We start from the raw sequence: 212,034 nt of genomic DNA, 5'->3' as shown, positions 1-212,034 counted from the left end.
ATGGTCAGATACAGCCGCTGCTGCCCGGCATCAAAGCGGGTCGTCGCGTCTTTAATCATCTCGGTTAACGGTACGCAGGCATCCGCCGCCAGGACGTCGATTCCGGCGATCGCTGAGGTATTCACGCCCATCCCGGCCAGCTGTCCGCGCGTCAGGCAGGGGGCCAGACCGTGGCCTTTTTCACCGGCATTAAACGTGACATCGCGGGTGGTCATATATCCGTCATTCAGATAGATATCGGCGCGGTAGGTGCCCGGCGGCAGCTCCTGGCCCTTTTCAAAGCCGGACAGATCCGCCACGGCGGCGGGATCGTCCGCCAGAAAGCGTGGGTTGAAATAGAGCTCCGCCTGGGCGTAAAAAGCCGGTGAGGCGAGTAAAAGAGCTAAGGGGATCTGCGCGAATGCGCGCGCAGATCCTGGAGTCATACGCCGGGAGCCCACGTGGTCGAGTCCATATTTCAGATGTGACATAGTCCCTCCGGTCCAAAGTCGCCCGGCCATCGTTATTTTTTTCGTTCAGGGGGAGAGCGCTGCTCCCCGATCGGTTACTGCATGACGCCTTTCATGCGCGGGGTGAGTGCGCCGTAGTCGTTAATCGTCCGGTAGGTAATCTCGCGACCTGCATCGGACGGTAAACTGACGCTGGCTTCGCCCATCGGCGGGACCAGCGCATTTTTCAGCACCCGGGTGCCGGCGTTGAGTTCGGTGACCGTCAGGTAATAAGGGGTGGGGTTAATCAGCGTGAGCGCATTCCCGCTGCGGCGAAACGTCAGCTTTTCCGCGGCCTGATCCGGCGGCAGCGCCAGCTTTGCCGGGCGGTAATAGAGCTTAATGCGGCTGATGATCGCCAGCTGCAGGGTGTTATCGCTGAGCTTTGATTTGTCCATCGACGGGATCGCCTTGACGTTCATCCAGAACAGCGTTTCCCGATCCTGCGGCAGCTGGTTGTTGGTGGCATCAAGGATGCGCAGGGTATTCTCTTTCTTCCCCTGCATGGCGAACAGCGGCGGGGTGATAACAAAGCTTCCGTCCTTCGCGCCGTCGGCATTTTCCACCCAGGACTGGATCAGATAGGTATTGTCATCGTTATTCGTTACCGCCAGCTGCGCCTGTTTCTGCCCCGCCGGATAAATTACGCGGGTAGCACCCAGCGCCACGCCGGCCTGCGACTGAGTCGAAAAACCGGCGGTGGCGATCAGTAAAAGTCCCGCCAGTAAACCGCGCATCCCGCGCGTGGTAGCCAGTCTATTTTTCATATTTATCTCTTTCTTTCTCACGGTGATTTCCTGTTACCGGCGCTGATTACTGGTAGGTCAGGGAGAACCAGGCCTGAGCATTCGCGGCTCCTCCGGTGACCTGACTCCCGGTGGAACGATATTTAGCGACAAAATGCAGCGTGGTTGGCCCGGTGTGCAGCTGCGCCCATGCCCCTGCTGGCGCGTTGAGCGGGATCTGGCTGCCGGTTTTATCAAACAGGGCAACGCCAATGCCGGTAGCGATCCCCGGCCCCTCGCCAACCGAGAGGACATCCGGATTTTTACCATCGGCGACGCCGTGAAACGCCACGCCAACGCGCTGGCTCACGGCGGTACTGCACTCCTGTAGGTGAATATCGAAAGGGACGGGATTGGTGTCTTCCCCGGCCGAATGAAACCGATTGCTGCTGATTTGCCCCATCTTGACCGTCATCTGCCGGTCTCCCGCTTCAACGCGGCAGGACTCGGCAATGACGATCCCCTGGAAGCGCATGTTCCCGCCGGGCAACATCACCTCCCAGTTACCGGCCAGCGCCAGCGGTGGTAGCAAAAATATCAACAGACCCGACTTCATCTTTTGCATCGTTATCACCCCAGTCTTATTTGGATAACGGGCCATCCTGGCCCGATGCGCCTCCTTGCCTGATGAAGAAATTACTCGTATTGCACTTTAAAGGTGGCGTCCGCGTTAGCAGTACCGGCAGTCGCGACACCGGTCGCAAAGTAGCGAGCCTGGAACGGGATGACGTTGGTACCATTGCTGAGGGTGGTTTGCGCGCCGAAAGTCGCGCCATCCAGCGCCAGCGGGGTACCGGTACGGTCAAGGATCTGTACGCCGACGTTAATCGCGCCGCCCGCGGCAGAACCCTGCAGGGCCAGAACGGTTGGGTTGGTACTGTTAATCGCCGTGCCAGCAAAAGCAATGGCGGCCTTCTCGGAAACGGTGATATCGCAATCATTCAGCTGGATGTTGAAGCCCACGGGAGAGCTGGTGCTGCCTGCGGTGGCGAGTTTCGCTGAACGAACCTGGCCTAACTGAACGGTCTGATCGAGAGAACCGGCAACCACTGCGCAGGCCGCATTCACCACTTCACCTTTAAAATGTACCGTGCCGCCGTTCACCGTAACGGGATCGGCTGCCAGGGCTGCAGTAGCGCTCAGGGACAGTGCTGAAAAAACGATAACGGCTAATTTGTTCATGGTAAAACTCCTGTTTATGAATAATCCTGAAGCGATGCTTCACTTAAAAAGACATTTATTGTTGAAAAATAAATTTTGAAACGTAATCCTATTTTTACAGCCTAATTTATTCATCAGGTTGCGACGGTGGGTATAAATAGTCTTAAGTTTCACGCCAAACTCTTCTGCGATCTCCTGGTTGCTTTCCCCTCTGCTCAACATGCTTAATATCTGCTTTTCACGCAGACTCAGCTGGAACTTAGTATGATAATTTCCTGCAGTTTCTTTCTTTAAAAAGAAATTCAGAATACTTCTGGTGTTACTCTTTTTGTCTAGTACCGTTACTTTGCCAAAGAGTTCGGACTTATAGAACGCTAAGTCGCTGGATGCAAAGGCGACAATGTTTTTATTCGAAAAATAAATCCACTCCGCACCGGGAAGGTCGTTAGAGTCCAAATCTATAATCAAAAAGAAATTGTCAATAAACTCTTCTCCAAGCAATTCAATCAGGCCCAGAGTAAAATATTTATCCTTAGATAAAATATTAGTTGATAGATTCATATCTGAACGCGATCTCATCCTTGGGTTGACCTTTAACTCAGCGTTAATAACACCATTCAGCGAATTGAGGGTAATCTAACATTGCCCGCCTCAATGAGACATGTCGCTGACGCTCTAAAAGATATAACGGCCATTAAGCTGTTTTTGTGTGGTGTTTTTGTTTGTATTTATATTTTTTGTTGGTGTTAAATTTTGTTATTATATTTATTTGTAGTTTTTTATAAAGCAAAGATGATAGGGAGAGGTTATCATTAAAGCCTCAACAATAGCCCTGCTCTTTGTATTGGAATTTTCTTAGGGAATATTCCTTGTTAAAGGCGTGGGATTTTCTATCTTAGTGCAGCAAAAATTTTTAAGAGCTTCTGAAGAGCCCTATAGAGGTGACCCGAGTATACCTTTTCCGCTCGCATCAGAACGCTAATTCTGCGGGGGAAAATAGCATCGTATTTATTCAGAAGCGATGACGGATTGACTACGGAACCCAAACTGCCGTGCTGAAGCGATGGCCGGCAGTATAATTGAGGCGATGATGCAAAAGTCTTTTATAGCCGGGCTGGGATTCGGAGCGTGATATTAAGATACACGGGCTGAAAAGCATGGGGTTCGTTCGCAGCCTGTCTTCACCCTCGTTTGTCAGTGTAATGAATGGATATTAATGTGCCAGGGAGTTTTTTCTCTGCTATCGCCTGGAGGAGACGCCGTTGCAGAACGCATTTGGGGGTATTAAAGAAGGCGGTACGGCTGCCATGAGAGAGTGGAAAAGCAAAAAGCCCGCTCGAAAGCAGGCTTCTTAAATTTGGCTCCTCTGACTGGGATCGCCTTTGCCAGTAGCTGGCTAATAAATAAGCTAAACCTGAAAACTCTTCCTGTCAAGACCACCAGAATGACCACCAATCAAAACTGATTAGAGCGGTCTCGTGCATTTGGTGATCGCTACTATTGTCACATCTATAAGGGCTGTCTGTTCTGTGCCAGAAACGGACACCCAATATGCCGTATTGTAATATTTGAATGACGTGATACACAATATTATTTTCAGGTTGTTAAAAATAATTCAATGGAGTTAAACTTTTTCTTCAGTCCATATATTTGGATAGTGACTCTTTATTTTTTCAATACGTATTGCTCCAGATAATTTGGAACAAGCATCAATGATCGCATTAAGCAAAGCCTCAAGTTTGGAGGTGTCATATTTACTTTCGATAAGCTTAACTTCTGATGTATCAAGATATCTTTTTGCGTAATACTCTTTAAACTCAAGTGCGCCTTGATACATCCCGGTCTCTTTTTTATAGTTAGTCCATCTAACAATGTATGAGTCATATTCACTATATGTTAAATCCAAGTAACACTCTATAGCGGCAGCAGTTCCATTAATATTGGATAAGGTTAGGCCGTCTGGGCCACAAGTAGGGAAACTTTCAAACTCCTTAAGATCCGGAAGACATATGCAACTCATATTATGAGGAAGCTTCATCTTTATGATTTTCTTGAAAGCTTCAACCCCTTCACTATCATTGTCGAGTACAAAAATGATTTGGTTCTGTACATCAATTTTTACTAATCCCTCAGCAAACTTTGATAATCCCCCAGTGCCGGGGAATGGATGGCCAGATGTTACATCGATGAAACGAAAAAATTCACAAACGCTAGGCTTAATTAGCTTAAATGCCTTTTGTAATATATGTGAGTCCGAGGAACCTTCAGTTGCTATGAGAAAAGAATTTTCACGGTTAATTTCAGTTTTTATTTGGTTAATGTGAACCCATCCGTTAGCGACTATTTCCCCATAGTCCCACTCGACATACTCACTAAGATTATGTTTGTTTTCACTTAAAAGTTTGATCATAGAGTATGGATGAAGTATGTTTATGACACTGAAAAACGCTGTTTTTTCTGACCAGTAAAAGTTGTTATAAGGATCATAGAGAGGAATTCTTTTTAAAATGTCGTTAGGGAATAACTTCAAAATGAAATTATCATTCTCTGTTTTTTTTGAATTATCAAAGTCGATATCTTTATCGTTTAACTCCCCCAGATCATAGCTCTTAAGTAAGCCCAGAAACTCATCAAAACTAAAAAGATTTTCTAAAGGTTCCCAATTATCGGGATAGGCTTCAATCATTTCGTTTCTTTGATAAACCTCATGCTTTACAAGATTTTCATATTCCGCACGAATAGCAGTAAGAGAAAAACCAAGTAACTCAACCCGTTCAGCTACTGCTGCAAGAGGCTTCCTGAGTACGGTCCACTGAAGGCGTCTTTCTTCATCAATTTCATCGGTTTCTTCCAGATCATAGCGTTCGTGCTGAGGTATCATTATGTGGTCGGTTGACTGGAACAATGCACCATGATCAACACCTAAGCTATTTTTACTCCAATCTAGCGTTGCACCTGAAACCTTAAGTGAAATTTCCGTGCCCATAATTCCTCTTTTAAACTGTTGGCAATCACTTAATTAAACCACCAGGAATATCATTTGTCATCAACTATGCTATGAAATTACAAGCGGTATAATGTCTTCAAAATTCAAAGTGAATATCAATCATTAGGAATTAATCCAAGGGCAGAACCAAGCGATCGGCTCGTTGCAGATTATCGCGCTGTAAGTTACGTATTGCACCATCGGAGGTGAGAACAATTATGAGCTTCCACTTTTTGCTCATAGCGGATCTGACAGCCAACAGGACTGGCCGCTTTGTGCCCGCAGTAGGCGTTGCTAACGGCGTAATGTGTCACTCAACGCGGAGCAGTCAAATTAATTAATAGACTTTGTCTCTTCCCTAAATTTGTTTGGTAAACACAGTCAATCAGTGGGTAGCATCATCTACATATTTGTAGACGGACTTCTGGCTTTCAGATGTTAACACGAGGGGCTTACTTGAGCACTTTGAGTCATTCTTCCATCTCGGCCAGATCCCGCACCCATCTCGTAGATAGTCGTTTTGGCTACAAGGCCAATCTCAATCTGCCTCAGCTCTTGGCGACGGATTGTGTTAAGAAATAGCAGAACTCCGTTTTTGATTAATTGAGACAGGTCGTTAAGGACACTCGATCCGGAGATTTGTTTTGTGCGCGAGCTACAGTGCTGCTGTCGCGTCCAGTTTACTAATAAGTTATTCTGCATTTCAAACTCCGTGGGCATTTGGTGAAGCAAGGTTTGCCACCAATATTTGGTGCTTTTCATTGGGTAACGGCGGAAATTCACAGGGACGTAGTAAGGTTTACCGAAGACTAATAGCAGCAGAAAAGGAGCGAGTATGGCGACGATAACGGTTTCTCCGGTTCATTTTGAGGACTACAGTGGTATCCAGTTCGAGCGCCTTGTTTTTGCATACCACCTGCGCGCGGGTTGGCATGATCTGATTTGGCACGGTCAATCAGGAGGTGATCAAGGGCGAGATATCTCGGGTATTGAACCATTTGATGACCAGCCAGCACGTAAGACCATCATCCAATGCGCGAACCGAGACACGTTGACACTGGCAAAAGCCAAGAGCGACATGAGTAAGTCGATTAAAGCAACTGGCAGTGTCCCAGACGTCTTTAAGTTCGTCTCTCGTGGTGCGGTCTCGGATGCTGGCAGAACGCGCATCGAGCAAGCAGCAGCTTCCCTAGGCGTCAGGCATGTAACGATATGGTCGGGCGTAGAGTTCGAAGAAAACTTGCGTCTTCGTGCTGAATATCTGCTGCACCGTTTTGTCCAGGGCGTCGAGTTTCCTGATGTTGAAGCTGATATTCAAAAATTCACGGATGATTTTCCCGACCTTTCCGACGCCGATGTTCTGCAACTGATGGCTTCCGTATTTGACCGGCCAGCATTTCGCACACCGTTTCAACAAGAAAGTTCTCTCCCTGCTTTTCAGAAGGCAATCGAAGATACCATTGGCGCACTAAATACAGGTTTGTGGAGAACGCGTGAGGGCGTCGAGATCAGGCGCATTCCTTCGATCCACCATCTCAAAAATCAACGCATCCAGACAGTGATGGGAAAAGTGGTTCGTCAGGTCGACCAACTGCGGCGCATCTTCGTAACTCGGCTTAAGGAAGGGGAAATCAGACCTTGTGGATGTGGTCAGCCCGATTGCCCCACGTTTACGCTCACGCAACGCGTGGCTGACGAGCTAGACGACGCGAGACAGAGAATCCTCACGACGTTTCAATCAGTGTATACTTCCTTCAGTGTGAGCCTTAGTTAGGCAATGAAAAATGGAACCTACAGCGTACTCATTCTTCTTGAAAGCCCAATATAATTTCTTAAGTATGCGAATGTGATGATGGCACTGACCCCGGAACAAATTCACTACCTCAACCAATATGCACCAGGCGAAGCTGTGTCACATGCATTGTCCGAGCTACTATTCATTGATCATGATCTTCTCGGTATCGATGCTAACGAACGGTCGATTACCTTTCGCTTTGCGATGTACCTCCAGCAATGTTTCCCCGGTTGGACTGTAGATTGCGAATACAACCGGGACAGCATTGAACCTAAACGGCTCAGACATTTGGAACTTTATCCAGACAGCGAAGACGTTGAGGCAAAGACAGTATTTCCAGATGTGATCGTGCATCGCCGAGGTACACGACAGAATCATTTGGTCTTGGAGTTCAAAAAATCAACGAGTCGCGTCGATAGAGAGATCGATCTACTAAAACTTCGAGGTTATAAGCAGCAGCTTGGTTACGAGCACGCTCTGTTTGTGGAGGTCGGCACCGAAGGGCAATCGATCATCACGGCGCTCGAGTGGGTCTGAGAGGTGATAGAAAGATAATTCATGATACGTATTCCATCATTCAACTCTCAGCACCTTGAGGCCGCCTGTCGCGTCCTTGCTGATACCGAACGTGGCTTGAGTGGGTCGCAGATCGAGCGACTGCTACAAGAAATTAAAGTTGCGGACACATCGCCAGGAATGACAAAGTGGAAACGTCTGTTTAATGCGCTCGCAGGTGCGCAGAACCAGTATCAGGTCGGCAACCATCTTATTATGTTCATTAACCGTGCGATGAACCCGGTTAATTACGCCCGTGATCCATCGGTGTTTGCCTGGCGACGTGATGAACTCAATGTTGTCCTGGCTTTTTCCGGTTTTTATATCCGTGAGGATGGTAAGGTCGCGAGCGCTGCTAAAGTAACGACTCTGGATTCTGCTCGAGCCCGCGCCGGGCGACTTAAGGCTGCACTCGAAAGCCGTGCTGTGCATGCGGAAGTTTTGAACTATTGCCGTGCCGAACTTCTGGACGAAAACTATTTTCATGCCGTCTTCGAGGCGACGAAGGGGGTTGCGGAACGTATTCGTCAGTTGTCCGGGTTGAGCGGTGATGGTGCTGACTTGGTGAACAAGGCATTTACCGGACAACAACCTGTTCTGACTTTGGGATCGCTCACCACCGACTCAGAAAAGAGCGAACAGAAAGGTTTTGCGAATCTACTGATTGGTCTATTCGGTGCTGTGCGCAATCCACTAGCCCATGCGCCTAAGAAGAATTGGCCCATGTCTGAACTGGATGCGCTGGACATCCTTACGTTGGTTTCGCTTATTCATCGCAAGCTGGATGGCACGCAGAAACAACTATAGCGGCACCATAGTGGAGTTGCATGAGCTACACAGTGTTGATCTTGCTGTACCATCATTATAAGAAAGCAATCCGAATTCTAAATTGATGATTATCTCTCAATAACCTTCATCTATCTATTTATATGACTTAATTTGCTGATATCTATTTTTTTAAGTAACATAGTGTGTCTTATCTCCGTCTGAAGAGCTGGTTGCAACAATCGTTAACAGGCCCCCCAGTTCCGAGACTGAACTCTTTTCCATTGGTGCACAAAAGCAAAAAGCCTGCTAGTAATCAGGCTGTTCAAATTTGGCTCTGTAATTGGGATTGCCTTATTCAGTTACAAGCTAATATATAAGCGAAACTTGAGTCACTTCTCTGTCAAGACCACCAAGATGAACACCAATCTCTTTTTCATTTAATCATAGTAAGGTTGCCTTCAATAACTGATTAGGGTCCGCAAATTATTCCGAATGACGTAGACCATATCACTCGTGGATAGCCCATATAAATGGGCTAGTTCTTCTACAGTATTTTCTATATCAGCTGGTTGTGAAGGCCTATTATCAATACGTGTGAATGGACCATCGGTTTCTGTTAGCACTCGCTCAATTGGAATAGACTGTATCATAGGAATATGTCTGGCATTGCTAATCATTTCCATATTAATAGAAAAATAGCATCCTAACTCTAATGCTCGCTTCGCCTCGTTCTTTGTTCCAGTGAACCAGTGGAGAACAATTTTCCCACGCCCTAAGGGTAAATATGCTTCAATGAAGTCTAGTACAATTTTGACCGCTCTGACGCTATGGACTGTAATGATCTTATCGCCAGCCTGAGCGCAACGTTGCAATATATGTTGAAATACTCGCTTTTGCGCATCGAGTGACTTGAAAAAGCGAGGACCAGCATCCAGTCCAACTTCACCAACATAGCGTGTCTCCGATAGGTAATGATCCCATAGTTCTAGTTCATTTTCATGGTTGGCTACCAATTGGGGATGTAACCCTAATGCTGCTCGGACATACTTCGTACGCTTTGCAATCTCGTGATTGCGAGGCCATGCGCGCGGTGTTGTCGTAACTGCCAATGTAAATATTCCAGCTTTCTCTGCATCTCTGACTGCTGAATAATGATCAGGGTAGAGATCAAGGTGACAGTGAAAATCGACAAGCCCTTTAGTTGCATTCATGTAAATATCCTTTTCAAGCTGGTCTTGTCGAAACACCGTCGATAAGTCGCGCAACTTCAGCAAGTCCGCGCTGATATACACCAGCTAGCTGGTCTAAATGCATTGCTTCATCCGCAAGCGAGCCAGGCTTGTGAATCAAGATACTTGCTAGTTGCGGATTATCTTTCAGACGAGCAATTGCATATTGAAATGATCTGACCTGTACTCCAGTTGCTTGGCGCGTGTCCAAGGGGTGAGCATGAAGATCTGCCACTGTATACACCGTTGGATCACTATCAGGTCCCCATGCTGCCATTAATGCTGCTCGGCGGATCAGGCATGGCAAACAATAGCCACACTGTTCAATGCCATGCCCCAACCAACGGGCCTTGGCCGGTGATGAGCACGATAGTGAATCTGATATCAGGCTTTTTAAAAGAGAAGGATTTTGGCAAGACGAAGCCATCTCCCCTTTAGTTTTGTTCCAATACGGATTTTGAATTTCGCCATTGATGCCAAGTATGGAAAGTAGTTCATTCCATCTCGCCATATAATATGGGTGCGTCGTGCGAGTACTGTTTGATCCCAATCGTAGTGGATCCAACGGTACATTTAGAGCAATCAATCCATTTTCAGGGACGCGCAAAACGAAATGGTTTCCTAGTCCGGTTCCTGCGAAAACACCGAGAGCAAAAAACAAGAAAGATCTGCCTCGAGTACTATTCTCTGAACTTACGCCTTCCACAAGTCCTTCCTCAAAGGACATACCAACTCGCAATCTCCCTAAAGATGATTTGACGTAATGTTTTTTTAAACCGGCAAACAGCTTAGTTTGTGCATCACTTGTTGCCCCCTCTCCGAAATGACTAACCAGAAGCGGTGTAGTTCCACTCTCTAACGAGTCGATAGCTCCAATTAAACTATCAAGTCCACCTGAGAATAAACTGACTGAATCAAATGGGTGAGCAATCAGGGTTGGTGGTGCTTCTTTGACGACAGTATTAAATCGCTCGGGGCGTGGCCTAAAATCGACCGTCCAGCGATCGCCGGTTAAAAAATCAAGAGAATTTTTGAGGGTTGGCGCTGCTGAATACCAACGAGAGGGATTACTCACAGGTACTATCAATCTTATCTCGCGTGTCCACGAATCCTGCGATTGCTCAACACGCGAGATTCGTGTGTCAGCAGCATGGACATGGGCTGCTAAAACCAACAGGTCAATGCCCATTTCTGTTGGGAATATGCCGATATTGTTAAGGCTGGACAGTGCATGACCAATTCCATAATCCAACGTTTGTTTGCTGGCGACGAGCTGTAGGGAAGTTATCTGTTCATCTAAGCCTGCTACAGGGTCAAATGAATCGTCATAACCGAAATGACCAACTAGGAGTTGTCGCATCATTGTTTATTAGCCTCTGCATCGCCAAGAGCCTGTAAAATTCTAAACGCAGACTCATAGATCGTATCCACGAATCCTTGAATTTGCTCTGGAGTAAGATGATTTGTCCCAATTTGAGCGCGTGCGAGTGCATCGCTTACTCCACCCCGGATGAAATCTCGCACCTGCTGCTCAACAAGATGTGCTGTATGCGCATTTATTGGCATCGTCACCGCTTTGGTTCCAATGTCATTACAAATGCGTGCTTCGATCGCGTGAGTAGCATATAGTTCGAAAACGGTTTGCATTTGATCTGGTGTAAATGTATTCAAATCAGTGAGACCTTCGTTAGCAAGTTCTACGATAGTCTCGATGTATGCTTCACGGGCAATGCCCTCATCAACAGTACCTGCTCCTGGGCAGATGAAATCAGCTAGCCCAATGAAAATTTCAGTGATTGGACGGCCTGCTAGCGATTCTAAATTCAGTGAGCGTAGCGCTTCGTTGACACCCCTTGTTTGTACCTCCGCTAGGAAACCGAGGAGCCGTGCCCCCGCCCCTCTGGAAGCTCCCATACGTTGTGCTGCCTGCCTAGCACCACCTGATGACGTTGAAACATACTTCGATATGGCCCGCCCGAGGCTTGCTCGATCTGAACCACCAGACCCTGCAAATCGTGTGAAGTTATTGCGCGCGTTTGAGAAACGTTGCGGATCAGCTGTACCTGGTATTGGTGGGCGATTTGGTGGAGTCAGGGGTTCAGGACGATCTATTGGCTGCTGGTCGTCTTGTCCTGGGCCATTGCCTTGCGGGGATGCCGGGGGGGCGTTATCCAACCATGATGGAATAAGTGGAGTCCCGCCGCCAGGCCCTCCATAAGCTGTTGATGTTCCCATTAATGTATTCCTTTGTGATTTTTAAGCGCTGCTTCGGCTGCGACTTTGAGGCTGGTATTAGTAGTTAGTTTGCTCCAATTCCCCAATAGTACAGTCAAACGCGCTAAACATTCGGTATCCTTTATAGCACTCTGCCAACCACTTACAGCCCAAGGACCACACTTATCATTTGGCAATGCCTCCAGAAAATCCATTAGCTGGCTCTGTAATTTTGGTTGTGCCTTTACAAGAACGCTCAAACCATCAATTCCTGCCGGTTTGATATCAAAAGTAGCTGTGCTCATTATTTTGCTACGAACTGCCTCGAAGACCTTTTCGGCTTCAGGTTGCACAAGTTGCTTCAACTCTGATTCGTAACTTTGAACCGCCATTTTGCCGCCGAACAATTTCTCGACCACCTCGGCTAAGTGGCCCAAAACTGATACCGGACCAAAATAATCTTTTTTATCTTTTGTTACAAACAAGTAGGGACGTAAGTCGAGACCTGATAACTTCGGTGGGAGCCGAGCCCAGTCACTTATCGTTTCTGAAGATTTCCATTCAGTCAAAACCGTACTATCAGGTGGCAATAATACTTCTGCGGCTTTTTTTTCTTTTGGTTTATCATCGTTTTTATTGGAAATCGTAAGAAACGTCTCTAATGCTTCAAGATCTTTGCAGTGTCCATCTGAATGTATCGCCGCAACAAACGCGATCTGTTCGAACAATCTTGGAATAAATCGCTCAGCAAGCATGAGTTTTGCTAGTACTGGCAGTTTGATATCATCGCCAAAACCTCGCGCTGTTGCGGTGCGGTCACGTAGCAAGAGGGTATTAAGAAAACGCTTGATTTGGCGAGGATTACCTTTTGTTCCGCTAGCCAAAATTGGTCCGATCTGATCACTCAGAATTAGTGCATTATTTGCTTTATCGGCTTGCGAGCCGAGAGTTATTTTTACCGTGGCAGCGTCCAATCCACCACTTGTCCACGGGCGTTTCAACTTTTCCCGCGCAACGATGATTAACTTTTCATAGTCTGGGTCATTCTCACCTATTTCAGCACCAGCAAGAAGTAATGTGACATAAATTCTCGTCTCTGTTTCGCCTAAAGCAGGGATCCGGAACGGGACCTGAATGAGTTTTTCAAGATAATTACGGGCATAGTCTCGTGGCCCAGTGCTGTCAGGCAGGTCAGGGAAGTGCTTACGCACTGAGTACTCAATCATAGCCTCGTCAGCAGCAACAACAAATGCTGTCCGCGAGGTAAATACAAATAGACGAATCGCTTCAAGAGTTTCAATGGCCGTATCAGGTAGACAACGATCAAGATCATCAACCAATACCACAAGTTGCTTGATACCAGCATCTTTCAGTAGTTGATCAAATGCTTTGCGAAATGTTTCCACTTCCATCGGTACATTTTTTGTTTCTCCCTCTTTCGTCACCGCCTTTATTTCATTGATAGTATTAGAGATATTTTCTTTCGTCATAAGTTTGACGGGATCTTCAGCCAAACCTTGCAGGGAGTTGATGATGGAGCCAATTTGCTCAGGTGTCGGAACACCGGTAAATGCGGTTAATGCCAGACCGCCGGCTCGCTTGGCAACCTTTAGCCAGTCGATACTACGGAATACGTCTTTAATAGCTCCTTCAACTTTTTTCAATGCAGGACGTTTCTCTACCAGACCTGAGACGATGCCTTCAATTAAGGCTATCTTTGCATCTTCAAATCCTTGGAAACGCCAACCATTGAACTTTAAGCATAAAACATCATCTTTGTCGGAGAAGCCCGACTCAATCATTTCGAGTACGCTCGACTTACCTGCACCCCAATCACCATGAACACCAATTGTTACTGGGTGATTGAGCTGCTCTCGAAGCAATCCAATAATGGTGGAGGCAATGGCCTCATTGTTTAGCAGATCGATTTTTGTTTCGTTGTCAGTTAGAATCATTATTTTTCCTAATAGTCGTTGCTATTCATCTTATTCAAATAAAATATTAATGAGCACATCATAGGGCTATCCCTAGTAGAGACGCAGATCTCTAATCTTGCACTGTTCTGATATTGAATCATGATCATAGTAGTGAAATTTCTTCAAAAGTAATGGTACTGCTGTGGGGGCTATGATGTATCTCCAATTCATTGATGCGAAGTTTCAGCGGCATTGGACATACCACACCGCTGAATATGCAGGTGCCAGTAGAAAGGGTGGGAATTGATTCCTCGGTGAGACGGTCAATATAAGAAACTGACTTCTCAATAGCGTATAAATCATTCTGGTTTATCAACCTATGGATGAAATAATTATGCGCCTGAGAAATAATAGTGGAGGAAATATCATTCGGTCTTTGACTCGATAGGGTTACAAATACACCGAATTTTCTCCCTTCCTTGATGATTTCTTCAAAAGTTTCAAGTCGATAATCTTTCCAGCTCTCGGTTTCACGAAAAGATGTATTAGACAGGATGTTATGTGCTTCATCAATGATGAGACTGAGAGTTGAGTAGGGGTCACCTGCTTTTTTATCAGCATAGGCCCATTTAGCGAGTAATAATGGAAGTGTTTTTTTCATGGTCAGATTGACCATATTCAGGTTGATGACTACAAAATTACTGTTGCCCCAAAAATCTCTATTCCCATTGGTATCAAAGACTTTTCTAATATCTTTTCTGTTTGCACTCATTCTATTTACTACTGGTGCTATGTGTTCAGGATTTGAGCGACCGGATAAGAATTCGAGGATTAGCTGCAAATACATGAATCCAAGCAAGGATTCTATAACATCATTTGGAAATTCATAGGATTCTGCGAGTCTGAACAGGTTTGAATGCTCCGTATCTTCAGGAGAGTCAAAAAAGCGACCTGTGTTGTTAAACCAAACTTTTCTACCGAAATGAAACTCTAGATCGGATGTCATATGCTCATGATCGTTAAAAATTGGTCGAAAAAGATCAAGAAGGGCATCACAACGTGTCTTATCGCTACCACACAAAGTTTCCCTGATCTTTTTCTTGAGTATATTTCTAAAAAAATCAATAGGGGCATCAGAGCGATGAACTGCCGATTTGAGTTCAAGTACTCGCCTTAAAAATGGTTTCTGGGTTTTGTCTGTTGCATCAGTAAGGACAGAAAGGATCTCATGTTCAAGTAATACACCTTCCGGCATAGGGATTTTATCCCCTTGATCATTATAAGTGCTAAGGTTATAGACAATTTTCTCCGAGGTTATGCATTCATCGGCACCATATTCACCATTGAAATCAAACAATATAAACTTACACTTGCTTTGAAAGCTCTCTTTTAGCATTTCAGACAATGCGGCATAACCGTGTTTGTACAGAGATGCCAGAGTGTTTGACTTTCCACTACCGGTATTACCGAAAATAGCAATGTGAGAATTTAATAAACCGCTAACAGGTAGGGTAATATCGATATCTTCAAGATCAGTACGGGCGAATGTGATAGCACAAGTTTGTGCTCTCACTATCTGATGAATGAGCTGAATTATCTCTTCGGTCACTATAAATGCTTCGTTTCCAATTAAGGGAAGTTCCCTTGTACCGACAGTAAAATGACCGTTCCGATCAACGTAACCCGACAAAGAGACAGTCAGGTAGCGGCGAAAACGTATGGACTCAGCACCGCTTCCTAATGGATTTTTCTCCTCAAGTATCTTTTCTGCCTCTATTTTACCGATTAGGCTCATGAATCCTTTCTTGATTTCGATAAATCCGCCAACGGATACGTTCTTAAGTACTTTTCCACGGAAAAAAAGATCGCTAAGGTTTTTATTTTTATCGACCAATATGCTTATTGTTCTTCCTGACACCTCACATACTTCACCGACACGGAGAACTGCCTCTTCATGAATAAATTCTTGTTCCACAGTTATCTCCTCAGAAAACAATTTATAATTTCGTTTACCTTAGTGAAATCTAATTCTTTACCTGGAGTGTAAACTATTTCCACATTAGAGTAGTCTCTGAATTTTTCCATAAATGCGATTCGAGAAATTTCATTATAGGAAAATATTATAACTTTAAGAGACATGTTTCTTAGCGCTTTTTTTGTTAACGTCTCTATGTGTTCATCTGCAAATGAGAAACCAAAAACTATAAGCAATGCTCCTTCCTTGTCTAATTCATTAGAATAACTTCTAAGAAGATCGTAATAGATATTTTCAAGAAGAGTTTCGCGAAATTTATCCTTTCTGGGAAGAATGAGTGCATGTGATAGCACCCAATTTCTTAGTTCTTCATGGGTAGCAAAAGCTACAGGTCTCAATGGGGGTACTTGGTAGTAAAAATCATTTTTATATTTAAGCCATGATAAAGAACCATGAAGCTTAATCAGGTTTATTGTCGGTAGCTCAACGCTATAGTTATAAAGGTTTCCAGTAGCATGAGTCGTATGGTAGAAGCTGGCTGGATCAAATAAATGTGCACCATACAAATTTCCTCGCCGACTAAACCCATCATTTAAGATAACGTTATAGCTTTTGACGGCAGCATCTTCGATAAACAGATCATAATTTGTGGTAAAGAGATTTATTCTCCTAGGTAATAGGCCAGTTCTTCTTTGGGTAAGAATCTTTTCAAGAGAGTGTAGGAAACTGGAGTAATAGGTGCGAGTGACAGTTACGTTATCTAACGTGGGTTGACTATGCGGTATACCTTGCTGAGTTCTATCGAGTAGAACGTCATTAGCTTCCCAAACTGAGGTTAGAAAATCGCCTGCTTGCTGAAAATAGGCTAAGTCATCTCCTGAACGCACGTGCTCTTCTAGTTGCGCTTCGATATCTCCTAGTATGCGGATAGCTGGTAGTGACGCTCCGGAGCCGATAAGAAAGTTGATGTTTGCTGACTGAAAAACACGCTCAAAATACTCTCGATCCCGATCCTGACCGTAGTATGCTCGTTGCATTGCCACAGTAAACGCTTCCTTAAGTTTAATTTTAGTGTGTAGATAGGAATTATCTTACCGTTACTGCACATAATTGCACCACTTTTACGAGCTGTCATCGAGAACTTTTTGGGACTAATTTTCTTCTTTTTGCTTCAGCTTTAGCTGGTAGCGTGTATCTCGGATCTTAAGAGATATGCAGATATAGCACTGTGCGATAATCAATAGAGGGCATGTGAACATCTAGTCTGAAAGCAAAACATGAACCGTATTTTTAATGCAAAACACTGCCTTTCCCAACAACATTTCACCGCAGCGAACTAAGGGGCGCTACACCCGCTATGCAGGGGCAAGTTTTTTCTCCTGTGCACTTTTCGTTCTCCGTATCTACTTCAGGTTAATCGTTTCCCAACACAACCCGTCCCGCAAGGGTAAATGGCACGCATGCTGCGCCCTTGCAGGACAGAACGATGCCGGGAAAGCGAACCGTCAGGCGATACGAAGACGAAAATCACACACTGACGGAGAAAAAACCATGACAATTTCCCTGCATTACCCCCGGACAAGCGCCCCTAACACCGCAGCGGCGACCAGCGTATCCCCGCTGGACCCGTCAGGCTCCTCAAAAACGAAATTTTCTAAAACCAGAAAGGATATTTATCAGACCGTTACCGACAACATCATTGCAGCGCTGGAAGCCGGTGTTAAACCCTGGTCCTGCCCGTGGCAGCGTGTATCCGGCATGTCTGGATTGCCATCTAATTACGCCACCGGCGTGGCCTACAGTGGCATGAATATCATGTTGCTGTGGAGCAGTGCATCAAAACAGGGGTTCAGCGATTCACGCTGGTTGACCTATAAACAGGCCCAGTCGGTAGGTGGACAGGTTCGCACGCGTGAACGTGGCACTACAGCCATTTTCTACACCACGCTGGAGAAGGAAAACGACGCCGGAGAAATCGACCATATCCCGATGCTGAAAACTTTCACCGTGTTTAACGTTCAGCAAATCGACGGCTTGCCTCTGACAAAGGTAACTGTCAGTCCGGAAGCGACATTTGCCCCGTTGCCGCAGGCTGAAAATCTGTTCAGGAAGAGCGGCGCAAACATCATTGAGAAAGGACAAAACGCCTTTTTCAGCCCATCAACTGATGAAGTCTGGTTACCGGAGCGCCATCTATTCGCTGATGCGGCTAACTTCTATGCTACCGGCCTGCATGAGCTTGTCCACTGGAGTGGGGGTAAAAAACGCCTGAACCGTGAAATGAAAGGGAAGTTTGGCAGTGCGGATTATGCAGAGGAAGAACTGGTGGCGGAGCTGGGAAGTGCTTTTCTGATGGCGGACCTGGGGATTGAGGGAGAGGTACAACATGAAAGCTACATTGCTTCCTGGCTGAAAGCTCTGAAAAACGACAGGCGCTATATTTTCAAAGCGGCCAGCGCCGCCTCTAAAGCGCATCGTTATCTGATGGATAAACTCTGAGGCCGGAGCCGGACAACCGCAAGGGAATGCGGTTACATGGTTTTTAACCGGCAACGCTGCAAGGCGCAGGCTGAGGCGGAACGCAGCACAGCGAGTACCGAACAGTCTGCGCCTCGCAGTGGAATAAATAATTTCTGGCCTGGCGGTATCGCCGCCAGGCCGGTGAGGCCACCATGTTGGCCTGTGTAAAAGCTTACGTATAGCTGTCTAATGACAGGCGTTTCAGTTCATCAAGGGTATAAATGCGAAACACCCGGCGGTGGCGTTCTTCCAGCGGGACGTGCTGATGGTTGATGATGACATGCCTGATGCTGTCAAACAGCAGTTCAAGTGCACGCTTCTTCTGTGGATCGGGTACAACATAAAAAACGTAAATCCACTGCTTGCGGGTACGGGCCAGCAGGTGGCTTGCCATGATCGACTGATAACGAGCTCGGGTTTTCAGGCGGCGCTCGGTTTCAATGGCAATAACGTTACCGTCAGGCAGGGTCAGTAACCCGTCCGGGCGATGTTTCACCTGATACTGGCTGATAAAAGTGGTCCGGTCGCCGTTAATCCATCCCGAAGCACCTTTTTTCTCCAGAATAAGTCTGGCGGCCTGATTATCAAGATGATGCTCCAGCGTCCAGCCGGTAATTCTGAACGGTTCAAACCTCGCGGGAAAGATTTTATCATCCGGGGTTAACACCACCGCCAGCCCGTCGCTGGTGATCCCCCATAATGAAATCTTCATTGTCCGTGATTCAAGCACATGCTTCTGGATTAACCCCATTTTCTCAGTTTTTGCCAGCAGCGAATAAAGCGATTTATGATCCCGGAAACCAAATAGCAGCATCAGCGTTTTGAAATCGCTGTAGGTTTCTTCTTTCAGGAAGTTCAGCAGTTGTTTTATTTTTTCTCTGTTGCGTGTCTGGCGCTCGTGATATGTCGAAATCAGCATAACCGCTCCTTAAAAATCCAGCGGGGACAGGTGTTCTCCCTCATCAGGTTGGGGCTCTGCCGGTTTGACTTCGCTTCCGTTGAAGAAAAGATCCGGGTACGTTGTCATTACATCCTGTATGGATGGTTTATCATCCTCGTCAAAATCCAGTGCGATTTTCACCGGTGCCGCCGATGCGGCAATATCAGGGGAAACCGAGAAGATTTTTAGCTGACGCTTTCTGACCTTTATCGGTGAAATCAGTGAAGCAGAAGGTAGCGTTTTTGTCGTAAAGATAAAGCTGACAAAATCGGGCAGGTTCAGGATCATATTGCTGTCAATAAAGAAACGTTCGGCCTGGCGGATTGTGCGCTCACTGTCGATCGTTTCCGTCAGCATATTATCCGTTTTCGCTTTACGGAGTTCATCATCCACCAGAATCGTGCCTGACATTCTCGCCACCCATTCCGCTGTATCCGGGTCCATAACCCGGTATACCAGCTTGAATTTTGCATTTTCAACAACCGCACCGACAACGGCGTCACCTTTCAAATCTGCCGGGCAGTCGTTTAAATCGGCGATGGACTGGTGGTCCATAATAATGTGTACGCCTTTATCCCGCGCCGCACCTAAACCTTCCAGCGCTGGTCTGGATAAATGGTATTTCAGCTCGGAAAGATAAATAGCAATGGGGCGGGGTACGTCTGTTACTCGATCGCGCTTTTCTGCCAGTTGGTAAAGGCGAACCAGCAGCATGCGCTGGGCGGTAATAATTTTGCTGTTTCGCATGGAGCCGACAACATAACAGCAGCCGCCCTCATCAAATATGTGCTTAAGCGAAAAGCCTTCTGGTGAGTTAATGGCATTGAGTATTGCCAGTTCCTCAATCTTGCCGAAAAATGCTTTGATTTTTTCGGCAACTCCCTGAACGTAATCACCGTTATAGACATCACGGATTGTTGCCGATGGATTATCACTGACAAATTGTGCGGCGATACGCGCGGCTTTTCGGTCATCAATGCGATAAAAATCCGATTCCTGCCCTTTTTCCGCCAGGCTGAAACCTGCTACGAACAATTCTTCCAGTTCATCGGGCGTGATATCTTCAATCAGATTTAACTGGTAGTGCTGTTTTCGCAGGTCAATTAAGGCAAAGGGTTTTCCTGCATCCTCGCAGGCTTTCCGGTAAAGGTGTGGTGCCCATTCATCGTCTTTGGGGTCCATAACAAACACTCCTTCACCGGCAATAATACTTTGATATAGCAATATCCCGGCAGCTACCCCTTTACCGGCTCCGGTGGTGCCGATAATATCCGCGTGCTGTTTCTGCCAGTCATTTAACGGGAGATACATTGGTTCGTTCTCCCTGTCCATGCCAGTAAAAATGCCTTTATTCAGGTCGATATAATCCAGCGGATCATAATGCAGTGTTTCCGGCAGCAGGGACTTTACGGTGCGGACATCGGTGCGCAATTCCCGTTCAAGGGTGGTTTTTTTAACAAGGCGTTTCTTTATTTTATCCAGTTCCGGCGTGAATACCCGGCGAAGTATAATATGAAAAATAATCCCGGTCACAGTGAAAGCAATCCGTGCTGACCAGGCTAGTACCGTATTATCACTGGTGAGTCTGGTCTTATACAGCCACTGGAAGGATCCGATAACTATCGGGGCCAGTGTGCCGGAGAGAAAACACAGCATTGAAAAAGCAATAATCATCTTTTGCCACAGCGGGGCTTTTTGCCGTTCATCGCTTTTCAACGAGGCGAAAAACGGCATCGTCAGCCCCGATAACAGCGCCAGCATCAGCTGATGCTGTTGCACAAAAGCCAGCACCGCCAGCATCCCATTCACTATCGGCGACAGTGAAACGGCCAGCTTATTCAAAATCACGATGCCTCCTTCGTCAGCAGTTCGCCCCATGACATCGCCCCATCAGTTCGCCCCACGGTGTCGGGCGAAAAGACGGGGCGAGCGTATGGGGTAAAGAAGGTGGCCGCTGTGCGGCCATGTGCAGGAAAGCATGCTTCCCTGCACGAAACGGCGTGCGCCGGTACATGCGGGCTGGACGCCCTTATTGCTCGGTGCATGGGGGTAATGTCGCGGCTGGACGCCACGCCAAAACCCCCAGGGTCAAAGGCGGCACACCGTCGTCCGCTACGCGCGACCACCCTCTTTAAGACGGTCGCTTTCGCCTTTTTCTTCCCTTTGCTCGTTCCTCGCAGCGGGAATAAAAGGGAAGCTGACCTTTAAAGAGGGTGGTCGCGCCACGCTACCGGCTTTGGGCCGGAGACTTAGCTGCGACGGTGTGCGGGGCTGCGCCCCCCGGGTAAACCGCTGTCGTGGGCGACAGCTTTTCGCTCGCTGGGGCGGCGAAATTTATCCGGCTCCCCCCGGCCTGCAAAATCCGCGTGGGCGCGGCTGTTTGCAGGTGAGGTGCGGTGCCTGAATTATTTTCGCTCCTTAACCCGCGAAAATATTTCTGTCCGCAGCCTCATTTTTACGGCCCCTGTTTCTTCGCTTCTTAATCCGCGAAAAATAGAAGCCGTAAAAACCTGAAAACCGTCATGCTCTGTGCCCGTCTCGCCAGTATTAACCACGAATGCGGCCATATTTACTGATGATCTGACTGATAGCCGCAGGGTCTGCCAAATCACATTCACTTAAAAATGATTGTCTGGCATCGGCCGTATGGTCAGGAAGAAAGCCGTGTTTATTCTTTATCACGATATTAAAGAATGCACGTTCAGCGGAATGACATTCACTGCCGCCGCCATTTCCGGTTGCTTTACCGTACATACATAACACCACCTCGCAGGCATCAGCAGCCAGTACAGATGTTGAACATGATGCAATAACGCAGAACAATAATACGGAGGATATTGCTTTTTTCATTTCAGTTACCATTATGATTAATTAAAGGTTGCGTTTTTTGGCTAATGTTATTTGTCGGGGTTATTTTCTGAATGTCTCTTTCGTGCTGTTTAAATGAACTGGCTTAAAGTAAATATCACTCATCCGGCGCACATCGCCGTGTATATCAATGCTGACGATGACATCAATGCTTTTAAGTACCTTGCGTAACAACACATCAAAAGGAATGTTCCGGCAGTCGGGGTTTTCATAGCAGCGGTCAATGATCCCTTCAATACATTCTGCCGGACAGCCCGCATGCAGGGAGGTGATTAACCCCTCATGCCCGGAGCCGACAATTTTCAGCGCGTCCCACGCTTCCCGCCCACGAATTTCCGCCAGTAATATCCGGTCAGGGTTCATACGATAATTAGCACGGATCAGCCTGCCGGGCGTGACAATAGCATTATCCCCGGCATCCGCCGGGTAAAAAAGATGAACATAATTGCTGTGGTGATAAAAACGGATTTCGGGATTATCCTCAATCGTTACCAGACGGAGATGCAGCGGAATATAATGCAGCAGCGTTTTCATATAGGTGGTTTTGCCGGAGCCGGTTTCACCCACAATAAAAATCGTTTTGCCGTATTCCACCGCCTTTTCCATAAAGTGGGGAATATCCCCGCTGTGATATAACCGGATTAGTGCATTATCCTGACTTTCCGTTTTTTCCTGACCGGCCACGCGCTGATAAAATCCCGCATCAATCCATGACTGATGTGTTTTCTGCTCAAACGAGGGTTTGCGCAGCGTAATGGACACCGTATTACGTTCACAGGCCGGAGGAATAATCGCCTGAATACGTTCGCCAGATCCTAATGTTGCAGAAAGGATGGGTGATGTATCGTCAATATTATCGTCATGCCAGGACGCCAGCGCTCTGGCAAAAGCATGGCACTGACGCAACGTGATGGGGGATGCCTGTTTTTGCCATTTTCCCCGAATTTTTGTATGCAGCTCACCCGGCCGGTTAACAGCAATTTCTGTCAGGCCATCCTGAGCAAGAAAGTCGCCAAACAGCCGGTTTTTCATAAAATCCAGTGACAGGTTTTCAGCGTTCATACCATTTCTTTTTCAGCCGTAGTTGATAAACAGAGGAAAAATCAATATCCGTACCGGTCATGATGCCGATCACATCGCCCTGGTTCAGGTACATCGTGGGCGGGATATTGATGCTGTTTTCCAGCGTCGTTTTCGCCATTTCCGCCGTGGCGGCGCGGGTGTTTTCGGTATAGTCGGTATTGCGGTCTTTACCCGGCGCGGCATCTGATGCCGCTGCCGCCACGTCCTGCACGGTACTGAGCATCAGGGCGTTGCCGAAACGCGCCCAGAAATGGCTGTCGATCCAGCCCGCGATCCCTGCCTCGCCGAGCGGGCCGGTGGCCTGCGTATCGGTGAGCGGGATTTGCAGGCTGCCGGGCTCCGGCGTGCGCAGCTCCGTCCACAGCACAAACATCCGGCTGCGCCCGTGTTGCAGTGCGCCGGTGCGGTAGACGCCACGGGCGACTGTTCCGGCCGGGATCAGCTTCACATGGTTGCTGGCGCTCCAGACATCCTCCCCAATCAGGCAGGAGATATGACCGCCAACATCGGATACGAAGCGCCGCATCATCGAACACGGAATATAACGATCCACCGGGATATAGAGATCGGGATCGAGGCCCAGCCGCCTGACACCAGTGACACTGGCAACGCCCGGATTGTCGTTGTTATTGCTGCCTGCCGGTGCTGTCGTATCCGGGCAGCGCAGACGTCCATCTTCGCCACTGACCAGTACAGACTGACAGGATGTGTACGCCGTGGAGGCTGACGGGCTGCCCGACGTTCCCGCGTTGTTGCGCGATCCGCTTCGGGACGTGCGTGTATCGTCGCCTGACCCTGTACTGTCGCTGTTCAGCCCGTCTGCCAGTGCTGCCGCCTTGTTCAGGGCGGGCGGCCCGGGCGGCAGAGCTGGAGTGGCCGGGGCGCTCTGACTGGCAGGGTCTGTGCTTTCCTGCCTCCCAGGCCCGAACAGGCCAAACGGGTTACTGTCCAGACCCAGATTCTTACGCTCATGCTGCACCGTACCGGAGGAGGGCGGCGCGGTGCCAGATTCTTTCTCATCACCCGTTTTCAGGGCGCTGAGAAGACGATCGCCACCGGATGCCAGCGCGATGACCAGGACCAGACTCAGCAGGCTGACGATCAGCATGCGGCGACCTGAAGCTTTACGGAAACGGGTCACTTCCGGCTGACCGGGCGGCGTTTTCTGCTCCGGCTCCTGATATGCCATTGCCGCGTGGGCGCGTTCACGGGCTTCCGCTTCCCGTTCTGCGGTGGTTTTTTCCGGTTCGTCCGGGAAAGATTTGTCGGTCATTTTGCCTCCAGCGTAACGGACGGCGAAACGGTGTCACTGTTGGTCAGCGGGATACGCCCGGATCCGTCGTTTTCGATCCCCACCACCGAGGTGCCGTAACGCAGAACCAGTTGCGGCGATGCCGGAACCGCCATCACGGTGTAGTTGCCCTGTTTAATGGTTCGGGGCGTGACCGCCTGCTCCAGGCCGTTCACCACCCGGAAAACGGATGGCAGGGTTTTCGCAGGAGAAAAACCGATATACGCAAAACGACCGTCATCCCAGGTAAAGTCCGGGGCGATGGAGGCTGAGCCAGCTGCCACCCGTTTTGTATAGCGCCAGTTGCGCGGCGTGGTGGCCTGCCCGAATGCCGCCGCTATCCGCTGCCGGTCCAGTGCTTCCTGCTGATGTTGCTGACGGGCGGCGCTGGCGGCGGCAGACTTTTTTCGCAGTTCGTCGGGATAGCGGTAGCGGATAACAAAGGCCTGGGCGGGCGAGTCTTTATCCAGCACGTTCAGTTCCAGGCTGTAATCGCGCTTCGAGGTCACCACGAACAGATTGGTTTTCCAGTCTTTTGCCGTCGGCAGAAACACCTGGCTGACGTTGTTGCCGCTGGCGTCCGTGACCGGCTGGGTAATCGGGTTCGGGCTGACGCCCACCCGGTTGTCGCTTTTCGTCACGGTCCAGCCTTTGGGGAAACCCGCCTGCGCATCGATAACGGTTTCACCGTCATCAAACACCAGCATGGTGACGTAGCCGGGGCGGGTACTGACGACCGTGGCGTTCTGGCTGTTGTACGTGACGTTCTGCATCCGGCTGTCATACGCGCTGCCGCGCGGTGTCGCTGCGCCCCATGCCAGGCATGACACCATTAAGCCAGAGAGGAGCAGGGGATGTTTCAGCATCATTCCCCCCCCAGCTCTTTATCGCGCTGGTAGCTGGTGACGATAAAGCCCAGCGGGTTCACTTCGCGCTGGCTGTCGGTCAGTTGCCGGTGCGGGACGTAGCGGTAAGTGAGGCGGATATTCCACACATCCGTTTTCACGGAATTATCAGCAACACGACGGATTGTGCGCTTAATACGCAGTGTTGCCAGATTATCCGGCCCGGTGGCAGGCGCATGCACATTGGAAATAATGGCGATATAAACGACATATTCCGCCTTATTAAAAATCACGTCCGGTGCCTGGTCGCCGTTAAACCCGTCCAGATAGTCCCGGTTCACGCTGTCGCTGTTAAATAACTGCACGTCGTCATAATCACGCTGGAGGGAGAAATAATTATATCCCTCGCGAAGTCTGACATAGTGTGCTGCCAGTGAATGTGCCAGCGCTTTTTCAGCAGCAATATCCCGCTCCTTCACGCGGGTCATATATTCATAGCGCCCGGTCTGTTTATCCACTGACCATAATTCAGTGTCGGAGGTTTTCAGCGGCAGCAGAATAATAATGGCCGCAATCGCCATTGCGGCCAGAACCAGTCCGGCAGCGGCCACCCGCCAGGCGGTTTTTCGGGAACGTTCTTCCTTTTCCAGCAGTATGGATTCAAAAGAGCGGGAAACATTAACAATGTTCTGAATATCAGACATGGTGAGTCAGCTCCTGAATGATGGCGGGGGAATTCACTGGCTCGGGTTCGCCGGATACCGGTGGGAGGTCGCCCTGATGCCGTGCGCAGCCCGTGAGCGCGCACAGCATCAGAAGGATGATGCTGAATTTCATGGAAGCCCCTTATCGTATGGATGCAGGAATGCCGCACCGGTGGCGCAGGCCACGGCGTGACGGGGAAAGGAAATTAAGGATCGGGAGGATTAACGGTGACGCTGCCGGTTCAGGCGTTTCATGCTTTCGATGGCTGCGGCGCGTTTCTGCCAGGCGCTCACGGTTTTACCCGCGCCTGCGCCGGTGAGTCTGCCGGTCGCCGCTGCGACGGCCATGCCGCCTTTCGCAGTCAGGCGGGCACCGCCCTTTACCCCCGCTCCGGCGAGGTCGGCGGATTTGTTCGCCAGTCCGCTCAGGCCACTCATGGCTGCCCCCTGCAGCACCGCCTGTACGGCGGCCCCGCTGAGTGCGCTGGCGAGCTTCGCGGAGAACCAGACCATCACACCTGCCGCTATCCCGGCCAGCAGGCACTGCGCCGCCAGCGTGACCATATTGGTTTCAGCGGATGTTTTTGTTGCAGCATCCAGTATCTTATTCAGGTAATTAATGGCGATACGGATGGATAAGGCGGAAAACATGATCGTTAATATTGCCGCAAAAATCGTTTTCAGCCAGTTATCAAACATCGGTTTAAGAAAACCGTACAGCAGGCAGAAAATAAAGAGCGGCGCGGTGGTGGTCATTAACAGGATGGTGATTTCGGCGAGCAGGTTGACAAAGGTGGCTGCCATCAGCAGGACAATAGAGCCGCCCCATACCAGCACTTCGGCAAGGCCGCCATTCAGTTTGACGTAAGTTGATGTGTCCATATTAAATAACTTTTGCCCCAGCGCCTGTGCCTTTCCCCAGACAGTATCGAGCAGCGCCCAGATATTATCATCGCCGCTGACACCGTCTTTGAGTCCCTGGATAGCCGCTACCGCCATATCAAGCCAGCCATCCCGGTTTAACACAAAGGTGGTGATCAGCAACATTCGCCCCACATCCCAGACGACATCTTCAACCGGGGTCCGGAGTTTGCCAGCCAGTGTCTGATAACCGCGATACAGTATAAATAAGGTAAAAGAGCTGACAATGATGACGCTGATCATCGTGCCGTAAGTGGAAGACTGACCTTCCAGTACAGCATTCAGTCCATCCATGATGTTTTTGTCCATACCAACAAAAATACCACCGGACATGGTGCCTCACCTGATATTTAAAGAAAGGAAATAAAAAAACAGGGAGAATTCCCTGTTTTGTTGGAGGAAATATTATTACTATGTCACTGCATTTCGTTTTGCAGCTTCCTGCTGAAATATCGCCTCGAATTTTTCCTTAACCCCGGGCTGGCCTTCCTGTGCAAACATAAGTGCTGCCCGGTGGGCAAATTCGCAGTTATCGCTTGCCTCGCCATCCTTCAGGCATTGCGTATAAACCGCATAAGTTTCGTCAGGATGTTGCTTATACCAGGCTTCGGATTTGGTTTCCTTGCAGCCGGACAGTAATATCACGCCTGAGAGTGTGCATAAGGTGAATAAGGATCTGAGCACGGATAACCTCCTTATAAATTATTAAGGTCAGCAACAGGTGCCGTTAGCTGCTGCTGTTCAAAGGCTTTCTGTCTTTGCTGTTCCAGCAATGTCGTTCGCTGTTCAGCCTGCCTGACAGACATCTCCCACTGATTCGTCAGCGCATTTAACTGTACGCTTTTCGCCGCGATGGCGTTAGCCAGATCCTGAGACTCTTTCGAGTCCTGCGCATTCGATATACGGTCAGATAAGTCTGATATATCGCTGAGTGTGCTGTTAATCCTGTTTTCAACGTCAGTGGTATTCTCAATCGCCATTGCTTGATTGAGGATTATCTGTTTGCAACTGTCGGCCAGGGCCTGATATTTTATTCCTTCCTGTTCCTCGCTGCATACGCTGAACGATTTGTATTTACTGTAAAGGTGTTGCAGTTCATAAGAATATGAACTGTTCTGCGTGGTCAGCAGATCATCCAGTGAAATACCGTTCTTACGGAGATTATCAATATCGGTTTTCAGGCTTCGGGCATCACTGAGAAAACCCTGAATATCCCGCACGCCGGTTGCGGTAGCCAGTTGTTTCTTATACGCATTAAGTTCGCTTTTATAATGGGTAACCGTACCCTCCCATTGCTGTAGTTTCTGCATCCACTGGTTAATGGATTCGGTATTCTGCACGGCGTCGAAAACCGGTATTCCGGCGCTGAACGCCTGCGCCGAGAAAAATAACAATAATGCCAGACGGTGATTCCTGGAACGCATTGATAGTACCTCAGGTTGGCTTTCAGATTGCCCGGTCAAAAAAAGTATCTTTCCATTCATCAGGTCGCATACCATCCTGATAAATGGCATCGAATATTTTCAGGTTGTCCTCACTGCCGCTGAGAAGCCGGGTGAATTTACCCATCCCGGACAGATCCATTTTCGCCATCGCCACAAACGGGCGGGTTTCCCCGGCCCGCAGCGGTGTTTTCAGGATGACCATATAATGCTCGCCCGGATCCAGGTTCCTGACCGTGTCATAAACACTTTCCGGCACTTTCATTTTCTCCACGTAATCCGCATGGCTGGCTTTCGGGTTGGCGAGGAAAATCTGGGTACCGCACTGCTCAATAATCGCCGGGGCGATGGGGTGTCTGACGATTTCATCCGGTGACTGTGTTGCCGGAACGAAGATACCGTTCAGCTTTCGGATGACTTTCAGCATATTGAGGGAGAAGCGGGAAAATTCGACATCGGCCAGCCAGCGCCAGAACTCATCCATAAACATCACCAGGCGGCGACCATCCAGAAGACTGGTCACACGGTACAGAAGGTAAAAGGTCACGGGGCCGCGAATATCGTCATCATCCAGAAATTCGGTGCCGTCGATACCAAAGTTATCGACATCGCTGATGGTGAAAGTATCGGCCTCGTTATCAAACACCCAGCCGAACTCGCCCCTCTGCGCCCACTGTTTCAGGCGAATACGCAGCCCGTTGGTGCGGGCGTCTGTGGTCGGCGGCTCCGGCAGCACTTCCAGCAGCCGGGTGATCCCGTACCGGCGGTACTCCGGCGGATAGTCCAGCATGATGGTGTCCACGGCGGCACTGATCCGCTCCTCATCGCGCGGATCGAGCGGCTTACCGTTGCGGCGGCACAGCATGCGCACCAGCCGTTTGATGAAACTGATGTTCCGGCGGGTTGGCTCCAGCGCAAACGGGTTGAAGCCGGTGGGCTCGCCGGTATGGATGCGGAAATAACGCCCGCCCGCCTGGCGGATCGCCATCTCCGCCGCCCGGTCCTTATCGAAATACACCGTGGTCAGCCGTTTGATGGTGGCAGAAGGCGCAAACGACGCCGGGTTACGGTACTTCTGCATCAGTTGTTGCATAATGGTCATCAGCAGGGTTTTGCCGGATCCGGTTTTCCCGATAATCGCCGTATTCCCCGGCGTTTTCTCACCGGTGTCATCCCGCCCGGCCTGGCTGTCGTGCAGGTTCAGGTAATACCCGCCACCGCCGGGAGATGTGAGGATGGCGATGGCTTCCCCCCACGGATTACCGCTGCGTTTGTGGGGATGGAAGTTATGCAGGCAGGCTATATCGGCAAAATTCTGGCTGCTGACGGCCACCAGTCGGGGTCGCAGCGTATACACGCCCGGCAGTTGCGCCAGATACGCGGCGGGCAGTGACAGGGTGGAGAGCGTTGTCATAATACCAAGATCGGCGAAGGGCTGGGCCAGAACGTTAGTGTCCTTCACCACCTGTCCGGCACTGTCTGAGGAGATCAGCAGGGAAAAGTGGAATTTACCGCACGACACATGTCCGGACTGGAGCAGGTCGCGCAGGACAATCAGCTCTTCGCGCTGGGAAGTCGCGTCGTCGTCCGTGGAGTTAAGCCGTTTTTCCGCCAGACGGATATGATTCTGCGCCTCATCCCGTGCCATGCAGGTAAAGGACTGCGTCAGAACATACTCGCTTTCGGCGTACAGCAGCGCATCCAGCATACCGGTATGGGTTTCCGGGGAATAATCCTTAATCTCCAGGCTGCGGAAGAAACGGGAACCGCTGACCGTCTGGCATTCACCGGTGTCGGTGGTGAAAAAGACGTCTGGCGTACTGAGCGTTTCATAAAATGGTGAGCGCGTTACGGCCACCTTCTGCCACTGACCGGTAAGCAGACGATGGAAGAACGCCAGTTGTGAGGAATACACCCGCCCGTTTTCTTCATATATCCCCAGCGGCGTTGCCATATAGCGGGATAATGAAGATTCCAGTGCTTCGCGGTATTCCAGCATGATTTTGAGCGCGTCATCCAGTGCTGCCTGGCGTTTACTGTGCGACTGCGCTTTCATGGTTTTCTTCTCAATCTGAGAGAACGGCGCGTAGCAGACGGTGAAAAACAGCCGGTGCCGCCATAACGGTTTGTCTTTTACCGGCTGGTAATACCGACGTGTTACCTCATCGGAAAAGGGAATACCCGAACAGGCTTCAAAAACATCATGGTATTTTTCACGGAGCCGGTGAATATAGAATGTTACCGGCAGACCCTCATACGAACGAATAACGTTATTCAGGTGCGTGGCCATCAGGGTCAGGTGATGTTCGTCTTCACATTCAAAGACTGTGCCGTCCAGCTCCCAGGTGGCAACCAAATCACGGTGACGGTTTCTGATGACGTAAGGGTGAATATGGGAGGAGTACGGAATATATTTATCCAGCGTAATACGCTCGTTTAATTTCATTTTCTGAATAAACTCCGAGACATCAACGTTATCGTACTGGTTTGCCAGCAGGGCATTCGCGCCAAAATGGGTATTGGTGAAAAGCCGCCCACGGGTTTTAAACGCCAGCCAGAGCAGACTGAAATAATGAATGTCCTTTCGGGTTTTATTTTTCATTTCCGCCCATGCAGGAATGAGCATAATCGCCAGGTAATAGCTGACATAGACTGCCAGCAGGACGATGGCCCCGCTGACGAGAACGAACGGCACCAGAGGAATACCCATAATGGCGGCAGGCCGCGTGAGTGCTTTATTCAGCGTAGCCATCGTTGCCTCCCTTATGACGCCCAGTAGGCACCGAAGCCGGACGCGCCGACGATCAGGATCGCGCCGATGATGATGTTACGCATGTCATGCAGGCTCTTGCCGTCGAACAGCACCTTGTAGCCCACCCACATAGTCGCCAGTGTGATGGTGACGGCGGCCAGTCCCAGCAGGCCGGTCGAGGTATTGCTCAGTGTTTCATTGGCCTTGTTAAAACCACTGTTCGCCGCCAGCACCGGGGCAGACAGCAGCACGGAAACAACAGCGGAGTAACGGCGTTTACGCATGATCATTTCTCCTCATCAGGGATAACAGGGATAGCGCCGCGAATGACGGAATCGGGATAATGCAGGGAAGTCAGGATCGGCGCAGTGGCACCGGCAGGCTCGCCGCGCAGCACAACGGCGGGATAACGGGCAGACGGTTGTGTGCTCGGGTCAGGGGCTCGCTGCCGGTCTTCCCGGGTGGACGGGACGACATAGCCAATGCGCTGTACGTAGCTGGTCTGGTTAAAGGCGGATTCCGGTCGCTGACCGGTTTCAAAGTTGCCGGAGTAGTAACAACTGAGCGCTCGTTTCAGAGTGCTACCGCGCCGGTAACAGTCGGCGAGAATGCGCTCAAATACCGACAGATTGATGCAAGGGTTAAGTAAGTCGCTGGCCGTGACGCCGTAATGGCGGAAATTGGTGCTGGTGATTTGCATCAGGCCGACCGAATAGCGTCGGCCTTGCGCCGCCAGCCGTCCGGTGAGGCTCATCGCCTCATCATGGCTTGCGGGAAAATGTGAAATCACACCTTTGCCGCCCGGCACGATTTCAGCAATGGCGTAAGGGTGAAAACCGGATTCGACCCGTGCCACATCAAGTGCCGTGGACGGGTGAACACTGGTGGCGCACTGCGTCGCCAGCGCCAGAAAGGCTGTGGTGGAAAGCATAGTGGCCTCGTAACCGTGGGTCCGGCAGCGTATACAAAAACACGTTACCGGGGAGAAGGACAAAAGCGGGTTAAACGGCTGCGGCATCCTGTGAAATGTCACTCTCTTCTCTCGGTTCAAGCAGTACCAGCCTGCCTGAAACCGCAATACCGGGGATCAGCACGATATTCAGGCCAGGCTTACCGTTATGTGCGAAGGCCACACCAACCCTGGTCCAGTACGTGTTTTTCTCGCCCTGTGCATCGGGCTGACTTTCCTGAGTGATAAAGACGTGATAATTGGGTTTTCTCATGGTATTTCCTTTAATAAAATAGCCGTGAAAGCAATAAAAAGGTCACATCCCGGTTCTGCATTCCGGTTTTAACGGGTCAGCGAGAACATTCAGCGGCACCCTGAATTGTGGTTACGTGACAGCCCGATCCAATTTGTTAAAGAACAATCCCCGGCCTGGACGAATGAACGTCCATCAGGGCAACCATGTTGTTATGGCATTTTCAGAATCAGATATTCAGTGCGGGATATAAACGATAAATTCAAAACAAAAATAAGAGAGATAAACTGGCGAGGATTATCAGATGCGGAAAGAGGGAGAAGGATGCAGAACAGATAATAAAGAAGGCATTCTATTTTAATGGAAACAGAAAGACGTGCAGAGAAATAATATCCCCGAACGTCTTTATCGCTATTATTAGCGTCTGCGATGCTCAAGTTGTTCCTGACATTCTGTACAGGTGGTTATGCCCGGCAGAGTCTGCCGTCGTTTTTCAGGAATAGGTTTACCACATATACGACAGTGAAATAATGATGGTGTTGAACCCGGCTTAAAACGGTTCTGCTCAATCATCTCCTCCAGTCGCTGTTCATTAAATTCCTGATCGCGGTCGATCTCATCCGGCATGGAGAGTCCTCCTGCCAGTAGCGGCTTCCTGTTCGCACAGTGCGATACGTTTCCAGACCGTGGTGAGTGACAGCGCTTCGGCCTCTGGCTGCAGGATTTCCGTCACCTGCATCATGGTGATCAGTGCATCGGGCGATTCAAGGTTTTCTACCCTGCGCTGCTGCCATTGCAACCAGATAGCCACATCTGTCTTTTCATCCGGTTCAGGCGTTCGGCCATACGGCACGCTGACACCCAGCAACCGACGGCGAAGGCAGACTTCATTGGAGGTGAGACCAAAATAGTGGTTCATCAGTGCGATGGAGCCGCCCAGTCGTATGGCCCGGTCAATTAGTTGTCGGCGCTGTTCTTCCTGACCAGAATGGGCCAGCAACTGGTGCAGAACATCGTGGCGTAGCGAGACTGCGATAAAAGGCGCGGCTGCTCGGCTCAGCGTAAAGAGTGCATCTGGCGAGAGCTGGCTGAGGGCATTCATTTCGTCAAATGTGAAACCGAGATCTTCACAGTGACGAATATTGCCTTCATTAAGCGCCTGCAGGGCATTGGTGAGTACGGCGTAATTTAGTGAAGGGATCATAATATGTATTCCGTATATTTTGTTCAACAGGCAAGATAGATGCAGAAATATCTGGGTATATAGCCTGTTGGAGGGTATTTAGTTGAATCAGTTGCTTTAATTCGCCTTCCCTTGACCGCGTTTAGCGCCGGGACAATTTAATATTGATCCATTCGTCAATTTCTGATTCCAGCCAGGCCACACTGGCTGGTCCGATTTTTATTGAACGAGGAAATGTACCCTCTTTCATATACAGATAGATTTGTGAACGTTTCAAGCCGGTTTTTTCTTCAACCTTTTTTAAGCGTAATAACTGATGTGATGTCATGATTGTCTCCTGTAGCAAAACAAACATTGGTATGCCTGGAGATAATAAAAAAGCATAACGGAAGGAGAAGTGGTAGTGGTAAACCCCGTATTACGGGGTTTAATAAACTAAATACGGGATCATATTGTTGACAGATAAACACAATATCAATTTAATAAGGATGAGGACGGAGGGGAGCCACGCTCTAGTGCTGTTTTTAAAGTATCACCGCTTAGACGGTCAGTGATACCATCAGCTGCCGCCCATTCTTCAAAAATTGTCAATAATTTATAGGGTTGTTTTATTAATGGACTGATAACATCATTGTGCCTACAAGCGAGCCAAAATAACCTTGACAAGGGTGTGGATATTCTAGTTGAAGAGGGGAGGGATTTCTCTGTAACCTGGGTGCTAATTAGTTTCTCAATCTCTGAGTAACGAATAACAAAGCAGGAATCCTGAGGCAAATTATAGAGGGGGAAATATTCTTGCTTTGTATTTTGATTTATCGTTCCCTCTGAAGAAATTCTCTCCATAATATCAAACGCCAGATCTGTTGGTAGGTTTTTTATTTGATGTTCAATTCTACACTTCCAGGTTGTTTTTTCAAACAGCTGAAAAACTTCATTGGACATAGTAACAGTGATGCCATAATTTACCGTGTTTTTCCCAATAATTGGTAATGGTATATTCAATGAGCATGCGAGAAATTGCTTTATTAAAATACATTCAAACCCAATAAGTGATGTATCAATAATATTTTGTGTGGAGTGGACGTATCTGCCCTCAGTACTGAAAATTGAGTCCCATCCATTAATAAAGCTATTTTTTTCTAGCAGACATAAACGATGAATCAATGTCCCTCTAGCTGGATGCATTTTTACTTTTTGAAATGCATATTTTATTTTTCTCAGAATAATTGGAGATTGAAAGTATATGGCGAGATTAATTTTATTATATAATGCATAACGGTAAATATCACTCTCTTTGATTCTTTCGTTGCTCTCTGTATTAATTATGTTAACGGCTTCTTGTATGGTTACCCAGTCAGGTTTCGGAAGCGAACCGTTTATGATCTCGCTGCTTTTCAACATGAAAAACTCCTTTTACATATTTTTCTATGCAAAACTTAAATTACGATTCACTGTTTCATTATTCATGAATATTATCGATAATGTACAAATGAACCCTATTTTATAAAGTAAAGAGTTTAAAAATAAAATTGTTAAACTAGTTTTTAGTTCGCTATGAAATTTTCTCTCGTAACTATGGATGAGGAGACAATTTCCTGAGAGCATAATGAAGGATGAACTGAATAATATTAAGACTAACGAAGATAAAACTCTATGAATAAAATATCGAGCCGAAATAATAAAGAGTAGTAGTACAAGATCTTTATGGCGAAAATTTTCATATTTTCGTTTGTAGGATCCCTGTTGAGAGAATTCAATAGTAATCCAATCTTTTATGTTGCAAGGGTTATGTTTGAGGCAGTTGCTTGAGCGCTGCTTTGGCTCATAGATGCTTCCTGGTGCTGGTAGAGAAATTGCCTCCCAGTGCTCCATTAGTTCTGAAAACCTTACTACTCCGATCATGCTAACGTCTCCTGACTAAAACGAACGGTACGGTTCGATTTGATCAGGATAGACAAAATTTCTGTCAAGAGGCAAGTTAGGGCGCTAACTAAATTTAGTCGCCTGGAGTTATAGAGAAGAACGATTCGGAAAATGTAATCCACTTGATGGTAGTGTTCCATATAATAATATGGAACAAATTGATAATATTATAAACTCCTGAGCATCTTCTAATTTCTTTAAAACTGGAGATTATAATTATCCTTTACGAAAGGCTAATAAAAAGGCATTGACCGCATCCTTTGCCCATTGATCACGCTGTGCAGCAGAAGTGGAAGATTTTGGATGCATTAAGCACTGTATTTGAGGCTCACCGCGTACCATATTCACGAATAAGGAAGCAACTGCATTTCGCCCAATACCACCTAACGAGATTTCTCCTTTAGATTCAGCTTGTTGTAGTATTTCTTCAACAATGTTATTTATCTTTTCTGGACCTGCTAAATAGAAACGTCTACCTAATTCAGGAAAACGCGGTGTTTCAGAAGCTACAACACGGTAGAGAGCGAGGCCATTTTCCGAAAGCACAATATCCAGATACGTTCGGGCTATTTTAAATAATTTATCATAAATATCTTTTCCCGAAATTTTAATTTTATGTACTTTTTGAAGAAAACGCTCACATTCTATTTCAATCACTGCTGTAAATAATGCTTCTTTATTTGGATAATATGCATATACGGTTGATTTTGAGACTCCAGCAGCCTGTTGGATCATATCTGTTGATGCTGCTGCATAGCCTCTTTCCAGAAAAATAGCTTTTGCTCCTTCAAGCACGCGTTGTGCTTTTTCAGGTAAGTTACTAACTATATCATTAGAAAGTATTTTATTTTTTCTTCTAGTGTCAATTGAGGTCTTTGTTGATACCGACATCTGCACTTCCTTATCCGGAATAAAGCTTGATCTTACCATAAGATGAAACTCGAAATCATATCGTTCAGGCCTGAGTGCTACTCACGTATTTTTGCGACGTAGTTGAGTGAAATTTGGTCTTGACTGTACCGAACCGATCGGTTTACTTTGTTCGCCGTAAACTAGAATAAACAGGGCGATCAAGAATGAGGTGTGTGTCAGGTTACAGATTTGCACATGGGACGAAGTCAGTAAGGTACCGTCCGCATTATCTGAAAGGATGTGTTATCTCCGTGCTCAGTCTTGCTTTGGGGTCATGTGCTGCGATCCCCGATCTGGGAACTGCTCCTCAGCCGGAGCAGGCTGCGGCGCTGATTTCACAACGCAGTTTTTCCGCTCCGCATGCTGACTGGCCGCAGGAAAAATGGTGGATGGCCTTCGGCGATACGCAGCTTAACCAGCTGATGAGTGAAGCCACCGCGCATTCACCTTCTCTGGCACAGGCAGAAGCCCGGGTGCGTGAAGCCACGGCCAGAACCGGTGTCGCCCGTTCCCGGTTATACCCGTCAATGGACGCCAGCGCGTCCATTGATAAAGAGAAGCTCAGCTACAACTACATCTACCCTAAAACAGCCGTGCCGCACGGATGGAATGATATGGGGCAGGCCAGCCTCAACTTTAGCTGGGAACTGGATTTCTGGGGTAAAAACCGGGATGCGCTGCGTGCCGCGACATCCGAAGCCAGCGCTGCTGAGGCAGATGCCGCCGCCGCGAAACTGATGCTGACGACGATGCTCGCGGACGCTTATATCCGTCTGCAGTACCAGTATGACAGTCGTGACATTGCGGCCCGACAACTGCGTAACCGGACGGATACCGTCAGGCTGGTGCAGTTACGCCATGCTCAGGGACTTGATTCCAGAGTCTCCGTGGAAGAAAGCGGTGCCCGGCTGGATGTCGCCAGAGCGGCGCTGGCTGAAGCCGATGAGCAAATCAAATTAACCCAAAACGGCATCGCGGCTTTACTGGGCCGGGGGCCGGACAGAGGGCTGGATATCCTCAGACCCCGGTTGCAGATGCGCCGCCCTGTCGGGTTACCTGATGCGCTGAACGCAAACCTGCTCGGACGCAATCCGGAAGTGGTGGCCGCACGGTGGCGGGTTGAAGCCGCCGCCAGCAATATCGGTGTTGCCAGAGCGCAGTTTTACCCGAACGTGAACCTGATGGCCTTCGTCGGATACCAGTCACTGGGGCTGAATAACCTGTTCAGCTCGGGCTCTGATATCGGGAGCGTCGGACCTGCCATCAGCTTACCCCTTTTTGAAGGCGGGCGTTTACGCGCCAACTATAAAGGTGCGAGAGCGGAATATGAATATGCGGTGGCGTCGTATAACGAGGCGCTGACACAGGCATTACGTGAAACTGCTGATGTTACACGGAGCCTTGCTGCTCTGGTGGGCAGGTCAGAAGCAACCGCATCTGCTTTGTCCCACAGCGAGGAAGCTTATCATCTGGCAAAAGCCCGGTATCAGGGGGGGCTGGCCGATTATCAGGAAGTTCTCATTTCTGAAGATGCGTTACTCCAGGCTGAGCTGGCGAATACAGCCATGCATTCCCGGGGTTATGTCTTGGATGTGTCACTCGTCAAGGCCCTTGGGGGCGGATTTGAATCCAGTTCAACATTTGATGCGCAGGTGAAACCGTAATGACTGAAGATAAAGATAAAAACGGCCCACAGGATATGGACAGGGCTCTGGATAACACGAATGCAAAACCGGATAGCGGTGATAAAAAAAAGCATCGCCGTAAATTATTCGCTTTGTTTGGTGGCGTCCTGATTCTTATCGCCATCGGTTATGCCATCTGGCTGATTTTCTTTGCCGGTAAATCCGTCTCAACGGATAACGCCTATACCGCTGCCGAAGTCGCAGACGTCACGCCGCTTGTCGGCGGACCGGTGAAGAAAGTAAATGTGGTCAACACGCAGCTTGTGCATGCCGGTGATGTACTGGTCGTGCTTGATGAGACGGACGCCAGAATTGCGGTGTCACAGGCTGAAGCTGAGCTTGGCAGCGCCCGGCGGAAGGTGATGCAGATTATGGCCAATGACACCGCTCTGAGCGGACAGCTTGATTCGCGTGAAGCAGGTATTCAGAGCGCCGAACATGATGTGGCGAGGGCACGAGCCCGGTTTGATAAGGCCACCCTTGATGAGCGACGTCGCCGGAATCTGGTGAAAGCCGGGGCCGTATCTGAGCAGGATTTTACGGATGCGCAGACAGAATTACGGGAGGCAACGGCCGCGCTGGGAGAAGCGGAAGCCAGTCTGAAAGCTGCTCGCGCTGGCAGTGTCGAAGCAAAAGGATCCCGGCAGGCGAACGAGGCCCTGTTTCTGAACAGTACCGTTGAAACTAACCCCATTGTGGTGGCGGCCAGAACCCGTCTCGATCAGGCCCGTATAAACCTGGCGCGTATGGTTATCCGGGCCCCGGTGGATGGAGTGGTAACACAGCGCTCAGTGGATATCGGGCAGCATGTTCAGGCTGGAAACCGGCTGATGCGGGTTGTGCCCATCGAGGATATTTATGTTGATGCGAATTTCAAGGAAGGTCAGCTCAGCGACGTCAGACCGGGCCAGAAGGTAGAGCTGACTTCAGACCTGTACGGCAGCGGTGTTGTTTATCACGGTGTGGTTCAGGGATTTGACGGAGGCTCCGGTTCCGCGCTTTCACTGATACCGGCGCAGAATGCCACGGGTAACTGGATTAAGGTCGTGCAGCGACTGCCGGTGCGTGTTCGTCTGGAGCGGGAAGAACTGCGTAAAAATCCTCTGCGCATCGGGCTGTCCATGGAAGTGACGGTGGACCTGACATCGAATGCCAGAGATGACCACACGGAGAAATAAGGTATGTCTGGTTCAGCATTTCCACCTCTGTCCGGATTCAAACTGGTTGTTGCGGCAATCGTGCTCTCGCTCGGGAATTTTATGGTGGTACTCGATACCACCATTGCTAACGTCGCGATGCCCACAATATCCGGTTACCTGGGCGTGTCGACAACAGAAGGAATCTGGATCATCACCGCCTATGCGGTGGCTGAAGCCATCACGGTGCCGCTGACCGGCTGGCTGGCGATGCAGTTCGGTCAGGTGCGCGTATTCCTTTTTTCTGTTGTTGCATTTGTGATTTTTTCTGTCTGCTGCGGTCTTTCCTGGTCACTACCGAGCCTGGCCATTTTCCGTGTGCTGCAGGGGCTTGCCGGTGGCCCGCTGATCCCGCTTTCTTCCACGTTGCTGCTTGCAGCCTTCCCGAAGAAACAGGCCAACATTGCCGTGGCGCTCTGGGGAATGATGACGGTAGTAGCGCCTATATTCGGTCCGATACTGGGTGGGCTTATCTCGGATAACTGGAGCTGGCAGTGGGTATTTTACATCAATATCGGCTTTGGTCTGATTGTGGGGTTTGGGACCTGGTGGGTGCTGAAGGGGAAAGAAACACATATCAGCCGTTCCCGGCTGGACAGCGTGGGGCTGGGTCTGCTCGTCATCTTTGTGGCAGCCTTTCAGATCATGCTGGATAAAGGACGTGAACTGGACTGGTTTTCCTCGGATATTATCATTGTCTGCGCCATTGTGGCCGCTATTGCCCTGATCTCGCTGATTATCTGGGAGCTCACCGCTGAGCAACCGGTGCTGGATCTGAGCGTATTTAAGTCACGTAACTGGGTGGTATCTACCGTCACGCTCTGTCTGATGTTCGGTATTTTCTTCGGGAATATCGTGCTGACCCCCCTCTGGTTACAGCAATGGATGGGATACACGGCAACCTGGGCCGGGTATGCGACGGGCCCCATGGGGATCCTGGCCGTCCTGAGCTCGCCCATAATTGGTCGTCTGCTGCCGAAGGTCGATCCCCGTCTGCTGGTGAGCTATGGCATGGGGGTACTGGCGGTCTCCTTTGTGATGCGTGCCCTGCTGACGTCGCAGGCTGACTTTATGTCAGTTGCCGTTCCCATGTTCGTTCTGGGGGCCGGAGTTCCCGCCTGCCTTATCACGCTCACCTCGCTGGGCGTGTCCGAACTGCCGCCGGAGAAAGTGGCAGCCGGTTCCGGGCTGCAGAACTTCCTGCGTGTCATGTGCATGGCGGTAGGCTCTTCCCTGACCCAGACCTACTGGGAACATATGACAAAATTTAACCGAGCGGAGCTGGTGACGGCAATCAATCCTGACGTGCCAGGGATTGTCAGCAACACGCTGGGCGCGGCCGGTATTCCGACAGACACGTCAGCGGCTCTGTTTTCGAGAATGATCGACAGTCAGGCCATCATGCTGGCAACGAACGATTTCTATCAGTCGGCCACCGTTCTGATGCTGGGGTCCATAGGCATTATCTGGCTAATCAAAAAACCGAAAGGGCCGCTTCAGAAGATGTCGGGCCATTAAATAACAGGAATGGCGGTAGCGGGAATGAGAAGGGCAGAGTATCTCCCCGTGAAAAGGTTTCATTATTTATTGCCGGTCTGCAAGTCCGTGAAATGAGGTTGTCCCATGCGATATCATAAATATAAGACCATTGTGAAATGCCTGCCGGTAATAACAGGGACGTTATTACTAAGCGGATGTCATGCTGTTTTACTTGATCCCAAAGGGCAAATCGCTATTGAACAACGGGCGCTAATCATTACGGCTTTTTGTCTGATGTTAGTGGTCGTTATTCCCGTGGTTCTGATGGCAGTTGTGTTTACCTGGAAATACCGGACCACGAATACCACGGCGAAATATACGCCTGACTGGTCCCACTCCAATAAAGTGGAGGCGGTGGTCTGGACGGTGCCCGTCCTGATTATTCTGTTTCTGGCCGTGCTGACATGGAAGTCCACCCATGCGCTTGACCCATCCAGGCCACTGACCTCTGCGGTGAAACCCATCGATATCGAAGTCATCTCCCTGGACTGGAAATGGTTGTTTATTTATCCCCAACAGGGCATTGCCACCGTCAATCAGATTGTATTCCCGGTAAATACCCCCTTGAATTTGCGTATTACATCCAATTCCGTGATGAATGGCTTTTTTATTCCGGCACTCGGCAGCCAGATTTATGCGATGCCGGGCATGCAGACCCGGCTGCATCTGATCGCCGGTGAAACGGGAACCTTCAACGGAATCTCGTCCAGTTACAGCGGCAGGGGCTTTTCCGGCATGAAATTTAAAGCGACTGCCGTACCGGATAATACCGCGTTTGAACAGTGGATCGCTGATGTGAAGAAATCACCGGATATGCTGCTCGGTCCGGCTGATTTTGAAAAACTGGCTGAGCCTGACGAAAACCACCCGGTTGAATTCTTCTCTGTCATCGATCCGACGTTGTTCAGATACGTGACTGAAAAATTTAAAGCACACGATCACGATAAGGAGACGGGAATGACTGGGTCAGAGCCGGAACAACACCTCTCACACAGAGCGCGGGGAAATTAATTATGCTCACAGGAAAACTGACGCTGGATGCCATACCTGAGGACCCGATTGTCAGGGTAACGATCGTTGCTATTCTGATACTTGGTGTGGCAATTGTTGCCGCCATCACATATTACGGTAAGTGGAAATATTTATGGTCCGAATGGCTGACCTCCGTTGACCATAAAAAGCTCGGGATCATGTACATCATCGTCGCGTTCGTGATGTTACTGCGCGGCTTTTCCGATGCAATCATGATGCGCAGCCAGCAGGTACTGGCCTCATCCGGAGTGGAAGGGGCGGGGTATCTGCCGCCCTGGCACTACGATCAAATTTTTACGGGTCACGGTGTAATCATGATTTTTTTCGTGGCGATGCCTTTCGTTATCGGCCTGATGAATATTGTGGTGCCCCTGCAGATTGGCGCGCGTGATGTGGCTTTTCCTTTCCTGAACAACCTGAGTTTCTGGTTAACGGTGGTAGGCGTGGTGCTGGTTAATCTCTGCCTGGGAGTGGGGGAGTTTGCGACCACCGGCTGGCTGGCATATCCGCCGCTTTCGGAGTTAGCGTACAGTCCCGGTGTCGGGGTGGATTACTGGATATGGACACTCCAGCTGTCGGGGATCGGGACCACACTGACCGGGATTAACTTCTTCGTCACCATACTGAAAATGCGTGCACCGGGTATGACGATGTTTAAGATGCCGGTGTTCACCTGGGCGTCGTTGTGTACCAACGTGCTGATTATCGCTTCTTTCCCTGTGCTGACCGTCACGCTGACATTGCTGACCCTTGACCGCTATCTGGGCTTCCATTTCTTCACCAATGATATGGGCGGCAACATGATGATGTACGTCAACCTGATTTGGGCGTGGGGCCATCCGGAAGTGTATATACTGGTGTTGCCGGTCTTCGGGGTCTACTCGGAAGTGGTGGCAACCTTTTCCAGGAAACGTCTGTTCGGTTATACCTCGCTGGTGTGGGCAACGGTCGCCATCACTTTGCTTTCCTTCCTGGTATGGCTGCATCACTTCTTCACCATGGGAGCCGGTGCGAACGTTAACGCCTTCTTCGGGATCATGACGATGATTATCGCTATCCCGACTGGTGTGAAAATCTTCAACTGGTTGTTCACCATGTATCAGGGGCGCATTCAGATGCACTCCGCTATGTTATGGACGGTAGGTTTTATTGTCACCTTTTCTATAGGGGGTATGACCGGCGTCCTGCTGGCCGTGCCGGGAGCTGACTTTGTCCTGCACAACAGCCTGTTCCTGATTGCCCACTTCCATAATGTCATTATCGGCGGAGTGGTGTTCGGCAGTATGGCTGGTGTGTCCTACTGGTTCCCGAAAGCGATGGGGTTCACCCTGAATGAAAAATGGAACAAGAGGGCGTTCTGGTTCTGGATCATCGGATTTTATGTGGCGTTTATGCCGCTCTATGTGCTGGGGTTCATGGGGATGACCCGCCGCTTGAGTCAGAATATTGACCCCCAGTTCCATCCCCTGCTGGTCGTGGCAGCCAGCGGTGCTGCGCTGATAGCCTGCGGGATACTGTGCCAGGTCATTATGTTCTGGGTGTCGGTGCGCGACCGCCACGAAAACCGGGATATGACCGGCGACCCGTGGGGCGGACGGACACTGGAGTGGTCCACCTCTTCCCCGCCGCCATTCTATAACTTTGCTGAAGTGCCTTTTGTCCACGAACGTGATGCGTTCTGGGAAATGAAGGAAAGAGGGGAGGCATACAAGCAACCTGCTAACTATGCCGAAATCCATATGCCGAAAAACAGCGGGGCGGGGCTGATTATTGGTCTGCTCTGCATCGGGTTTGGCTTCGGGGCTATCTGGCATATCTGGTGGCTGGCGGGATTGTCATTCCTCGGGATTATCCTGACCTGGGTTATTAAAAGCTTCGATGAAGATGTGGATTATTACGTACCCGTCGCCGAGATAAAAAAAATCGAGGATCAGCACTTTGCAGAAATAAACAAAGCCGGTGGGACATATGGTAAGTGAAGCCCTGGATTCATCCTTCCGCACCCGTGCTGAGCACGGGCATCAGGGTACAGGTACCAGTAAGGTCTTCGGCTTCTGGATCTACCTGATGAGCGACTGCATTATCTTCGCCACCCAGTTCGCGACTTACGGCGTCATGGTTCATAACATTGCAGGTGGTCCGGCGGGTAAGGATATTTTCGAACCTCCGTTTGTACTGGCGGAAACTGTGCTGCTTCTGTTTAGCTCGATTACCTATGGTTTTGCTGTTATCAGCATGGATAAAGACCGCGAGGGCGGTGTACTTGGATGGCTGACCCTGACATTTCTGTGTGGTCTGGGTTTTATCGGAATGGAAGTCTGGGAGTTCAGTCACCTGACTGCTGAGGGTTTCGGCCCACAGCGCAGTGGCTTCCTGTCAGCGCTGTTTACTCTGGTGGGCACCCATGGTCTGCATGTGACATGTGGACTGATCTGGATGCTGATCCTGATGTATCAGGTTGCCCGACGAGGTCTGTCAGGATTCAGTCGCCCCCGTCTGATATGCCTGAGTCTGTTCTGGCATTTCCTCGATGTCATCTGGATTTGCGTGTTCAGTATTGTTTACCTGATGGGAGCAATGCCATGAGACATTCTGCAGACGCACAGGGCGTAGCTTACGGCAATACGATGTCTTATATAACCGGCTTTCTCCTGTCGGTCATTCTGACGGTGATCCCGTTCTGGCTGGTTATGGACAGTGGTGTTTCCGCAGGGATCATCGCAGGCGGGGTCATGACGTGTGCCGTTGTTCAGGTGCTGGTACATCTGGTGTATTTTCTTCACCTGAATGCTTCTTCTGAAATGCGCTGGAACCTCGTAACCATTGTCTTTTCCGCTGTCATTATCTTTATCATTATTACCGGGTCGTTGTGGATCATGTGGAATCTCAATCATCAGATGATGTGAACAGGGCTTTGGCCTTTCTGTTATTCCTGTCTGCCTCATTGTGGGGGGCTATATATGGACATAAAAAAAATACGGAAGGAAAAGATAAACCGACTTGTGGTGTATGAAATTATGCAATGGATTGATGAGCATCTGGAGGAGCCGCTGAAGGTTGAGGATGTTTCTGCAAAAGCTGGTTATTCAAAATGGCATTTTCAACGGATGTTCAAGGAGGTGGCAGGAATAAGTCTAGGGAAATATATAAAGCTTGAAAAACTAAGACGTGCTTATTTTTTACTGGAGAATACGGATATACCCGTCATAGAGGTGTGCTTTATGCTCGGGTTTACCAGTCAGCAGGTATTTACCCGAGCGATGAGAAATGAAATGCATCATACACCAGGGGCTGTCAGAAGGAATAAACCTGTTCTGAAAAAGAGTTCTGGTATAAAGCGTGATGAGTTATAACCCTCTGTGAATATCATACCCCTCATTGTTTTGTTCTAAAATTACAGGGCGGATTTTAATACCAACTGACAAGGATAAATGGAAGGGGAAATACCATGAAGAAGATACAGAAAAATAACAACAGCATCTGCGTTGTCAGATGCTGTTGTTATCGTAATCCTGATTAGTTTTTTGCTGACTCAGGTAGCTTCATGACTGATATTTTTACTATATATATATGGGGGAACATAGTTTTCCCGGCACGTATAAAGATAATCAGACCACCACTGCATCATCGCTTTACGGGCTTCCAGATGTTCAGCTTTGTGGATATAAGCTATCCGCACGCTGTTGCGTTCCTGATGACTCATTTGGCGTTCAACAGCATCCTTCGACCAGAGTCCGGATTCCATTAAGGCGCTGCATGCCATTGCCCGAAAGCCATGGCCGCAAATGTCCATTTTTGTGTCATAGCCCATCAGTCGCAGTGCCTTGTTGACTGTATTTTCACACATTGGCCTGTAAGGGTTATGGTCACCGGGGAACACTAGTTCCAGATGACCTGAGATTTCCTCTACTTGTTTCAGGATAACGATGGCTTGCCGGGATAATGGAACAATGTGGGGCGTGCGCATTTTGGCTCCGCGTCCGGAATAACGAACACCGGGAAGAGCTTCGCGGGTAGCGGGGATGGTCCAGATACAGTTCCTGAAATCAAACTCGCTCCATCGGGCGAAACGCAGTTCACTGGAACGGATAAACAGGTGAAGGGTCAGAAGGACCGCTTGACGGGTTAACCCTCGTCCCTGCTGATAACCATCAATGCGCCCCAGCAATTCCGGCAGGCGTTCCAGCGGCAGGGCGGGGTAGTGGCGCTTAACGGGGGGCGCTGTCACGCCGTCAAGGTTTGCCGCCGGGTTGCTGTCAATGAATCCCTGATGAACCGCATGACGCATGATGTTACAGAGGTGCTGCCGCGTGCGGGACGCGACTTCCAGCAGACCTTTTTTCTCAATGCTTTTCAGCAGGTCAATGAAATGACGGGGTTTAAGTTCCGTGACGGACAGATGTCCGATAACCGGAAAAATATGATTGTGCATGCTGGCAAGCAGACGGTCAGCGGTATTCTGCGACCATTTTTTATTGCTTTTATGCCACGCCAGCGCCACTGTCTTAAAGACCTTTTCCGGTGAGCGGGCGGCTCTTTCGGCTATACGTTGCTGAGCGGGGTTAATGTTCTGCGCCAGCAACTTGCGGATACCGTCTCGTTGTTGCCGGGCGTCGGAAAGGGATACATCGGGATAAGCGCCTAAGCCAAGGCGGGATTCTTTACCGTTAATTCGATACTTAAGATACCAGAGACGTGAGCCGCCTGGATTGACCAAGAGGTATAGACCGTGTGAATCGGAGACTTTGAAGGATTTTTCAGAAGGTTTGAGACTGCGGATTTTCGTGTCGTTGAGAGACATATGGGGGTCACTCCATAATCGAACCAAACTGACCCCAAATCTGACCACCAAATTCTCCCGATGCGGAGGATAAAATCAAAATGCATCGGGAAGAGTTTTCACGCTAACCTGTTGAACCAACATCATATAATGATTCGCAAGGATGCATGAAAGCAGGAAATTGGCTCCTCTGACTGGACTCGAACCAGTGACATACGGATTAACAGTCCGCCGTTCTACCGACTGAACTACAGAGGAATCGTGTGAACGGGGCGCATATTAACGATGACCATCCCCCTTGTCAAAGCCTGAATCACCTGCGCTTGTTCGTTTGCTGACAATTTCAACAGTGTGCCTGTTTTTCCGGCATTGGCCGGCCGGGTGCACCGTTGCAGTGCATTTATACCCCTAATGGGGCATACCGCAATCCGCTTACCGAGCAACAAAATCGCAGTTTGCTATCAGTATCCCTTATTACGCGGCCTGCAGCGGCATTTGCGTCTGTGGTAAAAAGCTGGCAAGCAAATTGCAAAACCTTCTGTATCTAAACGGCCAGTGTTGGTACTGGTGTTCCTTACAGGAGGCAAAATGAACTTAAGACGACTGAAGTATTTCGTGAAAATCGTCGATATCGGCAGTCTGACCCAGGCCGCTGAAGTCTTGCACATCGCACAACCGGCGTTAAGCCAACAGGTTGCGACCCTGGAAGGCGAGCTGGACCAGCAGCTGTTGATCCGCACCAAGCGCGGCGTCACGCCGACCGAAGCGGGCAAGATCCTTTACACCCACGCTCGCACTATCCTGCGCCAGTGCGAGCAGGCGCAACTGGCGGTCAACAACGTCGGTCAGACGCTAAGCGGCCAGGTGTCAATCGGTCTGGCGCCGGGGACGGCGGCTTCGGCCATTACCATGCCGCTGCTGCAAACGGTGCGTAATGAGCTGCCGGAAGTGATGGTCTATTTGCAGGAAAGCAGCGGAACGATCCTCAACGACAAGCTTATCGACGGTCAGCTGGATATGGCCGTGCTCTACGAACGCTCGCCGGTCGCCGGGATCGTCAGCCAGCCGCTGCTGAAAGAAGATCTCTACCTGGTCGGCACCCGGGATTGTCCGGGGCAGAGCGTGGATTTGACGGCGGTTGCGGAGATGAATCTGTTCCTGCCGCGCGATTATAGCGCCGTCCGCGCGCGGGTCACCGAAGCTTTCACCCTGCGTCGCCTGTCGGCAAAAATTATCGGCGAAATTGAATCCATCACCACCCTGACGGCGGCCATTGCCAGCGGCATGGGCGTCACCGTACTCCCGGAATCCGCCGCCCGTTCGCTGTGCGGCGCGGCTAATGGTTGGATGGCGCGCATCAGCACGCCGTCAATGAGCCTGTCGCTGTCGCTTAATATGTCGGCTCGCGGCAGCCTATCTCCGCAGGCGCAGGCGGTGAAGGAAATTTTGATGTCGCTGGTGAGTCGCCCGTCGCTGGAAAACCGTGAATTATTGTTAGTCAGTTAGGCTATATTCCTGGATGGAATAAGTTGCTGGTTTTTATTATTTGTTAGCAGGGACAACAGACTTTAACAATAGCGCCTATGTTATGTCTGATAGCCCGGAGGAAAGGGTGAACTTCCAGCAACTCAAAATTATTCGTGAAGCGGCCCGTCAGGATTACAACCTGACGGAAGTCGCCAATATGCTCTATACATCGCAATCGGGCGTCAGCCGCCATATTCGTGAACTGGAAGAAGAACTGGGGATCGAAATCTTTATCCGCCGCGGCAAACGTCTGCTGGGGATGACGGAGCCGGGCAAAGCGTTACTGCTGATTGCCGAGCGTATTCTTAATGAAGCCAGCAACGTTCGCCGCCTGGCTGACCTGTTTACTAACGATGCCTCCGGCGTCTTAACCATCGCCACCACCCATACCCAGGCGCGCTATAGCCTGCCGCCGGTGATTAAAGCCTTCCGTGAACTCTTTTCCGACGTGCGTCTTGAGTTAGTTCAGGGGACGCCGCAGGAAATTGAAGCGCTGCTGCACAACGGCGGCGCGGATATTGGTATCGCCAGCGAGCGTCTGAGCAACGATCCGACGCTGGTGGCTTTTCCCTGGTTCCGCTGGCACCACAGCCTGCTGGTCCCCAAAGATCACCCGCTGACCCAGGTGACGCCGTTAACCCTCGATGCCATCGCCCGCTGGCCGCTCATTACCTATCGTCAGGGAATTACCGGCCGCTCGCGTATTGACGAAGCCTTTAACCGTAAAGGACTGATGCCGGATATCGTATTAAGCGCTCAGGACTCCGACGTCATCAAAACTTACGTCGAACTGGGACTGGGAGTTGGGCTGGTAGCGGAACAGTCAGGCGACGCGCGCGAGTCTGATACCTTTACGCGTCTCGATACCCGCCATTTGTTTGACGCCAATACCGTCTGGCTGGGCCTGAAGCGCGGGCAGCTGCAGCGAAACTACGTCTGGCGCTTTATTGAACTGTGCAACGCTGGGCTGTCGCTGGAGGAAATTAAACGCCAGGCGATGGAGCCGGAAGAAGCGGCGATTGATTATCAGATTTAGCAGGATGATAAATCAGATATGAGATAGCAAACGAAGCTATAATTTATTCACGATTATCGCCACAAAGGAAGGGAAATTGTGCGGCGTGTGAAACTGCTTTGTTCTCTTATTATGATCCTCACCAGCCAGAGCGCTCTGGCGGTGAGCTACCCGTTGCCGCCGGAAGGAAGCCGCCTGGTGGGCAGTCCGCTGACCATCACTATTCCGCAACATAATACCCAGCCGCTGGAGGCCTTCGCCGCTCAGTACGGCCAGGGTCTGAGCAACATGCTTGAGGCCAACCCCGGCGTCGACGTATACCTGCCGAAATCGGGTTCCACGCTGGTGGTGCCGCAGCAGCTTATTCTGCCCGCCACGGTACGCCAGGGCATTGTGATCAACGTTGCAGAAATGCGTCTCTACTACTATCCACCTGAAGGCACAACCGTTGATGTTCTGCCGATTGGCATTGGTCAGGCAGGACGCGAAACCCCGCGTAACTGGGTCACCGCTGTGGAGCGTAAGCAAGAGGCGCCAACCTGGACGCCAACCGCCAATACCCGTCGTGAATACGCCAGTCGGGGCGAAAGCCTGCCCGCGTTTGTGCCGGCCGGGCCGGATAACCCAATGGGGCTGTATGCGATTTACATCGGCAGGCTCTACGCGATTCATGGCACCAACGCCAATTTCGGTATCGGCCTGCGCGTGAGCCAGGGCTGCATCCGCCTGCGTAACGACGATATCAAATACCTCTTTGATACCGTTCCGGTCGGAACGCGCGTGCAAATCATCGATCAGCCGGTGAAATATACCGTCGAGCCGGACGGCAGCCGCTGGGTTGAAGTCCACGAACCGTTGTCGCGCAACCGCGCGGAGTATGAATCGGACCGTAAGGTGCCGCTCCCGGTCACGCCGGCGCTTCAGGCCTTTGTGAAGGGGGAGGACGTGGATGTGAATCGCGCGGAGCAAGCGCTTGAACGCCGCTCCGGTATGCCGGTGGCGATTGGGCATTCAGCTATGCCGGCAGGTAGCGGATTTTAATCTTTTCCGCCACGCTGAACGGTTTCTGCGCGCCCGCGGGTGCCGGGCGCTATTGGTCGTCGTGGAGATTCATGTTGGGTATTTAGCTTCATCTCCTTGAGCTTAACCAAAGGGATGTTTTTTAAATGCGCTATGGGCTTCATATAATTCAGCAGCGGATTGAATATGATTAAAGTCTCCCGCATGAACCACGTGGGGGATCATCGACTGAATAAATGTCCAGATTACCGTACTCGTTACTGCCACCTGATCGGGGACCGCGGCCGCCGGACGGTTTTCCAGCAGGGTATTCCACTCCCTGCAGGCCGCCAGCAGCTGAATCGTGATGCGCTCTATCCACGGATTATGCTGCTTTTCCGCCGGGCGCAGGTTGTGTTCATACACGTTCTGCACCGCCTTTTCACCCGCGGCGAGAATAAAGCCCAGCGTTTGCAGATCGCTTGCCTGCGCCAGTGGATCGACCGGCAGCAGCTTGCGCGCCGGGGAGGCCTGGCCTTCAAAATAGGCCAGTATCAGCGACGAGTCCATCAGGCGAATTCCGTTATCCAGCAAAAGCGTCGGCGCTTTTACCGCGGGATTGATGCGGGAAAACGCGTCAAAGCTGCTGAATACCGACAGCGGGTGACTTTCAAACTCGACGCCGTAGAGTTCAAGAGAAATCGCCACGCGCCTGACATAAGGCGAATCCATCATGCCGATAAGTTTAATCATGATTCCTGTTTTCCTGTCTCTGTGAAATGACGCAACTCAATTCATTAATACGAATGGGGACTCAGTAGCGGCGGGTTAACGCTTCATCACCGGTGGTGAACAGACATTACAATAAATTGTGCATAGCGAATATCATCGGTATCTAACGGATCGGGTTAGTATTACTGACAGGTTGTTGGTCACGTATATTGAGTTAAGCTGCGGGAGTGAAGCATGTCGGATTTTCCACCTATTGCCAGTTTACGTAGTTTTGAAGCCGTGGCCCGGCTTGGCAGCGTGACGCTGGCGGCAAAAGAACTTCACGTTACGCATTCAGCCATCAGCCAGCAGATTAAAGTGCTGGAGGAGATGGTCGGCTTAAAGCTGTTTATCCGTCACGGTCGCGGCGTGCAGATTAATGAAGACGGGCGGCTCTATGCCTTACAGGTCCGCGAGGCGTTGCATCATATCGCTGATGCCACCCGGCTGGTGCAGGTCAAACCGAGAAGGCAGGAGCTGACGCTGGCGATGGTACCCTCCTTTGGTAGTCACTGGTTAGTGCCGCGACTGGAGCGGTTTCGGGCGACATATCCCCATATCTCGCTGCGCATACAGGCGAGTCTGGCGATCGCCAACATGCAGCAGGAAGGGATTGATATGGCGATCCGAATGGGCAAAGGCGACTGGGACGGAATGGAAAGCCATTATCTTTTCGCCGATGAGCTTATCGTCGTGGCCGCGCCATCCTATAACGACGGCGCGCTTCCCCGAACACCATCAGAGATAGCGAAGAGTAAAATTATCTTCTCGATGGAGTCGTGGAAAACATGGTGCGTTAATGCGGGACTTGAAAGAGAGATTGTGCCCGGCGGTTTGTGCATCAACGACTCGAACCTGGTTCTGGAGGCCGTCCGGCTTGGTAAAGGTATCGCGCTGGAACGCCGCTCGTTAGTCCAGAAGGCGCTCTGCAGAGGCGAACTGGTCCAGCTTACGCCTTTCACCGCCCCATATCCGTGGCCTTACTGGCTGGTGTCGCCACAGGCCGCTGAACAGAAAACCGAAGCCGTTCTGTTTAAGGCCTGGCTTGATGAGGAGGTTGCTGCATGGGGTCAACAAACTGACGCGCTGGAAAAGAAACATCCGCGAGACGGAAACCGTCGCTCCCGCCCGGAGGCGGGATACCCTGAGAACATTCATAACATGGGTGATGTCGATGAATAAAAATATTCTCCAGCAATAGAATTTGAAAAGGCGAGTGAAAATAATCTGGCTTAAAAACCGACCTTATAACGCGCTTTTGTCTTGTCGATACGCCTGATGCCTCTTCGGTTTTGTCGTCCGGTCGCCATCTCGCGCCATTAACGCTGCCCGGTTCCGTTTTACCGGCGCAGCGCGGGCGCTAAATACCGCTAAACCAGTTATAGCCCTGATCCTCCCAGTAGCCGCCGGGGTTGGTATCGCTGACGAAAATGGCGGCGATATGCTTGGCGTTTTTGAACCCCAGCTTGGTCGGCACCCGCAGTCGTAGCGGAAAACCATACTCCGCCGGCAGCGACTTACCGGCAAAATCCAGCGCCAGAATGGTTTGCGGGTGCAGCGCGGTGGCCATATCAATACTGGAATAATAGCGATCCGCGCACTTAAAGCCGACATAGCGCGCGTTGAGGTCGGCGCCGACATGTTGCAGGAATAGCTTTAGCGGTACGCCGCCCCATTGACCAATTGCGCTCCAGCCTTCAATGCAGATCAGCCGGGTGATCTGGCTCTGTTGCGGCAGACGCTGTAGCTGTTCCAGCGTCCACGGCGCTTTTTTCTCCACCTTACCGGAGACTTCCAGACGATAGTCGAACAGATCGACTTCCGGCGCGTTATATTGCGGATAAAAAGCGTTAAACGGAAAGGGGTGGGTAATTTGGTCCGGACGGTAAGTCTGGGCCAGGCGCTGGCCGCTGAACAGCCAGGACTGGACCCGATCGTTCCAGCGCGACATAGCCCACAGCACTTTGTCGACTTGATCGCCATCCTGCATGTTGCATCCGGTCAGCATCGCCACGCCTCCCAGCGTCAGCCCGGATCGCAGGAGTAATCGGCGCTGCACATTTACCAGCTGTTTTTTCTGATCCGGCTCGAGCGCGGGCGCCCGGCGGGTTGGCGCTTTACCCTTCATGTTTGCCTCCTGACAGCATGGCCCACAGGGTGGAAGGTACGATTAACACCATCAGCACATGGATAACGACGAACAGTCCGATGCCCGCCATGGCGCAGAAGTGGACATAGCGCGCGACAGGAAAACCGCCAAACAGCGCCACCAGCCAGTAGAGCTGTACCGGTTTCCAGATAGCCAGCCCGGAGAGCACCAGCAGCAGGCCGAGCGCCATAACGCCGAGGTACATAAGCTTTTGAATCGCATTGTAATGGCCGAGGCGGTGGTTCAGCCGCAGCGTTAAGGTCAGCCAGATATCCTGCCGGAGCGCGGCCAGACGTAGCGGCAGCAGGTCGCGGCGTAGATGGCCGCTGAACAGACTCCACAGCAGGTAGCAAACAGCGTTAACGACCAGCAGCCACATGACCGCCAGGTGCCAGCCAATCGCGCCGCCCAGCCAGCCGCCCAGGGTGAGGGAGGGCGGAAAGCGGAAGTCGAACAGCGGCGAAGCGTTGTAGATTTCCCAGCCGCTCATGAACATACCGATCATGGCGACCAGATTCACCCAGTGGGTGAGCCTGACCGGCCAGCGATGTACTGGCCGCGACGCGTTGGTTTTCATGCACGTCTCCTGGATTACATCGGCGGTACGGTGCCGTCTTTTCCGGCGGAAATGCGGGTGGCGACGCGTTCGCCTTTATCGTTAGTGGCGGAGAACAGCACGATATGCGTACCGGGCTTCAGCAGGCCGCGATCGCCGGGATTGATGGTCACTACCGGCGTATCGTCAGGGACGATGACGTTTTTTTGCCGATCGCCGTATTTAACGGTTAGCGTGCGGCCGTTGGCGTTTACCAGCTTGCCGATGGTGCCGTTGGTCATGGTGTTGATTTTACCGTCCGCGGACTCCCACGGAGAATGCCCTTCGCCCGTGCCGCGGAGGCTGGCGGCAAACACGTGTACTTCCAGCGCCTTCAGGCTACCGTCGGCCTGGGGGACCGCTGCGGTGCCGATAAAGCTGTCCGGCTTGATATCGTCGATCGAACCTTTGGCGACGCTAAAAACCTGCGTTTTGTCGTTGAGCTTTACGTCGACCTTTTCCCCTTGACGGTTGCTGATTTGCAGAGCGGTATCCGAGACCTGATCGATGGTGCCGCGCAGCGGCGTGATAGCTTTAGCCGGCGTCTGCGCCGCAGTGGCTATGCCGCTGCAGAGCATCAGGGTAGACAACAGTAAACCGGCAATACGATGGCGTGTATGCATGACATTCTCCTGTGATGGTTTGCCGGTTAAGCATGGCCAGGGGATCGGGACAACACCATGTCCGTTTGATGACATTAATGTCATCAAGCCGCGGCGCAGAAACTGTTAATCTGTCCGCAGACGTGAAGAGGTGGTAAGCATGCGCATATTAGTGGTGGAAGATGATATCGGGACCGGTAATTACCTGAAAAAGGGGTTAACGGAGGCCGGATACGGCGTTGATTTGGCGCGCGACGGTACCGACGGCTTATTTCGGGCGCTGGAGTATGGTTACGATGCGATAGTGCTCGACGTCATGCTGCCCGGGCTTGACGGCTGGCAGATTATTGATGTTTTACGCAAGAAAAGCGATGTGCCGATACTGTTTCTTACCGCCCGCGACGAGGTGCAGGACCGTATTCATGGCCTGGAGCTGGGGGCGGACGATTACCTGGTCAAACCTTTCTCCTTTACCGAACTGGTGCTCAGGTTGCGTACGCTGTTGCGCCGCGGAACCGTACGGGAATCCGATCGCTATGAAATTGCCGACCTGCATATTGATGTGCTGCGGCGCAGAGCCACCCGTCAGGACACCGTGATACCGCTGACCAACAAAGAGTTTATGCTGCTGCATCTGCTGGTCCGGCGTGAAGGAGAGGTGCTGTCGCGCACCATGATCGCCTCGCAGGTATGGGATATGAATTTCGACAGCGACACCAACGTGGTGGATGTGGCGATCAAACGCCTGCGCGCCAAAATCGACCGGCCGTTCGATATCAAACTTATTCATACCGTCCGCGGCATCGGCTACGTTTGCGAGGTTCGTTGATGAACGTGCTGGCTCGCCGTTGGCAGGCGACATCGCTGACGTTGCGAAGCGCCGTTCTGTTTGCCCTGGTTGCAGCGCTGGTGGTCAGCGCCGCTGGCGGATACTTATATCACGCCATGCGTCAGGAGATGATTCACCGTAGCGATCTGCAGGTGACCGGGCGCATAGAATATTACCGAAACGTACTCAGTAAACGCTTTCCGCTGGAGCGGCTGGTGGCGAACACCGGGATGTTCGAAAACATGTTGGGCAACGAGCAGGACGTTTTAATCTTTCGTATTCCGGGACAGGCGCCGTTAATTAATGTGAATCCTGCCAGGGTTCAATTACCGTCGGTGACGCCGACGCCGGCGGATCGTCCGCAGCGCCTGAATGAGGTACAGAGCGGAATGACCGGGCAGGGGGTTCCGCTGCGTGTGGCGTCGGGGCTGGTGACGCTGGAAGATGGCAGGGTACTGCAAATTTCTGTCGCGCATGTGATGGTAAATGAACAGAAAATGCTGGCGCGCTACCTGTGGCGCGTCATCGCGGCGGTGGCGGTGGCCTTTCTGGCGATTGCGCTGCTGGGCTACTGGGTGTTGCGTCGCGAGCTGCGGCCATTAAGGCGTATGGCCGCAGAGGCGGCGATCATCACGCCCAGTACGCTGGCGACTCGCCTGAGCGAACAGGACGCGCCGCAGGAACTGCAGCAGCTGATTGTCTCCTTCAACGCCATGCTCGACAGGCTCAACGAAGGCTATCAGCGCCTGACGCGGTTTTCCGCCGATCTGGCCCACGAGATCCGCACACCGATAGGGGCGCTAATGGGCCAGTGTCAGGTGGCGCTGTATCAGCCTCGCAGCGTGGAGGAGTATGAAACGTTGCTCTCCAGCAACATGGAGGAGTTGGAACGCATTTCACGCATGGTGGAAAATATTCTGTTTCTGGCGCGCGCCAGCCATGCGCAGTCGGTGCTGAACTGCCGGGAACTGGATATTGCTCAGGAGCTACAGCGTGTCGCGGATTATTTCGAGGGGCTGGCGGAGGAGCGCGATATTCAGCTGATTTGCGAAGGCGAAGGGCAGCTGTGGGCCGATGCGATGCTGTTCCAGAGGGCGTTAAGCAATCTGGTGGCCAACGCGGTTCGCTATGCCGATGAAGCGAGCCAAATCATCTTACGAGCCGGCATGGAAGAAAACCGACAGGTCATCCAGGTGATTAATCAGGGCCCGCCGATTGCGCAGGTACATCTGGAAAAGCTGTTTGAGCGTTTCTATCGCGCAGACGCCGCGCGCAGTAGCCATGCCAGCGGGCTGGGATTGTCGATCGTACGCGCAATTATGACTCTGCACGGCGGTGAGGCTCGCGCTCAGTGCCTGTCGCAGCAGCCGGGCGCGCAAATCGTTTTCAGCCTGATTTTCCCGAAACGCTCAGCGTAGCGGTAAACAAAAATCCCGCTTAGTTTCCATAAGCGGGCTTCTTAAATATGGCTCCTCTGACTGGGAGCGCCTTTGCCATTAACGGGCTGATTGAAAAGCTACATCCCGAAATTAGGGTTGTCGAGACTCTCTGAGTTGCAGGCGGGAGACCGAGAGAACGCCAGTGACGCGCGACAGCTCAGCATGCACTGTGCCAATACCTGAACGGCTTTTTCGGGACAGGTCGTAAAACGGTGAATCCCTTGCATGTTATTCACTGAAATAGCCGAATGCGTCTTCAGCTTTGCAGTAACGACGCATGAATCTCGTGTCCCATCTCTCCATAATCAATTTTATAGGTTTACACCTATATAGCATTTGACCTATATTGATTTGGAGGTCCCGTGTGGATGATTAAAACAACGGATACGTTTGAGCGCTGGTTTACCTCGTTCAACGATACCGATAGGGCCAGCGTGCTTGCAGCGTTGTTGGTCCTGCGAGAAAAGGGGCCGGGTTTGTCCAGACCTAATGCCGATACGCTGAGAGGCTCCCGCTACAGCAACATGAAAGAGTTGCGTATTCAGAGCCGGGGCGAGCCGATACGGGCATTTTTCGCTTTTGACCCGGCCCGTACCGGCATTGTGCTTTGTGCCGGTAATAAGGTTGGCAATGAAAAACGTTTTTACGATGAGATGCTCCCTGTTGCTGAGCGGGAATTCACGAACTGGCTGAAGACATTCAAAGAGAAGGAGTAACGCGATGGGCAGAACGTTGGAACAGCTGATGGCGGATGAAAAACCGGAAGTCGTGGCTGACGCCCGGGCTATGGCGGCGGACATCCTGCTCAACATTCACCTTGCAGAACTGCGTGAGAAAGTACAGAAAACGCAGGTCGAGATGGCGCAGGCGCTGGGCATCAGGCAACCTACCGTTGCAGGCATGGAAAAACCAGGCCGTGACCTGAAGCTTTCCACGCTTAAACGCTACGTTGAAGCCACCGGCGGCAAGCTACGTCTTGATGTTGAGTTGCCGGATGGTTCTCACTACGGATTTGAACTGTAAACCGTGAGCGGTTGAGCAGCGGAACGGTCAGCATGAAAAGCTCGACAAGGTGGCCTTCACGCTTTTGCTGATGCCCCTCCGGCGCAGCCCGGATACGGAAGCTGCACCGCATTTCGTTTATCCAATCCGCGGTAATTCTTTGAACCACCAAAACAGTTTTCTATTATCGGCCTTCTTTGTTACGCACTAAGCTCCCGCCGTTCTGAAAACGCTGGAACTGTCGACGGACAGCGAAGTCGGCATGACCATTAATAATGGCTGCCTGATTATTGAACCCCAGAAACGGCCCCATTATTCGCTTGAGGAACTGCTGGCGCAGTGCGATCCGCACGCCGAAATGAGCGAAGAGGATCGGGAATGGATTGATGCGCCTGCGGTGGGCAAGGAGATCCTGTAAATGGACAGAGGAGAAATCTGGCTCGTTTCACTGGATCCGATTGCAGGCTACGAGCAAAGCGGAAAACGTCCCGTGCTTATCGTATCGAAGGCATCGTTTAACAAGCTGACCCGGCTACCCGTTGTTGTTCCCATCACCAGCGGCGGAAACTTTGCTCGCACGGCAGGTTTCACCAGTTTCACTGGCAGGGGCAGGGACAAAAACGATTGGCGTTATTCGCTGCGACCAGCCCAGAACCATTGATATGGCTGCCCGGAATGGCATGCGGCTGGAAAGCATACCAGACGCTATGGTAAATGAAGTGCTTGCCAGGCTGGATGCTATTTTGAGTTAACGCCAGGATGCAGAAAAGCAAAAAGCCTGCTTCAAAAGCAGGCTTTTCAAATTTGGCTCCTCTGACTGGACTCGAACCAGTGACATACGGATTAACAGTCCGCCGTTCTACCGACTGAACTACAGAGGAATCGTTGTGGAGTCGTATCTTAGCGGCGAAAAAACTTTTGTCAAACATCTATTCGCCGTCCGTTGCTCAACTGGCGCATCCATCAACAAATTGTCGCCATTATCGACAATTTATCGGGAAAAATGCTTTGCAGGATTAGCTTTTCTCTATCATCATTTGAAATGTAGTTTCAACTTTTCTCACTAAGGTCTCCCTTGAACGTCACCGCCGCCTTACGCCAGTCCGTCGAACGCACGTCCTGGTTTAAAAAACGCAAGAGCTATCGCGTCCTTTACTGGCGTGAAATCAGCCCGCTTGCGGTCCCGATTTTGCTGGAAAACGCCTGCGTACTGCTGATGGGCGTGTTGAGTACTTTTTTGGTTAGCTGGCTCGGTAAAGAGGCCATGGCGGGCGTTGGCCTGGCCGATAGCTTCAACATGGTGATTATGTCCTTTTTTGCCGCCATCGACCTCGGTACGACCGTGGTGGTGGCGTTTAGCCTGGGCAAACGTGACCGGCGGCGGGCAAGGGCGGCAGCGCGCCAGTCGCTGGCGATAATGACCCTGTTTTCGATTATTCTCGCAGCCGTTATCCATGCTTTTGGGGCGGAAATTATCAATTTTGTCGCCGGCGATGCGACAGAAGAGGTGAAAGGCCTGGCGCTCACCTACCTTGAACTGACGGTATTGAGCTACCCGGCGGCGGCAATCGCCCTGATCGGCAGCGGTGCGCTACGCGGCGCCGGAACCACTAAAATTCCGCTGTTGATCAACGGCGGGATGAATATCCTCAACATTATCATCAGCAGCATCCTGATTTACGGCATTTTCTCGTGGCCCGGTATGGGGTTCGTCGGCGCCGGTCTTGGATTGACAATTGCCCGCTACATTGGTGCGGTGGCCACGATTTGGGTGCTAATGATCGGTTTTAACCCGGCGCTGCGCATTTCGCTGAAGAGCTATTTTAAGCCGTTTAACTTCGCCATTATCTGGGAAGTGATGGGTATCGGTATTCCCGCCAGCATTGAATCGGTCTTGTTCAACGGCGGCAAGCTGCTGACGCAAATGTTTGTCGCTGGGATGGGCACTAACGTGATTGCCGGCAACTTTATCGCCTTCTCGGTTGCCGCGCTGATCAACCTGCCGGGGAACGCCCTCGGTTCAGCATCGACCATTATCACCGGCCGACGTCTCGGAAAAGGGCAGATCGGCCAGGCAGAGCGTCAGGCGTGGCATGTCTTCTGGCTGTCGACCATCATTTTGACGGTGATTGCCTGGGGAACCGCGCCGCTTGCCGGTCTGATCGCCTCGTTCTATACCAGTGAAGAAGATGTCAAAGTGGTGGTAAAAGAGCTGCTGTGGCTGAACGCCTTCTTTATGCCGATCTGGGCAATGGCCTGGACGCTGCCGTGCGCCTTTAAAGGGGCGCGTGACGTGCGCTACACCATGTGGGTCTCAATGCTTGGCATGTGGGGCTGCCGCGTGGTGGCGGGCTATACGCTGGGGATTGTACTGGGGATGGGGGTTATCGGCGTTTGGCTCGGGATGGTGCTTGACTGGGCGGTGCGCGGCGTTCTGTTTTACTGCCGAATGGTCAGCGGGCGCTGGCTGTGGAAGTATCCGCGAACGAAAGCGCAGAGGGAAGAGACCAGTGCGCCGGCCAAAGAGAGCTAATTTCACAGAGCGAAGCGGGACTTTTCGCCCAAAGTGGAGAATTATTCGGCAAACGGTTTGAAATGTGAAAACAGCCTTTGACAAGGTGGGGCGCCATCGATAATATGCGCCCCGTTCACACGATTCCTCTGTAGTTCAGTCGGTAGAACGGCGGACTGTTAATCCGTATGTCACTGGTTCGAGTCCAGTCAGAGGAGCCAAATTTAAGAAGCCCGCTTAAGGAAACTTAAGCGGGCTTTTTGCTTTCTATTCCATAGACACGATGGCGGCAACGTCGGGGCACAGAAGAACATACCCTGCGTACCATCAGGTTTTTAAAACCAGGATACAATTAGGGAAATTAGCCCGATCGCGACTGTCCAGAAAAAAAACGTTGCTAATAAAATAAACAGGCGGATATTCCCTATGGTTAATTTCATAAAGCTGTCTTCCCTACTTTTACGAAAATAGTCCATTGCCGATCGCGATAGATAAGCATATCCATGGTTGCTTACCGTCGACATGCGCAATTTAACTCTGGTAATGTAGTAACAAGATATTTGTTGCAAATAACCTGTCGCTATTAAAGGATGATTCCAGGGGGAGAGTAACGCCCATAGGTAACTCTTTGATTATTTTGATCTCTCAATGGCGCTGTCTATCTTGTACCGCTTTTTGGTTGCTTGTGAATTTATGTAATTAATTTAATAGGTTACGAGACCCCATTCAAGTGTTAATCAAGCCACAGTGGGACGTTTTATGATCATGTGACAAATGTTGTTAATATGTTAATGGTGTGTTTTTTTAATCGATGCAGTTATTTTTTTAATCTCGGCAGTTTAGCAATAATATTTCTCGGATAGGCGGTATGGCCATTTTCGGAGGAATTTTTACCATTAAAGAAAATAAAAACTTTATTGTATTACGGCAGAAGAGTGGTTATTGGCTCTCTGGCCGAACGATTCTCCTTCGCTAACGCTTAGTCCGGAGGGCATAAATATTTCACGCCACCCGGACTGAGTTTATTCTGCGCGTATGATATCAGCGCTTAGCGGAACGGCGGTTCGTTGAAGGTTCTCAGCTTGCGCGAATGCATGTGGTCGCCTTCGGCGCGCAACAGGTCAATCGCCCGGATACCAATCTGCAAATGTTCGGAGATAGCCCCTTCATAGAAGCGGTTCGCCTGGCCCGGCAGCTTAATTTCGCCGTGCAGCGGTTTATCGGAGACGCACAGCAGGGTGCCGTAGGGGACGCGGAAGCGATAGCCCTGGGCGGCAATGGTCGCGCTTTCCATATCGATAGCCACCGCGCGGCTGAGGTTAAAACGCAGCGCCGAGGCCGAGTAGCGCAGCTCCCAGTTACGATCGTCGGTGGTGACCACCGTTCCGGTACGCAGCCGCTGTTTCACTTCTTCACCGGGCATGCCGCTGACCTGCTTCGTGGCGTCGTAGAGCGCGCGCTGAACTTCGGCAATGCTCGGAATCGGGATATCCGGCGGCAGCACCGCATCCAGCACATGGTCGTCGCGCAGATAGGCGTGGGCCAGCACGTAGTCGCCGATATTCTGGCTTTCACGCAGGCCGCCGCAGTGGCCAATCATCAGCCAGACGTCCGGACGCAGCACCGCCAGATGGTCGCAGATATTTTTGGCATTCGCCGGACCGACGCCAATATTAATCAGCGTGATCCCCTGGCCGTCTTTGGTGATCAGGTGCCAGGCGGGCATCTGGTGCTTTTTCCACGCCAGATCGGAAATCGCCTCTTCCGGCGCCTCCGTGTCCGCCGTTATCCAGATTCCGCCCGCGCAGGAGAGGGCTATATAGGGACTCTCGGGATCGAGAATTTGGCTACAGCCCCAGCGCACGAACTCATCGACGTAGCGGGTGTAGTTGGTAAACAGCATATACGGCTGGAAATGATCAACCGGCGTGCCGGTATAGTGACGCAGGCGCGCCAGCGAGAAATCGACGCGGCGGGCGTCGAAGTGCGAAAGCGGATAGTATTCCGTCGAATGAAACAGGCCATCGGCGGTTTCATCGCCAATTTGCGACAGCTCGGTGGTGGGGAAAAAACGCGTCAGGCCGGCGCTCATTGAACGATCGAGCGTAAGCTCTGAGCCATCAATGACGTACGGATAGGGGATCTCATGCTGCGATAGCCCGACGGTAATCGCGGCATCGTAATCCTGATACAGCATGGTGAGCTGTTCCAGCAGATAGGCGCGAAACAGTTTAGGGTTAGTAATAGTGGTGGTATAGCAACCGCTATGGGTAAAACGACCCCAGGCCCGGGTTTTTAACGCTTTATGTTCCGCTCCGTCCCACGATACCGACAGCTGCGGGTAAACGAACAGCCCTTCCGCACGGGCGCTATTCTCGGGGAGGATATTATGGTGAATATAGTCGCCGATGGCTTTACGCAGCGCATTGACCGATTTTTCATAGAGCGCTTCGAGTTGCGTAAGCGCCTGTTCTGGGGTCAGCCTGGCGGCTTTCTGGTTCATGACTTACTCCTTGTTTCTGCTCTGCTGACGTTTTGCTTAGTATGTCACAGGCTGAACCAGGCGTAGGACAATTTCACCCGCTGAGTTGAGAAAGTACTGAGATTAGAACCGGTTGATGCCAAGGTACGTCGCTTAATGCGCGGTGATATTCACGATGGCGCCCCAGCGTTCAGCGCTAAAATGCGTAGCGTTGAGCACTTTAATCGTGATCGACTTATCGCCGTTGATGCAGTACAACGCGTTAGCCAACGGCGTGAGCTTATCGCCTTCCTGTAAACGTCGGCCGCAGGGCGTGAGTTCGGCAATGATCGTTAACTGGCCGCTTTGCAGAACCGCGTGGGTAGGTGTAGACGTCGAGTTCTCGTGTAGTTTATTAATCCACCATTCCATTTGTTTATTCCTGACCTGTTACACTCCGGCGATAATTCATGTTTGCTTCTCATCTGACAATAAGAACAGGCGGTTGGTTTAGTCTATGTTTAATAAGTGAATCGCAGGATCGGATCCGCTTTGAGTATTACCCACGCCCTCGCAGCTAAAGAGATAATTCGGACAGAAATATGGCAATGATGCGTTTTACCCGCCTGCTGAATAAGTCGGGCTTAAGAATGGTCTCGGTGGTGAAAAAAGCCATTATTGGGCTGCTGGTGGTCGTGATCGTCTTTTTTATTGGCCGTATTTACGAGTCGCAGCGCGGCCCGGCGCTGCACCGCTGGCATACCTGGACGGCGAATGAAATGACCGCCAGCGAGATTGACCACGCCACTTTTGCTGAATACCAGACGCGGGAAGCGGCGATCTTTCGCGATATGAAAAGCAAAATTACCGACACGCTGAGCGACGATGAAAAAACAGCCATTAACCGCTTTTACGCGCAAAGCCTGGTCTATCCGGATAAGTTTCATCCCGACTGGAACCGCTCCTTTATTCTGCTGCCGCAGGGCAAACCGCGCGGCGCGGCGGTGCTGCTCCACGGCCTGACGGATTCGCCCTACAGCGTGCATTATCTGGCGCAGCGCTATCAGCAGCAGGGATTTGTCGCCGTCGCGCCGCGGCTGCCCGGACATGGGACCGCCCCCGGCGCGCTCACCGGGGTGGATCGCGAAGAGTGGATAGCGACAACCCGGCTTGCGGTGCGCGAAGCGACGCGGCTGGCGGGGGATGACGCGCCGCTGCACGTGGTTGGTTACTCCAACGGCGGGGCGCTGGCGCTGAAGTACGCCCTCGATAGCCTTGAGGATAAATCGCTGCGCCGGCCGCAGCAGGTCATCCTGCTGTCGCCGATGATTGGCGTGACCGCATTTGCCCGTTTCGCCGGGCTGGCCGGTTTACCCTCTGTGTTTCCGGCCTTCGCCCGCGCGGCGTGGCTGAACATCGTGCCGGAATTTAACCCCTATAAATACAATTCGTTCCCGGTGAAGGCGGCAAGGCAGTCGTGGCTATTGTCGCAGGCGCTGCAGCAGCAAATCGTGCAGGAAGCACAGAGTAAGCGGCTTTCTGAACTGGCGCCGGTGTTAACTTTCCAGTCGGTGATGGATTCCACGGTCAGCACCCGGGCGGTGGTGGATTCGCTCTATCGCTATCTGCCGGATAACGGTAGCGAACTGGTGATTTTCGATATTAACCAGGCGGCGAATTTGCGCGCGCTATTCCGCCCGTCGCTCTATTCGGCGGTCAATACGTTATTGCCGCCGGCGCCGCGGCCCTACGGCACCACGGTGATTACCAACGCCGCGCCCGACACCTATGAGACGGTAGCCCGCACCACGCTTGCTGGAACGCGAAGCGAAACCGTGACGCCGCTGCATATCGCCTGGCCGCAGGATATGTACTCCCTGTCGCACGTGGCGGTGCCGTTCCCGCTGAGCGATTCGCTCTATGGCCGGGAACCGGCGGAGAAAAATCGCTACGGGATCAGCATCGGGACGATCTCGTTGCGCGGAGAAACCGCTACGCTGAGCGTCGGGCTGGATACGCTGATGCGCGTCACGTCCAACCCGTTTTTCCCGTGGATGATGGTGAGAATTAACCATCATATCGCCTGTAGCGATCGGGCTGATATCGCTGCCTGTCTCCGTCCTGAGTCGGCGGCGTCAGAATAGCGTAAGGTGCATCACGGTACGGATGGCGATCCCGGCGATTGCGCCGGTCGCGGCGAAGCGGAACAGGCGTACGAAGCGCGAGCTGACGCCCAGAAAGATGCCGATGCCGGGGAGGTCGAAGGTCTGCACCAACAGGCCTGCCGAGGCGTTGATCTGGCTTACGGTTACTTTACCCTGCTGAACGAGCTCGGAGACCACGCCGAAGTAGGCCGTACCGCCGGCCACGCATTTGACCAGCGCCGGCAGCACGAAGTTAACCGGGATATTCAGCCACAGCAGCAGCGGCATCAGCAGGCGCTGGAGCATCTCAATCAGGCCCGCCGCCTGCATAAAACCGACGATAGCCAGCGACAGGATCAGCATGGGCACCGCGCCGAGGGCCAGGCGAATGGCGTCGGCGCCGGCGCTGTTGATAACGGCGATTATGCCCTGGCTATTTTGTTCGGCCTCAGGCAGCGCTTCGGCCCGCGCGTTTTCAACCATTGACAGCCTGCGGCCGGTGATATGCCAGGTGACCGCGGCGGCGCACAGTCCGCCGACAATCGAGATAACGATAGAGGCCAGCCAGTGCAGGCCGAAGGGCGTTAACGGATAAAACACGTTGCCTTGACCCATGGCGAAAAGCATCGCCAGCGTGGCGGCCATCTGCCGGTCCGAAGCGCCGCGTTTATCCATAATCGCGAGGGTCGCCAGCGGGGCGGCGAAGCTGACAAAATTCATCTGAATCAGGGCAAACGCGCTCATCCCGGTTAAGCCGAACGGCTTAAGCAGCGGGGCGAGCCAGCGAACGATAACGTCCAGTACCCCGCGTACCTCGAGATATTTCATCACGATGAGCATGACGACCATGATTGGCAACAGCGTATAAAGCGCCACATCGACGGACGTTTTCCCCGCCGACATAATAATGCTGATGAAGTCCATCTATTTCTCAATCACTACGGACAGAAAGGATAATTAGCGCCATCATAATCCCAGCGGCAAGGAATTGAAATCGCCGTGGCGGTTCTCACTGTCCTGAAATGGGCGCTTAACTGGACTTGCAATTAGCCCCTGGCCGGTGCAGAAAATTTGTCTGTCGATATTTGCAAAGCCTGTTTTTTGTTCCCAAACTGAATGAACACCGGGCGACTTTCTTTAAGGATAAAACTATGCAACGTTGTCTGCGGGTAGCGTGGGGAATTGTGTTTATTTTCACCTTTTCAGTACAGGCTGAAACTAAAATATACGGCGAGCAGCGCGTCAGCGGCTGGTGGAACTGGCTAAAAAACGATGTCTCGCAGACCTGGAATGAGCCGCAAAACTACGACCTTTATCTGCCGTTTCTCAGCTGGCACAACCGCTTTATGTACGATAAAGAAAAGACCGATAACTATAATGAAATGCCGTGGGGCGGAGGATTTGGCGTGTCCAGATATAACCAGGAGGGGAACTGGAGTTCGCTCTATGCCATGATGTTCAAGGATTCGCACAACGAGTGGCAGCCGATTATCGGCTACGGCTGGGAGAAGGGCTGGTATCTTGATAGCCGCCGCGATTTTCGCCTTGGCCTTGGCGTCACCGCCGGCATCACCGCCCGCGATGACTTCGCCAACTACGTGCCGCTGCCGATTATTTTGCCGCTTTTCTCCGCCAGCTATCGTCGTCTGAGCGTGCAGTTCACCTATATTCCCGGCACCTATAACAACGGTAACGTGCTGTTCGCGTGGCTACGCTACGGTTTTTAGCCATGCGCGGGCGGCGGCTGGCGCCTTACCCGACCGACAAAATGAGCCCCAACCAGAACCTGAATCCTTTCCCAGGGCCCGGTAAGGCGGCGTCCACGCGGCCAGGAATCACAGATCGTCAAATCGTAATCACTTTTTTGATTAGCGAATTGGACAGCGCCAGCATCGAAATCAGCACCGAAGTAATAAACGTGAGGACAATCAGCATTAACTTTGTCCCCAGCGAGTTAATCGGGATAAATGCGGTGAGCAGGTGAAAAACGGAGTAGTGGAGAATATAAACGCCGGTCATCGTTTTGCTAATGGTGGCGAGAAGGGTCTCTTTAAACTCGCTGTTTTTACGAAAACGCACGCCGTTGGCCGCAATAACCAGCGCAACAACCAGAATATAAATTTGTGAACCGGTCAGAATGAACGCATTTCTGTCGGCCTTAAACAGGGCGAAAAAGAAATGCCGCTCGTAAAACCAGGTGAAAAGATAAATAAACGGAATGGCGATCATCGCGCCTTTGACCACTTTTTCACGCCTGAGCCAGTCGGCGACCAGCGGGTCGCTGAACAGCTGACCGGTCAGATAAAATAGCAGCCAGGTCCACAGGCGGTACTGCGGCGCCAGGCTTAGCGCATGAATATCAGGATACAGCGCTGAGAGAAGATCGTAACCATACGAGAGCAGCAGCAGGGAGAACACCGTGGCAAAGAACGCTGTGCGCCTTTGGCTGAGCCACTCGATAACCGGGTGAAAGGTGTAAATGACGATAAACGCAAACACAAACCATGGCTGGATAAGATAGCCGCGCTGGTAGGGTTCCCAGAGGTAGTACACCGTCATCCAGAACAGAAAGACGATCACCACGCTCTTGATTTTGCCCAACTGCCATTGTGAATCGTGGCGAGACTGCGAATCCAGATAGCCCGCCACCACAAAAAACAGCGGCGTGGCGATAGTCGAAATAAACGTCAAAAACCCGAGGATCCAGTGATAGTCATAATCATAGCTATCCCAGGTGTTATAAATGGTGAAGAAAGTCACCGCCGTCATGCATCCCAGCGTTTTAATAATATTTAACCCGGTACTATTCATGGTTGTCGCTTCATGTCCTTATTGTGGAAACAGGCGTAGATTACCGGCAGAACCAGCAGCGTCAGAATAGTAGCAAAACCCAGACCAAACATGATAACAACCGCCATGCTCTGGAAGAAAACGTCCAGTAATAGCGGCGCCAGGCCGAGCACGGTGGTAAACGCCGTCAGCAGGATCGGGCGCAGACGCGACGTGGCGGCATAGATAATGGCCTCCTGTTGTCCTTTCTCCTGCTTCTGCTGTTCAATCTCTTCTACCAGCACGATGCCGTTACGGATCAGCATGCCGCTCAGGCTCAGCAAGCCGATTAACGCCATAAAGCCAAAGGGGATGCCGGTAAGCAAGAAGCCTGGCGTTACGCCAATCAGCGCCAGCGGTACGGTCAGCCAGATAGCCACCGCGTTTTTTAGCGAACTGAACATCAGCACGGTAATCACAAACATCACCAGGTAGCCCAGCGGCAGGGTAGTGAACAGACCCTGCTGCGCCTCGCTGGAGTTCTCCGCATCGCCGCCCCACTCGATACTGTAGCCGTGCGGCAACGCGATAGCATCAATCTGCGGCTTCACGCGGGACAGGATATCCCCCGACGTCTGGTTACTCAGCGGATCGGGATCGGTCTGCACCGTCAGCACGCGGCTGCGGTCGCGGCGCAGGATTAGCGGATCTTCCCATTCGAGGTGAAAGCCGCTGACCACGTTACTGAGCGGAATATACTGCTGGCGGCTCTGGCTCCAGACCAGCACGTTATTCAGGTGATTCGCGTCCTGGCGCTCAGCGGCCGGGGGGCGGACGACCACCGGCAGCAGGTCGGCTCCCTCGCGGTACAAGCCCGCGCGGCTGCCGGAGAAGTTCATTTCCAGCGCGTTATCAATGTCCTGTTTATCTACCCCCAGCTCGCGGCCAAGCGCGGTGGAGTACTGCGGGCGGATAACTTTGCTGCGGTTTTGCCAGTCGTTCCGCACGCCATCGGTAGCCGGATCTGCGGAGAGAATATCGCCAACCTGGCTGGCGAGCAGGCGCAGGCGGTCTGGGTCCGGACCTTTAATCCGCACCTCAATGGCGCTGTCGCCGGAAGGGCCGAACATCACGCGTTTCGTGCTGGCGTTGACCTGCGGGTAGTTGCGCGCAATATAGCGATCAACATGCTGCGTCAGCGCGTTAATATTGCGCTGGTCGTCCATACGCACCATGATCTGCGCATAGTTGCTGTACTGCCGCTGACCGCTGTAGGTGAGGATAAACCGCATGCTGCCCTGACCGACGGTGGCCACGGTGGTGACCACCCCGGGCTGGCCGTTAATGGTGGTCTCAATATCGCTGGTCATCTTTTCGGTGGTCGCGATATCGGTACCGTACGGGAGCCAGAGATCGACAAAGAAAATCGGCGTATTTGACGAGGGGAAAAAGTTTTGCCGCACCGATCCGAACCCCCAGATAGCGGCGGCCAATAGCGCCGCCATGATGGTCAGGGTGAGGGTTTTGCGCAGCAGAAGGGCTTGCAGAGCCTGCTGATACAGGCGGTAAAAGCGCCCGCCGTACGGGTTGGCGTTGGCCTGCGCTACCGGCTGCGATTGATTTTTAAATAGCCACCATTTAATCAGCACCGGGGTAATGGTCAGCGCCGAGAACCAGCTCAGCATGAGCGAAATCAGCAGCACCTGGAACAGCGATTTACAGTATTCTCCGGTCGAGTCCTGCGACAGGCCAATCGGCGCAAAGGCGAGAATGGCAATTACCGTGGCCCCCAGCAGCGGCAGCGCCGAACGGCGGATCACATAATTTATCGCCGTAAGCAGCGTAGACCCCTGCTGGCGGGCGATCAGCACCCCTTCGACGATGACGATGGCGTTATCGACCAGCATACTGAGGGCGATAATCAGCGCCCCCAGCGAAATGCGCTGCAGCTCGATGCCCCACAAATACATGATCAGCAGCGTGCCGAGCACGTTGAGCGCCAGCGACAGGGCGATAATAATGCCGCTGCGCACGCCCATAAAGATCAGCAGGACCCCAACGACAATCGCCAGCGCCATCAGGAAGTTAGTGATAAAACCGTTGACCGAGTGAGCGACTTCCGCCGCCTGATCGTAGAACAGGTCAATGCTGATCCCGGCCGGTTTTTCCGCCGACATCTGCTCCAGCTTGCTCTCCAGCGCGCGGCCAACATCAATCACGTTAACCCCGGGAATAAACGATACCCCCATGGTGACTGCCTGGCGGCCGTTGGCATGGTAGATGCTGGCGGGCGTTTCGCTCAGCCCGCGCGATAGCGTGGCGATATCGCGCAGCCGCGTCGCCGTTCCCGAACCGTGCGGGCTGATTAACAGGTCGCCGAGCTCATCGAGGTTGGCAAATTCCCCCGTCGGGTGCAGGCGGATCGACTCGCTGCCGGATTTAATCTCGCCGGCGTTAGATACCACATTCAACCGGCTGAGGATAGCCGCCAGCTGGTTGAGCGTGATGCCGCGGGCGGCCATTTTCGCCAGCGAGATATCGATGTTGATTTGCTGAGGGATCGCCCCGCCAATGGCGACTTTGCCGACGCCGGGAACCAGCACCAGTTCGCGGCGCAGCTGTTCGGCGTAGCGAACCAGTTCAGGATTGGTAAAGCTATCGCCGGAGATAGCAAAGAAGAAGCCAAAGACATCGCCAAAATCATCATTTACAAACGGGGAGGCGACGCCGGGAGGAAATTGACGGGCGGCGTCGCCCACCCGGCGGCGCAGTTCATCCCAGATTTGCGGCAGCTCGCTGGAGTGGTAGTGCGAGGCGATATTGACGGTGATTTGCGACAGGCCGTTGGAGGAGATCGAACTGACGTTGTCGAGATACGGCAGCTGCTGCAGCGCGTTTTCGAGCGGCAGGGTGACTTCTTCTTCAACCTGCTGTGCCGACGCGCCGGGATAATGGGTGATCACCACGGCGGTTTTGATGGTAAACGCCGGGTCTTCCAGACGGCCAATATTCAGCAGGGCGAAGATCCCCCCGATGCCCAGCAGCAAAATAGTCAGCCAGACGCGGATCGGGTTGTTAATAAACTGGCGGGAGATATCCATTACAAACCTCGTTCACGCGTCCAGATACGAACCGGCTGTTGCGCATGCAATTCGCTGACGCCTGCCGCCACTACACGCTCGCCGACGCTGAGCCCTTCGGTGATCACCACGCCCTGAGAGGTGACCTGACCAACGCCGACTTGTCTCTCTTCCAGCTTAAGCTGGTCGCCGCTGCCCTGAACGACCCAGACGTGGGGATCATTGCGCGGGCGATTATCCGGGTTAAACACCGCTTCGACCGGCACCACCACCGCATTTTTACCGGCGCTGGCGGGCAGGTTCGCCAGGTTGATTGTCACCGTTCCGCTCACGCCTCCCACCGCTGGAAAGTCGGCCGGTCGCGGCATGGTCAGGATGATTTGCCAGGTGAGCGTGCTGCTGTCGCTGCTGCCGGTGTGCTCTTTATATTCGGCGGTAAACTGGCGGTCCGGCATGGCGTTAATTTTGACGACCGGACGATACTGCGCGTTGCGAATATCGAGCGCGGTAAAGAGATTTTCCGGAACGCTAAACACCACGTCGAGCAGATCGGTTCGCGTCAGGGTCACAATCGGCTGCCCGGCGGCAACCACCTGATGGTTACGTACCGGGACGTAAGCGGCAACGCCGCTGAACGGGGCGGTCAACGTCATTTGCGACAGCTCTTCGCGGGCGATTTTCAGCGCGGCGTTGGCCGCGTCGCGGTTGGCCCGCTGGATATCCATTTCCGCCTTTGAAATCGCCTGGCGACCGGCCAGCGTCTGGAAACGATCGAACTGCCGCTGGGCGAGGGTGGCGGCAGTCTGCCGTTCATTCACGCGCTGCTGCGCTTCCCGTGCGCTGAGGCGGGCAAGGGGCTGCCCCTGAGTAATAGCGGCCCCCTGACGTACATCAAGCGATTCAATCTGCCCGCCGCGTTTAAAAGATAAATCGGTGGAATCCCCGGACTCAATGCGGGCGGGGAATACGCGCTGCTGTGAATCACCGATGGCAACCACCTCGGCGACTTTGACCATCCGCGGCAGCGGGGTAATTTGAGGTGCTTTCCGATCGCAAGCCGTTGTTATTAAAATAACAAGCGGAATGAGAGAAAAATAACGATTCACTGTATTCCCCTCGGAGTTAAAGGCTATGTTTTACATATTGTTCACAATCGCTGATTTTATTCAGCGAGTGCCGAGACAACGAAATAGGTAATTAACCCGGTAGCCGTACAGGCGATTATTGCCAGGGCAATAAACAGGCTCAGGCGAAACAGACTGTAACCGAACATCGTTCCTCCTTTAGCTTAAATAGCTGGCTAAGTAAATTCTTATCTTAATAATTGTTGTGGGGCGCCAGAAAGCGAGCAAGCCACTGATAATGAGGATAGTCGTAGTAAAACGGAAATGTTAAAAAGAGCAAAAATTATGGCGATGTCGACGATTTTACCGGGTTTGTAGTCGAATTGTCTGGCTGTGCCTGGCTCTGTGATATTTTTCAATATATTAATTGGCTGCTTAATAATGTTAACCGTGGTGTGCTACGTTTAATTATAGCCACGCGTCTAACAGATTTTGTTCTTGAGATTGCCTCCTCAGCACCATTGCCTGGGCTGTTTTCACCACCTTTTTTTATAGGTAATAAAAGGATTGTCTCTATGTATAAAAATATCCTCGTGCCGGTTGATGTGTTTGAAATCGGTCTTGCCGACAAGGCCTTATCCCATGCCCGATTCCTTGCGCAAAGCTCTGCCGGAAAGATTCATCTCCTGCACGTCATTCCCGCTTTTTCCCCGGTGCTGACGCGCGGTTTTATTTCCGATGCACGGAAAATGGAAGACTATCTGGTTAATACATCTAAAGAAAAGCTGGACGAGCTCAGTAAAAAACTCTCGCTGGCGGAAAACGAAATCCAGATTCACATACGCAGCGGCAACATTCGCGATGAAGTGACCAAACTGGCCGATGAGCTGAAGGCGGATGTGGTGATCGTCGGTTCGCGCAATCCCAATATTCAGACCCATCTGCTGGGGTCGGAGGCGGCAGGTATTGTTCGTTATGCCCATGTTCCGGTTTTTGTGGTGCGTTGAGGACGGCCTGAGGCTGTCCTGATTTCCGTTACAGGAGTGAGGAGATAACTATGAGTACAGAAAAACCGGGCGGCCCGTTTTATCAGCTCTCCGTAGAAGAAACGCTGACCAGCACCAACAGCACCCCGGAAGGCATCAGCGGCGCCGAGGCATCGGCGCGCTTGCAGCAATATGGTGAAAATGCGCTGCCACAAAAAGCCGGAAAGCCGGCGTGGCTGCGCTTTCTGGCGCATTTTAATGATGTGTTGATTTACGTCCTGCTGGCGGCGGCGCTGCTGACGGCGGTCATGGGCCACTGGGTAGATACCCTGGTAATTCTGGGCGTGGCGGTGATTAACGCGCTGATCGGCCATATCCAGGAGAGCAACGCGGAAAAATCGCTCCAGAGCATTCGCAATATGCTCTCCAGCGAGGCAGTGGTGATTCGTCAGGGTAATCATGAAACGATTCCGACCACCGCTCTGGTTCCCGGCGATATCGTGGTGATCCGCGCAGGCGATCGTATTCCCGCCGACCTGCGGGTGATCGAAGCGCATAATCTGCGGGTGGAAGAGGCGATTCTGACCGGTGAATCGACGGTGGTGGAGAAAAGCACCGAGGCGCTCAGCGGTGAACTGCCGCTTGGCGATCGGACGAACCTGCTGTTTTCCGGCACTACGGTGAGTTCGGGCGGCGGAAAAGGCCTGGTGGTGGCGACCGGCGGCGATACCGAGCTGGGCCACATTAACCAGATGATGTCGGATATCGAAAAGCACCGTACGCCGCTGCTGGTGCAGATGGATAAGCTCGGCAAAGCCATCTTTATCATCATTCTGGTGATGATGGCCGCGTTATTTGTCTTCAGCCTGCTGTTCCGCGATATGCCGGTTTCTGAACTGATGCTGTCGTTGATTAGCCTCGCGGTGGCGTCGGTGCCGGAAGGGCTACCGGCGATTATCTCGATTATCCTCTCGCTCGGCGTACAAACCATGGCCCGGCAGAAGGCGATTATCCGCAAGCTGCCGACCGTGGAAACCCTCGGCGCGATGACGGTGATCTGCTCGGATAAAACCGGGACGCTGACCATGAACGAGATGACGGTCAAGGCCGTTATCACCGCCGATAAGGTTTATCGGGTAGAAGGCGACAGCTACGAGCCGGTAGGGAATATTCATCCGATCGATGAACCCGCCCCGATAACCGTTGCGCCGGGCACGCTGCTGGAACGCTATCTGCGCACCATCGACCTGTGTAATGACAGCCAGCTTATCAAAGATGAAAGCGGGCTGTGGAAAATTACCGGCGGCCCGACCGAAGGGGCGCTGAAGGTGCTGGCGGCGAAAGTCCCGCTCCCGGCGGTCAACACCGAGCTGCGCAGTAAAATACCTTTCGATTCACAGTACAAATATATGTCGACGCTGTACCGCATCGGCGATGAAGAGATGATTTTGATTACCGGCGCGCCCGATGTCCTGTTTCGCCTGTGCCAGCATCAGCAAACCGATCATGGCCTGGAGCCGCTCGACCAGCCTTACTGGGAAGCGAAAATCGAAGAGTACGCGCGGGAAGGGCTGCGGATGGTGGCGGCGGCGTGGAAACCGGCAGCCGACGGGCAAACGGAGCTTGGCCATCAGGATTTGCAGCAGGGTGTCATTCTGCTGGGGATCGCCGGGATGATGGATCCGCCGCGACCGGAGGCGACTACGGCGATCGGCGACTGCCTGCAGGCCGGGATCCGCGTGAAGATGATCACCGGCGACCACCCGCAAACCGCCATGAGTATCGGCAAGATGCTGGGGATCGGCAATGCGGAAAACGCCATTACCGGGCGCGAGCTGGAGGTGATGGACGATATTCAGCTTAGCGAAGCGGCGCAGAAATTTGATATTTTCGCGCGTACCAGCCCGGAAGATAAATTCCGCCTGGTCCAGGCGCTGCAAAGCAGGAAAGAGGTGGTCGGGATGACCGGCGATGGCGTGAACGACGCCCCGGCGCTGAAGCAGGCCGATGTCGGGATCGCCATGGGGATTAAGGGTACCGAAGTGACCAAGGAGGCCGCTGATATGGTGCTCACCGATGATAACTTCGCCACCATTGCCAGCGCCGTCAGAGAAGGGCGCCGGGTCTACGATAACCTGAAGAAAACCATCCTGTTTATCATGCCGACTAACCTGGCGCAGGGGCTGTTAATTATTATCGCGCTGCTGGCGGGGAATTTAATACCGCTGACGCCGGTGCTGATCCTGTGGATGAACATGGCGACCTCCGCCACGCTGTCGTTTGGCCTGGCGTTTGAAGCCGGTGAGAAGAACATCATGCGCCGTCCGCCGCGCGATCCTAAGCTGCACGTAATGGACGGCTTTGCTATCTGGCGGGTGATTTTTGTCGGTTCGATGATTGCCGTTAGCGCCTTTGTGCTTGAGGCCTGGCTGCAGCCGCGCGGCTATTCGCCTGAGTTTATTCGCACGGTGCTGTTGCAGACGCTGGTCACCGCCCAGTGGTTCTATATGCTTAACTGCCGGGTTGCGGATGGCTTCTCATTGAGTAAAGGGCTGCTGGCGAACCGCGGGATCTGGATTGTCAGCGGGGTGCTGCTGGTGCTGCAGCTGCTGATTATCTACGCGCCGTTTATGCAGATGCTGTTTGGTACCGAAGCGCTGCCGTTCCGCTACTGGGTGATCACCTTTATTATCGGTTTTGTCATGTTCCTTATTGTAGAGGTTGAGAAACCGCTGACCCGGAGATGGCGCACGGCCTGAACCTCACCCGGAGGCGCTGCTGCGCACCTGTCCTGGCTACCCGTACGATGATGATTGGATAGCCGGACAGGTGCAACGCGCCGCCCAGGGAATCCCCTCTTCGCTTGCAATTGAGATTGATATTGGCAATCATTATCATTAATGATGGCGTGCTGGAAAAATCAACCGATGTTAATCCGTAAGTTTTATTCTGCTTATCCGCCTAAAGGGCGGATTTGTATCGCCGCGCTGGTCTGCGCGTTCTACGGCATTAACGCTGACGCCAAACCGGATATGAGACCGTTAGGGCCGAATATCGCCGACCGCGGCTCAGCGTATTATCACTTCAACGTTGCTTATTTCGATTCGCTTGACGGCGAACGGCATTATAAGGTCTGGACCGCGATACCGAACGCGGCGCCGCCAGCAGAAGGGTATCCCATTCTCTACGCTCTGGATGGCAACGCGGTGATGGACCGGGTGTCCGACTCGCTGCTTGCGCAGCTTACGCAAAAAACGCCGCCCGTTATTGTGGCCGTGGGCTATCAAACGACATTGCCCTTTGATCAGAACGCCAGAGCCTATGACTACCGGCCGACCGTCAAGGAGAATTCTGCCGATAGCGGGCGGGACTCGCGCAAAAGCGGCGGTAGCGAGGCATTTCGCCAGCTATTACAGAATACTATCGTGGAAAACGTTGAGCGCGGGATGAAGATTGACCCGCGGCGACGGGCGATCTGGGGGCACTCCTACGGCGGATTATTTATTATTGATTCCTGGCTGGCGTCATCCCGCTTCCGGATCTATTTTTCTGCCAGTCCTTCCCTGGGACGAGGCAATGCCTCGTTGTTAGATAAGATGGCCGAGGCAAAAGCCGATGCGTTTAGCCAGAAGTCCCTGTACCTGATGGAAGGGGCGGTTGCGACGCAGCGGGTCTCTTCCGCAGGGGCAGAAGAGACCCGGGGCAACGTCCTGCAGACGGTTTCTCTGCTCAAGAAAAAGGGCGTGGCGGTCAACTGGTGGCCTTATCCCGGGCTGTCTCACGGGGAGATGTTTAACGCCTCGTTGCAAAGCGCGCTGCTTGAGGTAGCAGACGGTACGCTTCGTCGGCGACCGGCTCCAGCCATTCGTTAGACGCCCCTTCGGCAGGGACGGCAACGGCAAGATGCGCAAACCAGCTATCGGCGGCCGCACCGTGCCAGTGTTTGACCCCCGCAGGAATATTCACCACATCCCCGGCGGTAAGCTCACGCGCCGGTTGATTCCACTCCTGATACCAGCCGCGTCCGCCGGTTACCAGCAGGATTTGTCCGCCTTTATGGTGGATATGCCAGTGGTTTCGACAGCCGGGCTCAAACACCACATTGCCGATATTGACGCCTTCCGTGGAGAGCATATTCAGGTAGCTGGTGCCCTGAAAATACTGCGCATAAGCCTCGTTTTTCTTCCCCTTGGGGAAGATACCGTTACCGTCAAATTGTTGGTTCATGGTGTCTCCACAGTTCAGTTTCGGGCTTCAAGCTAGCCATTACGGCTCACGGAACAAAGTGTAGAGAAGGTTCGATTAAATGATAAGATGCTCAAATATGAATACACTGGTGCACATAATTCACCAATGATGAGCAAAGAAAAACTTAACGATTTGCAGGCCTTTGCCACGGTGGCCCAGGAGCGAAGCTTCACCCGGGCCGCAGCCATCCTGGGCGTATCCCGTTCAGCGCTGAGCCATACGCTGCTCGGGCTGGAAGAGCGCCTCGGGGTGAGGTTATTAATCCGCACCACGCGCAGCGTTTCGCCAACCGATGCCGGGACCCGCCTGCTTGCGGTGCTTGCGCCGCGGCTGAATGAAATTGAGAGTGAACTGGCTTCACTGCGCGCTTCACGAGATAAACCCGCCGGAACGGTGCGTATTACCGCGAACGATCACGCCATCGTCACCGTGCTCTGGCCTCGCCTGCGGCCCTTGTTAAATCAACATCCGGATATCAATATCGAATTCAGCGTCGGGTATGAACTCACCGATATTGCCGCCCAACGCTTTGATGCCGGCGTGCGTATGGGCGATCAGGTGGATAAGGATATGATTGCGGTGCGCATAACGCCCGATGTGCAGATGGCGGTGGTCGCCGCCCCCGGCTATCTCTCCGGCAGGGCGACGGTAAAACGTCCTGAGGATCTGATGGCGCATAACTGCATTAATTTGCGTTTGCCCACCCACGGCGCGCTGTACGCCTGGGAGTTCGAAAAGGGGGACCAGAAAACCAGCGTTCGTGTCGAAGGACAAACCGTGTTCAACAATACCTTTCTGATGATGCAGGCCGCGCTGGACGGGGCAGGGATTGCCTATGTTCCCCGCGACTTAGCGGCGCAACATATTGCCACGCAAGCACTGGTGCCGCTGCTCGCCGAGTGGTGTCCTAATTTTCCGGGATATTACCTGTATTACCCGGGCCGACAGCATCTTCCGGCGGCGTTTACGCTGGTGGTTGACGCGCTGCGTTGGCACCGCAGGGAGTGATGTCGGCAGCGCTATGGTTGCGGGCTTCTTAAACTGACCGGGGTCGACGTTGCCAGTAACCGGCAAATAAATACGCTAAATCAGCATTCCCTCTGTCAAAACCATCAGAATGATCGCCAATCGACGCCGATGAGAGAATCTGGGGGCTGGGATGTCGTTACTTATAGTTGGAATTGGGGACATGCTGCTGCATCAATTCAACGATCCAATCAATAAAAACGCGCAGTTTGGCGTTGACATGGCGGTTCGGCGGAAACGCCAGGTGCAGAGGCATTGGACTGATACGCCATTGTGTAAATAACGGAATCAAAGAGCCAGCAGCCTGATGCGCTGCCGCCATATAGACCGGCAGCGCAATCACGCCTAACCCGGCTAAGCCAGCTTCGAGGTAAGCATTGCCGTCATCCACGGCAAGTACATAACTGCCCGTGATTTCAATATGTTCACTCTCACTGCGCAATACCAGAGGATCAATCTTGCTGGTGCGTGAGGATAAGAATCCCACTATGCGATGGTCGGTGTTTTCCAGCTCTCGCGGGTGCGCAGGGGCGCCAAGGCGTTTCACGTAACTGGGGGCGACGTAGACGCCGATTTGCAAATCGCCGACATGGCGTGCGATCAGGGACTGGTCGTTGATTTCGCCACCGCGCAGGACGCAATCCACGTTGTCGCCGATCAGATCCACCACCCGGTCACTCACGCCCATGTCGAACTGGATATCAGGGTAACGTGCGTGGAAAACCGGTAGCGCCGGCACCAGGATGAGGCGGGCCAGTGGACTGGGCACATCCACCCGTAGCCGTCCCCTGGGCGTCATCGCCGCACTGGACAGGCTGTTCTCAGCATCCTCCATGTCCGCCAACAGGCGAATGACGCGCTCGTAGTAGACCGCGCCATCGGGAGTCACACCGAGCCTGCGGGTGGTGCGATGGAGCAATTTGACGCGCAAGCGCGCTTCTAGCTGCTGAATGAGTTGCGTCACCGTGGTTTTGCTCATATGAAGCGTTTGGGCAGCCTTTGTGAAGCTACCTGCCTCCACCACGCGAGCAAAGGCGCGCATCGCATCGAAACGATCCATTCCTGGTCCTCATTTTCACCGATTGTTTGGATATTACAAACAATGATGGACAAAGTCGCTTGTTTATCCACCCGATCCTGCACCTGTAAAGTGTCTTTATATTCACCGGGCTGATTTTGCCCCATTACAAAGGTACAAACATGACAGCACGTGAAGCCGTTTTCCCCTCCGGTCGACAGGCTCTCTATGAGCGCAATCGCTATTCACCAGCCATCAAATCTAACGGTTTCTTGTTCGTTTCGGGGCAGGTTGGTAGCCGGGAGGATGGTTCGCCTGAGCCCGATCTAAAAGCGCAGGTCAGGCTGGCATTCAATAATCTTAATGCTGTTCTCGCGGCTGCGGGCTGCACGTTTGGTGACGTGGTTGACGTTACCCTCTTTGTCGTCGATCCCGAGACAAACCTCGACGCTATCTGGAGTATCCTGCCAGAATATTGGGGGGAAGCGCCTTACCCTACGTTGACCGGGATCGGCGTGACGTGGCTGTATGGATTCAAGTTTGAGATTAAGGTGATTGCCAGGCTGCCCTAAGCGTTACGGAGCCGTGTGGCAGCGGGCGATGGTGGTGACTGCCGAGCGGTCAGAGAGACGGAGGAATACTTGTGAAAGCAGCGGGTTATGACGTGCAAGGCGCTCCCGGCGTCCTGAAATATGTCGATATTCCCGATCCGGTCGCGGAACCTGACGACGTTCTGATTTCTGTCGAGACTATCTCAATTGAAGGGGGGATCTGATCAACCGCCGTTCAACGCCGCCTCCTTGTCCTTCATGGGTCGTCGGCTACGCGGCCGCGGGCAGTCTGACTGTCGATCTGTGGTCGCCAATGCAGTCTAACCAGACACTCATGGGGGTATTCATAGGACCCCTTTTTGAAAGGCACGGAGTTCGGACACGTGTGGACGACATGTTGCAGGCTGTAGCTGCAGGGCGCATCAGGGGTGTCATTGACCGCATCTTCCCCCAGGCTAACGCTGCCGCGGCCCATAAATTCGCTGAGACAGCGAAATCGCTTGGCCGCATCGTTATGAAACCATGAGGCGCGTTTGACCAGTATGAGCGAGTGGCGGTAAGACTGTCTTAGAAGAGTTTTGTAATGGTACTCAATTTCTGTTTTTGAGGCGTTAAGGGACATTTGGGGTACTCCGTCATCGAACCCAATTGATCCCAAAATTCTTCCGCTGTGGAGGAGGAAATGAAAATAAAAAAAGCCTGCTTCAAAAGCAGGCTTTTCAAATTTGGCTCCTCTGACTGGACTCGAACCAGTGACATACGGATTAACAGTCCGCCGTTCTACCGACTGAACTACAGAGGAATCGTGTGAACGAGGCGAATACTACTGGTCTCGTATTTTTGTGTCAACACCAAATTTAACTTGCTGATTCAAATGGCTAAATTTAGCGCAGGTCGTTGTTTTAGTGTACTACCGGGTTATCGCTATCATCTGGCGGGCTATTCTCACGTAATCTCTTCAGCGGATCCTGACGATAAAAAAGGCAGAAACGCTGCCAAAGCGCGGGAAAGCGGGGAGCAAATAGCTCTGGCGCGCTGAAGAAGTATTCAGAGAGCACGGCGAAACATTCGGCAGGGTCGGTGGCCGCATACGCATCGATACTCGCGGCGCTTTCACCGACCAGGTCTATCTCATCCTGAATATTGTTCATAGCGGCATGGAGATCGTGTTCCCAGCCCGCTACCTCACGCAGGGGGATGAAGGGTACGCCGCTTGCGCGATCGCCATTGCGGGTATCCAGCTTATGCGCCACTTCATGGACTATCAGATTGAAACCGGACGCATCGAAGGAGTCCTGAATATCCAGCCAGTTGAGTACAATCGGCCCCTGCTGCCAGCTTTGACCTGATTGTACGATTCGCTGGTTATGCACCAGGCCGATATCATCTTCCCATTCGTCATCGACGACGAACGGGGCAGGGTAGATAAGCACTTCGTGAAAACCATCTAACCATTCGATACCCAGCTCGAGAACCGGCAGGCAAAACAGTAGCGCGATACGAGCGCTGTGCAGGGGAGTAAGCTCGAGCCCCTGTAAGGCAACCAGACGCTTTTGTTGCAAAAAGCGGGAAGCCATCTGCACCAGCTGCTGCTGCTCATGTTCGGAGAGGTTGGCTAATACGGGAATGGCAAGCGCCTTTTCCCAGGGGATTTCCGCGTTGCCGGACTCTTCATCTGCTTTCCAGGGCCATTTAAATATCATATTGCTCGCAAAGTCGTCACTTGAACTGAATTAAAGAGACAGGAACTATTAAAATGCCAAAGAACCTGGCATTATAGCAACCTCAACAGCGGAGAGATGCCGGAGCGGCTGAACGGACCGGTCTCGAAAACCGGAGTAGGGGCAACTCTACCGGGGGTTCAAATCCCCCTCTCTCCGCCACTTTTCAACAAAATCAATCAGTCACAAAGCGCTTTTGATTTTGCCCTGCATGAATCCCTGCATTAAAATTTCTTTCTATCGCTCTGTTTTCTCGCCTCTAACGCTGTCTTTTTTACCATGTTGCCTCTTGTTGGGCATCCACTTTTATCCTCTTTAGCTCACAAGCTCACAAGCTCACACTCTTAACAATAACTTAGCCCGTCGCGCATCCCTGATAACAAAGCAGTTAACTGCCCTTGCTACACACGGATTCTGTAAGAGTATCTTAAAGAGAATGGATGATGGATGAAAAGGAGCGAACTCAGGAAAGCAGTAAAAGCATGGTTTGTTGTCGAGTGAGCGCTATGAGGCGATAGAGAAACTTATGACCCTGGCCGGAGCGGCCTTGATAAAAACTATCCCGCGCGGATCTGGCGCGGGATCATGTGCCTGTATGCGGGAATGATGAAAAGTTTCAATAGTGAGTGGTTGAACTCCTCATGGCATCGCCCGTTTTTATAATGATGCAATCAGTGGTGCATTGCTCCTTTGCCGTCAGAATAACATTCTCTGGAAGCCTGAAATGCATTGACTTGCTCATTAAGATTTGCTCCGCCATCCCCTTGATAGCCCAGGGGGCCGCAAGGGAAATATTGCCAAACTCGTCATAACGTTGTGTTTTAGTAAAGGCATTATAGGCGGGATCTTGAATGTCAAAAAGAACATCCCCTGTAAATGTTTTTCCCACCTTGTAGGAAAGCGCGCTTGCTAATGCGTTTAACTCCGATTTTTGTGGGATAATGAAACCATTAAAGATATTGTATGATGCGGCGATCATCGCGAATACCGTCAATATGGGTAGCGCTTTTTTTGCTATATTGAGTTTGCTTGTCAAGGCATCTACCCCAATAATTATAAGAGCGCATATGAAAAATTCCAGTGCTATCAGCGACCTATATGCAGCCCAGTTTTCCTTGACTAGTAAGTTTGGAGAGTAGGCACCAATCCCCATGATAATGAACATGAGAACTTTCATAGGCCCTGATTTACCTTTTATTATTGAAAGTAAACCTATTGCGCAAATTATTAATGAGAGAGTTGTGAATAAGGGGCCTGGGGTTATATTAAAGTTGTTGATGGCGTTAATCAATGGTTCTTTTATAAACCATTGTAATTTCTCAAGTGGATTATTAGTTAACTCGGCACGTGCAATTGAACTGCCATATAACCATACGGGTACAAATTTTGAAAACAGCAGACTGCCAAGCATGCCGATAAATAAAACGGCGCCACTGATTAAAACAATATTCATGGAAAATGGCTTGTCTTTTTTCAGGCAGTTATCAAGCATGACGAAAAATAAAAATGCCATCGCCGTTGGTTGATATATAGCAAATGCAAACCATAGAATAATGATGGATGCTGCAAATCTTATAATTGTCGTGTTCTTGTTTACGGGTTTTAATGTAGCGTAACTTGTTCCGGCAAGGAGTATAGAGAGTACAAACGGGAAACATGTCGCCCATGCACTATATACCTGTATTGCCGGCGTCAGGCCTATTAATAAAGGGAGGGTAATTGTTGTGATGTTACGCTCGAATATGTTTCTTTTTTCTATAAATAAAAAGAGGAAAAAGCAAAGCGCAAATACCGTTATTATGGTAAAAAATCTAAGATAGGCAAGGTCATTGATATTATGAACTAGCGTAAAGCCAAGTCGCCTGGCAACGGCATACAAGGGTCTGCCGGATTGCATATCCCATTGAAACGGAGAACCTTTCCCTGAAAAAACATCGGATAGTGTCGACCAATCGTCTGAAAATGCGTAACTAAATATAATAGTTGGGCTATAAACTAAGAAAATTGCTGCAAGGTAAAGCATGGCAATAACTTTTTTAGTGCAAGGAGACATCCGTTCGTCCTCAGTGTTCATTGCTCGCCTCTCATTTCGTGCTTTGCTACCTCTTCGATAAAATATTTTGGCCGATTTTTGGATTCCATATATATTTTCCCAACGTATTCGCCAATTATCCCCAAAGAAAGCATCTGGACACCGCCAAGGAAGAAAATCGCAATCATTACAGATGTCCAACCCGCAACGGTATTTCCCAAAATCTTCTCAATGAAGGCATAGATTGCAGCTAGTGAAGATAGAAGGCATGTGATAACCCCAGCGGCGGCGATCATACGTAACGGGGTAATTGTCAGAGATGTTATTCCTTCTAACGCCAGTGCTACCATCTTTTTCAAGGGGTATTTTGATTCGCCTGCAACCCTTTCATCTCTGCTATAATAAACACTGCTAGACTTATAACCCAACAGCGGAATTAGCCCTCTTAAATATAAATTTTGTTCTTTAAAATCCTTTAATGCTGTCAGTGCGGTACGGCTAAGAAGCCTAAAGTCCGCATGGTTAGGAACCTGATTGACACCGAGCCCTGACATCAGAGAATAGAATTTATTGGCTGTTGCCCTTTTGAATACTGAGTCACTACTCCTGTTGTCGCGTACGCCATAAACAATCTCAAACCCTTCATTATATTTGTCTATCATTTTCTCAATGCAACCTATATCATCCTGTAAGTCTGCATCGATACTTACGGTAACGTCCGTATCCGCGTTTGCCAACCCCGCCAGCAGGGCTATCTGATGGCCCCGGTTCCTTGATAATTTCAGGCCGCGGATGAATGACTTTTCCTGTGATGTGGATTTGATTTGTTCCCAGGTGTTGTCTTTACTGCCATCATCGACAAAGAGGATATAACTATTTCGAGCGATTTTTTCTTTTGCCAGGAGGTTTTTTAATATAGTGGTGAGCCCCTCCAGACAGTATGGGAAGGCGTCTTTTTCATTATAACAAGGAACAACGATTGCTAACGAAGGTATTTGACTCCTCGCGTTGTTTATATTAATTTCTTTCATTTCATTGACCAGTATTTGTTTAGAATAAAACCAGCTGTAGTGTAAATAATCATACCTACAACTTGTGCTGTATAGATAGCATTAGGTATGACGATGAAAAAAACTTTTATTGCTATTAAATTTAAAATATAACAAAAAGCGCATGTGGATACGAATTTGATAAACCTCAGAGGGCTCAATGTCTTTGAGAAAGTGAACTTCGCATTCATAACAAAACTGAAAATAATGCCAACGACATATCCTGTTGCGTTTGAAGGGTAGACTCCCATGCCGGCCTGCATCAGGCCAAATATAGCAACTGCCGTAATTGCTGTATTTGCCAGGCCAACGATAATGTACCTGACCGCTTCTCTGGATGTGTTTTTTTTCAAGGTATGATTAATCATTTATTGATTTACATCAATTTTTAAAGGGGCAGTTAAGAGACTGAATGCGCAATTGATATAAGCAATGAGCTCCTGGAATATAAGTATTTGACGCCAACTCGTGGTCTGTGTCAACCAGGGTTTTTATTACAGTAGACATATTCCTCTGTGGGTATTGTTTTACGCTTCTCCACCCGAGTTTGTTTGGACATGATTATGCCGAATGGCGAGGATATAAAAGCCGGAGAGCTATCGGAGGCGTGAGTTCTGGTGCGGCGATTACCAGGCAGCCCTGCGGTGTTTGTTAATTTGCTACTCTTCCTGCTTAGTCACCTCCTTGTAACTGAAATTTTCAGGACTGAATTTAGCATCAAATGATTTTCCGGCATGGGCATTCTTAAGGCTAAAGACTTGCAGGATCAATCACCACCTCCCCAGGAGGTGGTTTAGGGGTGACAACGAAAAAAGCCCGCATTAAGCGGGCTTTAGGTTAATGAGACAATCTTAGAACTGGTAGGTGATACCTACAGCGAACTGATCGTCAGTGGCTGCGCCACTTACCGCCGCGTCTTCATCATCGATCAGATTGAATTTGTATGCGGTGTAAACGTTGAAGTTTTTGTTGAAGTAGTACCAGGTACCCAATTCAACGTAGTTCATGATATCCGCATTGGTGTCTTCTTTGGCGCCAAGGTCTTTACCTTTCGCGTAGACATAGCCCAGGGACGGACGCAGGCCGAAATCAAATTGATATTGAACAACGGCTTCGATGTTCTGGGTGTGATTGGCAAAACTGCCAAAAGTCGTTTTCTCCAGCGGAGTCATGTTACGGGATTCGCCATACATGACTGATGCATACAGATTATTTGCATCGTATTTAGCCGCCAGGTTCCAGACTTCAGCTGTTTCGCCCCGCTTGTCCGCAGCTTGCTCATCAGTACGATCGGAGTTGCTGTAGGCGCCAACGAAACCGAAGCCGTCGATGTTGTAGTTAACGGAGAAACCGAAACCGTCGCCGTTTGATTTTTTCGCGGTGGTGTCGTTATTTTTACCCTGATACTGCAGAGCAAAGTTAAGGCCATCAACCATGCCGAAGAAGTCGGTATTACGGTAGGTTGCAACACCGTTGGTACGACCGGTCATGAAGTTGTCGGTGTAAACCAGGCCGTCGCCGCCCCACTCAACCAGCATATCGGTATAACCTGCCGCGTCATAAACCACGCCGTAGTTACGACCATAATCGAATGAACCGTAGTCGCTGAATTTCAGACCGGCGAATGCTAAACGGGTAGCGCTGCCCTGCTGACCTTCCGGTTTGTCCGCTTTGATGTTGTATTCAAACTGGCCATAACCGGTCAATTCGCTGCTAATCTGGGTTTCGCCTTTAATGCCGAAACGCGCATAGGAGGTATCGTCAGAATTGTTGTTGTCGCCATCATGGGTCATGATGTGTTCGCCAACCATTTTGCCGTAGAAATCCAGTTTGTTGCCGTTCTTATTATAGATTTCTGCTGCATTAGCCGCGCCAGCGACTAATAAAGCTGGAACCAGAATTGCCAGTACTTTTCTTTTCATTATATATTCCCTTTTAATCATAATTAATATGAATTGTGTCATTCCTTCCGGGGTGACTATTTGATACTAGCGATTAAGTTCATTTTTCTTTAAATTAAATATGTAACTAAATTATATCTAATATTACAAAATGTTTCCGCTATATTCATTATATTAAAATTATATTGTTTTGTGATAATTTATTTCCTGCATTTATGGCTTTTAATAACATGGACTTATGCTTCTTCGTTGATTGGATTTTGTTGTAGATAAGTTTCATGCATCCTATATGTTGTTATTTAATATTTATTTTACGAATAATTGTTTTGCACGTCTTTAAACGTAGGTTTATCTTTCAGAGGATGATCTGAGTAAGAGTAATGACTGGTGAAATGAGGATCGAAGGAGGGTGAGTGAAAAAGAGCCAGAAATTAAATGCCATTCATAAATTTGTATTATTTAAAAATGGAATAAATTCATTGAATATATAGCCGGCATTATGACAAAGAAGCTGGATGATGCACAAAAATGCATCGGGTAGAGAGATCTGCTGCCTTGCAAGAATTTTCGCTATATAATGTGATGGATATCACTATTTTTGACTGGCAAGTGATGTTGCTTGTTGAGTTCACGGAGAGCAAATGAATGGAAGATAAAGCGAAAAGAAGTCCTGGTGGGAAACTGGCGCTGTGGGCATTTTATGCTTTTTGTGGTTATTTCCTCTGGGCGATGGCGCGTTACTGGTGGGTTGTCGGGCAGATTCAAAGCGTGCCCGGCGCTACGATTGATGGCGAACTTGGTTCAACGGCAGGGAAATGGATTGGCGCTCTGTTGGGATTTCTGGTGTTAGGCATCGTGGGGGCCATTCTTGGCGCAATTGCCTGGTACACGCGCCCTAATGCGCAGATCTATGAACATCACGAATAAAGTTGCTATGCTCGTTGCTGGCCTGTTACCTAAGGAACGTGCATGGACCTTTTTCACTGGCAGCAACGATTTGAAACCTGGCTAACCGAACATCACGCGCAAGGGGATGCGGCTCATGATATTTCGCATTTCCGCCGGGTATGGGCTACAGCGCAGCGGTTGGCCGAAGATACAGATGCTGACCGTCTGGTGATCCTGACCGCCTGCTATTTTCATGACATCGTCAGCCTGGCGAAAAACCATCCTGAGCGTAGCCGCTCTTCTGCGATGGCGGCGGAAAAAACGCTGGCTATCCTCCAGTCAGCTTTTCCTGATTTCCCCGCTGAACGCTACGCGGCGGTTTTACACGCTATTGAAGCGCACAGTTTTAGCGCGGCGATTGCTCCGCGAAGCGAAGAAGCGAAAATCGTTCAGGACGCCGATCGACTCGAGGCGTTGGGGGCGATTGGCCTGGCGCGCGTTTTTGCCGTGTCCGGCGCGCTGAACAATATCTTGTTTGATGCCAGCGATCCCTTTGCCGACCGGCGGGAATTGAATGATAAAACCTACGCGCTGGATCACTTCCAGTGCAAGCTGTTGCGTTTACCGCAAACGATGCAGACTGAAAAGGGCCGGGCAATGGCGATACACAATGTGCGCTTTCTGGTGCAGTTTATGGCCAAGCTCAGCGCGGAGCTTCGTGGAGACCCGATGGCTATTGATGACGAGGTTTTGCAGCGCTTTAACCCACTCGCGTAAAACTGGCTGCGCTATTTATGGTAACCTCTGCAAAAATAGTCGGGCTGGTTGAGGTTATGGCGCAAAATTTATCCAAGGAAAATCCCCCGTCTTTGAAGGTTGAACATACCGGAGAAGATGCGCAGGCGCTATTGCGCCAGCTGATGGCGATATATGATGTCAAAACGCTGGTCGCGCAGCTGGTTGCCGTCGGCGAGCAGCACTGGAGCCCGGCTATACTGAAGCGCGTTGCGACGGTAACGCGCGCGGCAGGTCGTATAACTGCGCAGGAGCAGGCCCACCTGCGCACGCTCTTGCCGCAGCCGCCTGCGCATCATCCGCATTATGGATTCCGCTTCGTCGATCTGTTTGCCGGTATCGGCGGCATTCGTCATGGTTTCGAGGCGATTGGCGGGCAATGCGTGTTTACCAGTGAGTGGAATAAACATGCGGTGCGCACCTATAAAGCCAACTGGTACTGCGATCCTGAGCAGCATTGTTTCAATGAAGATATCCGTGACGTCACGTTGAGCCATCTCCCCGAGGTGAGCGATGAAGACGCGGCGCAGCACATTCGCCAGACAATCCCGCAGCATGATGTTCTGCTGGCCGGCTTTCCCTGCCAGCCTTTTTCGCTCGCCGGCGTATCGAAGAAGAATGCCCTTGGCCGCGCCCACGGCTTTGCCTGCGAAACGCAGGGGACGCTGTTCTTTGACGTAGTCAGGATTATCGCCGCCCGGCAGCCGCCGATATTTGTTCTGGAGAACGTCAAAAACCTGAAGAGCCACGATAAGGGGCGGACGTTTCGTATCATTATGCAGACGCTGGATGAGCTGGGTTATGAGGTTGCTGATGCGGCTCATACCGGAGCGGATGATCCGAAAGTGATCGACGGGCGTCATTTTTTACCTCAGCACCGGGAACGCATTGTGCTGGTGGGTTTTCGGCGCGACCTCAAGCTGCATGAGGGATTCACCCTGCGCGATATCGCCACTCTCTATCCCTCCGTTCGCCCAACTTTCGGCGAGCTGCTGGAACCCGTGGTTGACGACAAATTTATCCTCACCAGAGTGCTGTGGAAATATCTCTATCGCTATGCGCGCAAGCATCAGGAGCGAGGGAACGGTTTTGGCTACGGGCTCGTTGACCCCAAGAATCCGCGCAGCGTGGCGCGTACGCTGTCTGCCCGCTACTACAAAGATGGCGCGGAGATCCTTATCGATCGCGGTTGGGATCGGCCTTTAGGCGAAAAGTCTTTTGACGATGCGGAGAACCAGCTTCGGCGTCCGCGTCGGTTGACTCCCCGCGAGTGCGCGCGTCTGATGGGATTTGAAGCGCCGCAGGGATACCATTTTCGCATTCCGGTATCGGATACCCAGGCCTATCGCCAGTTTGGCAATTCGGTTGTCGTGCCGGTCTTTGCGGCGGTAGCGAAGCTGCTGGCACCGCGTATAGCAAGAGCGGTGGCTTGCCGTGAGCAAGAGATTGACCATGGCCGATGTCCACGATAAAGCCACCCGCAGTAAAAACATGCGCGCGATCGGCACCCGCGATACGGCGATTGAAAAACGGCTGGCAGGACTGCTGACGCGTGCAGGATTTTCCTTTACCGTGCAGGATGCCGCGCTGCCCGGCCGCCCGGATTTTGTGGTGGCCGAGTATCAGTGCGTTATCTTTACCCACGGCTGCTTCTGGCATCATCATAATTGCTACCTGTTTAAGGTCCCCGCGACGCGAACTGAGTTCTGGCTGGATAAAATAGCCAAAAACGTGGCGCGCGATCGCCGTGATATCGGCCTTCTGGCGGAGCAGGGATGGCGAGTGCTGGTGGTCTGGGAGTGCGCGCTGCGCGGGCGCCAGAAGCTCAGCGACGAAGCGCTGGGGGAACGGCTGGAGGAGTGGATCTGCGGCGGAGGGAACTGCGCGCAGATCGATACGCAAGGTATAGGTCTGTTAGACGTTACTTCTGCGCCTTACAGGAGGTGATGTCGCGGCGAGCCGGAAGCAGGTACTTGCCGAGCGTGACCAGAACGACGGCGAAGATGATGATTCCCAGCGCCAGCCACTCTACGGCGGATAAGCTTTCGCCGGCAAAACCGGTGCCCAACAGCACGGCGACCACCGGGTTAACGTAGGCGTAGCTGGTCGCCACGGCAGGTGTAACGTTGCGAATCAGATACATATAGGCGTTGATGGCGATAAGCGAACCAAAGATCGCCAGATAGGCGACGGCAAAAATGCCGGACCACGACGGCATTTGGGTTAATTTTTCTCCGGTTAGCGTGGAGGCGATCATCAGCACGACGCCTGCCGCCAGCATCTCAATGGCGCCCGCCATCATCCCCGTCGGTAGCTCGATTCGCGAGCCGTAGACGGAACCAAACGCCCAGCTCATTGAACCGATAAGTATTAGCAGCGCGCCCCAGGGGTTACCGTTCAGGTTGCCGCCGCTGTTGAGCAGTACGATCCCCGCGAGACCAATAGCGATACCCAGCCATTCAAGTTTGCGGGTCGCAATACCAAAAAAACGGCTAAAGCACAGGGTGAACAGCGGCACCGTCGCGACCATGACCGCCGCAATACCGGAAGGTACGTGCTGGTGCTCGGCGAGAGTGACAAAACCATTCCCCACGGCCAGCAGTAACACGCCAATCAGCGCCGCGTTGAGCAGAGGCTTTCGCGCAGGGAGCTTATGGCCGGTTGCCAGTAGCCAGGCGGTCAGCACCGCGCCCGCGGAAAGAAAGCGCACGCCAGCCATCATTAGCGGGGGCCAGCTGGCGACGCCGACGGCGATAGCGAAATAGGTGGAACCCCAGATGATATACAGCGCAAACAACGCCCCGATGAGCGGCAACAGCTGACGGGTAGACATACTTCCTCACGACGGTGCAGAGACAGAAAGGGGAGATATAGTAAACGTGAAAACTCGCGTGCTGGCGAGCGCTTTAATTCGCCTGCTATGGTTAAATTTTTGTTGACTATGGACACTGGTGGGCGAAAAAGCGCTTTTGCTTCATACTTCAGGAGGAACAACCATAAATGAAGGAATGCAATTTTGGCGGGAAGTAGTCTATTAACCTTATTGGATGATATTGCCACTTTACTCGATGATATTTCGGTCATGGGGAAACTGGCAGCAAAAAAAACGGCAGGCGTATTGGGAGACGATTTATCGCTTAATGCTCAACAGGTCACCGGCGTGCGGGCCAACCGCGAATTGCCGGTCGTTTGGGGCGTAGCCAAAGGCTCACTGATCAATAAAGTGATCCTGGTACCGCTGGCATTGTTGATCAGCGCTTTTATCCCGTGGGCGATTACCCCGCTGCTGATGCTGGGGGGGGCGTTTCTCTGCTTCGAAGGCGTCGAGAAGGTGCTGCACAGTCTGCAGGCCCGGAAGCATAAAGAGGATCCGCAGGTTCGCCGGCAGCGGCTTGAGGCCCTGGCGAGCCAGGACCCCATGGCTTTTGAACGGGATAAAGTGAAAGGGGCAATACGTACCGATTTTATTCTGTCGGCTGAAATTGTCGCGATTACGCTGGGGATTGTGGCTGAAGCGCCGTTATTAAATCAGATCCTGATTTTGTCCGGCATCGCGCTGCTGGTGACGGTGGGGGTTTACGGTCTGGTGGGGATCATCGTCAAGCTTGATGATATGGGCTACTGGCTGGTGGAGAAAACCAGCTCGTTGGCGCAGTGGTTAGGCAAGGCTTTGTTGGCGATTGCGCCCCGCCTGATGAAAGTGTTGTCCATCGTTGGCACGCTGGCGATGTTCCTGGTCGGCGGCGGCATTGTGGTGCACGGTATTACGCCGCTGCACCATGCCATTGAAAATCTCGCCCATGGGCAGAATGCGGTGATTGCCTCGCTGCTGCCAACGGTCGCCAACCTGGTGCTGGGATTCATCATTGGCGCTATTGTGTTGGCCGGTGTGAAAGCGATTGGCGCTCTTCGTCGTCCGGCGAAGTAAATGTGCTCCTGCTCATGCAAAGTGGTTCAGCTTCGTCTAAGGTAAATCTGTTTCTTCCTGATACCGGAGGCAAAAATGGTCTTGTTGGTCAGTGATGAAGTGAGGCGAAAAAACGGTGGCCCCCGCATGGTCGTTACCGGGTTCGCCAGCGGCATGGTGGAGTGCCGCTGGTATGACGGTTACGGCGTTAAGCGCGAGGCGTTTCGTGAGGATGAACTTATTCGCGGAGGGGGAGGGAAGTCGAATCGCACCTGACCCTTTATCAGCGCCCGGCATTCGTCGGGCGTTTTCATAATAGTGATTATTTTACAAACAGGGAGCGTGGATGACGTTTGCTTCTTTAACTGTGCTGCGAGAAAACGATGGATAAGCTGATGTGGGTGGAAAAATTGCGTCAGATTTTAAGCCCCGGATATGTGGTTAACCTCTGTTTTTTTATCGTCTTCTGCTTCTCCACGCTGCTGATATGGCGTGAGATCAAGGTCCTGGAAGAAGCCTACGTTGCAAACCAGCGCAATAATCTTGAAAACGTGGCCCATGAGTTCGACAGTTTGCTGCAGTTTAATATCGACAGAATGATTTTTTTTCGCAACGGTATGCGGTCGGCGTTGGGTACGCCGTTGGATTTTGCCGTGCTGCGCAAGGCTGAAGAGGATTACTTAACAAAGCGGCACGATCCCATATGGTCGGTTGAGATCCATAACCGCCGGACGCTGCCGATCTACGGCGTCGCGGATGCCTTTGTCGACAGCGACGCGCTGCTTTCCCGTGATAATCCCTTTTCCGGAAATGAGCTCATGGCCACACTGGAGCTGGGTTATATGCTGCGTCTGGCCAATAACAACCGTGGATTTGCGAAACGCATGCTGTACGTGTCGCGCAGCGGTTTTTTTACGACGACCGAGCTGCCGAAAAATTCGACGCAGGCGCTGGCTCTCTATTCGCGGGCAACAGGCGCCGCCTGGTTTACCCGACAAACGCAGCGGAATAATCCTGCTCGCGGTATTGTGTGGCAAACGTTTCCCGATGATGAATCGCAGCGCGAAATGCAGGTGGTGACGGCGTCTATTCCGCTTGATTTCCAGCGCTACTGCTCGGCGTTCTGGCGATGGATTTCTCGGTACAGGAGATGAAAACATTTCTGGTCAATGCGATCAAAACGGGCGAGGAAGGTGAGTACCAGCTTTATGATAATCGACTCAATTTAATTGCCTCCTCCGCGCCGGGCAACGTGCTGACGCTGCTGTCGCCGCGTGAACAGGAGATGCTAAGCCGCGCCTCTTCCCATGAGAATCAGGGCGGAATTCGCCTGGTCACGCGCTATATCAGCTGGGAAAATTTACGCAATTTTGATGGGGTGCTGATCCGTATCCATACTATCCAGGAAGGGGTCCGCGGTGATTTTGGCAGCATCACCATCGCGCTGATGCTGATGTGGTTAATGTTCACTTTGATGCTGCTGATCTCCTGGCTGGTCATTCGTCGAATGGTGCGCAACATGAGCGTGCTGCAGACCTCGCTGGAATGGCAGGCCTGGCATGATGCGCTGACCCGTTTATTAAACCGCGGCGCGCTGTTTGAACGTGCCATTGCGGAAACTCGCCTGAGCGAGCGTCTGAAGCGGCCTGTGGCGGTAATTCAGCTCGATCTGGATTATTTTAAAAGCGTTAACGATCGCTTCGGTCATCACGCGGGGGATCGCGTGCTGTCGCTGGTGGCCAGCACTATCGCCAGCCATATTCGGCAAGGCGATCTGGCGGGGAGGGTTGGCGGGGAGGAGTTTTGTATTGTGCTGCCCAATACCCCGTTAAAAGAAGCGCAGGTGATTGCTGAACGGATCCGTATCCGGATCAATAGCCGCGAAATTTTGCTGGGTAACAGCATTTCTTTGCGTATTACCGCTTCGCTTGGGGTGAGCGGTAGCGATGATACCGGCGAATATAACTTCGAAAATTTGCAGTCAGTCGCCGATCATCGCTTGTATCTGGCCAAGCAGAACGGGCGCGATCGGGTCTGTGCTGAAGGGTGAAAGAAATTTCTCTTGTGAATAAATTGAATTGAAATCATCCGCTATGGTTATTTTAGTGAGATTATTCTTAAAAATCGTTTAGCGGCAATCGGACGTTCGTAGAAGAACGAAGGGTTGCAGTCCTTGCCTGGCGAGCTTTGCCAGCGCGGCGGTAATGCTAAGCCACATTTTTCAATAATTTGCTTCATGAATGTTTGTTGTCATGCAAAATAATTGAGGGTAATGTTTGTAGCGCATCGGAAATCCTGGTGTAACGAATTTTCAAGTGCTTCTTGCATTAGCAAGCTTCATCCCGACTCCTGCGAGTCGGGATTTTTTTCGCGCAGAATTCAGCGGTTGGCTTCGGTGACGCTGAAGTCATGGATATCGAGTTCAAAGGCCTCAGCCAGCTCGCGCCAGGTATGGTAATCCCGGCCATCAATACTGACGCGGTGGGGATCGTCTTGCGTACGCTGCACTTCACTTTCGCTGATTTCATTAATCGCCGCCAGCAGGGCGTCAACATCAACGCCGCCTGCGCCATTATTTTCTTTGGCGGTTTTCATTTCGGCTACCTCGCTTAACTCAGATAGGGCCTCTTAAGTATAGACGGTCTACAAAAACAGCAGTTACCGGGCCGGACACTGCGCGATCGGCTGTTTTGTTCTACACTGGCTCAAAAATAGAGGAGATGAGTTATGCAGGTAAACGATCGTGTCACGGTGAAGACCGATGGCGGCCCACGTCGATCGGGTGTTGTGCTGGCGATAGAGTCGTTTAGCGAAGGGGTGATGTATCTGGTTTCGCTGGAAGATTATCCGCTCGGCATCTGGTTTTTTAACGAGAACGGGCATCCCGACGGTATTTTCGTTGAGCGGGACGAGTGACTTGCCGTAAGTGAACTGGCGGCAGCGGCCGCCAGCGTCTTTCAACGCAGGTTGACATGAATTCCGGACGTGATGTTTTCAGTCAGTCGTACGATGTGATAAATCACCTGTTTATTGTGGGTGTGAATTTTCTTTTTAATATTGCCCTTGTGCGATGAGACGGTCTTCGCCTTAATGTTCATCTGCGCTGATATGTGCGAGGTTCCGTGACCAGCCATCCACATCTGCAGCATATTTGACTCGGTCTGGCTTAAAGACAGCGTGGGGATATTAAGCCGGGCGGCACGATAGTTCTCATATTTCAGGCGGATGGCGAGAATGTCATCGAGGTCTTTTTCGGTCAGCGATTTAGAGCAAATAAGTAAGTTTTTGCGCACCAGCAGGTAGTGGTTGAAATGAATATTCGCCAGCGACATAAAGATCACAAATAGCGTCGCAGGATACTGGCTAATGATTTGCCGGATTAGCTGGTTGCTGTCTTCATGATGAATAAAGCAATCTTCGTTGATAAATACCACTGAAGGTCGGCTGGTCTCACAGAGGGCTTTCAGGCTTGGCGCACTGTGTACTTCAGTGATATCTCGCTTCCTTACCCCCCTGCCAGTGAGGTACCCGGTTAATCCCAGCCGGGTGAAGCTGCACAAATCCATAATAATCGTTGACATGACCCATCCTCAATCAACACGTAACGATAATTTATTCCTCGCCGACAAGCGATGAAGTCCATTTAGTTAGCAATTAAAACGACTGCTGCCATGAAACCATTAGGCAGCCTGAACTATTTCGTATAAGCCCCATAATTTGCCAGGAATATTCTCAAAGTAAAGGCTACAAATCGCTATGTGGAGGAAATAAAAACATTAAATACCCGTCATATATAGGATGGCCATTATGGCGGTATTTTAAAATAGGATTATCCTTATATTGAATGGTTAAAATAACATCTTCTGATTTATCGGTTTTATAAGATGAGTAAGAATAACTTAACATTCGAAGGCAATTTTTAGCCATATTGGCTCAGCCGGCCGCGTCTTGCTGCGCCGCTCGCCGATCCGGGAAGGGTGGCGAGCTTAACGCTTTAATGCCACAATGTTTTTTTATCGGTTTGTGGGATGGATGATGAAAAAGATAGTGTTTGCTGGTGCTCTGCTGACCCTCGCCGGGTGCGTTCAGGTTGATAGCTACAGCGATGTTGTTAAAGCGCCAGCGCCGACAGGGCTGGAAGGATACTGGCAATCGGCAGGCCCGCAGAGCGAGATGATGAGCCCGGAGGCGATCGCCAGCCTGATAGTGACTAAACAGGGTGACACGCTTGACTGTCGTCAGTGGCAGCGGGTCATCGTCCTGCCGGGGAAATTAATGAAGCGTGATGACGCGGTTTATAACGTCACCTCCGCTTTGGACGTCTATCCGATTGAGCGCGAAGGCGATACCCTGAGCTACGATCGGATGACGCTTAAAAGGGTGGATCGTCTCACCCCGGAGTGTGAACTGGCACGGAAAAAAGCGTCGGCGGATAAAAACGGACAATAAGCTTTTTGCGGGCTGAAAACCTTCTCAGCCCGCGGTGTTTCCCCGTATTTTACAGCACCTCTTCAATAACCCAGACGCTGACGCTGCCGCCGTTACAGGTAAAGATGCCGTTTCCTTCGTCGTCGGTTTCAATGACCTCCTCACGGTTGCCGAGAAAATCCCGCCAGCGTTTATTACGGTAGTTTTCGCCCAGAGGCAGCATTTTTTCGCCGTCGTCGCCGTTGGAAAGCACCACCACGCAGCCCGGATCTTCCTCGGTGCCGCTTCGGCTGAAGGCGATACAGTTCGGATGATCGAACCACAGCGTTTGTACGCCGTGAGCAAAACGCTGACGGGCATCAATCAGCTCATGTAATTGCTCGATCACCGGCATCTCAATGGCGTAGGTCTCGCCGTCGCCGCCGGTATCCTCATAGCTGGCGCCGAACAGATCGGCATAAAAGACTGACGGAACGCCGTTCTCACGTAACAAAATCAGCGCATAGGCCAGCGGCTTGAACCAGGCCTCAACCGGCGCCTCCAGCGCCTGCAGCGGCTGGGTGTCGTGGTTAGTCACCAGAGTCACAGCGTGGAACGGGTCGGCTTCCACCAGCGTGCCGCTAAAAATCTGGCTCATGTCGTAATCGCGACCCTGCCGCGAGGCTTCATGGAATTTCATCTGCAGGGGGGCGTCGAAGAGCATCGTCTTGCCGTCAACCATGGCGATATACTGCTGGAGCTTATCGACTTCATGCGACCAGTATTCCGCGACGATAAACAGCGGTTTTGTCGCGACCTCCTGGACGTGGTCGATCCACTCTTTATAAAACCAGGCGGGGATATGCTTAACCGCATCGAGACGGAAGCCGTCGCAGCCGGTTTGTTCCATCACCCAGCGCGCCCAGTACTTAATCTCCTCGGTCACCGCCCGATTACGAAAGTCGATATTTTCGCCCATCAGATAGTCGAAGTTACCCATCTCATCATCGACCTGATCGTTCCATCCCTCCCCGGTATAGTCGTTGACGATTTTAAACACGCCATCTTCGTCGGGATTCTCGATATGATCGATGCCGCTGAAGCACTTATAATCCCAGATGAATTCAGAGTATTGGCCGGCCCGTACCGGGAAGGTGTAGCGCGTCCAGGCTTCACACTCAACAATCTCATCGGCGATCTGCGTGCGGTCGTTTTGATCAACACGCTGAATGCGTACCGGCTCTTTCTCATCCGCGCCCATTTTATGGTTGACCACCACGTCGAGCAGCACGGCGATATCGTGCTGGCGCAGCGCGGCGATAGCGGCCAGTAGCTGGGTTTTATCGCCGTATTTAGTGGCGACAGACCCCTTTTGATCGAACTCGCCGAGATCAAACAGATCGTAGCAGTCATAACCGACCGAATATCCTCCGGAGGCTCCCTTATAAGCTGGGGGCAGCCAAATCATATTGATACCGATTTCATTGAGGTTCGGCGCCAGGGCCTCGACTTCACGCCATAATTCGCCGCCGGTGGGGTAGTACCAGTGAAAGCACTGCAGTAACGTGGGGTTTTTCATCTTCCATGCTCCAGACGTCATCAAGCTGACTATTGCAGTATGAGAGATATCCAGCAAAATGCAGACGTTTCGCCTACGTTTTCCCTATGCCCTAAAAGGCATCATATATAATAATTTGGAATAAGATGTAGCGTATCGATGTTGGTGACCGGGGCTAAACGCCTTACACTATTGCAAAATATCACTCTGTTAGGGGTATCTATGAAATTAGCACTTCTGGGTCGTCAGGCGCTGATGGGCGCAATGGCCGTTGTATTAATGGCTGGCGTCAGCGCAAAAACCTTTGCGGCTGAAAATCTGCTCAATCAGGTTAAAGAGCGCGGCACGTTACGCGTTGGCCTGGAAGGGACTTATCCGCCATTCAGCTACCAGGGAGATGACGGTAAGCTGACCGGTTTCGAGGTGGATTTTGCTAACGAGCTGGCAAAACACCTTGGGGTGAAAGCTGACCTTAAACCCACTAAGTGGGACGGCATGCTGGCTTCGCTGGATTCTAAACGTATCGATGTGGTGATCAACCAGGTCACTATTTCCGATCAGCGTAAGAAAAAATATGACTTCTCTACGCCGTACACCATCTCCGGGATTCAGGCGCTGGTGAAGAAAGGTAACGAAGGCGTGATCAAAACCGCTGCCGACCTGAAAGGTAAGAAAGTTGGCGTTGGCCTGGGCACCAACTATGAAGAGTGGCTGCGCCAGAACGTACAGGGCGTCGACATTCGTACTTATGATGATGACCCGACGAAATATCAGGATCTGCGCGTAGGCCGTATCGACGCTATCCTGGTTGACCGCCTGGCGGCGCTGGATCTGGTGAAGAAAACCGGCAATACCCTGGCTGTAACCGGGGAAGCTTTCTCCCGCCAGGAGTCCGGCGTTGCGCTGCGTAAAGGTAATGAAGACCTGCTGAAAGCGGTTGATGGCGCCATTGCGGATATGCAAAAAGACGGCACCCTGAAGGCGCTGTCGGAAAAATGGTTTGGCGCTGACGTGACGAAGTAACGACCGGCGATGAAAAAAGGCGCTCTTGATAGCGCCTTTTTTTATTTCGTGCGCCATAGCGTGCATAATCAAGGATAACTCAGTCAGGAGGTATTATGTCACTGCAAAATTTAACCCTTTTCCCGCGTCTGGAACTGATTGGCGCGCCGACGCCGCTTGAATATCTGCCGCGCTTGTCCGATTACCTTGGCCGCGAAATCTTTATCAAGCGTGATGATGTGACCCCGCTTGCGATGGGCGGCAACAAACTGCGTAAGCTTGAGTTCCTGGCGGCTGATGCGCTGCGGGAGGGGGCGGATACGCTGATTACCGCAGGGGCCATCCAGTCCAACCACGTGCGCCAGACGGCGGCCGTGGCGGCAAAACTGGGCCTGCACTGCGTGGCGCTACTGGAAAACCCAATCGGCACCCGGGCCGAGAACTACCTGACTAACGGTAACCGTCTGCTGCTTGACCTGTTTAATACTCAGGTCGAAATGTGCGACGCGTTGACCGATCCGAATGCGCAGCTGGAAGAGCTGGCGACCCGTATCGAGGCTCAGGGCTACCGTCCGTACACGATCCCGGTTGGCGGTTCGAACGCGCTGGGCGCGCTGGGCTACGTTGAGAGCGCGCTGGAAATTGCCCAGCAGTGCGAAGGAGCGGTTGAGCTCTCCTCCGTGGTCGTCGCGTCCGGCAGCGCCGGTACGCATGCGGGCCTCGCCGTGGGGCTTGAGCAACTGATGCCCAATGCCGAGCTTATCGGCGTGACCGTGTCGCGCAAGGTGGCCGACCAGCTGCCGAAAGTGGCTGCGCTGCAGCAGGCGGTGGCCAATAGCCTGGAGCTGGAGGCAAAGGCTGGGATTCAGCTCTGGGATGACTACTTTGCGCCGGGTTACGGGACACCGAACGACGAAGGGATGGCCGCTGTGAAGCTACTGGCGCAGCTGGAAGGTATCCTGCTGGATCCGGTTTATACCGGGAAGGCGATGGCTGGACTGATTGATGGCATCAGCCAGAAACGCTTTAAGGATGAAGGCCCAATACTGTTTGTTCACACCGGCGGCGCCCCCGCGCTGTTCGCCTATCATCCTCATATCTAATGCAGAACACATAGAATGCAAGAGAGTATCCAACTGGTGATCGATTCTGCGCCTTTTCTGCTGAAAGGCGCGGTATTTACCCTACAGCTCAGCATCGGCGGCATGTTTTTTGGCCTGGTGCTGGGGTTTATTCTGGCGCTGATGCGTATGTCGCCCGTCTGGCCGATTGAGTGGCTGGCGCGGATGTACATTTCCATCTTTCGCGGAACGCCGCTGATAGCGCAGCTGTTCATGATCTATTACGGCTTGCCGCAGTTTGGCATTGAGCTGGATCCTATTCCCGCGGCGATGATCGGCCTGTCGCTCAATACGGCGGCCTACGCGGCGGAAACGCTGCGCGCAGCGATTGCCTCGATTGATAAAGGGCAATGGGAGGCGGCAGCGAGTATCGGGATGACGCGCTGGCAGGCGATGCGCCGCGCTATTCTTCCCCAGGCGGCGCGCGTGGCGCTACCGCCGCTGTCCAACAGTTTTATCAGCCTGGTGAAAGATACGTCGCTGGCGGCGACGATCCAGGTGCCGGAACTGTTCCGCCAGGCCCAGTTGATCACTTCCCGGACGCTGGAGGTTTTCACCATGTACCTGGCCGCTTCGCTTATCTACTGGGTAATGGCAACGGTGCTTTCTACGCTGCAGAACTATTTTGAAAATCAGCTGAACCGCCAGGAGCGAGATCCAAAATGAGTGCGATTGAAGTCAAAAACCTGGTGAAAAAATTCCATGGCCAAACGGTGCTCCACGGTATCGACCTTGAGGTTCAACAGGGTGAAGTGGTGGCGATCATCGGTCCCAGCGGGTCGGGGAAAACGACGCTGCTGCGCAGCATTAATCTCCTGGAGCAGCCGGAAAGCGGCACGATTCGCGTTGGCGACGTGACGATCGATGCCGCGCGCAGCATTAACCAGCAAAAAGCGGCGATTCGTCGTCTGCGTCAGCATGTGGGCTTTGTGTTTCAGAATTTTAATCTGTTCCCCCATCGTACAGTGTTGGAAAACATTATCGAAGGGCCAGTCATCGTCAAAGGGGAGGATAAAAATGAATCCATCGCCCGGGCGCGTGAACTGCTCACGAAAGTTGGGCTTACCGGTAAAGAGAATAGCTACCCGCGCCGTTTGTCCGGCGGACAGCAGCAGCGCGTGGCGATAGCTCGCGCGCTGGCGATGCGTCCCGATGTCATTCTATTTGATGAGCCAACGTCGGCGTTAGATCCGGAGCTGGTCGGTGAGGTCCTCAATACCATTCGCCAACTGGCTCAGGAGAGGCGCACGATGGTTATCGTGACCCATGAAATGAGCTTTGCCCGTGACGTTGCGGACCGTGCTATTTTTATGGATCAGGGGCGCATCGTTGAACAGGGAGAAGCGAAATCCCTGTTTGCTAACCCTCAGCAGGCGCGTACCCGGCAGTTCCTCGAAAAATTCCTGATGCAATAATTTCTTTGCGCTGGCCGCATTCGCTCAGGCGGATGCGGCAGGCCGCGAAGAATTTCCGCTTTATCAGCAAAAAAAGCCTCCCCAGATATTGGCGCTCATCAACGGCGATACATCTGTCAAGGTTTTGTGCCACGTCAATTGGCATAATTTTTTAACGCGTCTGGCGCTTTTGCCAACCGCAGTCTAATAAATGCGGTGGCTACCATTTTTTATACATATAAGCAGGATTTATGTGTTAGTTTTATGTATTTATAATAATGATTATCACTCAGGAGTTATTTGGTCAGTTATGAGGGACAATGATTTTTTCAGCTGGCGGCGGGAAATGCTGCAACAATTTCAGTCAGTTTCTGCAGGCGAGGGGGTTTTTCATCTTCTCCAGCAGCAGGCAAAAGGGCTGGAATATGACTACTTCGCACTCTGCGTACGGCATCCCGTGCCTTTTACTCGCCCCAGGGTGACGCTGCAATCAACCTATCCGCAGGCCTGGATGGCGCATTATCAAGCCGAGAATTATTTTGCGATCGACCCGGTACTGCGTAAGGAGAATTTTCTTCGTGGGCATTTGCCCTGGAACGATAAGCTATTCAATGATACGCCTGAATTATGGAACGGCGCGCGCGACCATGGATTACGCAAGGGCGTGACGCAGTGTCTGACGCTGCCTAACCATGCTCAGGGATTCCTGTCGGTTTCAGGCGCAAGCCATAGCCAGGGCCCTTTTGCGGAAGACGAACTGGAGATGCGCTTAAGAACCCTAACCGAATTGAGCCTGCTGACGCTATTGCGCCTGGAGGACGAGATGGTTATGCCGCCGGAAATGAAATTTAGTCGACGTGAACTGGAAATTTTGAAATGGACAGCAGAAGGGAAAACCTCGGCTGAGGTCGCAATGATTCTGTCTATCTCTGAAAATACCGTCAATTTCCACCAGAAGAATATGCAGCGAAAATTCAATGCGCCAAACAAAACCCAAATTGCCTGCTACGCCGTAGCGACGGGCTTAATTTGATTTAATTGGTTGTTCTGCGTGCCAGACGTAAGACCGGCTGTTAGTAATACCTTCAGCCGGTAAATGATTACTGACGATATGCCTGTTTAATTTGCTTAACGGTGCTGGAGAATACGGCAGCCTGAGCCTCATCTTCCATCTGCGCGATTTGCTTTTCCATTTTAATAATCACGCGGCCTGCATCAGCCTGACCCATGGCCTGCAGCATCAGCGTTATCATTGCTTTCAGGCACGAAACTTCCTGTGCCAGTTCTTGATTATTTTCCGCAGTGGAAAAATCTGGTGTGCTCATCGATATCCTCGGTTGCTTTCTGCGCAAATGCGCATGACTAAAAGTGAAGGCGGCGCAGTATACCACAAGCAAAGGAAAAAAAAGGAGTGCTGGATTTCCGTTCTCTCATCCGAATGGTGAATGATTTAATTCACTGAATAATACGTATTCATGAGGTCTAAGCGGGCTAATTTTTTCATGGCGCTGTTTTCGTGTTAATAATTGTTACATATTCAGGCGCTTATTTATCACCTACGCAATGTGTTGTGTTTTTACGTAATCTGTATGATGAATGTTAAAAAATAACTATTGCACAACTCTATGTTATGTATGGCTTTCCAGCAGGTGTGCAGACAAATTTCCATCGCGGCGGAAGAAATCTTTCCAACAACATTTTTTGGCTTTTAAAATTAGGTTAAAACCCGGTAATATGTGGGAGATAAGCTATCAGTAGCGTTATCCCTAATTCTGGAGAATATTCCTTTGATCAACGTCCTTCTTGTTGATGACCACGAACTGGTGCGCGCAGGGATACGACGCATTCTGGAAGATATAAAAGGGATTAAAGTTGCCGGCGAGGCCTGCTGCGGTGAAGATGCCGTGAAATGGTGCCGCGCGAATCCCGTAGATGTTGTCCTGATGGATATGAACATGCCGGGTATCGGGGGCCTTGAGGCCACGCGAAAAATTGCCCGTTCCGTTGCCGATGCTAAAGTCATTATGCTTACCGTCCATACGGAAAATCCGCTGCCGGCAAAAGTGATGCAGGCTGGCGCCGCAGGTTACCTTAGTAAAGGCGCCGCGCCGCAAGAGGTCGTGAATGCGATTCGCTGCGTTGCGTCAGGCCAGCGTTACATCGCCTCTGATATCGCCCAGCAGATGGCGCTTAGCCAGATCGAACCAGAAAAGGCGGAGTCGCCGTTTGCCAGTTTGTCTGAGCGAGAATTGCAGATTATGCTAATGATTACCAAAGGTCAGAAGGTCAATGAGATCTCAGAGCAGCTGAATCTGAGTCCGAAGACCGTGAATAGCTATCGTTACCGCATGTTCAGTAAATTGAATATTCATGGTGATGTGGAGCTGACGCACCTGGCAATTCGCCATGGCCTGTGCAATGCGGAGTCGTTAGCAAGTCAGTGAGTGATGTTTTTGACGCAAAAGCTTTCCTGAAAACAGTGACCAGCCAGCCGGGCGTCTATCGGATGTATGATGCTGGCGGTACTGTCATCTATGTAGGCAAAGCAAAAGATCTGAAAAAGCGGCTTAGCAGCTATTTCCGTAGCAACCTGGCTTCGCGTAAAACCGAAGCGCTGGTGGCGCTTATCGCCCAGATAGACGTCACGGTGACCCACACCGAAACGGAAGCGCTGCTGCTTGAGCACAACTACATCAAGCTATACCAGCCGCGTTACAACGTGCTGCTGCGCGATGATAAATCCTATCCCTTTATTTTCCTTAGCGGCGATACGCATCCTCGCCTGGCGACGCATCGCGGGGCGAAGCACGCTAAAGGTGAATATTTTGGCCCGTTCCCTAACGGTTACGCGGTTCGCGAAACCTTAGCGCTGCTGCAAAAAATCTTCCCCATCCGCCAATGTGAGAATAGCGTTTATCGCAACCGCTCGCGGCCGTGCCTGCAGTATCAAATTGGCCGCTGTCTGGGGCCGTGCGTCGCGGGACTGGTGAGCGAGGAAGAGTATGCCCAGCAGGTCGACTACGTACGCCTGTTCCTTGCAGGTAAAGACGATCAGGTGCTGACCCAACTGATTGCCCGCATGGAAAAAGCCAGTCAGGCGCTGGAGTTTGAAGAGGCGGCGCGGATCCGCGACCAGATTCAGGCCGTACGCCGGGTTACGGAGAAGCAGTTCGTCTCCAATACCGGGGACGATCTGGACGTTATCGGCGTGGCGTTTGATGCCGGAATGGCGTGCGTCCACGTGCTTTTCATACGCCAGGGGAAAGTTCTTGGTAGCCGCAGCTATTTCCCCAAAGTGCCCAATGGCACCGAGCTGGGTGAAGTGGTGGAAACGTTTGTCGGGCAGTTCTATTTACAGGGCAGCCAGATGCGTACGCTGCCGGGCGAGATCCTGCTGGATTTCAACCTCGGCGACAAAACCCTGCTGGCGGATTCACTCTCTGAACTGGCCGGGCGCCGGGTTAACGTACAGACTAAACCCCGCGGCGATCGCGCGCGCTACCTGAAGCTGGCGCGGACTAACGCCGCGACGGCGCTGACCACCAAAATTTCCCAGCATTCGACGATTACCCAACGCCTGCGGGCGCTGGCGACATTGCTCAAGCTTCCCGCCGTCAACCGGATGGAATGCTTTGATATCAGCCATACGATGGGTGAACAGACGGTTGCGTCGTGCGTGGTTTTTGATAGCAACGGGCCGCTGCGAGCGGAGTATCGCCGCTACAATATCACCGGCATTACGCCGGGAGATGATTATGCGGCGATGAACCAGGTTCTGCGTCGTCGTTACGGCAAGGCAATAGAAGAGAATAAAATCCCCGATGTCATACTGATCGACGGCGGTAAAGGCCAGCTTGGGCAGGCGAAAGCGGTTTTTGCCGAGCTGGATGTGCCGTGGGATAAAAATCACCCTCTGCTATTGGGCGTGGCAAAAGGCAGCGATCGTAAAGCGGGGCTGGAGACGTTATTCTTTGAACCGGAAGGCGAGGGCTTTAGCCTGCCGCCGGATTCCCCCGCGCTGCATGTGATTCAGCATATTCGCGACGAGTCGCACGATCACGCCATTACCGGCCACCGTAAAAAACGGGCAAAAGTAAAAAGCACCAGCACGCTGGAAACCATTGAAGGGGTCGGACCAAAACGCCGACAGATGCTGCTGAAATATATGGGCGGTCTGCAGGGGTTGCAGAAAGCCAGCGTGGAAGAAATTGCTAAAGTACCGGGTATATCTCACGGTCTGGCAGAAAAGATCTTCTACTCGTTGAAACATTAGGGGCTCTGTAGCAACATAGGGCTAATTTTTACTTACAACAGATAGTTACCCGTTACTATGCAATTTAATATCCCTACATTGCTTACCCTGTTTCGCGTCATTCTTATTCCTTTCTTTGTACTGGCGTTTTACCTGCCGTTTACTTGGGCGCCTTTTGCCTGCGCGCTAATTTTCTTTGTTGCCGCCGTGACCGACTGGTTTGATGGTTACCTGGCGCGTCGTTGGAATCAGAGCACCCGTTTCGGCGCCTTTCTCGATCCGGTTGCCGATAAAGTTATGGTTGCCATTGCCATGGTGCTGGTTGCCGAGCATTATCATACCTGGTGGGTGACGTTACCGGCCGCCACGATGATCGCGCGTGAAATTATTATCTCCGCACTGCGCGAGTGGATGGCTGAACTGGGCAAGCGCAGCAGCGTCGCGGTATCCTGGATAGGCAAAGTGAAAACCACGGCGCAAATGGCGGCGCTGGTGTGGATGCTGTGGCGGCCAAATATCTGGGTTGAATGGGCGGGGATTGGTCTGTTTCTCGTCGCGGCTGTGCTGACGCTATGGTCTATGCTGCAATATTTGAACGCGGCGCGCGGCGATTTGCTTGATCAGTGATCGTTTCGACGCAATTTTCAGCAAACAACACAAGGTTTTAAAAAATATCGTTGACTCATTGCGCCAGGTAAGTAGAATGCATCGCATCGAACGGCAGCACAGTCTGGCAGACGATAACAAAATCAAGTAATTAGCAAATTAGCTTGATGATGCGGGAATAGCTCAGTTGGTAGAGCACGACCTTGCCAAGGTCGGGGTCGCGAGTTCGAGTCTCGTTTCCCGCTCCAGTTTAGAACATCGGCAGCTGCGGGTGTTAAAGCATTAAGGCGCGTTAGCAAAGCGGTTATGTAGCGGATTGCAAATCCGTCTAGTCCGGTTCGACTCCGGAACGCGCCTCCAATTTCTATCCCGAGCCCGGATGGTGGAATCGGTAGACACAAGGGATTTAAAATCCCTCGGCGTTCGCGCTGTGCGGGTTCAAGTCCCGCTCCGGGTACCATTGGGATAAAGCAGAATAATCAAAGCAATAAGCAGTGTCGTGAAACCACCTACGGGTGGTTTTTTTGTTTTTCTACAACGTCTCTTTTGCCCCTCAACGTCACCTCACTCTATTTTGTCATAGGACAAAACAAGCTTCTGTTGCTACTATCTGCCAGCACTCGATCATTATCTCAATAAGTGGGGATGAAATGTTTACTGGCCTCTGCGCTTTTCCTCTGACTCCGTTCAATCATCACGGCGTTGATGAAACCGCTTTTGCTCGCATTGTTACTCGTCTCGTTGACGCAGCTGTCAATTCTCTCGGCGTGCTCGGCTCCACGGGAAGTTACGCATACCTCAGCCGTGAGCAGAGAATGCAGGTTGTCCGACAGGCAAAATCGCATGCCGGCTCGGTGCCGATGATGGTGGGGATCGGGGCGGTGGGAACCGATCAGGTTCTTCGTCTGGCAGACGATGCCCAGCGGGCGGGTGCGAACGCGCTACTCCTGCCGGTGATGGCTTATCAGCCCCTGTCAGATGAGGAAATTTTGACTTTTTACCAGACCGTTTGTCGCCATGTCTCTGTACCCGTTTGCGTTTACGACAATCCGGTTACTACCCATATTTCTCTGTCCGATGAGCTCAAAAGCGCGATAGCCGCGCTGCCGGGTATTGCCTCAATGAAAATACCCGGACCCGCCAGCCATGAAGTCGCGCAACGCGTGCAGAGCCTGCGGCGGCAGCTCCCGGCGGAGGTGTCGATTGGGATTAGCGGAGACGCCAGCGCGGCCGATGGGCTGAACGCCGGCTGTGCGGTATGGTATTCCGTGTGCGGCGGACTTTTCCCGAACGTTGCCCAAGAGATAGTGGCTGCCGCGAGGCGGGGCGAGGCCCAGCGGGCGACGGCGATAAGCGCCAGGCTGGAGCCGCTGTGGATGCTGTTCCGCAAGTATGGCGGAAGCCTGCGGGTCACTGCCGCCGCGGCGACGATCCTCGGTATGTGCGCTGAGGATTGCTTACCGCGCCCGCTGTTACCGCTCTCGCCGGAGGCCTTTAGCGAAATTGCTGAGACGCTGCGCCGTCTGAACCTTGAGTAGCCGGGTGGTTTTCTCTCGCTATTTCCGCTACTGTAAGCGCCATTTTTTACGACGATGAGCCTGTTTATGAAAACTGGACCCCTGAACGAAAGCGAAGTTGAATGGCTGGATGATATCCTGTCGAAATACGCGGTAGAAGGCACCATCATGGACGTTGCCGAGCTTGATGGGCTGCTGACGGCCATTCTCTCCGGGCCGACGGAGATTGAGCCCGCGCAGTGGCTGATTGCTATCTGGGGCGGAGCGGATAACGTGCCGCGCTGGGCCAACGATCGCGAACGGGATCGTTTTGTGAACCTGACGCTGCAGCAAATGAGCGATATTGCCGAGCGTTTAAGCGATTATCCCGATCAGTTTGAGCCGATGTTTGGCAGCCGGGAAGAGGAAGGGCAGGAACTCACGATTGTCGAAGAGTGGTGTTTCGGCTATATGCGCGGAGTGGGATTGAGCGACTGGTCCACGCTGCCGGCTGAGCTGCGAGCGGAGCTGGACGCCATCGCCCTGCACGGTACCGAGGAGCGATTCGAGGCGCTCGATGAATTATCCGCCGAAGCGTTTATCGCCAGCGTTGAGCGAATTCGTCCTGCGGCCCTCGCGCTATACAACTACTGGACTGAGCACGCGCAACCGGCGGAAGTTCAGCAGCCCATCAGAAATGAGGCGAAGATTGGGCGTAACGATCCCTGCCCGTGCGGCAGCGGTAAGAAATACAAGCAGTGCTGTTTAGTGAAATAAAAGAAGGGGGCCAAATCGGCCCCCTCTTTTTTACCCCACCGCGGGCAGCAGGCCTGCGACAATCGCAAACTGGATCGCGACAATGCCGATTCCGCATAGCAGAACAAGCCATAGCGCGGGAGAACCGCCCGCCACCCGCCATGCCGCGTCGGGATGCTGCTGACGGCTCTTCATGACCAGCAGCGAAGGCAGCATGAGCGCGAGCACGGCCAGCGCGACGCCCGCGTAGCCTAACGCCATCACGAAGCCGCGTGGATAAAATAGCGCGAAGGCCAGCGGAGGCAAAAAGGTAATCAGACCGCTCTGTAACCGTCCTGCGGCGCTGTTCTGGCGTTGAAACAGATCGGCCAGATAGTCGAACAACCCAAGCGCCACGCCGAGGAACGATGTCGCCAGCGCCAGATCGGCAAACAAATGTACCGCCAGCTCAACATGCGCCGAGGCAACCACTTCACGGATCGCTTCCAGCAGGCCATTAAGCCCGGCATTTTTTGCCAGCAGCGCGGTAAATACCGGGGAGTCAATACTGCCAAGCGTCGCCAGCTGCCAGAAAATATAGGCGACCAGGGGAATAAAGCTCCCGATGACAAATACCCGGCGCAGCTTGCGAATATCTCCGCCCAGATAACTCACAATACTGGGTATGCTGCCGTGAAAACCAAAGGAAGTAAAAATCACCGGAATGGCCGACAGCGCCAGTCCCTGCTGTAGCGGCAGAGTCAGCAGATTTATCTGGTGAATATGCGGCAGCAGAAGAGCCAGCATAATGGCGAGAAAGATAATTTTGGCGCTGAATAAAAAGCGGTTGAAAAGATCGACCAGCGAGGTCCCGATGCACACTACCGTTCCACCGATCCCGGTAAAAATCAGGACACCTGCCGCGGGAGGCAGGCGCCAGTCCAGCCACTGATTGAGGCTGGAAGCCAGCAGCTCGCCGGCGCCGCTGATATAGGCGGCGGTGAGCGCGTACAGCAGAAACAGCATGCAAAAACCGGTAGCCCACTGCCCGTAACGGCCCAGATAGCGAGCCGCCAGCGAACCCAGCCCCATATCCGCCGGCACGTGTTGATACACTTCCAGCAGCAGTAAGGCGGTGTAACACATCAGCGCCCACAGCGTTATCAGCAAACCTAAGGTGACGCCGAAACCGACGCCCGCCGACGCCAGCGGCATCGCTAACATCCCGGCGCCGATGGTGGTGCCGGCAACGATTAAAATACTACCCAGAGTGCGGTTCTTCACGCTTTTCTCTATCCATCACGGATTACACAATTAATTATGCCGCGCAGAGTATGTGAAATCAGTGAGTTCGTCAAATGAGGGTTACAGATAGCGTAATGAAAAATTTACACCACAAAGGGTTGCGCTAAAGCTGCGCTGGCGCAATAACCTGCCGCTGCGGCTGGTTTACTCTTCGGGGTTTACGGGAGGGGTTATGCCATCAATTCATGGTCACGAAGTGCTGCAAATGATGATTTCATCAGACGAGTCTTACACTGTTGCTACGCTGGAAGCGGCGATTATCGCCCGTTTCGGGAAAGAGGCTCGATTCCATACCTGCTCGGCGGAAAATCTGAGCGCGGCGGAGCTGGTGGCGTTTTTGCAGAAAAAAGGCAAGTTTATTGCCGCTGATGAAGGGTTTAATACGCACGAAAGTAAAATTTGCCGCCATTAATTTGGCAGCGAGCGCTGAGCCTCGCTGCCGTCTTTATTAATTTTGCGTATCGAGCGTTGCCAGCTCTTTATCAATAAAATACAGGCCTTCGCCGCTTTTGCCGGCGAGGGACAGTTTATCAATAACGGATTTAAACAGTTTCTCTTCTTCGTGCTGTTCAGCAACGTACCACTGCAGGAAATTAAATGTTGGATAATCCTGGCTGGTCATCGCCGCATGGGCCAGTTCGTTAATTTTCTGCGTAATCAACTGTTCATGTTCATAGGTCGCGCGAAACAGCTCATCCAGAGAGGTATATTCGGCAACCGGCGAAGCGATAGCGGTGATGCTGGGCAGGCTACCGGTATCGGTCAGATAGTCGAACAGGCGCTGCATATGGGTCATCTCTTCCTGCGCGTGGCGGCGCAGAAACGCGGCGGCGCCTTCAAAACTGTGATAGCTGCACCAGGCGCTCATTTGCTGATAAAGCAGAGAAGAATAAAGTTCGAGGTTCATCTGCGCATTCAGCTTTTCGATCATTTCATTTTTTAGCATCAGGCCGCTCCGGGAAAATAGAATTAAGGATTATTGTGCGCTCACTATAATTTGTTATTAATTTATTTGCAAAAAGTAAATTAATAAAATCATTTATTAATAATGCAAATGGGAATAACACGCATTGGCGATTTAAAAATAATGAGAATGGTTTTAATTTAATATTTTAAGCCATTAATCGGCAGATCAATTTTAGCGGCGAGAATTGACCTGCCAGGCAACCGTAACTGGATGAGCCTGAGATGGGCGCGGGGGACGACGCCTTACCGGCAGGGGACGGAAGTCAAAAGTGTGAGGCGAGATGCAATTTATAAAACAACTTTTCATAAAATTTGAAAGTATGTTCGTAAGGTAGTATTGTTCTTAGCAACGCTAACGAACTATCGCGGGAGTGCCCGCACAGCATTCAGGAGAGTAAAGCATGAAAATCGCACTGATGATGGAAAACAGCCAGGCGAACAAAAACGCCATCATCCTCAATGAGTTAAACGCCGTTGCTGACGAGAAAGGTTTCCCGGTTTATAACGTCGGGATGAGCGATGAAAACGACCATCACCTGACCTATATCCATCTGGGGATCATGGCCAGCATCCTGCTGAATTCGAAAGCGGTCGATTTTGTCGTGACCGGCTGCGGCACGGGCCAGGGCGCGCTGATGTCGCTGAATATTCACCCGGGCGTGGTTTGCGGCTACTGCATCGATCCTGCGGATGCCTTCCTGTTTGCGCAGATCAACAACGGTAACGCGCTTTCTCTGCCGTTTGCGAAAGGGTTTGGCTGGGGCGCGGAGCTGAACGTCCGCTTTATCTTTGAAAAAGCCTTCACCGGTCGCAACGGCGAAGGTTATCCGCCGGAGCGTAAAGAGCCTCAGGTACGTAATGCCGGGATCCTGAACACGGTGAAAGCTGCGGTTGTTAAGGAGAACTACCTGGATACGCTGCGCGCCATCGATCCGGAGCTGGTAAAAACCGCCGTTTCTGGCCCTCGTTTCCAGCAGTGTTTCTTTGAGAATTGCCAGAATAAAGAGATCGAAGCGTTCGTTCGCCAGATCGTCGGTTAATATCCGATCAGTATGAATTTTCCAGGCCAGCGCTGCTGGCCTTTTCTTTATCTACTTGTTTTGTTCGATACGCTGCTACCCGCTTCTCTGCTCAAATGCAGGCTATCAATCATTCCTACCAGGCAAATCAACGCAATAAAAATAAACGACAGGCGGAAGCTGATGCCCGGCAGGTGAGAAAGCGTAAACCAGTCGCTGAACGCTTCCCCAAGACGAATACCAATCGCGCCGAGCGTGATCCCAAGCCCAACGGCCAGCTGTGAAGCGGTACTGAACAGGGTATTGGCATAGCTCATTTGCGTGGCAGGTACATCGGCAAACGCGAGCGTGCTGATGCCGGTAAATTGGATAGAACGGAAAACGCCGCCAAGATACAGAATCACCAGGATCAGCCAAACTGGCGTTTGCGGGGTTAAAAAAGCGCAGGCCAACAGCGAGAAAACGTTTAATGCGCCGTTAATCAGCAGCAGGCGGCGAAAGCCCAACCAGCGGATCAGCGGCGTTGTGAGGGGCTTGATGGTTAAGTTGCCGACAAACACGGCCAGCACCAGCAGCCCCGAGTGGAAGGGGTCCATACCAAATCCGACCTGGAACAGCAGCGGCAGCAGAAACGGCACGGCGCTAATCGAGGCGCGGAACAGGGAACCGCCGTACATGGTGACCCTGAAGGTGGGGATCTGTAGCGCATCAAGGCGCACCATCGGCCACGCGGTTCGACGGAAATGCCGCAGCGAGAAGAGCATACAGCCAAGGCCTAACGCCAGCAGCGCCAGGGTGTGCCAACCCAGAGGCTGGCGCTCGCCGAGAAGCTCCATGGCGGCAACCAGGCTAATCATCGCCACCGAGGTGGCAAGAAAGCCGGGCAGATCGAAAGGACGGCGCTCATCTTCGCGAATATTGGGAATGATGCGCAGCGACAGGGCGATAGCGATAAGCCCGAGCGGAACGTTAATAAAGAATATCCAGTGCCAGCTGGCGTAGCGGGTAATAAATCCGCCCAGCGGCGGGCCAATAATTGGCGCGACCAGCGCCGGCCAGGTCAGGGTAGCAATCGCCTTAATCAGCTGATGTTTCGGTGTGGTTCGCAGCACCGCCAGCCGGCCAACGGGTACCATCAGCGCGCCGCCTATCCCCTGAAGAATGCGCATCGCGACGAACACATCAACATGGGTCGACAGCCCGCAAAACACCGAAGCCAGGGTAAAAATCGCCAGCGCCAGAGTAAAGATTTTCCGGGCGCCGAAACGATCGGCGATCCAGCCGCTGGCCGGTATCAGGACCGCAAGGGTAATAAGATAGGCGCTAATCCCGATATTGAGATCGACCGCCGTCACGCCAAAATCTTTCGCCATGTCGGGCAGGGCGGTGGCAATCACCGTGCCGTCGAGAAACTCCATAAAAAAGGCGCCAGCCACCAGCAGCGCAGGCCCTGAAAAAGAACGGTCATCCCTGGAAGAGGTGTTTGTACTCATTATTGTGTCGCTGCCATAGCAAAGAGAGCGCAGAGTTGTCCGCAGCGTTCAGTGCTTAACGCTTCGGTTCCGCTCACTGTTGTTTAACAATTAAATTATTTTTTTAAAAAATAGGTGATTTTGCGCACGTTTTGATTGATTTTTGTGATGTAAGTCATATTATAGCCGTAAAGACATTAACACCTGCATAACAAAAAATGGAGTCAACCATGAAACTGCGCAAAATCCTGAAGAGCATGTTCGAAAACTACTGCAAAACCTTCAAAGACGTACCGCCTGGCGGTATGTTCTGATAAAAAACCTGCTGCGGCAGGTTTTTTTATATTCCACGATTTAGGTTACTATTACGCTCCTGAAAAAAGGAGTGAAACATGTCTCAACATCTTACCGAACACGACGAACTGGTTTCTGACGTGGTTGCCTGCCAGTTAGTCATCAAACAGATCCTCGATGTCATTGATATTATCGCCCCTGTCGAGGTACGCGAAAAAATGACCACCCAGCTGAAAGCTATCGATTTCGCCAGCCACCCGGCGTCGGCTGACCCGGTGACCCTGCGGGCGGTACAAAAGGCCATCGCGCTGATTGAACTGAAATTCACCCCGCAGGAAGAAGCGCACTAGCTGCGTTAGCCCCGTCATCATTGCGATCGCGGGGCGTTTTAACCGATTAGTGGGATACGGCGGTTTGAATGGCGCCTTTCTGGGTATCTTTAAACAGCTTGCTGTTGCCCCAGCACTCTTCGTAGCGGTGGCCGACTAAATCTTCCACGATAAGGCGAACCTCCGGCGCGATATCGCCGATCTTACCACCTGCCTTAATGCGCGCGACCTCCTGCAACACCACCAGGTGCGCCTTGCGATCGAGCTTCATCTGCTTACTGAACACAATGGCTGCCAGAGCCAGCAGAATCACCCCCGCGCAGAACACAACCGCAATCGCGGTGACCGCGCTTTCAGGCTGCGTATGCGCCTTCGACTGGAATCCGTAGAAGCTGAGGATCGCCCCCATGGAAAAGACGATGATAGAGCGCAAAATTTTACCGGAGAAGGTCATTGCTCCCGCATAGATCCCTTCGCGGCGACGGCCGGTATAGATTTCATCGACATCCGCCAAAAAGGTGTAAACGGTCCACGGAATGTAGTACACGCCGCCGGTGCCCAGGCCGAACAGTACGGTAATGCCAAACATAAGAATGGTTGCCAGGTGTGCTGGCAGATGGAAGAACCACAGCGAGGTGTAGAGCAGTACGGCAAAGATAACCACGCTCAGCGCCAGAATATAAGGTTTACTGAAGCCTTTCTTCACGCACAGGCCGATAAACAGGGCGGTTGATACCAGCTGCAGGATGGAGTTCAGACTGTTGAGGCCGGCTACCATCGCCGGATCGTGCTGCAGCACGAAGATAACGAAGTAAGTGAAGATCGACGCAAACAGCCACTCGGCGCCGAAGCCGCAGAGATACATACCAAGGTGTTTACGGAATACGCGCAGATAAAACGTGGAGCGCATATCTTTCGCCAGCATCAGCAGCGTACTGAGCAGCCCCTTTTTCTTTCCCTTGCTCATTTCCTCTTCTCGCGGACGCTCCCAGCTGCAGTACCACAGGCAGGAGATGGCCACGATGAGAATGACGCCGTAGGTGAGCCCGGTCAGGAAGAACGGGGTCGCGGATTCTTTCCCATAGAGCAGGATAAACTGTCCCGGGATAAAGGCCGCCAGGAAGTTGGCCAGTTTGCCGAAAATCGCTTTGTAACCGGTCAGTTTCGAACGCAGTGAGAAATCGTCTGTCATTTCGGTCGCCAATGTTTCATAGGGGACCATAATCGAGGTATAAATGATTTCAAAGACGACGTAGGTGCACAGGTAGTACCAGAAGCCGAGGCCTTCTACCCACAGCAGCGGGTAGAACATCATCAGCGGAATGCCAATCAATAAAAAGAAGCGGCGACGACCGAAGCGTTTACCAAGCCGCGTTTTGCCAAAGTTATCGGTGAGATAACCCATAAGCGGGTTACTAATCGCGTCAATAATACTGGCGACGGAAAAGATAAAGGAGGCTTCGATCAGCGTCAGCCCGCAGAAGGTTGTATAAAAATAGAGCAGCCATGCGCCGCTGATCGCCAGTGCGCCGCTTCCCAGCAAATTCCCGCCGCCGTAGGCTAACTGATGGCGTAACAAAATCGGTCTTCCCTGCAGCCCCTGTGAGGCTGAAGCCGTATATCTTGCCATTAAAATAAACTCCGTGTTTTAAATTTTTGAAACACTGTTTTTATATTATTAACTCATGGTTTTAAACGTGATCCAGATCACCAATACCCTGCTAATTCCTCCGGCTGAGCGGGAATGAGATCTGGTTAAAACTTTTTAATGCTTTTCAGGAATAAAAAACGGCGCCGAAGCGCCGAAAAAGAGGGTGAGCAGGGGAGGTAGGATAAAGCGAGTGCGGGCGCGAACAGGCGACGTATCCCCGCCAGTATGGGGTTAGCCGCGCTGGTTGCTGACCAGATCGAGCAGGTAACGATCGGTTTGTTGTTCGCTGGTCCCGGCTTTTTCCGCATGGCGTACTTCGTCAAGAATCGTCTCCAGCAGCATGCCATCCCGATCCTGTTGTTCCGCAAGCAGCGTCAGAAAGCGCAGGGTTGGCGCATCGCTTTGCGCCTTCGCCTCTTCCGCCAGGCTGGAGAGTATGCTGCTGCGCTGCTGATAATCCTCAACGGTTTTGCTAAAGAGGTCTTCAAGCGATGTGCATTCAGCGCTATAGGTATCTTGCGCTTTGACCACGGGCCAGGCGCCTGATTTTTTCATAAAATCAAAGACCCGCATCGTCTGCGTTATGCTGGCTTGCGCTCGGTTACGGAGAAAAGTGGCGGTACCGTTCAACCGGTGCTGAGTACACCATTCGCTTAAATGCAGATATAAATTTGAGGTATGGAATTCAAGATTCATCTGGTTATTTAGCTTTTGGACCATTCGTGGAACGACCATAAAAATATCCTTATTCTCTTTGGAGGGGCTGGCGTCATATCCTGACGCATCTATAGCAGGGCTGCGTAGAAATTATGGGGCACAGGAAGATAGCTCTGAATAATAATATTCAGAGCTTCTACGTATGCCTGTGTATTAAATTTCTTATCTCAACGGATATAGAATAGCGCTATATTTCAATTAAGAAAACTCTCAACGTCTAATATTTACATTTGGTTACAGCATCGGTAGATATCTTTATATAATGGTTTTTTGTTAGAGAAAATGCTGAGATTTAGCATCGGATTTAAATTTATCTGGATGATTTTATGTATTTTTATTTCGATCTCTCACTAATTAATAGTAGTGCTAGTGATGTTAGTGAAATTTCGTTTTAAAAATAGTGATTCATCGTTCTTTTTTTTGTGGTAGCCTGCGAGTAAGAAAATCAGCGGGGTCGTTCTGACTCATGTAACAAAGAGCAGATGATGACGTTAATTTAAAAAAATGCTGTGTTTGTAAACACATTATTGCTACCTGGCTATCTGAAGGAGACGGAAATGAAAAAAGTTGCGGTGCTGCTGGCGCCGGGTTTTGAGGAAGGCGAAGCGATTGTGGTTATTGATATTCTTCGTCGCTTGCATCTCAATGTTGAACTGCTCGCCTGCGCCGAGTCGCGCGCGGTAGTGAGCTACCATGATATCCCCATGGTGGCGGACAGCACGCTAACGGAACGCGCCGGCGCGCTATACGACGCGGTGGTTCTGCCTGGCGGTCCGCAGGGAAGCGTGAATTTGGCCGCCAGTCAGGCCGTCGTGGCGTTTATCTCGGCCCACGATGAAGCAGGAAAGCTGATCTGCCCAATCTGTTCGGCAGCCGCGAGAGTCCTTGGCGGCAACGGCCTGCTGAAGGGGCGTCGCTACGTCTGTTCGGGAGAGCTATGGCAAGACGTCTCCGACGGCGAGTACGTTGACCAGGCGGTGGTGGAAGACGGGAATTTGATCAGCGGTAAAGGGTTAGGGCACGTTTTTGATTTTTCGTTCACCGTCGCCGCCCGTTTATTGGGGGACGAGGCACCTGTTCGCGATCATGCGGAGCACATTTATTGCCAATGGCGATCTCTCCAGGGATAACTCTGCTGATGATATAGAGAATATTGCTACGGCCCGCGCTAATTGTCTGACAATTAGCGCTTTTTTTATGTCTTTTTTCGCTGTTTATATGTACGCAATTACTGTAATTCCGCGATGTGATTGGGCTCTCGTATGGAGAAATAATTTCCGGTTAATACTATTTAAACAACGGCACTCATGATTGAGATTTTCCTAATGCCTTGTTTTTCGTCCGATAAAAAATTTAAGTCTTATTTTTTCCTACATAAAAGCGAATTAAAGCTGGAGTTTACCATGCACAAATTTACTAAAGCGCTGGCGGCGATTGGTCTTGCCGCAGTTATGTCACAATCAGCTATGGCTGAGACGCTGAAGCTGGGTTTTCTGGTGAAACAGCCTGAAGAGCCATGGTTTCAAACAGAGTGGAAATTTGCCGATAAGGCCGGTAAAGATTTAGGTTTCGATGTGATTAAAATCGCTGTTCCCGACGGCGAGAAAACCCTTAACGCGATTGATAGCCTGGCGGCCAGCGGAGCCAAGGGCTTCGTCATTTGCACCCCGGACCCAAAACTCGGGGCGGCTATTGTCGCTAAAGCGCGCGGCTATGATATGAAAGTGATTACCGTCGATGACCAGTTCGTCAACGCCAAAGGCAAACCGATGGACAGCGTACCGCTGGTGATGATGGCGGCCAGCGAAATCGGCGCGCGTCAGGGGCAGGAACTGTATAAAGAGATGCAAAAACGCGGTTGGGATGTAAAAGACACCGCGGTTATGGCTATCACTGCCGATGAGCTGGATACCGCCCGCCGCCGTACCACCGGATCTATCGACGCGCTGAAAGCCGCCGGCTTCCCGGAGCAACAAATCTATCGCGTGCCAACCAAATCTAACGACATCCCCGGCGCGTTTGACGCCGGTAACTCCATGCTGGTTCAACATCCGAATGTTAAGCACTGGCTGATCGTCGGCATGAACGACAATACCGTGCTGGGCGGCGTGCGCGCGACCGAAGGCCAGGGCTTTAAAGCCCCTGACGTTATCGGTATCGGTATTAACGGCGTTGATGCGGTGAACGAGCTTTCTAAAGCCCAGGCCACCGGCTTCTACGGCTCTCTGCTGCCAAGCCCGGATATTCACGGCTATAAAACCAGCGAGATGCTTTACAACTGGGTAACGAAAGACGTTGAGCCGCCGAAATTCACCGCGGTAACCGACGTGGTGCTAATTACCCGTGACAACTTTAAAGAAGAGCTGGCGAAAAAAGGGCTGTAAGGCCGGTTGACCGGGCCTCTCGCAGTGCGCGAGGGGCTCCGTACAGAAAAGCGGAGTCGTTATGCAACAGTCTACCCCTTATCTCTCATTTCACGGCATCACCATGACCTTCCCGGGCGTTAAAGCGCTGTCCGACATTAGCTTTGGCTGCTATGCCGGACAGGTTCACGCCCTGATGGGAGAAAACGGCGCCGGGAAATCCACGCTGCTGAAAATTCTCAGCGGCAACTACATACCGACGGCCGGCAGCCTGCAGATCCGCGGTCAGCAGATGACGTTCAATCACACCACCGAGGCGCTGAACGCCGGGGTGGCGATTATCTATCAGGAGCTGCATCTGATTCCGGAAATGACCGTGGCGGAAAATATCTACCTCGGTCAGCTGCCGCATAAAGGCGGGATTGTGAATCGGTCGCTGCTGAATTATGAAGCAGGCCTGCAGCTTAAACATCTGGGGCTCGATATCGACCCGGAAACGCCGCTCAAATATCTCTCTATCGGCCAGTGGCAAATGGTGGAGATCGCTAAAGCGCTGGCGCGCAACGCCAAAATTATCGCCTTTGATGAGCCGACCAGCTCCCTTTCGGCGCGAGAAATTGAAAACCTGTTTCGGGTGATCCGCGAGCTGCGCCAGGAAGGACGGGTCATTATTTACGTTTCCCACCGTATGGAGGAGATCTTTGCGTTAAGCGACGTCATTACGGTATTCAAAGATGGCCGCTACGTGCGCACCTTTGACAATATGCAGGAGGTTAACCACGACGCGCTGGTCCAGGCGATGGTGGGGCGCGAACTGGGCGATATCTACGGCTGGCAGCCGCGTGAATATGGCAAAGAGCGTTTGCGTCTTGAGCAGGTGAAGGCGCCCGGCGTGCGCCAGCCCGTCAGTCTGTCGGTGCGCAGCGGAGAAATCGTCGGCCTGTTTGGGCTGGTCGGTGCCGGGCGCAGCGAGCTGATGAAAGGCTTATTCGGTGGCAGCAGAATAACCGGCGGTCAGGTTTATATCGACGGCGAGGCCATTGATATTCGTAAGCCAGCCCAGGCGATTCAGGCCGGGATGATGCTCTGCCCGGAAGACCGTAAAGCGGAGGGCATAATTCCGGTCCACTCGGTGCGCGACAACATCAATATCAGCGCTCGGCGCAAGCATATTCTCGCCGGCTGCGTTATCAACAACGCCTGGGAAGCGCAGAACGCCGACCAGCACATTAAATCGCTGAATATCAAAACGCCTGGCGCCGAGCAGCTGATTATGAACCTCTCCGGCGGCAATCAGCAGAAGGCGATCCTTGGCCGCTGGCTGTCGGAAGAGATGAAAGTCATCCTGCTTGATGAGCCAACGCGCGGTATTGACGTGGGCGCTAAGCACGAAATCTACAACGTTATCTATGCATTAGCGGCATCTGGCGTCGCGGTGGTTTTTGCCTCCAGCGATTTACCGGAAGTTCTCGGCGTTGCCGATCGCATCGTGGTTATGCGTGAGGGTGAGATTGCCGGAGAACTGCTGCATGAACATGCGAATGAACAGCAGGCATTGAGCCTTGCGATGCCAAAAGTGAGCCAGGCGGTCGCCTGAGTAAGGAGTCTATGATGTCATCAGTTACTACTTCAGGTACTACCCGGTCGGCTTTTAGCTTCTCCCGCGTCTGGGATCAGTTCGGCATGCTGGTTGTTTTTGCGGTGCTGTTTATTGGCTGCGTCATTTTTGTGCCTAATTTTGCCTCATTTATCAATATGAAAGGCCTGGGGTTGGCTATTTCTATGTCCGGAATGGTGGCCTGCGGGATGCTGTTTTGCCTGGCATCCGGCGACTTTGACCTGTCGGTCGCCTCGGTTATCGCCTGCGCCGGGGTGACCACGGCGGTGGTGATTAACCTGACAGAGAGCATGTGGATTGGCATCGGCGCCGGTCTGCTGCTCGGGGCGCTGAGCGGTCTGGTAAACGGTTTTGTGATTGCCCGCCTGAAGATTAACGCCCTGATCACCACCCTGGCGACCATGCAGATCGTTCGCGGTCTGGCCTATATCATCTCTGACGGTAAGGCGGTAGGGATTGAAGACGAGCGCTTCTTTACTCTCGGATACGCCAACTGGTTTGGTCTGCCAGCGCCTATCTGGCTGACCGTAGCCTGCCTGATTGTCTTCGGCCTGTTGCTCAATAAAACCACCTTCGGCCGTAATACCCTGGCGATTGGCGGCAACGAAGAAGCTGCGCGTCTGGCGGGCGTGCCGGTGGTGCGGACCAAGATCATTATTTTCGTCCTTTCCGGCCTGGTTTCTGCCGCGGCAGGCATTATCCTGGCTTCCCGTATGACCAGCGGTCAGCCGATGACCTCGATTGGCTATGAGCTGATTGTTATCTCGGCCTGCGTGCTGGGGGGCGTATCGCTGAAGGGCGGGATCGGTAAGATCTCCTACGTGGTGGCCGGGATCCTGATCCTGGGGACGGTGGAGAACGCGATGAACCTGCTGAACATCTCGCCGTTCTCGCAGTATGTCGTTCGCGGCGTGATTTTGCTGGCGGCGGTTATCTTTGACCGCTACAAACAGAAAGCGAAGCGCGCCGTTTAATCCAGGTCAACTTTTCAGTCTAATCCTAATCCATTGCCAGCGCTCGTTGCGCTGGCAATGACTATCAAAAATGGCGAGGCTGGTCACACTGTCTATACTTACATGGCTACAATAAATTAACACCCAGCATGTTGCTGGCCATGATAAGGAGGAAACAGGGTGGCTGACCAGATTTATGTACCGCCTGCGTTAACCGGAAACTGCGCTTTTTTCTTTGACCTCGACGGTACCCTTGCCGGTATCAAACCCCATCCCGATCAGGTGGTCATTCCTGCCGATGTTCTGCAGACGCTGCGCCAGCTCGTGCAGCAGCATAACGGCGCGGTGGCATTGATTTCAGGGCGCTCAATGGTTGAGCTGGATGAGCTTACCCGTCCTTACCGGCTGCCGCTTGCCGGTGTCCACGGGGCTGAACGCCGTGACATCAATGGTAAAACGCATATTGTCTCTTTACCTGATTCCCTCCTGAAGGCGCTGTCGGCGGAACTGACCGCGGCGCTGGATGCGTTGCCGGGATGCGAACTGGAAAGTAAGGGGATGGCTTTTGCGCTGCACTACCGTCAGGCGCCGGAGCATCAGCACGCGGTGCTGGCGCTGGCGCAAGCCGTCGTGCAGCGCCATCCCATTCTGGCTTTACAGCCGGGCAAGTGCGTGGTGGAGATCAAACCGCGCGGAGTGAATAAGGGTGAAGCGATAGCCGCTTTTATGCAGGAAGCTCCATTCAGAGGGCGCAAGCCGGTATTTGTCGGTGATGATTTAACCGATGAAGCGGGTTTTAGCGTCGTCAATCAACTGAGTGGCGTATCGGTCAAAGTGGGCGGCGGCGAGACCCAGGCGCGTTGGCGCCTGCCGGATGTCGCCGCTGTTCATCTTTGGATTAGTAACATCGCGAATCATGGGCAACAACCAGATGCGCTAACCGACAGGAGAGATGGCTATGAGTCGCTTAGTCGTAGTATCTAATCGTATTGCCCCGCCGGATGATAAAAAGGCCAGCGCCGGTGGCCTTGCCGTGGGGATTATGGGGGCATTAAAAGCAGCCGGAGGATTGTGGTTCGGCTGGAGTGGGGAAATCGGTGATGACCAGCAGCCGCTAAAAAAAGTGACTCAGGGAAATATAACCTGGGCCTCTTTCAACCTTAGCGAGCAGGATCACGACGAATATTACAACCGCTTTTCCAACGCCGTGCTATGGCCCGCGTTCCATTATCGTCTTGATCTGGTCGATTTTCAGCGTGAAGCCTGGGAGGGCTATCAGCGTGTCAACGCGAAGCTGGCCGATAAGCTGCTGCCGCTGATCGAAGCTGACGATATTGTCTGGATCCACGATTACCACCTGCTGCCGTTGGCCAGCGAACTGCGCCAGCGCGGCGTCAATAACCGCATCGGCTTCTTTTTACATATTCCGTTCCCGACGCCGGAAGTCTTTAACGCGCTGCCGCCGCACGCGGAGCTGCTGGAGCAGCTTTGCGATTACGATTTACTGGGCTTCCAGACCGAGAGCGACCGACTGGCGTTTCTGGACTGCGTATCGATGCAGACCCGTCTGACGACGCGCGGCGGAAAAAAACATGTGGCCTGGGGCAAACCTTTCCAGACCGAAGTCTACCCAATCGGTATCGATCCGGAAGAGATAGCGCGCAGCGCAAAAGGGCCGCTGCCGCCCAAGCTGGCGCAGCTGAAAAGCGAACTGAAAAGCGTGCAGAATATCTTTTCCGTCGAGCGGCTGGATTATTCGAAGGGGCTGCCGGAGCGTTTTCTCGCCTACGAGGCGCTGCTTGAAAACTATCCGCATCATCACGGTAAGATTCGCTATACCCAGATTGCGCCGACGTCGCGCGGCGATGTTCAGGCCTATCAGGATATTCGTCACCAGCTGGAAACCGCAGCCGGACGCATTAACGGCCGGTATGGCCAGCTGGGCTGGACTCCGCTTTACTACCTGAACCAGCACTTTGAACGCAAGCTGCTGATGAAAATCTTCCGCTACTCGGACGTCGGGCTGGTTACGCCGCTGCGCGATGGGATGAATCTGGTGGCGAAAGAGTATGTTGCCGCGCAGGACCCGCAAAATCCGGGTGTGCTGGTGCTGTCGCAGTTTGCCGGCGCGGCGAACGAGCTGCCGACGGCCTTAATCGTCAATCCTTACGATCGCGACGAGGTCGCCGCAGCGCTGGATCAGGCGCTAACCATGCCGCTGGCCGAGCGTATAGCCCGCCATTCGGCCATGCTGGCGGTGATTAAGGATAACGATATCCATCGCTGGCAGGAGCGGTTTATTGCCGATCTAAAGGAGATTGAGCCAGGCAGTGAGGAGAGTCACTTAGCGCGTAAGGTCGCAACTTTCCCCAAACTTGCCTGAGGCAACGACGGTTAGCGCTTCCCCGGCGCTAACCTTTTTCCAGACACACCAGCAGCACGTCAACGCCGCTGCTGCCAACGATATCTTTCGCCGAACAGGTTGCGCGAGAAAACAGGCTCTGGTTGTGGTTACCGCAAATCACCAGGTCAACGCGATGCTGCCGACAAAAATCCTTCACGTGATGAGCAATCCCGCCGCTGGCGATGGTCATTTTTTCGATAGGGTAGTCGGCGTGGCGGGCGAGTTCGGCCAGAAAACCGCGCGTCTCTTCCTGCATGACTTCGCGTAAATTTTCCATCATCGGCGCCGCAAACTGGTTGTACAACTCCGGATCGGTTGCCAGCGTGATCAGGCTGACTTTCGCATTAACCGGACGGGCGATTGAGACGGCTTTCTGAATGAGGACCCGGCTTTCCGGGGTTGGCGCCACGGCGACCAATAGATGTGAGTAGGGCATCAAGCCTCCTTGAGATACGCGAAATAACCCTTTCTATTGTCTTTACTCCGATTCCTTAGCTTTCGCAAGGTTTATCCACGGCGAAAAACCAGGCGCAGATTCTCCTCGACGCAAGGTCTTTTTGGCTGTCACCTCGCAACTTTTGGTCCGATCTTTTGTATTAAAAGAAACGCTGTTTTATAAATCAGTGAGGCGCGTTCATCGACTCTTTGTGTTTTTGCCAGTGAACGCTTTTGGCTGGCAAAAATGAAAAGGTAACGCCGTTCCCATGTTCTTAATGTAGCCATGTATCAACCCCTTTTGGCTGAATGGGCCAAAAAGCGGTTCGGAGTTCTCTAAAAAAAGACACAGGATTTACGGCGATGAAAACACGTAAAATCGGTTTGGTTAACTACCTTGCCTATGGATCGGGCGATTTCCTTGGTGCGGGGACAACCGCACTTACAGCAGCATGGCTGCTCTACTTCTACACCACCTTTTGCGGTCTTTCCCCTATCGAAGCGACGCTTATTTTTGCCACCGCCAGGGTGCTGGATGCGGTGATCAGTCCGCTGATGGGCTTCCTGACGGATAACTTTGGCTCGACCTGGCTGGGGAAACGTTTTGGCAGACGCAAGTTCTTCATCCTGCTCGGCATCCCCTGCGTATTTAGCTACTCCATCATGTGGGTAGGGGATATGGGGTTCTGGTACTACCTGCTGACCTATCTGCTGTTTGATATTGTCTACACCATGATTCTGGTGCCGTATGAAACGCTGGTGCCGGAAATGACCGATGATTTTAAACAGAAAACAAAATTCTCCGGCGCGCGTATTTCAATGGCCCAGATGTCAGCGATTCTGGCTTCGTTCCTGCCGGGCGTGCTGCTGACTATCTTCGGCAAAGACAACGCCGTTTCTTTCTTTTACGCCAGCCTGGTGTTCTCGGTACTGTGCGCGATGATGCTGACATTTGTCTGGTTCTTTACCTGGGAACGCCCGCGTGAAGAGTGGACGGAAGCCGCGCTACGCGCTGAAGAGGAGAAACAAAACCTGACGCTGTCTCAGAGCCTTAACCGCCTGTTTATTGAGTTAAGTTCGACCCTGCGAATTAAAATTTTTCGTCAGCATCTGGGCATGTATCTGGGAGGCTATATCGCCCAGGATGTGTTCAATGCGGTCTTTACCTACTACGTGGTGTTTGTGCTGATGCAGGAAGCCTCGATGGCCTCCAACCTGCTCGGTACCATGGCAATCTTCCAGTTTATCGCGGTTATCGCCATGATCCCGCTGTGCATTCGCTTCGGGCCGGCGCCATCGTACCGCATGGTGGTGGTGCTGTTCGGCCTGAGTTCGCTCTCCTACGCGGTGCTGTACTACGCTGGCCTTAGCGATGTTTATTCGCTGCTGCTGCTGATATCCGCGGTGGCTGGCCTGGGGCGCGGCGGCATCAACTATGTTCCGTGGAACACCTACACCTATATTGCCGACGTGGACGAAGTGATCACCGGCCAGCGCCGCGAAGGCATCTTCGCCGGGATTATGACCCTGACGCGTAAGGCGTCTCAGGCCGGCGCGGTGATGCTGGTGGGGATCATCATGCAGATGTCGGGCTTTGTCTCCGGGCAGAAAACGCAGCCCTATGAAGTGAGCCATACCATTCTGCTGATCCTCAGCGTCGGTACTTTAGTGGTGCTGGCCTGCGGTTTCCTCGTGTCCCTGCGCTTTAAGCTCAATCTGCAAACCCACAGCGTCCTGCGTGCGGAAACGCTGAAAATGCGTGAATCAGGCCGCGCTCAGCCGGAACTGGCAAGCGCCGAGGATCGTGAAGTGGTGGAGATGCTGGCCGGGATGCCGTACGACGCCCTGTGGGGAAACAACAATATTGGTTATCTGAATCGGAATAAACCCGCCGCGCCAGCGCTGAAGCAGCGTTCAGCCATGAATTCGACATATAACAGAGGTTAAGGATATGAAAGTTTGGCCTGTCAAACATAGCCCACTACTGCGCCAGCCGGAGCGTTTTATCGCCCGCAATGAACTGCAGGCGCTGATTCAGAAGGTGACGCGCAATCTGGTCAACATTAAGGACGAAAGCGGGCAATTTTTACTGCGGCTGGACGACGGACGCGTTATTGACACCAAAGGGTGGAACGGCTGGGAGTGGACTCACGGCGTCGGCCTGTACGGTATTTATCAGTACTACCAGCAGACCGGCGATACCGCGATGCGCGACATTATCGATAGCTGGTTTGCCGATCGCTTTGCCGAGGGCGCGACCACCAAAAACGTCAACACCATGGCGCCGTTTCTCACCCTGGCATACCGCTACGAAGAGACGGGTAACTCCGCGTATCTGCCCTGGCTCGATAGCTGGGCGGAGTGGGCGATGAACGAAATGCCGCGCACTGAATCTGGCGGCATGCAGCACATCACCCTGGCGGAAGAGAATCATCAGCAGATGTGGGACGACACGTTGATGATGACGGTTCTGCCGCTGGCGAAAATCGGCAAGCTGCTTAATCGTCCGGAATACGTAGAGGAGGCGGTATATCAGTTTTTGCTGCACGTGCAGAATCTGCTGGACCGCGAGACCGGCCTGTGGTTCCACGGCTGGAACTATGAGGGGCGGCATAATTTCGCCCAAGCCCGCTGGGCGCGCGGCAATAGCTGGCTGACTATCGTTATTCCGGATTTTCTGGAGCTGGTGGATTTACCCGAAAACAGCGCGGTACGGCGTTATCTGGTGCAGGTGCTGAATGCGCAGATTGCGGCGCTGGCCCGCTGTCAGGACGATAGCGGCCTGTGGCATACGCTGCTTGACGATCCCGACTCCTATCTGGAAGCGTCGGCGACCGCCGGTTTTGCTTATGGGATCCTCAAAGCGGTGCGCAAGCGCTACGTGAGTCAGGCGTATGCGGAGGTGGCGGAAAAAGCGATTCGCGGCATCGTGCAGAATATCTCACCGCAAGGGGAGCTGCTGCAAACGTCGTTCGGTACCGGAATGGGTTCGAATCTTGATTTTTATCGCGACATTCCGCTGACGTCGATGCCGTATGGCCAGGCGATGGCGATCCTGTGCCTGACGGAGTATCTGCGGAAGTATTTCTGAGAAGGGCGGAATTTCCCCGGTGGCGCTTACGCTTACCGGGGCTACAAGGATGTTGCAGATCTGATGAGCGCGGCGCCATCAGGCGTTATAAAACAAACCCGGCTTTCGCCGGGTTTGTTTTTACATCCGTTCTACAGTTTCGATACCCAGGGTATCCAGACCCAGCTTCAGCGTTTTTGCGGTCAGCAGTGCCAGCTTCAGGCGGCTGTTGCGCGTCTCTTCGCTTTCGGCGCTCAGGATCGGGCAGTGCTCGTAGAAGCCGGAGAACAGGCCAGCCAGATCGTACAGATAAGAGCACATGACGTGCGGCGTGCCTTCACGCGCGACGACGGTCAGGGTTTCTTCAAACTGCAGCAGACGGGCCGCCAGCTGGGCTTCACGGTCTTCGGTGATCACCACCGGCGCCGCCGCCAGCGTGCTTTCATCAATATCCGCTTTGCGGAACACGGAGAGCACGCGGGTATAGGCATACTGCATATAAGGCGCGGTATTGCCCTCAAAGGCCAGCATGTTATCCCAGTCAAAGATGTAGTCGGTGGTGCGGTTTTTAGACAAATCGGCGTATTTCACCGCGCCAATTCCGACCGCGTTCGCCAGTTTTTCCAGCTCATCGGCGGGCATATCCGGGTTTTTCTCCGCCACCAGACGGCGGGCGCGTTCCAGCGCTTCGTCCAGCAGGTCGGCGAGCTTCACGGTGCCGCCGGCGCGGGTTTTAAACGGTTTGCCGTCCTTGCCGAGCATCATGCCGAACATGTGGTGCTCCAGCGGGACGGAATCCGGCACGTAGCCGGCTTTACGCACGATGGTCCACGCCTGCATCAGGTGCTGGTGCTGGCGAGAGTCGATGTAGTAAAGCACGCGATCCGCATGCAGGTTTTCGTAACGGTATTTTGCGCAGGCGATATCGGTAGTGGTGTAGAGATAGCCGCCATCCTTCTTCTGGATAATCACGCCCATCGGTTCGCCTTCCTTGTTTTTGTATTCGTCAAGGAACACCACGGTCGCGCCTTCGCTTTCTACCGCCAGACCTTGGGCTTTCAGATCGGCAACGATACCCGGCAGCATCGGGTTATAGAGGCTTTCACCCATCACGTCGTCGCGGGTCAGAGTGACGTTCAGGCGGTTATAGGTAAGCTGGTTTTGCGACATGGTGATATCGACCAGCTTGCGCCACATTTCACGGAAGTACTCGTCGCCGCCCTGCAGCTTAACGACGTAGCTGCGCGCGCGCTCGGCGAAGGCTTCATCTTCGTCGTAGTGTTTTTTCGCTTCGCGATAAAAACCTTCGAGGTCGGCCAGCGCCATCTCGCCGGCGTTTTCCTGCTGCTGCTTTTCCAGGTACGCGATCAGCATGCCGAACTGGGTGCCCCAGTCGCCTACGTGGTTCGCGCGGATCACTTTATGCCCGAGAAATTCCAGCGTCCGCACCGCGGCATCGCCAATAATCGTGGAGCGCAGGTGGCCTACGTGCATCTCTTTCGCCACGTTCGGCGCGGAGTAATCGACCACCACCGTCTGCGCCTGCGGCTGAGCCACGCCCAGACGTTCGGATTTCAGCGCGCTGCTGACGTTTTCCGCGAGGAAAGCCGGGTCGAGGAAAATATTAATAAAGCCGGGACCGGCGATTTCGACCTTACTGGCAATGCCGCTCAGGTCGAGATGAGACAGGACCTGCTCTGCAAGTTGTCGCGGCGCCACGCCCAGTTTTTTGGCTACGGCCATCACGCCGTTGGCCTGATAATCGCCGAACTGGACTTTTGCTGACTGGCGTACCTGAGGTTCGCAATCGGCAGACGCGCCTGCCGCGATCAGGGCCTGACTGACTTTTTCTGAGAGAAGAGCCTGAATATTCACCGAAATACCTTACGTTTAATACGCCGTCACCCAGAGGGGGCGGCGCAGGAATGTGGACAAATTAGGGCGGGAGTATACTGCATTTGCGCCCACGCGTCAGCACCGCGCAGAGGTTGCTAAGCCTCGCGCTCAACGAATAACCGTTCACGGGGGGCCGCCGACGATTGTCGGTTGGTAGGGCGCGGGAAACGCGATAAATTAGCTCTTTTTAGCGAGTACCGAGGCTTACGATGGCGAACTGGCAGCAGATTAATGAATTAAACGATATTTCCGCGGACCTGCCGCGCTTTACCGAGGCGCTAAACGCGCTAGCTCATCGGCTTGGTCTCGATATTACGTCACTTGATGCCGACCATATTTCCCTGCGCTGTCATCAGAACGCCACGGCGGAACGCTGGCGTCGCGGCTTTGAACAATGCGGCACGCTGCTGTCGGAAAACGTGATTAACGGCCGGCCCATCTGTTTATTCCGCCTGGATGAGCCGGTGGTCGTGGCGCACTGGCGTTTTCGCATCGTTGAGCTGCCGTGGCCGGGCGAAAAGCGCTATCCGCACGAAGGTTGGGAGCATATTGAAATCGTGCTGCCTGGCGAACCTGAAACGCTCAATACCCGCGCGCTGGCGCTGCTGTCCGATGACGGGCTGAGCCAACCGGGTATTTTTGTCAAGACCAGCGCGCCGAAAGGTGCGCGTGAGCGTTTACCGAATCCAACCCTGGCGGTAACCGATGGTAAAGTGACGATCAAATTTCACCCGTGGTCGATTGAGCAAATTGTCGCCAGTGAACACGCTGAACGATGACAGTGTGACGTTACGCGGCGTCTGCCGGGAGAAATCGTGCCATTCTGGCGTGCCTGCTCAATCTACGGAGAGAAGAATGACCTTACTGGAAGTCTGCTGTTACAGCATGGAGTGCGCGCTGGAGGCCCAGCGCCGCGGCGCCGATCGCATCGAGCTATGCGCCGCGCCGCAGGAGGGGGGGCTGACGCCTTCGCTGGGCGTACTGAAATCGGTGCGTGAAGCGGTGACTATTCCCGTGCATCCGATTATTCGCCCGCGCGGCGGTGATTTTTGCTATACCGCGGGCGAGTTTGCCGCGATGCTGGATGATGTCGCCGCGGTGAAAGATCTCGGTTTTCCCGGCCTGGTAATCGGTATTCTTGACGCCGACGGTCGGGTGGATAGGGCGCGAATGAAAAAAATAATGGCGGCGGCGGGAACCCTGGCCGTCACCTTTCACCGGGCCTTTGATATGTGCGCCAACCCGCGCCAGGCCAGCGTTGAGCTGGCTGAACTCGGCGTTCAGCGTATCCTGACTTCGGGCCAGCAGGCGTCTGCCGAAAAAGGAATTTCATTAATCAGGGAACTTATTTCCCAAAGCGATACTCCTATTATTATGGCCGGTGCAGGAGTGCGCGCCGCCAACCTGCCGCTGTTTTTACAGGCGGGGGTAAAAGAGGTGCATACCTCGGCAGGCCAGTGGTTACCGTCCCCGATGCGCTTTCGCAATCCCGGATTGTCGATGTCTACGGATGCCGAAGCAGATGAATACTTACGCTACGCCGTCAATGGCGAAGCGGTAGCGGAAATGAAGAAGATAATTACCGCGTAGAGAGAGTAAACCGTTTTTTGCTGCACATCATGTCGCCCAATATGATGATTGCCCGTACCAGGCCCCTGCCCATTAAACAGGGGCCTTTTTTTATCCAGAATTAGCCCTGGCTACGGTTTTTTTTCGCCGCTAACGACTGCTGCGTTTCCGGTTTACTGGCAATAATCACCGCGCGCAGCGGGGCCGGATAGCCTTCGACCGTTTTGCTGCTATCGCGCGGATCGAGGAAATCGGCCAGCGACTCGGTGGTCATCCACTCGGTGCGGCGCTGCTCGTCGGTCGAAGTGACGCACGCATCGACAATACGCACATCGACAAATCCGCACTTCTCCAGCCACTGCTTCAGCGCGGCGGCGGACGGGATAAAGTAGACGTTGCGCATTTGGGCATAGCGGTCGCCCGGCACCAGTACGGTATTTTCGTCGCCTTCAACGACCAGCGTCTCCAGCACCAGCTCGCCGCCGGGAACCAGCTGATCTTTGAGCTGCCACAGGTGATCGAGCGGAGAGCGGCGGTGATACAGCACGCCCATCGAAAAGACGGTATCAAAGGCGTTGAGCGCCGGAAGCTGCTCAATGCCCAGCGGCAGCAGATGCGCGCGCTGGTCGTTGCCCAACAGTTTTCGCACCGCTTCAAACTGGCAAAGAAACAGCTGGGTGGGGTCGATGCCCACCGCCAGATGAGCGCCGGCGCCAATCATGCGCCACATGTGGTATCCGCTGCCGCAGCCGACATCAAGGATGGTACGCCCGGTCAGATCGGAAAGGTGCGGCAGTACGCGCTCCCACTTCCAGTCGGAACGCCATTCGGTATCGATATTCACGCCGTAAAGGGAGAAGGGCCCTTTACGCCACGGCATCAGATTCTTCAGCAGGTTTTCAATCCGCAGGCGCTGGCCTTCACCGAGCGGCGTTTCGCTCTCGGCGGTGACGCTGTGCAGCAGATCCAGACGGTAGGGCGCAAACTCGGGTAGAAACTCGACGGCCCGTTCCCATTCCCGGTATTTGCCGTGCAGCGCGTCGCGCTGCCAGGCCGCCACCTGGGCCGGCAGCGTCTCCAGCCAGTGCGAAAGCGGGCTTTTGGCAATCAATTGATAAAAGTTGCTGAAATCAATCATGCCGGGTCCCCGGATTTTACGGCGATTAACGATCCGAAGTTAAAGCACTGGAACCACAGCTCGGCATGTTCGAAACCGGCCTTACGCAGGCGCGCTTTGTGGGTTTCCACGGAATCGGTGAGCATCACGTTTTCCAGCATGCTGCGCTTTTGGCTGATTTCCAGCTCGCTGTAGCCGTTAGCGCGTTTGAAGTCGTGATGCATGTTGAACAAGAGTTCGCCGACGTTGTCATCTTCGAAGCTGAATTTTTCCGACAGCACCAGCGCGCCGCCCGGGTTCAGCCCCTGATAGACTTTGTCCAGAATGGCCTGACGTTCGCCCGGCTCGAGAAACTGAATGGTGAAATTGAGCACCACCATTGAGGCGTTTTCTATCGTGACGTGGCGAATATCGCCTTCAATTACCTCGACCGGCGTCGGCGCTTTATAGGCGTCAATATGGCGACGGCAGCGTTCGACCATCGCCGGCGAGTTATCGATGGCGATGATTTTGCAGCCAGAATGCGCAATATTGCGGCGCACGGACAGTGTGGCTGCGCCAAGCGAGCAGCCGAGATCGTAAACCTGGGTATCCGGCTGAACGAAACGTTCCGCCAGCATGCCGATCATCGAAATGATATTGGAATAGCCGGGAACAGAGCGCTGGATCATATCCGGGAAGACTTCAGCAACCCGTTCATCAAAGGTCCAGTCGCCGAGACTGGCAATCGGCGCGGAAAAAAGCGTATCGCGGTGAGACATAACGTTAAACCCGAAAAATCGAAAACGGCGTATTGTGCGCTAACGGACGGAGAAAACCAACTCCCAGGGCATATACCAGAAGTTCGCCAGCACCATCAGCAACAACGAACACCACGTCGCGCTCATGCCGGAACGGCGCCAGCGGTAGAGACGATGATGAAAGCCATACGAGTGCATCAGGCGCCCGGCGATCAGCAAGATACCGCAGACGTGGACCATCCAGGTCTGGGCGCCGTTCATCTCCATAAACAGCAGTAAGATCAGGCCAATGGGAACATACTCCACCGCGTTCCCGTGCACGCGAATAGCGACCTGCAGCTCGCTAAAACCACCGTCGCCGTAGCCTACGCGATATTGCGTCCTCAGGCGTACGACGTCCCAGGAAAACTTAATAAGCAATAACGCACCTAAGACCGCATACAGCGCGCTGACCATACTCAAAACTCCCTTTTATCGCTTCCGGTGGCTCAATTGAGGATAGCAGGATATCAGAAAAGGGAGGTTTGCTGCGGAATTGACGGCGCATTCCCTATTTCCGGTAGGGCAGTACGCAGATCGCCCCACAGGGTGTCGACCAGTTCCGGCGCCTGGGCGATATCCGGAGTATGGAGGAACAGGTACGGCGTGGCGGTCGGCGTCCATTTTGGCAGCGTGCGAATCCACACGCTAAAAAGCTCGCGATTCTGCGTCATATCATCGCTGCCGATAAAACGCACCATTGGATTATGGGCCGTCACCAGCGCATGGACGGGGACTTTAGGCTTCTTCTTCTGCGCCTCGATCATCGCCGGGCTGCGGGCGACGGCGCTATGAACCGGACGGCTATCAAGGATCACGCGATTGACGTTACGCTGATGCAGGCCGCGATTGAGCTGCTGTTCCGCTTCCCCTTTGGCGAAAAATTCCGGATGCCTTACCTCAACGCCGTAGCGGAATTCGCGCGGCAGGCTGTCGAGGAACGGCCAGAGGGCGGTGAGGTCCCGAGGGCCGAACGTCGCCGGCAACTGGAGCCAGTACTGGCCGATGCGCGAAGACAGCGGCGCCAGACGGGTAAAAAACTCATGGCTTAAGTCGTCGCAGTTGCGCAGCGCCGCCTGGTGCGAAATGGTGGCCGGAAATTTGAAGCAGAAGCGAAAATCGTCGTGGGTTTGTTCATACCAGCGGCTGACAATCTCCGCTTTTGGTAACGCGTACAGGGTGGTGTTGCCCTCCACGCAGTTGAAGTGGCGGGCATACTCTTCAAGGCTGGTGATACCCAGCCGCACCCACTTCGGGTGCGCCCACTGGGGAAGCCCTATATAAATCATAATGCGGCAAGCACCTCCTCGGTACTACGCACGCGGGCAATCCGCGGGAAGATATGCGTCATGCTGCTAAGATGCTGTTCCGCCGTCGCCGCGCTGCAGGCGTCTTCGACAAGAATGAGGTTAAAACCCAGCTCCCAGGCGTTGCGCGCCGTAGATTCGACGCCGATATTCGTGGAGATACCGCACAGGATAATCGTATCGATACCGCGACGGCGAAGCTGCAGCTCCAGGTCGGTGCCGTAAAAGGCCCCCCACTGGCGTTTGGTGACTTCGATATCGCTCGCCTGTTTTTCCAGCGCGAGCGGATAGGCCCACCAGTTTTCCGGTAGCGTTGGCGCGCCTGCCTGAGCATCGACCGGCTGCTTCAGCGCTTCCGCGAAATCCGCCGACCAGCCAACGCGAACCATGACCACCGGGGAACCCTGCTGGCGGCACTTTTTCGCCAGACTCGCGGCGCGCTCAACCACTTCGTCAGCGCGATGCGGGCCGCCGGCAAACGGTAAAATGCCTTCCTGCAGGTCAATAACGACCAGCGCGGTCTTTTTTGCATTGAGTTCTAACATGATATCCCCGTATCTTCTTTTGTTGTCAGGCCGCTACAATACCGTTGCCGATCTCGCCCGAGGGTAACAAATTTTGTTAATTTTTGTGAGTACAAGCAATAAGCGTGCAGCAAAGCAACGCAGCGCGCTGCGCCGGACTTATCGTGCGGCATAATTTCCAGTATAATAGCCGCCTTTTTTCATTCAGTTGTGACATCAGCTAAAGCTGCGACCTCGTCGCCTGCAAGGCAGGCAACAATCCGCCTGCGGCTAAGTTAAGGGATATCTCATGCGTACAGAATATTGCGGGCAGCTTCGTCTGTCCCACGTAGGGCAGCAAGTGACTCTGTGTGGTTGGGTCAACCGGCGTCGTGATCTTGGTAGCCTTATCTTTATCGATATGCGTGACCGCGAAGGCATCGTGCAGGTGTTTTTCGATCCGGATCGCGCCGACGCATTAAAGCTGGCCTCTGAACTGCGTAATGAGTTCTGCATCCAGGTCACCGGCACCGTGCGTGCGCGTGACGAAAAAAACGTGAATAGCGATATGGCCACCGGCGCCATCGAAGTGCTGGCATCCGACCTGACCATTATCAACCGCGCCGAAGCGCTGCCGCTGGACTCCAACCACGTCAACACCGAAGAAGCGCGTCTGAAATACCGCTACCTGGACCTGCGTCGTCCGGAAATGGCGCAGCGCCTGAAAACCCGTGCGAAGATTACCAGCCTCGTCCGCCGTTTTATGGACGACCACGGCTTCCTCGATATCGAAACGCCGATGCTGACCAAAGCTACCCCGGAAGGCGCGCGCGACTATCTGGTGCCTTCTCGTGTGCATAAAGGCAAATTCTACGCGCTGCCGCAGTCTCCCCAGCTGTTCAAACAGCTGCTGATGATGTCCGGTTTTGACCGCTACTATCAGATTGTTAAATGTTTCCGCGACGAAGACCTGCGCGCCGACCGCCAGCCGGAATTCACCCAGATCGACGTCGAGACCTCCTTTATGACCGCCGAGCAGGTGCGTGAAGTGATGGAAGCGCTGGTGCGTAATCTGTGGCAGGAAGTGAAGGGCGTGGATCTGGGCGATTTCCCGATCATGACCTTCGCCGAAGCCGAGCGCCGCTACGGTTCCGATAAACCAGACCTGCGTAACCCGATGGAGCTGGTGGACGTTGCCGATCTGGTCAAAGCGGTGGAATTCGCCGTCTTCGCAGGTCCAGCTAACGACGCCAAAGGCCGCGTAGCCGCGCTGCGCGTACCGGGCGGCGCTGCGCTGACCCGTAAGCAAATCGACGAGTACGGTAAGTTTGTCCAGATCTACGGCGCAAAAGGCCTGGCCTATATTAAAGTCACCGAGCGGGCGAAAGGCCTTGAAGGCATCAACAGCCCGGTAGCTAAATTCCTTAACGCCGACATCGTTGAAGCGATCCTTGAGCGCACCGGCGCGCAGGATGGCGACATGATCTTCTTCGGCGCGGATAACAAAAAGGTTGTCGCCGACGCGCTCGGCGCGCTGCGTCTGAAGCTGGGCAAAGACCTGAACCTGACCGACGAAAACAAATGGGCGCCGCTGTGGGTTATCGACTTCCCGATGTTTGAAGACGACGGTGAAGGCGGCCTGACCGCGATGCACCATCCGTTCACCTCGCCGAAAGATATGTCCGCCGCCGAGCTGAAGGCCGCGCCGGAAGACGCGGTGGCCAACGCCTACGATATGGTCATCAATGGCTATGAAGTCGGCGGCGGTTCGGTACGTATTCACAGCGGTGAAATGCAGCAAACCGTGTTCGGCATTCTCGGCATTAACGAGCAAGAGCAGCGCGAGAAGTTTGGCTTCCTGCTGGACGCGCTGAAATACGGTACTCCGCCGCACGCGGGCCTGGCTTTCGGTCTTGACCGTTTGACCATGCTGCTGACCGGTACCGATAATATCCGTGACGTTATCGCCTTCCCGAAAACCACCGCCGCCGCTTGCCTGATGACCGAAGCGCCAAGCTTCGCTAACCCGGCATCGCTGAGCGAGCTGGGTATTCAGGTGGTGGCGAAAGAGGCAAAAGAGTCTCTGGAGAATAAGTAAGATGTCATTCAAGCTCCCCGTTTCCGTGCTGGTGGTGATTTACGCCAAAGATACGAAGCGGGTGCTGATGTTACAGCGGCGCGACGATCCCGCGTTCTGGCAGTCGGTTACCGGCAGCCTGGAGGAGGGAGAGACCGCACCGCAGGCTGCCGCGCGTGAAGTTATGGAAGAAGTCGCCATTGATGTCGCCAGCGAGCAGCTGGCGTTGGTTGACTGTCAGCGCACGGTAGAGTTCGAGATATTTTCTCATTTACGTCATCGCTATGCGCCGGGCGTTGAGCGTAATACGGAATTTTGGTTCCGTCTTGCGCTCCCCCATGAACGCCAGATTGTCTTTACGGAACATCTGGACTATCGCTGGGTTGATGCGGCGGAAGCCGCCACGTTGACCAAGTCCTGGAGCAACCGGCAGGCGATTGAAGAATTTGTAATTAACGCCGCCTGAAAGGGCGCGCTTTTTTGGAGAGTTTTTTATGGCAGGTCATAGTAAATGGGCCAACACCAAGCACCGCAAAGCGGCACAGGATGCCAAGCGCGGTAAGATCTTTACGAAAATTATTCGCGAGCTGGTCACCGCCGCGCGTCTGGGCGGCGGCGATGCGGGATCTAACCCGCGTCTGCGCGCGGCAATCGACAAAGCGCTGAGCAACAACATGACCCGCGACACCCTGAACCGCGCTATTGCCCGCGGCGTGGGCGGCGATGATGATGCGAACATGGAAACCATCATCTATGAAGGTTACGGTCCTGGCGGCACGGCGGTGATGGTTGAATGTCTGTCCGACAACCGTAACCGTACCGTTGCGGAAGTCCGTCATGCCTTCACCAAAACCGGCGGTAACCTGGGGACCGACGGTTCCGTTTCCTACCTGTTCAGCAAAAAAGGCGTTATCTCCTTCGAGAAAGGCGACGAAGATGCGATCATGGAAGCGGCGCTGGAAGCGGGCGCGGAAGACGTTGTGACCTATGACGACGGCGCGATTGACGTTTATACCGCGTGGGAAGAGATGGGCGCGGTACGCGATGCGCTGGAAGCCGCCGGCCTGAAAGCGGACGCCGCTGAAGTCTCGATGATCCCGTCAACCAAAGCGGACATGGACGCGGAAACTGCGCCGAAACTGCTGCGTCTGATCGATATGCTGGAAGATTGCGACGACGTGCAGGAAGTTTATCACAACGGCGAGATCTCTGATGAGGTCGCCGCAACGCTCTAATGTTGCCGACCGTTAAACCACTAACCGGAGGCGCGTGATGGCCATTATTCTCGGCATTGACCCGGGGTCGCGCGTCACTGGTTATGGCGTCATCCGCCAGGTTGGACGCCAGCTCAGCTATCTGGGCAGCGGCTGTATTCGCACGAAAGTGGATGATTTACCGTCTCGCCTGAAGCTCATCTATGCGGGCGTCACGGAAATTATTACCCAGTTCCAACCGGACTATTTCGCCATCGAACAAGTGTTTATGGCCAAGAACGCCGACTCGGCGCTGAAGCTCGGCCAGGCGCGCGGCGTGGCGATTGTCGCGGCGACGAATCAGGACCTGCCGGTCTTTGAGTACGCCGCCAGGCAGGTAAAGCAGACCGTTGTCGGCATCGGCAGCGCGGAAAAGAGCCAGGTGCAGCATATGGTGCGCACCTTGCTCAAGCTGCCGGCCAACCCGCAGGCGGATGCGGCGGATGCTTTAGCCATCGCCATCACCCACTGCCACGTCAGCCAGAACGCCGCCCAGATCAGCGAAAGCCGCCTGAATCTGGCGCGTGGACGCTTACGATAACCTGAAATCAGGCTGGATATCTATCCAGCCTTTTTTTATGATACCGCATTAGACTTTCAGCCCTTAATCCAGGAGCTCCACGTGATAGGCAGACTCAGAGGCATCATTCTCGAAAAACAACCCCCGCTGGTTTTACTCGAAACGGGAGGCGTAGGCTATGAGGTTCATCTGCCGATGACCTGTTTCTACGAGCTGCCGGACGTGGGCAAAGAGGCGATCATTTTTACCCACTTTATCGTCCGCGAAGACGCTCAGCTGCTGTATGGCTTTAACAACAAGCAGGAGCGCACGCTGTTTAAAGAGCTGATTAAAACCAACGGCGTCGGTCCGAAGCTGGCGCTGGCGATCCTTTCCGGCATGTCGGCGCAGCAGTTTGTGAATGCCGTTGAGCGTGAGGAGCTGGCGGCGCTGGTGAAGCTGCCGGGAATCGGCAAGAAAACCGCGGAACGCCTGATTGTCGAAATGAAAGACCGCTTTAAAGGGCTGCACGGCGATCTGTTTACGCCGGCGGCGGATCTGGTGCTGACGTCTCCAGCCGGTCCTTCTGATGATGATGCTGAACAGGAAGCGGTTGCCGCGCTGGTGGCGCTGGGCTATAAACCTCAGGAGGCCAGCCGGATGGTCAGCAAAATCGTGCGCCCGGATGCCAACAGTGAAACGCTAATTCGCGAAGCGCTCCGCGCCGCGTTGTGAGGTAAGGGATGATTGAAGCAGACAGGCTGGTATCGGCGGACAGCAGCGGTTTTGAAGAGGCAGCCGATCGCGCCATTCGCCCTAAATTGCTGCAAGAGTACGTGGGCCAGCCGCACGTCCGTTCGCAGATGGAAATTTTTATCCAGGCGGCGAAGCTGCGCGGCGACGCGCTCGATCACCTGCTGATTTTTGGCCCGCCGGGGCTGGGGAAAACCACCCTGGCAAACATCGTCGCCAACGAGATGGGTGTCAACCTGCGCACCACCTCCGGCCCGGTGCTGGAAAAGGCGGGCGATCTGGCGGCGATGTTGACCAATCTTGAACCCCACGACGTTCTGTTTATCGACGAGATCCACCGTCTGTCACCGGTTGTTGAAGAAGTTCTCTATCCGGCAATGGAAGATTATCAGCTGGATATCATGATTGGCGAAGGGCCCGCGGCGCGTTCGATAAAAATCGATCTGCCGCCGTTTACCCTGATTGGCGCGACAACTCGCGCAGGTTCATTGACTTCGCCGCTGCGCGACCGTTTTGGCATCGTTCAGCGCCTGGAGTTCTATCAGATCCCGGACCTGCAGCATATTGTCAGCCGCAGCGCCCGCTATATGGGGCTGGAGATGAGCGAAGAGGGGGCTCTGGAGGTCGCGCGTCGCGCGCGCGGCACGCCGCGAATCGCCAACCGCCTGCTGCGCCGGGTGCGCGATTTTGCCGAGGTTCGCTACGACGGGCGTATCTCTGAGGATATTGCCGCTCAGGCGCTGGATATGCTCAACGTGGATGCGGAAGGCTTCGATTATATGGACCGTAAGCTGCTGCTGGCGGTCATCGATAAATTCTTTGGCGGGCCGGTCGGGCTGGATAACCTGGCGGCGGCCATCGGCGAAGAGCGGGAAACGATTGAAGATGTGCTCGAGCCGTATCTGATCCAGCAGGGCTTTTTACAGCGTACTCCGCGCGGGCGAATGGCGACGGTGCGGGCCTGGACCCACTTCGGCATTACGCCGCCGGAAATGCCTTAATCGTTGTCCGGCGATAAAACAGCAGACCGCAGGGGCCGGTACCCCGGCCAAGCGGAGCGCAAGCCGGGAAAATAGCTGAGTGGTTGATGTCCCGGCTTGCGGCGTGAACGCCTTCGCCGGGCTACAACGTCCGCAGACGGCGGTGATCCCATCGCAATCTGCCGAGTTTTGACGGCGGCTGACGCGGGCGCATAAGCGTCAGGCGGCCGCTTTCTTGCTCATGCTGATAATAAACAGCAGCGCGGCGCACAGCACCACGGAAGGCCCCGCTGGCGTGTCGTAGAACGCCGAGAAGGTCAAACCGCCGGTCACCGCAATCATCCCAACGCCAACCGCCACTCCCGCCATTTGCTCTGGCGTACGGGCAAAGCGACGGGCCGTTGCGGCGGGAATGATCAGCAGCGATGTGATAATCAGCGCTCCGACGAACTTCATCGCCACGCCGATGGTCAGCGCGGTGACCAGCATCAGAAGCAGTTTCACCCGCTGGAGCTTAACGCCGTCAACAAACGCCAGATCCGGACTGATGGTCATCGACAGCAGGTTGCGCCACTGCCAGAGCAGGATCGCCAGCACGATAACCACGCCAATAGCGATAGATATCAAATCTTCCGGCGTCACCGCCAGCAGATCGCCAAACAGATAGGCCATCAGGTCGACGCGCACGTTTGACATCAGGCTGACCACCACCAGGCCCAGAGACAGCGCGCTGTGGGCCATGATGCCGAGTAGCGTATCTACCGCCAGATGGGGGCGTTTTTCCAGCCATACCAGCCCGCCCGCCAGCAGCAGCGTCACCGCGATGACCGCATAGAACGGATTGACGTTGAGCAGTAAACCAAAAGCGACGCCGAGCAGAGATGCGTGGGCCAGGGTATCACCGAAGTAGGACATCCGGCGCCAGACGACAAACGATCCCAGCGGACCCGCCGCACAGGCGAGCATCATTCCGGCCAGCCAGCCGGGGAGCAGTAATTCAATCATTAACGGTCATTTCCCCGACGCAGTACAATCCGCCCCTGCAGGTCGTGGCGGTGATTATGATGATGGCGATAAATACCCAGTTGTTCCGCGCCGCGCTGGCCGAACATCGAGATAAATTCCGGATGCATAGAAACCACTTCCGGCGCGCCAGAGCAGCAAATATGCTGATTGAGACACAGCACTTCGTCGGTTTTGGCCATCACAAGGTGCAGGTCATGAGAAACCATCAGCACGGCGCAATTAAGCTCCTGGCGCAGCTGGTTAATCAGATCGTAAAGCGCCACCTGGCCGTTGACGTCAACGCCCTGCGTTGGCTCGTCGAGCACCAGCAGCTGCGGCTGATTGAGCAGCGCCCGCGCCAGAAGTACCCGCTGGGTCTCGCCGCCGGAAAGCTTCTGCATGGGGGCGTCGATCAGATGTCCGGCCTGTACGCGCTTCAGCGCCGGTAAAATATCGCGCTTGTGGGTTCCCGGACGTAAAAGCATAAAGCGGCTTACGGTCAGCGGCATCGTGGCATCAAGGTGCAGCTTTTGCGGGACATAGCCGATCCGCAGATGTCCCTCGCGTTTGATAACCCCTTCCGTAGGTGCTACCAGCCCAAGAACGACTCTGACAAGGGTTGATTTACCGGCGCCGTTGGGGCCCAGTAGGGTTAAAATTTTGCCCGGCTTTAGCGTTAGCGAAATGTCAGACAGCACGCGCCTTTGGCCATACACGACCGCGACGTTTTCCAGCGTTACAAGATTTGTCATATCAAATTAGAGGTTGCACAAGCTAGTGAATGTTATAATATCACATCTTTCTCATTCATTACGATGATTAGACGCATTATGTTACATAAAAATACGCTTCTTTGCGCTGGACTTAGCGCCGCTTTTTTGTTCGCACATGCACCGCTGGCAAGCGCCGCGGTTGTCACCTCCCTTAAACCGCTTGGCTTTATCGCATCAGCTATTGCTGATGGGGTAACGGAGACCCAGGTACTGCTGCCAGACGGGGCGTCGGAGCACGATTATTCACTGCGCCCGTCGGATGCAAAACGCTTACAGAACGCAGACTTAGTCGTCTGGATTGGTCCGGAGATGGAGGCGTTTATGGATAAGTCAACGCAAAGCATTGCGCCGAACAAAAAGGTGACGATTGCCGAGCTTGACGGCGTGAAACCGTTACTCATGAAAGGCACCGACGACGACGATGACCACCACGGTCACGATCATGGCGCCGGGGAAAATAGTGACGACGATCACCATCACGGCATCTATAACATGCATCTATGGCTTTCCCCAGAGATAGCGCGCCTTTCGGCGGTTGCAATCCACGATAAATTATTGGAACTTATGCCGCAGAGTCGAGCCAAACTTGACGCCAACCTGAAGGATTTTGAGGCAAAATTAGCCGCAACCGACAAGCAGGTTGGGACCGAGCTGGCACCGCTGAAAGGGAAGGGATATTTCGTTTTTCATGACGCCTACGGCTACTTTGAAAAACACTACGGTTTGACCTCTTTAGGTCATTTTACTGTCAACCCTGAAATCCAGCCTGGTGCGCAGCGTTTACACGAAATCAGAACACAGCTGGTTGAGCAAAAAGCAACTTGCGTTTTTGCTGAGCCACAGTTCAGGCCAGCGGTTATAGAAGCTGTTGCCAGGGGAACGTCCGTGCGCATGGGAACCCTGGATCCACTTGGAATCGGAATTAAGCTGGGTAAAGAGAGTTATCCGCAATTCCTGAGCCAGATGGCGAATCAGTATTCAAGCTGCCTGAAAGGAGAATAACGAGGAAGTGAATACGTGCAACAGATAGCCCGCGCTGTCACTCAGGCATTTAACAATCTGCCACGACCTCACCGCGTTATGCTGGGGTCGCTTAGCGTTCTTACCTTAGCGGTCGCCGTCTGGCGACCCTACATCTACCACCATCCCGAAACGGCCCCCATCTCCAGAACCATCGAGCTGGAACAAAGCGAAATTCGTTCTCTGCTGCCAGAAGCCTCGGAACCTATCGATCAGGCGCCTCAGGAAGAGGAGGCCATCCCTCAGGATGAGCTGGATGATAAAGCGGACAGCGATTCCGGCGGCCATGAATATGTGGTCTCGACCGGCGATACGCTTAGCAGCATTCTTAATCAGTACGGTATTGATATGGGCGATATCGCCCGGCTCTCTTCGGTAGATAAAGAGCTGCGTAATCTGAAAATAGGCCAACAGCTCTCCTGGACGCTGACGGCGGATGGCGATTTGCAAAGCCTGACCTGGGAGATGTCACGCCGCGAAACCCGTACCTATGACCGGGTTGCTAACGGTTTCAAAATGAGCAGCGAGCTGCAAAAAGGCGACTGGGTCAACAGCGTACTGAAAGGTACCGTGGGCGGCAGCTTCGTCGCCAGCGCTCGTGACGCCGGCCTGACCAGTACCGAAATCAGCGCGGTAATCAAAGCTATGCAGTGGCAGATGGACTTCCGTAAGCTGAAAAAAGGCGATGAGTTTTCCGTACTGATGTCGCGTGAAATGCTCGACGGTAAGCGCGAGCAAAGCCAGCTGCTTGGCGTTCGCCTGCGCTCGGATGGCAAAGACTACTACGCGATCCGCGCCGAGGATGGCAAATTCTACGATCGCAACGGTACCGGCCTGGCGAAGGGTTTCCTGCGCTTCCCGACCGCACGTCAGTTCCGCGTCTCTTCGAACTTTAACCCGCGTCGTCTGAACCCGGTGACCGGCCGCGTCGCCCCGCATCGCGGCGTCGATTTTGCGATGCCGCAGGGCACGCCGGTGCTGTCGGTAGGGGATGGCGAAGTGGTGGTGGCTAAACGTAGCGGTGCGGCCGGTTATTACGTCGCCGTCCGCCATGGCCGCACCTATACCACCCGCTATATGCACCTGCGTAAGCTGCTGGTCAAACCCGGGCAGAAGGTCAAACGCGGCGATCGCATTGCGCTGTCGGGCAACACCGGCCGCTCTACCGGCCCGCATCTGCATTATGAAGTGTGGATTAACCAGCAGGCGGTCAACCCGCTGACGGCGAAACTGCCGCGTACGGAAGGGCTCAGCGGTTCCGACCGTACCGATTATCTGGCGCAGGCAAAACAGGTTATTCCGCAGCTGCGGTTTGACTAACCTTCCATCAGTTAAAGCCGGCGCCAGCTGTGCGCCGGCTTTTTCTTTTGTACGTTACTCAACGTATCGCTAAACTAACTCATTATCTTTATTGAGCGGAACGTCTGCGGATTGGGCATGGAAACGAAAAAAAATAATATTGAATTTATTCCAAAATTTGAAAAATCCTTTTTATTGCCGCGCTACTGGGGCGCGTGGTTAGGGGTTTTTGCCTTCGCCGGTATCGCTCTGACGCCAGCGTCTTTCCGCGATCCTATTCTCGGCAAACTGGGGCGTTTTGTGGGCCGCCTGGCAAAGAGTTCGCGCCGTCGCGCGCAGATTAACCTGCTGTACTGTTTCCCGGAAAAGAGTGAGCAGGAACGAGAAGACATTATTGATGCCATGTACGCTTCCGCGCCGCAGGCGATGGTCATGATGGCGGAACTAGGCCTGCGCGACCCGCAGCGCATTCTTTCCCGCGTCGACTGGCAGGGCAAAGAGATCATCGATGAGATGCAGAGGAACAACGAGAAAGTGATCTTTCTGGTTCCTCATGCCTGGGGAGTGGACATTCCGGCGATGCTGATGGCGTCCGGCGGGCAAAAAATGGCGGCGATGTTCCATAATCAGGGCAACCCGGTCTTTGATTACGTCTGGAATACCGTCCGCCGACGTTTCGGCGGACGTATGCACGCGCGCAACGACGGGATCAAACCGTTTATTCAGTCGGTGCGTCAGGGCTACTGGGGCTACTATCTGCCGGATCAGGATCACGGCGCCGAGCACAGCGAATTCGTTGATTTCTTCGCCACCTATAAAGCGACGCTGCCGGCGATCGGCCGTTTAATGAAAGTGTGCCGTGCCCGCGTCGTACCGCTATTCCCGGTCTATGATGGCGAAACGCATCGTCTGACGGTGCTGGTGCGCCCGCCGATGGACGATCTGCTGGAGGCGGACGATACCACTATCGCCCGGCGGATGAACGAAGAAGTGGAAGTGTTCGTGAAGCCGCATACCGAGCAGTACACCTGGATCCTCAAATTGCTGAAAACGCGCAAGCCGGGTGAAATCGAGCCGTATAAGCGTAAAGAGCTGTACCCGCGAAAGAAATAATCGGTGTCAGCGGCGAAAAAAAACCTGCCAGCATTTGCCGGCAGGTTTTTTTATGGCGGAGAAAATTACTCGACGGTCAGAATACGGGTGGTGTTGGTGCTACCGATGGTGCTCATGACATCGCCCTGAGTGACGATAACCAGGTCGCCGGTCACCAGATAGCCTTTGTCACGCAGCAGCGTTACCGCGTCGTGCGCAGCGGCTACGCCATCATTGACGCTATCGAAATGAACCGGCGTCACGCCGCGATACAGCGCAGTCAGGTTCAGCGTGCGCTCGTGGCGAGACAAGGCGAAAATCGGCAGGCCGGAGCTGATGCGCGAAGTCATCAGCGCGGTGCGGCCGGATTCGGTCATGGTAATGATCGCGGTGACGCCCTTGAGGTGGTTCGCCGCGTACATGGCCGACATAGCAATGGCTTCTTCCACGTTATCGAACTGAATGTCCAGACGGTGCTTGGAGACGTTGAGGCTAGGGATTTTTTCCGCACCGAGGCAGACGCGCGCCATCGCGGCAACGGTTTCAGACGGATACTGACCAGCGGCGGTTTCGGCCGACAGCATCACGGCGTCGGTTCCATCCAGCACGGCGTTCGCCACGTCCATGACTTCAGCGCGGGTTGGCATCGGGTTGGTGATCATCGACTCCATCATCTGCGTCGCGGTGATGACCGAGCGGTTCAGCTGACGGGCGCGGCGGATCAGCGCCTTCTGGATGCCGACCAGCTCCGGATCGCCGATTTCTACGCCGAGGTCGCCGCGGGCCACCATAACAACGTCGGAGGCGAGGATCACATCATCCATCGCGTCCTGATCGCATACCGCCTCGGCACGCTCGACCTTGGCGACGATTTTGGCATCGCAGCCGGCATCGCGCGCCAGGCGACGGGCGTAGTTCAGATCTTCGCCGCAGCGCGGGAAGGAGACGGCCAGATAGTCGACGCCAATTTTGGCGGCGGTGACGATGTCCGCTTTGTCTTTTTCCGTCAGCGCTTCTGCAGAGAGGCCGCCGCCGAGTTTGTTGATACCCTTATTGTTGGACAACGGTCCGCCGACGGTGACTTCGGTGAACACCTTCATGCCCTGAACTTCGAGGACCTTCAGCTGCACGCGGCCATCGTCCAGCAGCAGGATATCGCCCGGAACCACGTCAGCCGGGAGTCCTTTATAGTCGATGCCGACTTTCTCTTTGTCGCCTTCGCCTTTACCCAGGTTCGCGTCGAGGAGGAATTTGTCACCGATATTGAGGAAAATTTTCCCTTCTTTGAAGGTGGAGACGCGGATTTTCGGCCCCTGTAGATCACCGAGAATCGCGACATGACGGCCCAGTTTTGCCGCAATCTCACGGACTTTATCCGCGCGAATCTGATGATCTTCCGCGGTGCCATGAGAGAAGTTCATACGCACCACGTTAGCGCCTGCGGCAATAACCTTCTCAAGGTTGTTATCGCGGTCGGTAGCCGGGCCTAAGGTAGTGACGATTTTGGTTCTGCGAAGCCTTCTGGACATGTAATACTCCGTTGACTGAAACATCTTTGGTGTTGCGTGAACATGGATTCGGTAGCGCCGATGAGCAAAGTCGCTATACCGGAACGATACCGACGGTGTAATAGGATAGTGCTTTGTTTCTACTTTTATTGGTTATTGCTGTGTACGCTGAGCTCTTTATCAAACCGCGATTCCTTGAGCGCTTCCTTGACCCTCTTCAAGTTATCTCTGAATTTTGCGCCCCGCCGCAGGGTGAAGCCGGTCGCCAGTACGTCAATCACCGTCAGCTGCGCTAAGCGGGAAACCATCGGCATATAGATATCGGTATCTTCCGGCACATCCAGGGTAATAGCCAGCGTTGCCTCACGGGAAAGCGGCGTACCGGGGGAGGTAATGGCGATCACCATCGCATCGTTTTCACGGGCCAGCTGCGCCAGCTCCACCAGGCTTTTGGTCCTGCCGGTGTGCGAGATGATCACCACTACGTCATCGTCATTACAGTTCATACAGCTCATGCGTTGCAGGACGATGTCGTCGGAATAGATCACCGGTACATTAAAGCGGAAAAACTTGTTCATTGCGTCGTGGGCGACAGCGGCCGAAGAGCCCAGGCCAAAAAAGGCGATTTTCTTCGCCTGCGTGAGCAGGTCAACCGCCCGATTAATCGCCGACATATCGAGAGAATGATGGACCTGATCTAAACTGGCCATGGCGGATTCAAATATCTTTCCCGTATAGGACTCGACGCTGTCGTCTTCATCGACGTTGCGGTTAACATAGAGGGTACCGTGCGCCAGGCTTTGGGCCAGATGCAGTTTAAAATCCGGGAAACCGCGGGTTTCCAGACTGCGGCAGAAACGGTTAACCGTGGGCTCGCTGACGCCGGCTTCCAGCGCCAGGGCGGCAATACTTGAATGGATGGCCTGTGCGGGGGTTGCAAGGATGACTTCCGCCACTTTGCGTTCAGATTTGCTAAGGTGTTCCAGCCGGGACTGGATTTTTTCCAGCATGTTCATGGGTAATCGGGCGCTCATCAATGGAAGCGATTTCATTAATGGGTGAAATCATCAGGCGTTTTAGCAAGAATATACCCCTCCGTTGTCGGAAACGGTGAGGAATGACCTTAAAATATGTTGTTTTTTTTCATTACATGATCAGAGTCGTATTTTACCAACTGAGAATCGGTCGAAACAACGAACAATATTAGCCGCATGCCCAAAATCTCAGCGCCTGTTTTCCACCCTGTGCGATTTAGCAGCGGGAACCGGCGCTGAGGGTTTCGGGAAATTCGTAAACACAGTACGATGCAGTGAAAGAAAATTACAAATATAGCCTGGCACAAGCACCAGTCTATCAACTAAGGAGAATGACATGGCGGTAACGCAAACGGCCCAGGCATGCGATCTGGTCATTTTCGGCGCGAAGGGTGACCTGGCGCGACGTAAATTGCTGCCTTCCCTGTATCAGCTCGAAAAAGCTGGTCAGATCCATCCTGACACCCGCATCATCGGCGTCGGCCGTGCCGACTGGGATAAAGACGCTTACACCAAAGTAGTGCGTGAAGCGATGGAAACCTTCATGAAGGAAAAAATCGATGAAGGTTTGTGGGAGACCCTGAGCGGGCGTCTGGATTTCTGTAACCTTGATGTCAACGATACCAAAGCGTTTACCCGCCTGGGCAAAATGCTCGATCAGAAAGAGCGGGTGACCATTAACTATTTCGCCATGCCGCCAAGCACCTTTGGCGCGATTTGCAAAGGTCTGGGCGAAGCGAAGCTGAACGCGAAACCGGCGCGCGTGGTGATGGAAAAACCGCTGGGGACTTCCCTGGAAACCTCCCGCGAGATCAACGATCGGGTAGGCGAGTTCTTTGAAGAGTGCCAGGTCTACCGCATCGACCACTATCTGGGTAAAGAGACGGTGCTGAACCTGCTGGCGCTGCGCTTTGCCAACTCCCTGTTCGTCAATAACTGGGACAGCCGCACCATCGATCACGTTGAGATCACCGTGGCGGAAGAGGTGGGCATTGAGGGCCGCTGGGGCTACTTCGACCAGGCCGGGCAGATGCGCGACATGATCCAGAACCACCTGCTGCAAATTCTGTGCATGATCGCCATGTCTCCGCCGTCTGATTTGACTGCCGATAGCATCCGCGATGAAAAAGTGAAGGTGCTGAAATCGCTGCGCCGCATTGACCGCACCAACGTGCGTGAAAAAACGGTGCGCGGCCAGTACACCGCCGGCTTCGCGCAGGGTAAAAAAGTGCCGGGCTACCTCGAAGAAGAGGGTGCCAACAAGTCCAGCCATACTGAAACCTTCGTGGCCATCCGCGTAGATATCGACAACTGGCGCTGGGCGGGCGTACCGTTCTACCTGCGTACCGGTAAGCGACTGCCGACCAAATGTTCCGAAGTCGTGGTTTACTTTAAGACGCCGGAACTGAACCTGTTCAAAGAGACCTGGCAAGAGCTGCCGCAGAATAAGCTGACCATTCGTCTGCAGCCGGATGAAGGGGTGGATATCCAGGTGCTGAACAAAGTCCCGGGACTAGACCACAAGCATAACCTGCAGATCACCAAGCTGGACCTGAGCTACTCGGAAACCTTTAATCAAACCCATCTGGCGGATGCCTACGAGCGTCTGCTGCTGGAAACGATGCGCGGTATCCAGGCGCTGTTCGTGCGTCGCGACGAAGTGGAAGAGGCGTGGAAGTGGGTCGACTCCATCACGGAAGCCTGGGCCGCCGATCGCGATTCGCCGAAACCTTACCAGGCGGGCACCTGGGGGCCAGTTGCCTCCGTGGCGATGATCACCCGCGATGGTCGTTCGTGGAACGAGTTTGAGTAATCGCCAACTCCTCCGTCAGGGTTATTTTACCGGTAACATGATCTGACGCAGCAAGTCGTGTAATTTTTAATCTTTTAAGCCCCGGAGGATTCACCCCCGGGGCTTTTTTTATTACACTGCCTACAGATATTTTGCCCCTGAGCCCCAGTACAGGTGCCTTAAGCACCGAAAAGTATCGTTAAAGCGCTGCGGCCGGACAGATAAAATTTGAGGAGCCTTTATGAATTCAGAAATGTTACGGGTAACAAATCGCATCATCGAACGCTCGCGCGATACCCGCGAAGCCTACCTCGCCCGGATTAACCAGGCCAAAACCGATACCGTTCATCGCGCCCAGCTGGCGTGCGGTAACCTGGCCCACGGCTTTGCCGCCTGCCAGGCGGATGACAAAGCCTCGCTGAAAAGCATGCTGCGCAATAACATCGCCATCATTACCTCCTACAACGATATGCTCTCCGCTCACCAGCCCTATGAGCGCTATCCGGACATTATCCGCAAAGCGCTGCACTCCGCCAACGCGGTAGGCCAGGTCGCCGGCGGCGTTCCGGCGATGTGCGATGGCGTGACGCAGGGGCAGGATGGGATGGAGCTATCGCTGCTGAGTCGCGAAGTGATTGCCATGTCCGCCGCGATTGGCCTGTCGCACAATATGTTTGACGGGGCGCTCTACCTTGGCGTCTGCGATAAAATCGTCCCCGGCCTGGCGATGGCTGCGCTATCGTTCGGCCATCTGCCGTCGATCTTTATTCCTTCCGGGCCGATGGCCAGCGGCCTGGCGAATAAAGAAAAAGTGCGCATTCGTCAGCTCTATGCGGAAGGCAAAGTGGATCGTATGGCGCTGCTGGAGTCCGAGGCCGCGTCTTACCATGCGCCTGGCACCTGTACCTTCTACGGTACCGCCAATACCAACCAGATGGTGGTTGAGTTTATGGGGATGCAGCTGCCCGGCTCGTCATTCGTGCATCCGGATGCGCCGCTGCGCGATGCGCTGACCGCCGCCGCCGCCCGTCAGGTGACCCGCCTGACCGGCAACGGTAACGAGTGGATGCCGCTGGGCAAAATGTTTGATGAAAAAGTGGTGGTCAACGGGATTGTCGCGCTGCTGGCAACCGGCGGCTCCACCAACCATACCATGCACCTGGTGGCGATGGCGCGGGCGGCAGGGATTATCATTAACTGGGATGATTTCTCCGATCTCTCAGACGTGGTGCCGCTGCTGGCGCGCCTCTACCCGAACGGCCCGGCGGATATTAACCACTTCCAGGCGGCGGGCGGCGTGCCGGTGCTGGTGCGCGAGCTGCTGAAAGGCGGCCTGCTGCATGAAGATGTCCATACCGTTGCCGGTTTCGGCCTCTCTCGCTACACCATGGAGCCCTGGCTTAATAACGGTGAACTTGACTGGCGCGAAGGGGCGGCCGCTCCGCTTGATGAAGCGGTTATCGCCACCTTTGACAAGCCGTTCTCTCGCCACGGCGGCACTAAAGTGCTGAGCGGCAATCTCGGCCGCGCGGTGATGAAAACCTCCGCCGTGCCGGTTGAGAACCAGATTATTGAAGCGCCGGCGGTGGTTTTCGAGAGCCAGCATGACGTGCTGCCCGCCTTTGAGGCGGGACTGCTCGACAAAGATTGCGTGGTTGTGGTCCGTCATCAGGGACCAAAAGCGAACGGCATGCCAGAATTACATAAACTTATGCCGCCACTTGGTGTATTATTGGACCGCCGTTTCAAAATTGCGCTGGTGACCGATGGTCGACTCTCCGGCGCATCAGGCAAAGTGCCGTCGGCTATCCACGTGACGCCCGAAGCGTACGATGGTGGTCTGCTGGCGAAGGTACGCGATGGCGACATTATTCGCGTCAACGGCCAGACGGGCGAGCTGACGCTGCGGGTCGATGACGCCGAGCTGGCCGCGCGTCAGCCGCATATTCCTGACCTGAGCGGTTCGCGCGTGGGAACCGGCCGGGAAATGTTCGGTGCGCTGCGTGAGAAACTCTCCGGAGCAGAACAGGGCGCAACCTGCATCACATTTTAAGACGATTCGATTTGTAGATCTGGCGAGAGAAAATCTGATGAAAAACTGGAAAACAACTGCAGAAGCAATCCTCACCTCCGGCCCGGTTGTACCGGTGATCGTGGTGAAAAAGCTGGAACACGCTGTGCCAATGGCGAAAGCGCTGGTTGCAGGCGGCGTACGCGTACTGGAAGTGACTCTGCGTACCGAGTGCGCGATGGACGCTATCCGCGCGATCGCCAAAGAGGTCCCGGAAGCGATTGTCGGTGCCGGTACCGTCACCAACGTTGAGCAGCTGAAAGAAGTGACCGAAGCGGGCGCGCAGTTTGCTATCAGCCCGGGCCTGACCGAATCCCTGCTGAAAGCGGCGACCGGCGAAGGCACCATCCCGCTGATCCCGGGGATCAGCACCGTATCCGAGCTGATGCTGGGTATGCAGTATGGTCTGAAAGAGTTCAAATTTTTCCCGGCGGAAGCTAACGGCGGCGTGAAAGCGCTGCAGGCGATTGGCGGCCCGTTCGCGCATATTCGCTTCTGCCCGACTGGCGGCATCTCTCCGGCGAACTATCGTGATTATCTGGCGCTGAACAGCGTGCTGTGCATCGGCGGCTCCTGGTTGGTTCCGGCGGATGCGCTGGAAGCCGGTGATTACGACCGTATCACCAAACTGGCTCGTGAAGCGGTAGAAGGCGCGAAGTAATTTTCGCGCGCTCACCAGAGGCCCGGTCCGCGACCGGGCTTTTTTTTATCCCGCAACAATGACTGCCGAAGCCGCCGCTTTGGCGCGCGTCACCGCTTCCTCAACGTTATCGGCGATCGCCAGCGTCACGCCCAGCCGACGCGAACCGTCGATTTCCGGTTTACCGAACAAACGTAACTGCAGCCCCGCGCCGACCGCGGCCTGAATATTGCTGAAGGTGACGTTCTGGCTGGTCAGCTGCGGCAGGATCACCGCAGAGGCCGCCGGGCCGTACTGGCGAATCGCGCCAATCGGCAGCCCGAGGAAGGAGCGAACGTGCAGGGCGAACTCCGATAAATCCTGCGAAATCAGCGTGACCATACCGGTGTCGTGCGGGCGCGGCGAGACTTCGCTAAAAATCACCTCGTCGCCGCAGACGAACAGTTCGACGCCGAACAGGCCGTAGCCGCCCAGCGCCAGCACCACTTGACGGGCGATTTCCTGCGCGCGTTCCAGCGCCAGCGCGCTCATCTGCTGCGGCTGCCAGGATTCACGATAGTCGCCATCCTCCTGACGGTGACCGACCGGCGCGCAGAAGTGTACGCCGTCCGCGGCGCTGACGGTGAGAAGGGTAATCTCGAAATCAAAGTTCACCACGCCTTCAACGATAACGCGTCCGGCTCCGGCGCGGCCGCCCTGCTGCGCATACTGCCAGGCGTCAGCCAGCTGCTCGCTGGAACGAATAAAGCTCTGGCCTTTACCCGATGAGCTCATTACCGGCTTGACGATGCACGGCAGGCCAATCTCGGCGACGGCTTCGCGGAAGGCGGGTTCGCTGTCGGCAAAACGGTAGGCGGAGGTGGGCAGCTTCAGCTCTTCAGCGGCCAGGCGACGGATCCCTTCGCGATTCATGGTGAGCTTTGCCGCACGGGCGGTGGGGACGACTTTCTGCCCGGTCTGCTCCAGCGCGACCAGGGTGTCGGTGGCGATAGCCTCGATTTCCGGCACGATAAAGTCAGGTTTTTCCTGTTCAATCAGCGCCTGCAGCGCTTCGCCGTGCAGCATATTGATGACGTGCGAACGGTGTGCGACCTGCATGGCCGGGGCGTCAGGGTAACGATCGACGGCGATGGTCTCAATTCCCAGGCGCTGGCATTCGATGGCCACTTCTTTACCCAGTTCGCCGGAACCCAACAGCATTACCTTTGTTGCCGCAGGGCGCAGCGCCGTACCTAATACAGTCATAACTCTCTTCCGCAGTAAAAAAACATGCGCCGCATTATAAACGAAAACGTTTGCGCATGTCTTTATGCGCGTCATTTGAGTTCGGCGGGAAAATTTGATATACTGTATAAAAATACAGTATTGAGAGGCTGCATCATGGCGGTTGAAATTAAATATGTAGTGATTCGTGAAGGTGAGGAAAAAATGTCTTTTGCCAGCAAAAAAGAGGCCGATGCTTATGACAAAATGCTCGATCTGGCGGAAGTACTGAACGACTGGCTGGTTGAATGCCCGCTAACGCTTGACGAAGAGCAGCGCGATAGCATGGCGATGTGGCTGGCCGAACGCAAAGATACCCTCAACCATATTCTGCGCTCCGGTAAGCTGCCGGAAGCCGACGGCGCCGCCGAGGCGCCAGCCGATCGCGCAGAAGCAGCAGAAGAGGGCGACAAGACCGACGACGTCGTCGAATCTGAAGCCCCGGCGCCGGCGAAGCCGCGCAAAGCGAAAGCGGCCTGAGTTACGCTGCTGCCGCCAGCGCTTCTGGCGGCAGGCTCCCGCGCTTCCCGGCGCGACATTTGCTCATCTTTAGCTGCCGATAACGTTTCCTGACGTCGCGTCGTTTAGGCTGGTGGTATCGCTTATCGCGCAACGAGGAAATGTATGGCTAACTGGCTTAATCAACTACAGTCTCTGCTGGGTCAGCAGGGGCGGTCTTCTTCATCTGACGATCAACCAAGCGGCAAAAATTTACTCCTGCCGGGCGCGCTCGGCGGGCTGGCAGGTCTGCTGGTTGCCAGTAAATCATCGCGCAAGCTGTTGGCCAAATACGGCACCGGCGCGCTGCTGGTGGGCGGCGGCGCGGTTGCGGGCAGCGTGTTGTGGAATAAATATCAGCAGAAGATGCGCGCCAGCGCGCAGCAGACATCGGCTGATGTCGCGCCCGCACAGGCGCCATCTCCTGCACCGGCCGAACTCGACGCCCGCAGCGAACGGCTGATTATGGCGCTGGTCTTCGCCGCCAAAAGCGATGGACATATCGACGACCGCGAGCGGGCAAATATTGAAGAGCAGCTGCGCGCGGCAAACGTCGACGTCCAGGGCCGGGTGTTAATTGACCGGGCGCTGGCGCAGCCCCTTGACCCGCAGAGCCTGGCCCACGGCATCAGCAGCGAGCAAGAGGCGCTTGAAGTTTACTATATTAGCTGCGCGGTCATCGATATTGACCACTTTATGGAACGCAGCTACCTCAATGCCCTCGGTGAAGCGCTGAAGCTACCGCAGGACGTGCGCGAAGAGATCGAACGGGACATACAGGCACAAAAACAGGCCATAACGGCTTAAATCCGTACGTTTCGCTTGCATCGCTGGCGACTTTTGCCACCCTTATATATTGTGTAGTCACGTTACCCTTCAGGCTGCTTTGAGGCAGCCTGAAAATTTTACTACCCAATACAAGCCGCAGAAGAATAAGCAGATGCCACCAAAAGCGAAACGGATCCCCCATGCCATGACCTTACATGGCGACACGCGAATCGATAATTACTACTGGCTACGCGACGACGATCGCTCGCAGCCGGAAGTGCTTGATTATCTGCGCCAGGAAAATGAGTACGGCAAAAAAGTGATGTCTTCGCAAAGTAGCCTGCAGGATAGGGTGCTTAAGGAGATTATCGACCGTATTCCACAGCGCGAAGTGTCGGCCCCCTACAGCAAAAATGGCTATCGCTACCGTCAGGTCTATGAACCGGGCTGCGAGCACGCGATTTATCAACGCCAGCCGGTAGTCAAAGAGGAGTGGGATGAATGGGACGTCCTGCTTGACGGCAACCAGCGTGCGGCCGGTAGCGAATTCTATACCCTCGGCGGATTAGGCGTTTCGCCCGACAATAGCCTGATGGCGGTGGCGGAAGACTATCTCTCCCGGCGGCAGTATAGCTTGCGCTTCTTTCCCTTAAACGACGATCGGCAATTTGCGGAAGTGCTGGAGAACGTGTCGCCTGATTTTGCCTGGAGTAATGATTCGCAGACCCTATGGTACGTGCGTAAACATCCCACCACGCTGCTACCGTATCAGGTCTGGCGCCACCGTCTGGGGACGCCGGCCAGTGCGGATGTTCTGGTGTATGAAGAGCAGGACGATACTTTTTACGTCAGCGTGCACAAGACGACTTCCCAGCAGTTTGTGGTGATTTATCTGGCCAGCGCGACCACCAGCGAAGTGCTGCTGCTCAATGCGGAAATGACCGACGCCGAGCCGGTCTGTTTTCTACCGCGGCGTAAAGATCATGAATATAGCCTCGATCACTATCAGCACGCTTTTTATCTGCGCTCCAATCGCGAAGGCAAGAACTTCGGTCTTTATCGCAGCACTCTGCGCGATGAGCAGCAGTGGGAGACCCTGATCGCGCCGCGTCACGAAGTGATGCTGGAAGGTTTTACCCTGTTTACCGATTGGCTGGTGGTGGAAGAGCGCCAGCGCGGGCTAACCAGCCTGCGCCAGATCAACCGTAAGACAAGAGAGTCCCAGGGCATTGCCTTTGACGATCCGGCCTATGTGACCTGGCTTGCCTATAACCCGGAGCCGGAAACCTCGCGCCTGCGCTACGGCTACTCCTCCATGACAACCCCGGATACGCTGTTCGAGCTGGATATGAATACCGGCGAGCGGCGGGTGCTGAAACAACAGGAAGTCAAAGGATTTGATGCCAGCCACTACCGCAGCGAGCACCTGTGGATCATCGCCCGCGACGGCGTTGAAGTCCCGGTCTCGTTGGTCTACCGTGATGAACATTTCCGCAAGGGCGCCAGTCCGCTGCTGGTGTACGGCTACGGCTCCTATGGCGCCAGCATGGACGCGGATTTCAGCGCCAGCCGCCTGAGCCTGCTCGACCGCGGCTTTGTGTTCGCTATCGCCCATATTCGCGGCGGCGGCGAGCTGGGCCAGCAGTGGTACGAAGACGGCAAGTTTTTGTGCAAGAAAAATACCTTCAACGATTATCTCGACGTCTGCGATGCGCTGCTGGCGCAGGGCTACGGCGATCCGCGGTTTTGCTACGGCATGGGCGGCAGCGCCGGCGGTATGCTGATGGGCGTGGCGGTAAACCAGCGGCCGGAGCTTTTCCACGGCGTGGTGGCCCAGGTTCCCTTTGTGGATGTTCTTACGACGATGCTCGATGAGTCGATCCCGCTGACCACCGGCGAGTTTGAAGAGTGGGGGAATCCCCAGGATGAAGAATACTATCGCTATATGAAAAGCTACAGCCCGTACGACGGCGTTCAGGCACAGACGTATCCGCATCTGCTGGTCACCACGGGCCTGCATGATTCGCAGGTACAATACTGGGAGCCGGCAAAATGGGTGGCGAAACTGCGCGCGCTGAAAACCGACGATAACCTGCTGCTGTTGTGTACCGATATGGATTCCGGCCACGGCGGTAAATCCGGCCGTTTTAAAAGCTATGAGGGCGTGGCGCTGGAGTTCGCGTTTCTGATTGGCCTGGCGCAGGGGACGCTGCCGGGCCAGGCGGAGGTATAGCCCCGATTACTCCCCGAGATAGTGCTTCAGCGTCAGGCGCAGCTCGGGGCTCATGCGATCCAGGTTATTGAACAGCCAGCGCAAATAGCCAGGATCGTTTTCCGCCACTTCCGAGACCGGCTTACCGCGATATTTGCCGAAGGTAAAGGTGGAGAGCAGCGCCGGGCGGCCGGTAATGGTCGCCATCTCCTCAGGCGTCCAGCCGGAGGTGTTGATGATATCGAGCAGCAGGGCGGCGGTGATATAGCAATCATAAAGCGCCCGGTGATGATGCAGTCCCGGTGGCGTCGCGACGCTGAGCTTGCGCGATTTATACAGCCCCATATTGCTGTACTTGATGCCTGGCCACAGGCGGCGCGCCAGCTTCATCGTGCAGATCCACTCGCCCTGCATTTCCGGCAACACCCGGCGGTCAAAGCTGGCGTTATGGGCGACATACCACGGGCTGCCCATATACAGCGGCACAATCTCCTCGATCCACGGCTTATCGGCGACCATCTCTTCGGTGATACGGTGAATCGCCATCGCCTGCGGGCTGATAGGACGATCGGGGCGAACCAGGTGGCTCATGGGATTGGTAATTTGTCCGTCGATGATATCTACCGAGGCGATTTCAACAATGCCTCCCTGCAATCCGCAGGTTTCTGTATCGATTACGCGCAGCATGGCTCGCTCCAGGCCAAAGAAACCAGCGTAATGCAATGCGCAGGTCTTGCCAACTCGGATGTCCGCAGAGGACGGGAATTATTTCTGTTTCGGTTCATAGGGCAGGCGAGAGAGCGAAACGGAGGCCAGCCGATGGGCAATCAGACGCTCGCGAAACCAGCCGCGCAGGTGTTCGGGCTGCTCTCTTTCGACAAGATCGGCGACCACCGGCATATTGTAGCGCTCTTTAAAGGCGACCCCCGCCGCAGCGAGATCGACGTTCACTTTGTCCATCTCCTCCTGGGATAATTTAGCCAGGTTCTTTTCCATCGGTTTCTCCTCTGATAATGCCGCAAAAAGTACTAAGCACGCGGCAAAAAGGCAAGTCTCAGACGCTTAGCTCGACTGCGCCATTATACAGGGTTATTCTCTGTGCTACATACATAACAAAAAGGAATGACAACTATGCCAATCATCGCCGGACGCGCCCTGCGTCTGTCTCTGTTTCTCGCCGGTTGCCTGACCTCCGCAGGCGCATTTGCCCACGCCCATTTGCAACAACCGCTGCCGGCCGCCGGTAGTGAGGTGGACGCGTCACCGCAGGCGCTGACCCTGAGCTTCTCCGAAGGCATCGAAACGCAGTTTAGCGGCGTCACCCTCACCGGGCCGCAGCAGAAAGCGATCCCCCTCGGCAAACCCGTCCGCAGCGACAACAATAAGGCCCAGCTCACGGTACCCGTCGTGCAGGCGTTGACGCCGGGCGCATATACCGTTGACTGGCACGTGGTCTCCGTAGATGGCCATAAGACGAAAGGACAATATACCTTTACCGTGAAGTAAGCCGATGCTCAGTGCCGTCTATGTCAGCCTGCGCTTTATCCATTTCATCACGCTGATGGTCGCTTTCGGCTGCCTGCTTTACGGCGCGTGGTGGGCGCCAGCGGCCTTGCGCCGTCTGATGATGCAGCGCTTTTATCCGCTAATGCGCCATTTACTGTTGGCTAGCGCGCTGTCGGCGCTGCTGATGCTGATGGCGCAGGGCGGCCTGATGGGTAACGGCTGGCCTGATGTCTGGCAGCCGGCCATCTGGCAGGCGGTGGCCGGGACGCAGTTTGGCGGCGTGTGGGTATGGCAAATTTTACTCGCCTTTGTGGCGTTGGCGGTGGTCTGGCTGAAGCCCCGACGCCCGGGACGTTTACTGCTGGTGCTGTTTTGCGCCCAGTTGCTGCTGCTGGCGGGCGTCGGACATGCCGCGATGAACGATGGCTGGCTGGGGATAGTGCAGCGGACCAATCATGCGCTGCATCTGTTTTGCGTGGCCAGCTGGTTTGGCGGTCTGCTGCCGTTTATCTACTGCCTTCGCCTGGCGCACGGCCGCTGGCGGCAGGCCGCCATATGCACCATGATGCGGTTTTCGCGCTACGGGCATCTGGCGGTTGCCGGCGCCATCGCCAGCGGCGCGGTAAATGCGCTGCTGATCCAGGGCGGGTTGATTAGCGCCTCGCCCTGGGGGCGTATGCTGTTGTTCAAATGTGCGCTGGTGGCGGCAATGGTGGCAATTGCGCTGGTGAACCGGTATGTTCTGGTGCCACGCATGTCGGCAGGCGGAACGCGAGCGGAGCAGCTCATCGTGCGCACCACGCAGATAGAGATTGCGCTGGGGGCGCTGGCGCTGTTTGCCGTCAGCCTGTTTGCCACCTGGGAACCTTTCTGAATAAACTGGTTAAATCATGAAAAAAATCGTTCTGACAATGTTGTTATTGGCAAGTTCTGGCGCTGCGCTGGCGGCGCCGCAGGTGATTACCGTCAGCCGCTTTGAGGTGGGTAAGGAGAGCTGGGCGTTTAACCGTGAAGAGGTGATGCTGACCTGCCGTCCGGGCAATGCGCTGTTCGCCATCAATCCCAGCACGCTGGTGCAGTACCCGCTAAACGACATCGCCGAGCAGCAGATGAAAGACGGTAAAACTAACGCGCAGCCGATTTCCGTGATCCAGATTGACGATCCGCAGCAGCCGGGACAAAAAATGAGCCTGGCGCCCTTTATTGAGCGCGCGCAGAAGCTCTGCTGATCGCTGCCTGCATCCCGCTGTATTTACATGAAAAAAACCGCCATCCCCCGATATCGGGCGTGGCGGTTTTTTGTTGGCATCAGCAATTTTGATACGAATTATTCGTCCACTTTTGTCACGGACTGGAAAACCTGACACGGTAAACTATTCTTATAAGGCAAGGCGACTTAGCCTGCATTAATGCCAACTTTTAGCGCACGGCTCTCTCCCAAGAGCCATTTCCCTGGACCGAATACAGGAATCGTGTTCGGTCTCTTTTTATCTATTTTTCACAAATCGCAGATTCCCTTGCAAAACCCCACTCGCTTTTTTCGGGGCTTTTTTCTTATACCACAACAATAATTTCCTAAACATTTCTTTTACAAAAAATCGTCTGCTAACGTTTTAGTAGCTAACGGTCACCAGTACGGTATCGGTATAGGTTCCGGCAGGCTGGTTACTCTGGGTCGGGTTTATCTTTAGGATATAGTTTGCGGGCTGCGCGGCGCCGGAGCCGGTCACGCTGAGATTGTTATTTTCCGTCCATGCGCTGCCGTTGGGCTGGTAAAACTGATACTGCAGCCAGGCGGTAGCCTGGTTCGCGATAGGCTGGCTCATCTGCCGCCAGTCGCCGACGCTGGCGTTGGTGCTGGCGAGGTTGACGGTATAGGCCGCGTTTTTCGTGCAGCGGATGGCAAGCTGGCCGCTGTAGTTGCTAAAACCGGACGGAAGGGCGGCAGAGGCAAATTCGACGTCCGGCGCGCTGTCGATATAGCAAACATTGGTCACCTTCACCGACACATTGACCGTTGAGGTCAGGGTGCCGTTATTCGGAATACATATCTTAATGCCCAGTAGGTCGAGCCCGACGTAGCAGAACCGGTACACCCAGGTGATGGTTAACACATCGCTATAGGTACCGGCGGGGACGTTGGCTCCCGGGGTGGTTCTGAAGTAGAGCGGCATGGTGCCGTCGCTTGAGTTAAATAAACCCAGCAGTTCGAGCAGCGTTGTTCTGGACCAGCTAATTACGCCGCCGTCCTGATAGGCCGGCGAGCACGAAGCGTCAGAACAGACGCTGTAAGGGATGGCGTCGCCCGCGCCATTAAGCAAACGCGGAACGCCGTTGCTCTTGTTGGCCGACGACAGGGTGGCGCTTAATGTGTTGGTTGAGTTCAGCGCCACCAGTTCCGGGGTACAGTAAAACCCTGCGCCAGCCATCACGCCCTGAGGCGCGCTGTTGAGGGCAAAGGAATCCACCGGGCCGATAACCGGCGCGCTGGTTTTGATGCTGCAGGCGGCCAGCGCGTTGCTTGTTAGTCCAAGGAGAAAGAGCAGCGCGCAGATCGGGAGGATACTTTTCAACTTGATCTCCACTGTTATGGATGACAGCTAACCGGACCTATCCGTTGCGGAACCGGCGTTGTTTCCGGGAGCGCAAAGCGCACGCGGCATGGAAACTCCCCGGCGTTGACTATGACTTCATTGTCGCGCGTGAGATGCGAGAACCAGGCGACGCCGTCGTAGCCCACCAGACCGCGCTGTTTGCTGTTCACTTCCTCGACGGGCGTACCGACCGGTAGCGGCTGTCCCTGAGCATCGACGAAGACAATGGTTGCCGAACGCACGCGGTTAACCGGGAATTCAACCAGCGCGCCGCTGCCTTCACGCACGGCGATGCGCTTCTCCACCGTCAGCGCTTCGGTGTCCGTTGGCAATGGCAGCGTATCGAGGGTGATTTTTCCCGGATACCACGCCGTCGCCCATGGGATCAGCAAATGGCCGTTTTTATCCGTCACGCCGACTTTGCGGTTTTCATAGTTCACCGCAATATTCGGGTAGTTACCGGTGGAGACAACGATAAACGCGTCGTTAATCTGCCGGGCGAAGAACAGACTGTTATCCATCAGCACCACCGATCCCGTGGCTTCAAACCAGCTGTGACGATCGTTGCGCGAGCCGTAGTAGCCTCCGCTCAACGTTGACACGCGGTTGATCCAGGTGAGATCCGCCTGGCTATAATTATCGCCGCCCACCGAATGGGCGAGGTTCCAGCCAAGCCCGCCTTCTGCCGGGGCGGAGCGGTTGAGGCTGATATTTTCGCCCCATTGACCGGAGCTGGCGCGCTGGCCGCTTAACTGCATAGAGCTTTGCGAATCGAAAGGGATGATGATCTGCAGCATGCTGGAGTAACTACCTTCTTGCAGATCGCGGTTTACGCTCAGGTTGAGGCTGCTGCTAAGCCACAGGCTACGGCTCCAGGAGAGGTTCAGCAGGCGGGTGCGCGAACGATCCTCTGCCTGGATATCAAAGTAGCCAATGCTAAAAGAACCGAGGGCGCTTCCCCACGGACTCAGGCTCAGCGTGGCCTGGTCTGACTGGCGGCTGAGCGTGGCGCTAGAGCCATAGGTGCTGAGGTTGTCGTAGCTGGCGCTGCGGCGGATATGCTGATAGTTCACTCCCCAGCTGTTGCCGTAGTAGGAGTAACCCGAGGTGAACTGGTTTCCGTCTCCTTCGCCGCGGCTGGCGCTGCCCGACAGGCTGAGGGTACCCAGATTTCCTACCCCAATATCGCCGCCTAGCCCGGCATTGGTTAATCCCTGACGGTCTTCGGTATGCGCCGAGAGCGTAAGCCAGTGGGTTAATCCATAGCGATAAATCGCGCTCACCGCGCCGGCGCCATAATCGGCATTCTTGATGCCGTAGTTGTTGCGCAGGGCGCCAAGGGTGAAATCAAAATCGCTCAGGCCTTCCCGCAGGAGGGTATTGGAGACATAAAAAGGAACGCTGGTGGAGACCTGGCGGCCAAGGGCGTCGGTGGTCACTACCGTCGCTTCGCCGGCGCCGCTGATCCACGGCACGTTGGTCAGCGTATAGGGGCCGCCATTAACCTGCGACGAGCTGGTTTTATAACCGTTAATAAACAGGTCGACGCTTGAAGGGACCGCCGCGCTGCCGGATAAGTTAAGCAGCGGATATGTCACCAGATCCGGGCGAACGCTGAAGTTGCGGCTTATGCGTAGCCCCCCCATGCGCACGGAACTGCTCCAGGTCAGGGCGTTACTGACCACGTCGCCGGCCTGGTAGCTTATCATCTGCTCGCTATCGCTGTATTTCCACAGGGTGTCGTAGCGCATATAGCCCTGCTGTTGATAGCCCGTTGCAGACCAGTTTTGCCGGATCGCGGCGTTATTGGAAAGGACGCCCGGCGGACCAAAAAGACGCGTTTCGGTGAAGGTGCTGGTGGTTTGCGTGCCGCCGGATGAAAAGAGGCTGTAAGCGTCGTAGTTAAATAAAATCCCCGGACTGCCGATCGCGGCCTGGTATTGTTGTCCCATGGTCTCCCCGATGCGCTGTTCGGGGAGCCACTGGTCCGGAACCTGAAGCTTAAGCACTTGCCCCGGCTGGTCGTATTCCACCTTAACCGAGGGGAGCGTCGTGACATCCACCAGCGCATCGTGGGTTTGCAGAGGAATATGCGCTTGCCTTAGAACGCTGGCCGCGACCCAGTAGTGACCAGCGTTGACCTTTACCGGAACGGCGTTGGCAAGGATATTGCCGTTGACCGATAAGCTGAGGTACAGCTCATACTCCTGCTTTTCGCCGTAGGATGCCGCAGGGGCGGGCAGTGAATCATAGGTCGCGGCGCAGGCCGTCACCGACGCCATCGCCAGCAGCCCTCCGGACGCCGTCCTTTTCAGGTCTCTCATTTTCAACGATTCGCCGGAATTTCCACCGCCTGACCGTTATCCGTTAATTTCGCGAACAGATGCATGCCTGATGGCACGGAAGACTTTCCGCCGCTCGGGAAACAGGCCTTTTTCTGCGCCAGAACGTAGCCGAGAAGGCCATTAGCCTGGGAAATTTGGCCTTTGCCGCTCGCGTTCGCCCAGTAAACCGTACTGAGCCTGGCGTGTTGACTGCCTCTATTCTCGATGCACAGCGTCTGGCGGTTATTTTGCTGCGCGAGCGACCAACGCAGCGTCGTCCTTACCGATTCGACTGAACCCGCGTTCTTTAGCGGCGCGAGGCCTTGCCCATAGGTAAACAGCGGCAGGACATAGCGCATGCGCATTTTCAGCCCTGCAGAGTTCTGTTCCGTCTGTGCTACCGGCTGCGCGGCTGGGATCTCATCGATAACAATGCGGTAGGACTGCTCTTTGCCGTTGGCGATGGGGGCGACGCGCATGAGCCGCACCAGCTGGCGCTGCCCCGGCGCTACCGTGGTAAAAGGGGGGCTGGCGACAACATCGCGCTGGTCGGCGTAGACGTCCGCTGACGCTTTTTGATCCCAGGCAAAAACGCGCAGCTGCAAATTAACCGGCGAACTGCCGCGATTCTCCAGCCACAGTTCAGAACCTTTCTCATGGCTTTCGATAGTTTGAAAGATCGGCCATACCAGGACGGAGCTTGCGGCCAGAACCGATGAGGGAAGAGATAAAGCGAATATAAACGGCGCAAATCTACAGCGAATCATAGTTAACCTGTGAATTATCTAATAGGTCAGCGTGACGGTGACCGTGTCGGTATAGGAGCCCACCGCCGGGAAGCCATTCGTGGCAAAAAGGCGGCCATAAACCGTGTAGGTTTGCGTGGTGCTCGGAAATGATGCGACGCTCAAGGCTTGCGTACTGTTGCCCCAAACGTTAGCGCGGTTGGCGTCCTGATAAAGCTGATACGCCAGGGTGTTGTTGTTGCCGTTCGACATGTAGCGCTGGCTGGCTGAGCCGCCGTTGACGCCATAGTCGAGGGCGATTGAAATAGCGGTGCCGGGCGTGCAGGTGACGATGATTGAGCCTGCGCCAGAGGTACTGGCGACATCAACGTTGCTGTATAGCGATGACAGAGTGCCAAAACTCAGGGTGCCGAAATCTGTTGTTTGGGAGCCGTCTCCGGCGCCAAGCGCGCAGCCTGCGGCGATCTGCGCGGAGACTTTAAACGTCTTCTGGACAACGGCGGCATGGGTGCCTGAGGTAAAAAGCAGAATTAATGTAAGCCACTCGGGTCGAAGCATGACGCCCATTTTCCTTATGCGATTACCAGGTTAACGTCGCGGTGACGATGTCGTCATACACATCGGCCGTCGGCGCATTGACGCTCTGGTCTTCGGGGCGGATGCGGGCAAAAACAGGAATAGCCTGAGGATTGCCGGTGCCAACGATAGGTATCGTGCCGCCGGGCAAAATTTCATTACTGCGGGCGGCATCTGAATAGAGCCGATAGGCAATCTGCTGGGTACCGCCGGCGTTTTTCATATAGCGCAGCGCTGCATCGCCAAACTGGCCGCCGTCAAGCGTCAGGGTCGAGTCGAGGTCCTCGGTGCAGGTCACGGTTAGCGCGCTTCCGCCGCCGCTGCCGGTGACTTCCGCATCAATGGAGTTGGCGAGATCGCCATAGGCGCCGAAATTAATGTTGCCCCAGCGGTTATTCTCGCCATTGCGGACGTTCGATACGCTGCATCCGCTGCCGAGCGTCACCTGGACGCCAATCTGGCCGCTTAAGGTTCCCGCTGCGAAAGCCGGTTGACTAATAACGATGGCGCTCAGTAAGCCGCCCAGCACACTGCGCGAGATGGTTTTGACGTTCATAGAGAACCTCTTAGTGGAAAGCCGCTGAAGAAAAACAACAATATAGTGATAGACGTTGGTCACCGGGTAACTGCCGCGGTTTTGTTGGTTAACGTATAACTACTCCTGCGGAATATGTGTAATTTTGTATTAATTGCTGATAATGTGTTTTTTATTAGTTTGTTATGCTGTGTTATTATTATTTGTATGGAATTGAATGCTTTATGTTAATTAATTGTTGGTGTTATGTTTTTTATTTGTGTTTTCAAGGGGGCGTAAAAATAAGGTGATTTTTTTTTAAATCACAATCTGGCGCAAACTTTGCAACAAAAAATCTGGACAAAAAGCCGGGCGTAGACACTGGGCGCCGTTCAGTGAGGGAGAGGAGAAAACACCTGCACGAAATCAGGCCCATAGTGCAGGTGAAATGTACGGGCCAACATCGGAAGAGACCCAGTATACACATTTGTATGACAAATGAAATAATAGACAAGAAACGGCGTTAACTTTTTTAGCGGTTATTTTTCTGAGCGCTTGACGGGTTATTGCCGGATGAAAGGAAGACCGTAACTTACGGGATAAAAATAATCGGTAAGAATTTATTCCGGCGCGACGAAGGAGGGATACAGCCATGTTTCCAGAAAGCTCACCAGGAACCATATTTGCCCGCTAAAAATAAACCACAAAGCAGCGGCCAAAATAATCAGCAGGATAGCCAGCAGGAGTATTTCAGTTTTGCTCATAACTTCACTAGCCGTCCGTAAGGAATACAACGAAGTTATGATAGTAACTAAAGCGCCGTAGAAGATGCAAACGCCGTCGTGCTAAACGGCGTTGATGAAACGGCTGGAGATCTAATCCATGAGTATCGCCATCTGAGCGGCCATATCATCCAGCAGTTGAAAGCGGCGACGATATTCAGCGCGCTTCTTGCTGGCGATGCTCTCAAGCGTCTTTCTTTCCAGCTGCAGCGGTAAGCGCCAGCGCCAGTCGCCGTCGGCGACGCCATCGATAGATTGCCAGAACTCATCGTAGCTGGCGTGAAAATGACGCCCTTTACTCAGCCGATAGCGCAGCGCGCGGAAGACGTGACCGTTATCGCTGACCCCGTAAATATGATGAACGTGGCAGCGCGCCGCCATCAACCAGATAAACTCCAGCAGCAGGCGTTTTGGGAACAGGCCGTAACAGGCGCGCGTCGCCCGCTTAATTACGTCATGCGGGATATTGCTGCGCGGCCCCTGCAGACCGCCGATGGTCAGCTGCCATTGCTCCTGCTGGCGGGTGACGCTAAAGGTCGCGCTGGCCAGCACGGTCTCATCGCTATCGCGCAGCCATAGCGTCGTCTCGCCCTCGCGTTCGGCTTTACCCGCCGAAGAGGCGGAGAGCGTAAACCGGCTGTCGTCTTTGCCCGTTAGCTCAAGCAGCGGCGTCTCTTTCGCGGCGGTCATGGCGCCCGCAAGGCGCGAGCCTCCCAGGGAATCGACGAACTGGTAGTGGCTGATAATGGCCTGCGCGCGCTGGCTGGCGTTTAATCCGCGGGTCAAATACTGGCGATGAACTTTGCCCGGCAGCGTCACCTGAGCGGCCAGCAGCTGATTGAAGTCCGCACGCGCCGCCAGGCTCTCCAGCATGCTGCGCGTTGGCGCATAAAATAATACCGTGCGCAGCAAAAACTTAAGCCGGTAATGGCGTTGTTGCCAGATGGGGGCAGGGGTTAGCCGACCCATCACCAGATCGGCAATAAGATTTGGGCGTCGTTCAACTACGCTGGCTGAATGCAGGCTGTTATCCGTCACGATGAATACCTCGGAGTTATTTAGCCTCTATTCTATGGATATATCTCGGGGAGCTTAATGCCTCGCCGGACTATATTTGCCTTTCGTTTAAAGTCGATTGAGGTGCCAATATTACGGGCGTTGAAGTGACGGATTTTTCCTATAATTATGCCAGGAGGACATAATATGTATCAGCGCATTAACGGTTCCGCCTGGCGTAATATCTGGCTGGTGGGCGACCTGCACGGCTGTTTCGCACGTCTGATGGCGGCCCTTCGCGAGCGCAGGTTTGACCCTTATCAGGACCTGCTTCTCTCGGTGGGCGATCTGATCGATCGTGGGCCACAAAGCGCGCAATGCCTGGATTTACTGCGCTATCGCTGGGTTTGCGCGGTGCGTGGAAACCATGAGCAGATGGCGCTGGAGGCGCTTGCGGGCGGCGACATGCGGCTCTGGGAGATGAACGGAGGCGGCTGGTATACGCAATCCCCGCAGAACCAGAGGCGGCGCCTTGCGGAGCTTATCGCCTCCTGCCGCGACCTACCGCTGATTATCGAACTCCACAGCGGTGGGCAGGTGCACGTGATTGCCCATGCTGATTACCCCGCCGCGGTATATCGCTGGCAGCGCGCCGTCGATGAGCATCAGGTGTTGTGGCGTCGGCAGCGGCTTACCGACCATTTCGCCGGGCGACACGGCGCGATTGCCGGCGCCGATCATTTCTGGTTCGGCCATACGCCGCTCCAACGGCGCTACGACAGCGATAACCAGCATTATATCGATACAGGGGCCGTATTTGGTGGAGAGCTAACCCTGGTGGCGCTACAGCTGGCGGGCTAAAAATCGCTGTATTCTCGGGCGGGGAGCCAGAAACTGTCGATAAAATCTTCTACCGGAAAGCAGCCACCGTGGCGTATCCGCTGATCGTCCATGGCGGTTATGCACTGCCGCTCGTTATCGTAAACATCAACAACGATATCTTCACAGCCGCCGTCCAGGTAACAAATAAACAGTACTAAGGCAAACATCCTGGCCTCATATCCTGAAAAACATATTGTTAAGTGTAGGAGATGTCGGAAAAGCGGGGAAATAAATAACCCGTCTCAGGCGACGGGTTCATTTGAATCAGGCGAGGCGCATGATCCAGGCATCGGACTGGCGATCGTAGTGCTTACGGTAGAGGACGGAATGTTCACCATCAAGTATGGCGGGCACGCTGGTGTCCGCGTCCCATGCATCAAGCTGCATGCATAAATCCGGATCGGATTTGCAGGGAATGCTTAACGTTCGCTCTCCCTGCTGTTCGCCGTGCAGTTCGGCGTCGTCTATTTCAAACGCGCCGATACGTACGCTGGTTTTACTCATAAATTCACCCCGTTTGTCTGCTAATTTGTGGTACGACCAGTTGAGGCCGACATTTTTCAGCGTAGACAAACGGGCGTAAAGCGCCAGTGAAAAAGTGCTGTTTTTCGAGGCGCCATCACGCTTTTTTGCTAAAAAGCTTACCGTCGCGCACCAGTTCGCGGGGATAGCTGTTTTTTAAACGCGACCCGACTTTTTTCGCCAGCCCGAGCGGCGCGCCCTGATAGGTGACAATCGCATCATCCTTCTCCGGGAGCGTTTCCGGATAGACGTCGCGACCGCGGTACCACTCTTCCGCTTCGGCCTGAGTTAGCGCAAAGGGCGCGGCCGGCGCGGCAAGCGCAATCACCGCTTCGTGCTGCCAGCGGTAGCCTTTGTTGTGGGTTTCGGCGAGCCGGATCCCGATGCGGGAAAAGCGCACTTTACCGAACAGCGCTTCGAGCGCCTGCGGGAAGAGCCAGATCTCTTTATCACGCTGCCAGAGCGTATGCTCGGCGCTCCACTGCAGACCGACCGCGGCGGCGGCGGCAATAACGGCGGCGGATTCGCGGGTTTTAAGCGGCGTGAAGGGGAATTTCCCGACTTTATAGCCCGGCGCCGGGAGCGGCTCGATGGCGGCGGTTTTGCGTAAGCGGGCGACGAAGAACCCTTCGCAGTCAAAAATCTGCGGAAAGACGTGCAGGAAACCCTCGTCGGTCAGCGCTTCGCTGGCCTGGGGGAACAGCGAGCCGAGCGGCAGAACTTGCACCGCCTGCGGATAGCGCGCTAGCAGCCCGTTGACCACCTCTTCGTTTTCTTGCCGGTTCAGGGTGCAGGTGGAGTAAACCAGCGTCCCGCCGGGGCGAAGGGCGTGAAACGCGCTGTCGATAAGTTCACGCTGGGTTAGCGCGATCTCCGCGTTGCTTTCCGGTGACCAGTTTTTCAGCGCATCGGGGTCTTTACGTACTACCCCTTCGCCGGAGCAGGGGGCGTCGAGCAGGATCGCGTCAAAGCATTCCGGCAGCGCGGCGCCGAATACCCGACCATCGAAATGGGTCAGCGCCACGTTGCTAATTCCGCAGCGGCTGATATTGGCGTGCAGGACTTTAACCCGGCTGGCGGAATACTCATTGGCCAGAATGCCGCCTTCATTGCCCATGCGCGCGGCGATTTGCGTGGTTTTAGAGCCCGGCGCGGCGGCGACATCCATCACCCGCTGCGGCGTTTCACCATCGGCAAACAGCGCGGCGACCGGCAGCATGGAGCTGGCTTCCTGGATATAAAACAGCCCGCTAAGATGCTCGGCCGTGCTGCCCAGCGGCAGGTCGTCTTCGTCTTCACGCTCGATCCAGAAACCCTCTTCGCACCACGGAACCGGCGTGAGCTGCCAGCGATAGGGGGCTACCAGCTGCAAAAAATCAGCCACCGTGATTTTCAGCGTATTGACGCGAATGCTCCGCCGCAGCTGGCGCTGGCAGGCGGCGATAAAGTCGTCAAAAGAGAGATGCGTCGGCATGGCCGCACGCATTTGAGCGAGGAATTCTTCAGGAAGATAGACAGCGTTTTGAGCCACGGGGAGCGCACCACAAGGAAAAAAGGGGGCGTAGTTTACCATAAAGGCTCCGGCGGCGGACACCGGAGCCTGTTATGCTTAGCGCGGCAGGGCGGTGCCCCATTCGCGCCACTCTTTCGGTTCGCTCTCCAGCAGCAGGAAGTGTTTGCCATCCTGCGCTTTCGGCGCCAGCGGCGTACCCGGAGGCGTGGCAAACGCGATACCGCCGCGAATGAACTGATTAAAGGTACCGGTTTTCACCACCCCGCCAATCAGGCCAAAGTCGAGGCTATAGCCGGAAGCCAGCCAGAACACCGAGTTGTTGCGCACCAGATACTGATAACGCTTGCTGATTCGCAGCTGTACCATCACGCGATCCGACATCGAACCGAGCATCAGGCCGGTCACCGTGCCCACTTCGAGCCCGCGGAACAGTACCGGCGTGCCGATACCCAGCGAACCCGCTTCCGGTACTTCGACGATAATGCTCAGGCCGTCGATATAGCGTGAATCACTGATCGTGGTTTCCTGAATTTCGAAATCACGACGCGGTGAACCGCGGCCAGGCTCGACGTTGATATAGGCCTGGAAAAGGGTATCCAGATGTTCAACGCCCGCCGCGGAAATCTGCGGCGTAATCACCGAGAAACGCGTTCCGGCGCGGGCAAAGGTGTTGACGTATTCCGGGTAGAGCACCGCTTTCGCCTGCACTTCGTTTTTCGCGGTAATTAAATTCAGCGACTGGATCTGACCAATATCGATCCCCAGATAGCGAATCGGCATCCCTTCGGCGATTTTACCGGCGTCGAAGGCGTGCAGGGTTATCTGCCCACCCACCGCGCGAGCGGCGGTTTCCGACGCATACAGCACCCGTTTGTTATCGATCCGCGCGCTGGCGCTGGCGCCGCTGAGGTTATCAAAGCTAATCGCGCCCTTCAGCGCGCGGGAGAGCGGGGAAGCCTGCACCGTCAGACCGCTGCCGTTAAGCTGCACTTTGGCGCCGCCTTCGGCCCAGAACACGCTGTTGCTGGTCAGCAGATGGCGATACTCCGGCTTGATATGGATATTGATCTCAAAGGCGTTTTTGCGCGGCTGAACGGTAATGATCTCCCCGACCGCAAATTTACGGTACAGCACCACGGAGCCGGCCTGCACGTCCGGCAGCGTCTCGGCTGAGAGCGTAAGCGTGGTGGTTGGCAGATCGCTCATGCTGTTTTCCAGCGCCTTTTCCTGGTTTGCATACAGCGGATAGCGGCTTTGCATCGCCCCCTTGTCGCCCGGAATAATGCGGATCCCGCCGTTGACCCATTCGCTGGCGCTGGCGCCGAGGAACTGCACGCCGTCAATGCCGACTTTGACGTCAATCCGGCTGTTGACCACGAATTTGCTATCGCCGCGAACCAGTGAACGGTACTCCGGCATAATCGCCACCTGGAAAGTGACGCCATCGGCGTTCAGCTTGCGCTCCAGAACCTGACCAATCTGTACGCCGTGCAGAATGAGCGGCTGCCCGGCGTCGATACCGTAGCTCTCCGGCGCGGTGAGCGTGACGGTCGCGACATCCGGTTCTTCCAGAATGGATTTATCGGCAGGCAGTACCGCAAACTGGTTGCGCGGCTCACCTTCACCGGGGACCAGTTCAAAGGTAGTGCCGGTCAGCAGGGCGCTGACGCTGGGGTTATCCAGAGAGATTTTCGGCTTCTTCATCTGAATCAGCGTCTTCTCGCGCAGCAGGCTGACGACGCTCGGATCGACGGTCATTTCGCCGGTCACTTTCCCGTCGGAATTGAGATTCATCTTGCTGAGCTGGCCAACCTCGAGACCCTGGTACATCAGCGGCGTAGAGCCGGCTTTTAAGCCCGCGCCGTCGGGAAGATCCAGTTTGACCACCACCCCACGCTGGCTGTGCGCCAGGTCTTCATATAAATGATAATCCGTGTTCTGCTGAGCCTGCGCAGAGTCATCGGGGGAATCAAAGGCGATGGCGCCGTTCACCAGCGCCGAGAGGCTATCCAGCTGGACCTTCGCGCCGCTCAGGCTGACATCCGCTTTCACGCCGGAGACGTTCCAGAAACGGCTCTCTTTTTTCACCAGGTTCGTGAAACGGCGCTCGATCAGTACGTCAATCGTGACGCCCTGATTGTTCGGGTTAATAGCGTAGTCATACACCCGGCCGACCGGAATTTTGCGGAAATAGACTAGCGAGCCGCTGGTTAACGAGCCCAAATCCGCTGACTTGAGATGAATCATCAGCTCGCCGTTATTGATGTGATACTTCGGCTGGGTGTCGAGAGCGACAAAGTGATCCTCAGGCTCGCCCTGACCGGGCATCATGCCGATATAGTTGCCGCCAACCAGCGCATCGAGGCCCGACACGCCGGCAAGAGAAGCTTTCGGCGTCACCAGCCAGAACTGCGTCTCCTTGCGCAGCGCATCTTTCATATCGCCTTTGACGCTGGCTGAAACCTCAATTTTACTCAGATCTTTACTCAGCGAGATATTCTCGACCGTACCGACTTCTACCCCCTGATAGCGGATAGGCGTGCGCCCAGGAACGATACCGTTGGCCGACTGGAAGTCGATAACGATCGTCGTACCGCGATCCTGATAGCTGGTCCATATCAGCCAACCGGCAATCAGTAGCGCAATGACCGGCAGCAGCCAGAAGGGCGAAATGCGGCGTTTAGTTTTAATTTTGGCTTCAGTCGGCGAAGCGGGCGTTTCCTGACTCATGTGCGTCCCAAAGTAAGCGGCTGTCCAGCCATTCAACAGCAAGGATAGTTAATATTACCGCGGCGCCAAAATAGACCGCGGCGGGCCCCATCGTAAACGCGAGGAGCTGATCGCGGTTGATCAGCGACATGGTTAATGCGATGACAAAAAGATCCAACATAGACCAGCGGCCGATCCAGGTAATCAGCCGCAGCAGCAGGATGCGGGTACGTAACCCCTGTTCACACTTGAATTGTATGCTGACCAGCAGGGTAAACAATACAATAACTTTGGTGAATGGGACCAGAATACTGGCGATGAACACCACTCCGGCGATGGCCACGTTGCTGCTGGCCAGCGACATAATGCCGGAAAGAATGGTGTCGTCCTGGCGCGCGCCGTTGACGTAGATAATCGAGATCGGCAGCAGGTTGGCAGGCAGCAGGAAAACCATCGACGCGATCAGCGCGGCCCAGCTCTTTTGCAGGCTTTGGCGGCGCCTGTGGCGCAGGGGCGTGTGACAGCGGCGGCAGCGCCCGCGGGAATCACGATGTCCGGTATAATGACAGCCGAGACAAACCTGGAGATTATTGTCCGGCCGCAGCGCCGGGCGCTGGGGATAAAAACGCTCCCACAGCTCCTCAACGTTCATATGAATAAGCGTCAGGATGCTGAGCAGGGTGAGCGCGATATAGGCGATAAGCCCGATGCCGGGCTGCAGAAAGGCGTAATCTTGTACTTTGATTGAGGCGACGCCGATACCGACCAGGTAAATATCCAGCATCACCCACTCTTTGAGCCGCTCCAGCATCAGCAGTATCGGGCGCAGATTCATGCCCAGCACGTTACCCAGCCACAGGTAGGCGATTGAGACGACCAGCAGCACCGGCGCGACGACCGCGCAAAACAGCACCATCGCCGCCGTGAGCGGATCGCCCTGGCCGGTCATTTGCCAGATGCCCTGAAGGACGTTAGCGTCGATGCGCACGCCTAAGAGATGTAAGCGCAGAAGCGGTTCGCTCCAGGCAAAAGGCATCAGCAGCAGCATCGCGATCGCCATGCTGCCCAGCCGGGTAAGCGACCAGTCGCGGCCATCGCGCACTTTGGCGTTGCAGCGAGGACACCAGGCGCTTTGATTCTTTTTGAGGACCGGTAAACGAAACAGCAGATCGCACTGCGGGCAGCGCTGATAGTGAGCGTGCGCAACAGGCGCGCTGACCGAGTAGACGATCATTTTTTTTGCTGGCGTAATCCTGGGTGTTTTTAGTGGCATTTATAGCTTACAGAAATGAGTGTATCTCTCTATCTTAACTCAGGAATGAATTCATCTTGAGCATGAATGCATTTAAAGCTTATTTTATTAGGCTGTAAGTGTAAGGTAGTAAGACAACTAAGCGAATAAATAATGAACAAACAAGAATTCTACGCGGATCTGAACCGCGATTTTCAGGCGTTAATGGCAGGCGAAACCAGTTTTCTGGCCATGATTTCAAATACCAGCGCGCTGCTGTTCGAGCGGCTGGCTGAAGTGAACTGGGCCGGTTTTTATCTCCTGGAAGGCGATACGCTGGTCCTTGGCCCGTTCCAGGGCAAGCTGGCCTGCGTGCGGATTCCGGTAGGGCGCGGCGTATGCGGCGCTGCCGTTGCGCAGAATCGCGTGCAGCGGGTAGAAGACGTTCACGCGTTTGATGGTCACATCGCCTGCGATGCCGCCAGTAATTCGGAAATTGTCTTCCCGTTACGGGTGAACGATCGGACTATCGGCGTGCTGGATATCGATAGCACGGCCCATTCCCGCTTCACCGCTGAAGATGAGCAGGGGCTGGCAGAACTGGTCGCGCATCTGGAAAAACTCATTTCTGCGACTGATTATCAAAAAATATTCACCCGCGTCGCAGGATAATCAACGGATAACGTAGCATTTACCGATGACGTCATTATAATGACGCCTGTTCATGCCTGCGGCTTGTTGGCTACGTCCGTTGTAATCAGGAAATTTCATGGAAAATCAACCTAAGTTGAATAGCAGTAAAGAAGTCATTGCGTTTCTGGCCGAACGCTTCCCTCAGTGTTTTAGCGCTGAAGGCGAAGCTCGTCCCCTGAAAGTCGGTATTTTTCAGGATCTCGTTGAGCGCGTTGGCGGAGAGATGAATCTCAGCAAAACCCAACTTCGCGCTGCACTGCGTCTTTATACTTCGAGCTGGCGTTACCTGTACGGCGTTAAGCCTGGCGCAGTCCGCGTTGACCTCGACGGCAACCCGTGCGGCGAACTGGAAGAGCAGCATGTCGCTCACGCCCGCCAGCAGCTTGAAGAAGCAAAAGCCCGCGTCCAGGCGCAGCGTGAAGCGCAGCAAGCGAAAAAACGCGAAGCCGCCGCCGCCGCTGGCCAGCCGGAAGAGGGGGCTCGTCGCGAGCGTAAACCTCGTCCTCAGGCTCAGGCGCGTCGTAAAGAAGGCGCTGAGCAGCGTAAACCGCGCCCGGCACCAGCAGCTAAAGCGCCGCGCGAAGAGCGTCATACCCCTGTATCAGATGTGTCTGTATTGACCGTTGGCCAGGCACTGAAGGTGAAAGCAGGTAATAATGCAATGGACGCCACCGTCCTGGAAATCACCAAAGATGGCGTTCGTGTACAGCTGACTTCTGGTATGTCAATGATTGTACGCGCAGAACACCTGGTGTTCTGAAACGGAGGCCGGGCCAGGCATGAACAAATTCTTTAAGCTCACCGCGTTGGCGGGCCTGCTGGTAATCGCAGGCCAGTCGTTCGCCGTGGACGATATAACCCGGATTGATCAAATCCCCGTGCTGAAAGAAGAGCCGCAGCACGCAACGGTGAGCGAGCGCGTGACATCGCGCTTTACCCGTTCCCACTACCGTCAGTTCGATCTCGACAATGCCTTTTCGGCAAAAATTTTCGATCGTTATCTGAACCTGCTGGATTACAGCCATAACGTGCTGTTGGCCAGCGACGTGGCGCAGTTTGCCGCGAAAAAGAATCAAATCGGCGATGAGCTGCGCAGCGGGAAGCTGGACGTTTTTTACGACCTGTATAACCTGGCGCAGAAACGTCGTTTCGAGCGTTATCAATATGCATTGAAAGTGCTGGAACGTCCGATGGACTTTGCCGGCAATGATAACTTTAACCTTGACCGCAGCAAGTCGCCCTGGCCGAAAGATGAAGCCGAGCTGAATGCGCTGTGGGATGCCAAGGTGAAGTTCGATCAGCTCAGCCTGAAGCTGGCGGGCAAAGATGATAAAGAGATTCGCGAAACCTTAACCCGCCGCTACAAGTTTGCCATTCGCCGTCTGGCGCAAACCAACAGCGAAGATGTTTTCTCACTGGCGATGACCGCCTTTGCGCGTGAAATCGACCCGCATACCAACTATCTCTCACCGCGCAATACCGAGCAGTTCAATACCGAAATGAGCCTGTCTCTCGAAGGTATCGGCGCGGTATTGCAGATGGATGACGACTACACGGTGATCAATTCGCTGGTGGCAGGCGGTCCTGCGGCGAAGAGTAAAGCCATCAGCGTGGGTGACCGTATCGTTGGCGTCGGCCAGCCGGGTAAAGGCATGGTTGATGTGATCGGCTGGCGTCTTGATGACGTGGTCGCGTTAATCAAAGGTCCAAAGGGCAGCAAGGTTCGCCTGGAGATCCTGCCTGCGGGTAAAGGCGCGAAAACGCGGATTGTTACCCTCACGCGCGAACGCATCCGTCTTGAAGACCGCGCGGTTAAAATGACCGTCAAAACCGTCGGCAAAGAAAAAGTTGGCGTGCTGGATATCCCTGGTTTCTATGTTGGCCTGACGGATGACGTGAAGGTTCAGCTGCAGAAGCTGGAGAAACAGAACGTCAGCAGCATCGTTATCGACCTGCGCAGCAACGGCGGCGGAGCGCTGACCGAAGCGGTTTCGCTTTCTGGTCTGTTTATTCCATCCGGTCCGGTTGTTCAGGTGCGCGATAACAACGGTAAAGTGCGCGAAGACAGCGACACCGACGGCGTGGTGTACTACAAAGGCCCGCTGGTGGTGCTGGTCGACCGTTTCAGCGCCTCGGCTTCTGAAATTTTCGCCGCCGCGATGCAGGACTACGGTCGCGCGCTGATCGTCGGGGAGCCGACCTTTGGCAAGGGGACCGTCCAGCAGTACCGTTCGCTGAACCGGATCTACGACCAGATGCTGCGTCCTGACTGGCCGGCGCTGGGCTCCGTACAGTACACCATTCAGAAATTCTATCGCATCAACGGCGGTAGTACTCAGCGTAAGGGTGTGACGCCGGACATCATGATGCCGACCGGAACGGAAGAGCGTGAAACCGGTGAGCAGTATGAAGATAACGCGCTACCGTGGGACAGCGTCAATGCGGCAACCTACGTGAAATACGGTGACCTGACGCCGTTTGGGCCGGAGCTGCTCAAACGTCACGATGCGCGTATCGCTAAAGATCCTGAATTCCAGTACATCATGAAGGACATTGCTCGCTATAACGCGATGAAAGACAAACGCAACATCGTCTCCCTGAACTACGCGCAGCGTGAAAAGGAGAACGAAGAAGATGATGCGATTCGTCTGGCCCGCGTTAACGATCGCCTGAAACGCGAAGGCAAGCCGTTACTGAAGAAGTTGGAAGATCTGCCGAAGGATTACCAGGAGCCCGATCCGTATCTTGATGAAACGGTTCACATTGCGCTCGACCTGGCCCATGAGGAAAAGGATCGGCCCGCGGTAGAGCCCCCGGCCAGTAAATAAATCCCCAACGGGCACAATAATTTGTGCCCGTTTTCTTTTCCGTCCTTGCCAACTCTGACGGCCTGAATTCAACAAAATGTCAACGCTTTTGCCCAGCGTCAGCAATATGCTACAAAATGTAAAGTTGTGTCTTTCTCGTGACTTAGCGGGGCCTGATGGTTGAAAATTGGCGTCCTACCCATACCATGTGGGTAATCGCATAGTGCGTTTTGTTAAATCGAGGTTAAAAGAAAATTATGATGCGAATCGCGCTTTTCCTGCTGACCAACCTGGCAGTGATGGTGGTGTTCGGGCTGGTGCTAAGCCTGACGGGAATTCAGTCAAGCAGCATGACCGGGCTGCTGATCATGGCGCTGTTGTTTGGTTTCGGCGGTTCAATCGTTTCGCTGCTGATGTCGAAATGGATGGCGCTGAAATCGGTGGGTGGGGAAGTCATTGAGCAGCCGCGTAATGAAACCGAGCGCTGGCTAATGAATACCGTCGCGCAGCAGGCGCGGCAGGCGGGCATTGGTATGCCGCAGGTGGCTATCTACCATGCGCCGGATATTAACGCCTTTGCGACCGGCGCGCGCCGCGACGCGTCGCTGGTGGCCGTCAGCACCGGGCTGCTGCAGAACATGAGCCGTGATGAAGCGGAAGCGGTCATTGCGCATGAGATTAGCCACATTGCCAACGGTGACATGGTTACCATGACGTTGATTCAGGGGGTGGTGAACACCTTCGTTATCTTTATCTCGCGCGTTATCGCGCAGATTGCGGCGGGCTTTCTCGGCGGCAACCGGGATGAAGGTGAAAACAGCAACGGCAACCCGCTGATCTATTTTGCGGTCGCTACGGTGCTGGAGCTGGTATTTGGTATTCTGGCGAGCATCATCACCATGTGGTTCTCCCGCTACCGCGAGTTCCATGCCGACGCCGGTTCAGCAAAACTGGTCGGGCGTGAGAAAATGATCGCCGCGCTGCAGCGCCTGAAAACCAGCTATGAGCCGCAGGAAGCCAGCAGCATGATGGCGTTCTGCATTAACGGTAAAGCGAAATCCATGAGCGAGCTGTTTATGACTCACCCGCCTCTGGATAAGCGTATTGAAGCCCTGCGCAGCGGCGAATATCTGAAGTAACGCTCTGTTCCCGGCTGTAATAAAACAAAAATCCGCAACCTTCGGGCTGCGGATTTTTTTATGTCGATTAAGGGCTACAGCCTGGCGCGCGGCTGCGTGACGCGCAGCCCGCTGACGGCCGCGGCGACAACGGCAAGGATCCCGGCCAGCATAAGAGCGGTGTGGGTTCCGCTATTTCCTGACAGATTAAACAGCAGCGCCACCAGCGCGGCGCCGGTACTCTGCCCAAGCAGGCGCGCGGTCCCCAGCATGCCGCTTGCGCCGCCGCTACGATGAGCCGGCGCTGAAGAGACGATGGTGTGATTGTTGGGCGACTGGAACAGACCAAAGCCCGCGCCGCAGAGCGCCATGCGCCAGATAATATCCAGATCCGTGGGGGCGGAGGGCAGTAAAGCCAGGCCGAACAGGCCGCAGGCCATGACGAGAAGGCCAATCGCGCCCAGCAGCCCGGCGTGAACTTTCTCAATCAAATAGCCTGCCAGCGGCGCCATCACCATGGTGGCCAGCGGCCACGGCGTCAGCAGCAGACCGGTTTCCACCTCGCTGCGTCCCATCATTGACTGCAGGAAGAACGGCAGTGAAACCATGGCCAGCATCTGGGCGCAGAAGGAGCATATCGAGGTACAAATTGACAGAGAGAATAGCGGGATACGCAGCAGGTCAATCGGCAGCAGGGGGACTGGCATCCTGAGCTGACGGCGGACAAAAAAGAATCCGACGACCAGCATGGCAACGATCTCCGCCGCAACCAGTTCGCCGGACTGGCCCTGGGCGAAACCGCCGAGCGCGGTAATCAGTAAACCAAAGGTGAGGGCATTCATGATCGCGCTCGGCAGGTCGAAGCGGGTGACCTTGCTGCGGCCCGCGTTGGCGGGCAGATAGCGAATCGCGAGGAGCAGGGAAATAATGCCCAGCGGAACGTTAATCAAAAACAGCCATTGCCATGAAGCCATCGAGAGAATCGCGGCGGCGATGGTCGGTCCCGCCGCGGAGGAGACCGCCACCACGAAAGAGTTGATCCCCATTCCGCGGCCGAGAAAACGCTGGGGATAAATCAGGCGAATAAGGGCGGTGTTAACGCTCATCAGCGCCGCGCCGCCGAGGCCCTGCGCCACGCGCGCCAGGGTCAGCATTTCCAGGCTTGTGGAGAGGGCGCAGGCCAGCGACGTGAAGGTAAAAAGCGCCAGGCCGATTTTATAAATACGCCGATAGCCGACCATATCGCCGAGGAAAGAGAGCGGCAGCAGCGCGATAACAATGGCGATTTGGTAGGCATTCACTATCCAGATAGAGGATGCCGGGGACGCGTTTAAATCGCTGGCGATGGTCGGCAGGGCGACGTTGGCGATCGCGCCATCCAGCACCGCCATCGACAGGCCTAATACAATGGTCAGAATGGCACCGTAACGCTGCGGTAAAGGCAGCCCATCGGAGAGTTTTTTATCCATGTGAGGTCTGTATCTTATCGGGGACTATTAACTGGGTAATAATTTTAGCATTGATTATTCAGCGGCATGTCGCAGATTTGTAACGAATAGGCAGAAGAACGATTGCGGCTCGCGGGATGCGAATTTATAATAAAAACCGGTTCTAATTTTTATAAAACAGTTGCGATGAGGTGATAAATGGCAGTTGCAGATTTGGATAAACAGCCAGATTCTGTCTCTTCGGTATTGAAGGTTTTTGGCATCCTGCAGGCGCTTGGCGAAGAGCGTGAAATTGGCATTACCGAACTGTCCCAGCGCGTCATGATGTCAAAAAGCACCGTTTATCGCTTTTTGCAGACCATGAAATCGCTGGGGTACGTGGCTCAGGAAGGCGAATCCGAGAAATATTCTCTGACCCTGAAACTCTTTGAACTTGGCGCGCGGGCTTTGCAGAACGTTGATTTGGTACGTAGCGCTGATATTCAGATGCGCGAGCTTTCACGCCTGACGAAAGAGACCGTCCACCTGGGCGCCCTGGATGAAGACAGCATCGTTTACATCCACAAAATCGACTCAATGTACAATTTGCGCATGTACTCGCGCATTGGGCGTCGTAACCCGCTGTACAGCACCGCGATCGGTAAAGTGCTGCTGGCCTGGCGCGATCGTTCCGAGGTTGAGCAGATTCTGGAAGGCGTGGAGTACAAACGCAGCACCGATCGGACCATCACCAGCACCGAAGAGCTGCTGGCGGTTCTGGATAAGGTCCGCGAGCAGGGATATGGCGAAGATAACGAAGAGCAGGAAGAAGGGCTGCGCTGCATCGGGGTGCCGGTTTTCGACCGCTTCGGCGTGGTTATCGCCGGTCTGAGTATCTCTTTCCCGACGCTGCGTTTCTCGGAAGAGCGCCTGAACGAGTATGTCGCGATGCTGCATACGGCGGCGCGTAAAATTTCCGAACAGATGGGCTATAACGATTATCCGTTCTGATTTGCGCGTGAATCGGGCTACAGAATCTGTAGCCCACTCGCGGCTAGCCGTTATCAACCACCGTGGCGCTTTTACGCAGAATAGGGCAATCGGTGATGCCGATAATACCGCTGCTGGAATGAACATACTGTGCGGTACTGATGCCGCGAGCCGTGAGATATTTACACTGCAATCCCAGCCCCCCGGCGTTCTCACTGCTGCCCATTAATACGCCGTAACCGCTTAATAACACGCCAATCCACAAGATAGCCAGCACCACAATGGTACGAATGATCAATCGCATTGTTGCCTCATTATTTGTATTATCCTTGCGTCCATTCTGGCATGAACACCAGTTGAAACAAGTCTATGATTCCTAAACTTGCCTTTCGTATTACAGTTAGCCGCGGTTTAAGAAGGTCATGTTATCCTGGCGACATCTGATACTGATGCGGAGTGTGGAGTGAAAAAATTACGGTGGGTTTTGCTGACAGTCATCATTGCAGGTTGCTTACTGCTATGGACTCAGATGCTTAACGTAATGTGCGATCAGGATGTACAGTTCTTCAGCGGCATCTGCACTATCAATAAATTTATTCCCTGGTAAGACATTTTTAATATGATTGATTTTCTTCTGCTGCGCGGGTGGTAGAATGAGCGCCTTCTCTTTGAGGTGGTGAAATGAGTGAGTTACTAAATCCTGGGATTGTAAGCCTGGCATCCGTGGCGCTTTCTGTTGTGCTGCTGCTTGTCGGCCTGTTGTTATGGTTTTTTGTTAATCGTGCCAGTTCGCGCGCCAATGAGCAGATAGCGCTGCTGCAGGCGCTGCTGGATCAGCAAAAGCGGCAAAACGCGCTGCTGCGCCGTCTCTGTGAGGCCAATGCGCCTGAGAAGGAGATCGCCGCTGAACCTTCAGTAGCCGAAAAGGGAAAAGGCGACGACGATTTCATCCGTCTTGTTGCAGAGCGCTGATCCGACCGACAGGTGCGCACGTTTGCGGTGTGCGCCTGTATCTCACCCGGTTGTATAACTTATTCTTATCTATAAAACCTCTTCAGCTTTTTTCGCGCGCACGGGCCAGCGGAAGCGGCTTTCCCACTCGGCCTTATATTGCTTTGTTTAATTAATCAAATAAAAGAATAGTCGGACTTCGCTGTCATCAGCTCTTCATTATTGTCGTGGAATATTAGTATAGACAATATTTTAAGCTCTTCAATTTACGCGTTTCGATATTATGAAATGACTGCGTTAAAGCAATTTTTCATCTATCGTTATGAGCTTTTATATGCATCTTTATGCAGTGACTTTTGTCTCCCCCTAAAATTGGCGGTTTCACTGCAGCCGGGGACGGGGGCTCTGAAGTCGTTGAGCTACGACGGATAAGTGGCCGCAAGAGAGGATATCCCGGGGGCGCAAGCAGGACGCGATAAGGATAAGTCAGAGCGAGCAAAGTCGCATAAATGTGCAGGCGATCAAATGATTCCCTTATAATCTGTGCGAGCGATCGAGACCCGTCTAAAAATGGCTTGCCATTATTTACGTAGTATGTGATAACACGTTTCGGGTTAAACGAGGTACAGTTCTGTTTATGTGTGGCATTTTCAGTAAAGAAGTCCTGAGTAAACACGTTGTCGTTGAATACCGCTTCTCTGCCGAACCTTATATTAGTGCCTCATGCAGTCATGTGTCAGTTTTATCTATGTAAGCGCCCCACGGGCGAAGAAAACAGTCTAAGGAATTTTGCAAATGGCAAAGATTAAAGGTCAAGTTAAGTGGTTCAACGAGTCTAAAGGTTTTGGCTTCATTACTCCGGCTGATGGCAGCAAAGATGTGTTTGTACACTTCTCCGCTATCCAGGGTAACGGTTTCAAAACTCTGGCTGAAGGCCAGAACGTTGAGTTCGAAATTCAGGACGGCCAGAAAGGTCCAGCTGCAGTTAACGTAACTGCTATCTGATTTAAGACCACTGAATCTTGTAAGAAAGCCTCGCAACTGCGGGGCTTTTTAGCATTTATTGCAAAACATGTCCATTTACCACCCTCCGTTGCGCTTTGTTGCAAATCAACATCGTTATTAGCACTGTTTAGCAACCTGTTTTGTCTATTTCTGTTAAATCAGATGCTTGCAAAATAATGATGGAGCTAAGGTGCAAAAGAACAAACTTAAGTCAGCCGCCAACTTTACCCCGCTAAGGTTTGGGTTGTTGTGCGTGGCGATTCTTTGCTGTATGGGACTGCTGTTGGTCCGGGTCGGCTGGCTACAAATTGTCTCCCCTGACAATCTGGTTAAACAAGAGGACATGCGATCCCTGCGCGAGGAGCCTATTGATGTGCAGCGCGGCATGATTAGCGACCGCGAGGGCCGACCGCTGGCGGTCAGCGTGCCGGTGAGCGCCGTCTGGGTCGATCCGCAAACCACGCTCGAAAAGGGGGGCGTCGGCTACGGTCCGCGCTGGCAGGCAATGGCGCAAGCTTTACATCTCAACCTTAGCGAGCTGGCCCATCGCGTCGAAGCGCATCCTCACGCGCGGTTTCTCTACCTGGCGCGCCAGATCAATCCGGAGCAGGCGGAGTGGATTGATAAGCTTCACCTGCCGGGGATCAATCTGCGCGATGAGTCGCGCCGCTTTTATCCGGCGGGGCACGTTGCCGCTAATCTGCTGGGTTTTACCAATATTGATAACCAGGGTATCGAAGGCGTAGAGAAAAGCTTTAACGCCCAGTTGACCGGTCAGCCCGGTCGTCGTCTGGTGCGTAAAGACCGGCACGGCAACGTCATCGAAAATATCACCGAAGTCCCGGCGGTTCCGGCCCACAATTTGCAGCTCAGTATCGATGAACGTCTGCAAACGGTGACCGAGGACGCGCTGGATAACGCCGTGCGCTGGAACAAAGCGGATTCAGGGGCGGCGGTGTTAATTAAAATCGATACCGGGGAGATTCTGTCGATGGCCAGCTACCCGGACTTCAACCCGAACAATCGCGATGATGCGAAGCTGGATGATTTTCGCAATCGCGCCATCAGCGATACTTTCGAGCCGGGGTCGACGGTTAAACCGCTGGTGCTGATGACCGCGCTCCAGCAGGGCATTGTTCAGCCAGATAGCGTGGTGGATACTCATCCGTTTGTCCTCGATGGTCATCGTATTCGCGACGTGGGTTACTATCCTGAACTCTCCCTCACCGGTATTCTGCAAAAATCCAGCGATACCGGGGTTTCGCATTTGTCGCTGGCGATGCCGATTCAGCATCTTATCGATACCTATAAAGCGTTCGGTTTTGGCGACTCTACCGGCCTGGGATTGACCGGCGAGAGCGCCGGGCTGATGCCGCAGCGCCGCTATTGGGGGCAGCTGGACCGGGCGACATTCGCCTTCGGCTACGGTCTGATGGTCACGCCGCTCCAGCTGGCGCACGTGTATGCCACTATCGGCAGCTACGGTATTGAGCGTCCGCTATCGATAACCCGTATTGATCCGCCGGTGATGGGTACCCGGGTGATGCCGGAGCGAATCGTGCATGAAGTCGAACATATGATGGAGAGCGTCGCTTTACCGGGCGGCGGCGGGACCAAAGCGGCGGTACGCGACTATCGGGTAGCGGTAAAAACCGGTACCGCCAAAAAAATCGGGCCGGATGGTAAATATATCGATAAGTACGTTGCCTATACCGCCGGCGTTGCGCCCGCCAGTAACCCGAAATTCGCGCTGGTGGTCGTGATGAACGATCCCAGCAACGGTTCGTATTACGGCGGGGCGGTTTCGGCGCCGGTATTCAGCCAGATTATGGGGGATGTGCTGCGCCTGGAGAACGTTATGCCCGATGGGATGCCGCAGGGGGCGGAAAACCTTATCGTGATGCATCGCGACGGAGCCCCGTCGCCTGCGCTGTAACGGTGGCCTGGAGGGGCGAATAGCGCTACACTTTCGCCCTTTCAGCACACCGGAGTTGTCATGTCTTACAGTTGCCCACTTTGCCACGCGCCGCTTGAGCGCCGCGATAATAGCTATATCTGCCCGCAGCGGCATCAGTTCGATCTGGCGAAGGAAGGGTACGTCAATTTGTTGCCGGTGCAGTTTAAGCGCTCCCGCGATCCGGGCGACAGCGCTGAAATGATGCAGGCTCGGCGTGCGTTCCTCGACGCGGGGCACTATCAGCCGCTTCGCGACGCTATCTGCGCTTATCTGCAAACCTTCGCGCCGACGGATTTACTGGATATTGGCTGCGGGGAAGGCTACTACACGCACGCTTTTGCCGCCATTGCGGCCCATAGCTGGGGCCTGGATGTGTCGAAATCGGCTATCCGCGCGGCGGCGAAACGTTATCCGCAGGTCAGCTTTTGCGTCGCTTCCAGCCAGCGTTTGCCGTTTGAGAATGCGAGCCTGGACGCGATAGTACGTATTTATGCTCCCTGCAATGCCCTTGAGCTGGCGCGCGTTGTCAGGCCCGGCGGCTGGGTTATCACCGCGACGCCGGGACCTCGCCACCTGATGGAGCTGAAAGGGTTGATCTACGACGACGTGCGTTTGCACGCGCAGAGCAGGGAAGAGATGGCAGGATTTACCTTACGTCACCAGCAGCAGCTGGCCTATCCGATGCAGCTTAACGGCAGCGAGGCGGAAGCTTTACTGCAAATGACGCCGTTTGCGTGGCGGGCGAAGCCGCCGGTGAGGGAGGCGCTGCGCCAGCAGGCGCTGTTTGACTGCCAGACCGATTTTGCTATTCACTGCTGGCAGCGCGATGCCTGAGGATTAGCCTGCGAAATGGCTCCAGAGGATCTGGGCGCCAATGCCGATCAGCACGATACCGCCAAGGATTTCCGCCCGTTTGCCGAGCAGCGGGCCGATAAAACGTCCTACCATTATGCCCAGCGTCGACATCATCAACGTGGCGCAGCCGATAGCCAGCGCGGTGGCGATAATATTGACCTGCAAAAACGCCAGGCCAACGCCGACGGCCATCGCATCCAGGCTGGTGGCGAAAGCGGTGGTGACCAGTAGCCAGAAACCGTGACGGCGCGGAGCTTCGCACTCATCGCTATCGCCGCCGCGTAACCCTTCGATAACCATTCGACCGCCGAGAAAAACCAGCAGCACAAAGGCAATCCAGTGGTTCCATTCGAGGACGAACTGGCTGGCGAGCATCCCCAAACCCCAGCCGACAAGCGGGGTGAGCGTTTCGATAGCGCCAAAGATCAGACCCGTCCGCAGGGCTTCAGAAAATTTAGGTTTATGGAGGGTCGCGCCTTTTCCAATAGAGGCCGCGAAGGCGTCCATGGACATGCCGAAGGCAAGAAGAATTGTAGCAGATACATTCATGAGAGCGTCCTGACCGGGGATAATCCATATGACACATCGCTGCCCCCAGTAAAAATACGCAGCTCGCCTGATGATAAAGCGCCGCGTACAGCAGTGATGCGTCTATGGTCTCGCCTGATTGAATACGTTCTGCTTCAACCCGCACGTGCCACGTTTTGCAACGAGTATGTTGACACGGACATTTTCTGCCAGGCAGAAAATTGGCTACTCCCCAACGACGGGCGCAACCTTAACATAATTTTAGAATATAAAACAATAACAGAAATCGGTTATTTTTCCAACCAAATGATAACGATTTTCATTTCAATCTATAGGTAAATGATTAGTTAATAAATATCGCTGAAGTTAACGCCGGGAATATAGCCGCGGCTATATTCCCGGCGCGGGGGGAATGGGTAAATATAGCGCAGGCTATATTCTTAAGCTATTGAGTGGAAACGAGAAGTTTGTATATCTTTTCCAGATCGTCGATATTTCGTACGCGAATAAGCAGGCGCCGTTGTTCTAATTGCATAACCAGTACGCCATCTTCCGATAAATTCATCTCTTTAATGCGCTGATATTCGATCCAGATATTGGCGAAAAAAAAGCCCTGCTGCTTGAAGATGATTTTGGGAGAGCGGATCCAGAACAGATATAGCCCCATTAAGGCCAGGGCAGATAATAACCAGGTGGTGATAAGTTCGCCGTGGTTAGCAATATTGTTATAAATCAGGATAGCAATGAGGCCGACGAAGATAATGCCATCGACGCGGTTGCGGCGGAGCAGGGGGATAGCCAGCAAAACGGGGCCATTACGGCGCGGCATGATGAACTGGTCGTAAACCGCAAACGCGAGCAAAACGAGAATAAACAGGATTAACACCAGGTCCGTGATTGTCATCCATCCTCCAAATAAAAAAGCCGGGGGCAAGCCCCCGGCGCACAACGTGTTGATTACTGGCCCAGCAGTCCGACAGCGTAACCGGCGATACCGATGACGAAGAAGCCCACGATGATCCACAGGGCGTTAACTTTCTTACGCAGCAGCCACATACAGGCGAAGGTCAGCAGCAGCGGCACCAGGCCCGGCATCAGCTGGTCAAGGATGGTCTGCACGGTGGTGACGCGAGTCTGGCCATCCTGACCGGTGATGGTGGAAACCACCAGCGGGATGTTCACGTGCGTCCACTTGTTAACCAGCGCCCCCATGACAAACAGGCCGAGAATTGACGCCCCCTCGGTCAGTTTCTGCAGGAAGCCGCCGCCCATATCTTTAACGATGTCGATACCTTTACGGTAACCGTAAGCGACGCCGTAATAACGGGTCAGCAGACGCACCGCGTTAAACAGGATAAAGAACAGCAGAGGGCCGAGCAGGCTGCCGCTCATGGCGATACCTGCGCCCAGCGCGGCGAATACCGGACGAACGGTACCCCAGAAGATCGGGTCGCCCACGCCGGCCAGCGGGCCCATCAGGCCAACTTTGATACCGTTGATGGCGCCATCGTCGATTTCTGCGCCGTTAGCACGCTGTTCTTCCATCGCCAGCGTTACGCCAAGTACCGGCGCCGCAACGTAGGGATGGGTGTTAAAGAACTCAAGGTGACGCTTAATCGCCTGTTTGCGCGCATCGTTGTTCTCCGGATACAGGCGACGAATAGCCGGTACCATGGAGAAGCAGAAGCCCAGCGCCTGCATACGTTCGAAGTTCCATGAACCCTGGAACAGGTTAGAACGAATGAACACGCCACGAATATCACTCTGAGTGAGTTTTTTCTCGGTGGTATTTTTAGTCATATCAACCATTTCGCTCACCTGTTAGTCCAGTTCGTTGTCGAGATCGTTATTACCAGCAGCCTGCGCAGGCGCACCCGCGACGCGGTTATATTTCGGGCTCAGCTGAATGTAGAGGACAGCCATTACCGTACCAATCACACCCAGAGCAACCAGGTTGAAATCGGTGAACGCGGCGGTAACAAAGCCCAGGTAGAAGAACGGCATCAGGTAGCCGGCGCGCATCATATTGATGACCATCGCGTAACCCACTACCACGATCATGCCGCCCGCGATGTTCAGACCGCCGGTAACCACTTCAGGAATGGCGTTCAGCAGACCCTGTACTTCGCTGGTACCGACGGAAATCGCCACGATAACCGCAGGAATAGCGATACGCATCGCCTGCAGGAACAGCGACGAAACGTGCAGCCAGGAGATGGCCGTCAGGTTGCCATTTTCCGCCGCTTTATCCGCAGCGTGCTGGAAGGCAACGGTAATGGTACGGACGATAATGGTCAGCACCTGGCCCGCTGCCGCCAGCGGAATTGCTAGCGCGATACCGGCACCGATGCTTTGGTGGCCCGCGATAACCAGAACGGTTGAGATGATGGATGCAAGCGCAGCATCAGGCGCAACGGCGGCGCCGATGTTCATCCACCCGAGGGCGATCATTTCCAGGGTACCACCGATGATAATACCGGTTTTCATATCCCCGAGAACGGCGCCAATCAGCGTACAGGCCACCAGAGGACGGTGGAACTGAAATTCATCAAGTACCGACTCCATACCCGCAATACACGCGACGATGAACACCAGCACAATCTGAAGAAGGGTAATCTCCATTGTACTTCTCCTGTTGATTAAGTCTTAAGTTGAAAATTGAGTTGCGATCCGCAGAGAGGCTTATTTCACCTTGCCGATCAGATCCATCATTTTCAGTTTCTGGTCGGTGGAAACTTTGCGGGCTTCCAGTTCGATACCGCGGGCGTTCAGCTTCTTGAACGCTTCAATATCTTTTTCATCGACCGAAATGGCGTTATTCACCTGCGTTTTGCCCTGACGGAAAGCCATGCCGCCGATGTTGACGCTGGTGATTTTCACACCGCCTTCAACAACACGTTCAACGTCCGTTGGGTTAGTGAACAGCAGCATAATGCGCTCGCCTGCGTATTTGGGGTTGTTATAGACGCGAATCATCTTCGCCACGTCTACTACGTGGGCGGTAACGCCCGGAGGAGCAACCTGGGTCAGCAGCGTTTTACGTACGGTATCCGCCGCCACTTCGTCGCTGACGACGATAATGCGCGAAACGTTAGTTTCTTTGGTCCAGCGAGTGGCGACCTGGCCGTGGATTAAACGGTCATCGATACGCGCCAGCCCAATAACCATGTAGTCGTTTGGACCCATTGGCTTCAATGGCGCTGCCGCTTTCGGCGCTGCAGCCTGAACCGGAGCAGGGGCGGCCTTTTCCACCGGCTTCGCTTTCAGTGCTTTCACGCCTTCACGACCGGTTTCCACCGCCAGGGCGACCAGTTCATCAAACGAGGGGTTGTCGTCGCGCGCCATCAACGTTTCGACCAGCATCGGGATATTGACGCCCGCGATGACTTCATAATGTTCTTTATCGACGACAATGCGGCTGGCCGCGTTAAACGGGCTGCCTCCCCATGTATCGACGAGAAATAACACGCCTTTAGCCGTATCCAGCTTTGCCAACTGGGCGTTGTACTTCTCAATCAACGTTTCTGCGTTTTCGCCAGGAACGAAATCGATCCAGCCAACGTTTTCCTGTTCGCCCAGCAGCATTTCTGCCGTTTTTAACAGCTGTTCTGCAGCCCAACCATGTGTGCCTATTACAATAGCAATCGTCACTTGCTACCTCCTTTATAATCGTGAATGCATCATCTGTTGTGATACATCCTGAATCACTCTTGCGAACAAAATCGATTCAGTAAGGGTGTAAGATATAAAGTAATTACTACAGCGAATTATTTTAGACAGTGAAAAAATAATTAATGTGATGAAGCTCCGCTAATTTTGCATCGGTTGGTAATTATTTTGCAGCGCAAAAAATAGTCTTAGCTATTGCAAAGACAGGTAAATTTTTTCCAATATTGCTCTATATTTTGCTATGTTTACGTTCCGTTTAATTACTCAGGAGTATAGGGCATAGCCCGCTATATGGACCGTCACCGACGTCATTTCACCTTCCGGCATGCGCGTGCCGCCGTCACCTGCTACGTCTTTTCACCAGCAACAAGTGTCTCGTCTGTGCATGACACAGCGATGACTATGCCTGTCGTTAACTGGAGCTGCTCATGGAATTCTTAATGGATCCCTCTATTTGGGCCGGTTTGCTGACGCTTGTCGTCCTTGAAATCGTACTGGGTATCGACAACCTGGTGTTTATCGCCATCCTTGCCGACAAGCTGCCGCCTAAGCAGCGCGATAAGGCGCGCCTGATCGGCCTTTCGCTGGCGCTGTTTATGCGTCTGGGGCTGCTGTCGGTCATTTCGTGGATGGTGACCCTGACGAAACCGCTTTTCAGCGTTGCCGATTTTTCGTTCTCCGGACGCGATCTTATTATGCTGCTCGGCGGGATATTCTTGTTGTTTAAGGCGACCACCGAACTGCATGAACGGCTGGAGAACCGCCAGCATGACTCCGGTCATGGTAAAGGATATGCCAGTTTCTGGGTGGTGGTACTGCAAATCGTCGTACTTGACGCCGTGTTCTCGCTGGATGCCGTGATTACTGCGGTCGGGATGGTTAACCACCTGCCGGTGATGATGGCGGCGGTGGTGATTGCGATGGCGGTGATGCTGCTGGCTTCGAAGCCGTTGACTAATTTCGTCAACCAGCATCCGACGGTGGTGGTGCTCTGCCTGAGCTTCCTGCTGATGATCGGCCTGAGCCTGGTGGCGGAAGGGTTTGGTTTCCATATACCGAAAGGTTACCTGTACGCCGCGATTGGCTTCTCGATAACCATCGAGTTCTTTAACCAGATTGCGCGCCGTAACTTTATTCGCCATCAATCGACCCTGCCTCTGCGCGCGCGTACTGCCGATGCGATCCTGCGCCTGATGGGCGGGCGTAAGCAGAGCGCCCCGGCGCACGATAGCGACAGCTCGTCCGTGGTGCCGATACCGGAAGGCGCGTTTGCGGAAGAAGAGCGCTATATGATTAATGGCGTACTGACCCTGGCCCAGCGTTCGTTGCGCAGTATTATGACCCCGCGCGGGGAAATTAGCTGGGTGAACGCCGAGCAAAGCGAAGATGAAATTCGCCGCCAACTGCTCTCTTCCCCGCACAGCCTGTTCCCGGTCTGTCGCGGCGAGCTGGATGAAATCATCGGTATCGTGCGGGCGAAAGAGATGCTGGTGGCGCTGGAAGCGGGTGACAACGTGGCCGCGCTGGCTTCCGCCTCTCCGGCGATTGTGGTCCCGGAAACGCTGGACCCGATCAACCTGCTCGGCGTGCTGCGCCGCGCCCGCGGTAGCTTTGTCATCGTGACTAACGAGTTTGGCGTCGTACAGGGGCTGGTTACGCCGCTGGACGTACTGGAGGCGATTGCCGGTGAGTTCCCGGATGCTGACGAAACGCCGGAAATTGTCATCGATGGCGACGGCTGGCTGGTGAAAGGTTCAACCGACGTGCATGCGTTGCAGCAGGCGTTGGGCGTAGACGATCTGGTCGATGAGGATGAAGATATCGCCACCGTTGCCGGCCTGGTGATTGCCGTCAACGGCCATATTCCGCGCCCTGGCGACGTGCTTGAGCTGTCGCCTCTGCAGTTCACCATCATTGAAGCCAACGACTATCGCGTCGACCTGGTGCGCGTCGTCAAGCTGCGTCAGTACAACGACGAAGAAGAGTAACGTTGATGCCCGTCGGCCTCAGGCCGGCGGGCATTTTTAGGCGTTCATTTCCCGACGCTTTTCCGCCGCCAGCCACTGCGGAAAGTCCTCTACCGGCATTGGCCGGGCGTAATAAAACCCCTGCAATAAATCGACGCCGTTGCCGCGCAGATACGCTTCCTGATCCTGGGTCTCGACGCCTTCCGCGACCGTCACAATTTTCAGCCGATGGGCGAGAGCAATGATCATATCGGTCACCGTCGCGTTAACGCTATCAATCCCAATGGCGCTGGTAAACGATTTATCAATTTTCAGGACATCAGGGCGCAGCTTTTCCAGCCACGAAAGGGAGCTGTTGCCGGTGCCGAAATCATCGATAGCCAGCTGGACCCCTTTGAAATGAAGATGCTCGGCCATATGGTGGTCGCCATCCTGCAGGACGTCACGCTCGGTGAGCTCAACGACCAGCTGCTGAATGGGATGGGCGCTAAACCAGTAGTGATGCAGATCGCGCAGCAGCTCGCCGTTGGCGAAATGGCGGGCGGCGACGTTAATGCTGATGTGAAAATGTTTGTCCTGCGGAAAGCAGGCTAATTTGTGGGCCGTCTGGGAGATCACATAGCGGGTGAGGGGGACGATCAGGTTATATCCTTCGGCTATTGGAATAAACACGTCCGGCGAGATTTCGCCTCTGCGCGGGTTATTCCAGCGCAGTAGTATCTCAACGCCGCAGCACTGCCGAGTGCGCAAGTTCTGCAGGGGCTGGCACCAGAGGGCGAACTCGTGCGCGGCAATACCGAGATTAATTTCGCGGGAAAAGCTCATTCTTCCGGCGGTCGCCAGCCAGGCGATGCCGGTCATTAACAGGCTGATTACCAGCGCCAGCGGAAGCTCGGCCGGCAGTTCGTTAAGGGCGACCGCCGAGGCTCCTGGCCCGCTGACGCTAATGGTAAAGGGGAACTCGGTCGACGGCTGGCGGTAGATGATTTGCTCGCCCGGCAGGGCTTCCTGTTTACTCAGCCCCGAACCGCTAATAAAGCTTCTTTCGCCGACGTTAAGGCCAATTCCGCTGATTAGCGCTGATTTTGCGTTGAAAATTAACTCGCCCAGCAGCTCGATATTGATCACCAGCAGCACGCCGTCGGCGCCGCTAAGCGAAGCGGGATACCACTGGATAAGCACCGGCGTTCCTTTGAGCAGCGAGGCGTCGTAGCTGAAGGTGAGCAGGGGGTGATGGGTGGGTAATGCCGGCTGTAGCTGGTGTATCGGAATGTTGCGTTGGCCAAAAATACTCGAGCAGTACAGCAGGTTCGACTGGACCAGCGCGATGGAGCGCACCGTTTGCAGCGACGCCGCCAGCTTACGTAACGTGAGGTGCACGTCCTGACAGGGCTTATTGACAAGATGCAGTAGCGCGACGTGCTGGGCCGCCAGAGGCCGCAGAATATTATCCATCGCGGCCACCATCTTGTTGGTGCTCATCTGGACGCGTTGCTGATTTAAGCTACGCTGTGAAATAAATCGTATTACTAAGGTTGTTGTCAGCGTCAGTAGCGCGACCAGCAGGCAAACCAGAATGCGTTTCCGGCGATACGTTGTGATGACTTTTTGTGCAGTCTGCATGCGCGACGCCCTGTCGGCTAAAAGTGTTAATGAGAGTAACAGCCGTTATAGAGCAAGTGTAGTGGGCGCAGATAATAATATAGAGCGGAAAAAGAAGAATGCGCCCTTGGGCGCATTCTGTTGAGCAATGATTAGTCGCACTGAACTTTGATAGCCAGGCCGCCGCGCGACGTTTCCCGGTATTTGGCGTTCATGTCTTTACCGGTTTCATACATGGTCTCAATGACCTTATCCAGCGAGACGCGCGGCTCGCTGGTGCGGCGCATTGCCATCCGGCTGGCGTTAATCGCTTTGACGGAGGCAATCGCGTTGCGTTCAATGCACGGAACCTGTACCTGTCCGGCCACCGGGTCGCAGGTCAGTCCCAGGTTATGTTCCATGCCGATTTCCGCCGCCACGCAGACCTGCTCCGGGCTGGCGCCAAGGATTTCAGCCAGGCCCGCGGCCGCCATCGAGCAGGCCACGCCCACTTCGCCCTGACAGCCCACTTCCGCGCCGGAAATGGAGGCGTTCATTTTGTACAGCGTGCCGATAGCCCCTGACGCCAGGAAATAACGAATATAGATATCCGGACTGACGGGCTCGATAAAGTGGTCATAGTAGGCCAGCACCGCCGGAACGATGCCGCAGGCGCCGTTGGTCGGGGCCGTTACCACCCGGCCACCGGCGGCGTTTTCTTCGTTGACCGCCAGCGCAAACATATTGACCCAGTCCACCACGTTCATCGGGTCGTTAGAGAGCTTATCGCTGGCAACCAGCATCCGTCGCAGCGCCGAGGCGCGACGAGGAACGCGCAGCGGACCGGGCAGGACGCCTTCGGTATTCATCCCGCGATCGATACAGGCGCGCATGGTCTGCCAGATATTGGCGAAATAGTCTTCAATCTCTTTTTTGCTGTGCAGCGCCAGCTCATTCTGCATCACCATGCCGGAGAGCGACATGCCGGTCTGTTTGCAGTAGCCCAGCATCTCCTGAGCGGATTTAAACGGATACGGAACGGCGAGTTCGCTGGCGCTCTCTTTGCCGAAATGTTCTTCATCGACGATAAAACCGCCGCCGATGGAATAATACGTTTTACTGTAGATCTCTTTCTCGCCAGACCAGGCGTGAATGGTCATGCCGTTTTCATGCAGCGGCAGGTTGTCGCTACGAAAACGCATGCCGTCATTTTTCGGGAAGTCGACTTCATGCTGCCCCTGGGCCAGCAGCAGGCGTCCGCGCTCTTCAACGTCGCGGATAAACGCCGGAATCGCGTCGATATCGACCGTATCGGGCTGATTGCCCGCCAGACCCATAATAATGGCGATATCCGTGTGGTGGCCTTTGCCGGTTAATGACAGTGAGCCGTAGACGTCGACCGCCAGGCGAGTCACTTCATTAAGCAATCCCTTTTCGACCAGGTCATCGACGAACTGTTTACCGGCCTTCATCGGGCCTACAGTATGGGAAGATGAGGGACCGATCCCCACCTTAAACATGTCGAATATACTAATCACGCTAACACTCCTGACAGGGTTGCCGCGGGTGCGGCAACGATGTAATAACTGCGCATAGTGTAAGAGGGAACCGGGCCATCAGCTTAAGTATTCACATGAATTAAACTAATGAGTAACCATGGATTTACTAATGCTGAGAACGCCGTCTCAGTTTTAGTATAGCTAAGGGCGGGAGCCTATCTGTAGCGCCAGTTCACGGATAATGCCGGCGGTCATTCCCCAGACAAAATAATGCTGATACCAGGATAGCCAGACGCGATGCGAATTGCCGCGGCGATGGATATCCAGCGGGTGATAGCGCCCCAGGCGCAGCGCTTCGGCCAGCGGCATTTCGAAGACCGCGGCGACTTCATCCTGGCTGGCGTGATAGTGCAGGTCAGGCGGAATAATGCCCACCACCGGGGTGACCTGAAAACCGGTTACGCTATCGACCGGCGGCAGAACGCCGATCACCTCGACCGACTCCGGCGGGATCGCCACCTCTTCGTGGGCCTCGCGCAGCGCGGCGGCGATCAGGGTCGCATCGCTGTTATCCACCGCGCCGCCGGGGAAGGCGACCTGGCCCGCGTGCTTGCGCATCAGCGGCGAACGCTGGGTCAGCAGCAGCCCCGGCTGCGGGCGGCGCACAATCGGTACCAGCACCGCAGCCTGACGCTGGTTGAGCGCGTGGCGCGTCGGCTGCGGGCGCAGAAGCTGAAAACGCGAAAGGAAATCGTCAAGTTCGAGGGCGCTGTCCGCCATGTGCTAGCTCTCCAGTTGATGCAGGATACGATTAACTTTATCAAAAGTTTCCTGATATTCCGCCGCCTCTTCGCTATCGGCCACAATTCCGCCGCCGGCGGAGCAGTAGATCCGCCCCCGGCAGGCCGTCAGCGTACGGATGGTAATGCTGGTATCCATATTGCCGCAGAAGCTGAGATATCCGATGCTGCCGCACCACGCGTTGCGCCGCTGCGGCTCCAGTTCATCGATGATCTCCATCGCTCTGACCTTCGGCGCGCCGGTGATTGAGCCGCCGGGAAAGGCCGCGCGCAGCAGGTCGGCGGCGTGCAGATGCGCGGGCAGTCTGGCGGTCACGGTGCTCACCAGATGATGCACGGCGGGGAAGGGCTCCACCACAAACAGCTCAGGAACGCGAACGCTACCGGGGACAGCAACCCGGCCAATATCGTTACGCATTAAATCGACGATCATCAGGTTTTCGGCGCGGTCTTTTGCTGAGTTCGCCAGCTTTTGCGCCTGCAGCGCGTCCTGCTCAGGATCGGCCAGCCTGGGCAACGTCCCCTTGATGGGCCGGGTCTGAATTTCGCCTTGCCGGAGCTGAATAAAACGCTCGGGCGACAGGCTTAATATGGCGCCCTCCTGGAGGCGAATAAAGGCGCTGAACGGCGCGCGATTAACACGGTTTAGCTGACGGAAGGCCAGCCACTCATCCCCGCGATAGCTCGCCGTAAACCGCTGCGCCAGGTTAACCTGATAGCAGTCGCCGCTGTGCAGATAAGCCTGAACCTGGCGAAACTTTTCGCCATACTCCGCGCGGCTCATATTTGAGCGCCACCCTGAGGTGAGGGCAAAGGGGGCCGCGGCAGGCTCGGCCTGCGCTTCCAGCCACGCCAGCCGCGCCTGCGGATCGCCATAGCTGAATAACGACACTTCCCGGCGCTGATGATCGACGATTAACGCCCAATCATAAATGCCTACCGCCATATCCGGCAGATCGATATCCGCCTCGGCCTGCGCCGGCAGATTTTCAAAGCGACGACCCAGATCGTAGCCGAACAGCCCCAGCGCCCCGCCGAGAAACGGCAGCTGCGGATGAGCCTGCGGCTGCAGGTTAAAGCGCGCCAGCTGTTGATGCACGAGAGTGAGCGGATCGGCGGCAGAGGTTGAGACGGTTTCCCCATCGTTTATGACGGTCATATTGCCGCGAGTCACCAGCGTTGCGCGCGGCTGGGCGACAACAATGTCAAAACGATTATGCGGATGTTCGGCAAAACCCGAGTGCAGCAGCATCGCCCAAGGCTGTGAACTTAATGGGCTAAAATAGTCTTCAGCGGCATCCGGACGCCAGGGCAGGGAAAGCATAGCGGGGGACAACATGGTCTTCTTTAATCCTGATCGTGACCGCCCGCTGGTATACGAGAGGACGGCGTGAAATAATTACGCCCCACAATGTAGCAGGAGTAAGTGATGTTTGCAGGTTTACCTTCGCTGAGCCACGAGCAACAGCAAAAAGCAGTGGAACGAATTCAGGAGCTGATGTCGCAGGGCATGAGCAGCGGCCAGGCCATCGCTTTGGTGGCGGATGAACTGCGCGCCTCGCATACCGGAGATCGGATTGTGGCGCGCTTTGAGGATGAAGACGAGTAAATTACTCTGCGTACTGAGGTGAGACGCCGCTTTCCGCGAGCGGAAGGATCGCATCAGGTCGTTTCCCTGGCTCGTCGTACAACGTCACGTGCGTCACGCGATCGCCGCGCCAGAAGGTAATTTGCGTACCGACTGGCGTATGGTGCACGTTCACTTCCGTCAGCGGCGCGCTGTTTGCCAGATCCCACAGACACACAAAACGCGCCTGCGGCAGGTGATTGCGTATGACCAGATAGCTAAGATTGCGAATCGCCGGGTTATCGGGCGCCAGCCCTTGCCAGAGTTCACCATCACCGGACAGCCAGAGCGCAACGGTATCGCCGCCGCGCGCAAAGTGGCGCGGCTGACAGCCGTTCAGCGGCGTCACGGTTGCTTCGGTCATTCGCCGCAGCGGGCCGCTGAGCGAAAAGGGCCGGGCCGTGCCGCTCTGGTCCAGCGCCTGTGCCGCCAGATGCAGCGTCCAGTCGAGCTGCTGGCGATGCGGGTTCTCCACGGAGGACAGATCGATCAGCACATCTTCAAGCCACAGCAGGCGACGGCGGAAGCGCACGTCCCGCCAGGCCGTAGCGTCCCATTCGACGCGGCTATGGCTGTTGAGCTCCGGCGGCGGTTTGCCCCAATCAACCTCGCTATCCAGCCACAGAAAGTCGTCATCCATATGCCGGCCCAGCACCTGCGGATTGGCCGGAGGCTGGTTGCTCTGATTAACGCAAAGCGTATTGTGGGTGGCGCTGTTTTTGTAGTAGTCGTAGTGCATTTTCGCGCCGTAGCCGGTGGTGCCCATATCCGTGAGCAGCCAGCCGTCGCGATGCCAGAGCATCAGCCCCAGCCGGTCGTAATGGTCGTGTTCGCCGCCCCAGGGACTGTGCTTAATCAGCAGCGCCTGCTGCGGCCGTCGCCATAGCGTCAGACCCGCGCCCGGCGCAAACAGCGACTGCTGCGGGATGAGCGCTAGGGGGGATTCCGGCAGAGACCGTTCGCGCCATAGCAGGGTTTCACGCTCATCGGGCGCCGTTTCGGTAAACTGCAGGACCGCGGCGTACTGCGGGTCACGCCAGATAAACCAGGCGAACTCGTACAGATCCCGGTGATGGAGCTTTTCCTGCCCGGCGAGGCAGTCATTAAGGCGGGGGAAAGTGCCGTCCGGCAGCAGCAGCGCCAGCGGGAACTTCAGCATCGCCTGATACCAGGGGCCGTCCAGCAGGCTCCAGCGGGTGCCGCGCGCCAGCTTCTCGAAGGCGAAAAAGCCCTGCAGCGCATAATAGTGGTAGTGAATCGAACCTTCGAACCAAAGCCCTTCCGCCAGCAGGCCGTTTTCCAGCTGCCAGCGCAGGCCGTACGGCTGGTTAACGGCAAACTCCAGCAGCGCTTCATCTTCGAGGACGAAACCCAGTACGCCAAGCGCCGCGCTGATTTTGACTTCATGGTTGTGAATCTGCGGACTACGATGGTCGCGCAAAAACGTGGCCGCACAGCGCAGCAGGTTTTCACTGATGTGCCGCTGCTCGCCGGGGGGCAGGCTGTCGCGAATAAAGTCATAACCCAGCGCCATTTCCAGAATGCAGTTGGCTTCGCACAGCGTCTGGGCGTTCATCTTTCCCGGCCCGTTGTTGGGAATATCGCCGTGAATCGCATAGCCGGGATAGACATCCGCGTAACCCATCAGCAGCGTGCGAACTTTATCGCGATACGCCGTTTCGTCGGTCAGCCGCCATAGCAGGCCAAGCTGCTGACAGGCGCTGGCGTTTCGGCCATTCATCTCGCGCCACCAGGCGCCGTCCCACGGTTCGCCGCTAAATATTTCCCCATCGACCGGGCAGGCATGCTGGTAGGGCGTATCCGCCCGCCACGTCAGGCGTACGCCGTGGCGCGGACAAAAGTAATAGAGATTCCAGCTGGCGATGCCTGACTGCGGAATGCGAACCGCTGCCTGAAGTACCGGCTGCGCATCCTTCACCAGCCGTTCAAGCAGTCCGCTATTCGCGGCTGCGCGTCCGACAATGTCGGGCCAGAGCCCAGAAAATTGTTTCATTAGCGGTTATCCCTGACCTCTGACGATGCGGAAAGCGGGGCGATAAGCGTCGTGATATCGTCGGGATATTTCGCCCGCAGCCACTGCGCTTTGTCACGGAACAGCGGATCTTCCGGCCAGGCGTGTGCGGCGGTGGCGATATTGCGCAGCGCTTTCTTGTCATCCATTTTATCGATATCTTTCCATGGCCATGGCGTATCGCTGTTAATAAACCCGGCGATGTACTGATAGCCCTGGCGCAGGCTATGACCGTCGAGGGTGAAGTTCCAGATATCGACGCCCGCCTTCTCGCCCAGTCGCCCGAGGCGGTTGTAGGCTTCGAGGTTGAAATTGCTGTAGTGCCACGGACGCGTGCGCTCCAGCTCGGCCATCTGGCGGCCTTCAATATCAAATTGTCCCGCAATACGCCGCAGCTGGGTGATGTACAGGCGCTTTTTCGCCTCGTCGATTTTACCGCTGAACAGCGCGAAGGCGGCGGCCTGCATATCAAAATAGCTGCCGTGATTGTTATGCCAGTTCTCTTCTTCAAAGCCGTTCTGGCTGGTGGTCATCCAGTGGTAATAGTCGCCAAACCACTGCCTTAATGCGCTAACGTCGTTATCGCTCAGCGCAGCTGAGGATTGCAGCAGGGCGATCGCGTCAACGACATCAACCAGCGCGCGGCTATCAATAATGCCGATACCGCGTCCGGTATTAATGCCGGGAATGGCCTGGGCATGCTGCAGGTTGGGGGTCATTCGCGTTTTGGGATCGAGGAACCAGGTCTTTAACTGCGCAGCCGCTTTTTGCGCGTAGCGATCGTCGTGAGAGAAGTACCACGCCAGCGCCAGCGTTGACACGTCGTTACTCATTTTCACCAGCCGGTTTTTATCGGTGGCGTCACTATTGGCGTCAGGGTTGGTTTGCCCATCTTTGCGGATATAGGGAAGCCCGTCCTGGGTATCAGGGTTTGGCCACCAGTAAGGCGGAAAGCTGTAGTAGTCGTGCTTATTGCCGCTGGCGGCGACCAGCGTTTTATCCATCACCGAGAACAGCGGATGATTGAGCGCCAGATCGGCTTTCTTTAGCAGCGCCGCTTGCGCCTGAACAAATAGCGGATCTTTCGCGGCGATCTGCTGGCGGCTAAAGGCTAAATCCTTTCCGTCTAGCGTGTACGGCTCAGCGGCATACGAGGCGGCGCTCAGGCCGGAACAAAACAGCGCAATGCATAACAAACCTCGGCGAGGTATTGAGTTCATCGTGATAACCCTTCTGCAAATATGAGAAAAGATAACAACAGAATTATACCTGACGCGTATTTAAAGGACGCGAAAAACAGGCGGTGTAATTAAAAACAATATATTTAAATATTCGATGGCGAGCAGTGTAAAAGACAAAGTGATTTTTTTTGTGACGTCCTTCAAGTTTAACGACCTGGATAAATAATGACGCTATTAATGCAGTGTACATCACGTATTTTGCCGTTTTTCTCTATTTTTTGAATCTTTTAACAAAATTAGTAAATTTATAATATATTGATTTTAAATGTTATTTGTTTTTCGTCACTTTTCTTGTCACTTTTTGGTGTGATCTATCTCAATTTTCTGGTTTTTGAAACGCAATTTCTTTTTTGCATGGTTGTATTGGGAAATACATTTCTATCTAATGAATGGAAATATTTCTTGCGTCAGCTGTATTAACGCCTGAGCGATATTCACATTTCTTTTTATGTATTAATTGAGAATTTAATTACCTTGGTGCCCTACAATAAAGGATATGCCATCATGTCTGCCAATAAATTACGTTCATTGTTACTTCTTACCGCGCTCGGGCTCGGCGTTAGCCAAAGCTACGCCGCGACTACCCTCAACGTCTGGATCCGCGCCAGCAATGACTCGAAGAATATCTACAAACAAGAGGCGGAAAAGTTTGAAGAAAAAACCGGTATCAAAATTGAGTATTTCAACGCCACCACCGACTTTGAACAGCGGCTGGCGCGCGCCACGGCGGGCAACGCCTTACCCGATCTGATTTTTAACGATGCGGCGTCGCTGGGGCAGTTTATCCAGTTGGGTATTGCCGAAGAAATTGACCCGCAGGCGATCGCGGGCGGCGACCAGCTATTCCAGACGGCATGGAAGAGCACCCGCTATATCGACGGTAAATACTATGGCGTACCGACCTCCGCGCAAACTTTCGCCCTGTTTGTGCGCAAAGACTGGCGGGAAAAACTGGGGCTGCCGCAGCCGAAGAGCTGGGATGATATTCAGGCCCTGGCAAAAGCCTTCACCACCCAGGATCCCGATGGCAACGGCAAAAATGATACCTACGGATTTATCGTTCCCGCCTCCACGACGCGCGGCTACGCCAGCTGGTTTATGAGTAGCTTTATCTGGCAGGCGGGCGGCGATTTCGTTAAAGAAGAGAGCGGAAAATTCAGCGCTTCGCTCAATACGCCGGAAGTGGCTCAGGCGATGACCTTTATGCGCGCCATGATGTGCGACAAAGTCACGCAGCCGGGGGCGATTAACGCCACCACCGCCGACGTTATTCCCTCCTTCCGTTCCGGGCAAAGCGGCATGTTCTTCAGCGGCCCGTACCATATCGCGCTGTTCGATAAAGACCCGGGTAAAGACAACTTTGAAGTGATTCCGGTGGTGGGGCCTAAAGGTGAGGCCACCCTCGCCGAGGGCACCACGGTCTTTATGATGAAGAGCAGTGTGCAGAAAGAGGCGGCGCGTCAATTTATCGAATTTATGATTTCCCCGGAAGGTCATGAAATCGGCATGGGTAAAGGCAGCCAGCATATACCGGTGGTGCGCCTGCCGGTGAATAAGAACGTCGACGTCAAAGCCGTTTATCAGGACGCGCGCTGGGAGACTTTCGCCCGACTTTACAATGAACAGGGGCGCTACGTGCCGCAAATTCCCAACTGGACGCCGGTGCGTCAGGTGGCAGCCGAAGGCTTTAACCGCATTTTTGCCGACTGCAGCAGCGATATTCCCGGCGAGCTGAAGACGCTCGACGGCAAGGTGAACGCTGAGCTGAAAAAACAAAATGTGCTGGCTAACTGAGGACATAGGTTATGACGCTGCATGAGACGAAGTCCTCGCCGATAAAGCAGGCCGCTTCGCCTGACTCGGCCGGATGGCTGAGCGCAAAGCGTAAGCGGGCGCTGATCCCGTGGCTGTTTTTAGCGCCTGCGCTAATTATTTTCAGCTGGTTTAAGTTTATCCCCATGATTCAGGGTCTGGTGATGAGCTTTTACAAGGTCAACTTTAATCAGCCCAACGAGTGGGTAGGGCTGGATAACTTCACCCGCGCTTTTGCCGACGCCGAGCTGCACGCGGCGGTGGTGAACACGCTGCTGTACGTGGTGGTAACGATGTTCGCCGCGGCTATCCTGGCCTTCTTTCTCGCCATGCTGCTGGAAGGTCCGGCGCGCCATCTGCGTTTTATTCGCACCGCCATCTTTTTACCCGCGGTCACCAGCGCGGCGATCGTCGCCGAAATGTGGCGAATTTTATTCAACCCAACGCCCAACGGCGTGGTTAACCACATCCTGAGCTGGTTTGGCGTCGCCGACCAGGGCTTTCTTGCCAGCTCCGATCAGGCGCTGGGGGTCATCATGCTGCTGCATATCTGGAAGGCGGTGCCTTACAACATGGTGATTTTTATTGCCGGCCTGGCGGGGATCAGCCGCGATTTATACGATGCGGCGAACGTTGACGGCGCCAACTGGTGGAACCGCCTGCGCTACGTCACGCTGCCTGGCATGATCCCGGCGCTCTCGGTGGTGCTGATGCTCTCCTTCATTCGTGGTTTTCGCGTGTTTGCCGAGGTGTATGCCACCACCGGCGGGGGGCCGTCTAACGCCACGGAAATGGTCATGACCCACATCTATAAATTGGGTTTTGAGCAGTTTGACTATGGCTACGCTTCGGCGGTGTCGTTTCTGCTGTTCACCTTCACGGTTTTGTTAACCATTTGTCATCTGACGCTGAAAAAACGTATCGCCCGTTACTAAGGAGCCGCGATGTTAAGTAAACGTTGGGATACAGCAGGACGCTGGTGCATCTACGCGCTGCTGCTGATTGTCTTTGTCGGTCCGTTCTGGGGCATCGTCGCCACGGCATTCAGCGGTGCGCCGGTGAAACCGGGCGAACTGCTGGCCTGGCCGAATCAGTTCTCATTTGAAAACTTCATCTTTGCGTGGATGGATATTGGCGTCTGGCAGTATCTGCTGAACTCCATTCTGGTGGTGTTCTTCGGCACCGTTCTGCAGGTGTCGGTCAGCGCGCTGGCGGCCTATGCGCTGGCGCGGAAGAAGTTTCGCGGCGTGGCGCTGGTGAGCCTGGTGATTTTGTCCACCATGATGCTGCCGGAAGAGGTCATCGCCATTCCGCTGTACATGATTATTAACTGGCGACTGCCGTTTATCGATGCCTCGCTCTACAACAGCTATCTCGGAATGATTTTGCCGGTCGTCGGCTGGGCGTTCTCCATCTTTGTGCTGACCGAATTTATGTCGGCGATTCCGAAAGAGCTGGAAGAGGCGGCGCGAATTGACGGCGCCAACGAATGGCAGATCTTCTTCCACGTGATCCTGCCGCTGGTGAAACCGGCGCTCGGTACGGTAGTGACGTTCGGCTTCATTATGATTTGGGATCAGTACCTGCTGCCGCTGATTGTGGTGAATCAGGACAGCCTGAATACCATTCCGGTGATCCTCGGCACGCTGCGTACCGATGAGAGCATCACGCCGAACATTTTTATCGCCATTACGCTGCTGGCGATGCTGCCCAGCATCATCGTCTATCTGGGTCTGCAAAAACATTTCAATCGCGGGATTATGTCCGGCGCGGTCAAAGGATAAGGAGTTACCAATGGGATCTGTTGTACTGAATAGCGTGCGTAAATCGTATGGTGACGCGCACGTGATTAAAGACGTGTCGTTGACTATCCCGGACGGTGAATTCTGCGTCCTTGTGGGCCCCAGCGGCTGCGGCAAGTCCACGCTGCTGCGCATGATTGCCGGGCTGGAGGAGATTTCCGGTGGCGAGGTGCATATCAACGAACGCAACGTCACCGAGGTAGAACCGAAGCTGCGCGATATCGCGATGGTGTTCCAGAGCTACGCGCTCTACCCGCAGATGACGGTGCGTGAAAATATGGGCTTTGCCCTAAAGATGGCTAAACTGCCGAAAGCGGAGATCAATCAGAAGGTCAATGAAGCGGCGGCGCTACTGGGGTTGGAGCCGCTGCTGGAACGCCTGCCCAAAGATCTCTCCGGCGGCCAGCGCCAGCGCGTGGCGATGGGGCGGGCGATCGTGCGTAAGCCGCAAGTATTCTTATTCGATGAACCGCTCTCCAACCTTGACGCCAAGCTGCGAACCCAGGTGCGCGGCGAGATCCGCGAACTGCATCGTCGGCTGAAAACCACCTCGGTATACGTCACCCACGATCAGATTGAGGCCATGACCATGGGACAGATGATCGTCGTCCTGCGCGATGGGCGAATTGAACAGGCGGGTACCCCGCTGGAGCTGTACGACCGGCCGGCGAATCTGTTCGTGGCCGGATTTATCGGTTCGCCGGAAATTAACCAGCTTCCCGGCGAGGTTGTGCTGAACGGCAACGCGACCAGCCTGCGTCTGAAAGATGGCTCGCTGCTGGCGTTGCCCGCGGGGTTACGGGTGACCGACGGCCAGCAGGTGGTGTACGCCATTCGCCCCGAGCAGGTCAACGTGGTCCATGAAGCGCGCGACGATGCGCTGGCGGCGAAGGTGACGGCGGTGGAGAACACAGGCTCGGATATGCAGCTCTTCTGCGATACCGGCGGCGGGGCGTTTACATCGGTGTTCAAACAGCGTCTGGCAGTAAAAGAGGGGGATAAGATCTGGCTACAGCCGAAACTCTCGGGCGTGCACCTCTTTGATGCGCAAAGCGGTCAACGCATAGCGTGCCGGGAGGAAGTTTAAGGTGGCGATGAAGCTGTACACCCTTGATGAAACCTGCCTGGAAAACGCCCGGGCGGGCTTAAAACAGCCGTTCTCGCCGCTGCAGCTGGCGCTGAGCAAGCTGGTGTCAGAGGCCGACATTCTGCGCCGCGAAGCGCCGGAAAGCGTGGTGCACAAAAAACTGCGCCCGGCGAGCGGCGATGCGCACGATTACTACAGTCTGGGGACCTACTGGTGGCCAAACCCGCGGCGTCCCAACGGGCTGCCCTACATTCGCCGCGATGGGCATATCAACCCGCAGTGTGAAAATAACGATACCGACACCTCGCGCATTATCCGCATGTGCGAACGCTGTCTGACACTGGGACTGGCGTGGTACTTCACCGGCCAGCGCCAGTACGCGCAGGCGGCGGCCGTGCAGATCCGCTGCTGGTTCCTCGATGCCGACACGCGAATGAATCCGCATCTGAACTATGGCCAGGCGATCCCGGGGATTGTTTCCGGCCGCGGCACAGGGCTGATTGACACCCGCTTAATGTGGATGGTGGTGGATACCATCGGCTTGGTGAGTGCGGCGAACGTGCTGGATACCGACGATATTATCGGCCTGCACCAGTGGTTCCGCGATTTTAACCACTGGATGTACTACAGCGAAATTGGCCACTCAGAGTACGTCTGGCACAACAACCACGGCACCTGGTACGACGCCCAGCGGACGGTTAACGCGCTGTTCTATGGCGATAAAGGGCTGGCGGCGCGGATCATCGAGCAGGGGATCACCCAGCGGATGGCGGCGCAGATTGACCAGGATGGCAAGCAGACCATGGAGCTCGAACGTACCATCCCTTTCCACTACTCGCTGTTTAACCTGGAAGCGCATCTGCTGCTCAACCGCTATGCCGAGCACGTCGAGTTTGACCGCTGGAACGCCATCCGCGATGGGCGAGGCGTGAAGCAGGGGATTGATTACCTGGTGCCGTTTATTCGGGAACCGGATCTCTGGCCCTATAGCGACCTGCAGGGGATTGTGTGGGATAGCGCGCTGCGCGTGCTGCTGCAGTCTGTGCGGGGGTATGCAAAACAAGCCGGCAGCTATCGTGAAGCGCTGAAATGCGTGCCGCAGGAGACGCTGCAGCTGAAGGAACAGCTCATGTGGTGCCCGGGCTGATACAACAATGCTTCTTGCCTCCCGACGGCGTTGCGCCTGGCCGGACTGGCTGATATGTAGTCCGGATAAGGCGTTTACGCCGCTATCCGGGGAATGCGCCGGGATTGAGGCTTTGTCTTCCCGGGCAGCGCTACGCTTGCCCGGGCTATGGGGCCACGGCTGTCTTACACTGCGGCGATGATTTTAATCTCGACTTTGTATTTCGGATTCATCAGCTTCGCCTGTACCGTACAGCGTACCGGGGCATGACCGGCGACGACCCATGCATCCCAGGCCTGGTTCATCGCTGCAAAATCTGCGCCGTCGGCAAGGAAAATCGTCGCATCCAGAATACGCGACTTGCTGCTGCCCTGTTTCTCCAGCACCGCGTCAATCTGCGCCAGGGTATCGGCGGTTTGCGCGCAGGCGTCGGCATCCAGGTTGGACGGCACGCCGGTGTAGTACAGCGTCTGGTTGTGAATCACCACATCAGACCAGCGGGCTTCGGCATCAATACGCGTAATGGTCATGTTTATTTCCTCTTTGCTCCGGTTCATTAAGCTGCGGCAAGACTGCCACAATGTTGCACCTGCGTCACTACCCGCACTGGCGAAAACCCCTCCACCCTGACATAATCACTGTCCAAATAACCAGGGGGTAATGTGATCGACGATTTTGCAGCAGACGGCCAGCTGGCCAGCGCGATTGCGGGATTTAAACCACGCGAGCCGCAGCGCCAGATGGCTTTCGCCGTCGCCAGCGCGATTGAAGAAACCCGTCCGCTGGTGGTTGAAGCGGGTACCGGGACCGGGAAAACCTACGCTTATCTGGCGCCTGCGCTGCGCGCCAACAAAAAAGTCATTATCTCCACCGGCTCGAAAGCGCTACAGGATCAGCTCTACAGTCGCGATTTGCCTACCGTCGCCAAAGCGCTGAAGTACACCGGTAAGCTGGCCCTGCTGAAAGGGCGGTCGAACTACCTGTGCCTTGAGCGTCTGGAGCAGCAGGCCCTTGCCGGGGGAGACCTGCCGGTACAAACCCTCAGCGACGTTATTCTGCTGCGTTCATGGTCTAATCAAACCGTCGATGGCGATATCAGCACCTGCGTTAGCGTCGCCGAAGATTCCCAGGCCTGGCCGCTGGTCACCAGCACCAACGACAACTGCCTCGGCAGCGACTGCCCGTTATATAAAGACTGTTTTGTGGTGAAGGCGCGGAAAAAGGCGATGGATGCCGACGTGGTCGTCGTCAACCATCATCTGTTCCTCGCCGATATGGTGGTCAAAGAGAGCGGCTTTGCCGAGCTGATCCCCGAAGCGGAAGTGATGATCTTCGACGAAGCGCATCAGCTACCGGACATCGCCAGCCAGTACTTTGGACAATCGCTCTCCAGCCGCCAGCTGCTGGACCTGGCAAAAGACATTACTATTGCTTATCGTACCGAGCTCAAAGACACTCAGCAGCTGCAGAAGTGCGCCGACCGGCTGGCCCAGAGCGCGCAGGATTTTCGCCTGCAGCTGGGGGAACCGGGCTATCGCGGGAACCTGCGAGAGCTGCTGGCTGACCACAACATTCAGCGCGCGCTGCTGCTGCTTGATGATGCGCTCGAACTCTGTTACGACGTGGCAAAGCTGTCGCTGGGCCGCTCGGCGCTGCTTGATGCCGCCTTTGAGCGGGCAACCCTTTATCGTGGCCGCCTGAAGCGGCTGAAAGAGACCAGCCAGCCGGGATTTAGCTATTGGTATGAGTGTACTTCCCGCACCTTCACCCTGGCGCTGACCCCGCTGACGGTGGCGGATAAATTTAAAGAGGTGATGGCGCAAAAATCGGGGAGCTGGATCTTTACCTCGGCCACGCTCTCGGTCAATGACGATTTACATCATTTCACCGATCGCCTGGGCATCGGTGAAGCGCAAACGCTGCTGCTGCCCAGCCCCTTTGATTACGCCCATCAGGCGCTGCTGTGCGTGCCGCGTAATTTGCCGTTACCCAACCAGCCCGGCGCGGCGCGGCATCTGGCGGCGATGCTCAAACCGCTGATTGAGGCTAACGACGGGCGCTGCTTTATGCTGTGCACTTCCCACGCCATGATGCGCGATCTGGCGGAGCAGTTCCGCGCCACCATGACCCTGCCGGTGTTGCTGCAGGGGGAAACCAGTAAAGGCCAGCTTTTACAGCAGTTCGTCAGCGCCGGGAATGCGCTGCTGGTGGCGACCAGCAGCTTCTGGGAAGGCGTGGACGTGCGCGGCGATGCCCTCTCGCTGGTGATTATCGACAAACTGCCGTTCACCTCGCCGGACGATCCGCTACTCAAAGCGCGGATGGAAGATTGCCGTCTGCGCGGCGGCGATCCCTTTGATGAGGTGCAGCTGCCGGACGCGGTGATTACTCTTAAACAGGGCGTGGGGCGTCTGATCCGCGATGTTACCGATCGTGGGGTACTGGTTATCTGCGACAACCGTTTGGTGATGCGTCCCTACGGCGCGACCTTCCTCGCCAGCCTGCCGCCCGCGCCGCGCACGCGCGACATCCGCCGGGCGGTACGCTTTCTTGCGGTGCCGCCGGCGAGGTAATCCGGCGCAAAATGTGGTAAGCTGCGCGCCATTTTGTCAATCTGCTAGAGCGAGAGCGCGACAACCCATGCGAATTTTAGCTATCGATACCGCCACGGAGGCCTGCTCCGCGGCGCTGTGGAATGATGGCACCCTCAGTGCTCATTTTGAAATCTGCCCCCGTGAACATACCCAACGTATCCTGCCCCTGGTGCAGGAGGTCCTCAATGAGAGTGGCACGCAATTAACCGACCTTGACGCGCTGGCCTTTGGCCGCGGGCCGGGGAGCTTCACCGGCGTGCGTATCGGTATTGGTATCGCCCAAGGGCTGGCGCTGGGGGCCGAGCTGCCGATGATCGGTGTGTCCACGTTGGCAACCATGGCGCAGGGCGCGTGGCGCAAAACCGGCGCAACCCGCGTGCTGGCGGCCATCGACGCCAGAATGGGCGAGGTCTACTGGGCGGAATATCAGCGCGATGAGCAGGGCGTCTGGCACGGCGAAGAGAGCGAGGCGGTGCTGAAGCCGGAAGCGGTTCGCGAGCGGCTTCAGCGGCTGGAAGGCGAGTGGGCCACCGTTGGCACCGGCTGGCAGGCGTGGCCCGATCTGGCTAACGGCTGTGGTTTAACGCTCGTCGATGGCGACATTCAGCTGCCTGAAGCGCAGGATATGCTGCCGCTGGCCTGCTATCTGCTGACGGCGGGAAAAACCGTGGCCGTCGAACACGCTGAACCGGTTTATTTACGTAATGAAGTGGCGTGGAAGAAACTTCCTGGCCGCGAGTGAATCTCAGTAACTATATGTCTGAGAAGAACGAAGGAGTCGCGTCATGGCGGGTCAAAAAAGGGTAGTGCGTTGGTTAGTCGCGGCGGCAGTCGTTGCTGCGCTGAGCGGGTGCGCTTCGGTGCCGGATGCCATAAAGGGCACCACCCCGACGCCGCAGCAGGATCTAGTCCGGGTAATGAACGCGCCGCAGCTGTATGTCGGTCAGGAAGCGCGTTTTGGCGGCAAGGTGGTTAGCGTACAGAACCAGCAGGGTAAAACCCGCCTGGAAATTGCCACCGTTCCGCTCGACGGCGCCGCGCGTCCGGCGCTGGGCGAACCGTCGCGCGGGCGTATTTTTGCCGACGTAAACGGCTTTATCGACCCGGTGGATTTTCGCGGGCAGCTGGTCACCGTGGTTGGCCCGATCGTCGGCGTCGTCGACGGCAAAGTGGGGAATACGCCGTATAAATTCATGTTGATGAATGCCATCGGCTACAAGCGCTGGAACGTTGTGCAGCAGGTGGTGATGCCCCCGCAGCCAATGATGGACCCGTGGATGTTCGGCCCGCGCCCGTGGGGCTACGGTTACGGCGGCTGGGGCTGGTATAACCCGGGCCCTGCCGAAGTCAGAAACGTCGTAACTGAATGATTTTGTAGCTATTGTAAGCAAAAAGAAACAGCGGCTGGTCCGCTGTTTCTTCGTTTTCAGTCAAATAAGAAAAATAAATAGTGACGCGCTTCGCAACCTGTACAACGCCTAATTAATAAACTGGTACGCTGAGTTAATATAATGTTAACAGAATGTTTGTTGATCAGGGGCTGTGATGACGACGAATAACTATTTCAGAGGTGATGCAGTGAAAAAGGTTTGGCTAAACCGTTATCCCGCGGACGTTCCTGCGGAGATAAACCCTGACCGCTATCAATCCCTGGTTGAACTGTTTGAACATGCCGTCCGCCGCTATGCCGACCAACCGGCATTTATCAATATGGGCGAGGTGATGACCTACCGTAAGCTGGAGGAGCGCAGCCGGGCGTTTGCCGCTTACCTTCAGGAAGGTTTGGGTCTGCAAAAAGGCGACCGCGTCGCCCTGATGATGCCGAATCTGCTGCAATATCCGGTAGCGCTGTTTGGTATCCTGCGCGCGGGGATGATCGTGGTGAACGTCAATCCGCTCTACACCCCGCGCGAGCTGGAGCACCAGCTCAACGACAGCGGCGCCGCCGCCATCGTGATTGTCTCCAACTTCGCGCATACCCTGGAAAAGGTGGTCGATAAAACCCAGGTTAAGCACGTGATTTTAACCCGTATGGGCGATCAGCTTTCCCCGGCGAAAGGCACCGTGGTTAACTTTGTGGTGAAGTACATCAAACGGCTGGTGCCAAAATACCATCTGCCGGACGCCATCTCGTTTCGCAGCGCGCTGCAGCACGGCTACCGTATGCAGTACATCAAGCCGGAAATCGTCCCTCAGGATCTCGCTTTTCTCCAGTACACCGGCGGAACAACCGGCGTGGCGAAGGGAGCGATGCTGACGCATCGCAATATGCTGGCGAACCTTGAGCAGGTCAACGGCACCTACGGGCCGCTGCTGCATCGCGGCAAAGAGTTGGTCGTTACCGCGCTCCCGCTGTACCACATTTTTGCGCTGACCATGAACTGCCTGCTGTTTATCGAGCTGGGCGGGCAGAATCTGCTGATCACCAACCCGCGCGATATTCCAGGCCTGGTCAAAGAGCTGGCGAAATATCCCTTCACCGCGATGACCGGGGTCAACACCCTGTTTAACGCGCTGCTCAATAACAAAGAGTTTCAGCAGCTCGACTTCTCCTCCCTGCATCTCTCCGCCGGCGGCGGCATGCCGGTGCAGCAGGTGGTAGCCGAACGCTGGGTTAAGCTGACCGGGCAGTATCTGCTGGAAGGCTATGGCCTGACCGAGTGCGCGCCGCTGGTGAGCGTCAACCCGCACGATATTGATTATCATAGCGGCAGCATCGGCCTGCCGGTGCCCTCCACCGAAGCGAAGCTGGTGGATGACGACGATAATGAAGTACCGCCGGGGGAGCCGGGGGAGCTGTGCGTGAAAGGGCCGCAGGTGATGCTGGGATACTGGCAGCGTCCTGATGCCACCGCGGAAATTATTAAGGACGGCTGGCTGCATACTGGCGACATCGCGGTGATGGATGAAGAGGGCTTCCTGCGCATCGTCGACCGCAAAAAAGATATGATTCTTGTCTCGGGCTTCAACGTCTATCCGAATGAAATCGAAGATGTGGTGATGCAGCACGCCGGGGTTCAGGAAGTGGCCGCGGTCGGCGTGCCGTCCGGCAGCAGCGGTGAAGCGGTGAAAATTTTCGTGGTCAAGAAAGACCCGACGCTGACGGAAGAGATGCTGATTACCTTTTGCCGTCGCCAGCTAACCGGCTACAAGGTTCCGAAGCACGTTGAGTTTCGCGATGAGCTGCCGAAATCCAACGTTGGGAAAATTTTACGTCGAGAACTGCGTGACGAAGCCCGCGCTAAAGTAGACAATAAAGCCTGAGCTAAGAGTGAATCGCCAGACGCCGGCTAAGCCGGCGTTTTTTATGGGCGCAAGTTAAGAGA

203 protein-coding genes, 8 tRNA genes and 5 pseudogenes are annotated in these 212,034 nt (G+C 53.9%); 112 read left to right on the top strand and 104 right to left on the bottom strand.

The window, feature by feature from the left end; all coding sequences use genetic code 11:
- The 6 genes from KOSB73_RS20330 to KOSB73_RS20305 form a co-directional block, all read right to left on the bottom strand.
- On the bottom strand, positions 1–470 hold a 470-nt coding region (locus KOSB73_RS20330; RefSeq protein ID WP_196406268.1), incomplete at its 3' end, for a FimD/PapC N-terminal domain-containing protein.
- Positions 471–544: 74 nt separating this feature from the next.
- Positions 545–1,255 carry a fimbria/pilus periplasmic chaperone gene (locus KOSB73_RS20325; protein WP_049089517.1) on the bottom strand — a complete coding sequence of 237 codons (711 nt, stop codon included), beginning with the start codon at positions 1,253–1,255 and terminating at the stop codon, positions 545–547.
- Positions 1,256–1,301: 46 nt separating this feature from the next.
- Positions 1,302–1,838: a type 1 fimbrial minor subunit FimI gene (gene fimI / locus KOSB73_RS20320; protein ID WP_049085579.1), complete on the bottom strand. Its 537-nt coding sequence runs from the start codon at positions 1,836–1,838 to the stop codon at positions 1,302–1,304.
- A 71-nt stretch (positions 1,839–1,909) separates the two neighbouring features.
- Positions 1,910–2,455, bottom strand: coding sequence for a type 1 fimbrial major subunit FimA (gene fimA / locus KOSB73_RS20315; protein WP_098140880.1), 546 nt, complete (start codon positions 2,453–2,455; stop codon positions 1,910–1,912).
- Positions 2,456–2,494: 39 nt separating this feature from the next.
- Positions 2,495–2,995 carry a helix-turn-helix domain-containing protein gene (locus KOSB73_RS20310; protein ID WP_004138868.1) on the bottom strand — a complete coding sequence of 167 codons (501 nt, stop codon included), beginning with the start codon at positions 2,993–2,995 and terminating at the stop codon, positions 2,495–2,497.
- A 1,063-nt stretch (positions 2,996–4,058) separates the two neighbouring features.
- Complete coding sequence (locus KOSB73_RS20305; RefSeq protein WP_003036316.1) at positions 4,059–5,420, bottom strand: HEPN/Toprim-associated domain-containing protein; 1,362 nt, start codon at positions 5,418–5,420, stop codon at positions 4,059–4,061.
- An 835-nt stretch (positions 5,421–6,255) separates the two neighbouring features.
- Here KOSB73_RS20305 and KOSB73_RS20295 point away from each other — a divergent pair.
- The 3 genes from KOSB73_RS20295 to KOSB73_RS20285 all read left to right on the top strand — a co-directional run bounded on the left by KOSB73_RS20295 (position 6,256) and on the right by KOSB73_RS20285 (position 8,577).
- Positions 6,256–7,194, top strand: a complete 939-nt coding sequence (locus KOSB73_RS20295) for a hypothetical protein (RefSeq protein WP_003036321.1) — start codon at positions 6,256–6,258, stop codon at positions 7,192–7,194.
- Positions 7,195–7,272: 78 nt separating this feature from the next.
- On the top strand, positions 7,273–7,752 hold the full coding sequence (locus KOSB73_RS20290; protein WP_031617716.1) for a hypothetical protein: 480 nt from the start codon (positions 7,273–7,275) through the stop codon (positions 7,750–7,752).
- A gap of 21 nt (positions 7,753–7,773) precedes the next feature.
- On the top strand, positions 7,774–8,577 hold the full coding sequence (locus KOSB73_RS20285) for a TIGR02391 family protein (protein WP_003036327.1): 804 nt from the start codon (positions 7,774–7,776) through the stop codon (positions 8,575–8,577).
- A 419-nt stretch (positions 8,578–8,996) separates the two neighbouring features.
- Here KOSB73_RS20285 and qatD read toward each other — a convergent pair whose 3' ends face one another.
- From qatD to KOSB73_RS20255, 6 genes are all read right to left on the bottom strand, one after another.
- Entirely contained in the window at positions 8,997–9,749 is a 753-nt protein-coding gene (gene qatD, locus KOSB73_RS20280; RefSeq protein WP_003036330.1) for a Qat anti-phage system TatD family nuclease QatD, read from the bottom strand.
- A 13-nt stretch (positions 9,750–9,762) separates the two neighbouring features.
- Positions 9,763–11,130 (bottom strand): Qat anti-phage system QueC-like protein QatC, encoded by a 1,368-nt coding sequence (gene qatC / locus KOSB73_RS20275; RefSeq protein WP_003036334.1) that lies wholly within the window; start codon positions 11,128–11,130, stop codon positions 9,763–9,765.
- The gene (gene qatB / locus KOSB73_RS31390; RefSeq protein ID WP_023337495.1) at positions 11,127–12,002 is read right to left on the bottom strand and encodes a Qat anti-phage system associated protein QatB; all 876 of its coding nucleotides are present in this window, start codon (positions 12,000–12,002) and stop codon (positions 11,127–11,129) included. Before qatB ends, qatC begins: the two co-directional genes overlap by 4 nt.
- Positions 12,002–13,936 (bottom strand): Qat anti-phage system ATPase QatA, encoded by a 1,935-nt coding sequence (gene qatA / locus KOSB73_RS20265; protein WP_003036342.1) that lies wholly within the window; start codon positions 13,934–13,936, stop codon positions 12,002–12,004. Before qatA ends, qatB begins: the two co-directional genes overlap by 1 nt.
- A 124-nt stretch (positions 13,937–14,060) precedes the next feature.
- Positions 14,061–15,872, bottom strand: coding sequence for an ATP-binding protein (locus KOSB73_RS20260; protein ID WP_003036345.1), 1,812 nt, complete (start codon positions 15,870–15,872; stop codon positions 14,061–14,063).
- A gap of 2 nt (positions 15,873–15,874) precedes the next feature.
- Positions 15,875–16,909 (bottom strand): SIR2 family protein, encoded by a 1,035-nt coding sequence (locus KOSB73_RS20255; RefSeq protein WP_003036348.1) that lies wholly within the window; start codon positions 16,907–16,909, stop codon positions 15,875–15,877.
- Between the two features lie 514 nt (positions 16,910–17,423).
- On the opposite strand from KOSB73_RS20255, the gene KOSB73_RS20250 reads away from it, so the two are divergent.
- Complete coding sequence (locus tag KOSB73_RS20250) at positions 17,424–18,371, top strand: ArdC family protein (RefSeq protein ID WP_003036351.1); 948 nt, start codon at positions 17,424–17,426, stop codon at positions 18,369–18,371.
- 193 nt (positions 18,372–18,564) lie between these two features.
- Here KOSB73_RS20250 and mobC read toward each other — a convergent pair whose 3' ends face one another.
- The 20 genes from mobC to KOSB73_RS20150 form a co-directional block, all read right to left on the bottom strand.
- Positions 18,565–19,311, bottom strand: a complete 747-nt coding sequence (gene mobC / locus KOSB73_RS20245) for a MobC family replication-relaxation protein (protein ID WP_003036354.1) — start codon at positions 19,309–19,311, stop codon at positions 18,565–18,567.
- A gap of 9 nt (positions 19,312–19,320) precedes the next feature.
- A complete protein-coding gene (locus KOSB73_RS20240) occupies positions 19,321–21,180 on the bottom strand; it encodes a type IV secretory system conjugative DNA transfer family protein (RefSeq protein WP_023337491.1) in 1,860 nt (619 codons plus the stop codon).
- A 699-nt stretch (positions 21,181–21,879) separates the two neighbouring features.
- Positions 21,880–22,182 (bottom strand): TrbM/KikA/MpfK family conjugal transfer protein, encoded by a 303-nt coding sequence (locus KOSB73_RS20230; RefSeq protein ID WP_003036360.1) that lies wholly within the window; start codon positions 22,180–22,182, stop codon positions 21,880–21,882.
- 60 nt (positions 22,183–22,242) lie between these two features.
- Entirely contained in the window at positions 22,243–23,262 is a 1,020-nt protein-coding gene (virB11, locus tag KOSB73_RS20225; RefSeq protein ID WP_003036362.1) for a P-type DNA transfer ATPase VirB11, read from the bottom strand.
- Positions 23,252–24,556 (bottom strand): VirB10/TraB/TrbI family type IV secretion system protein, encoded by a 1,305-nt coding sequence (virB10, locus tag KOSB73_RS20220; RefSeq protein ID WP_003036367.1) that lies wholly within the window; start codon positions 24,554–24,556, stop codon positions 23,252–23,254. Before virB10 ends, virB11 begins: the two co-directional genes overlap by 11 nt.
- Positions 24,553–25,443 (bottom strand): P-type conjugative transfer protein VirB9, encoded by an 891-nt coding sequence (virB9, locus tag KOSB73_RS20215; RefSeq protein WP_003036368.1) that lies wholly within the window; start codon positions 25,441–25,443, stop codon positions 24,553–24,555. Before virB9 ends, virB10 begins: the two co-directional genes overlap by 4 nt.
- A complete protein-coding gene (locus KOSB73_RS20210; protein WP_003036371.1) occupies positions 25,440–26,123 on the bottom strand; it encodes a VirB8 family type IV secretion system protein in 684 nt (227 codons plus the stop codon). Before KOSB73_RS20210 ends, virB9 begins: the two co-directional genes overlap by 4 nt.
- A complete protein-coding gene (locus KOSB73_RS30900; protein ID WP_020078407.1) occupies positions 26,116–26,256 on the bottom strand; it encodes a hypothetical protein in 141 nt (46 codons plus the stop codon). Before KOSB73_RS30900 ends, KOSB73_RS20210 begins: the two co-directional genes overlap by 8 nt.
- A gap of 89 nt (positions 26,257–26,345) precedes the next feature.
- The gene (locus tag KOSB73_RS20205; RefSeq protein WP_003036377.1) at positions 26,346–27,377 is read right to left on the bottom strand and encodes a TrbL/VirB6 family protein; all 1,032 of its coding nucleotides are present in this window, start codon (positions 27,375–27,377) and stop codon (positions 26,346–26,348) included.
- A gap of 78 nt (positions 27,378–27,455) precedes the next feature.
- Positions 27,456–27,728, bottom strand: a complete 273-nt coding sequence (locus tag KOSB73_RS20200) for an EexN family lipoprotein (protein ID WP_003036380.1) — start codon at positions 27,726–27,728, stop codon at positions 27,456–27,458.
- 11 nt (positions 27,729–27,739) lie between these two features.
- On the bottom strand, positions 27,740–28,468 hold the full coding sequence (locus KOSB73_RS20195; protein ID WP_003036383.1) for a TrbJ/VirB5 family protein: 729 nt from the start codon (positions 28,466–28,468) through the stop codon (positions 27,740–27,742).
- Between the two features lie 22 nt (positions 28,469–28,490).
- Entirely contained in the window at positions 28,491–31,238 is a 2,748-nt protein-coding gene (locus KOSB73_RS20190) for a VirB4 family type IV secretion/conjugal transfer ATPase (RefSeq protein WP_003036386.1), read from the bottom strand.
- A gap of 11 nt (positions 31,239–31,249) precedes the next feature.
- Positions 31,250–31,528: a TrbC/VirB2 family protein gene (locus KOSB73_RS20185; protein ID WP_003036389.1), complete on the bottom strand. Its 279-nt coding sequence runs from the start codon at positions 31,526–31,528 to the stop codon at positions 31,250–31,252.
- Positions 31,525–32,169 (bottom strand): lytic transglycosylase domain-containing protein, encoded by a 645-nt coding sequence (locus KOSB73_RS20180; RefSeq protein ID WP_003036391.1) that lies wholly within the window; start codon positions 32,167–32,169, stop codon positions 31,525–31,527. Before KOSB73_RS20180 ends, KOSB73_RS20185 begins: the two co-directional genes overlap by 4 nt.
- Positions 32,170–32,239: 70 nt before the next feature.
- Positions 32,240–32,461 carry a hypothetical protein gene (locus KOSB73_RS20175; RefSeq protein ID WP_003036394.1) on the bottom strand — a complete coding sequence of 74 codons (222 nt, stop codon included), beginning with the start codon at positions 32,459–32,461 and terminating at the stop codon, positions 32,240–32,242.
- A 396-nt stretch (positions 32,462–32,857) separates the two neighbouring features.
- Entirely contained in the window at positions 32,858–33,067 is a 210-nt protein-coding gene (locus KOSB73_RS20170) for a TraR/DksA family transcriptional regulator (protein ID WP_003036397.1), read from the bottom strand.
- Positions 33,057–33,644 carry a DUF2857 domain-containing protein gene (locus tag KOSB73_RS20165; protein ID WP_003036399.1) on the bottom strand — a complete coding sequence of 196 codons (588 nt, stop codon included), beginning with the start codon at positions 33,642–33,644 and terminating at the stop codon, positions 33,057–33,059. The genes KOSB73_RS20170 and KOSB73_RS20165 overlap by 11 nt, the downstream gene beginning before the upstream one ends.
- Positions 33,645–33,765: 121 nt before the next feature.
- Positions 33,766–33,951, bottom strand: a complete 186-nt coding sequence (locus KOSB73_RS20160) for an AlpA family transcriptional regulator (RefSeq protein ID WP_003036401.1) — start codon at positions 33,949–33,951, stop codon at positions 33,766–33,768.
- 146 nt (positions 33,952–34,097) lie between these two features.
- On the bottom strand, positions 34,098–35,024 hold the full coding sequence (locus KOSB73_RS20155) for a hypothetical protein (protein ID WP_003036404.1): 927 nt from the start codon (positions 35,022–35,024) through the stop codon (positions 34,098–34,100).
- 738 nt (positions 35,025–35,762) lie between these two features.
- On the bottom strand, positions 35,763–36,437 hold the full coding sequence (locus KOSB73_RS20150; protein ID WP_003036407.1) for a TetR/AcrR family transcriptional regulator: 675 nt from the start codon (positions 36,435–36,437) through the stop codon (positions 35,763–35,765).
- A 272-nt stretch (positions 36,438–36,709) separates the two neighbouring features.
- Here KOSB73_RS20150 and KOSB73_RS20145 point away from each other — a divergent pair, with 272 nt between their 5' ends.
- The 8 genes from KOSB73_RS20145 (at position 36,710) to KOSB73_RS20110 (ending at position 45,263) form a co-directional block, all read left to right on the top strand.
- The gene (locus KOSB73_RS20145; protein WP_003036410.1) at positions 36,710–38,122 is read left to right on the top strand and encodes an efflux transporter outer membrane subunit; all 1,413 of its coding nucleotides are present in this window, start codon (positions 36,710–36,712) and stop codon (positions 38,120–38,122) included.
- On the top strand, positions 38,122–39,321 hold the full coding sequence (locus KOSB73_RS20140) for an HlyD family secretion protein (protein ID WP_003036413.1): 1,200 nt from the start codon (positions 38,122–38,124) through the stop codon (positions 39,319–39,321). The genes KOSB73_RS20145 and KOSB73_RS20140 overlap by 1 nt, the downstream gene beginning before the upstream one ends.
- 3 nt (positions 39,322–39,324) lie before the next feature.
- Positions 39,325–40,857, top strand: coding sequence for a DHA2 family efflux MFS transporter permease subunit (locus KOSB73_RS20135; protein ID WP_098140878.1), 1,533 nt, complete (start codon positions 39,325–39,327; stop codon positions 40,855–40,857).
- Positions 40,858–40,962: 105 nt separating this feature from the next.
- Complete coding sequence (gene cyoA / locus KOSB73_RS20130; RefSeq protein ID WP_023137327.1) at positions 40,963–41,889, top strand: ubiquinol oxidase subunit II; 927 nt, start codon at positions 40,963–40,965, stop codon at positions 41,887–41,889.
- A gap of 2 nt (positions 41,890–41,891) precedes the next feature.
- Positions 41,892–43,889 carry a cytochrome o ubiquinol oxidase subunit I gene (cyoB, locus tag KOSB73_RS20125; protein WP_098140876.1) on the top strand — a complete coding sequence of 666 codons (1,998 nt, stop codon included), beginning with the start codon at positions 41,892–41,894 and terminating at the stop codon, positions 43,887–43,889.
- On the top strand, positions 43,879–44,496 hold the full coding sequence (cyoC, locus tag KOSB73_RS20120; protein ID WP_023137325.1) for a cytochrome o ubiquinol oxidase subunit III: 618 nt from the start codon (positions 43,879–43,881) through the stop codon (positions 44,494–44,496). The genes cyoB and cyoC overlap by 11 nt, the downstream gene beginning before the upstream one ends.
- On the top strand, positions 44,493–44,816 hold the full coding sequence (cyoD, locus tag KOSB73_RS20115) for a cytochrome o ubiquinol oxidase subunit IV (RefSeq protein ID WP_023137324.1): 324 nt from the start codon (positions 44,493–44,495) through the stop codon (positions 44,814–44,816). The genes cyoC and cyoD overlap by 4 nt, the downstream gene beginning before the upstream one ends.
- Before the next feature lie 54 nt (positions 44,817–44,870).
- The gene (locus KOSB73_RS20110; protein WP_003030860.1) at positions 44,871–45,263 is read left to right on the top strand and encodes a helix-turn-helix domain-containing protein; all 393 of its coding nucleotides are present in this window, start codon (positions 44,871–44,873) and stop codon (positions 45,261–45,263) included.
- Positions 45,264–45,442: 179 nt separating this feature from the next.
- Here the strand turns inward: KOSB73_RS20110 and KOSB73_RS20105 are convergent, their stop codons facing one another.
- Both KOSB73_RS20105 and KOSB73_RS20100 read right to left on the bottom strand, forming a co-directional pair.
- Positions 45,443–46,711 carry a tyrosine-type recombinase/integrase gene (locus KOSB73_RS20105; RefSeq protein WP_003030858.1) on the bottom strand — a complete coding sequence of 423 codons (1,269 nt, stop codon included), beginning with the start codon at positions 46,709–46,711 and terminating at the stop codon, positions 45,443–45,445.
- Between the two features lie 161 nt (positions 46,712–46,872).
- A tRNA-Asn gene (locus tag KOSB73_RS20100) sits at positions 46,873–46,948 on the bottom strand.
- 330 nt (positions 46,949–47,278) lie between these two features.
- Between KOSB73_RS20100 and nac the strand changes: the two genes are divergently transcribed.
- The 3 genes from nac to ldtA all read left to right on the top strand — a co-directional run bounded on the left by nac (position 47,279) and on the right by ldtA (position 50,273).
- On the top strand, positions 47,279–48,196 hold the full coding sequence (gene nac / locus KOSB73_RS20095) for a nitrogen assimilation transcriptional regulator NAC (RefSeq protein WP_004132716.1): 918 nt from the start codon (positions 47,279–47,281) through the stop codon (positions 48,194–48,196).
- Positions 48,197–48,302: 106 nt separating this feature from the next.
- Positions 48,303–49,253 (top strand): HTH-type transcriptional regulator Cbl, encoded by a 951-nt coding sequence (cbl, locus tag KOSB73_RS20090; protein ID WP_004122262.1) that lies wholly within the window; start codon positions 48,303–48,305, stop codon positions 49,251–49,253.
- 78 nt (positions 49,254–49,331) lie between these two features.
- Positions 49,332–50,273 (top strand): L,D-transpeptidase, encoded by a 942-nt coding sequence (gene ldtA, locus KOSB73_RS20085; RefSeq protein ID WP_049085815.1) that lies wholly within the window; start codon positions 49,332–49,334, stop codon positions 50,271–50,273.
- 102 nt (positions 50,274–50,375) lie between these two features.
- On the opposite strand, the gene KOSB73_RS20080 is transcribed toward ldtA, so the two are convergent.
- Entirely contained in the window at positions 50,376–50,984 is a 609-nt protein-coding gene (locus KOSB73_RS20080) for a glutathione S-transferase family protein (RefSeq protein ID WP_032710991.1), read from the bottom strand.
- A 213-nt stretch (positions 50,985–51,197) separates the two neighbouring features.
- On the opposite strand from KOSB73_RS20080, the gene KOSB73_RS20075 reads away from it, so the two are divergent.
- A complete protein-coding gene (locus tag KOSB73_RS20075; RefSeq protein WP_098140873.1) occupies positions 51,198–52,184 on the top strand; it encodes a LysR substrate-binding domain-containing protein in 987 nt (328 codons plus the stop codon).
- A 178-nt stretch (positions 52,185–52,362) separates the two neighbouring features.
- On the opposite strand, the gene KOSB73_RS20070 is transcribed toward KOSB73_RS20075, so the two are convergent.
- Genes KOSB73_RS20070 through KOSB73_RS20060 form a run of 3 tightly spaced genes read right to left on the bottom strand, consistent with a single transcriptional unit; the run spans position 52,363 to position 54,369 of the window.
- Positions 52,363–53,130 (bottom strand): molybdopterin-dependent oxidoreductase, encoded by a 768-nt coding sequence (locus tag KOSB73_RS20070; RefSeq protein WP_004132727.1) that lies wholly within the window; start codon positions 53,128–53,130, stop codon positions 52,363–52,365.
- The gene (locus KOSB73_RS20065; protein WP_004132729.1) at positions 53,120–53,728 is read right to left on the bottom strand and encodes a cytochrome b/b6 domain-containing protein; all 609 of its coding nucleotides are present in this window, start codon (positions 53,726–53,728) and stop codon (positions 53,120–53,122) included. Before KOSB73_RS20065 ends, KOSB73_RS20070 begins: the two co-directional genes overlap by 11 nt.
- A 14-nt stretch (positions 53,729–53,742) precedes the next feature.
- The gene (locus KOSB73_RS20060; RefSeq protein ID WP_004132731.1) at positions 53,743–54,369 is read right to left on the bottom strand and encodes a hypothetical protein; all 627 of its coding nucleotides are present in this window, start codon (positions 54,367–54,369) and stop codon (positions 53,743–53,745) included.
- 139 nt (positions 54,370–54,508) lie between these two features.
- Here KOSB73_RS20060 and KOSB73_RS20055 point away from each other — a divergent pair, with 139 nt between their 5' ends.
- The 6 genes and pseudogenes from KOSB73_RS20055 to KOSB73_RS20030 all read left to right on the top strand — a co-directional run bounded on the left by KOSB73_RS20055 (position 54,509) and on the right by KOSB73_RS20030 (position 58,370).
- Complete coding sequence (locus KOSB73_RS20055; protein WP_004132733.1) at positions 54,509–55,177, top strand: heavy metal response regulator transcription factor; 669 nt, start codon at positions 54,509–54,511, stop codon at positions 55,175–55,177.
- On the top strand, positions 55,177–56,595 hold the full coding sequence (locus tag KOSB73_RS20050) for a heavy metal sensor histidine kinase (RefSeq protein WP_049130931.1): 1,419 nt from the start codon (positions 55,177–55,179) through the stop codon (positions 56,593–56,595). The genes KOSB73_RS20055 and KOSB73_RS20050 overlap by 1 nt, the downstream gene beginning before the upstream one ends.
- A gap of 383 nt (positions 56,596–56,978) precedes the next feature.
- A complete protein-coding gene (locus KOSB73_RS20045; protein WP_004132737.1) occupies positions 56,979–57,332 on the top strand; it encodes a type II toxin-antitoxin system RelE/ParE family toxin in 354 nt (117 codons plus the stop codon).
- A 4-nt stretch (positions 57,333–57,336) separates the two neighbouring features.
- Entirely contained in the window at positions 57,337–57,639 is a 303-nt protein-coding gene (locus KOSB73_RS20040; protein WP_004132739.1) for a helix-turn-helix domain-containing protein, read from the top strand.
- A 193-nt stretch (positions 57,640–57,832) separates the two neighbouring features.
- Positions 57,833–58,036, top strand: a pseudogene (locus KOSB73_RS20035) (AbrB/MazE/SpoVT family DNA-binding domain-containing protein); the annotation flags it as partial.
- Positions 58,037–58,370 (top strand): annotated as a pseudogene (locus KOSB73_RS20030) (type II toxin-antitoxin system PemK/MazF family toxin). It begins immediately after the preceding pseudogene.
- A 53-nt stretch (positions 58,371–58,423) separates the two neighbouring features.
- On the opposite strand, the gene KOSB73_RS20025 reads toward KOSB73_RS20030, so the two are convergent.
- Positions 58,424–58,499, bottom strand: a tRNA-Asn gene (locus KOSB73_RS20025).
- Positions 58,500–58,505: 6 nt separating this feature from the next.
- Here KOSB73_RS20025 and KOSB73_RS31510 point away from each other — a divergent pair.
- The 3 genes from KOSB73_RS31510 to KOSB73_RS20015 all read left to right on the top strand — a co-directional run bounded on the left by KOSB73_RS31510 (position 58,506) and on the right by KOSB73_RS20015 (position 60,351).
- Positions 58,506–58,685 carry a DUF5951 family protein gene (locus KOSB73_RS31510; protein WP_219192691.1) on the top strand — a complete coding sequence of 60 codons (180 nt, stop codon included), beginning with the start codon at positions 58,506–58,508 and terminating at the stop codon, positions 58,683–58,685.
- An 8-nt stretch (positions 58,686–58,693) separates the two neighbouring features.
- The gene (locus KOSB73_RS20020; RefSeq protein WP_004136541.1) at positions 58,694–60,151 is read left to right on the top strand and encodes an EmmdR/YeeO family multidrug/toxin efflux MATE transporter; all 1,458 of its coding nucleotides are present in this window, start codon (positions 58,694–58,696) and stop codon (positions 60,149–60,151) included.
- Between the two features lie 124 nt (positions 60,152–60,275).
- Positions 60,276–60,351, top strand: a tRNA-Asn gene (locus KOSB73_RS20015).
- An 827-nt stretch (positions 60,352–61,178) separates the two neighbouring features.
- Here the strand turns inward: KOSB73_RS20015 and KOSB73_RS20010 are convergent.
- Entirely contained in the window at positions 61,179–62,633 is a 1,455-nt protein-coding gene (locus KOSB73_RS20010) for an AMP nucleosidase (RefSeq protein WP_024359975.1), read from the bottom strand.
- A gap of 132 nt (positions 62,634–62,765) precedes the next feature.
- Positions 62,766–63,023, bottom strand: a complete 258-nt coding sequence (locus tag KOSB73_RS20005) for a histidine kinase (protein WP_098140871.1) — start codon at positions 63,021–63,023, stop codon at positions 62,766–62,768.
- A gap of 170 nt (positions 63,024–63,193) precedes the next feature.
- Here KOSB73_RS20005 and KOSB73_RS20000 point away from each other — a divergent pair, with 170 nt between their 5' ends.
- A complete protein-coding gene (locus tag KOSB73_RS20000) occupies positions 63,194–64,735 on the top strand; it encodes an alpha/beta hydrolase (RefSeq protein WP_049089252.1) in 1,542 nt (513 codons plus the stop codon).
- On the opposite strand, the gene KOSB73_RS19995 is transcribed toward KOSB73_RS20000, so the two are convergent.
- Positions 64,727–65,659: a nucleoside recognition domain-containing protein gene (locus tag KOSB73_RS19995; protein WP_004136550.1), complete on the bottom strand. Its 933-nt coding sequence runs from the start codon at positions 65,657–65,659 to the stop codon at positions 64,727–64,729. The genes KOSB73_RS20000 and KOSB73_RS19995 overlap by 9 nt on opposite strands.
- Before the next feature lie 227 nt (positions 65,660–65,886).
- On the opposite strand from KOSB73_RS19995, the gene pagP reads away from it, so the two are divergent.
- Positions 65,887–66,462, top strand: coding sequence for a lipid IV(A) palmitoyltransferase PagP (pagP, locus tag KOSB73_RS19990; protein WP_049089254.1), 576 nt, complete (start codon positions 65,887–65,889; stop codon positions 66,460–66,462).
- A 118-nt stretch (positions 66,463–66,580) separates the two neighbouring features.
- On the opposite strand, the gene KOSB73_RS19985 is transcribed toward pagP, so the two are convergent.
- From KOSB73_RS19985 to KOSB73_RS19975, 3 genes are read right to left on the bottom strand one after another with little or no spacing between them, the layout of a single operon-like run.
- Positions 66,581–67,504: an acyltransferase gene (locus KOSB73_RS19985; RefSeq protein ID WP_162685378.1), complete on the bottom strand. Its 924-nt coding sequence runs from the start codon at positions 67,502–67,504 to the stop codon at positions 66,581–66,583.
- A 38-nt stretch (positions 67,505–67,542) separates the two neighbouring features.
- Complete coding sequence (locus tag KOSB73_RS19980) at positions 67,543–70,605, bottom strand: efflux RND transporter permease subunit (protein WP_024359971.1); 3,063 nt, start codon at positions 70,603–70,605, stop codon at positions 67,543–67,545.
- The gene (locus KOSB73_RS19975; RefSeq protein ID WP_049089257.1) at positions 70,605–71,690 is read right to left on the bottom strand and encodes an efflux RND transporter periplasmic adaptor subunit; all 1,086 of its coding nucleotides are present in this window, start codon (positions 71,688–71,690) and stop codon (positions 70,605–70,607) included. The genes KOSB73_RS19980 and KOSB73_RS19975 overlap by 1 nt, the downstream gene beginning before the upstream one ends.
- A gap of 533 nt (positions 71,691–72,223) precedes the next feature.
- On the opposite strand from KOSB73_RS19975, the gene KOSB73_RS19970 reads away from it, so the two are divergent.
- From KOSB73_RS19970 to KOSB73_RS19960, 3 genes are all read left to right on the top strand, one after another.
- Positions 72,224–72,655, top strand: a complete 432-nt coding sequence (locus tag KOSB73_RS19970; RefSeq protein WP_004136558.1) for a universal stress protein — start codon at positions 72,224–72,226, stop codon at positions 72,653–72,655.
- 50 nt (positions 72,656–72,705) lie between these two features.
- Positions 72,706–75,393: a cation-transporting P-type ATPase gene (locus KOSB73_RS19965; RefSeq protein ID WP_098140869.1), complete on the top strand. Its 2,688-nt coding sequence runs from the start codon at positions 72,706–72,708 to the stop codon at positions 75,391–75,393.
- A gap of 168 nt (positions 75,394–75,561) precedes the next feature.
- Positions 75,562–76,506 carry an alpha/beta hydrolase gene (locus KOSB73_RS19960; protein ID WP_049131040.1) on the top strand — a complete coding sequence of 315 codons (945 nt, stop codon included), beginning with the start codon at positions 75,562–75,564 and terminating at the stop codon, positions 76,504–76,506.
- Here KOSB73_RS19960 and KOSB73_RS19955 read toward each other — a convergent pair.
- Positions 76,427–76,861 carry a cupin domain-containing protein gene (locus tag KOSB73_RS19955; protein ID WP_024359968.1) on the bottom strand — a complete coding sequence of 145 codons (435 nt, stop codon included), beginning with the start codon at positions 76,859–76,861 and terminating at the stop codon, positions 76,427–76,429. The two genes, KOSB73_RS19960 and KOSB73_RS19955, sit on opposite strands and share 80 nt — an antisense overlap.
- Before the next feature lie 126 nt (positions 76,862–76,987).
- On the opposite strand from KOSB73_RS19955, the gene KOSB73_RS19950 reads away from it, so the two are divergent.
- On the top strand, positions 76,988–77,890 hold the full coding sequence (locus tag KOSB73_RS19950) for a LysR family transcriptional regulator (RefSeq protein WP_049131044.1): 903 nt from the start codon (positions 76,988–76,990) through the stop codon (positions 77,888–77,890).
- 157 nt (positions 77,891–78,047) lie between these two features.
- On the opposite strand, the gene KOSB73_RS19945 is transcribed toward KOSB73_RS19950, so the two are convergent.
- Positions 78,048–78,968 (bottom strand): LysR family transcriptional regulator, encoded by a 921-nt coding sequence (locus KOSB73_RS19945; protein ID WP_098065760.1) that lies wholly within the window; start codon positions 78,966–78,968, stop codon positions 78,048–78,050.
- Between the two features lie 140 nt (positions 78,969–79,108).
- Between KOSB73_RS19945 and KOSB73_RS19940 the strand changes: the two genes are divergently transcribed.
- The 3 genes from KOSB73_RS19940 to KOSB73_RS31175 all read left to right on the top strand — a co-directional run bounded on the left by KOSB73_RS19940 (position 79,109) and on the right by KOSB73_RS31175 (position 80,003).
- The gene (locus tag KOSB73_RS19940) at positions 79,109–79,498 is read left to right on the top strand and encodes a RidA family protein (RefSeq protein ID WP_098140867.1); all 390 of its coding nucleotides are present in this window, start codon (positions 79,109–79,111) and stop codon (positions 79,496–79,498) included.
- A 71-nt stretch (positions 79,499–79,569) separates the two neighbouring features.
- A complete protein-coding gene (locus tag KOSB73_RS31360; protein WP_256204679.1) occupies positions 79,570–79,701 on the top strand; it encodes a hypothetical protein in 132 nt (43 codons plus the stop codon).
- Positions 79,702–79,790: 89 nt separating this feature from the next.
- Positions 79,791–80,003 carry a zinc-binding dehydrogenase gene (locus KOSB73_RS31175; protein ID WP_064362949.1) on the top strand — a complete coding sequence of 71 codons (213 nt, stop codon included), beginning with the start codon at positions 79,791–79,793 and terminating at the stop codon, positions 80,001–80,003.
- Positions 80,004–80,203: 200 nt separating this feature from the next.
- On the opposite strand, the gene KOSB73_RS19930 is transcribed toward KOSB73_RS31175, so the two are convergent.
- Positions 80,204–80,279, bottom strand: a tRNA-Asn gene (locus KOSB73_RS19930).
- Between the two features lie 100 nt (positions 80,280–80,379).
- Positions 80,380–81,180, bottom strand: coding sequence for a DgsA anti-repressor MtfA (mtfA, locus tag KOSB73_RS19925; RefSeq protein WP_155553273.1), 801 nt, complete (start codon positions 81,178–81,180; stop codon positions 80,380–80,382).
- Positions 81,181–81,270: 90 nt separating this feature from the next.
- Here mtfA and KOSB73_RS19920 point away from each other — a divergent pair.
- Positions 81,271–81,360: transfer RNA gene (locus KOSB73_RS19920), tRNA-Ser, on the top strand.
- A gap of 454 nt (positions 81,361–81,814) precedes the next feature.
- On the opposite strand, the gene KOSB73_RS19915 is transcribed toward KOSB73_RS19920, so the two are convergent.
- The 4 genes from KOSB73_RS19915 to KOSB73_RS19900 all read right to left on the bottom strand — a co-directional run bounded on the left by KOSB73_RS19915 (position 81,815) and on the right by KOSB73_RS19900 (position 86,201).
- Positions 81,815–83,272, bottom strand: coding sequence for a glucosyltransferase domain-containing protein (locus tag KOSB73_RS19915; RefSeq protein WP_024359900.1), 1,458 nt, complete (start codon positions 83,270–83,272; stop codon positions 81,815–81,817).
- Positions 83,269–84,261: a glycosyltransferase family 2 protein gene (locus tag KOSB73_RS19910; protein ID WP_004136576.1), complete on the bottom strand. Its 993-nt coding sequence runs from the start codon at positions 84,259–84,261 to the stop codon at positions 83,269–83,271. The genes KOSB73_RS19915 and KOSB73_RS19910 overlap by 4 nt, the downstream gene beginning before the upstream one ends.
- Entirely contained in the window at positions 84,258–84,647 is a 390-nt protein-coding gene (locus KOSB73_RS19905) for a GtrA family protein (RefSeq protein WP_004136578.1), read from the bottom strand. The genes KOSB73_RS19910 and KOSB73_RS19905 overlap by 4 nt, the downstream gene beginning before the upstream one ends.
- Before the next feature lie 483 nt (positions 84,648–85,130).
- Entirely contained in the window at positions 85,131–86,201 is a 1,071-nt protein-coding gene (locus KOSB73_RS19900) for a porin (protein ID WP_024359897.1), read from the bottom strand.
- A gap of 624 nt (positions 86,202–86,825) precedes the next feature.
- Here KOSB73_RS19900 and drpB point away from each other — a divergent pair.
- The 4 genes from drpB to KOSB73_RS19880 are packed head-to-tail and all read left to right on the top strand — an operon-like array spanning position 86,826 to position 89,810.
- On the top strand, positions 86,826–87,107 hold the full coding sequence (gene drpB / locus KOSB73_RS19895) for a cell division protein DrpB (protein WP_004136582.1): 282 nt from the start codon (positions 86,826–86,828) through the stop codon (positions 87,105–87,107).
- Positions 87,108–87,149: 42 nt separating this feature from the next.
- A complete protein-coding gene (locus KOSB73_RS19890; RefSeq protein ID WP_098140865.1) occupies positions 87,150–87,845 on the top strand; it encodes a phosphohydrolase in 696 nt (231 codons plus the stop codon).
- A 56-nt stretch (positions 87,846–87,901) separates the two neighbouring features.
- Positions 87,902–89,335 (top strand): DNA cytosine methyltransferase, encoded by a 1,434-nt coding sequence (locus tag KOSB73_RS19885; protein WP_024359896.1) that lies wholly within the window; start codon positions 87,902–87,904, stop codon positions 89,333–89,335.
- On the top strand, positions 89,316–89,810 hold the full coding sequence (locus KOSB73_RS19880) for a very short patch repair endonuclease (protein WP_049089594.1): 495 nt from the start codon (positions 89,316–89,318) through the stop codon (positions 89,808–89,810). Before KOSB73_RS19885 ends, KOSB73_RS19880 begins: the two co-directional genes overlap by 20 nt.
- Here the strand turns inward: KOSB73_RS19880 and yedA are convergent.
- Entirely contained in the window at positions 89,785–90,696 is a 912-nt protein-coding gene (gene yedA / locus KOSB73_RS19875) for a drug/metabolite exporter YedA (protein ID WP_004136588.1), read from the bottom strand. The two genes, KOSB73_RS19880 and yedA, sit on opposite strands and share 26 nt — an antisense overlap.
- Before the next feature lie 183 nt (positions 90,697–90,879).
- On the opposite strand from yedA, the gene KOSB73_RS19870 reads away from it, so the two are divergent.
- From KOSB73_RS19870 to dgcQ, 3 genes and pseudogenes are all read left to right on the top strand, one after another.
- Entirely contained in the window at positions 90,880–91,791 is a 912-nt protein-coding gene (locus KOSB73_RS19870) for a DUF808 domain-containing protein (RefSeq protein ID WP_049089592.1), read from the top strand.
- A gap of 75 nt (positions 91,792–91,866) precedes the next feature.
- The gene (locus KOSB73_RS19865) at positions 91,867–92,046 is read left to right on the top strand and encodes a YodC family protein (RefSeq protein WP_004122136.1); all 180 of its coding nucleotides are present in this window, start codon (positions 91,867–91,869) and stop codon (positions 92,044–92,046) included.
- A gap of 107 nt (positions 92,047–92,153) precedes the next feature.
- Positions 92,154–93,820 (top strand): annotated as a pseudogene (gene dgcQ, locus KOSB73_RS19860) (cellulose biosynthesis regulator diguanylate cyclase DgcQ).
- A 329-nt stretch (positions 93,821–94,149) separates the two neighbouring features.
- Here the strand turns inward: dgcQ and yodD are convergent.
- Positions 94,150–94,365: a YodD family peroxide/acid resistance protein gene (gene yodD / locus KOSB73_RS19855; RefSeq protein ID WP_004136598.1), complete on the bottom strand. Its 216-nt coding sequence runs from the start codon at positions 94,363–94,365 to the stop codon at positions 94,150–94,152.
- 132 nt (positions 94,366–94,497) lie between these two features.
- On the opposite strand from yodD, the gene dsrB reads away from it, so the two are divergent.
- On the top strand, positions 94,498–94,686 hold the full coding sequence (dsrB, locus tag KOSB73_RS19850) for a protein DsrB (RefSeq protein ID WP_004136599.1): 189 nt from the start codon (positions 94,498–94,500) through the stop codon (positions 94,684–94,686).
- A gap of 41 nt (positions 94,687–94,727) precedes the next feature.
- Here the strand turns inward: dsrB and rcsA are convergent, their stop codons facing one another.
- Positions 94,728–95,351, bottom strand: a complete 624-nt coding sequence (gene rcsA, locus KOSB73_RS19845) for a transcriptional regulator RcsA (RefSeq protein WP_004136600.1) — start codon at positions 95,349–95,351, stop codon at positions 94,728–94,730.
- A gap of 454 nt (positions 95,352–95,805) precedes the next feature.
- On the opposite strand from rcsA, the gene yedD reads away from it, so the two are divergent.
- The gene (yedD, locus tag KOSB73_RS19840) at positions 95,806–96,219 is read left to right on the top strand and encodes a lipoprotein YedD (RefSeq protein WP_024359893.1); all 414 of its coding nucleotides are present in this window, start codon (positions 95,806–95,808) and stop codon (positions 96,217–96,219) included.
- Between the two features lie 49 nt (positions 96,220–96,268).
- Here yedD and amyA read toward each other — a convergent pair whose 3' ends face one another.
- On the bottom strand, positions 96,269–97,756 hold the full coding sequence (gene amyA, locus KOSB73_RS19835) for an alpha-amylase (RefSeq protein WP_049089587.1): 1,488 nt from the start codon (positions 97,754–97,756) through the stop codon (positions 96,269–96,271).
- A 201-nt stretch (positions 97,757–97,957) separates the two neighbouring features.
- Between amyA and tcyJ the strand changes: the two genes are divergently transcribed.
- The 5 genes from tcyJ (at position 97,958) to sdiA (ending at position 102,285) form a co-directional block, all read left to right on the top strand.
- Positions 97,958–98,758, top strand: a complete 801-nt coding sequence (tcyJ, locus tag KOSB73_RS19830; RefSeq protein ID WP_004136603.1) for a cystine ABC transporter substrate-binding protein — start codon at positions 97,958–97,960, stop codon at positions 98,756–98,758.
- A gap of 95 nt (positions 98,759–98,853) precedes the next feature.
- The gene (dcyD, locus tag KOSB73_RS19825) at positions 98,854–99,840 is read left to right on the top strand and encodes a D-cysteine desulfhydrase (RefSeq protein WP_024359891.1); all 987 of its coding nucleotides are present in this window, start codon (positions 98,854–98,856) and stop codon (positions 99,838–99,840) included.
- Positions 99,841–99,855: 15 nt separating this feature from the next.
- Positions 99,856–100,524 (top strand): cystine ABC transporter permease, encoded by a 669-nt coding sequence (gene tcyL, locus KOSB73_RS19820; RefSeq protein ID WP_098140863.1) that lies wholly within the window; start codon positions 99,856–99,858, stop codon positions 100,522–100,524.
- Positions 100,521–101,273: an L-cystine ABC transporter ATP-binding protein TcyN gene (tcyN, locus tag KOSB73_RS19815; RefSeq protein WP_004122108.1), complete on the top strand. Its 753-nt coding sequence runs from the start codon at positions 100,521–100,523 to the stop codon at positions 101,271–101,273. Before tcyL ends, tcyN begins: the two co-directional genes overlap by 4 nt.
- A 289-nt stretch (positions 101,274–101,562) precedes the next feature.
- Positions 101,563–102,285, top strand: coding sequence for a quorum-sensing transcriptional regulator SdiA (gene sdiA, locus KOSB73_RS19810; protein WP_024359890.1), 723 nt, complete (start codon positions 101,563–101,565; stop codon positions 102,283–102,285).
- Positions 102,286–102,352: 67 nt separating this feature from the next.
- Here the strand turns inward: sdiA and KOSB73_RS19805 are convergent, their stop codons facing one another.
- On the bottom strand, positions 102,353–102,577 hold the full coding sequence (locus tag KOSB73_RS19805; protein WP_004122104.1) for a DUF2594 family protein: 225 nt from the start codon (positions 102,575–102,577) through the stop codon (positions 102,353–102,355).
- 462 nt (positions 102,578–103,039) lie between these two features.
- On the opposite strand from KOSB73_RS19805, the gene uvrY reads away from it, so the two are divergent.
- The 8 genes from uvrY (at position 103,040) to KOSB73_RS19760 (ending at position 108,383) form a co-directional block, all read left to right on the top strand.
- On the top strand, positions 103,040–103,696 hold the full coding sequence (uvrY, locus tag KOSB73_RS19795) for a UvrY/SirA/GacA family response regulator transcription factor (RefSeq protein ID WP_004122102.1): 657 nt from the start codon (positions 103,040–103,042) through the stop codon (positions 103,694–103,696).
- On the top strand, positions 103,693–105,525 hold the full coding sequence (gene uvrC, locus KOSB73_RS19790) for an excinuclease ABC subunit UvrC (RefSeq protein WP_049099988.1): 1,833 nt from the start codon (positions 103,693–103,695) through the stop codon (positions 105,523–105,525). The genes uvrY and uvrC overlap by 4 nt, the downstream gene beginning before the upstream one ends.
- A 57-nt stretch (positions 105,526–105,582) precedes the next feature.
- Positions 105,583–106,131, top strand: a complete 549-nt coding sequence (gene pgsA / locus KOSB73_RS19785; RefSeq protein WP_004122100.1) for a CDP-diacylglycerol--glycerol-3-phosphate 3-phosphatidyltransferase — start codon at positions 105,583–105,585, stop codon at positions 106,129–106,131.
- 151 nt (positions 106,132–106,282) lie between these two features.
- Positions 106,283–106,358, top strand: a tRNA-Gly gene (locus tag KOSB73_RS19780).
- 38 nt (positions 106,359–106,396) lie between these two features.
- Positions 106,397–106,470, top strand: a tRNA-Cys gene (locus KOSB73_RS19775).
- 13 nt (positions 106,471–106,483) lie between these two features.
- Positions 106,484–106,570 (top strand) — tRNA-Leu (locus KOSB73_RS19770).
- Between the two features lie 190 nt (positions 106,571–106,760).
- A complete protein-coding gene (locus tag KOSB73_RS19765; protein WP_049085892.1) occupies positions 106,761–107,648 on the top strand; it encodes a dihydrodipicolinate synthase family protein in 888 nt (295 codons plus the stop codon).
- Positions 107,649–107,714: 66 nt separating this feature from the next.
- Complete coding sequence (locus KOSB73_RS19760; protein WP_098140861.1) at positions 107,715–108,383, top strand: YecA/YgfB family protein; 669 nt, start codon at positions 107,715–107,717, stop codon at positions 108,381–108,383.
- A 30-nt stretch (positions 108,384–108,413) separates the two neighbouring features.
- Here KOSB73_RS19760 and tyrP read toward each other — a convergent pair whose 3' ends face one another.
- On the bottom strand, positions 108,414–109,625 hold the full coding sequence (gene tyrP, locus KOSB73_RS19755) for a tyrosine transporter TyrP (protein WP_024359887.1): 1,212 nt from the start codon (positions 109,623–109,625) through the stop codon (positions 108,414–108,416).
- 193 nt (positions 109,626–109,818) lie between these two features.
- Between tyrP and KOSB73_RS19750 the strand changes: the two genes are divergently transcribed.
- Positions 109,819–110,058: a YecH family metal-binding protein gene (locus KOSB73_RS19750; RefSeq protein ID WP_004136615.1), complete on the top strand. Its 240-nt coding sequence runs from the start codon at positions 109,819–109,821 to the stop codon at positions 110,056–110,058.
- 36 nt (positions 110,059–110,094) lie between these two features.
- Here KOSB73_RS19750 and ftnA read toward each other — a convergent pair whose 3' ends face one another.
- The gene (ftnA, locus tag KOSB73_RS19745) at positions 110,095–110,592 is read right to left on the bottom strand and encodes a non-heme ferritin (RefSeq protein WP_004136616.1); all 498 of its coding nucleotides are present in this window, start codon (positions 110,590–110,592) and stop codon (positions 110,095–110,097) included.
- 421 nt (positions 110,593–111,013) lie between these two features.
- Here ftnA and KOSB73_RS19740 point away from each other — a divergent pair, with 421 nt between their 5' ends.
- Positions 111,014–111,652, top strand: coding sequence for an RpiB/LacA/LacB family sugar-phosphate isomerase (locus KOSB73_RS19740; protein ID WP_004136617.1), 639 nt, complete (start codon positions 111,014–111,016; stop codon positions 111,650–111,652).
- Between the two features lie 47 nt (positions 111,653–111,699).
- Here the strand turns inward: KOSB73_RS19740 and KOSB73_RS19735 are convergent, their stop codons facing one another.
- Positions 111,700–113,124 (bottom strand): MFS transporter, encoded by a 1,425-nt coding sequence (locus tag KOSB73_RS19735; protein WP_004136618.1) that lies wholly within the window; start codon positions 113,122–113,124, stop codon positions 111,700–111,702.
- A 209-nt stretch (positions 113,125–113,333) separates the two neighbouring features.
- Here KOSB73_RS19735 and azuC point away from each other — a divergent pair, with 209 nt between their 5' ends.
- Together azuC and KOSB73_RS19725 are read left to right on the top strand one after the other, a co-directional pair.
- Positions 113,334–113,417 carry a stress response protein AzuC gene (gene azuC / locus KOSB73_RS19730; RefSeq protein WP_004136622.1) on the top strand — a complete coding sequence of 28 codons (84 nt, stop codon included), beginning with the start codon at positions 113,334–113,336 and terminating at the stop codon, positions 113,415–113,417.
- A gap of 78 nt (positions 113,418–113,495) precedes the next feature.
- Positions 113,496–113,747, top strand: coding sequence for a DUF2766 family protein (locus KOSB73_RS19725; protein WP_004103438.1), 252 nt, complete (start codon positions 113,496–113,498; stop codon positions 113,745–113,747).
- A gap of 46 nt (positions 113,748–113,793) precedes the next feature.
- On the opposite strand, the gene KOSB73_RS19720 is transcribed toward KOSB73_RS19725, so the two are convergent.
- Together KOSB73_RS19720 and KOSB73_RS19715 are read right to left on the bottom strand one after the other, a co-directional pair.
- Positions 113,794–115,356: an MFS transporter gene (locus KOSB73_RS19720; RefSeq protein ID WP_049089581.1), complete on the bottom strand. Its 1,563-nt coding sequence runs from the start codon at positions 115,354–115,356 to the stop codon at positions 113,794–113,796.
- A gap of 252 nt (positions 115,357–115,608) precedes the next feature.
- Positions 115,609–116,112: a non-heme ferritin-like protein gene (locus tag KOSB73_RS19715; protein ID WP_004136625.1), complete on the bottom strand. Its 504-nt coding sequence runs from the start codon at positions 116,110–116,112 to the stop codon at positions 115,609–115,611.
- 539 nt (positions 116,113–116,651) lie between these two features.
- Here KOSB73_RS19715 and KOSB73_RS19710 point away from each other — a divergent pair.
- From KOSB73_RS19710 to otsA, 6 genes are all read left to right on the top strand, one after another.
- Complete coding sequence (locus KOSB73_RS19710) at positions 116,652–117,224, top strand: DJ-1/PfpI family protein (RefSeq protein WP_004136626.1); 573 nt, start codon at positions 116,652–116,654, stop codon at positions 117,222–117,224.
- A gap of 273 nt (positions 117,225–117,497) precedes the next feature.
- The gene (locus KOSB73_RS19705; protein WP_024359886.1) at positions 117,498–118,478 is read left to right on the top strand and encodes an arabinose ABC transporter substrate-binding protein; all 981 of its coding nucleotides are present in this window, start codon (positions 117,498–117,500) and stop codon (positions 118,476–118,478) included.
- Positions 118,479–118,539: 61 nt separating this feature from the next.
- Positions 118,540–120,054, top strand: a complete 1,515-nt coding sequence (araG, locus tag KOSB73_RS19700) for an L-arabinose ABC transporter ATP-binding protein AraG (RefSeq protein ID WP_098140859.1) — start codon at positions 118,540–118,542, stop codon at positions 120,052–120,054.
- A gap of 14 nt (positions 120,055–120,068) precedes the next feature.
- Positions 120,069–121,049 (top strand): L-arabinose ABC transporter permease AraH, encoded by a 981-nt coding sequence (gene araH / locus KOSB73_RS19695; protein ID WP_004136631.1) that lies wholly within the window; start codon positions 120,069–120,071, stop codon positions 121,047–121,049.
- A 159-nt stretch (positions 121,050–121,208) separates the two neighbouring features.
- On the top strand, positions 121,209–122,012 hold the full coding sequence (gene otsB, locus KOSB73_RS19690; protein WP_004136637.1) for a trehalose-phosphatase: 804 nt from the start codon (positions 121,209–121,211) through the stop codon (positions 122,010–122,012).
- The gene (gene otsA / locus KOSB73_RS19685) at positions 121,987–123,411 is read left to right on the top strand and encodes an alpha,alpha-trehalose-phosphate synthase (RefSeq protein ID WP_004136641.1); all 1,425 of its coding nucleotides are present in this window, start codon (positions 121,987–121,989) and stop codon (positions 123,409–123,411) included. Before otsB ends, otsA begins: the two co-directional genes overlap by 26 nt.
- A 28-nt stretch (positions 123,412–123,439) precedes the next feature.
- Here the strand turns inward: otsA and uspC are convergent, their stop codons facing one another.
- Positions 123,440–123,868, bottom strand: a complete 429-nt coding sequence (gene uspC / locus KOSB73_RS19680; protein WP_004122077.1) for a universal stress protein UspC — start codon at positions 123,866–123,868, stop codon at positions 123,440–123,442.
- 128 nt (positions 123,869–123,996) lie between these two features.
- Positions 123,997–124,155, bottom strand: a complete 159-nt coding sequence (locus KOSB73_RS30895; RefSeq protein ID WP_155553276.1) for a hypothetical protein — start codon at positions 124,153–124,155, stop codon at positions 123,997–123,999.
- A 75-nt stretch (positions 124,156–124,230) separates the two neighbouring features.
- On the opposite strand from KOSB73_RS30895, the gene KOSB73_RS19670 reads away from it, so the two are divergent.
- Together KOSB73_RS19670 and bglB are read left to right on the top strand one after the other, a co-directional pair.
- Positions 124,231–125,814: an MFS transporter gene (locus tag KOSB73_RS19670; protein ID WP_004136643.1), complete on the top strand. Its 1,584-nt coding sequence runs from the start codon at positions 124,231–124,233 to the stop codon at positions 125,812–125,814.
- A 4-nt stretch (positions 125,815–125,818) separates the two neighbouring features.
- Positions 125,819–126,958, top strand: a complete 1,140-nt coding sequence (gene bglB, locus KOSB73_RS19665; RefSeq protein ID WP_024359883.1) for a beta-galactosidase BglB — start codon at positions 125,819–125,821, stop codon at positions 126,956–126,958.
- A 120-nt stretch (positions 126,959–127,078) separates the two neighbouring features.
- On the opposite strand, the gene argS is transcribed toward bglB, so the two are convergent.
- Positions 127,079–128,812: an arginine--tRNA ligase gene (gene argS, locus KOSB73_RS19660; RefSeq protein WP_098140857.1), complete on the bottom strand. Its 1,734-nt coding sequence runs from the start codon at positions 128,810–128,812 to the stop codon at positions 127,079–127,081.
- Between the two features lie 230 nt (positions 128,813–129,042).
- Between argS and KOSB73_RS19655 the strand changes: the two genes are divergently transcribed.
- Entirely contained in the window at positions 129,043–129,612 is a 570-nt protein-coding gene (locus KOSB73_RS19655; protein ID WP_004136649.1) for a VOC family protein, read from the top strand.
- 76 nt (positions 129,613–129,688) lie between these two features.
- Positions 129,689–130,423 carry a copper homeostasis protein CutC gene (gene cutC, locus KOSB73_RS19650; RefSeq protein WP_029669910.1) on the top strand — a complete coding sequence of 245 codons (735 nt, stop codon included), beginning with the start codon at positions 129,689–129,691 and terminating at the stop codon, positions 130,421–130,423.
- Between the two features lie 100 nt (positions 130,424–130,523).
- Here the strand turns inward: cutC and cmoB are convergent, their stop codons facing one another.
- Genes cmoB through KOSB73_RS19625 form a run of 5 tightly spaced genes read right to left on the bottom strand, consistent with a single transcriptional unit; the run spans position 130,524 to position 134,150 of the window.
- On the bottom strand, positions 130,524–131,540 hold the full coding sequence (cmoB, locus tag KOSB73_RS19645; RefSeq protein ID WP_004136659.1) for a tRNA 5-methoxyuridine(34)/uridine 5-oxyacetic acid(34) synthase CmoB: 1,017 nt from the start codon (positions 131,538–131,540) through the stop codon (positions 130,524–130,526).
- Positions 131,537–132,280, bottom strand: coding sequence for a carboxy-S-adenosyl-L-methionine synthase CmoA (cmoA, locus tag KOSB73_RS19640; RefSeq protein WP_049085135.1), 744 nt, complete (start codon positions 132,278–132,280; stop codon positions 131,537–131,539). The genes cmoB and cmoA overlap by 4 nt, the downstream gene beginning before the upstream one ends.
- A gap of 39 nt (positions 132,281–132,319) precedes the next feature.
- On the bottom strand, positions 132,320–132,715 hold the full coding sequence (locus tag KOSB73_RS19635) for an MAPEG family protein (RefSeq protein ID WP_004122068.1): 396 nt from the start codon (positions 132,713–132,715) through the stop codon (positions 132,320–132,322).
- A gap of 53 nt (positions 132,716–132,768) precedes the next feature.
- Positions 132,769–133,587: a DUF72 domain-containing protein gene (locus KOSB73_RS19630; protein ID WP_004136670.1), complete on the bottom strand. Its 819-nt coding sequence runs from the start codon at positions 133,585–133,587 to the stop codon at positions 132,769–132,771.
- Positions 133,584–134,150: a hydrolase gene (locus KOSB73_RS19625; protein ID WP_004136672.1), complete on the bottom strand. Its 567-nt coding sequence runs from the start codon at positions 134,148–134,150 to the stop codon at positions 133,584–133,586. Before KOSB73_RS19625 ends, KOSB73_RS19630 begins: the two co-directional genes overlap by 4 nt.
- A 268-nt stretch (positions 134,151–134,418) precedes the next feature.
- On the opposite strand from KOSB73_RS19625, the gene aspS reads away from it, so the two are divergent.
- The 6 genes from aspS to ruvB all read left to right on the top strand — a co-directional run bounded on the left by aspS (position 134,419) and on the right by ruvB (position 139,691).
- Entirely contained in the window at positions 134,419–136,206 is a 1,788-nt protein-coding gene (gene aspS, locus KOSB73_RS19620) for an aspartate--tRNA ligase (protein ID WP_004136675.1), read from the top strand.
- Position 136,207: 1 nt separating this feature from the next.
- Entirely contained in the window at positions 136,208–136,651 is a 444-nt protein-coding gene (gene nudB, locus KOSB73_RS19615; RefSeq protein WP_004122064.1) for a dihydroneopterin triphosphate diphosphatase, read from the top strand.
- Between the two features lie 28 nt (positions 136,652–136,679).
- On the top strand, positions 136,680–137,420 hold the full coding sequence (locus KOSB73_RS19610; protein ID WP_004122063.1) for a YebC/PmpR family DNA-binding transcriptional regulator: 741 nt from the start codon (positions 136,680–136,682) through the stop codon (positions 137,418–137,420).
- Between the two features lie 37 nt (positions 137,421–137,457).
- Entirely contained in the window at positions 137,458–137,979 is a 522-nt protein-coding gene (ruvC, locus tag KOSB73_RS19605; RefSeq protein ID WP_004113791.1) for a crossover junction endodeoxyribonuclease RuvC, read from the top strand.
- Between the two features lie 81 nt (positions 137,980–138,060).
- Entirely contained in the window at positions 138,061–138,672 is a 612-nt protein-coding gene (ruvA, locus tag KOSB73_RS19600) for a Holliday junction branch migration protein RuvA (protein ID WP_004103390.1), read from the top strand.
- A gap of 8 nt (positions 138,673–138,680) precedes the next feature.
- A complete protein-coding gene (ruvB, locus tag KOSB73_RS19595; protein WP_024359878.1) occupies positions 138,681–139,691 on the top strand; it encodes a Holliday junction branch migration DNA helicase RuvB in 1,011 nt (336 codons plus the stop codon).
- Positions 139,692–139,889: 198 nt separating this feature from the next.
- On the opposite strand, the gene znuB is transcribed toward ruvB, so the two are convergent.
- A complete protein-coding gene (gene znuB / locus KOSB73_RS19590) occupies positions 139,890–140,675 on the bottom strand; it encodes a zinc ABC transporter permease subunit ZnuB (protein ID WP_024359877.1) in 786 nt (261 codons plus the stop codon).
- Positions 140,675–141,427, bottom strand: coding sequence for a zinc ABC transporter ATP-binding protein ZnuC (gene znuC / locus KOSB73_RS19585; RefSeq protein ID WP_024359876.1), 753 nt, complete (start codon positions 141,425–141,427; stop codon positions 140,675–140,677). Before znuC ends, znuB begins: the two co-directional genes overlap by 1 nt.
- Before the next feature lie 78 nt (positions 141,428–141,505).
- Here znuC and znuA point away from each other — a divergent pair, with 78 nt between their 5' ends.
- The 3 genes from znuA to lpxM all read left to right on the top strand — a co-directional run bounded on the left by znuA (position 141,506) and on the right by lpxM (position 144,880).
- Positions 141,506–142,450, top strand: coding sequence for a zinc ABC transporter substrate-binding protein ZnuA (gene znuA / locus KOSB73_RS19580; RefSeq protein ID WP_004122058.1), 945 nt, complete (start codon positions 141,506–141,508; stop codon positions 142,448–142,450).
- A gap of 15 nt (positions 142,451–142,465) precedes the next feature.
- Positions 142,466–143,788, top strand: coding sequence for a murein DD-endopeptidase MepM (gene mepM, locus KOSB73_RS19575; protein ID WP_004134807.1), 1,323 nt, complete (start codon positions 142,466–142,468; stop codon positions 143,786–143,788).
- 117 nt (positions 143,789–143,905) lie between these two features.
- Positions 143,906–144,880, top strand: coding sequence for a lauroyl-Kdo(2)-lipid IV(A) myristoyltransferase (lpxM, locus tag KOSB73_RS19570; RefSeq protein ID WP_024359874.1), 975 nt, complete (start codon positions 143,906–143,908; stop codon positions 144,878–144,880).
- Between the two features lie 65 nt (positions 144,881–144,945).
- Here lpxM and pyk read toward each other — a convergent pair whose 3' ends face one another.
- Positions 144,946–146,388: a pyruvate kinase gene (pyk, locus tag KOSB73_RS19565; protein WP_004122043.1), complete on the bottom strand. Its 1,443-nt coding sequence runs from the start codon at positions 146,386–146,388 to the stop codon at positions 144,946–144,948.
- Between the two features lie 125 nt (positions 146,389–146,513).
- On the bottom strand, positions 146,514–147,419 hold the full coding sequence (locus KOSB73_RS19560) for a MurR/RpiR family transcriptional regulator (protein WP_162685358.1): 906 nt from the start codon (positions 147,417–147,419) through the stop codon (positions 146,514–146,516).
- Positions 147,420–147,738: 319 nt separating this feature from the next.
- Here KOSB73_RS19560 and zwf point away from each other — a divergent pair, with 319 nt between their 5' ends.
- The 3 genes from zwf (at position 147,739) to KOSB73_RS19545 (ending at position 151,925) form a co-directional block, all read left to right on the top strand.
- Positions 147,739–149,214, top strand: a complete 1,476-nt coding sequence (gene zwf, locus KOSB73_RS19555) for a glucose-6-phosphate dehydrogenase (protein WP_004122041.1) — start codon at positions 147,739–147,741, stop codon at positions 149,212–149,214.
- A 220-nt stretch (positions 149,215–149,434) separates the two neighbouring features.
- A complete protein-coding gene (gene edd, locus KOSB73_RS19550) occupies positions 149,435–151,246 on the top strand; it encodes a phosphogluconate dehydratase (protein WP_049103511.1) in 1,812 nt (603 codons plus the stop codon).
- A gap of 37 nt (positions 151,247–151,283) precedes the next feature.
- Positions 151,284–151,925: a bifunctional 4-hydroxy-2-oxoglutarate aldolase/2-dehydro-3-deoxy-phosphogluconate aldolase gene (locus tag KOSB73_RS19545; RefSeq protein ID WP_004103368.1), complete on the top strand. Its 642-nt coding sequence runs from the start codon at positions 151,284–151,286 to the stop codon at positions 151,923–151,925.
- Between the two features lie 45 nt (positions 151,926–151,970).
- Here the strand turns inward: KOSB73_RS19545 and purT are convergent, their stop codons facing one another.
- Positions 151,971–153,149, bottom strand: a complete 1,179-nt coding sequence (gene purT, locus KOSB73_RS19540; RefSeq protein ID WP_049085563.1) for a formate-dependent phosphoribosylglycinamide formyltransferase — start codon at positions 153,147–153,149, stop codon at positions 151,971–151,973.
- A gap of 135 nt (positions 153,150–153,284) precedes the next feature.
- Here purT and KOSB73_RS19535 point away from each other — a divergent pair, with 135 nt between their 5' ends.
- The 3 genes from KOSB73_RS19535 (at position 153,285) to ptrB (ending at position 156,666) form a co-directional block, all read left to right on the top strand.
- Positions 153,285–153,647, top strand: a complete 363-nt coding sequence (locus tag KOSB73_RS19535; protein WP_004134813.1) for a YebG family protein — start codon at positions 153,285–153,287, stop codon at positions 153,645–153,647.
- Between the two features lie 144 nt (positions 153,648–153,791).
- Positions 153,792–154,472 carry a tellurite resistance TerB family protein gene (locus KOSB73_RS19530; RefSeq protein ID WP_049085564.1) on the top strand — a complete coding sequence of 227 codons (681 nt, stop codon included), beginning with the start codon at positions 153,792–153,794 and terminating at the stop codon, positions 154,470–154,472.
- A 133-nt stretch (positions 154,473–154,605) separates the two neighbouring features.
- Positions 154,606–156,666 (top strand): oligopeptidase B, encoded by a 2,061-nt coding sequence (gene ptrB, locus KOSB73_RS19525; RefSeq protein WP_098140855.1) that lies wholly within the window; start codon positions 154,606–154,608, stop codon positions 156,664–156,666.
- A 6-nt stretch (positions 156,667–156,672) separates the two neighbouring features.
- On the opposite strand, the gene exoX is transcribed toward ptrB, so the two are convergent.
- Positions 156,673–157,332: an exodeoxyribonuclease X gene (gene exoX, locus KOSB73_RS19520; protein WP_004134816.1), complete on the bottom strand. Its 660-nt coding sequence runs from the start codon at positions 157,330–157,332 to the stop codon at positions 156,673–156,675.
- Between the two features lie 78 nt (positions 157,333–157,410).
- A complete protein-coding gene (locus KOSB73_RS19515; RefSeq protein ID WP_004103351.1) occupies positions 157,411–157,641 on the bottom strand; it encodes a DNA polymerase III subunit theta in 231 nt (76 codons plus the stop codon).
- 135 nt (positions 157,642–157,776) lie between these two features.
- On the opposite strand from KOSB73_RS19515, the gene yobA reads away from it, so the two are divergent.
- From yobA to KOSB73_RS19500, 3 genes are read left to right on the top strand one after another with little or no spacing between them, the layout of a single operon-like run.
- On the top strand, positions 157,777–158,151 hold the full coding sequence (yobA, locus tag KOSB73_RS19510) for a CopC domain-containing protein YobA (protein WP_049085566.1): 375 nt from the start codon (positions 157,777–157,779) through the stop codon (positions 158,149–158,151).
- Positions 158,152–158,155: 4 nt separating this feature from the next.
- Entirely contained in the window at positions 158,156–159,025 is an 870-nt protein-coding gene (gene copD / locus KOSB73_RS19505) for a copper homeostasis membrane protein CopD (RefSeq protein WP_004134819.1), read from the top strand.
- A gap of 16 nt (positions 159,026–159,041) precedes the next feature.
- Positions 159,042–159,380, top strand: a complete 339-nt coding sequence (locus KOSB73_RS19500; RefSeq protein ID WP_004103344.1) for a YebY family protein — start codon at positions 159,042–159,044, stop codon at positions 159,378–159,380.
- A gap of 384 nt (positions 159,381–159,764) precedes the next feature.
- Here the strand turns inward: KOSB73_RS19500 and KOSB73_RS19495 are convergent, their stop codons facing one another.
- The 7 genes from KOSB73_RS19495 to KOSB73_RS19470 form a co-directional block, all read right to left on the bottom strand.
- Entirely contained in the window at positions 159,765–160,724 is a 960-nt protein-coding gene (locus KOSB73_RS19495; RefSeq protein WP_049085573.1) for a Csu type fimbrial protein, read from the bottom strand.
- A 14-nt stretch (positions 160,725–160,738) separates the two neighbouring features.
- Positions 160,739–163,069 carry a fimbria/pilus outer membrane usher protein gene (locus tag KOSB73_RS19490; protein ID WP_098140854.1) on the bottom strand — a complete coding sequence of 777 codons (2,331 nt, stop codon included), beginning with the start codon at positions 163,067–163,069 and terminating at the stop codon, positions 160,739–160,741.
- Between the two features lie 2 nt (positions 163,070–163,071).
- Positions 163,072–163,836: a fimbrial biogenesis chaperone gene (locus KOSB73_RS19485; RefSeq protein WP_004134823.1), complete on the bottom strand. Its 765-nt coding sequence runs from the start codon at positions 163,834–163,836 to the stop codon at positions 163,072–163,074.
- A gap of 18 nt (positions 163,837–163,854) precedes the next feature.
- On the bottom strand, positions 163,855–164,373 hold the full coding sequence (locus tag KOSB73_RS19480) for a Csu type fimbrial protein (protein WP_049099811.1): 519 nt from the start codon (positions 164,371–164,373) through the stop codon (positions 163,855–163,857).
- A 22-nt stretch (positions 164,374–164,395) separates the two neighbouring features.
- On the bottom strand, positions 164,396–164,947 hold the full coding sequence (locus KOSB73_RS19475) for a Csu type fimbrial protein (RefSeq protein WP_049089569.1): 552 nt from the start codon (positions 164,945–164,947) through the stop codon (positions 164,396–164,398).
- A gap of 578 nt (positions 164,948–165,525) precedes the next feature.
- Complete coding sequence (locus tag KOSB73_RS30890; protein ID WP_004134828.1) at positions 165,526–165,669, bottom strand: Ecr family regulatory small membrane protein; 144 nt, start codon at positions 165,667–165,669, stop codon at positions 165,526–165,528.
- A gap of 111 nt (positions 165,670–165,780) precedes the next feature.
- Entirely contained in the window at positions 165,781–166,725 is a 945-nt protein-coding gene (locus KOSB73_RS19470) for a VirK/YbjX family protein (RefSeq protein WP_064410975.1), read from the bottom strand.
- Between the two features lie 165 nt (positions 166,726–166,890).
- On the opposite strand from KOSB73_RS19470, the gene pphA reads away from it, so the two are divergent.
- Entirely contained in the window at positions 166,891–167,544 is a 654-nt protein-coding gene (gene pphA / locus KOSB73_RS19465; protein ID WP_004134833.1) for a protein-serine/threonine phosphatase, read from the top strand.
- Here the strand turns inward: pphA and KOSB73_RS19460 are convergent.
- The 5 genes from KOSB73_RS19460 to yebS form a co-directional block, all read right to left on the bottom strand.
- Positions 167,541–167,732: a YdfD/YebW family protein gene (locus KOSB73_RS19460; RefSeq protein ID WP_004134836.1), complete on the bottom strand. Its 192-nt coding sequence runs from the start codon at positions 167,730–167,732 to the stop codon at positions 167,541–167,543. The genes pphA and KOSB73_RS19460 overlap by 4 nt on opposite strands.
- Before the next feature lie 97 nt (positions 167,733–167,829).
- Positions 167,830–168,069 (bottom strand): YebV family protein, encoded by a 240-nt coding sequence (locus KOSB73_RS19455; RefSeq protein ID WP_004103329.1) that lies wholly within the window; start codon positions 168,067–168,069, stop codon positions 167,830–167,832.
- Positions 168,070–168,184: 115 nt separating this feature from the next.
- Positions 168,185–169,618: a 16S rRNA (cytosine(1407)-C(5))-methyltransferase RsmF gene (gene rsmF, locus KOSB73_RS19450; protein WP_098140886.1), complete on the bottom strand. Its 1,434-nt coding sequence runs from the start codon at positions 169,616–169,618 to the stop codon at positions 168,185–168,187.
- 78 nt (positions 169,619–169,696) lie between these two features.
- Positions 169,697–172,330 carry a PqiB family protein gene (locus KOSB73_RS19445; RefSeq protein ID WP_004122010.1) on the bottom strand — a complete coding sequence of 878 codons (2,634 nt, stop codon included), beginning with the start codon at positions 172,328–172,330 and terminating at the stop codon, positions 169,697–169,699.
- Positions 172,299–173,582: a membrane integrity lipid transport subunit YebS gene (gene yebS, locus KOSB73_RS19440; RefSeq protein ID WP_049099796.1), complete on the bottom strand. Its 1,284-nt coding sequence runs from the start codon at positions 173,580–173,582 to the stop codon at positions 172,299–172,301. Before yebS ends, KOSB73_RS19445 begins: the two co-directional genes overlap by 32 nt.
- A 132-nt stretch (positions 173,583–173,714) precedes the next feature.
- Between yebS and KOSB73_RS19435 the strand changes: the two are divergent.
- The 4 genes and pseudogenes from KOSB73_RS19435 to htpX all read left to right on the top strand — a co-directional run bounded on the left by KOSB73_RS19435 (position 173,715) and on the right by htpX (position 178,179).
- Positions 173,715–174,228: pseudogene (locus KOSB73_RS19435) on the top strand (GAF domain-containing protein).
- Between the two features lie 81 nt (positions 174,229–174,309).
- Positions 174,310–174,993, top strand: coding sequence for an RNA chaperone ProQ (gene proQ, locus KOSB73_RS19430; protein WP_004122005.1), 684 nt, complete (start codon positions 174,310–174,312; stop codon positions 174,991–174,993).
- 19 nt (positions 174,994–175,012) lie between these two features.
- The gene (prc, locus tag KOSB73_RS19425; RefSeq protein ID WP_024359858.1) at positions 175,013–177,061 is read left to right on the top strand and encodes a carboxy terminal-processing peptidase; all 2,049 of its coding nucleotides are present in this window, start codon (positions 175,013–175,015) and stop codon (positions 177,059–177,061) included.
- Positions 177,062–177,297: 236 nt separating this feature from the next.
- A complete protein-coding gene (gene htpX, locus KOSB73_RS19420) occupies positions 177,298–178,179 on the top strand; it encodes a protease HtpX (protein ID WP_004122003.1) in 882 nt (293 codons plus the stop codon).
- A 74-nt stretch (positions 178,180–178,253) separates the two neighbouring features.
- Here the strand turns inward: htpX and KOSB73_RS19415 are convergent, their stop codons facing one another.
- The gene (locus KOSB73_RS19415) at positions 178,254–179,627 is read right to left on the bottom strand and encodes an MFS transporter (RefSeq protein WP_049085615.1); all 1,374 of its coding nucleotides are present in this window, start codon (positions 179,625–179,627) and stop codon (positions 178,254–178,256) included.
- A gap of 177 nt (positions 179,628–179,804) precedes the next feature.
- On the opposite strand from KOSB73_RS19415, the gene kdgR reads away from it, so the two are divergent.
- A complete protein-coding gene (kdgR, locus tag KOSB73_RS19410) occupies positions 179,805–180,596 on the top strand; it encodes a DNA-binding transcriptional regulator KdgR (protein WP_004134849.1) in 792 nt (263 codons plus the stop codon).
- A 43-nt stretch (positions 180,597–180,639) separates the two neighbouring features.
- On the opposite strand, the gene KOSB73_RS19405 is transcribed toward kdgR, so the two are convergent.
- Positions 180,640–180,879, bottom strand: coding sequence for a YobH family protein (locus KOSB73_RS19405; RefSeq protein WP_004122000.1), 240 nt, complete (start codon positions 180,877–180,879; stop codon positions 180,640–180,642).
- 159 nt (positions 180,880–181,038) lie between these two features.
- On the opposite strand from KOSB73_RS19405, the gene mgrB reads away from it, so the two are divergent.
- From mgrB to rlmA, 6 genes and pseudogenes are all read left to right on the top strand, one after another.
- Positions 181,039–181,182, top strand: a complete 144-nt coding sequence (gene mgrB / locus KOSB73_RS19400; protein WP_004134851.1) for a PhoP/PhoQ regulatory lipoprotein MgrB — start codon at positions 181,039–181,041, stop codon at positions 181,180–181,182.
- Between the two features lie 74 nt (positions 181,183–181,256).
- A complete protein-coding gene (locus KOSB73_RS19395) occupies positions 181,257–181,547 on the top strand; it encodes a YebO family protein (RefSeq protein WP_004134855.1) in 291 nt (96 codons plus the stop codon).
- Positions 181,548–182,163: 616 nt separating this feature from the next.
- A pseudogene (locus tag KOSB73_RS19385) lies at positions 182,164–182,309 on the top strand (DUF2627 domain-containing protein).
- A gap of 12 nt (positions 182,310–182,321) precedes the next feature.
- Positions 182,322–182,531 carry a transcription antiterminator/RNA stability regulator CspE gene (cspE, locus tag KOSB73_RS19380; protein WP_001062678.1) on the top strand — a complete coding sequence of 70 codons (210 nt, stop codon included), beginning with the start codon at positions 182,322–182,324 and terminating at the stop codon, positions 182,529–182,531.
- Positions 182,532–182,721: 190 nt separating this feature from the next.
- Positions 182,722–184,467 carry a peptidoglycan glycosyltransferase FtsI gene (gene ftsI, locus KOSB73_RS19375; RefSeq protein ID WP_049089561.1) on the top strand — a complete coding sequence of 582 codons (1,746 nt, stop codon included), beginning with the start codon at positions 182,722–182,724 and terminating at the stop codon, positions 184,465–184,467.
- A 60-nt stretch (positions 184,468–184,527) separates the two neighbouring features.
- Complete coding sequence (gene rlmA, locus KOSB73_RS19370) at positions 184,528–185,322, top strand: 23S rRNA (guanine(745)-N(1))-methyltransferase (protein WP_004132162.1); 795 nt, start codon at positions 184,528–184,530, stop codon at positions 185,320–185,322.
- 3 nt (positions 185,323–185,325) lie between these two features.
- Here the strand turns inward: rlmA and mntP are convergent, their stop codons facing one another.
- From mntP to manX, 5 genes are all read right to left on the bottom strand, one after another.
- Entirely contained in the window at positions 185,326–185,892 is a 567-nt protein-coding gene (mntP, locus tag KOSB73_RS19365; RefSeq protein ID WP_004121993.1) for a manganese efflux pump MntP, read from the bottom strand.
- Between the two features lie 424 nt (positions 185,893–186,316).
- A complete protein-coding gene (locus KOSB73_RS19355) occupies positions 186,317–186,775 on the bottom strand; it encodes a DUF986 family protein (protein WP_024357816.1) in 459 nt (152 codons plus the stop codon).
- A gap of 53 nt (positions 186,776–186,828) precedes the next feature.
- Positions 186,829–187,680 carry a PTS mannose transporter subunit IID gene (locus KOSB73_RS19350; RefSeq protein WP_004103307.1) on the bottom strand — a complete coding sequence of 284 codons (852 nt, stop codon included), beginning with the start codon at positions 187,678–187,680 and terminating at the stop codon, positions 186,829–186,831.
- Between the two features lie 12 nt (positions 187,681–187,692).
- On the bottom strand, positions 187,693–188,493 hold the full coding sequence (gene manY, locus KOSB73_RS19345) for a PTS mannose transporter subunit IIC (RefSeq protein WP_004121991.1): 801 nt from the start codon (positions 188,491–188,493) through the stop codon (positions 187,693–187,695).
- Between the two features lie 60 nt (positions 188,494–188,553).
- The gene (gene manX, locus KOSB73_RS19340) at positions 188,554–189,522 is read right to left on the bottom strand and encodes a PTS mannose transporter subunit IIAB (RefSeq protein WP_004138485.1); all 969 of its coding nucleotides are present in this window, start codon (positions 189,520–189,522) and stop codon (positions 188,554–188,556) included.
- Positions 189,523–189,968: 446 nt separating this feature from the next.
- Here manX and yoaE point away from each other — a divergent pair, with 446 nt between their 5' ends.
- The gene (gene yoaE / locus KOSB73_RS19335) at positions 189,969–191,528 is read left to right on the top strand and encodes a CNNM family cation transport protein YoaE (protein ID WP_049114332.1); all 1,560 of its coding nucleotides are present in this window, start codon (positions 189,969–189,971) and stop codon (positions 191,526–191,528) included.
- Between the two features lie 36 nt (positions 191,529–191,564).
- Here yoaE and KOSB73_RS19330 read toward each other — a convergent pair whose 3' ends face one another.
- The 4 genes from KOSB73_RS19330 to pabB form a co-directional block, all read right to left on the bottom strand.
- Complete coding sequence (locus tag KOSB73_RS19330; RefSeq protein ID WP_024357818.1) at positions 191,565–193,130, bottom strand: EAL domain-containing protein; 1,566 nt, start codon at positions 193,128–193,130, stop codon at positions 191,565–191,567.
- Positions 193,131–193,261: 131 nt separating this feature from the next.
- Entirely contained in the window at positions 193,262–194,626 is a 1,365-nt protein-coding gene (sdaA, locus tag KOSB73_RS19325; protein WP_004138492.1) for an L-serine ammonia-lyase, read from the bottom strand.
- Between the two features lie 162 nt (positions 194,627–194,788).
- Positions 194,789–195,367 carry a CoA pyrophosphatase gene (locus tag KOSB73_RS19320; RefSeq protein ID WP_004121986.1) on the bottom strand — a complete coding sequence of 193 codons (579 nt, stop codon included), beginning with the start codon at positions 195,365–195,367 and terminating at the stop codon, positions 194,789–194,791.
- 3 nt (positions 195,368–195,370) lie between these two features.
- Entirely contained in the window at positions 195,371–196,726 is a 1,356-nt protein-coding gene (pabB, locus tag KOSB73_RS19315; RefSeq protein ID WP_024357819.1) for an aminodeoxychorismate synthase component 1, read from the bottom strand.
- A 90-nt stretch (positions 196,727–196,816) separates the two neighbouring features.
- On the opposite strand from pabB, the gene KOSB73_RS19310 reads away from it, so the two are divergent.
- Positions 196,817–196,996, top strand: coding sequence for a YoaH family protein (locus KOSB73_RS19310; protein WP_004103292.1), 180 nt, complete (start codon positions 196,817–196,819; stop codon positions 196,994–196,996).
- Between the two features lies 1 nt (position 196,997).
- Here KOSB73_RS19310 and KOSB73_RS19305 read toward each other — a convergent pair whose 3' ends face one another.
- Complete coding sequence (locus KOSB73_RS19305; RefSeq protein ID WP_098140853.1) at positions 196,998–199,028, bottom strand: heparinase II/III domain-containing protein; 2,031 nt, start codon at positions 199,026–199,028, stop codon at positions 196,998–197,000.
- Positions 199,028–200,266, bottom strand: a complete 1,239-nt coding sequence (locus tag KOSB73_RS19300; protein WP_098140851.1) for an alginate lyase family protein — start codon at positions 200,264–200,266, stop codon at positions 199,028–199,030. Before KOSB73_RS19300 ends, KOSB73_RS19305 begins: the two co-directional genes overlap by 1 nt.
- 525 nt (positions 200,267–200,791) lie before the next feature.
- Here KOSB73_RS19300 and KOSB73_RS19295 point away from each other — a divergent pair.
- From KOSB73_RS19295 to KOSB73_RS19275, 5 genes are read left to right on the top strand one after another with little or no spacing between them, the layout of a single operon-like run.
- Positions 200,792–202,081, top strand: coding sequence for an ABC transporter substrate-binding protein (locus tag KOSB73_RS19295; RefSeq protein ID WP_098140849.1), 1,290 nt, complete (start codon positions 200,792–200,794; stop codon positions 202,079–202,081).
- Positions 202,082–202,092: 11 nt separating this feature from the next.
- The gene (locus tag KOSB73_RS19290; protein WP_224232775.1) at positions 202,093–203,034 is read left to right on the top strand and encodes a carbohydrate ABC transporter permease; all 942 of its coding nucleotides are present in this window, start codon (positions 202,093–202,095) and stop codon (positions 203,032–203,034) included.
- A 9-nt stretch (positions 203,035–203,043) separates the two neighbouring features.
- Complete coding sequence (locus KOSB73_RS19285) at positions 203,044–203,883, top strand: carbohydrate ABC transporter permease (RefSeq protein ID WP_004121979.1); 840 nt, start codon at positions 203,044–203,046, stop codon at positions 203,881–203,883.
- A 10-nt stretch (positions 203,884–203,893) separates the two neighbouring features.
- On the top strand, positions 203,894–204,988 hold the full coding sequence (locus tag KOSB73_RS19280) for an ABC transporter ATP-binding protein (protein WP_004138500.1): 1,095 nt from the start codon (positions 203,894–203,896) through the stop codon (positions 204,986–204,988).
- A 7-nt stretch (positions 204,989–204,995) separates the two neighbouring features.
- Positions 204,996–206,135: an alginate lyase family protein gene (locus tag KOSB73_RS19275; RefSeq protein WP_029669640.1), complete on the top strand. Its 1,140-nt coding sequence runs from the start codon at positions 204,996–204,998 to the stop codon at positions 206,133–206,135.
- Between the two features lie 164 nt (positions 206,136–206,299).
- Here KOSB73_RS19275 and KOSB73_RS19270 read toward each other — a convergent pair whose 3' ends face one another.
- Entirely contained in the window at positions 206,300–206,644 is a 345-nt protein-coding gene (locus KOSB73_RS19270; RefSeq protein ID WP_004113724.1) for a RidA family protein, read from the bottom strand.
- Between the two features lie 132 nt (positions 206,645–206,776).
- Between KOSB73_RS19270 and yoaA the strand changes: the two genes are divergently transcribed.
- From yoaA to fadD, 4 genes are all read left to right on the top strand, one after another.
- Complete coding sequence (gene yoaA / locus KOSB73_RS19265) at positions 206,777–208,687, top strand: DNA repair helicase YoaA (RefSeq protein WP_024357823.1); 1,911 nt, start codon at positions 206,777–206,779, stop codon at positions 208,685–208,687.
- A gap of 67 nt (positions 208,688–208,754) precedes the next feature.
- Positions 208,755–209,450 (top strand): tRNA (adenosine(37)-N6)-threonylcarbamoyltransferase complex dimerization subunit type 1 TsaB, encoded by a 696-nt coding sequence (gene tsaB / locus KOSB73_RS19260; protein WP_024357824.1) that lies wholly within the window; start codon positions 208,755–208,757, stop codon positions 209,448–209,450.
- 43 nt (positions 209,451–209,493) lie between these two features.
- Positions 209,494–210,078: a Slp family lipoprotein gene (locus KOSB73_RS19255; RefSeq protein WP_024357825.1), complete on the top strand. Its 585-nt coding sequence runs from the start codon at positions 209,494–209,496 to the stop codon at positions 210,076–210,078.
- A gap of 208 nt (positions 210,079–210,286) precedes the next feature.
- Positions 210,287–211,972, top strand: a complete 1,686-nt coding sequence (fadD, locus tag KOSB73_RS19250) for a long-chain-fatty-acid--CoA ligase FadD (RefSeq protein ID WP_004138515.1) — start codon at positions 210,287–210,289, stop codon at positions 211,970–211,972.
- Positions 211,973–212,034: the final 62 nt, after the last annotated feature.

The sequence above is a fragment of the Klebsiella grimontii genome (genome assembly GCF_900200035.1).
Lineage (GTDB): Bacteria > Pseudomonadota > Gammaproteobacteria > Enterobacterales > Enterobacteriaceae > Klebsiella > Klebsiella grimontii.
This window is presented reverse-complemented; position numbering and strand designations above follow the sequence as displayed.

What these genes read in the sequence shown, in the direction of transcription:
- znuA (WP_004122058.1), top strand. Translation starts at nt 141,506, where the DNA reads ATGTTACATAAAAATACGCTTCTTTGCGCTGGACTTAGCGCCGCTTTT.
- KOSB73_RS19320 (WP_004121986.1), bottom strand. Translation starts at nt 195,367, where the DNA reads ATGGCGGACAGCGCCCTCGAACTTGACGATTTCCTTTCGCGTTTTCAG.
- KOSB73_RS19720 (WP_049089581.1), bottom strand. Translation starts at nt 115,356, where the DNA reads ATGGCAAGATATACGGCTTCAGCCTCACAGGGGCTGCAGGGAAGACCG.
- KOSB73_RS19515 (WP_004103351.1), bottom strand. Translation starts at nt 157,641, where the DNA reads ATGGAAAAGAACCTGGCTAAATTATCCCAGGAGGAGATGGACAAAGTG.
- KOSB73_RS19805 (WP_004122104.1), bottom strand. Translation starts at nt 102,577, where the DNA reads ATGAGCACACCAGATTTTTCCACTGCGGAAAATAATCAAGAACTGGCA.
- fimI (WP_049085579.1), bottom strand. Translation starts at nt 1,838, where the DNA reads ATGCAAAAGATGAAGTCGGGTCTGTTGATATTTTTGCTACCACCGCTG.
- manY (WP_004121991.1), bottom strand. Translation starts at nt 188,493, where the DNA reads ATGGAGATTACCCTTCTTCAGATTGTGCTGGTGTTCATCGTCGCGTGT.
- KOSB73_RS20185 (WP_003036389.1), bottom strand. Translation starts at nt 31,528, where the DNA reads ATGATCATGCGTAAACGCCGTTACTCCGCTGTTGTTTCCGTGCTGCTG.
- cspE (WP_001062678.1), top strand. Translation starts at nt 182,322, where the DNA reads ATGGCAAAGATTAAAGGTCAAGTTAAGTGGTTCAACGAGTCTAAAGGT.
- cyoC (WP_023137325.1), top strand. Translation starts at nt 43,879, where the DNA reads ATGGTAAGTGAAGCCCTGGATTCATCCTTCCGCACCCGTGCTGAGCAC.
- KOSB73_RS19630 (WP_004136670.1), bottom strand. Translation starts at nt 133,587, where the DNA reads ATGATTTATATAGGGCTTCCCCAGTGGGCGCACCCGAAGTGGGTGCGG.
- KOSB73_RS19295 (WP_098140849.1), top strand. Translation starts at nt 200,792, where the DNA reads ATGTCTGCCAATAAATTACGTTCATTGTTACTTCTTACCGCGCTCGGG.
- KOSB73_RS19905 (WP_004136578.1), bottom strand. Translation starts at nt 84,647, where the DNA reads ATGATTAATCATACCTTGAAAAAAAACACATCCAGAGAAGCGGTCAGG.
- KOSB73_RS19485 (WP_004134823.1), bottom strand. Translation starts at nt 163,836, where the DNA reads ATGATTCGCTGTAGATTTGCGCCGTTTATATTCGCTTTATCTCTTCCC.
- KOSB73_RS20230 (WP_003036360.1), bottom strand. Translation starts at nt 22,182, where the DNA reads ATGAAAAAAGCAATATCCTCCGTATTATTGTTCTGCGTTATTGCATCA.
- edd (WP_049103511.1), top strand. Translation starts at nt 149,435, where the DNA reads ATGAATTCAGAAATGTTACGGGTAACAAATCGCATCATCGAACGCTCG.
- proQ (WP_004122005.1), top strand. Translation starts at nt 174,310, where the DNA reads ATGGAAAATCAACCTAAGTTGAATAGCAGTAAAGAAGTCATTGCGTTT.
- KOSB73_RS19445 (WP_004122010.1), bottom strand. Translation starts at nt 172,330, where the DNA reads ATGAGTCAGGAAACGCCCGCTTCGCCGACTGAAGCCAAAATTAAAACT.
- pagP (WP_049089254.1), top strand. Translation starts at nt 65,887, where the DNA reads ATGCAACGTTGTCTGCGGGTAGCGTGGGGAATTGTGTTTATTTTCACC.
- cmoA (WP_049085135.1), bottom strand. Translation starts at nt 132,280, where the DNA reads ATGTCTCACCGCGATACGCTTTTTTCCGCGCCGATTGCCAGTCTCGGC.
- KOSB73_RS19980 (WP_024359971.1), bottom strand. Translation starts at nt 70,605, where the DNA reads ATGGATATCTCCCGCCAGTTTATTAACAACCCGATCCGCGTCTGGCTG.
- yedD (WP_024359893.1), top strand. Translation starts at nt 95,806, where the DNA reads ATGAAAAAGATAGTGTTTGCTGGTGCTCTGCTGACCCTCGCCGGGTGC.
- virB11 (WP_003036362.1), bottom strand. Translation starts at nt 23,262, where the DNA reads ATGAACGCTGAAAACCTGTCACTGGATTTTATGAAAAACCGGCTGTTT.
- KOSB73_RS19885 (WP_024359896.1), top strand. Translation starts at nt 87,902, where the DNA reads ATGGCGCAAAATTTATCCAAGGAAAATCCCCCGTCTTTGAAGGTTGAA.
- cyoB (WP_098140876.1), top strand. Translation starts at nt 41,892, where the DNA reads ATGCTCACAGGAAAACTGACGCTGGATGCCATACCTGAGGACCCGATT.
- prc (WP_024359858.1), top strand. Translation starts at nt 175,013, where the DNA reads ATGAACAAATTCTTTAAGCTCACCGCGTTGGCGGGCCTGCTGGTAATC.
- KOSB73_RS20170 (WP_003036397.1), bottom strand. Translation starts at nt 33,067, where the DNA reads ATGCCGGATGAGATCGACCGCGATCAGGAATTTAATGAACAGCGACTG.
- KOSB73_RS19765 (WP_049085892.1), top strand. Translation starts at nt 106,761, where the DNA reads ATGTTTACTGGCCTCTGCGCTTTTCCTCTGACTCCGTTCAATCATCAC.
- KOSB73_RS19300 (WP_098140851.1), bottom strand. Translation starts at nt 200,266, where the DNA reads ATGAACTCAATACCTCGCCGAGGTTTGTTATGCATTGCGCTGTTTTGT.
- ftnA (WP_004136616.1), bottom strand. Translation starts at nt 110,592, where the DNA reads ATGCTAAAAAATGAAATGATCGAAAAGCTGAATGCGCAGATGAACCTC.
- qatB (WP_023337495.1), bottom strand. Translation starts at nt 12,002, where the DNA reads ATGGGAACATCAACAGCTTATGGAGGGCCTGGCGGCGGGACTCCACTT.
- yoaE (WP_049114332.1), top strand. Translation starts at nt 189,969, where the DNA reads ATGGAATTCTTAATGGATCCCTCTATTTGGGCCGGTTTGCTGACGCTT.
- KOSB73_RS19915 (WP_024359900.1), bottom strand. Translation starts at nt 83,272, where the DNA reads ATGAACACTGAGGACGAACGGATGTCTCCTTGCACTAAAAAAGTTATT.
- rlmA (WP_004132162.1), top strand. Translation starts at nt 184,528, where the DNA reads ATGTCTTACAGTTGCCCACTTTGCCACGCGCCGCTTGAGCGCCGCGAT.
- yedA (WP_004136588.1), bottom strand. Translation starts at nt 90,696, where the DNA reads ATGTCTACCCGTCAGCTGTTGCCGCTCATCGGGGCGTTGTTTGCGCTG.
- KOSB73_RS20165 (WP_003036399.1), bottom strand. Translation starts at nt 33,644, where the DNA reads ATGATCCCTTCACTAAATTACGCCGTACTCACCAATGCCCTGCAGGCG.
- qatC (WP_003036334.1), bottom strand. Translation starts at nt 11,130, where the DNA reads ATGATGCGACAACTCCTAGTTGGTCATTTCGGTTATGACGATTCATTT.
- KOSB73_RS20070 (WP_004132727.1), bottom strand. Translation starts at nt 53,130, where the DNA reads ATGAAGGGTAAAGCGCCAACCCGCCGGGCGCCCGCGCTCGAGCCGGAT.
- virB9 (WP_003036368.1), bottom strand. Translation starts at nt 25,443, where the DNA reads ATGATGCTGAAACATCCCCTGCTCCTCTCTGGCTTAATGGTGTCATGC.
- KOSB73_RS20310 (WP_004138868.1), bottom strand. Translation starts at nt 2,995, where the DNA reads ATGAATCTATCAACTAATATTTTATCTAAGGATAAATATTTTACTCTG.
- KOSB73_RS19270 (WP_004113724.1), bottom strand. Translation starts at nt 206,644, where the DNA reads ATGACCATTACGCGTATTGATGCCGAAGCCCGCTGGTCTGATGTGGTG.
- KOSB73_RS19725 (WP_004103438.1), top strand. Translation starts at nt 113,496, where the DNA reads ATGTCTCAACATCTTACCGAACACGACGAACTGGTTTCTGACGTGGTT.
- KOSB73_RS19740 (WP_004136617.1), top strand. Translation starts at nt 111,014, where the DNA reads ATGAAAATCGCACTGATGATGGAAAACAGCCAGGCGAACAAAAACGCC.
- KOSB73_RS20140 (WP_003036413.1), top strand. Translation starts at nt 38,122, where the DNA reads ATGACTGAAGATAAAGATAAAAACGGCCCACAGGATATGGACAGGGCT.
- KOSB73_RS20110 (WP_003030860.1), top strand. Translation starts at nt 44,871, where the DNA reads ATGGACATAAAAAAAATACGGAAGGAAAAGATAAACCGACTTGTGGTG.
- znuC (WP_024359876.1), bottom strand. Translation starts at nt 141,427, where the DNA reads ATGACAAATCTTGTAACGCTGGAAAACGTCGCGGTCGTGTATGGCCAA.
- KOSB73_RS20190 (WP_003036386.1), bottom strand. Translation starts at nt 31,238, where the DNA reads ATGGCTACGCTGAATAAAGCACTCACGCGGCCTGCCGCCATTATGGGT.
- KOSB73_RS19455 (WP_004103329.1), bottom strand. Translation starts at nt 168,069, where the DNA reads ATGAGTAAAACCAGCGTACGTATCGGCGCGTTTGAAATAGACGACGCC.
- ruvC (WP_004113791.1), top strand. Translation starts at nt 137,458, where the DNA reads ATGGCCATTATTCTCGGCATTGACCCGGGGTCGCGCGTCACTGGTTAT.
- KOSB73_RS20325 (WP_049089517.1), bottom strand. Translation starts at nt 1,255, where the DNA reads ATGAAAAATAGACTGGCTACCACGCGCGGGATGCGCGGTTTACTGGCG.
- araH (WP_004136631.1), top strand. Translation starts at nt 120,069, where the DNA reads ATGTCATCAGTTACTACTTCAGGTACTACCCGGTCGGCTTTTAGCTTC.
- KOSB73_RS20065 (WP_004132729.1), bottom strand. Translation starts at nt 53,728, where the DNA reads ATGAAAACCAACGCGTCGCGGCCAGTACATCGCTGGCCGGTCAGGCTC.
- copD (WP_004134819.1), top strand. Translation starts at nt 158,156, where the DNA reads ATGCTCAGTGCCGTCTATGTCAGCCTGCGCTTTATCCATTTCATCACG.
- KOSB73_RS19415 (WP_049085615.1), bottom strand. Translation starts at nt 179,627, where the DNA reads ATGGATAAAAAACTCTCCGATGGGCTGCCTTTACCGCAGCGTTACGGT.
- KOSB73_RS20050 (WP_049130931.1), top strand. Translation starts at nt 55,177, where the DNA reads ATGAACGTGCTGGCTCGCCGTTGGCAGGCGACATCGCTGACGTTGCGA.
- KOSB73_RS19960 (WP_049131040.1), top strand. Translation starts at nt 75,562, where the DNA reads ATGTTAATCCGTAAGTTTTATTCTGCTTATCCGCCTAAAGGGCGGATT.
- KOSB73_RS19880 (WP_049089594.1), top strand. Translation starts at nt 89,316, where the DNA reads ATGGCCGATGTCCACGATAAAGCCACCCGCAGTAAAAACATGCGCGCG.
- KOSB73_RS20010 (WP_024359975.1), bottom strand. Translation starts at nt 62,633, where the DNA reads ATGAACCAGAAAGCCGCCAGGCTGACCCCAGAACAGGCGCTTACGCAA.
- KOSB73_RS19280 (WP_004138500.1), top strand. Translation starts at nt 203,894, where the DNA reads ATGGGATCTGTTGTACTGAATAGCGTGCGTAAATCGTATGGTGACGCG.
- KOSB73_RS19655 (WP_004136649.1), top strand. Translation starts at nt 129,043, where the DNA reads ATGGCGAACTGGCAGCAGATTAATGAATTAAACGATATTTCCGCGGAC.
- mobC (WP_003036354.1), bottom strand. Translation starts at nt 19,311, where the DNA reads ATGCTGATTTCGACATATCACGAGCGCCAGACACGCAACAGAGAAAAA.
- KOSB73_RS19405 (WP_004122000.1), bottom strand. Translation starts at nt 180,879, where the DNA reads ATGCGATTGATCATTCGTACCATTGTGGTGCTGGCTATCTTGTGGATT.
- mtfA (WP_155553273.1), bottom strand. Translation starts at nt 81,180, where the DNA reads ATGATATTTAAATGGCCCTGGAAAGCAGATGAAGAGTCCGGCAACGCG.
- KOSB73_RS30895 (WP_155553276.1), bottom strand. Translation starts at nt 124,155, where the DNA reads ATGGCTACATTAAGAACATGGGAACGGCGTTACCTTTTCATTTTTGCC.
- znuB (WP_024359877.1), bottom strand. Translation starts at nt 140,675, where the DNA reads ATGATTGAATTACTGCTCCCCGGCTGGCTGGCCGGAATGATGCTCGCC.
- dcyD (WP_024359891.1), top strand. Translation starts at nt 98,854, where the DNA reads ATGTCACTGCAAAATTTAACCCTTTTCCCGCGTCTGGAACTGATTGGC.
- KOSB73_RS19460 (WP_004134836.1), bottom strand. Translation starts at nt 167,732, where the DNA reads ATGTTTGCCTTAGTACTGTTTATTTGTTACCTGGACGGCGGCTGTGAA.
- KOSB73_RS19275 (WP_029669640.1), top strand. Translation starts at nt 204,996, where the DNA reads ATGAAGCTGTACACCCTTGATGAAACCTGCCTGGAAAACGCCCGGGCG.
- nac (WP_004132716.1), top strand. Translation starts at nt 47,279, where the DNA reads ATGAACTTAAGACGACTGAAGTATTTCGTGAAAATCGTCGATATCGGC.
- rcsA (WP_004136600.1), bottom strand. Translation starts at nt 95,351, where the DNA reads ATGTCAACGATTATTATGGATTTGTGCAGCTTCACCCGGCTGGGATTA.
- KOSB73_RS19490 (WP_098140854.1), bottom strand. Translation starts at nt 163,069, where the DNA reads ATGAGAGACCTGAAAAGGACGGCGTCCGGAGGGCTGCTGGCGATGGCG.
- KOSB73_RS31175 (WP_064362949.1), top strand. Translation starts at nt 79,791, where the DNA reads ATGCAGTCTAACCAGACACTCATGGGGGTATTCATAGGACCCCTTTTT.
- KOSB73_RS19970 (WP_004136558.1), top strand. Translation starts at nt 72,224, where the DNA reads ATGTATAAAAATATCCTCGTGCCGGTTGATGTGTTTGAAATCGGTCTT.
- KOSB73_RS20255 (WP_003036348.1), bottom strand. Translation starts at nt 16,909, where the DNA reads ATGCAACGAGCATACTACGGTCAGGATCGGGATCGAGAGTATTTTGAG.
- KOSB73_RS19735 (WP_004136618.1), bottom strand. Translation starts at nt 113,124, where the DNA reads ATGAGTACAAACACCTCTTCCAGGGATGACCGTTCTTTTTCAGGGCCT.
- KOSB73_RS19625 (WP_004136672.1), bottom strand. Translation starts at nt 134,150, where the DNA reads ATGTTAGAACTCAATGCAAAAAAGACCGCGCTGGTCGTTATTGACCTG.
- KOSB73_RS20135 (WP_098140878.1), top strand. Translation starts at nt 39,325, where the DNA reads ATGTCTGGTTCAGCATTTCCACCTCTGTCCGGATTCAAACTGGTTGTT.
- KOSB73_RS30900 (WP_020078407.1), bottom strand. Translation starts at nt 26,256, where the DNA reads ATGAAATTCAGCATCATCCTTCTGATGCTGTGCGCGCTCACGGGCTGC.
- pabB (WP_024357819.1), bottom strand. Translation starts at nt 196,726, where the DNA reads ATGTTGTCCCCCGCTATGCTTTCCCTGCCCTGGCGTCCGGATGCCGCT.
- KOSB73_RS19965 (WP_098140869.1), top strand. Translation starts at nt 72,706, where the DNA reads ATGAGTACAGAAAAACCGGGCGGCCCGTTTTATCAGCTCTCCGTAGAA.
- KOSB73_RS20060 (WP_004132731.1), bottom strand. Translation starts at nt 54,369, where the DNA reads ATGCATACACGCCATCGTATTGCCGGTTTACTGTTGTCTACCCTGATG.
- KOSB73_RS19255 (WP_024357825.1), top strand. Translation starts at nt 209,494, where the DNA reads ATGGCGGGTCAAAAAAGGGTAGTGCGTTGGTTAGTCGCGGCGGCAGTC.
- lpxM (WP_024359874.1), top strand. Translation starts at nt 143,906, where the DNA reads ATGGAAACGAAAAAAAATAATATTGAATTTATTCCAAAATTTGAAAAA.
- ptrB (WP_098140855.1), top strand. Translation starts at nt 154,606, where the DNA reads ATGCCACCAAAAGCGAAACGGATCCCCCATGCCATGACCTTACATGGC.
- KOSB73_RS30890 (WP_004134828.1), bottom strand. Translation starts at nt 165,669, where the DNA reads ATGAGCAAAACTGAAATACTCCTGCTGGCTATCCTGCTGATTATTTTG.
- KOSB73_RS19310 (WP_004103292.1), top strand. Translation starts at nt 196,817, where the DNA reads ATGTTTGCAGGTTTACCTTCGCTGAGCCACGAGCAACAGCAAAAAGCA.
- KOSB73_RS19890 (WP_098140865.1), top strand. Translation starts at nt 87,150, where the DNA reads ATGGACCTTTTTCACTGGCAGCAACGATTTGAAACCTGGCTAACCGAA.
- KOSB73_RS19635 (WP_004122068.1), bottom strand. Translation starts at nt 132,715, where the DNA reads ATGGTCAGCGCGCTGTATGCGGTCTTAGGTGCGTTATTGCTTATTAAG.
- KOSB73_RS20175 (WP_003036394.1), bottom strand. Translation starts at nt 32,461, where the DNA reads ATGAGAAAACCCAATTATCACGTCTTTATCACTCAGGAAAGTCAGCCC.
- fimA (WP_098140880.1), bottom strand. Translation starts at nt 2,455, where the DNA reads ATGAACAAATTAGCCGTTATCGTTTTTTCAGCACTGTCCCTGAGCGCT.
- KOSB73_RS19545 (WP_004103368.1), top strand. Translation starts at nt 151,284, where the DNA reads ATGAAAAACTGGAAAACAACTGCAGAAGCAATCCTCACCTCCGGCCCG.
- KOSB73_RS19355 (WP_024357816.1), bottom strand. Translation starts at nt 186,775, where the DNA reads ATGACAATCACGGACCTGGTGTTAATCCTGTTTATTCTCGTTTTGCTC.
- htpX (WP_004122003.1), top strand. Translation starts at nt 177,298, where the DNA reads ATGATGCGAATCGCGCTTTTCCTGCTGACCAACCTGGCAGTGATGGTG.
- tcyL (WP_098140863.1), top strand. Translation starts at nt 99,856, where the DNA reads ATGCAAGAGAGTATCCAACTGGTGATCGATTCTGCGCCTTTTCTGCTG.
- tsaB (WP_024357824.1), top strand. Translation starts at nt 208,755, where the DNA reads ATGCGAATTTTAGCTATCGATACCGCCACGGAGGCCTGCTCCGCGGCG.
- KOSB73_RS19900 (WP_024359897.1), bottom strand. Translation starts at nt 86,201, where the DNA reads ATGAAAAGAAAAGTACTGGCAATTCTGGTTCCAGCTTTATTAGTCGCT.
- KOSB73_RS20290 (WP_031617716.1), top strand. Translation starts at nt 7,273, where the DNA reads ATGGCACTGACCCCGGAACAAATTCACTACCTCAACCAATATGCACCA.
- qatD (WP_003036330.1), bottom strand. Translation starts at nt 9,749, where the DNA reads ATGAATGCAACTAAAGGGCTTGTCGATTTTCACTGTCACCTTGATCTC.
- KOSB73_RS19395 (WP_004134855.1), top strand. Translation starts at nt 181,257, where the DNA reads ATGAGTGAGTTACTAAATCCTGGGATTGTAAGCCTGGCATCCGTGGCG.
- KOSB73_RS20295 (WP_003036321.1), top strand. Translation starts at nt 6,256, where the DNA reads ATGGCGACGATAACGGTTTCTCCGGTTCATTTTGAGGACTACAGTGGT.
- KOSB73_RS19610 (WP_004122063.1), top strand. Translation starts at nt 136,680, where the DNA reads ATGGCAGGTCATAGTAAATGGGCCAACACCAAGCACCGCAAAGCGGCA.
- ruvB (WP_024359878.1), top strand. Translation starts at nt 138,681, where the DNA reads ATGATTGAAGCAGACAGGCTGGTATCGGCGGACAGCAGCGGTTTTGAA.
- yebS (WP_049099796.1), bottom strand. Translation starts at nt 173,582, where the DNA reads ATGCCACTAAAAACACCCAGGATTACGCCAGCAAAAAAAATGATCGTC.
- KOSB73_RS19910 (WP_004136576.1), bottom strand. Translation starts at nt 84,261, where the DNA reads ATGAAAGAAATTAATATAAACAACGCGAGGAGTCAAATACCTTCGTTA.
- KOSB73_RS19995 (WP_004136550.1), bottom strand. Translation starts at nt 65,659, where the DNA reads ATGGACTTCATCAGCATTATTATGTCGGCGGGGAAAACGTCCGTCGAT.
- yodD (WP_004136598.1), bottom strand. Translation starts at nt 94,365, where the DNA reads ATGAAAACCGCCAAAGAAAATAATGGCGCAGGCGGCGTTGATGTTGAC.
- sdiA (WP_024359890.1), top strand. Translation starts at nt 101,563, where the DNA reads ATGAGGGACAATGATTTTTTCAGCTGGCGGCGGGAAATGCTGCAACAA.
- nudB (WP_004122064.1), top strand. Translation starts at nt 136,208, where the DNA reads ATGTCATTCAAGCTCCCCGTTTCCGTGCTGGTGGTGATTTACGCCAAA.
- kdgR (WP_004134849.1), top strand. Translation starts at nt 179,805, where the DNA reads ATGGCAGTTGCAGATTTGGATAAACAGCCAGATTCTGTCTCTTCGGTA.
- amyA (WP_049089587.1), bottom strand. Translation starts at nt 97,756, where the DNA reads ATGAAAAACCCCACGTTACTGCAGTGCTTTCACTGGTACTACCCCACC.
- KOSB73_RS20150 (WP_003036407.1), bottom strand. Translation starts at nt 36,437, where the DNA reads ATGTCGGTATCAACAAAGACCTCAATTGACACTAGAAGAAAAAATAAA.
- KOSB73_RS20305 (WP_003036316.1), bottom strand. Translation starts at nt 5,420, where the DNA reads ATGGGCACGGAAATTTCACTTAAGGTTTCAGGTGCAACGCTAGATTGG.
- KOSB73_RS20195 (WP_003036383.1), bottom strand. Translation starts at nt 28,468, where the DNA reads ATGCGTTCCAGGAATCACCGTCTGGCATTATTGTTATTTTTCTCGGCG.
- KOSB73_RS20000 (WP_049089252.1), top strand. Translation starts at nt 63,194, where the DNA reads ATGGCAATGATGCGTTTTACCCGCCTGCTGAATAAGTCGGGCTTAAGA.
- KOSB73_RS20205 (WP_003036377.1), bottom strand. Translation starts at nt 27,377, where the DNA reads ATGTCCGGTGGTATTTTTGTTGGTATGGACAAAAACATCATGGATGGA.
- qatA (WP_003036342.1), bottom strand. Translation starts at nt 13,936, where the DNA reads ATGATTCTAACTGACAACGAAACAAAAATCGATCTGCTAAACAATGAG.
- KOSB73_RS19350 (WP_004103307.1), bottom strand. Translation starts at nt 187,680, where the DNA reads ATGGTTGATATGACTAAAAATACCACCGAGAAAAAACTCACTCAGAGT.
- pphA (WP_004134833.1), top strand. Translation starts at nt 166,891, where the DNA reads ATGTATCAGCGCATTAACGGTTCCGCCTGGCGTAATATCTGGCTGGTG.
- KOSB73_RS19530 (WP_049085564.1), top strand. Translation starts at nt 153,792, where the DNA reads ATGGCTAACTGGCTTAATCAACTACAGTCTCTGCTGGGTCAGCAGGGG.
- KOSB73_RS19760 (WP_098140861.1), top strand. Translation starts at nt 107,715, where the DNA reads ATGAAAACTGGACCCCTGAACGAAAGCGAAGTTGAATGGCTGGATGAT.
- KOSB73_RS19535 (WP_004134813.1), top strand. Translation starts at nt 153,285, where the DNA reads ATGGCGGTTGAAATTAAATATGTAGTGATTCGTGAAGGTGAGGAAAAA.
- KOSB73_RS19955 (WP_024359968.1), bottom strand. Translation starts at nt 76,861, where the DNA reads ATGAACCAACAATTTGACGGTAACGGTATCTTCCCCAAGGGGAAGAAA.
- KOSB73_RS19290 (WP_224232775.1), top strand. Translation starts at nt 202,093, where the DNA reads ATGACGCTGCATGAGACGAAGTCCTCGCCGATAAAGCAGGCCGCTTCG.
- KOSB73_RS20285 (WP_003036327.1), top strand. Translation starts at nt 7,774, where the DNA reads ATGATACGTATTCCATCATTCAACTCTCAGCACCTTGAGGCCGCCTGT.
- KOSB73_RS20155 (WP_003036404.1), bottom strand. Translation starts at nt 35,024, where the DNA reads ATGTTGAAAAGCAGCGAGATCATAAACGGTTCGCTTCCGAAACCTGAC.
- pyk (WP_004122043.1), bottom strand. Translation starts at nt 146,388, where the DNA reads ATGTCCAGAAGGCTTCGCAGAACCAAAATCGTCACTACCTTAGGCCCG.
- aspS (WP_004136675.1), top strand. Translation starts at nt 134,419, where the DNA reads ATGCGTACAGAATATTGCGGGCAGCTTCGTCTGTCCCACGTAGGGCAG.
- KOSB73_RS19865 (WP_004122136.1), top strand. Translation starts at nt 91,867, where the DNA reads ATGGTCTTGTTGGTCAGTGATGAAGTGAGGCGAAAAAACGGTGGCCCC.
- KOSB73_RS19950 (WP_049131044.1), top strand. Translation starts at nt 76,988, where the DNA reads ATGATGAGCAAAGAAAAACTTAACGATTTGCAGGCCTTTGCCACGGTG.
- pgsA (WP_004122100.1), top strand. Translation starts at nt 105,583, where the DNA reads ATGCAATTTAATATCCCTACATTGCTTACCCTGTTTCGCGTCATTCTT.
- KOSB73_RS19710 (WP_004136626.1), top strand. Translation starts at nt 116,652, where the DNA reads ATGAAAAAAGTTGCGGTGCTGCTGGCGCCGGGTTTTGAGGAAGGCGAA.
- virB10 (WP_003036367.1), bottom strand. Translation starts at nt 24,556, where the DNA reads ATGACCGACAAATCTTTCCCGGACGAACCGGAAAAAACCACCGCAGAA.
- KOSB73_RS20210 (WP_003036371.1), bottom strand. Translation starts at nt 26,123, where the DNA reads ATGTCTGATATTCAGAACATTGTTAATGTTTCCCGCTCTTTTGAATCC.
- KOSB73_RS20180 (WP_003036391.1), bottom strand. Translation starts at nt 32,169, where the DNA reads ATGCTTTCCACCACAGCCTTTCTGGCGCTGGCGACGCAGTGCGCCACC.
- zwf (WP_004122041.1), top strand. Translation starts at nt 147,739, where the DNA reads ATGGCGGTAACGCAAACGGCCCAGGCATGCGATCTGGTCATTTTCGGC.
- drpB (WP_004136582.1), top strand. Translation starts at nt 86,826, where the DNA reads ATGGAAGATAAAGCGAAAAGAAGTCCTGGTGGGAAACTGGCGCTGTGG.
- cyoD (WP_023137324.1), top strand. Translation starts at nt 44,493, where the DNA reads ATGAGACATTCTGCAGACGCACAGGGCGTAGCTTACGGCAATACGATG.
- KOSB73_RS19305 (WP_098140853.1), bottom strand. Translation starts at nt 199,028, where the DNA reads ATGAAACAATTTTCTGGGCTCTGGCCCGACATTGTCGGACGCGCAGCC.
- cmoB (WP_004136659.1), bottom strand. Translation starts at nt 131,540, where the DNA reads ATGATTGATTTCAGCAACTTTTATCAATTGATTGCCAAAAGCCCGCTT.
- purT (WP_049085563.1), bottom strand. Translation starts at nt 153,149, where the DNA reads ATGACTGTATTAGGTACGGCGCTGCGCCCTGCGGCAACAAAGGTAATG.
- KOSB73_RS19945 (WP_098065760.1), bottom strand. Translation starts at nt 78,968, where the DNA reads ATGGATCGTTTCGATGCGATGCGCGCCTTTGCTCGCGTGGTGGAGGCA.
- KOSB73_RS20005 (WP_098140871.1), bottom strand. Translation starts at nt 63,023, where the DNA reads ATGGAATGGTGGATTAATAAACTACACGAGAACTCGACGTCTACACCT.
- tcyJ (WP_004136603.1), top strand. Translation starts at nt 97,958, where the DNA reads ATGAAATTAGCACTTCTGGGTCGTCAGGCGCTGATGGGCGCAATGGCC.
- otsA (WP_004136641.1), top strand. Translation starts at nt 121,987, where the DNA reads ATGAGTCGCTTAGTCGTAGTATCTAATCGTATTGCCCCGCCGGATGAT.
- KOSB73_RS19330 (WP_024357818.1), bottom strand. Translation starts at nt 193,130, where the DNA reads ATGCAGACTGCACAAAAAGTCATCACAACGTATCGCCGGAAACGCATT.
- KOSB73_RS20105 (WP_003030858.1), bottom strand. Translation starts at nt 46,711, where the DNA reads ATGTCTCTCAACGACACGAAAATCCGCAGTCTCAAACCTTCTGAAAAA.
- KOSB73_RS20040 (WP_004132739.1), top strand. Translation starts at nt 57,337, where the DNA reads ATGGGCAGAACGTTGGAACAGCTGATGGCGGATGAAAAACCGGAAGTC.
- KOSB73_RS19670 (WP_004136643.1), top strand. Translation starts at nt 124,231, where the DNA reads ATGAAAACACGTAAAATCGGTTTGGTTAACTACCTTGCCTATGGATCG.
- KOSB73_RS19940 (WP_098140867.1), top strand. Translation starts at nt 79,109, where the DNA reads ATGACAGCACGTGAAGCCGTTTTCCCCTCCGGTCGACAGGCTCTCTAT.
- tcyN (WP_004122108.1), top strand. Translation starts at nt 100,521, where the DNA reads ATGAGTGCGATTGAAGTCAAAAACCTGGTGAAAAAATTCCATGGCCAA.
- KOSB73_RS19500 (WP_004103344.1), top strand. Translation starts at nt 159,042, where the DNA reads ATGAAAAAAATCGTTCTGACAATGTTGTTATTGGCAAGTTCTGGCGCT.
- KOSB73_RS19715 (WP_004136625.1), bottom strand. Translation starts at nt 116,112, where the DNA reads ATGGTCGTTCCACGAATGGTCCAAAAGCTAAATAACCAGATGAATCTT.
- KOSB73_RS19750 (WP_004136615.1), top strand. Translation starts at nt 109,819, where the DNA reads ATGCCATCAATTCATGGTCACGAAGTGCTGCAAATGATGATTTCATCA.
- mntP (WP_004121993.1), bottom strand. Translation starts at nt 185,892, where the DNA reads ATGAATGTATCTGCTACAATTCTTCTTGCCTTCGGCATGTCCATGGAC.
- cyoA (WP_023137327.1), top strand. Translation starts at nt 40,963, where the DNA reads ATGCGATATCATAAATATAAGACCATTGTGAAATGCCTGCCGGTAATA.
- uspC (WP_004122077.1), bottom strand. Translation starts at nt 123,868, where the DNA reads ATGCCCTACTCACATCTATTGGTCGCCGTGGCGCCAACCCCGGAAAGC.
- araG (WP_098140859.1), top strand. Translation starts at nt 118,540, where the DNA reads ATGCAACAGTCTACCCCTTATCTCTCATTTCACGGCATCACCATGACC.
- KOSB73_RS20075 (WP_098140873.1), top strand. Translation starts at nt 51,198, where the DNA reads ATGTCGGATTTTCCACCTATTGCCAGTTTACGTAGTTTTGAAGCCGTG.
- KOSB73_RS19480 (WP_049099811.1), bottom strand. Translation starts at nt 164,373, where the DNA reads ATGCTTCGACCCGAGTGGCTTACATTAATTCTGCTTTTTACCTCAGGC.
- KOSB73_RS20055 (WP_004132733.1), top strand. Translation starts at nt 54,509, where the DNA reads ATGCGCATATTAGTGGTGGAAGATGATATCGGGACCGGTAATTACCTG.
- KOSB73_RS19285 (WP_004121979.1), top strand. Translation starts at nt 203,044, where the DNA reads ATGTTAAGTAAACGTTGGGATACAGCAGGACGCTGGTGCATCTACGCG.
- KOSB73_RS20250 (WP_003036351.1), top strand. Translation starts at nt 17,424, where the DNA reads ATGACAATTTCCCTGCATTACCCCCGGACAAGCGCCCCTAACACCGCA.
- KOSB73_RS20160 (WP_003036401.1), bottom strand. Translation starts at nt 33,951, where the DNA reads ATGACATCACATCAGTTATTACGCTTAAAAAAGGTTGAAGAAAAAACC.
- KOSB73_RS19475 (WP_049089569.1), bottom strand. Translation starts at nt 164,947, where the DNA reads ATGAACGTCAAAACCATCTCGCGCAGTGTGCTGGGCGGCTTACTGAGC.
- cutC (WP_029669910.1), top strand. Translation starts at nt 129,689, where the DNA reads ATGACCTTACTGGAAGTCTGCTGTTACAGCATGGAGTGCGCGCTGGAG.
- dsrB (WP_004136599.1), top strand. Translation starts at nt 94,498, where the DNA reads ATGCAGGTAAACGATCGTGTCACGGTGAAGACCGATGGCGGCCCACGT.
- KOSB73_RS20080 (WP_032710991.1), bottom strand. Translation starts at nt 50,984, where the DNA reads ATGATTAAACTTATCGGCATGATGGATTCGCCTTATGTCAGGCGCGTG.
- azuC (WP_004136622.1), top strand. Translation starts at nt 113,334, where the DNA reads ATGAAACTGCGCAAAATCCTGAAGAGCATGTTCGAAAACTACTGCAAA.
- KOSB73_RS19985 (WP_162685378.1), bottom strand. Translation starts at nt 67,504, where the DNA reads ATGACGGCGGTGACTTTCTTCACCATTTATAACACCTGGGATAGCTAT.
- bglB (WP_024359883.1), top strand. Translation starts at nt 125,819, where the DNA reads ATGAAAGTTTGGCCTGTCAAACATAGCCCACTACTGCGCCAGCCGGAG.
- exoX (WP_004134816.1), bottom strand. Translation starts at nt 157,332, where the DNA reads ATGCTGCGCGTAATCGATACAGAAACCTGCGGATTGCAGGGAGGCATT.
- KOSB73_RS19560 (WP_162685358.1), bottom strand. Translation starts at nt 147,419, where the DNA reads ATGAAATCGCTTCCATTGATGAGCGCCCGATTACCCATGAACATGCTG.
- KOSB73_RS19705 (WP_024359886.1), top strand. Translation starts at nt 117,498, where the DNA reads ATGCACAAATTTACTAAAGCGCTGGCGGCGATTGGTCTTGCCGCAGTT.
- yobA (WP_049085566.1), top strand. Translation starts at nt 157,777, where the DNA reads ATGCCAATCATCGCCGGACGCGCCCTGCGTCTGTCTCTGTTTCTCGCC.